Genomic DNA, 230,686 nt, shown 5'->3' with positions numbered 1-230,686 from the left:
TTTTGTCTGTTCTGTCAACGACATGCTCATCTCTCCTCAGCTATAACTAGTCCTCAATCCTTCCTTGCATTTTATAAGATCCAAAGAGCGTGTGTCAATTTAGTTTTACGATTATTCAGAATTCATTATTCCGTTGTTAATTTTTACAAAACCATCATTTTAGCTTCATATTTTCCCAATATAGATCGGGTAGTCTAACACAAGTGGTTCATAACGTCGTTTTTTCATTCGGAGGGATATGATGAAGATTCACTTTCAAAAGAAAAGCTTGCTGATCGCAACAATCACGGCTATCTCCTTGATCGGAACACAAGGAGCAGGTGCAACGCAAAATGTAACGGAAGCACCTGTTGTAGCCGAAATTCACGAATGGAAAAATCCTCCTGCGCTCGCTGAAGGGATTAAAGAAGGTGGTTTCTCCGGTTTGGTGCATCTCCCTAACGATCCTCCTTCTATCTTTTATACATTGGCTGACCGTGGACCAAATGGTCAATATGGCAAGGACGAGCTGCGTACGTTCCCTGACCAAAACTACACACCACGCATGTACAAAATCAAAGTAGAGAACGGAAACATTCATGTTTTGGAAACAATCAAACTGCATTTGCCACAGGGCAAGATCAACGCTTTTTCAAAAACTGCCTATATCAGTGGATTGCCAAACCTCGCTGGCCCTGATGAAGTTCCCTACGATGTAACGGGGACAAAAAAGATTAGTTACGATCCAGACGGTTTGGATTTGGAAGGCATCGCTTACAGCCCGGTCGACGATACTTTTTGGTTATCCGACGAATACCGCCCATCCATCATTCAAGTAAAGCGTGACGGCACAATCCTGGGCCGCTATGTACCAAAGGGCACGAAAGAAGCCTTGGTTGCCGCAGGTGCAAAAATGGAGATTTTTGATACACTGCCAGCCGTCTATTCCAAACGCATTGCAAACCGTGGCTTCGAAGGTATCACCATCTCGCCAGACGGCAAGTTCTTGTATACTTCGATCCAAAGTCCGATGGCACTCCCTGATAAAAAGACAGGCGAAGCTTCCCGTAATCTGCGCATTTTAAAGATGGATCTCGCCACCAAAAAAGTCGTAGGCGAGTACATGTACATTGCAGAGAACGCAAAAGATTTCGTGAAAGTGAAACAAAAAGACGTCGTTATCAGCGACTTGGCAGCACTCAGCCAGGATGTGTTACTGATTGACGAGCGAGACAAAAATGCCGGTGCAGACGCACAGCTTAAGCGAATTTACAGAGCAGATTTTTCGAAAGCAACCAATTTACTCGGTACGCCAACAAGTGAGCATGACTTCGAAAAACTCACCGTTGCCCAAGTGAAAGAAAAAGGAATTGTACCTGTTTCCAAGGAATTGCTGGTTGATGTAGCCAAGCTGAACTATCCTCATGAAAAGCTGGAAGGACTAGCGATTGTGGATAAAAATACGATCGCCATTGTGAATGACAATGACTTCGGCGTTGAGGGCTATGACGAGAAGGGTAAGATTAAAATTAATAGCAATCCTACGCAAATGTATGTGATTAAAGTGGGTAAGGATTTGAAATAAGAAGGAAAAGAAGAAGTCCTGCACTTTCAGAAAGTGGCAGGGCTTCTTCGTTCCAAATAACTATAACGACGCCCAGGTGTTTTCAAGCCACTGATCAAAATCAGCACCTTTTTCTCCCTCGTACGTATCATAGATATCGCTTCTCATTTTTTGCAGTTTCTCTTTGAATTCCTCGAAGGTATGACCTTTTGGCAAGCTTTTCTTAATTCTTACCAAGGCTTTCGTTGCTCCTTTGATCAAGTCGCCTTTTTTCTGAGCAGGTAATCGAACACCTTCCCCAAATGCTTTCAGTTTTTGAAAAGCAGTCTCTTGCACTTTGTACACCGTATCGTTTTCCATGATTCGCGTCAGTAATTTCATTGTTTCTTCATGCTTCCACTGACCCAATTCTTCAACAGCCTCCAAGCGCTCTCTCCAATTCGATGTACGATTGGCAGCCTTCTTTAATTCCTCAAAGTTTAGAGGAAGCTCGTTTTTCATTACAGGTTTATTCAATCAAATCTATCTCCTTCTGACTATCATCCTTCTATTATGGCATTACGTCACATGAATAACACCCCCTGCTTACATATAAATTGCTCGAAAAACTAGATCTGCTCCCGGCTCGATCACCTATGTATTCGCATCTTTGTGGACAGTAGCTTCGTGGGCGTAACCATAGATGGTTCCGTACAGGAGATGATTCAGGTACTTCTACTAGCGTCGGAACAGAGTCCAAAGCCAATGTAAAAGCCGCGAACGGATTGACCCCCACACAAGGACGAGTTAAAAGAGGTGAGAGTGTTGGGGAACAAAGATTTTATAGTAAAAAAGCTTCTTGCCGCTCATGATGAGGAGGCAAGAAGCTTTTCACTTTTAATTCGGCACGGAATACAAAGTCATGATACGTCTTGCAGCTTCTTGGTATCCGCCAGCGTTTCGCAAAGAGTCCCCCACCTGTATCGCACGCTCTTTATAAGTGGATTCATTCAACACTTGCAGCAAGGCATCCTTCAAAGCTGTCGGTGTGAGCTTCCCTCTATCTAACATAATACCCGCTCCCAGCTCCTCCACCCGCTTCGCCACAATCGGCTGATCGGAGCTTAATGGAATCATGACGAGGGGCACATGAAAATAGAGAGCCTCACTCGTACTGTTCATGCCAGCATGTGTAATAAAGGCGTCGGCTTGCTGGAGCACTTCCAGTTGAGGAACGTACGGTTCAACAATAAAGTTGGATGGAATATGGTCTCCGAGCGACTCCCGTTCCGTTTCTCTTCCGCAAGAAAGTACGAATTGTGCCGGAACATCTTGAAAGGCTGCAAAGCACAGTTTGTAAAATTCCACATCTTTGGTCAAAATACTGCCCATGGAAATGTATACAACCTGATCGTATGGAGCACGAAGCTTTTCAAACGGAAAAGAAGGGGCATCCGGACGCGATGTAATCGACGGCCCTGTAAAAAGGTAGCTATCGTCCAGCTTGTCAGCATCCGGTTGGAATTCACGGCTGGTAAAGACAATTTTCATGTCCCCATACTGACGGGTAATATCTTCAAGCGCAGGAACGGTAACGTTGCATATACGAGCAATGCTCTGTGCAGTCTGCGTCACTCGTTCGTTTAGTGCATCTACATCTACATCACTTGCATCAAACACTTCGACAATCTGGCTGAGCGGTTCAGCAAAGGCCAGGTTGGTTACGGAGCAGATCGTCGGAATTCCTAATTTCTCACCTAAAATCGCCCCTCCCCATCCAAACAAAGAGTCAAAAATCAGGTAATCAAATGATTCGTTTTCTATCTGCCTGAGAATCTCGGGAATGTGGGGTTCAATAATGCCACGCAGCATAAAATCGGTGAAATGAAGAGGGTGTTTGAATTCTGTCGGGTTAAAGCCTAAATCACGAGATACTAGTTCATCCATTTGATAAGCTCGGAATTGCGCTCCAGTCTGAGCAAGCCTATCCCGATATTCTTCTGAACACATATAGACGACTTCTTCTCCGTTGTCGACTAGCTGCTTCACTAATCCCAATGTAGGATTCACGTGACCATCTGCTGGAATCGTAACATACAATACGCGTGCCACTCACTCCACCTCCAAAAGAATACCTGACTAGAAAATGTTTCCATTTCATTATAGGCTAGATCCGTGGTGAAAATGGTTAAATTCCAAATATTTCATAATTTGTTCAATATTTTATATGAAGATGTTTAGTATTGTGCATAAACCCTTATATTTCAAAAAAGTTCCAACACAAAAATCCCTCCAGCCAACATTTCTCCATGTGAAGGGATTTCTAACCATATTATTTAATTAGGAAAGCCTTAAAGCTCGATGCCTACAAGGAGTTTAGCTTCTTTACCTTTTTGAGATATTTAAAATATTCCTCTCGAAGCGGGTGCTTTTTACTCAACCACGGTTTGCTATCTTCCCCTGTGTAGTGAATAATGGCCGGGTCTATTCGCAGGTTGCTTTTATAAAGATGTTTGGACTGGTAATTCCACTTTGTGTCAAGTTGAAGCCAATTATCATGAAGAATCGCATTCATCGGATCTTGACTGGGATAACGAATAATACCTTGGTTCTTTTTCATGTAATCCATAATCTTGCTTGTGATGTTATGCTCTCTCCATTTTTTTAAATTCATGACTAATACTCCCGCATTAAAGTAATCACAGTCATCCGGAATAGCAAGGTCGGCATGTCTTAACTTGTTTAAACCTTGCCAAGAATCCATCACCGCTGCAAGGTAATATTGATCAACTTTTGTGTTCCATAATGGAGTGATGTCTTTTTTAATAACGATATCACTGTCCAAATAAATCACTTTTTCTACTTCTTTGTCCAGCAGGTCTGGAATCGAAATTCGATGATAGGTTTCCTGCGTAAGATGATCACGGACGAGGAATCCATCATATAGGGTCGGATCAATAGTGACGTATTTAATTTGAGCATGGAATCGTTTCACAGTTTTCGTTAAGATGGATTTATTTTTCCCAGAGACTTGACTGTCGATAACGTGAACGATGACTGGGTTTTTCGAAACCTTATTTTCAAAAAGGGAATATAACATAACTGCGAGATGTATAGCAAAACCATCATTAACGGCTGTTACAATATGAATCGTGCCCACTATTCTCCCACCCCATATCCTAATTGAGCTATATATACACACTATTCATGGACAACGTTGGTTTGTGTGATGGAAATACCTAATTATTTCTAGATGGGAGCACAATTCACAGCTGCAAACCTCCGCTGATGCCGCTTTTTTCTGTGATCGATCAGAAAACCGTTATACGACTAGAGCATGTTCCATCCATCCCCATAAAATATATAAGCTGTGAGAACGACTCGAATTCGGCACTGACCTTATCCCATAAGTTGCGGTATGGGGGTAATTTGTCCAAGCTCCAGACAGGGCACAAGAAAGTACCTATTTAAAAGGGTGATGAAATATGATCTCCTTTGTGGTTGGCAGAGGTATGGGCCATCTCGGTAGATGCATTAGCATAACGGAAAAATTGCAGCAACACCATCTTCCTATTCACGTGTTTGCCTTTCGGGAAACACATGCCTATTTATCGAAAAACCTGCACAATGACGTCCAATTAAAAGCCTTTAAATCCAAAAAATTCGAGGATGGTAAACAAACCACACTATTAATAAATGATTGGCGCTCTGATGTGCCTCGCTTTCGCAGTGAGGGGAAAGTCGGTGGAAACACAAAGCTCGTGACCCTCTACCACAGTGACTTTATCATCGGTCATAATGATTCAGCTCCAATGCAGGAATACAAAAATCGCATTGTAGAAATCGCCAATCAATCCGATATCTTTCTCCACATGAATCTTATACCGCCTAAAGAGACCCCTCCGCAAATGAACTGCATCTATATCCCTATTCCTTTAATCACCAGGGAAATCAGCCAGTCCCCGAAAGAAGTGCGACGCATACTAGGCCTTCAGCAGAACGAGTCGTTTATTCTGGTTCACATGGGCGGCGGACTCGCTAACCGTTATGAACAGATCGTGAAGTGGTATGATGAAATAAACTCACTTGCCGGCCGCTATCGATTTGTTGTGGCAGGTCAATTAGCAGATGAAGATTACCCATTCGATGAAAGAATCATCAAAGCCCCTCTCATCCCGAATGGCAAAAATCTTGTTCAGGCGGCCAGTCTGGTCATTAGCAAACCGGGCATGGGTATTTTAGGAGATTGCATCTCGACAGGAACACCATTGCTTTTCCTCCCGCCGGATGATGCGGAACGCGAGCAAAAATTAGATATGCTAAGAGAAATAGCTAATAGTGATAAGGTATCGATCCAGGAGCCGGATGAGATTGTACCAAAGATAGAGCATGCGTTAGCCAATAAAGAGGGCATTCAAAAAAGATTTAGCCTTATCCCAACTAACGGGGCTGAGGTCGCAAGCAAAATTATCGAAATGGCATACCGGATCCCGTTATCGAAATTGGCAAAAAAACAGGAAGATCTACTGCGCTTGACGCCGTATAGCTCATTTGGAAATAAGGACGGATGACTTTGAAGCAAATAAGGAGGACTGTCTTAGGTAGAAGATCAATTTCTACTTAAGACAGTCCTCTTACTTTCACGTTACGGTATAGGTACGATCTGCTATCGGCAGATTGTCAAATGCAATGCCTTCCACATGTGTTGGGTCGACTGTGAAAACAACAAAGAAAATGTCCACGGATTGGTTTTTGCTCTTCAGAGCGATTTGAAGCGTAACATATCTGCTCCATCTACAATATGATGTGCCTAGAACAATCTAAAGAGGTGAGCCGATGGCAGTCGTAAAAGCCAGGAACAGTGACATTGACATGTTGGCAAGGTTGCTTCGAGCCGAAGCTGTAGGTGAAGGCGAAATGGGTATGCTCCTTGTGGGAAACGTCGGAATCAACCGAATAAGAGCAAACTGCTCCGATTTTAAGGGAATACGGACAATTCCTCAAATGATCAACCAGCCGCATGCGTTTGAAGCTCTGCAACATGGTATGTACTACCAAAGGGCTAGAGATAAAGAACGCCGTCTGGCACGACGGGCTGTGAATGGGGAGCGGCATTGGCCGGGCAAATTCTCCCTCTGGTATTTTCGTCCGGGAACAGCACAAAATCCCCTGCCTTGTCCGCCGACCTGGTATAATCAGCCAAATGTAGGACGATACAAGCTTCATTGTTTTTATGAGCCGACCGCAAAAGAATGTGAAAATGTCTATAATACCTTCTAATTTTGCAGACGAAACGGCCCAGACATTACTATACGGGTGAGTTACGACAAGGGGCTTAAACGTTAGCCCCTTGTATTCTATTCCAATTTCATTCAATTAATCTCTCTTTTCGAAATCTCCAACGTTCTCCAGTGACTTATTCTCTAGCAAGATGATATCTTCTCCTTGCTGTTGTCTTCTTTTAATATTTTCTTTCCCCCAGGTACACATAACATCAACGATCTTATTCGCTGTAACTCCATTAGCTATTAGAGGCATATGACCATGTCATCTTTCAATTCCCGTTGTATTGGTACAGTTATCCGCCTTTATTGAAAAAGTGGTTTGACGATGTTTTTGCTTACGGATGGGCTTATGGATCAAATGGGGACAAAGCTTCATTTCAAGCTAGCGATGAGGAAATCAATCATAGTGAAAAGAATATATCGATTATATCTTTACGTATCGGAGTAACTGATATCTTCCATGCTCGCTGTCCCATCCTATTTTCTTAGGATAGGACAGCCCCTTATCGTTTTCATATTACTGGAATACTTCCTCAGATTTTTCTGTTAAATACCCAAAAATTACCATGACGTGATACAAGCACTGTCACTTAACTTCCCAACTCCATAACTTAATAGCAGGGAGGACAAAACAAAATATCTCCCTGCTTTATGGAGAAAGGAAGAGGATAAATGGTAACATTAGTTGTCTGCATATTTGAATCTGAAGGAAGTTTCTTCTCTGTTGTTAAGCTCAATGGGATAGAAGTTACTGTCCCTATTTCGAGCGAGGTTTATAACCTGCTTAAGCTGATCGGTGTTCCTCAATGTCCACAAGTCACTCTATAAGCTGGAAGAATTAAGTTCTGCTAAATCTTTGCTTAGAGGCTGATGCTACATCAGCCTCTTTTCCACAGTTTCACTCTAAGACTGGTCCACCATTCATACGCCTACTCTACCTATTCACTCACATATTCTTCTGTAGCTTGTGACAAGGAAAATATTTACATCTATTGTAATAAATTGTAAAATACATATGATTTCAACTACTTTTTAGGAGGTCAAACTAATGAAGTTAAAGAAACTGATGTCAGCTCTTGGACTTACAGCTTGCCTACTTTCCATGTCAGCTTCTGCATTCGCTATGGGCGATGCCAGAGAACCCGATAGTCGGGACACACCAAATTATTTTCAAGGGATCGTCGATAGTTTTGAGGGTACCATTGCAAAACAGGAATATGGAATGGATCAAGACTACTTTAGATGGACGAACAACACTGGGCAAGGAAAATCATTTTACATTAATTTCGACACCTATCAAAATCGTAGCCTAGACTATCAGATTTTTGAAATAGACCATAACGGTCAAGCCTATCAAGTATTTAAAGATACCGGACGGGAAACCTGGTTTGTCTATTTGCCTGCTAACGGTGATCTTAGAATAAAAGTTGGTGCTCAAGATGCAATAAGAGTTGACCCAAACGTGAAATACATCATTTCCTTGAGTGAGCGTCCTTGGTGGAACTAGATTTGTTATAAGATTTAGAGAGCTGCTTAGAAACGTGGTACAAGCAGCTTCTCTAAATCTTTTGCTTTCTACATGTAAAATTCTCATCTGATCTGTCGTGAAACGTTATCACTCGTAATGATTCTTGTATCCCATTTCCCTCACCAATTCCACAGGCCTTGCTGGGGCTGTCCTTTCGCTGGAATCACAAATTCATTGTTTTAACACTCCATTTTTACTTAGCTAACATCTATCGTTAGCTCAAAATGTTTGCCTACAAGAGCCGAGCGAAACCCAGGTGTCCATTCCTGAATTTCCTCGGATTTTTCAATATATCTAATGCGGACGTAGGATATGCCCCACCCAATACTTCCTGGTTCAGTCTAAAGATTCTTTCGGAAACTACCGATATAGTTAGTATTCCAAAAAATATATTTAATGGGAGTATAATAATTGACGTTATGCTCACATCTCAAAGGGGTATATCTTATGAGGATTCGAAATCATACTAGAATTTTAAAAGTAATCGCCAGTTTATCTGTTATTTTCGCGACTGTTAATTATCCAGTTATCTCCTTTGCCGAAACAGTTGATTCTAGTGAAGTCAGTGAAACAAGCAATGCAGATGACATTAATACCGGTATAGCAGACTTGGACTATGATAATGACGAAATTTTAGCAGTAAGTGGTGATGAGATAGATAGTTTTGTTCCAAAAGAAGCACTCAATCCACATGGTAAGTTTATCGTCGTCGAACGTAAAAAGAAGTCACTTTCCACTTCTCCAGTAGATATTTCCATTATTGATTCTATGGCTAATCGCACTTACCCAGGAGCACTACAACTTGCAAATCGAGCTTTTGCAGAAAATAAACCGAGTTTATTACTGGTACCAAGAAAACCTTTAACGATTAGTATTGATTTACCAGGATTGAAAAAGGAAAATTCCATTACTGTGGATAATCCAACATACGGGAATGTTTCTGGAGCAGTAGATGAGCTTGTATCAAAATGGAGCGATAATTATTCGTCAACACATACTTTACCTGCCCGATTGCAGTATGCAGAATCAATGGTTTATAGCAAATCTCAAATTGGTAGCGCTCTGAATGTTAACGCGAAATATCTTGATTCTACCTTAGGAATTGACTTTCATGCGATTGCTAGTGGAGAGAAAAAAGTGATGGTTGCGGCATATAAACAAATATTTTATACGGTAAGTGCAGAACTGCCTAACGATCCATCCGATCTTTTTGATGATAGTGTTACTTTTAAAGATTTAAAACGTAAAGGGGTCAGTGACGAATCCCCGCCTGTTATGGTATCCAATGTAGCTTATGGTAGAACCATTTATGTAAAATTAGAAACAACCTCTAAGAGCAAAGATGTAAAAGCAGCCTTTAAAGCCTTGCTTCAGAATACGGCCAATGTAGAAACGAATGCCGAGTACAAGGATATTTTTGAAGACAGTTCCTTTACAGCTGTAGTATTAGGCGGAGATTCACAAGAGCATAACAAGGTCGTTACAAAAGACTTTAGTGAAATCCGGAATATCATCAAGGATAATGCGGAATTTAGCCTGAAGAACCCAGCATATCCAATCTCCTATACAAGTGTTTTCTTAAAAGATAATGCCATTGCTGCCGTTCATAACAATACAGATTATATTGAGACTACCGCTACAGAATATTCAAAAGGTAAAATATCGCTTGGTCATTATGGCTGGTATGTCGCTCAATTTGATGTATCCTGGGATGAAGTTTCCTATGATAAAAATGGGGAAGAAGTACTCACACATAAAACGTGGGAAGGAAGCAACCAAGACAGAACCGCTCCTTTCACGACAGTCATTCCTCTGCCACCTAATGCAAAGAACATAAGGATTTTTGCGAAAGAATGTACCGGCCTTGCTTGGGAGTGGTGGAGAACCGTTATTGATGAGTACAACATTCCATTATCGAATGAAATTAAAGTTGAAATTGGCGGAACGACATTAAACCCAACAGGTGGTATTACATTTAAATAGTTATGAAAAGAAACGGCTGAAATCCTTTTTATTAGGACTTCAGTCGTTTTTCTTTTTCTTATTCCTATGCAGGAGGAAAAGGTACAACGCAAAATGGGGCTAAAAACAGGGTAATTGGAAAACTTTGTCGAAATTAGTCATAGTTCTTTATTCCTGCATGCATTTGCAGTCAGAAAGGAGTTCGTAGAATGCAACAACGTACCTCTAGGACAACACTTAATCAACCCAACAAGTCAGCCACCAACCAAGCGAATAGGACGGTAGGTGGTCAAACAAGGCCGGCTGTCTCACAGGTAAATAGGGCAACAAACCAAGGAGGGGCAGGGAGTCAAAACAACGGAACAAACAGTCCTAACACCGTTTTGTGCCGCAAATGTAAGTCACCGCAAATTGTAGCCAACAAGAAAGGCTACAGCTTCGTTAACCTGTTTAAAACTCTTGGATGGATGGTATTGCTCCCTACCTTATTGCTTGTAATAGTAGGATTAATAGGATGGGTATTACTCATGAATCAATCACCATATGATTTGACTGAAATTATTCTCGCTATTATTGTAATAATTTGTCAAATTTCAATCGGTTTATCTATACCTGTCAGCATCCTAGTTGGCTTTGTCGGTAGAAATGAAATCGTAAACGGCTGTATGAATTGCGGCTTCAAATGGTCACCCGCCAAGAAGAAGTAAAATTTGAGAGGGGGAAAAGGCCAATATGCGCTACTGCCCTTTTCCCCCTCTTTTTGGTTATATGAATTCGCTTCGATTATTTGCGTTATAAAAAACAGAGAGGGTTTCACCTCTCTGTTAAGCCAATACCTCTCCATTATTAGTTTTCCTGACCAACAGTGAGCAACACTCCACATGTGTCGAGTATCCAGTGAGAATAAATATGATGTATTTCCCACCCAATCTATAAGTAAGTCACATATCATCTCACAAAATATTTCATTATTTCGAAACGAACAGGGAGGGTAACAGTTGCATCATTTCATTCACATGCGGTGATTCTCCAAACATGAGATGCTTGTTCCAATCTTCCGTGCCAAGTTCCCTATCACCCATTTTGATAAAACACAAGCCTCTCCGATAGTAAATATCTTGTTCGTCTGCATCAGAAAACGCTAAGGCCTCTGTATAATCGGAAATGGATAATTGCCACTCCTTCTGTGCTTCATACACCCATGCACGGTTGTAAAGGACGGTTGCATTTTTCTCTAGTGCAATAGCTTCAGTTAGATCAGCTATGGCCCTGTCATACTCCCCCATCTCATAGTACAGGACAGCCCTATTTGTCCAAGCGGCCATCATTTCCCTATCCTTGTTTAGGGCAGCGGTAAACGTTTTTAGTGCTTGATCATTATTGCCATCCGACATTTCAATTAAACCTAGTGTACACAGGAGCCGCGCATGATCAGGCTCTATTTCTAAACCGAATTCAGCATCTTTTCGGGCCATTTCGAATTTCTCCACTTGATACAATAATGTAGCTCTGTTAAGTAATCCATCAAGATTTTCGGGGTCTATATCAAGCAAGTAGTCATAGTCCGCCATTGCTTTCTCCACATCTCCAAGACGATCGAAGGCAGTAGCTCGATTGAAATAAACCTCTGGAAACGGAGGACTAAGCTTTATCGCTTGGTTATAATCTTCAATGGCTTCATCCATTCGCCCCATTCGGCTATAAAGGTTTCCACGATCAAAGTAATATTCTGGATAATTGGAATCAATCTGTATCACTTGGCTAAATGTTTCAGCTGCTTCTTCAAACCTTTTTAAAGCTACGTAAATCAGCCCTTTATTATGAAGCAACACCGAGCGATGCAACATATGTTCATCAGGAGCTAGAACTTGATTTAACCTTTGCCATCCTTCCGTAACCAATCGAAGCGCTTCTTCAGGATTATCCATATGCAACTCTACTAAAGCCAATCCATTTTGGTTAAATACTTGTTGAAATGCACGTTCTTTTTCATCTTCAATCCATTCTGCCAAATCAATGGCTTTTTGTATCCATTCTTTCGCCTTCTCGTGTTCTCGTTCTCGGTGATGCCTCGTATAGTACATCGAAAATCCATATGAAATTTGCATATGAACTCTAAAATCATCAGTGTTTGCGTACACTTCTCCTAAAAGCGTCGGTATATCATCAGTTTCACCCAATGCAGCCAGAGACGTAGCCATTTTCATTGTAAAATACCGGCTATTATCAAATTCGCTGCTCCAATTCGTCAGTTTCCGGCCACGTAGGCTCATATCGATAGTCGCATCGTAAAAACCCATGTTAATGCTATAACTAACTGCTTTAAACAACGCTTCGCTTGCCAATTTCTCAGAAGTACCGCGCTCCAGATGAAACGGAATGGCGCCTAAGTGCAGTGACCACTGCTCTTCTTTTATAAGGGATTCTGCACGCTCTTCGTGAAGGCTCTGACGAATTTCAATAGGAGTTGCTTCATAGGCGAGCAATTCCTGCTCACAATCTGATGTGCAGTCAGAAAATATGTATCGTTTCGTTAGATCAAGTCGCTGTTCGTCAGATAGATTTACTATCCCCATCTCTTGTTCGATGTCAGAAAGAATAATAGTAGGCTCCGTATACGTTTGTAACGCCTTTTTCAGGGCTTCCTTTTCCGCTATTTCACTGGAACTTACGATCACCTGAATCAGGTCAGACTTCGCACGACGCAGAAGTGTACTTATAAATTCTGCATCAAGTTGATCACAGGCCTGCACATTTTCAAAAACCAGGGTCAATTTTCCCATTCGTTCCCGATTTGCTAATGCCAATAAAAGATCGATCAAACCATTCGACATGCGAAGTGTACGCAATTTCGAATAATAACGTGTTCTCTCTTTCGGAATAGCAAGAGAGGTAAGTGTTTCTACACTAACAGGAATGACTGCTTTCAGTTCTGGTGCTATGGATAAGATCTCGATGCAGTGTGATAAAATCAGGTCTGGCCATTTCGAATAAGCTTCTGGAATAATCTGGCGCAGAAGGTCACCAGTACCTGTATAGGGTCCTCTAAGATTGCAATGACAATTGCTGACATAACATGTGGAGTATTGCTCTTCGAAGTACTTCTTTTCTCGGTCGCTGCGTCGAGATCCAATCAGCCATTGGTGTGTCATCGATTGTTTCATTTCGACTCATCCCCTCTGTTCCATTGATAAATTCCGAATTTCCCTTTTGTTTTTACGCTCTTTTAAGTATAGATAAAATACAATTCCATACTGAACTCCCGTTATAGACAAGAAAACAACGGAATCCCAGAATTTCATATCTTCTCCTGTAAATATGGAGAGAAAAATATTCGTTAAAAGTTGAATAGCGACCGGAATCATATAGAGTATCATTCCTGCCATCATCATCCAGCCAGTTGCGTAAAAAAAGCTGTACCATCTTGCTACCTGATGATCCCGTTCCGTATACTTGGACATATCGACCATCTTGTTCTTTTTTCCAATTAGTCCATACCATATATTTTTCAAATAGGAACGTGTAGCCTCCTGAAGATTTACACACCCCAACATCGTAATCATTAAATAATAGATATCTGTTTGAAGATGAAAATAAAATTGCCAGAAGAAACGCAACAGTGTTGTAAATGCTAGTCCCATACAATATGCAGCTATGATTGTCTTCTCACCTGTATTTATCCAAATTGCACCAGCAACGATCACCAATAAGGAATACCACAAAATATCACCGAACATTCCAATTAAAAATGGAAGAATACGCTTTCGTTTTGGGAATCCCCAAATACCTGGCATGGAAGAAGTGAAGACCAAAAAGTACATTCTTCTGCCTATACTTAGTTCTGACGGGATACCCAGTCTTCGTCCGGCAAGCATGTGCATCATTTCATGAAACAAGATCCCTGGAATCTGACCGATCGTCATGCCAAGAAAAATCACCATGGCGTATTCAGAAAATAAGATGCTTTGTCGACCCGGACGAATCTGTGGATATTGGTATAACAACCACAAGGCACAGGCTATGATGGCACCATGAATCAGCCAACCAAGTGGAGAAAAAGCTAGCTTACCCAACCATTGCCCCGATACTTTCTGCGCTTTCGTTTCCTTTTCCTCAACATCACAAATAAATGTCAGGTCACGCAATGTCTGCAAAAAATCATCCATGTCCACTTCATCGTGGTAGGTATCTTGATACCAGGAATGCGCTTCGGCAACCCCCATGCCCTCTTGCAGTTTTCGTACAAGTGCTGCTCCATCCTCAGGAAAAACAGCAAACGTATCCGTTCCAAACCGCCCAATCAGGACTCCTTGCTTATCCTCCAGAAATGTTAACGGGTGTAATTGGATCATGCGATTTTCGTTCATGACTTTCCTCCCGGATGTTGTCATGCTATCTTCATAATTGAAAAAGAGGGGCAAATGCCCCACTTTTCCGTGTTACTGACAAATCTTATGCTTCCATACATGTGCAGTCGTACATTGTGTTAGCTACTGAAGTCAATTTTACAGGCTCGGTTTTTTGCACAGTAATTTTTTTCATAATAATACCTCCGATAAATTGTTATTTATACCATATTCGCGAATGTATGGTATATACTGGTAATGATAGCTTGTATTTTTCTGACTGTCAACAATCTTTTGATTTTTTTGAAAATAAAATATATTCGGAAAAACAAAAGAAAACGAAGGTTGGTAAATGAGGATTAAAAATTACGCTAACTAGGGATGTTTAGCCTTTGTTACGAGGCGAGCGTAGGGGAATGCTTTTCCAATCTCCCACATTACTCCACCCTTTATATCTTAAGAGTCTTATCGCTTCCATTATGAATTAAATTTATTACAAATAACCCTTCCTCATTTAGGAAGGGTCTAGACACCAATGCTTCTTGCTTTCATTTTTCCGTACTAACAGTGTACAGCACTCCACATGTGACGAGTAGACAGTAGGGGTGGTAGCCCCGCAGCGTGAATACAGTGTTATGCGCCGTTACTGTCTTCGAAGCATCACCTAAAAACCTTTGATCAAGATTCCAACTCTATTTTTTACTTTGGTATAAAAACTCAACTTCACCATCTAGCAAATATCGATATTCAAATAATTGGATTGTTCTTTCCCTAATTCTCTCCCGTATAACCGTGCCTAGGCTTACCGATCCTTGTGATCCAAGGTAACGATTATCAATAAATGTCTTCTCTACAAATTTTGTTTCCCTTAAGTGATACTGTAACCATTCTTTCTGCGATTCAATTAGTGCTTCCCTTGGTTCTCTATCCAACTTAGAAAGAAGCTTTTTATATATTTGATTCAACTCTTTATCCCAAATCTCTGTATATTTGCTTTCCAAAGCCCCCCATCCCAATGTTGTAATAATCTCTTTGGAATTTTGAAATTCATTAAATTCCACTTCATAATCATGATCGATAGGATTCCGAAGCATTTCATCATAAAATTTTCCAGTCAAATCATAGTTCCCAATGTTCATGGATAACACTTCATTGTTAGAAGGATCTGATCGACCTTCAGTTATTTCTTTCGATTCTGTTCCATTACCTGTACTCACTACATCAGGAGGCAGTTCAGAATTCATTTTTGATTTAGTTTCGCTGTTCAAAGTAGTCGATTGACTACTATTTTGACAAGATGAAAACATTATCGTAATAAAAAATAATAAGAGGATCTTACCTTTCATAAATTATCTCCTTAAATATTATCTTTACTATTTACCGGTAATGGCGCATATCCTAGATTAGCTCTCGACAGATGCATCCTTTTCGTCTCAGTAGGTATTGTGGATATTTGTGCCGAGAAGATGAATAAAAGCACCTTGGCAATAGTTGTCAAAGTGCTTTTGTTACACAAGAACAAAGCATCCGATTTTACCACCCTGGGTCAGTGCCATAGGAAACTACTTGAGAATGGTTTGGAATGTTTTGCACCTCATTTGCTTGAATAGTTAGAGGCACAGCAACTAAGAACACCGTCATAAATATATGCATGAGAAGCCTGTTCATCACTTTCCCCTTTGGATTTCGTTTATTAATGTCCGGGATTATCCGAATATAACTTTATAGTTTTTATTGGAGAAACATTAGTTCCATTTTCAATTTCATTCCTAACATTAGGAGTAGTTACTGTCAAGACAGAAAACGAGATTATAACAGAACACGTTACAAGATTCATTACTAACTTTTTCATCATTCATCCCTCGCTTCGCTTTCCTTATATACTTCATTATATACTTCTTTCAGATTTCCTATAAGTTCCAATTTCATCATTTTTTCATGTGTGTAATGATGAGAATGTATCTCATTGTAACATTGCAAAATACTTTTATAATCACTTATCTTAGCGTAATACAATATACTATTTAGATAAGCCTCCATTCCTTCATCAAAACAACCCCTCTTAACTAAAAATTTGCCTTTGTATTTGTAGTACCTTCCTAGTTCGGAATATTGATATGGATCGGTGTACTGAAGTAATATTTTACTCTCTTCTGACCCCAGAATACTGCTAATTGAATCAAGATCATTGACTTTAAATAAAGCTTCCAAAAGCATATTTACTCGATGTAAACGATTACTATCAGTTACTTCTTCTACACACTGATACAAGATAGGAATAGCAACGCTATATTTCCCTGTCCGAGATAGAATAATGGCGCGGTAAAACTTCAACCGTTTAATAATCTGCGTGTACTTCAATTCTTCATAAATATTCAGGTGTTCTTCCAAGTTACTATATTTTCCTAAGAATAGGTATGAGTTGCATATAGCTAATGCAACCTGTTCTTTTAATGTATTACTTGTCTTATCTTCGAGATGACCTGTTTTCCCCAGTTCAATACATTTGTTATAGTCCTCAATGTTATGAGCATGAAGCGCCATCCTATAATAAAATGTAATCTTTTCATCATGGGATAGGAAGTCAACATAGTGTAAAATTTCCTCCCCATTGCAGAAGGTTTCCTTTAGTTTTTTGAGATCATTTCGTTCAATTAGATATTTCTTAAATAAAGCTTTTGCAATGTATTTCGGCTCTCCGCACTGTCGTGCATAATTTGCGATGACCTTATAGAGAGCTAAGCGTATTTCGTTATTTATTACTATTACAGCAGTCGAATCAGAAAAGTTATACAGTCGCTCCAATGCCTTCTCAATCTTTTCATTCGGCGATTGGAGAATTTTCAATGATACGCTTTCCACTAATGAAGAATATTCACACTGAATGACCTCTTGAAGAATTTCAAATAACGTCTCAATCCTATTCTCATCCTCAATGTATCCTTCAATAATTTCTTCATACGGGTAAGGAAATAGAGTGGCTATCGACTTCACTGTTTTAAATTCAGGACGTTTTGTCTCTCCGCTCTCAATCTTTTGTAGTACGCCCCTACTTACACCAGTTCTATCTTCTAACTCAGCAAAAGACAAGCCATTATTTCTTCGGCTCTCAGACAACATGTCCCCAATTGTTTTCTTTTGCACTATATCCCCCCACAACACAAACTTCCTTTTTTTTATAATGCAATCGAGTAGGATTATAGCAAGTTGATGTTTGCTAATTCAACAAAAACAAACAGACATATTTCGACTGAAATTTGCGAGAATTATCGAATAATGTCAAATGTATCAAGGTAAATTTTCCCATGGTTTTTTTGATATAGGTGCTATAGTGAAAAAAGAGGGGGTGAGACTATGGGGGACTGATAACGATGGTTGAATGGCAAGAAGTAAGCAACGAAGACCTTACACAAATCATCAAGAATCTACAAAATGAGCTTAAAGAAGTCTTTAAACAACAGGGCAAACTGACAGACTCCGATGTGTTGAAGATAAGTCAAGAACTGGATCAGTTCATCTTAGAGTACCAACGAAGAAATCTTACTAATCAGAAAGGAGCCAAATTGTAAAAGTGAATGGACTTGTTTTGAGAAAGTGGATCAACAAGAAAGGACGTTCCCCCTTTGCTTCCCGGCAACAGGAACGCCCTTAATAGGAGCTGCTTAAAACTCCTCTTTTTAACTCTATCACGAGATGTTCAGATTCGGAAGAAGGAGATTCTTACGAAATAGACCTAAAAAACATAGCGGAGCATTTGCTCGAAGAACTCGGATAATTAATTTTAGAGAATAAATTTTTGCATGATGAAGTCGTGGAATTAAGCCGTGAATTGAATCAGTACTTCTAGTAATTCAATCATTTCAAGGAGGGAACCTATAGGATGAATGTTAAGAGAATAATATCGTTCTTGCTTCTGTTTATTTTATTATTTTCAAATTCATTTACGAGTAGCTCACATGCGAACGGTTTGAATTCCGAGGAAAAAGATGAGTACACTTTAGAAACTATTTATTTGAAGGATATTGAGGTTTATGATGATGTTCTGGAGTTCATTAAAGAAAATAATTTTGAAGATGAAATAGCGGAACTGTCAAAGCAATCAAGCTCGAATAGTTTTGAAAAAACACTTTCAAAGCATGGGGTTGACGAGGAAACAGAGCGTAAATTAGTAGAAAAGTATGGATTAGAAAAACCTGAACCGGAAGAACATCAAGCGTCAAATCAAAAAGTGATGATTCAAAGAAATTTAACTACAAATGGTATTGATGGTATTATTGCAATTAGGCTTGATGTTGATGATAGTTGGGTAGAATTAGATTTGGTCCATCTACAAACAGGCGTTCGTCCAATTCAAAGAATAACTGGTCTCGTAACTCAGTTTAACTTGAATGGTAGTGATTGGAGAATTGGGCAAACTAAGTCCGTTGATAGATCATCGGTTAGAAGTGGTAACTTTTTTTCGTGGAAAATAAGTAAGGAAGCCGTTTCGGATTATTTTGAATATGATCTGCGAGTTACTGAAAATAATGTTACCCAAAGATTCGATAATAAAGGTGATAGGGACGAAGCCCACCAAAGATATAATTTTGAAGTAGATACTTATAAAAACTTAAAAGCAAAAGGTGGTCAAAGACATCATCTTGTTTCAGCAAAAGCATTGGATGATGCAGGATTTAATTCAGGTAATGCACCTTGCATTAGGATGATGGCAGAAGATCATTACAATACACCGAATTATGGTGGCAATAAGAGTTTCCGAGATAAAGAACTCAATTACTTACAAAATGAACAATACGAAGAACTATTGCAATTTGAAGTTGACGCACTGAAAGATGCTGAAGATTCCGAAGGGCGATATAGAAATTTACAAAGAAAATACTATGACGCTATTATCGAAGCATTAGCACAATATCATGATTATTTCGGAATTGAAGTTTAGGCAACCATCAAAGCTTCTCGTTGATTAAAAACAAGGGTCACACTTTCCAGAATAAATTCTATTTATGGGATGGTGTGGCTCTTTGCATTTTCTTAGTATAATAAACATTTAAATGAATTAGTGTTCAAGTAGGAGGGATAACAATGGATAAGTTAATCATTGAACCTGGCATTGGAATTGGCACTATAAAATTTGGTATGGATAAAGAGGAAGTAGAAGAATGCATCCAAGAGTACAAGAGAAAATACAATAAAGATAATTTAACTACTAATTTCTTCAAAAATTCTATCCGTGTTAAGTATGATTCATATGAGAAGGTAAACTTTATTGAAATTTCATCGAATTTACAAGATGTTTTTGAATGCGTAGTTATAAATATTGATGTATTCAAGACAAAAGTGGTAGACCTTGTGGAGAAAATTGACAAGATGTCAAAATATGATCGGGATGACCGTGAGTTAGGCTGGACTTATGATTTTCCAGAATTAGGATTACTTTTTTGGAGACCTAATGTACTTACAGAGGAGGACTTAGAGAAAGATTGGTTTAAAGAATTAGATCCAGAGATCAAAGAGGATGAGATGAGAAATTTGTTCTTTGAAAGTGTATGTATTCGCGTATAAGGGGCCAACCAGCTGAAAATTATAAGGTAAGACCTTAGTGGTCAAGTAATTTTCGTGGGGAGCAAAGAAGCCGACATTACTGAATTAAGAGTGTAGGCTTTATCTATTCTCAGAATTGAGTAGGCAAGAATGGACAGTTTTGCTAGAATGGGAGGATTTTTCTGTAACTCACAATGATAAAAATCTTGACTTACTTTGCGAGTGGTGTCAGCTACGCTGGTTTGTAAATGCTAATCAATAAGTTGACCATTTTTGGGGCAACCGCTCATCTTCGAGTTGACCACCTACGATGCTCACACAAAGTAACTTTTTATTTCCTGCACTAATGCTCGTCAAAAACATTTGTTAATAGGTGTGAAAATGATGATGTGTGTTCAGTCTTCCTTGTGGGTAACTTTATGTTGAGCAAAGTGGTCAACATTTTGGCAAGCGTTCACAGGTGGAATCAGTACAGTGGAAAGGTTGCAGAAGGAGCCGGCACTTATGTCAGTTTCAGAATCGGAGGAAAAATGCCATATATGGCAAGATTATTGAAGCTAAAAGACCGCTTTGAAAAACCGTTTCAGTATGGAGACTATGCACTGGGAGCATTAGCATGGATGCAACAAGAAAAAGTACCTCTTTGGGGTGATATTATTTCAGCGTCAGTCCCGAAAAGTGGTACAGAGATTTCCCTCATTTACATTAGCGAAACTGGGAAAGATTATAGCTGGAAGTATCGAGCCCGTTTTGAGGTTGAGAAGGATGGAACAGTTAAAGTAGATCATTGGGTAGTGGATTAATAGATTTGAAGAATATGAAGGGATGTCTTCTGGGCATCCTTTTCATTTTTGATATAATTTAGGTTATGGCGGGTGGTAAAGGTATATGAGCGAATCTGTCTTTAGTTTCATAGAGCTGCTTGAAATTGCTGGAGGCATATTCTTTTTCAGTTTGTTTAGGTATGGATTAAGTAAGCATAATGCCACTTGGAAGTTTATTATTCTTGAATACTTTGCTATTGTTATAAGCATTTGGATTATTAAATCGTTAGTTAATCTTATTTTTGGTTAGGGGAACATGTCTGGTGATAAACCAGATACATACAAGACATTCCCAATAGATGCACCTATTCAGTTACTTGGTAGCAGCCATGACCCATTCTCTACTTTCAACGGATAGTGTTTCATTTGTAGTAGGTAGCATATTAGTACAGAAAATAGAGGTTCTCCGCCCCACTTTTTCAGTCCGCCAATCCATCTCCGCTTATTTTTGGTGACATGCTTGGCATACCCAAGAGTGGACTCAATCTCTCCTTTTGCATATGGTGGGGATAACAGCTATGATAATTTAATTCTGTTACCAAAAGACTTCCACCGAAAAGAGGTTACTCCTTGGTGGGCTAGTTATGGCAAATATGTACCTTCTGGTGATGACTATTAAAGAATAGTAGGTGATTCTCCTTGAAGAACAATTTATCTGAATTGGTATTGGAAGGGTTTAAAAAAAGACTCGATAATAGTAATCGATTATTAGTGCAAAATAGGAATGGAAAAGTCGATACAGCCCAGTTTACATTTAACCCTCCTGCTAATGCGGAAGAAATTGAGGAGTTTTTAAGGAGCACTCACTGGCACTTACCAACTGACTATAAGAATTTTCTCCTAATCCATAATGGAGCATGGCTGTTCAAGAGTGTAAGATATGGTGGAGGATATGAGTTACTGAGCCTAGATGAAATTAAGGATAATCATCTCGATTATATGCCTGTGCATTGGTACCCTATCTCGATTAACAATGGTGATTACATCTTTATTGATTCTAACCGAGTCAAGGATGGTCAAAACAACTATTTAGTTTGTTTTAATCATGATGATGTTTCAGTCTCAGAAGGTTATTACTTAAATATGAATTTTGAAACTTGGTTGGAAAGATTAATCATTGCTCAAGGAACAGAGTTTTGGACTTGGTAAGTGGAAATAAAGAAGGGGCTGTTTCAAAAGTCGATTTTTCGACTGAGAGACACCCCATTTTTTAATATCGAAACTCTTGATACATCAACGTTTCAGAGGGACTTCTCTAGTTGTAAGGAAGATGTGGAAGCATTCATTTAAGCTTACTCTAAACAGATTGAATCTGCCCCCTACTTTCACATAGAGTACAATGCCAACGGGAAAGCAAATTTTATAGGAAGTTACCTCGTTTAAAGGGTTGGATGTTTTTAATATCAAGGTAGAAAAATTTGTCGAAGAGATTGATAAAATATCTCCATATGACCGAGAGCATTGGGAGCTAGGAGGACTTTATATATTTGATGTCACTGATTGGTGGAGAAGTTATCGAAGAAACTAGTATAAAATTGGACTGTCATTGAAGGATGTGATCCTGTGAGTAATCCTTTTGAAGCCCTCATTAGTAAGATCAGGGGGAGTAAGACAAGTGTAGACGGGAACGTGCATATCAAAAACGAGGAATATCAATTTACATTCTACATCTCGAACGAGTCTATCACAGATACAAAGGAGAAATTAAAATCGTTTGAGTTACCAGAGGATTACGTCAGTTTTTTAAGCCACTACAAAAGTGCAACACTATTCAAGAGCGCCAAGCATAACTCTGGGGGTTATGATGTGCTAAGTACCGAACTCGTCATTGGGTACTGGAAAGCCTACAGCATCGACCATCCTTACTATCCTATCGTTTGGAGCGATAATTCAAATAGCTGTATATGTGTGGATCAAGACAGAATACATAGTGGCAAAGGTTACCTCACATGGGTTGGATCGATACTACCAGACGATACTATCGACATAGACCTGACGTTCACTGAGTTACTGGAACAACTTATTGAGCATGACGGAATTGAGTTTTGGGATCGAACCATTGAGGAGGAAGAGTAAGAAAAAAGGACGCCATTTATAGTGTGTCTTCAGGACGGGCGAATAGTTAATGGTTCTACTGAAATCAGTTACAACTTCCAAAACCCACTAAGAAGGGGGCTTAGCCTTAATCGGCTAGCCCCTTAATTTCATCAATATTACGCACTCCACATGCCCTGTATGCGGGGTCACACCTCGTTTACCCACCTACTGTTACAATCTAATCTAATCCTTTAAAGTCAAAGATTCTTCTATTACCCTCATGTTCTTCTATACGTCAATCTACTGTGTGATGTTAGCATTTCACATCAAATTCACATCAGTCAGAGAAAAAATTTCCCCAAATATTATACCCCACCATACTGCAAAAATTTTTTAAGCTATTTCATCATTCTAGCAACATTCTTCTACAAAATAACTTACATTTGGGTACACTTGTTTATTTTTCCAAATAGAAATACAATGAATTTTGTCGAGACCATTATACTATGGAGGAGGAGTTTGGATGTTTGACAAAAGGCACTATGTACCTATTCTAAAATGGAAGCAAGGTGAGCAGAAAGCAATAGAGTTACTTCCCCTTACCGTAAAACAAGGCCTAACGCCTCTATTAGAAATTCCACCAATTGATTGGGATTTTGAAAACGAAGCTCCGAAGAAAACAATCGACGAACATCTTGCAAACGTAAGTGAAACCCTTTCACGTTCTTGGGGATTAGATCGCCCATTATATCTTGATTTAAACTTTATAGAATCAAATGAGCGCATGGCATCTGGTCAGCATCCATTAGGTTATATATTTAACCAATTACGAACTGATGGAATTAATGCCATTCCAGTTACAGGAACTAATCGAGATTCTGCTTATCAAATAGAAGTTATCTCAGTGCATCAACGGGATCAATTAGGTATATGCATTCGATTAACAGAAGAAGATTTTGACGACCTACAAGTAAATATTGATTCATTGTTGACTACATTGGGTGTAGACACTACCGAAATAGACTTAGTTATTGACTATAAATACGTCAACCCCAATGACAGAACAAGAACTGCACTGTTTATTTCAGGTCTTATAAATGGATTACCTTATCTGAATAGTTGGAGAAATCTTATTCTTTGCGGAACAGCATTTCCGAAAGACCTTTCGGATGTAGGGAGTAACACCATTGATCAAATCGAGAGATCAGAATGGATTATTTGGAAAAGACTCATTCAAACAAATAGGGTTAATAGAACTCTTACATTTGGTGATTATGCTATTGCGAATCCAGAGCCGTTTGAAGCTGATCCCCGTTTAATTAGAATGAGTGCAAATATTCGCTATACTGGAGATGATAAGTTCATCATCTTCAAAGGTCGTGACTTAAGAAAATACGGTCATAATCAATACTATCAACTTGCCGCACAAGCGGTCGCTCATCAAGAGTATAAAGGTGCTGGATTCTCTGCTGGTGATCATTACATTCAAGAAGTTGCAAATCAATCAACCACTCCAGGTAATCCAGCGACATGGCGGAGAGCAGGTACGAATCATCACTTAACATTAGTAGTTAATGAGCTCTCCACCGTGGCCTTGCCTTAAGACATCTTCGTACTTCGTCTTGTAACTCTTTAAGCGGCAATTGTTTTGCCAATGCATCCCATAATATATTTCGGGGTTTGCTCATCAATCCTTTTTGCAAACCCCGTTCTTTTAAGATGCCTAAAGCCTCGTCTCTCCACAATAACTGAGCTACAGCAAAAGGATCAATTTGAGTATTCCTTTGAGGTTCTCGAAATGGGTAAAAATACACTACCCCATCCTCTTCCATCTCCACACGAGTTACTCCCCACCATTCAGGAATAATGTCAATTATACCCTCTATAAAACGAGAAGCGGTTAAGATTGTAACAGTATCAAAAACCTTATTATATACCTCACATTGTCTTGGCAGTCTCTCCAATGTGTCACTTTCACTTTTTATTTCATACCCATTAATAGCACCATTTACAACTGCAACATCAATTCTTGCATCACCTTGGCAGAGACCAAGCTCATCAAGAATTAATGTATCCGGTTCTTCTTTATGCTCATTTTTTAAAACGAAGTGGAGAGATGTGCGAATATCGATATCTCTAGTTTTCACCTAAGTCCACCCCTCCCAAGAATCAAGTAGCTAACATGCAAAACACGACCATTTTATCTACTTTCTACAGGTAGATACTGGGCGTGTGTCGTTTATTTTATCACAAAAACCGTTGATTATTCCAGTAAAAAAATCCCACAAAAGACAGTATATCTCTGTTGGTTTTATGGATAACTCTTTAATTCTACCATTTGGCGATCTCCCTAGCTATCGGTGCAATTCTTACCCGTAGTCCCAAGTTCTTGTACGATAAGATTAAGGGTCTCTAAATTGAAATAGAATCCCTTGTGTGCTTTTAATGTGACGATCACTTTTATGACTCTAATGCCTTAGTAATCTTACCATATATGTGTTTTAGATTTTCCGAACTTGCCTTCTCAATATCTCTTCCTAACGACATGAAGACTCCTCTGGCAATATAGTTCAGAACTCTTTCGTGATGGACATCAACTATAAATGCTTTTTCAGGTAGTTCGGAATCCACATGAGCACCACCGCTTTTATTTGCAGTAAGTTTTATGAAATTCTTTATAGTTATCTTATGGTGGTTTTCACCTAGCTGGATTTTATAGATTACCTGATTAAGCCATTGATCTAATCCAACCCTAGGTTTAGTGACATCAAACAATAAATCACCAGGTATAAATGAACTGCCTTTATTATCTAATTTAATAAATGCGTTACTTACCGGATATAGAGTTGGATCAGATTGTACCTTCTTTAATAATGAATTATCTCTTCCATCGCTCCAATCACATAAAATGATCCTCAGTTGAATAGCTAAAACATTATTAAATTCCTTAATATCAAAAAATTCTACCATTATCAAGCTGTATTCTAAGATTTTTAATGCCTCTTGCAATTTGTTGTGATTGCCTTTTTGGGATCTTTTAAAAATTAGTTCTTTTTGTTTCGTCATCTAAACACCCCTTCTTATTTTCTTCATCTACACATTCTCCTAAAAATCGGAAGTCCCTCTCATCTGGTGCATAATCTCTTTCCAGCGTAAACCGTTCCAATAGATACGTAAACATTCAATAGGTCCGTGAACATGCTTTATCGTCCTCATCTTTGTGAACGCCTGTAGACGATACTTTAAGCTCCAAGACATTAATCACATCAATCCTCAATTGTATTGTATACCTTTGTCATCTCTTATAAATGCCTCTGGATGGATTCGGATACATACGGGCTTGCTGTTGATGACCCTAATGTGGAGCCATCCATCGGTGCAGACCTCCAGCAGATCAATACCAGCATAGAAACAATGTTTCCACGCGTTTTTGTTTCCCCACTTCGAATTGTGATTACCCTTGTTCCCCTTGGCGATCTGATTCCCTGGAACGAATCTTCCTCGAACGTCTCTACCGTCCATGCATCACCCCACCTTTTATTTACCGTGTTCGTCTCGTAAACAGTAAACGTACCACAGAAGAAGATTCATTACTCTGATGCATGAAATTTTTCAACTGGTCGATTTAAACTACTTATTCTGCATTCCATCCTTCGGTTTCGACACATTTTCAAAGGAAATGTTTCAAGATATTGACGGTACGATTGTAGAATGCTCCAATACCTTGCTTTATCTTCTTCGTCTTCGACCTGTAAATATCCGCCTCTAGTTAATAGAACGAGAATTTCCCGCTCATTTTCATCTAACAGCATGCCTTTCGATTCAACAAACTGAACAATAGATGCTACTCTTCCAAACCTGTTATCCTCATATTTATACTCCTCAATCAAATCTAGCAGCTTATTGTCAGGATAAAACCATTCCCCGCGTTTCTTTAATCCCTCGAATTTTTCGTGAAGATATGATTCGAGCGCTCGCCCCCCAGTAGTCCAATGTAGGAGTTCTAACTCATCAGAATTGCCAGTTTGTAATTCTTTAATGCGACTATAAACATCGTCAGCATGCCCAATTTTTATTATTCTTTTATCTTTTTCTTGAATGAAATAAACTTTCGACCATACATTAATTGGATCAAGAATAATCAAACTCTGCACCTCCACTAGAATATGTTTTTAACCCCTCATTTTATTTACCTGTCCATTATATTATTTCCTGCAGAAAACCTAATGTTATCCCGTTCTAGGCACATAGATCAGTATCCGTTTTATATTTTTCAAGATCAAGATATATCCAGTCTTCAAATAAGGACACCCTTCCTAAAAGCAATCCGCCTACCCCCACTCACCTTCCCACCTTTCAATTAAGTCCACAGGCTTGTCAACCAATATGACAATCTGAAAAATTCTCCTGTCACCACTAAAACCCGTGCCGTTACTACATTCATCTAGTCTGTGGTGACAGTGACAATACTCCCCCTTATTTAGGGGTACTACCCTCATCCCCTCCCCCCCCCTCACTATCTACTTTTTAGAGTAAAGAAGAAGAGTACTGTCACCTTTGTCACTAAACACTGAAAACCAGCTCCGTAAATGGTTTTTTCCGGTGACAATTGTGGGTGTTTAGTCGTCAGCTAATTGGCATGTTCGTGACTATTTAAGTTTGTTCACGCTGAAGTTTATTTTTCGTTCCTTATTTGTTCGTGGCAGTTCCTCAAACTTAATTCCCCGCGCCCTCAATGACCGAGCAATGCGGCGTACCCTGTCTTTAAATTTGTACCGCGACGGCCATGCTTTGCGATCTGCTGACCAAACAGTAGCAGTCAAGTTTGAGAATATCCTCTCCTTTAACACAAAAAACAGAGCATGAAAAAGCACTAGGGACGAACTTACCCCCAGCGCCTTCTTTTTGTTTGTTTATTCTGTGGTCGAATGCTTTTCTGTCTCTTATGCTATGTTTTCACATCAAATTCACATCAACAGGCAATAAATTGAACTGTTACATATAAATCAGGATTGCTGTAACAATGAATAAATCCTTATATAACAAAGCTTCTATTTCCTTGTTTCATTCTTAACTAACAATGCAACTGATTCTACATGCCCCGTATGCGGAAACATATCCACCGGCTGCACTTCCTTCACCTCATACCTCTCAGCAAGCACCTTCAAATCCCTCGCCAACGTAGAAGGATTACAAGAAACATAAACCACTCTCTCCGGCTGCATCTCCAAAATCGTCGTCAACAACGCCTCATCACAGCCTTTGCGCGGCGGGTCAACCACAATCACATCCGCCCGTATGCCCTTCTCTTTCCAAGCAGGAATGACAACCTCCGCAGGACCTGCCTCAAACGTCGCATTCTCCACGCCATTCAACTGCGCATTTCGATTCGCATCCGCAATCGCTTCCGGCACAATCTCTACCCCATACACATGCTTGGACTTCTGCGCCAAAAAGAGCGAAATCGTCCCGATACCGCAATACGCATCAATCACCGTCTCCGTACCAGTCGCACCCGCGTACTCCAGCGTCTTGTTGTACAGCACCTCTGTCTGAGCAGGATTAACCTGATAAAACGACCGCGCCGAAATGGCAAACTTGATCGGACCGATATAATCGTAAATCACGTCACTGCCCCATAGCGTCACGGTCTTTTTGCCAAAAATAACATTGGTCTTGTCCGGGTTGATGTTCTGCACGATACTCGTCACGCCAGCGACCTGTGTACGAATTGCTTCCACCAGCTCATCGCGCTGTGGAATCTGCTCCTCCGTCGTCACGAGCACAACCATGACTTCCCCCGTCTTGACGCCCACCTTTACAACAACATGACGCAGCAAGCCTGAATGGCGCACCTCGTCATATGCCGTGATATTCAGCTTGGTCGCCGCCTGCTTCACGGCTGCCACTGCTTCATCATTCACCTGATGCTGGATGAGACATTCGTTCATGTCGATGATCGAGTGGGATTTCTCCGCGTAAAAACCGCCGACCAACGCCCCGTTTTCCTCGCCGATCGGTACCTGTGCCTTGTTGCGGTAGCGCCATGGATCGCTCATGCCGAGTGTTGGATGAACGGTAATCGCGCCTTCCCCTTCGACTTGGAACCCGCCAATGCGCCGCAGGTTGTCCCGCACGATTTGCTGCTTGTGTCGCAGTTGCTCCTCGTATGCGAGATGCTGCAACGAACAGCCTCCGCAACGGTCGTACAGCGGACAGGGCGGCTGGAAGCGATGGGTACTCGCTTCTACTACTTCTGTCATCTTTGCAAAGCCGAAGTTTTTCTTCACATGATCGACGCGTGCATGAACCCGCTCTCCTGCAAGTGCACCATCCACGAATAGCGTATATCCTTCAATCCGGCCGACTCCTGCTCCTTCGTGATTCAGTCCGGTTATCTCCACTTCCACGGTTTGTCCGACACGTACAGGGACGTCCAGCTCCACTTTGGCTGTCGGGTGCGGACCGCGCCGCTTCTTTGTTGTCTTCGCCACTATCTATTGCTCCTTTTATCTTGCTCTATAGGTTTTCGTTTTCGCTCCAGGAAACATGCAGGGATGCACTGCGAAAAGCGGCATCCCCACGGCTATTGCTATTCATTTTACTATCTTCTTACGGGACGAACAACTCGATATGCCCCGGCAATGCTTCCACCACGCAAGGCAGCTGTCCGCCAAGCTCACCGTCCAGATTGAGCTGAACCTTCTCTCCGCCCGGCGAAGTGGCTTTGATATAATCTGCCTGGAAATACAGGATGTTCGGGTCCTTTAAGTGCTCGCCGCGAACTGCCTGTGTCGCCAGGCGGATAAACTCCGCAATATTCATCTTTTTCACGACGATGACATCCAGCTTGCCGTCTGACAAGTCCGCATCTGGGGCGAGCCTGTCGAAGCCGCCTACAGATCGGCTATTGGCGATGAGGAACACCATGATTTCTTCATCCAATAGCACCTCTCTGCGGCTCTCCAGACGCACACGGATCGGGTGTAGCGACGGCAGCTTCTCCAAGCCTTTGACGTAATACGCCATTTGTCCGATCAGCGTTTTCAGCTTGCTCGGAACCTCGTAGGTCAGGTTCGTCAGCGAGCCGCCACCCGCGATATTCATAAAATAGCGGTTGTTGATGCGCCCCAGGTCAATGCGTTTCTTCTTGCCCTTGGCGACAATCTCCGTTGCACGCGTGATCGATTTTGGTATACCGACCGCCCGGGCAAAATCATTGCTCGTTCCGCAGGGGATTATTCCAAGAGATGGACGCGCTTTATGCTCTGCCATCCCATTGACTACTTCGTATATGGTTCCATCTCCGCCAGCGGCCAGGATGACGTCAAAACCGCGAGCTACTGCACGAGCAGCTTCTTCTGTCGCATCATCTTCCCCTCTGGTCGCATAGCATGAAGTTTCATATCCGGCCGATTCCATTAAATCGAGGATTTCCGGCAACCGCCGACGCACGATCTCCCGGCCGGAGCTTGGATTGTAGATTAATCTGGCTCGTTTCAAGGCAGATCCCTTCTTCCTTCCCTCGCTCACGGGGGTACTCTCTTCCATCATATCCTGTATAGCCATTTTTGGGAATCGCTATGCTCCATATAGCGTGATAAGATAGAAAAAGATGGAAAACAAGGAGATAGGGGAGACGCTTGTGAAGAAGATCATCGTGGGAGTAGATGTGGGTGGCACTGCAATCAAGATGGCTTTGATTACGCCAGACGGCGAGCTGGTTACAAAAATGCAAGAACCTACGCCTGTTGCGGACGGCGAGGATGGCATTTTGCAAAAAATCGTAGACATGTCTCATGATCTTCTTGCGCAGCATGATTATTCTCTTTCACAAGTCTGCGGAATCGGTGTGGGAGTACCCGGCCCCGTCGATGGTGGAAAGGGGATCGTCTTCCAAGCGGTAAATCTTCACTGGCGCCAGCCCGTTTTACTAAAAGAAAAATTGGAAGCCCTTACAGGGTTGCCGGTCGCAGTCGACAACGATGCCAATGTCGCAGCCCTCGGGGAAATGTGGCAAGGTGCAGGCCAAGGTGCACAAGACCTTGTTCTCATTACACTCGGCACAGGTGTAGGTGGAGGCGTCATTTTGAATGGAAAGGTCATCCATGGCATTAACGGTGTTGGCGGCGAAATCGGTCACATCACCATGACTCCGGATAGTGGTGCCCCTTGCAATTGCGGCAAAACAGGTTGTCTCGAAACATACACGTCTGCGACTGCCATCATTCGTGAAGGGCGTTTTGCCGCTACAAATGGATCAAGCCCGGCGCTTGCCGCAGTACTCGCCACCAAAGGAAACATTGCAGCGAAGGATGTCCTCGAGGCAGCCGTAGCAGGAGACGCAGCTGCTCTCGCGATTATCGATCAAGTGGCGCTCTATCTCGGCCTCGCCCTTTCTCATTTGGCGAATGTGCTCAATCCTGCGAAGTTTATGATTGGTGGAGGCGTGGCCGCAGCAGGTGACTTCCTCTTTTCCCGAATCCGCGAATCATTCAAACGCTTTGTTCCATTCACCTACGTCGTCGAGTCCACAGAGATCGTTCCGGCCAAACTCGGCAATGATGCCGGTGTGTACGGTGCGGGCTGGTTAATCCGCTCACAGATGCACGAAACCTGATCGAGCCATAAAAAAGAATGGACGCTCCTGCACATGAAGCCTCACAGCAAGAGCGTCTTTTTGGAATATCCTTATGAAGAAGCCTGCCGAGACGCCAGCTCTGGTTCTCCGCCTTTCCCCGAAACAATCAGCGCAGCACCGACGAGCACTGCACATCCTCCCAACAGCTGAAGCAAGCTAAACGCTTCGCCAAACAACAACGCCGAAAACCCAAACGTGACAACCGGCTCCAGTGTGCTTAGTACCGACGCTTTGGTTGACCCGATCAGTTGCAAACCGCGGAAGAAAAAACTGATGGCGACCACCGTAGAAAAAACGACGATCCCCAACAACGCCCACCACCCTTGTGCCGCAAAAGACAGATCGATCCCTCCGTCTTTTAGCGCAATGAAAAAGGTGGAAATGGTAGCAAACAGGGCGATGTACGCGGATGTTACATAGGACGAAACGCCTTTTACCACCCGATTCCCCACCACAATATAAACGGAATAAAACAACGCCGCAGCAAGAGCCAACAATACGCCAATCGGCTGAATCCCGCCAAATGACAAGCCAAGCACCAGTCCAAGACCGACGAGTGTAATCAGCATGGCGATGACAGTCTTTTTCGTCAACCGCTCCTTCTCGACGAAGTAGCTCAGTATAGCAACAAACACAGGAAATGTGTACAGAAGCAAGGCCGCCATGGAGGTCGGGATGTACTGTACCGCAGAGAAAAAGCTAAGGGATTGCAGCGTGTACAAAATCCCGCCGAGACAAAACATCGCGCGCACCTGTCTTTTGTCCAAGCGAAGCGACTCCTTGCGCCAGAGCAACAAACCAAAAAACAGGGCAGTCGCCAATAAAAATCGCAAAAACAAAAGCGTCGAAACAGACACACCCGCTTCGTAGGCGTACACAGCAAAAATAGACATGACGCCAAAGCCAGCAGCCGATCCGAAAATATATAAGACTCCGACATACAGCGGATTCACAACATTTCACCAGCTTTCTCGAAATGACAGCGACGAGTGACGCGACAGGTCTGGGAAAAATTTTACGATCAGTGCTTTAACCCCGCTCCTTCTCTGCGGAATATGCGCGACGCGAGAAAAATAGTGAAAACCACATAGACAAGCAAGGAACCAATCCCCAGAAGCGCATGCATCGGGTCGACCTTGCCATAAAACACTTCCTTGGACAATGCGACACCGTTGAAAACAGGCATCACGTAGTAATGCGTGGGGATGTCGACCGGACTGATTGGCATCAACATGTACGACGGGACCATCGCCAAAAATATGACCGCACTCATGTACGTCTGCCCCTCTTTAAAAGACTTGGCAATCGTACTCAAAAGAAGTTCCAACCCTGCAAAGAGCGCCGCCAACAACAAAATGGTCACGATAAGCACCAACAAAGTGACAGGCGAGAAGAAGGCGAGTGTAAAATGATCTCCTTCCGTCCCCATTGGTCCAAGACGCATGGCCAGTGTGACAGAAATCAGTGACGCTACTGCCCCCATGGTACTCATGATCATCACAGCCAACAGCTTTGCCGTGAGGATGTGCTGGGCTGCAATCGGTGCCGTCAACAGCGATTCGAGCGTTCCCCGCTCTTTCTCACCAGCGACGAGATCATTCGCTGCGGCCATTCCCGCGGATGCGAGCGAGACAACCAACATCAACGGAATGATGCCCGCCAGCATCCCCCCCGACTTCCTTTCCTCAGAGGCTGTATTTTGAAAGGTGGAGACAATCGGTTGAATCGTCTGCTCGGACAAACCTGCTTGGTTCAACCTTTTCGCTACGACGTCTTTGCTGTAAGCCTCTACTGTCTGCTCGATCAGCGTACGGGCATAGACAGATTTTTGATTGGTCGAGTCATAGTCAACCGATAACTGCGCTGTTTTTCCCGCCGTGATCTCTTCATCGAAGCCAGCAGGAATTGTCAAAATAGCGCGTAGCTGACCTGCTTGCAGTGCCAGTTTCGGATCGGGCGGCTCCAGGATTTGAACAGCAGGATTTTTTTGCAAAACAGCAATCAATGAAGATGATCCTTGTACAGCTATCGGGATGTACTCCCTTGCCTCTTTTTCCACATTACTATACGACGTCCCGAGCAAAAAGAAGACGAACGGAATGACGAGCAATGGCACCAGGAGCGTTCCTATCCACGCCTTGCGATCGCGAAACAAGTCCATTAGCTCTTTTTTGAATACGGTCCACACGACATGTGAGCCCATCAGCCCTCGCTCCCTTCCACGACAGCCATGAAAATGTCGTCCAGATCCTCTGTCCCAAACTGCTCGCGCAGCGCATCCAATCCCCCGGCGAACCGCAGCTTACCCTTGTGCATGAGCGCAACTCTTTTGCACAGCTTGTTAATCTCGCCCATGTTGTGACTGGAAAACAGAATCGTCTTCCCCTCTTCCTGCAACTTTCTGACCATTCTTCGAAAGATTGTGGCAGCCGTTACATCCAATCCTGTCGTCGGTTCATCCAACAAAATGACATCGGGATCATGTACGAGCGTCCGGGCAATCGCTACCTTTTGCTTCATTCCCCGGGAAAAGGCATCCACTCGCCTGTCTAAAAAAACGTCCATCTCAAGCAGCCGACTCAGACTGTCAATCCGCTCCTCAATCCTCGCTTGCTCCAAACCGTATAGACGACCGAAATACGCGATATTTTCCCGCGCTGTCAAACGGCTGTAAAGACCCACATCTCCCCCGAACAAAATGCCGATTCTGCGGCGCACTTCAAGCGGTTGCTGTCGAACGGAAAACCCACTAATCTCGATGTCTCCCTCGGTCGGGGTCAAAACCGTCGCCATCATGCGCATCGTCGTTGTCTTACCCGCACCGTTTTCGCCGAGAAGTCCGTATACCTCGCCTGCCTCGACCCGAAACGATACATGTTGGACCGCTGCGATCTCCTTGAATCGCTTGCTGACATCCTTGACCTCAATCAACAGCAGCCCCTCCTCTCCCGTATTTTCCTAGAATCGTACCTTCAGCAAGTACGACGCCCGCTTTTCTCCCGTAAACGTCACCTGTACGACACCCGTCCGCCCGCGCAAAACTCGCGGTATAACGCCCGTGACATGAAATTCCCTTCGCTTCTCATCGACTCGCGCGATAGACACGGAGCCTGGGGGCGAAAAGACCTTGTCGCCTTCCAGTGTGTAAAACGAAAGGGTGATTTCCCCCGCTTGCCCGTGGGCTTCTCCCGAAAACCGGATGATCTCCATCATTCCTGACACCGCTGACACTCCCGTGAGGTCAAAAAGCGGGTGACGCAGATTCGCAAGCGTCTGTCCTTTTTTCCAGTCCTGCAAAAACGCGTCAAACTCCTGCACAGCAACCATCCACGCCGTCGAGGATGTCGTAGTCGTAGGGACATGCGAAGACATTGTACCAAACACAAGCGAAGAAGACGTCATCACCAGTGGCAACCAAATAGAAAACATGCTAATTCCCTCCAATAATTGGTTGCTCTTAGCATGCCCTCATAAAAGTTACCCGTATGTGCCTTTGGCGAATCAGAATCTTTTGACTTCAAGAACGGTAACTCTCGTATCCTACAGCGGATACCGCTCTTTCCAGTTGGTCAGGGAAAAGCCTTCAAACAGCGCGACGAAAGCTTCCGTATCGTTAATATAATGACGGGTTTCTTTTGCCTCTGGATGCTTTTCAAGAAACAGAGTCGCTACCAAATGGCTGACAGGAACACCTTCTGCCTCTTGATCGTAAATGCCCCGTTCAGCGAGCACTTTGCCAAAATAACGCACATAAGTGACGGTTATTGTTTTTTCTTGACCGTTTTCTTGCCACGTAGCAATGGAACGATCAAATGTATCAGACGGTGAACCACCTTTTCCAGGTGCCACACTTTCTCCTGCAACAGAAATGAGCTTCATGTACTTCCATCCTCCTTTTTCTTCCTGTACGTTCATTATAGGGGAGAGTGGAAATTGTTACAAATTGCTTTGTCATCTGCCATTGGAGAAACCCTTCGTTTACTTGTCTGATACACTAAATAGAACGGTTAAAAAACTCCAAATTTTTTTTTTCGCATCCCGTGTCAGAAAATCCGTGAACCCGAAGTCTACACAGTATATCAACAAATCACGAGGAGTTATTGCGATGGATCACTTGATAATCAGCCCCAAGACTCATGAGGAACACACCCAGATAGAAGACGAGGCTTTGGTAGAACAGGCAAAAGCCGGAGATCAGGAGGCGTTTAGCGAGCTGGTCAGGCGTCATCGCTCCAAAGTATACGGCTATGCTCGGTCGTACACACAAGAAGCCTTTCTTGCCGAAGACATCGTTCAGGATGCTCTCATTCGCGCCTTTTTGCACCTGGGAACATTGGTGGACAGCCGACGTTTCCTTCCTTGGCTGCATCGGATTGTACGCAATCAGGCGTACACACGGCTTTCGAAGGGTTCGCAAAAAAGAGAAACCCTCTTCTCGAGTCTGGGCAAACAAACGCCTGAGCAGGAACCGACTGACTGGGAGGACCTCGATAGTATTCTGCACAGACTGGGACGGTCTTGGTCACACTCTGCGCAGAACACCAATCCCGAAGAGGTCATGGTGCGGCGTGAACTGTTTGAGACGATCAGGAGCCTGCTGTACTGCCTCAATCCTCGGGAGAGACGCATTGTGGAATCTCATTTTTTTGATCATTTGGCCCCTCATGAGATCGCCCACATGTTCCAGATGTCCCAGGCGAATGTCTATCAAGTGCTATCGCGTTCTCGCAAAAAACTGATTCAGGAAAAAACTCGTGTCGTTGTTGATCAATACATGAAGACGAGAAAGGTTGCGGGGAGTATGAAACAAGCCGTATTGAATAAACCAGAAGCATTCACGATGCCTACTTGGGTTACTTGCGCAGCGGCACTATACGGAATGGTAGAATCGACCGAACGAAAAATGTCTTTGCCGATGATCCTTGGCTTGAGCGGCCATGCCTTTCGCCTGACAATCGTGCCTGAAAATATCCACATTGCGGGCCCGACGATGTTTCACTTTCAACGGGTCTTACAGCAGGGTTTGAAAAACATGGGCTTTGAATCTCGTGCCGTCACCTCGTATCATCTTTCCTGCGAACCAAGCATGAATGCCAATCAAGTTGCTCCCTCACTATTGAGCCAAGAGGCTCGCGAAAAACGCCAGCTGTCTGTCCTCTTGCCGGAAGCGTTGGAACTGGTTCACCGCTCCATCGACAAAGGGCATCCTGTGCTTGCTTGGGACCTGTTCATGCCAGAGTTCGGATTGATCTACGGCTATGATGATGAAAAAAGAATGTTTTACGCAGGAGACAACTGCCGAAACGACAGTACCATTCCTTATGAAAACTTGGGGCGGGGTATCGTCGAGGAGTTGTTTGTCCTTGCCATCGACCGTGCGTTTCCGATCGACCAACACACGATGCTCGCAAATGCTCTCCACTCTGCACTCGTTCATTATCGTGGAGAAGAACCGCAGGACGCGAGCTGCGTCAATGGTCTAGCGGCCTATGCTGCTTGGCAGGAGGCCTATGAAAAGGGAACGGTTGAGCCGAATGGCAACGCGTATACGACCGTGGTGAACGGGGATGCACGTCGCTACGCCTCTCTTTTCTGGAGCGAAATCGTTGATACGTGGACTGATTCTGTGTTTGATGAGGTTCGTCCCCTGATGAAAGAAGCAGCTAACTTGTACGGGGCGATTGCCGATGACTTTGACACGTTAAGCAAGCTCTTTCCGTTCCCGGCTGGAGGCGAGCCGAATGATACAGAGCAGGGCAAGCAGGCAGTTGCGTTGTTGCAGGCGATTGAGCGAAATGAGCGTGCTGCCGTATCGGTACTGGAACAAATACAGGCGGGACTCACTGCAAATCAGGCATCCACATAAAAGGGATAGAAAAAAGAACGCAGTCAGAAAAGCTGCGTTCTTTTTCGTTCGAATTATTCCTCGTATTCGCCCCATTCAAGTGTGCCTTTTACAGCATCTACGTAAGGCCAGCTCTTGCTCTTGTCAACCGTATAGACAAGGGTGAGAAAAGGAGCTTGTTTGCCTTTGTAGGTTGGCCAGAAGTAGGACAGCTTTACAGGGAGATTTTTGGCTACGATTTCAGCAGCTTGTTGCTCCGTTACGGATGGCTTCAGGATGGGAAGAGTACCCTCTTTTTCCGGCAAATTTACAATGAAACTAAATACTTGTCCACTCTCTATATCAACCTTCATCCAATAGTAACGGTCGAACACAGGCAACCCATCGTGCAATTCATAAAAAATGAAGGTATACGTTCCTGTTCCTGTGTCCTCCTCCTCTTCACCCTCTCCTTCATTCAACTCGATCATCCAATCAGCCAATTTCGGCTGTTTATATGGATCAAATATCTCAACCTGCCATTCAGTAGAGGATTTAGCGGCATATGGCTCGATGAAGGAAATTGCTTTTTTCAAGGCTTCTTCTTTCGATAAGGGAACAGGCAAGCTTTTTGTTTCCATAAAAATATCCGCACTAGTGACCGCTCCCGTAGAAGCATCCACCGAAATGGACACGTCTTCATACCCAAACTCATCGCTCCAGGAATGTATGATCTCACCATCAACTTCTCCTGTGTAGTATTCTGTGAACATCACCTTCGTATCCACGTCAAACAAGCCCGCGACGACTTTTTCTCCATCTGCCCTGCTTTTGACAATAAGCGGCTCTCCTTTTGGCGATAGCGTAATATTCTTCAGGTTGCCAGGATTTCTTTTTCCATTCCCGGCTAATTCAGTTCCATGAGTGAAGTCAATCTGCTTTCCTGTCACGGCATCGATGTAAGCGTTATTCATCCATAAGTATTGCATGCCCGGCTTGGCATCTTTCCCTTCCAGCATATAGCCCAACTCAAGACGATCAGGAGTGAAAAACTGCTTTTTGACAGCTTCTGGTGTCAGTGCCGTTTTCGGATCGGGGACCTTGGTCTCTTTCAAATCAAGTAGCTCACTGGATACACCCAAGATATGACCAGCATAATCCGTCGACACATATATGCCCATCCTATTCCCCAATATCTCCAGCCCATTTAGTTCAACTGGATAATAAACGGAGCGGTATATTGTTGAGTTATCAGTCAAATCTTCGGAGTCTTCCTTGTTAACAGCTTTGGATAATGTAGGCGAGCCTGCTTGTTTTCTTTTGTCTGCCCCTAATAACTCAAGCACTGCTTTTTCGGCCCGTTGCAAAATAATCTCGTCTGTCGCAATTTCCCCTTGCTTCCAAATATGCAAACTGGCGCTGTACATGATCAACTCACCTGTTTTTCTGTCAAAGACAACAATGGCACTCATGTCATTGGATTCGGGACTTTCCAGATTGAGGTTTAACAGATTTTCATCCATCTCACTTTTCACAATCGTTCGTTTCGTCAACGTTTTCAATGCAGGCTCCAGCTTTTCTAAAGCAGCTACGATCTGAGTGGCCCGCTCCGGGAGCTTTTCCTCACTTTTTGTAACAGATGCAATGTGGCTAGGATGAATTTCAGGACTTGCAGCCAAGGCTGTTCCACTTGTTGCTGGCAACATCATTGCTATTGTCAATGCGATTGCTGTGCGTTTTCCATTTCGTTTCATTAAATCTCCTCCTTCTTTCTTAATCCTCGTACTCTCCCCATTTAAACGATCCGTTTACGGCATCGACGGTTGGCCAGCCTTTGCTGGTATCGAGCTTGTAAACGAGAATGGGTGCATTCTTCTCTCCTGACCTCGGCCAGATATAGGTCAACTTGACCGGTACCTGTTTGGAAACAATATCTGCTGCCTGTTGGGCCGTTACAGATGGTTTGAGCACAGGATATTTACGATCCTCTGCTGGAACTGATGCCACGAATTCAACGACTTTTCCCTTATTTGGATCAATTGCTACTCCGTAGGAATACTCCATGAGTGGTATCCCATTTTGTTTTTCGAGAAATAAAAAGCCATACTGCTCAACGGATTTCTTGTCCTCTTGCTTGCTTTCCTCATACATCTCGACTTGCCACTCGGCTTTTTTAGCATAAGGCTCCAGGAACGTAATCGCCTTTTGCAAGGATTGCTCCTTTGTTAGCGGCACTGAGAGATTTTCGATATGTGCCCAATTTACGTATCCGCCGATATCGCCAGTCACTTCGTTCACCACAATAGATGCCCGATTATAATCGATAGTGTTCGACCAGTCATAAGTGATTTCACCCTGCTGTTCGTCTTTTCGATAGGTTGTATACAGCTTCTTGGTATCAACCCCAAACAAGTTCTCTAAAATTTGCTGATCCGTTGCGCCTTTTGCAATGAATGGCTTTCCTTGGGGCTTCAAAGAGATGTCCTTGATATCAGATGCATGGAGATTTCCATCCCCTTCGTCTGCTCCCCATTCCATTTCGATCTGCTTTCCCGTCAATGCATCAAATATTGGTGACGTCCTCATGGTGTATTCAATACCGGGTTTCCCATCCATTCCTTCCCATACATAGCCATAACGAAGGCGTTCGGGCGTAAATATTTGCTTCTGGATCTCTTCTTTTGCCACAGCTTTTTTCGGATCAGCAACCTGTATCCCCGTCAAATCGAGCGGTTGAAAAGATAGGCTTAACAAATGCCCGCCTGAATCCATTTCCACATCGATACCAAAGCGCGTTTCGTCTATTTCCAGACCATTTAGCAGAATCGGAAAGTACACATTCGGGTATATAAACAACTCTTCTTCACCGTATACCGTTTTCGACAATTGAGGCGCATCTGTCATTTTTCGCTTCTTTTCTCCGAACAACTCTTTCACAGCTTTCTCAGCCTTTTGCACGATGGCTTCGTCTGTTACTTTTTCATTCTCTTCCCAAATGAATGGGGAAGCCTCGTAACCAAGTAATTCACCGCTATGGCGATCAAAAAGCAGATATGCACTCATTTCAGTATCGTCAGGATGGCTCATATACAAATCCACTTGATTTTCATCGTAATCAGAAATAACGACCTCTCGGAACGTCAGAGCTTTTAAGGCAGGCTCCAGCTTCTCCAGCGCAGCGACAATCTCTAGTGCACGAGCAGGCAGCTTGACTTGTTCTTTGGATGGGTTTTCAGCATTTTTCAAAATCAATTCCGGACTTGCAGCAAATGCTTGGGCACCCGTTCCCAGCAGCATGGTTGTCACTGCAAAAGCAGCCGTCGCACTTTTCCAATTTGGTGTCATGAACATTTCTCCTAATCAATTATGATGATAGCTATGCATTCTATCTTACTTTTTTCCCACTATTTAGCATAGATCCCCGCACAAAAAAACAGCACTTTCCCTTTACAGAGAAAGTGCTGTCATATGTTTTGCCCTACAAGCTGTTCAATACTTCCTGAATCAACTTGTTTACCATTCCCGGGTTTGCCTTACCTTTGGTTTGCTTCATGACTTGGCCTACAAAGAAAGCAGCTGCTTTTTCGTTTCCGGACTTGAAGTCTGCCACGGCTTGCGGGTTGGAATTGACCGCATCAACGACGATTTGACGCAGAGCGCCTTCATCACTGATTTGGACGAGTCCTTTTTCTTCGACGATCTGCTTCGGCTCTTTGCCGGTCTCGACCATCTCTTTGAAGACGGTTTTGGCGATTTTGGAGGAAATGGTTCCGTCCTCGATCAGCTTGATCATCTCACCCAAGCCTTTTGGTGTCATTTTTACATCAGCAAACACCAGGTTGTTGGCGTTGAGGTGTGCCAACAGGTCAACCATCAGCCAGTTTGCTACTGACTTCGGCTCTGCTCCTGTTTTCACAGTCTCATCAAAGAAATCAGCTGTCTCTTTGGAGATCGTAATGACTCCGGCATCATCCCGAGACAAGCCAAACTCGTTCACATAGCGAGCCTGACGAGCATCTGGCAGCTCTGGAATGGTTGCGCGAACCGCTTCAATCCACTCCTCGGAAATCTGCATGCGAACCAGATCCGGGTCTGGGAAGTAACGATAGTCGTGCGCTTCCTCTTTGGAACGCATTGTCAACGTCTTCTTGTTCGCTTCATCCCAACGGCGCGTTTCCTGAACGACCTTGCCACCGGAAGAAACTACCTCCGTTTGACGCTGTACCTCGTACTCCAAGCCCATTTGCACGTTGCGGAAGGAGTTCATGTTTTTCAACTCAGCCTTGGTTCCGAATTCTTCTTGACCATACGGGCGGATGGAAACGTTGGCATCGCAACGCAGGGAGCCTTGTTCCATGCGAACGTCAGATACTTCGGTGTACTGGATGATCGCTTTCAGCTTTTCCAGATACGCACGTGCTTCCTCCGGTGTGCGGATGTCCGGCTCGGAAACAATCTCGACGAGCGGTACCCCGACACGGTTGAAGTCTACCAGAGACTCTCCGCCAAAATCGCTGTGCGTCAGCTTGCCCGCATCCTCTTCCAAATGCAGACGAGTGATCCCAATGCGCTTCGTCTCACCGTTTACTTCGATGTCGATCCAGCCATTGTAGCCGATCGGTTGGTCAAACTGCGAGATTTGGTACGCTTTTGGCGAGTCTGGATAAAAGTAGTTCTTGCGGTCGAACTTGGTCTCGCGGGAAATCTCGCAGTTGAGGGCGAGCGCTGCTTTCATCGCGAACTCTACCGCTTGCTTGTTCGTTACAGGCAGTACACCTGGATGTCCCAAGCAGATCGGGCATGTATGTGTATTCGGCGGTGCACCAAATTCAGTCGGGCAGCCGCAAAAGATTTTACTGTTGGTCGATAGCTCGGCGTGAACCTCCAAGCCGATGACGGTTTCGTACTTGCTCATGCTCTTACCCCCTCACCCATTCCGGTTTGCGACCGTAGAAGCCTGCTGTTTGCTCATACGCATGGGCTACGCGCAATACGGTGGATTCGTCAAATGCACGACCTACGATCTGCAAACCGATCGGCAGACCGTTTTTGGAGAATCCGCACGGCACACTGATTGCTGGCAGACCAGCCAGGTTTACAGGAACGGTACAAATATCCTCCAGATACATTTTCACCGGATCATCTACGTTTTCGCCTACTTTGAAAGCCGTAGAAGGCGTGGTTGGATGCAGGATGACATCGTAGTCAGCAAAAATGTTGTTGAAGTCCTGGATGATCAAGGTACGCACCTGCTGCGCCTTTTTGTAGTAAGCATCGTAATAACCAGACGAGAGCGCGTAGGTTCCGAGCATGATGCGGCGCTTCACTTCTGGGCCAAAGCCTTGGCTGCGAGATTCCTTGTACAGCTCGATCAGGTTTGCCGCATTATCTGCACGCACCCCATAACGAACGCCGTCAAAACGAGCCAGGTTGGACGAAGCTTCAGACGAAGACAAGAGGTAGTAAGCTGGCACTGCATATTCTGTGTGCGGCATGGAAACCTCGCTCCATGTAGCACCCATGCTCTCCAACTGCTTCAATGCTGCCAGAACCGCATCGCGAACCTCAGGGTCAATCCCTTCTCCGATCAACTCTTTTGGTACCCCGATACGCAGTCCTTTTACATCTCCAGTCAATGCAGACAAGTAATCCGGTACGTCCACATTGGCTGAGGTAGAGTCGTATTCATCATGTCCCGCAATCGCTTGCAGCACATAGGCAGAATCCTCAACATTTTTCGTCACAGGTCCGATTTGATCCAGCGAGGACGCGAAGGCAACCAGCCCGAAACGGGATACGCGTCCATACGTAGGCTTCAAGCCGACAACGCCACAAAAAGCAGCAGGCTGACGGATGGAACCACCTGTATCAGAACCAAGGGTGAAATAAAAATGACGCGCAGCCATTGCCGCCGCTGAGCCACCGGAGGAGCCACCCGGAACGTAGTCGGTGTTCCATGGGTTTTTCGCTGGGAAAAAGCCGGAATTTTCGTTGGAGCCGCCCATCGCAAACTCGTCCATGTTCAGCTTCGCGACGATGACTGCATCGGCTTCCTTCACCTTTTTGGAAACAGTCCCGTCATGGACAGGATCGTAGTTCGCCAAAAATTTGCTCGCGCAAGTCGTGCGAACGTCTTTTGTAACCAGGTTGTCCTTTAATCCGGCAGGCAAGCCGTAGAGAAGACCCAGCTCCTCATTTCCCTTGACCAGACGCTCGTCCAATTGGCGGGCATGAGCCAAGGCTCCCTCTTCATCTACATGCAGGACGGATTTGATTTCTTCGTCATGCTCCTTGATGCTAGCGATGGAAGCCTGCACCAGATCCGTTACCGAAATCTCTTTTGCGCGCAGCGCGCTATGTATCTCAGACAATCGCTTGTCAAACAGCGACACAGTGGGTTCCTCCCTTCTCGTTATCCAATAGGTTATTCGAATACAGCCGGTACTTTAAACTGCCCGTCTTCGTGATCTGGTGCGTTTTTCAGCACGTCTTCACGTGGCAGGGACGGTCTGTTTACGTCTTCGCGCATGACGTTTTTCACGTCTGTAGCATGACTGGTTGGCTCAATATTGGATGTATCGAGCTCATTGAGTTTGGCTGCAAAATCAAGAATCGCATTCAGGTCTTTTGTGTACCGCTCCGCTTCTTCCTCAGTGAGCTGCAAACGGGCCAAATTAGCTACATGTTCCACTTCTTTGCGAGTAATGGCACTCATTCTTTCCACCTCCGAATCGTATCACATAACTTTGATCTTACTTGAAAAGAGCAGGTTCAGTCAATTTTCACAAGGATTTCGACGGGGAAAACAAATAATGTTTTCGGAAAAAAAATATTGATCGATTATTAACCAGTAAAAACACTCTGTCCGGCTGTTGTGGTGGGAAGGAATCAGGAGAAAACGCTCAGCTTCTAGGTCCACCCCGCTGGGAGATTGACTGACCGGCTCCATGAAAAAAAGCGAAACCCGCGTCCAAAGTAGTCCTTTCAGGGGGTGTCTCAGAGGTGGACGCTAAGGGCTTGTTTCTCTTTTTTTCATTGCGCCTCGGTCGGTGTCCCTAAGATCTTCGCTTATTTCTCCTGTTTCCTCGACGAGCTATCAGTTTGATTCGATTTTTTAATGCCGTAATAGATGGAAGAAAGTAATCAGTTACGACAGAGAAGAATATTTCCAGACGTAGCGACTTGTGGAGTCCTACCCAGCGCAGAAGGGATTAGCGGGAAGTAGAAACGCAACGTGCCCGAGCTACGAAGCGGCTACCACTTTTGCGTTTCCCCGCTAAGCCCTTCGGAGCGGACAGTCTCAACCCTCAACGGGACGGAGCCTGGAGCCTAGACTGGAAATATTCTTCTCCCCACCGCAACCACATCCATTAGAAGACTAAGAAAAAACAAGTCCAAGGCATTTGCCCTGGACCGTGATCTCTTCAGTCGTTCGTTATTCCGCCTTCTTTGTCGCGAGCGCCTGCCCCATCAAGAGAGACTTCCCTTTTTCAACGCCTGTTGCCCATTCGAGCTCGTTGGACTCCAACAGCAAAATGACGGTCGAACCAAATTCGAACCAGCCCAGCTCCGAGCCTTTTTCATAACGAGGTGTCCCAGCAATCTTCTCGTGGGTTTGTCGACCGTGCTTGATATTCGTCGTCGCTGTGTTGTAGCAGACCTTCACGCTGCCTACAAACAAGGCTCCTACTTTAACCAAAGCCATATCGCCCAGGCTATCTGTTTTGATGTGAGTTACCAAGCGTTCATTCCGAGCAAACAAACGGTCTACATTTTCAATCCCGAGCTTGTTGACGGGATAGAGTCTGCCTGGCATATAGCAGTAACTGCTCAAATCGCCTGTTACTGGCATATGAATCCGGTGGTAGTCCCTTGGACTCAAATAAATGGTGATAAATTTACCACCATAATAACGCTTGGCCTCTTCCTCCGAACCGCCCAACAACTCACTTACACTGAAATCTTTTCCCTTTGCTTGAATCAAGGTGCCTTCGCAAATATCACCCAACTGCGAAACGGTTCCATCCACTGGGCTCACGATAGTGTCTGGCCCAGGTGCAATCGGTCTCGCTGCGGGCTTCAGGCGTCGGGAAAAGAACTCCTTCAGCGTGCGGTATTCTGACGCTGGCTTTTCTATGATCGACGTATCAATTTGATAGTGCTTTATGTATCGTTGAATGGCTAATCGACTAAAGGGAGTAGCGGTAATTTTGCCCATAGTCCGGGACATCGCGTTTTGTGGCAAGCGATGGATGAGACCTGGGAGCAGCTTTTTGCCCATAAGAAATGCTCCTTCGTAAAACAACAATACCCTTACTTTACCACTTCTGCTAACAGCCAGTAAACCCCGCACTATTACCAGAGGTTCATCATTTTCTTCGACAGTCTTGCTATACTATAATCATTCTAAGAAGCCACTTATCAGGAGATATCGGTTATGGTGAAGAAACTCGATATTACTACACTTATCAGTCAGCATGGTGATATCCTAACCAGTCTATTCGATCATATGTCGGACATGTTCTTTCTCATGGCTGTCGAACAAGATGTGGACGGGGAGTATCAGTTTCGCTATGTATTGATGAATCCATCGGCGATGCACGTCGCCCAATTGAGCGAGGAAGCATACGGAAAAAAGTTTGAGGACGTCTATCCTCATGAAAAAGCCAGCTTATTACAGCACATGTACACACAAGCAGTAAAAAGCGGGAGTCCGATCCATTTTACTGCGAATGGTGACATCATTGGCGAATCCATTCTATCTCCTGTCTACGATAGCCATGGCGTATGCACGCATGTCTTTTCCATTACCCGCGATGTTACCGAGCGAACAAACCTGGAGTCACAGCTAGCCTACATGGCGTATCATGATGTGCTCACGGGATTGCCAAACAGGCGGCTCCTCTCCGAAAAGCTCCAGCAAGCTCTACGTGCTGCCCAATCAAAAGAGGAAATAGTCGCTGCCCTCTATCTGGACTGTGACCGCTTTAAAGAAATCAACGACACATGGGGTCATGACACAGGCGATCTGTTTTTGCAAATGCTGGCTACTCGCCTCAAGTCATCTGTTCGAGATGGAGATATCGTTGCACGTCTGGGTGGAGACGAGTTTGTCATCGTCCTGACCGGCATTCACTCCGAACGTCAGGTTGAAAAAATTGCGAACCGTATCCTGCTTGCGACGCAAGAGCCATGGATGATCGAGGACCGGACCATACCGTTTTCGACAAGCATAGGCATTGCTCTCTATCCGGCATCTGCAAGCGAAGCCGAACAACTGCTGAGCAATGCAGACAAAGCACTTTATCAGGCCAAAAAGACAGGGCGGAATCGTTTCTTTTTCTTTAACCCTATTTGATTATTGGCTGTAAAACAAAAACACGGCCAAGACGGAAAACAGCAAGCTCACCACATACAGAATGATGACCGTCTGCTTCGTAGACAACCCCCGGGACATGAGCCGATGATGAACATGTCGGCGATCCGCTTGGTACATGGGGGAACCCGCCAAAAGCCGACTGATGATGACCTGTACAGTGTCTATGACGGGCAAGCCTACTGCCAGTACCGTCACGACTAATGAAATGATTGTAGCCCCTTTCATCGTTCCTTCCAACGAGATCACGCCGAGAGCGAATCCCAAAAACATCGAACCAGCATCACCCATAAAAATTTTCGCCGGATAAAAATTAAAGCGTAGAAAAGCGAGTGCAGCACCTGCCAGTGCAACTGCCAATAATGCCGTTAATTCTTGACCTTTGAGCATCGACAAAAAGAACAAGGTCACTGCTGAGATTGCGGTAGCACCGGCAGCAAGCCCGTCGACTCCATCCAAAAAATTCACCATATTGATCAAACCGACGATCCACAGCACGGTCATCAGCAGGGAAACAAGGATTGGAAATGACATATACGTCCCATCCTCTCCCCCCAGCCACATCAAATTGATTCCCCGAAAGCGAATATCCATGAGAAAGGTCATCGTCGCGACCAGTAACTGCACCATCAGCTTCGGCAGTGCCGGAAATTCTTTTTTTTGCGACTTAAACGTATCGTCTACCCATCCAATGACCACTAACACGGCCCCTCCAACTGCCAAAACTGCAACGGATTTTTGCGCCCCTGCAAAAAAAGTTGACACTAACAAGAGACCGACAAACATCGCCAAACCACCAGATAATGGGATCGGCCTGCTATGTCCCTTTCTCCCCTTTGGCATATCCAGCAGCTTTGTTTTCCAAGCCAGCCAATTTGCTACTGGCATCAACAAATACACAACAAAAAACGAGGAGAGTCCTGACACGATATAAGTAAACAGCTACCCTCACCTGCTTTGCCCTTCATTTTGTCTTTAGTGTGGACAAAATGGGAACAAAAAAGCCGCCTCTGTAAAAGAGGCAGCCTTTTTTATTGCGTAGCTTACAGTTTTTCGGAAACCATTTTTGCTTGTGTGAAGAGCAGGAGGTAGTCTGGTCCACCCGCTTTGGAGTCTGTACCGGACATGTTGAAGCCTCCGAATGGATGTACACCCACCAAAGCGCCTGTGCACTTGCGGTTGAAGTACAGGTTACCTACGTGGAACTCTTCGCGAGCGCGCTCCAGGTTCTCACGGTTGCGGCTGATGACAGCGCCAGTCAAGCCGTACTCAGTGTTGTTCGCGATTTCCATTGCATGATCGAAATCGTTGGCTTTGCAGAACGCTACCACTGGGCCAAAGATCTCTTCTTGCATGATGCGAGCTTGTGGATCTACATCTGCAAATACAGTTGGCATGATGAAGTAGCCGGATTCTGGACCTTTTTCGCCACCTGCAACCAGTTTGCCTTCTGTTTTACCTATCTCGATGTACTCGAGGATTTTGTTGTATGCTTTCTCGTCAACCACAGGACCTGTGTAGAAATCGTTGGTTCTGATGTCGCCCACAGTCAGTTGTTTTGTCAGTTCTACTACGCGGCCCAGTACTTGGTCGTACACGTCTTGGTGAACGATTGCACGGGAGCAAGCAGAACATTTTTGACCGGAGAAGCCAAATGCAGAAGCCACGATGGACTGTGCAGCCAACTCGATATCGCAGTCGTTGTCAACAACGATGGAGTCTTTACCGCCCATTTCAGCAACCAGACGCTTCATCCATTTTTGACCTGGACGATGTTTCGCAGCCAGTTCGTTGATGCGCAGACCTACGTCACGGGAACCTGTGAAGCTGATGAAACGAGTCAGGTTGTGCTCTACGAGGTAATCCCCGATTTGGCTACCGGAACCTGGTACGAAGTTTACAACACCAGCTGGTACGCCAGCGTCTTCGAGAATCTCCATGAATTTCGCAGCGATTACTGGAGTGGTAGAAGCAGGCTTCAACACAACGGTGTTACCCGCTACAAGAGCTGCTGTCGTCATACCAACCATGATCGCAAGAGGGAAGTTCCAAGGTGGGATAACGATACCTACACCAAGTGGAACGTAGTACAATTCGTTATCCTCATCAGGGATACGAGGCAGATCATGGCGCTGGGACAGCTTATCCATTTGACGGCCATAGTATTCCATGAAGTCGATTGCTTCTGCTGTGTCAGCGTCAGCTTCTGCCCAGCTTTTTCCTGCTTCTTTTACGAGCCAAGCAGAGAACTCATGCTTACGGCGACGCAGGATTGCTGCTGCTTTATACAGATAGCGGGAACGTGCTTGTGCAGGCACCTTTTTCCATGTTTCGAAGGTGCTAGCAGCTGTTTGGATCGCTTTTTCAGCCAATGCTTGGTCAGCCTGGGAAACAACGCCCACTACTTGTTCTTTATTAGAAGGGTTGAAGGAGTTGGATTTCTTTTCAGTTGTGATGCGTTCTCCGCCGATGATAAGCGGATACTCACGGCCAAGCTCACTTTCTACCTTAGCGAGCGCTTCTTCAAATGCCTTTTTATTTTCTGGCAGACTAAAATTGGTAAACGCCTCGTTTTTGAATTCCACTTGCATCTGTGACGCCTCCTTATCGATATCTTCCATGTTTGGATCACTCATAAAACATATGCAAGGATCATACCAACAAAACCATTAAAGGCTCGACTCTATTAGTGTTTGCATTTTTGCAGAAAAATCACCGACAAGATTCAAGAACTATCCCGAACACTTTTGTGCATACACCGTTCAACATTTCACACATCTGTTCAATCCACTATCTTTTGTGTACAAAAAAAACACCCGATCTCCTCACCTTCTCAGGTGATCATTCGGGTGTTTTATGCTTTTCCTTATTGTCTGTAAATATGCATATACGGCTCTCCACTTGTCGGCCGAATGTAGAGCGACAATGGTTTATTCATCGACTGTACGTACAGGTTGACGTGAACGCTTTTGTCGAAGAGCTGATTAATGCTTCCTGCTGCAAATTGCGTAAACTGCAAAACCTCTGTTCTGGAGTCATACTCTGCCGTGGCTGTAATCGTAATTTCCGTGAGCTTGCCGTCCATGAAACGTCCCAGACCAGTCATCCCGATATATTCAGGGAAATAGCCCTTGGATTGGCGCATCAGCTTGTCGTACTGCAACGACTGCTCTGGGTATTTCTGCTCAACCTCCGGACTCGGGAACAGGAAATATTCCTCTTCGATCGGCAGCCACTTGGATATCGTTGCTTCATTCGCCCCTACTGTTCCTGACATGATGAAGTGCCCCGGCACCAGAGTAGAATTCGCCTCCGGTACTTGATACATCAAAACCAGGATCGGAACTTCCGGACTAGTTGCACGTATAGACTGCACGATACGAGCTGCAAGCTGCTGACCTTTTGCTTGCAGTTCTTGTGTCGTGTACACCTTGTCCTGACCGGTTGCATCCTGATAGTTCGGCGAAAGCGACAAGCCTAACACCATGCCAGCCAGGCTCTTATCCTTCTTGCTCAGGTAATCATGCTCCAGTACGTGCACGAGAATTCCGTTTTTCTTTTTCCCGTTGGCCCCAGCCGTCTTTTCCTGTGCGATCCACTGGGTAACTTGCTCTTTTTTGACCACTTGACCTTCTTGGAAATAATAATCGGACGTCGGGTATGTCTCCCGAGCAAACTCCATCAAGCCTAATTCAAGGTGACTGAAATCGACGCGATATTTCGTATCAGCAAGCATTCCTCGTGTCTGGTTTGGCTGGTACGGAGTAATGCTGCCGTAGTAATCCTCGGATACTTCCACTACCTCCGACAAGGACGGTGTAGTAGGCTCAGGAGCTTTGTCCTTGCCCCCAGGTATCAACGAGCAGCCAGTCAATGCCATCACAAGAAGTACAGCTGTCAAGAACCTGCATCCTGTCAAAAACTTCACTTTCATAGATTACTCCTTTTCGTATCCAAAGGTGGGCGATGTACAAATCATTCGTTCCACTTGACCCATCGATTGTCTTCGAGCTTGTAGATCAATGCCGATTCGCCAATTCCCACCCATTTTGTATCCTCGCCACCTGAAGCAATGACAATCAGCTTTTCCGGTGAGCGAGCATCAAGCAAACGCCATTCGCCCTTGATTTTCTCGTAGATACCTTTTTCGGTTGCGACAGCGAGAGTGCCAGTTCGTCTGTTAATGGCTAGCGAATAGATCTGCTGTGCTCCGGGAATCTCCTCTGTCTTCCACTGCCCCTCTTCATTATAGAGCAAGCTGAATTGGGCCGCTACATAGAGTCGGTCTTGTTCGGGATCAAAGTCCATGGCAAATACTTCCTGATCCATCGGCTGCCACAGACTCCATGATTGGGCCCCGTCCGTCGACTGATAGATGCCTTCACCCGAGACAAAGGCAAACAGACGCACTTCGTCTCCTTGGCGATTCCCTACAAAGCTGCTGATATTCGCTGGCTCTGGCAACCCCTTGTTGACAGAAGTCCACTTTTTACCACCATCTGTTGAATGAAGAACCCCATCAATCCCGCCGACAAATATTTGCTTCGGATCATCCGGGTCCACAAACCAACCTTCGATCGCATACTGCTCTAAATCTGTCGAGAGAGATCCCCACGTTCCACCGCCAGCTGAGCTATACAACCCTGCATTCGTACCAACCCATATTTGACGAGCATCATCGGTCATCATCAGATTGTGAATGGTTGCTCCCAATTCCAATACGTCCTGATAGGTCAAGTTCCCTTGTAGAGCAGCAGCTGTGACTGTTGGAGGAGTCGTATTAATTTGTTTACCACTGCCAGTACTGCTGTTACTTCCACAGCCAACCAATTGCAGCATGGCTATTACACCGATTCCCCATTTCAGGAAGCTATTCATGCTCTTCACGTCCCTTCCCTTACTCATCCGTTGTCGCCACCGTTTTCTTAGGCGTTGCTCTCCAATACTTGCAGGAAGCCTGCTTCGTCCATTACAGCCACGCCTAGTTTTTCTGCCTTCTCCAGCTTGGAGCCGGCTTTTTCACCTGCAATCACCAGGTCTGTCTTTTTGCTGACGCTGCCTGTTACCTTGCCACCCAAGCGCGCAATCGCTTCCTCTGCCTCCTGCCGCGACATTTGCGTCAAGGTGCCGGTCAAAACGATTGTTTTGCCTGAGAATGGGAGGTCTTCGCCACTCTCAATGCGGATTCCTTTGTACTCCATGTTTACTCCGGCCGCTCGCAGTCTCTCAATAACTGCCTGCGCCTGCGGCTGTGCGAAGTAGTTCACGAGACTCGCAGCCATTTTCGGCCCGATCTCATCGATTTGCGTAATCTCTTCTTCGGATGCCTGCATGATGGCATCGATATTGCCAAAATGCTCCGCGAGAACACGTGCCGCCTTGGCTCCAACCAAGCGAATGCCCAGACCGAACAATACGCGCTCCAGCGAGTTCTCCTTGCTTGCTTCAATTGCCGCAAGCAAATTATCTACGGACTTTTCACCCATGCGCTCCATGCCCAGCAGAACATCACGCTGCTGGTGCAAATAATACAGGTCAGCGACACTGTGGATAATACCGTCGCGATACAGCTGAGCCACGACCTTTTCTCCCAAGCCGTCAATGTTCATGGCCGTCCGGGACACGAAATGAATCATGCCTTCACGGATCAGTGCGGGACACATTGGATTGATGCAGCGCAGAGCCACTTCTTCCTCCAAGCGTACCAGCTCGCTCCCGCATTCTGGACAATGCGTTGGCATGGCAAACGGTACTTCATTTCCAGTACGACGCTCTGGCAAGACCGCGATAATTTCCGGGATAATGTCCCCTGCTTTCTTGACGACAACATGATCACCGATAAGGAGGCCTTTTTCCCGAATGATGTCTTCGTTGTGCAAGGAAGCGCGCTTCACGGTTGTACCTGCCAAACTGACTGGCTTCAATAAAGCAGTCGGGGTGACATTCCCTGTTCGCCCCACAGATACTTCAATACCTTCGAGAATCGTAACCGCTTCTTCGGCAGGGAACTTGTATGCGATGGCCCAACGTGGACTTTTCGCAGTAAAACCAAGCTCCTCCTGCTGAGCGTAACTGTCGACCTTGATCACCATGCCGTCGATTTCATAAGGCAAATGAGGACGCTTCTCTGTCCAACTGGCAATAAAAGCGAGCAGTTCATCGACGTCGTCAAATACACGTCGCTCCTGATTCACCATGAAACCTAGCGTCTCTAGCAAATCAAGCCCTTCACTGTGCGATTCCACTGTCTCCCCTTGCAAATCGCCAATGCCGTAAATAAACGTATCCAGTTGACGGGATGCGGCAATTTTCGGATCGAGCTGTCGGAGCGAGCCTGCTGCGGAATTGCGCGGATTGGCAAATAACGCTTCTCCTCGCTCCTCGCGCTCTTTATTCAGCTTTTCAAATGCTCCCTTGGACATGTAAGCCTCACCGCGAACCTCAAGGGTTAACGGCTTCGTCAATCGCAAAGGAATGGAACGAATCGTTTTCAGGTTTTGTGTGATGTCTTCGCCTGTTGTTCCGTCTCCACGTGTAGCCCCGCGGACGAACAGCCCATTTTCATAATGAAGCGACACGGCCAGACCATCAATTTTCAGTTCAGCTACATATCGGACAGCCTGACTGCCAACGGCCTGACGAACCCGGCGGTCAAAGTCCCTGATGTCCTCCTCATTAAAGGCGTTGCCGAGACTGAGCATTGGTGTCTTATGAACGACCTTTTCAAAGAAGGGCAGCGGCTCTCCCCCTACACGCAAGGAAGGGGAATCAGGTGACTGCAAATCAGGGAAGCTGGTTTCAAGCTCCTTTAGCTCCCGCATCAATTGATCGTATTCCTGGTCAGAAATCTCAGGTCGATCCTCTTCATGGTAAAGACGATTATGCCGCTCAATTCGTTTCGCTAATTCTTTAATTTTTGTTTCCGCCGTCAATCGATCCATTTCGTTCATCCTTTACTTTTGCGATTGGCCTGTATTTGCATTTGCATATTATCCTTTTTGAATAGGAGCGAACTTCGCTAACAGCTTTTTAATGCCAGTCGGGCTTGGGAAAGCAATGTCGAGCTCCATGTCGGCGCCCGTTCCTTTTACTTTGACGACCGTACCGTTGCCCCATTTGCCATGCGCCACTCTGTCGCCAACCTTCCAATCAACGCCTGCTCCTTGACCGTGTCCAGGCAGTTTTTCACCCGCCGGACGAGTAAATGTAGCAGGTGTACTGCTTGCGGTTCGCTGACCCATGCCAAATTTCGGAGCAGAGCCTGCTTGTGAGGAGGACGCTCCAAACGGTCTCGCTCCCGCATCACGTCCGAATGCACTGCCATCACGCTGTCCAAATGCACTGCTGCGTCCACCACCGAAGCCTCTGTCCGCTGTCGCTGGATTTCCTTCCAACAGCTCAGCCGGAATTTCTTGCAGGAAGCGAGACGGCGCATTCACATTGGTCCGTCCAAACAGCGTCCGCATACGGGCACATGTCATGTACAGGCGTTCCTCCGCCCGTGTAATTCCCACGTAAGCCAGACGGCGCTCTTCCTCCATTTCGGCATCGTCAAACAAAGAGCGGCTATGCGGGAAGACACCTTCCTCGCAACCTACCAGGAACACCACAGGGAACTCCAGCCCTTTGGCGCTGTGCAAGGTCATTAATACAACCTGTCCCTCTGCCGATACTTCCTCCTGGGCACCATCATCTCCCAAGGAATCGATGTCTGCTACCAGCGCGAGGTCGGTCAGGAACGCAAGCAAGCTCTTGTCTTCATTTTTGCGCTCGAACTCCTGGGTTACAGACAGGAACTCCTCGATATTCTCCAGACGAGCCTGTGCTTCCAGCGTCTTTTCTTCTTTTAATGAATCGCGGTATCCAGAGCGCTTCAGCACTTCTTCCACCAGCTCAGTCACACTCAAGTAATCGGTCATTTGCATCAGATTCGAGATGAGATCATTAAAGGAAAGAATTGCATTTGTGGTGCGTGAAGGCAGCCCCATGTAAGCCGTCTCCTGAATCGCTTGGAAAAGGGACTGACCATTTGCGTTCGCATACGCTTGTAGCTTGTCTACCGTCGTATCCCCGATATTACGCTTCGGTACGTTGATAATGCGCTGCAAGCTGATATCGTCATCCGGATTGGAGATGAGACGCAAATAAGCCAAGATGTCCTTGATCTCTTTGCGATCGTAGAACTTGGTTCCGCCGACGATGGTGTACGGCATATTCGACTTGATGAAAACTTCCTCGACCACACGAGACTGTGCATTCGTCCGATACAAGACTGCGAACTTGTCGTAGCGCTTATACTGTGCCATCTGCTTGCGAATCGTATCGACAATAAAATACGCCTCGTCGTGCTCGGAATCACCCTGGAAGCACATGATCTTGTCGCCGCCTGGATTCTCTGTCCAGAGCTTCTTCTCCTTGCGCAGCTTGTTGTTGGCAATGACCTGGTTCGCCGCCTGCAAAATCGTTTTGGTGGAGCGATAGTTTTGCTCGAGCTTGATGAGCTTGGCTTCGGGATAGTCTTTTTCAAAGTTTAAAATGATCGAGATATCTGCACCGCGCCATTTATAAATACTTTGGTCAGCATCCCCCACGCAGCATACATTTCGATACTTGTCTGCCAGCATGGAAATCAAAAGGTATTGCGCGCGGTTTGTATCCTGATACTCGTCAACGTGTATATAACGGAATTTCTTTTGATAAAACTCCAATACTTCCGGCACTTCTTTAAACAGACGAACTGTCGTCATGATCAGATCATCGAAGTCCAGCGACTGGTTATTTCTCAACTTTTTCTGATAAGCCGTGTAAACCTTTGCTGCCACTTGTGCAAATGGATCGCCCGCTAGACGCGTATAGGTTTCTGGATCGGTCAGCTCGTTTTTCGCTCCGCTGATCGCAGCCAAAATCGAACGCGGCTCATACTGCTTCGGATCGATGTTCAATTCTTTTAAACATTGCTTGACGACAGACAACTGGTCACCCGCATCTAAAATGGAAAAGCTGCGATTGATCCCCAGTCGGTCGATATCCCTGCGCAAAATCCGCACACACAAGGAGTGAAACGTCGACAGCCATGCATCCTGCGCTGCCGCTCCGCCAATAATTGCCGCCACACGGTTTTGCATCTCCCGCGCTGCTTTGTTGGTGAAGGTGATCGCCAAAATGCTCCAAGGCGCTACCTGTTTGGCACTGATCAGGTATGCAATACGCTGTGTCAGTACCTTGGTCTTGCCACTACCCGCACCGGCCAAAATCAAGACGGGGCCTTCTGTTGTAAGGACTGCTTCCCGCTGCTCAGGGTTCAGGCCTGCTGTGATACGATCTGCATAAGACATATGTATAAATCCACCTTTCCACGTTCCCTAGACGAAAGCATATGTTCCTATTTTCGCACAGATCGCAGTGGAGTTCCAGTTCGTATCCCGAACAGGAAACATCATCCTTTGGGCAGCAATGGCTCATACATCAAATAAGCCCGATTCTCCGTCAGCCATTCCTGTTCCAACCATTCTCCTTCCAGCGTGTAAACATCCCGATACAATTCATTTTTCCGTTCATACCCTCCCCAAATCGAAGGATAGATCTCATGTTCTTTCTCGAAAATGACATACGTCCGTGTCGGTGGCATGTCTGAACGCCATTCGCCTGCCAAATGTGTATCGGTCAGGTAGACATGCAGTTGAAAGGGCTGTTGCGTCCGGTTGGCGATTTGCAAATCCAGATAATTATAGAAACAAGTGGCTCCACTTCCAAAAGGCTGTGTCCGATTCGAATCGGGAAAAACATCGTAGCTATGACGATGCCGTTCCGTGACTGTCAAGGGCGTATGCAAGGCCATCCAGTACAGTAGATTCGAGATCTGACAAAGCCCTCCGCCAACTCCGGCCGTGACTCGTCCCTGCGATAGCAGCATACCCTCTACATAGCCTTTGCTACGGGTCGGCTTGCCAATCTGCTTCCAATACGAAAAGGTTTCCCCGGGATGGATGATCAATCCGTTCAATCGTTCAATTGCCAGCCGCAAATTGATCACTTTGTTGTGCTGCATCCACATTTCCACGTTCTGCAATGGGCGTAACAAAATCGTTTGATGAGAATAATGGACATAACGGAACCATTCGCTTCTTTTCTCATGAGCGAACCTCGTTCGACCAAATGTCCATTGTACATATCTTTTCCAACGAAAAAAGGTCATGCCTGCTGCCAGACGCCACTTCCCCCGTGCGATCGGTTTCATTGTGCACCCCGACTTCCTGATTATTACAATAGACGCAGGAATTCAGGATGAAGTTGCGGTCGAATACGGGAGATCCGCTCACTTCTTACACTTTTGTAAGCGAGACGTAAGCAAATGCCATTTCTCCTCTATCCCCGGATGAGCTAGGATAGGAAGAGTGCGCGATCGGACGGCGAACAACGAGAGAAGGAAGTGATGGGATTGAGCGAAAACGCACCTACCATGAACCAACGAATTGATACATTAGATACCGTACGGGGCTTTGCATTAATGGGCATTCTCCTCGTCAACATTGTGGCATTGCTGTATGCGCAAACACCTGAGATCGGAAGTGTGGACCACTGGCTGTTCCAGTTTTTCAATTTCTTTGTGGAATCTCGCTTCTTCGTGATCTTTTCCTTCTTGTTTGGCGTAGGCTTCTATATTTTCATCAGTCGGGCAAAAGAAAAAGGGGCCAATAGCACTGTTTTGTTCATTCGGCGTCTGATTGCGCTACTCGCTCTTGGCTTTGTGCATAAAATGTTTCACCCTGGTGAAGCACTTTTCATCTACGCTATCTTCGGTTTCATCTTACTGCCCTTTTATCGATTGAAGGCGCGAACCAATCTGATTATCGGCCTTATTCTTTCTATCGCTGTCTGCTCTATTGGCTTCAAAGCGCTTTTGGTGCTTCCCTTGTTTATTCTGGGACTTGCTGTCGGGCAGTACGGAGTCTTTCAGGACATTCCGAGATTTATGCCTGTGATTAAAAAAGTGCAGGGCGTGACCCTCGTCCTTTCGTTAATCGGCTTGTTTATTCAATACCGACTGACTCCGACTGATCTAGCAATGAGTGGGGCGAATCTGGTTGTAGACGATACCGTGTCAGAAGAAGCCCTCCAGCAGTTGATGAACTACACGATTGCCTTGACCTCTACTGGTCTTGTCATGGCTGCCTTTTACACGACTACCTTGATTCGGCTGCTGCAAAATAAAACCGTTCAGACCGTCCTCTCTCCGCTGACCAGCTACGGTCGCATGGCTTTGACAAACTACGTCGGACAAACCGTATTGATCCTTGTGGGAGGCTATTTGTTCGATTGGTTTGGCAATCTCGGCTACCTGCAAACGACATTGATCTGCCTTGGTATCTACGTGGTGCAAATGGTATCAAGCGTACTCTGGCTATCTGCCTTCCGCATGGGGCCACTGGAGTGGGTATGGCGATTATTTACGTATATGAAAATCACACCGTTGCGAAAATAAACAAGCAAAGACCCCAGAAAAGCTGCCTTGGTTGACAGCCGACTGGGGTCTCTATTATTTTTTCGCCAAGTATTTACGAATGTCAAAAGCAACGGCTGCCACAATGATGAGTCCTTTGATGATGAGCTGCCAATACGGGCTGACTCCGATAAACGTAAGACCGTAGTTGATGACACCAAAAATAAGGACACCCGCAAGCACTCCTGGAACGGTACCAATTCCGCCAGACGTCGAGACTCCACCTACCACACAGGCTGCAATGGCGTCCAGCTCGTACATGTTGCCGTAGTTGTTCGTCGCGCCACCTGTCCGGGCTGCCTCCAGAACACCACCGAGTCCATACAGGGCACCAGCAATGGCATAAATGATCATGAGGTTGAAAGCAACGTTGATCCCGGAAACAGTTGCGGCCTGCATGTTGCCCCCGATGGCGTACATGTTTTTACCAAGCCGTGTTTTGTTGAAGATCACCCAGACGATGAACGCAACCATGATCGCAATGATGACGATATACGGAATCGAATACGGGCCACTCGGGCCGATGTACCCTGTCCCAAGCTGATTGAAGTCACTCCGCAGTCCGGCTATTGGCTGCGATTGATTGGGCTCCATATCAAAATAGATAGAGTTGAACCCGTATACAATGACCATCATGCCCAGCGTGGCGATAAAAGGGGGCACACTAAAGCGGGACACAATGATGCCGTTGATCAGGCCAACCAGCAAACCCGCAGCAATTGCAATGATAATAGGGATAAGCAACGGCAAATCGGGTAAATCGGGGAAAAATCTCCTTGGATAGTCTTGAGTTTGCAGCATCGAAGCGGAGATGACAGCCGTCAATCCGACCACTCGCCCCGCGGAAAGATCCGTTCCGCCCGTAATAAGAACAAACGCAGCACCCAAAGCAATAATGGCACGAGTTGAGGATTGGATCAAAATATCCCGAAGCGTTGTAATGGAAAGAAAATTGGGATCGTAAATCGCTATTCCCGCTATTAACAAAACCAGAACGATATAGATGGCGTTTTGCGTAACAAAGCCATGCACCTGTTTAGCAGACAATTGAGACATGCCTGTTCCCCTCCTTTCTCATGCAAGATGCTTGGTAGCCAGCCGCATAATTTCTTCTTCCGTTGCCGCTGTACCTGACAAAAAACCGGAGAGCTTACCCTCGCACATAACCATGATCCGATCTGACATGCCAAGCAACTCCGGCATTTCCGAGGAAATCATGATGATGCCTTTTCCCTGGCTCGCCAGCTCCGCGATGATGGCGTAGATTTCGTATTTGGCGCCGACATCGACTCCACGCGTAGGTTCGTCCAGCAATAAAATAACCGGATCAGTCAAAAGCCACCGCGCCAAGAGAACCTTTTGCTGATTGCCTCCTGACAGGTTTTTGATCAGTGCTTTCATCGAAGGAGTCTTGACGCGGAGCATCTCGATGCTTCGGCTGACATCTGCTCTTCGCTTGCGCTCATTGAGGAGCAGAAAAGGTGTTTGATAACTGGCCAAATTCGCAATGACCGTATTTTCCAGAATCGATAAGACAGGAATGATGCCGGTGACTCTCCGCTCCTCCGTCAAGAGCGCCATTTTGTACTTTTTCGCATCCTTCGGTGATTTGATCCGTACCTCCTGACCGTTGATCGACACTTTTCCTGCTGACACTGCCCGCAATCCAAACAATGCCTCAATCAGCTCTGTTCGTTGTGCGCCCACGAGTCCGCCTATGCCCAAAATTTCGCCTTTGCGCAATTCAAACGACACATGCTGAAAGGACTGCGAAAATGGGGAGGTCAGTCCCTCTACCTTCAAAATGGGTTCTCCTGGTGTATTGGATCGACTTGGGAAACGCTGAGTCAGGTCCCGTCCGACCATCTTGGAGATGATCAGGTCTGTCGTCAGCTCGACTGCCCGCCATGTTCCAATGAGCTTGCCATCACGCATAATCGTCACGTCATCCGCGATCCGTAAAATTTCTTCCATCTTGTGTGAAATATAGATGATGGCGACGCCTCTGCTCTTCAGTTCGCGGATGATCGCAAATAGCTGCTCCACCTCGTTTCCTGTCAGTGAAGACGTCGGCTCGTCCATAATAATCACTTTGGATTGGTAGGAGACAGCTTTGGCAATTTCAAGCGACTGTACCTTGGATACAGACAAGTCACGGACAACAGCGTGCGGATTTAGGTCCATTCCCAAATCAGCAAACAGCTTCTCCGTATTTGAAAGCATTTTTTTCTCATCCACGAACGGAAAAGGACCGATTCTTTTGACCGGAAAACGTCCCAGCCATATGTTTTCCATGACATTGCGAAAGGGCACCGGATGCAGCTCTTGATGAATCATGGAGATGCCATGTGCCAGGGCGTCCTTTGAGCTGCTCATCGTCACCTGCTCCTGGTTTAAGACGATTTCTCCCGCATCTGGCCGATAAATTCCGAAGAGACACTTCATCAGGGTCGATTTGCCCGCTCCATTCTCTCCCATCAGTGCATGGACTGTTCCGGGACGGACTTTTAGCGTGACATCATCGAGTGCCTTGACCCCTGGAAATTCTTTATGAATGTGGTTCATTTCCAACAAAAACCCCTGCTGGCCCATGTGAATGCCCTCCTTCTTGCAAAATCATCCCCATCACCGAAACAGGAGAGTCGGATTCGTCTCTTCACCGACTCTCCTGCTTTTTATTTCGCCTCGTTCATGTTCTCCTTGGTGATTTTTTTGTAGGGCACCCACACGTACTTGCCGTCCGTAATGTCAAAGCCTGTGGAGTCTTTCGTAGGCGTTTCACCCTTCGCCAAAGACGCTGCGATGCTAAGAGTGGCTCTTCCTTGGTTATTCGCATCGTTGAGGACCGTTCCGAGCAAGGTACCCGCCTCGAGCTCCTTTAGAGCGGGCGCTGTGGCATCCACGCCAACAACGGGCATGTACTTGCCATTCGCAAAATAGCCGGATGCCTTCAGCGCTTCGATTGCCCCCAGTGCCATATCGTCGTTGTTGGCAAGAACAGCTTCGATCTTGTCACCGGAAGCTGCGAGGAAGGCTGCCATCTTTTCCTGTCCTTTTACGCGATCCCACATGGCCGTATCTTCCGCGACCTTCTCTACTTTAATCCCCGCATCTTCAATTGCCTTCACCGAAAACTTCGTCCGCAGCTCAGCATCCTGATGCCCTGGCTCGCCTTTTAACATGACGTATTGGAGGACACCATCCTTGTTTTTATCTGCTTCCGGATTGGCCTTCCAGTAATCGACGATCAGCTGCCCAGAGATCGTGCCGGATTCCTCCGCTTTCGCTCCCACGTAGTAGACCTTATCCCACTTCTGCATATCCTCTGGCATCGGCTCACGGTTGAAGAAGACGACAGGAATATTGGCTTGCTTCGCTTTGTCGATAAGGACGCCAGCAGCTGTGCGATCCACCGGATTGATGGCGAGGGCATTTACCTTTTTGTTAATGAACAAATCCACTTTGTCATTTTGCGTAGGCTGGGCATTCTGGCTGTCAACAATGTCCACTTCCGCTTTGCCCTCTGCGGCTTTCGAAATCGCATTGCGTACTCCTGTCATGAACGTATCATCGAACTTGTAGATCGCGACTCCGACTTTGGGATTCCCCGCAGGAGCCGTCCCTCCCCCCGACGCTGCCGGCTGCGAACCTTCCGATTGTGAGCATCCAACCACTGAGAGTGTAACAACGGCTACCATTGTAGTGGCAATCAGCTTTCTCATTCGATAATCCCCCTTTATCCCCTATGTTTACATCTGATATATACCAAATGTAAGCGTTTTCCTGAATGTGTTCCATCGAAAATCCTGCGCATTTTTATCAAAATTCTCATCTGTTTTTCGGTGGCCTATTTAACGAAGGGGAAGAGGAGCTTTTGATTCTCCGACCAGAACATATTCTCCCGATCGATTACTTTTGTTCCGGTGTCGACCAGACTGGGCACTGCTTCTCCGTTGCTCGCTTCGACTGCGTACTTGACGCCGAGATATCCCATCGATAGCGGCTTCTGGATGATCGTCGCGGAAATAATTCCTTCCTGCAAATACTCGAGCACTTCCGGCGGACTGTCGATTGCTACGATTTTGACTTTGTCCCGCAGTCCACTGTTTTCCATTTCCTCGGCCACACCGATCGCTGTACTGGCATCGAGTGCAATCACTCCCTTCAACTGCGGATGCTTGCGGATCAGTTCGCGCGTCCACTCACTGATCTGCTTTTTATCTGAGGGAACATTTTCGTTGGCAACCAATTCAATCTCTATTTCCCGTGGGAGCAAGTCGAGGACGCCCTGTTCTCTTTGCTTGGCATTTGCCTTTGATCTATCTGTGCCGAGCAATGCGATTTGTCCTTTCTTTTCAATCAAGAACACCATTTTTTCGAATGCCTTCATGCCCATGTCGTGATTATCCGTCCCAATGTAGCTTTTCACTGCTGAATCTTTTCCAACTGTGTCGAGCACAAGGATCGGGATGGCCCGCTCCCTTGTCAGCTTGATGGCTTTACGCAAAACTTGCTCGTCGCTAGGTGCCACCACGATTGTCTCGGAGCCATCTGCGATTGCCTGCTGCACCAGCTCCAATTGCCTCTGGGCATCCTCCTCGTAGTCCGGCGCGTAGAAATTCAGGTTGCGCTCATATTCCTTGGCAGCCATCTCCGCCCCGAGCTTGACCGTTCGCCAATAATCGCCATGCTTCATACGGACGATCAACGCCACTGTCTTTTTCTTGTCTACTTCCCCATTCGTTAGCGGGGCACTACACGAGTAAAAAAGCGTCACCGCTGCCAAAACGACCAGTCCGTATACGCTCAATCGTTTCACCACTGCTGTCCTCATAAACGATCTCGCCCCTCTGCAACCTGACGCGGAATCCATACAGACACAACGGTCCCCTCTTCCTGTTCGCTCTCGATTTCCAAACCGTACTGTTCACCGAAGGTCAAGCGTATGCGCTCTTGCACGTTTTGAATTCCAACCCCCGAGCCTTCTTCGCTTTTGTAAAAGCCAGCTTTTACTTGGGCAAGGACATCAGGGGACATACCCAAACCATCGTCGCTTACCTGAAGTAACACCTTACCGTCGATGAGAGCTGCAAATATGCGAATCCGGCCCGGATCAGCCAAATGCTCAATCCCGTGGTAGATAGCGTTTTCCACAATCGGCTGGAGCAGTAATTTCAGGGTCAGACAGTTGAGTACCTCATCCTCATCCTCGACCACGATCTCGTACTCAAACTTTTGCTTGTACCTCATTTTTTGAATAATGAGATAATGACGCACATGCTCAAGCTCTTCGCGCACCGTGATAATGTTCTTGCCTCTGCTCAGGCTAATCCGAAACAGCTTTGACAACGAAGTGATCGTGGTGATGACATCCTCGTTTTTTCCGTTGCCGACCATTCTGACCACAGAGTTCAACGTGTTGTACAGAAAATGCGGATTGATCTGTGCCTGTAGCACCTCCAGCTCGCTTTTTCGTTTGGCTTCCTGTTCCCGAATGATCTGGTGCATCAATTCCCTGACCTTCGCGACCATCAGATGAAAACGCAAGGAAAGCTGTTCGACCTCATGGCTTCCCCGGATCGGTTCACTCTCTGAAAAGTCTCCCTGCTCCACCTTTTCCATGGATTGCTCCAGCAGCTTGATCGGTCGTGATATTTTCGCAGAGAGATAGTGCAGCACGAGCAACACAATGACAATCACAAAGATGAGCAGCCAAAAAATGAAGCGGCTGATTTCTTTTTTGGTCGTGACAATCTCGTCCATGTAGGAGACCCCAATGATTTTCCAGCCTAGCTGATCGATCGTCTTGATGGTGATCAAGCGCGTTTCGTCGGGTGTCTCTTCTACATAGCTGCCGTAAGAATGCTTCAGCGGCAAAGAACGGTTTTCATTTTTCAATCCGGCGTAAATCAACTGCTGCTGCGGATGGTAGACGATGTTCCCGACCAAATCGATGATGTAGACATACCCCTTTTTCCCCAAGCCCACCCTCTGGCACAGGTCATCGATCTCCTTGAAATTCACATCGACTAAAAGTACGGCAGGTATTTCTCCATCAGGTCCGTGGAGAAGAATTTCCCGACTCATTGAGACAACCCAGGTGTACTCCTCTTTAAACAAGTTCTGGATATGCGGGAGCGAAAAGTTCAGGTTCGTCGGGTCCTCGATCGCCTTTTGGAACCAGCTTTGTTCGGTCAAACGCGTGTTTTTCCTCAGTACCTTGGAAGGAGTTGTAGCCAATAGCGTTCCGTCTCGTGTAAAAACCGCGATAGAGACGATATCCTTTCTCGTTTCTACTATGGTCTCAAGCTGTTCGCTCAGCTTGTATGCCGTGAGCCCCTTGCTTCTTCTGATCTTGTCATCGACGAGTTCGAAAATTTGCGTCATCCCGTTCAAATAGCTGTCCAGATTGTATTTCACCTGCTCCAGGATTTGCTGAGTGTGCAAATAGGCGTTTTGTTCTGCCGTCTGCGCAAATTTTCCGTACAGCATCACCCCGACAAACAGCATGACGAGTACCGTCACGAGTGTAAAGGAAGTGGTAATGATAAATTGAATGCCTTTGACCTTGATCACCGTGAGCAATCTTTTCATGGGTTAACCTTCCTGCTCGCTCTGACTTCGGTACTCTTTAGCAGACATACCTGTATACTTGCGAAAACTGAAACTAAAATAATTGGGATCGGTATATCCTACTTTCTCCGCGATTTCAAAGGACTTCAAATCGGTTGTCCGCAAAAGCTCCTTGGCCTTTTCCATGCGCAACGACAAGAGATAGGACACAAAGGTGGTTTTCGTCTCTTTCTTGAAAATACCGCTAAAATAACCGAGGCTGATGTGCAGATGCTCGCACACCTTATGGATGGATATGTCGGGAGAATGGTAATGTGCGTGGGTGAAATCCAATGCCTGCGTGATCAATCGCCTGTATGTCGTTTGCCGTCCGCTTGCGATATTCGCCATGAGGCGCTCACAAATATCTGTTATCTGTTCTCGGGCATCCTCCATACCGGTAAAGGTCGTCATAACCTGCAACAGATAACGTTGGCCTCCAAACAGTTGATCCATGTCAACTTCGGCACGATGGGCAGTCTTCAAAATGGTCGTCATAATCTCCAACAAATAAATTCGGTAGTCCTCAATGGATACGGGTACACCCGCCACTTGAGCAAACAATTCATCAATCACGGTCCGAAGCTCCGTACTCGTCCCCATTTTGATGCACCGAACCAATTCATGCTCCCTTCTCTCATCGAGGCGTATCTGCTCACTCGCTTGCTTTTCCACGTCATTGATCACAATCATCCTGTTGCAGCCGAGGATGCTTTTGTAATCGAGTGCCTGCATAGCGTTCTCATACGAGTAAGGGAGTGCCGCTGCATCAGTCACGACGTTGCCGATTCCGATTGTTACCGTGATGCTCATATATTTTTCAATCGTTCGCCTGATTTCTTCTGCGATATTTTGTGTTCGCACTTCCATTCGCTGCGTGTCGTCTGCTTTTGTTCGCATGAGCAGCACTACCTGATCTTCATGGAGAAAAACGATGCCCGCCTGTTTGCCTGCGTTCAGCTGCTCTTCTGCAATATTTTTCACAGCGAAAAGAAACAGCTGCTGCTCCTCCCGCTTGGGCTGGTCTATACAAATGACCGCCACGAGGTATTCGGGACTCCTGAGCTCTATCCCGTATTCGCATGCTTTTGAAAAAACATCGTGCTGTACGAGTTGACGACTCAGCAAAGATGATAAAAAAACTTCCCGCAACACCGGCAAGCTTTTTCGATAGCTATCGCGCAGCAACTGAACGTTTTCCCGATGGGCCGCCTCTTCGTCCATCCGTCGCTTGACCTTGTCCAGCGCTTCCATCAGTTCGCTCGCTGAAAACGGCTTGAGCACATATTCATCAATTTGCAGCTTCACGGCCTTTTGCGCGTACTCGAACTCATCAAACCCAGTCAAGATAATGATGCGAATGGCAGGGTAATCGCGCCCGATGGACTCCGCCAGCTGAAGTCCGTTCATAAAGGGCATCTTGATGTCGGTTACGACGACGTCCGGTCGCAGCCTCTCTACCAGTTCCAATGCCTCTCTGCCGTTTTCTGCTTTGGCAACCACCTCGTATCCGTGGCTATGCCAGTCAATTTCTTGGCTAACCCCTTCCCTTACATCTTCTTCGTCATCTACCAATATCAGCTTATACATAGGCACCTCCCGCTGTTGTACTTGTACAACGGGAGGCGATTGTTTTCCTGCAAATGGAATTAGTATGGCGCTACCAAGTCTTATTCAGATCATCTGCATAGAACAGAATCGCTTTTTGATAGGCCAAAATCGTAGGATCGCTTGAGGTTTCTGCGAGGTTTTTCAGGAGGAGATTCATGGCTTCGTGATGCTTCCCTAGATTGTAATACGCCATGGAAAGAAAAATCGGAAAGGAACGGTCGCAGGGGAACTGTTGCATCCCCTTTTCAAGCGTAGCTGCTGCCTGCTCGTATTGTCCCAGTGTGCGATACGTACTGCCCAAACCAAGTAATGCCCCTTGCAGGTCGTCTTCGACAGACAGTCCGAGCTCAATCGCTTTTTCGTAAAAGGGAACGGCTTCCTTCTCCAATCCGGCTGCATCGTGTCACCACGCACACTGATAATGGGCGACAGGATCAGTCGGAGATTGGTTAACGAGCTGAAGGGCAAGCTGGATTGCTTCGTCCAGATGCCCTTCCTTTCGCAGATGAATGATAGTTTGGATCATCGGGTTCATGTGAGCACTTCCTTTGCCTGGGTATCTCTCTTCCCCCTTAGCGTAACAGGGCAGCTTGGCAAGGTGAAGACACAAATTAGTTATGCGCCCTGCAAGGATTTTGTCCGCTCTCTTTCGCTTCTCCGTTGTCGGTACGCTCTCATCCATGACCAGACCAAAATGAGAAACGGAACCAGAACCAACAGGATCAACAGGATGCCGTCCCAAAACTCCCACGAGTGAAGCGGAGCGTTTTTCATGTCGTCGGCGATGATCCAAATGAAATCAACCGCCATGCGCAGCTGATACTGGACAAAAAACCAGATGCCCCACACCGATCCAATCAAGTAGACCCAGCTATACCAACGGATGACCCTTTTCTCATGGTCAGCTACGTACTCCCATTCCTCCTGCTCATCCTGTGTCAAGGAACGGAATTTCCCTTTCAAAAACATACGTGTATTCACCATCAAATTGGAGCATTGGAACTTGGTTGCCAACACGTAGTACAAGTCGGTCTGCATGAAAACCATAAACTGAAAGGCCAAAGCCATGAGAAGAATGACATTCAGCATGCGAATGAATGCTTCCATGAAGGGCACAAGCGTCAGCCAGCCTTGATCATTGGCAAACAACAAAATCACACCGATACCCATAAACATCGCATCCCAGGACATCCCCGCCAAAAACGCCCTGTATCTGCGCTGTGGCTCAACGAGAACAATATTGGACATATTCGTCTCTGCTACAGCAAAAACAAGTCGATGCCCCAGACCGATACGACTGCCGATCCCCAATGATCGGGCCGCCATCAAGTGAGCCATCTCATGGAAAAACAGAAAAACCCATGTGGCCACGAAAGAAACCACTACCGAAACCGTCACGGAAGAAGAAACAAAAATATCGGAATAGACGGGGATATACTTGCCCGTAAACAAACAAATGAAAAGACCCGTGAAAAATAAGATACCGTATAATCCAAAGGCAACACGATTAAAGAAAAACTGACCCGTCCCTTGCTTGATCCAGGAGAAATGATCCACTACCGGTACTGGCTCGTTGACAACCTCTCCATCTGCCATGTAGACAAATTGATAGGAAGCGATTAAATCCTGCGCAAAGTCAAGCACATCCACCGGTTCGCCCAACTGTTCTTCCATGATCGTCGCGACTTCATTGATGCTCTTCCCTTCATCCAGCATATCGATAATCTCGACACCAATGGCCGGAAGCACAATAAAATTGCTGATATCCGTTCGTCCAATGAGGATCTCTTCCTCGTTTTCCGCCCGACGCGCAAGCGGGTGCATCTTGAGAATGCTATCTCCGGAGATATTCAATTGACAGACACCTTCCTCTCTTACAGGAACGATTCCTTACTTTGCGAGCACTTCATTTCTCTTGATGTGAAAAATCGGCTCCATTCCGCTGCCGCTTCCACAAGTCGGACAATCGGCTTCATTTCGCTCCCACTCAAAAAACACGCTCTTCTCCAACGTGTTGAAGTCGAAAATGATAAATTTGCCCGCTGATTGTACCGGAGCGATTCCTGTCAAATACCTGATTGCATCGGAAGCCATCATTCCTGTAATCATCATGGTGTTGGGTGCAATGGTAGCGGTAGGCAAAATAAAGTTGGTATCGAGCAGCCTTTGAATCAACTGCGGATAGTCCTCGATCTGCGCAGAACGATGCAAATGCATGCAGTCGATACAGCCTGTCTTGCCCGGTTCTACCATGAAGAACTGACCTTCGATGAGGTTGAATCCCCCGGCAATAAACGGGATTTGCAGCTTGGTGCAGGCATGATTCACCCATCTCTGCAAAAAGAAAAAGGGCTGATCGGCTGCGAGCATCACGAGGTCACTACCGGCAATAACCCGCTCTACGTCTTCGCTGGACGTGATTTGCATCGTCTCCGTTTCAATCGTTACCTCAGAATGAAGCCTTCCGATGAAATCACGTGCCGCTTCTACCTTCAAGCGACCAAGATCATTTTCGTTAAAGACCATCTGCCTGTTCAAATTGCTGAGCTCTACTCTATCAAAATCCACGAGCTTGATATGCTGGATTCCCGCGCCTACCAGATTGACCAGTAGCGTAGAGCCAAAGGCACCCATCCCTAAGATCGTCACTTTTTTTCTACTGAGCAGTTCCTGTAGCTCACTTGGACTTTGATTGAGATCGGTAAACAAGGAAAAGTAGCGGATATTCGCTTTATACCTTTCCTTTTGTTCCGAAGTAAGGACGGAAGCCTCTTCTTTTGCCTGATCCATCAGAAAGCCCAAGCCACTCAGTGATTCCACTGCTTCCACTATTTCTTCATACGTAATTTCGGGGTAATCGACAACCAACAATGTATGTATTTCACCGATAGTACGAGTGCCATCCATCAGTTTGATCATCTTGCGGATGGACCCATTCTCGTCTTCCAATTCGAATGTATAGCCAGGAGCCTCTCCCAAGCGGATCATCTGCTCTGTTACTTCATAAACGGGATGCACTGGTTTAAATAAAGGACGACGTTCCATACAAAACACCTCCCAATAGTGGGGTTCGCTAACCCGGCTGTTTTAGATGAAAAAAGGGAATAGCTCGTGTGCTATTCCCCCCTCTTCTTAAGAGAATTAAGCTGCTACTGCAGTAGTGCGAACGCTTTCAACTTTTTTCGCTTGGATTTTCATGGATAGTTCCTCCTCTCTATGATTGAAAATTAAGACAACTTCATTATATTTCATGAATTTACATAAATCTACAAATATTAGCAAAAAATTATATATTTTGGTAATATTCTACTATTTATTTCGTAAGCAATAGTATTTTCCTTCCATTTTCTATTAAAAATCCTAAAATTCCTTCTTTCAGGAAAGAATTCTCTATTCTTTTTTGGAAAATACCCCTTATTTTGGGACACTTTCATTTTGGGATTCGTAGTACTAGGATGTAATAAGAAAATTTAACCAAGATCACTTTTGTTTGATCAAAAAAGGAAAAGCTGCGCAGCGAGCCTTTTTTGCTTAGGAGGAGCACAAATGGAGGAAGATCGAGTGATCATCGGACGGGTCTTGCAAGGAAACAAAGACGCTTACTCCGAGATCATTGCCAGATACCACGGAAAAGTAAGTTCCATACTTCGTAAAATGCTGGGACATACACCGGATGCACAAGATATCGTGCAGGAAATTTTCATTAAGACGTACTACCATTTACCAGAATATAAGACAAACTACGATTTTTCTGCATGGTTGTACCGGATTGCGGCCAACCACTGTCTGGACGAGCTGCGTAAACGTAAACGCAAGCTTACACTCAGCTCGAATGAAGAGATAGAGCCAGTGGATAGCCACACGCCGGAGGTTGCCTTTTTGAATAAGGAGGGGCAGCGCTTGTTGCGTCAAAGGATGATGTCCGTCGAAGAAAAGTATCGGATCGTCCTCGAAATGCGCTACTTCGAATCATTGAGTTGTGAAGAAATCAGTCATCGACTGTCGATTCCGTCGAGTACTGTGCGGACGCGCCTGTCTCGTGGAAAGGACAAACTAAGGGAAGCCATTGGGCATGCAGGGCAAGGGGGGGACTTTCATCTATGAAATGCTTAGATAAAGGACAAATTGCTTTGTATCTATACGATCTTCTTGAACCAGAGGAAGCCGAGGTCATAGCAGCCCATTTGGAAGAGTGCCCTCATTGTCAATTGAAGTTGAAGTATGAGCTGAACGAGCTGGAAGATCCAGAGGAATCGCTAGCAACAGATGAGCCATCCCATGCTGTCATCCATGCCATTATGGCGAATCTGCCCCCTTACCCTATACACGTTCTGAAACGCTCAGAGAGACAAAACATACAGAAGAAAATTGATTGGAAGAAAAGGAGTCTGGATATCGTGAAAAAAGCAACCATCGCCGTCGCAGGAATGGCAGCAGTCGTCTATTTTGGAACACTGACTTCACCATCCTTTGCGACTTATGTAAATAACTTGTATGCCTCTACCATAAAATCAGATCCGCAGCAGACAGAGAGTAGCTTGTTTTCAGCAGAAGCGTCCGAGGACGCCCTCATCCAGCGTGGACTTGAAAGAGGATATAACAAGAAGCTTGATTTGAAAGCCGTCGACAACGGAATGACGCTGGAAGTAAAAGAAGTTATGGCAGATACGAGGGATGTCCGAATTATTTTCGGCTTCAAGGATAAGAATGGCAAGCAGCTTGAAAAGTTGTTCCGGAATTTGCCAGTGGGGGATGAAGATAAACTGAACGAAACCTATGAAATAAAAATCACAGACGAAGAGGGAAACGTTCTTGATACAATTGATAAGTACCATCTTAAATATAACAAGAAGGAAAGCATCGGGGAAAAAGATGAGTACTTGATGGTCAGCCGACCGATTAGCCGATACTTTACAGATGTCAGCAAGATTCCTGACAAACTAAACATCGAGCTTCGCATCAAGAAGCTGGACAAAGTTGACGGAAATTGGAGCGTGACCATCCCTGTTGATATTTCCAAAGCTAAAAAGGAAACGAGAATTGTTACGATTAACGAGCATTTTACCGCTCCCAATGGCGAAGTGATTAATCTGAAGCAAGTGATGGTGACACCTGGCCAAACTGAATTCGTTATCGAGAATATGGAAGGAAGCGGTAGTTCCCCATCCTTAACTTATGAAGTGGTGGACGATAAGGGGGCTGTACTCGCAGCTTGGAGCACTCTGGACCTAGTGAGTGAATTTGGGGAAGAGCCGAATCCATTTTTCAAAAATGTAAGCAGGGAATATTTCGTTCGTGCAACCGATGACAAAAATATTTACTTCATCACCTTTCATTCCTTGCCAACGGATAAAAATCTAACCTTTAGAGTCGGTGATAATTACGATCAGCTGCCTTCGAATTTTAAGCAAAAGCTGTCCATTGAGACACTAAAAACCACTCCTGTAACGATAAAGCATGAAGGAAGCACACTAACCTTCTCAAACTTTGCTTCAGAAGAGATAACGAAAACAAACCCAATCACTTCTGAAAAACACAAAAAGCTGCGTAGTACCATACAGCTAGAGGCAACTTTGGCACCGGGTGTGATCTTTTTAGACTCCTGGGAGGGTGCTGATGACAAGGGCAAAGAATACGATTTTAATTTCATAGGCTCTACAACAAAAGACAAAAAAGGGAATTTTATCATGAAAGGTACACTCGTAGATGAGATGGACGTCATCCCAAAAGAGTTGACGCTTACGATCGAGGAACAAGTGAACGGAGCAAAAGATATGGATTGGAGCGTAGCACTTCCACTGAAGAACTAACGCAAAAATAAAACCACCCTCCCAATGAAACTGTAACAGCTCATGGGAGTGGTGGTCTTTTTTAGTTTTGGGTTCCTTTTACAGCCTTCACAGTAGAAAGCGCAGCAGCGAGATCATCATAAACGACATTCCCTACAACAACCGTATTAGCAATCGCAGCCATTTCAGCCGCTTGCTCCGAGTTACGAATCCCGCCGCCATAAAAGAGGTGGGCTTCGCCCGCGCCTGCCTTGGCTGCCTTTACGATTGCCGGATCGCCGTATGTACCGCTGTACTCCATGTAGACAATCGGCAAACGACAAATGTTCGTCGCTACCTGCGCGTACGCTTTGGCCTGCGAGGCATCCGCAATCGGACGTGCTTTCGTCAGCTGTGCTACGCCCGCGTCTGGATTAGCGATGATATATCCTTCTGTAATGATCTCATCCCAATGAATATAAGCGCCAAACGCTTGAAGCCCCGATACATGTGGAGCAAAAATCCAGTCTGGATCGCCAGCGTTCAATACGAGCGGGATCAAGTACGAATCAAATCCCGGCACAACTGCATCCAGCGAGGAAATCTCCAAGACAGCCGGTACTGCGTAACGACGCAATCGCGACATCAATTCGAGCGTATTGTCATAGGTCACACCGTACGTGCCGCCCACAATGATCGCATCTGTTCCGGACTCGCATATTGCCTCCAAGGCCTCGTCATCGATTGTTTTATCCGGGTCTAGTTTAAATGTATGGCGCCAGCCACGATAGTCAATCAACGTTGCCTGCCTCCTAGCTATTTTCCGATCCGCTCAAGCGCCATCTGGTATCCGTCATTTCCATAGTTCAAACAGCGTTTGACGCGGGAAATAGTCGCCGTACTTGCGCCGGTCTCTGCTTCAATTTGATTGTAAGTAAAGCCTTTACGGAGCATTCTCGCCACTTCCAGGCGCTGTGCGAGCGACTGCATTTCGTTCACTGTGCACAGATCGTCAAAAAATTGATAGCACTCTTCCATTGTTTCCAGGGAAAGAACAGCTTCAAACAATTGCTCGAGCCCTTTTCCTTTTAATTTTTCCAATTGCATGTCTGTCACCTCTGTTATATAGTCCGTCTTTTCGAGCGGTTTCTCACTGTACAATTTTTAAGCACTAAAGCTTCAACAATTATCTTAGAAGAAACCGCCTTCATCCGCAACCCCTAATCCTTACTGGAACTTGAGGGACTTCGACAGACCCGGTGAGTTCGACAATATGGACACCCAAGTATTCCCGGGCAAAAGCGGTACTTCTTGCGTCAAAGCCGCATCCTCATAGGCACGGATGACTCCATTGCTTCGCTTCCATTTGATCTTGCGCGCTTTTCCTTGCTGGAACAAATAACCGTCCCCCGGACCGATTACATCGACTGAAAGACGCCCTTCTTTATCCAGCACGCGGTGTTTGGCTGAGATGACCAACAGATTGGTCGTGGACAACTGTTTCTTGTCGCTCAAGTCCAAATGCGGCTTGCCTGCCGTGAAGCGCATGTATTTCTTTTGCTCGGCATCATATGTAAAAGCAGCTTTATTCAATGAGTGGAAGGTCAGATCCACCTGTGTAGCAGGCTCGCCTTCCTTGATCTCGGCATTCTCCGGCAAGAACGTGAAGTGAGGTACCTCTGCCGTTTGACGCATCCCTTTATCCTGCATCGCTTTTTCCAGGAGCTCTGGCTTGGTGTACAGGTTATGTGGCGCTTTGCGGAATTTTTCTCGCCAAAAGTATTGACCGTTCGGGATTTCATCCAGATGACTGAGGTCTTTTCGCGCCAAGGTTTCCAGCGCATCCGGACTGCCTCCCGCGTGAACGAGGACCGCATCAAACCCAGTCCCGATCTGGATAAAATAAGGGCGGATACTGCGGACAGGTCCGATTATTTCCGGTTTTTGGCTTTGGAATATCGCAAGAAAGCGGGTCATTTCCCCTTCTGACAATACCTCATAAATCATGTCTGCTTTGTTGATGCCTGTTTGTGGACGTGCGGGTGGAGCGTTGTTGATCATCACCATGATCGGGCGTTTGCTCCCCAGGTTTTCGTGACTGCCAAGTCCTGTCATCGGTGCCTTATACGCATATTCGATGGGCTGATTCGTTTCCGGTGGCGTTTGCACAATCGGATCAGGTATCTGTGGACTAGGCTGGGTGTCCACTGGCTTTTGACCGCAAGCTGTCGTTAAGAGCATGAAGGCTAGTACCATGAGAGACGATTTGACTGTTCGTTTCATATGAATCGCTCCTTTCCATCTCTCGTTGTCTTTTTTTCCCTGTTTCTTTTTCCAGAAGGATACAGGGGAATCCTGCTTCCACACGTTTTCCACGATTCTCATACGTCCATGCCACACATCTCTTTTCGGACTATGCTACAATACTGATATAAAACAGATGCAAAGCGAGGCCGAAAGCTATGAATACCCCCTACCTCGTCTATCTGGTGGACGATGAAACGAACCTGTTGGAGCTCTTGCAGTCGTATTTGCAAAGTGCCGGATTGCAGGTGAAAGCGTTTTCTAGCGGCAAGGACGTCTTGCCGTTACTTGATCAAGAAACACAGCCACATTTGTGGATATTGGACATCATGATGCCCGACATCGACGGCTATGAGCTCTTGCGTCTTATCCGCGAAAAGTCGAATGTACCCATCATCTTCATCTCCGCTCGCGATCAGGATGTCGATAAAATCATCGGATTGGAATTAGGCAGCGACGACTACTTGGCGAAGCCATTTCTCCCTCGCGAACTGGTCATCCGCGCGAAAAAGCTGCTCCAGCGTACCTATGAGAAGCCTGGTGCCGCTGCTTCCTCAACCCAAACTTTCCAAGATTGGGTAACCGTCGATCCTTATATCATCTCAGAAAAAGGCAGACAAGTAAAAGAAGGCGACGAGCTCATTGATTTAACCACCAAAGAATTCGAGCTCATCATCTACCTATTGCACAATCAAGGTCTGGCCTTGAATCGTGAGCAGATTCTAACCTCCATCTGGGGGGAAGACTACATCGGCTCAGACAGGGCTGTCGATGACTTGGTCAAGCGCATCCGCAAGAAAATGCCCAAGTTTCCATTGGAGACGGTCTATGGCTTCGGCTACCGAATGACGCGTATATGAGCAAATTCCGGCTAAAAAACCTGCCGATTTCCAGGCAAATCCTTATTTTATTCATGATCCTGACAAGCGTCCTCGGGGTTGGCCTTGGCATCGGGTATCCGATGGCTGTCAAACAGTATCTGGTGTCCAACACTTACTCGCTCTTGGAAGAAGAGTTTTACACTTTATCGCAGCATATCTCCTTCAATGAGCATAATGAGCTGCTGCCTGTTCCGGCTGCGGCCCCTTACTTTTTACAGCTCTTGCTCCAGCGCTATGAGTACTCCTTTGATATGATCGTCTATGCTGAGAACGGACGAGAGCTGGGCAGCCGAAGCAATGGCCGCATTCCGTATGAGGATGCCAGGGAGTTGTTCCAGCAAGCCGCCTCGTACCCAAGCAACAAGCTCCAGCATGGTTCGCTGGACCGTGGAGCCGAGAACTATTTGTTTGTCAGCAAAAAAATGGATTACCACGGCTTCCCCTACTACATGGTGCTCTTCTCCAAGGAGCAGGAGCTCAACCAGATCAATTCGATTTTGACTCGTCAGTTTTTGCTGGTGTTTGGTCTGCTGCTGCTCGTAAGCTGGCTTTTGGCCGTGTGGTTTAGCGGGTATTTGAGCAGACCGCTCCGCACACTGGAGGAGCTGTGCAAAAAGATCGCTCGTCGGCAGTTTGATATCCCGCTTGCGATGGATCGCGGGGACGAGATCGGACAACTCGCCCGCTCATTCGATATGATGAAAAACCAACTGAAGGAATACGACGAGTCGCAGCAGCATTTTGTCCAAAATATTTCCCATGAGCTCAAAACACCGATCATGGCGATTCAAGGATACACGCAAGGACTCATCGAAGGCGTCTTTCAAGGCCCGCAGGCAGAAAAAGGGCTTTCCATCATCATGGAGGAGAGCAAGCGCCTCGAAAAGGTTGTCGGTCAGCTCTTGTATATCACGAAGATCGAGTCTGTCTCTCAAATGATGCAAGTCGACCGGGTCGACCTGTCAGAGATGATGCACCTGTTGAAGCAACGGCTCTCTGTGCTCAATCCACAAATCGAGTGGGAGTTAAATCTGGCAGACGACTTGATCGTGGAGGGAGACGGCGAGCAATTGAGCACTGCGTTAGTCAATATCATGGAAAATCAACTGCGCTACGCCAAAAGCCGACTAACCATCACAGGGAGACATGCAGGAAAAAGCGTCGTCGTCACGATTTCCAATGATGGCCCCCCCATTGAGGAGGCGCTGCTGCCGAATTTGTTCCAGCGTTTCCGCAAAGGAAAGTCGGGCAAGCATGGACTTGGACTCGCGATTGCCCGTGCCGTATTGGAAGCACATAAGGGGACGATTGATGCCCGCAACGATCCAGATGGGCCTTGCTTTACGATGATCGTACCTGTTGAGTTTAAAGGCAGATTGAACTGATAAGAGGGGGCTTTGTCCTCTCTTTTCTATTCTAAAGGAGACATTCGATAAAAGCGCAGGAAGATACCGTGACAAATCTGAGCTTCTCATCGTTCCCGATTTCTACATAGGCTTCGTCAAAGACATGAAAGCCTGTGTTCACAATTTTAGTAAAGAAATTACTCCTGCTAACGATTCCCTATTGACGTTGTCGAACTTCACGGTTACCATGGTAAAAATTTCTCTAATAAAGAGGCAGTTCAAAAAATGGAGACTAACTTCACCTAGGAGGAGAGAATCGTGGCTTTTTATTACACAGAACCATCTCGGACGTTTAATGAGTTTTTGCTGTTGCCAAATCTCACCACAAAAGAATGCACACCGAATAATGTAGACTTATCCACTCCGATTACTAAGTATAAAAAAGGTGAAAAGCCTGCCATCTCACTAAACATACCGTTCTCATCCGCAGTCATGCAAGCAGTTTCCGACCATCATATGGCGGTCGCATTGGCTAGATGTGGCGGTATTTCGTTTATTTTTGGCTCCCAATCCATCGAGAGCCAAGCGACCATGGTTCGCAAAGCAAAGGGCTATAAGGCTGGTTTCGTCGTTAGCCGCTCCAACCTGACACCAAGCCATACGCTGAAAGACATTTTGGAATTGAAAGAGGCGACAGGCCACTCCACCGTTGCCATTACGGAAGACGGTACGGCAAAAGGCAAGCTGCTCGGAATCGTAACGGGTCGCGACTATCGCATCAGCCGTGACTCTCAGGACAAACTCGTCAGCGACATCATGACACCATTCTCGAAGCTGATCTATGGCAAATCCGGCATCACGCTTTCCGAAGCCAACGACCTGATCTGGGAGCACAAGCTCAACTGCTTGCCAATCGTAGACGAAAACCAAAATCTCGACTTCCTTGTTTTCCGCAAGGACTACGATTCCCGCAAAAACAATCCACTGTCCCTCTTGGACGCGAACAAGAGCTATATCGTAGGTGCCGGTATCAATACAAAGGACTACAAAGAGCGCGTCCCTGCGTTGGTGGAAGCAGGCGTTGATATTCTGGTCATCGACTCCTCCGACGGCTTCAGCGAATGGCAGCGTGAGACGGTTCAATATGTAAAAGAAAACTTCAATGTTCCGATCGGTGCAGGGAACGTCGTCGATAAGGAAGGCTTCCGCTACCTCGTGGAATCTGGCGCAGATTTCATCAAAGTAGGGATTGGCGGCGGCTCCATCTGCATTACCCGCGAACAAAAGGGAATCGGACGTGGCCAAGCCTCTTCCCTGATTGAAGTGGCAGCAGCTCGCGACGAATACTTCAAGGAAACAGGCATTTACGTTCCACTCTGCTCCGATGGCGGAATCGTACACGACTACCACGTGACACTGGCTTTGGCTATGGGTGCAGACTTTGTCATGCTGGGCCGTTACTTCGCTCGCTTCGACGAAAGCCCGACCAAAAAAGTGAAGATCGGCAACAACTTCGTGAAAGAATACTGGGGAGAAGGCTCCAACCGCGCTCGCAACTGGCAACGCTACGACACTGGCGGCAAAAGCAGTCTCGTCTTTGAAGAAGGCGTAGACTCCTACGTACCATACGCGGGAAGCCTGCGCGAGAACATGGACCGTACCTTGAGCAAAATCAAATCGACCATGTGCAATTGCGGGTCGCTCTCCATCTCAGAGCTTCAGCAAAAAGCTCGGATCACCGTCATCTCTGCTACCAGCTTGGTAGAAGGCGGCGCACATGACGTAATCTTGAAAGAAAGCAGCATGGCTGCAGAGTAAGATAATCGACGCATAATCACAAAAAACCAGTCTGCAGCTCACAGTGCTAGCAGGCTGGTTTTTTTCTTAGGGCACCCACACTCAGTAAGAGAACGGGCAAGAACAAACCGTACGTCAAGGAATACGGCATCCAAATTTCTGAAACGAAAGTATCAAAATAAGCGCGGTTAGGCATCGTCGCCAATGCTACCACAATCATGATCATCCCCAGTGGCAGTGTCAATTGGCGGTAATCTCGCAACCCAACTGTATACGCGATTCCACAGCTTGTCGCATAATAGCAAACGGTAATTTTGACAAAGAGCGTGATAAACCAGATGACGGCCATCAACACTTCTATTCGCTCCAAAAAATTACCGATACTGATTTTTTGCGCAAGTGTGTAGCTTGGGTAGGCGAGCAGCACAGTAATATCGGCGCCTAAAACCAAGATTGCCACAGAAGTAATCATCGCCAGGCAGAAATTTGTGAAAAGGATGCCTAAGATATAGGCTTTGGCCGCTCGCGCTGGCCGTTTTACCAAGGGAAACATCACAATCAGAATGACCGTTTCCAGCAAATAACCCATGTATCGGAAGTTCCCCCCGATAACTGGAGCGATTCCATGCGCAAGCACAGGCTTCACATTTTCAATTTTGATCTGGGGGGAGATAAATGCAATCAAGACAAAAAAAAGCAACAGAAAATACGGAAACAACAGCTCACCCACCCTAGAAAAGGCTTCTGGCCCACTGCGGACTCCCATTACGATGATCCCCAAAAAAAGGACAAGAATAATTTCAATCGGGGTCTCCTGCATAATCTGCGTCGTGACAAAATCGCCAATCTCCATCAGCATGAGCGAAGCGTCGATGAAGAAGTAGGTGATGAACAAAACAGCCACCGCTTTCCCCATCCACTTCCCCAATATTTCCTCGCTGTACTGATAGATCGACTTGTTCGGATACCGCATACTCAGCGAAACATACAAGTAGGTTAAAAGAAAGCCTTCCCCCCACCCGATGAGGGCGGAGATCCAGGCATCTTGTTTGGCAGCGGTAGCAGTAAGGGATGGTACGTACAAAATCGCATCACCAATCCCGAAAAGCGCCACGAGTATCATGAATTGCCTTGCGCTAATATGACCGTTGTCTATCAATTCCTCTCGCTCCCCGCCTCGCTGCTGGCTACTGCTTCATTCCACAGTTCCCAAAATGAAGTCGCTGAATGGTTTATAGACAAATGTGATCCAGTCCAACGGGTTCGGAATATTCGCCTTAAGCGATTCGGCTATCCCAAGTCCCGTTCCAACTACAAGCAAAATGAAGAAAACCAGCATTTCCTTTTTCATCGCGTTCCTTCTCAAATAAGGCACCTCAAAGAGGGCAATGAGCAGGCTGATCAGCAAAATCAATATAACGGTCCACATGCTATGCCGTGCACCTACTTTTTCGCAGGATTACCTTTACCATTTCCATGGATGGAAAAAGTTATGCTCTACTCCTTTTTCATGAAAGGAATAAACGAATTGCCCACTTTTCCTGACCGCCTGATCTTCACATCTGTTTTGATCTTCACTTTCAGGTTGGCGAATTGAGAATCCCAATCCTCTTTCACCTTTTCCCACCCTTTGGGGTCATTTTGGTAGATCGACTGCCCAAATCCAAAAACATCTGATCTGTATTGCTTTTGCGCTTTATGGATGGCGCGCAAGGTTTTGTCTCTGATCTGCTTTTCTACGTCAGCTTCCAATTTGTAGATGGTTTTGGGATCGGACAAATCGTTGCTGCATGCTACCTCGCCCACATTGCCTTCTGCGGAAATACTCACTTCCACCTGTGGTTTGCCTTTTTCCGCCTTGCCGCTGACAGTTGTTTTGCTTCGGATGATCTCAATGACAATTTTATTGTTTTTATCACAAGGAATTTCTTCTACGGTACTGTCCACTCTGTCTGTGATGTAGCTGAATCCGATGCTTTCCTCTTCGTTAAACCAACCCCGCAGCTTGTCTCCTTTGAAGACACCGATTTCGTGATACCTCAACAGCGATGACTGGCTTTCCTTTTGGGAATTGGCCCCAGAAGTCCCCATATGTACCTTCCCTTTCAAATTAACGCCTACCAACACTGGCTCGATCCCGTCCCGTAGCAAATCCGCAATAAATTCATCCAATTGAATGGAGACAATCGATCCCCAGGCACTCTCTGCTGTTTCCAAGCTTTTATAGAGCTTCGTCGCCGGGATTTTTTCCAGTGGATCAATCATGCTGAGAATTTGCAGGGCTGTCGCGTCCTTGGCCAAAATGACATAAAAATCAGGCCGGACCTCATGATCGCGAAACAACAAATCCAGCACTTCCTTTGCCCCTTCTTTTGCTATCTGCTCCCCCAAAACCAGCACTTGGATATGAGAAAAGTAAAGCCTTCTCGGGGTTACCGTTGTCATTTTCCGGATTCCCTCAAAAATACTAGATGCCCGCATGCTGTAAGTCGCAACAGATGATTGGTTCATCCCCCCGCCCTCCTTTGACGCTACCCCTCCCGGATTGACGATTTGGGCGGAAATCACGTACTCTCCGTCAATCTTGTCGATACCAGTCCCCATGACGATCGCCAAATCATTCAATTCTCTGCGGTTCCAGCAGCCTGTCAATAAAACGAGAAGAGTCAGAGCCAGGAGGAACACCCCTTTTCGTTTCATGCCGTCTCCCCCTCGTCTATATTTTACTTTTTCGTTCTCTGACGCTGTTTTTCTGGCGCAAAAAATGAGGACGCGTATGCATCATCCAGATCGGAATCCGAAGCAGCGTATCCTTTTGATCGGCCAGATTCACGGGGGCCAGCGGAGCCATATACGGGACACCAAACGAGCGCAAGGTGCTTAGGTGAATGCACAAGGCGATCATCCCCACAAATATGCCGATAAAACCAAAGCTGGCGGCAAGTGCTATCAAACCAAACCGCAACAGTCGAATCGGAATGGACATGGAAAAGGAAGGGAAGACAAAGCTGGTGATTGCCGTAATGGAAACGACGATGACCGTAGCGGGTGAAACCAGTCCTGCCTGCACAGCCGCTTCCCCCAGCACGAGTGCTCCCACGATGGATATTGCTGATCCAACCGCCCTCGGCATGCGCACTCCTGCCTCTCGCAACATTTCAAAGGTAAACTCCATCAACAGCGCCTCGACTGCAGCAGGGAATGGTACGCCTTCACGCTGGGCTGCTATACTCATGAGCAGGTTGGTTTGCAGCATTTCCTGATGAAAGGTGGTAATCGCAACATAAATGGATGGACCAAGCAAAGCGATAAAGAAAGAAATAAACCGCAAAATGCGCAGGATCCCAAAATCTGCACGCATGTAATAGTCCTCTGGAGACTGGAAGAATTGGACAAAGACAGCTGGTACCAACAAAACCATCGGTGTACCGTCCACCAAAATGGCAACGCGGCCTTCCAGCAGCCCGGCTGCCACCGAGTCTGGACGCTCTGTATTGTAGATGGTCGGAAACGGAGTAAAGGTATGATCCTGAATCATTTCTTCAATGTTCCCGCTCTCCAAAATACCGTCGATCTCGATCTTCCCCAACCGCTCTTTCACTTCTGCCACTACGCTGTCCTGCACGACTCCTTTTATATACATCATGGCGACTTTGGTCTGTGTCATGTCCCCAATCTGCATGGTCTCCAACCAAAGATTGCGATTATTGATCCGCCTGCGCACCAAAGCTGTATTGGTTCGGAGGTTTTCCGAAAACGCTTCTCTGGAACCCCGAACCACCGTTTGCACGGAAGTCTCCTGAACACCACGGTCTTCCCACTGCTTCGTATTTGCGATAAAGCCGTAGGAATATCCATCTACCAAAATAACGGTATCCCCCGTCAATATCGCATCATACAAGTGGTCAAAGTCATAGACCTCTTCCACTCCACCGATCGTCAGCAGGAAATCCTTCATTAGTATTAATGATCTTTCTTTGCACTCGGTTTCCGCAGGGATGTCCATCTTTTTTGCATGGAGCATAAGAGATTCCATGAAGCTGCTAATCATATTTTTATCGACCAGACCCTCGGTGTACAAAATCCCTACTACAACCTGATCGATTGCTTTCAGACGCACTTGCCGCGTCACAAGATCCGTGCTGTTGCCCAGCTCTTTCTTCACCTTTTCCAGATTTTCGTCCAACGAGCAATGAAAAAGCGCAGATTTTTTTTCTGTATCAATCATTTCGAATCACTCTTTTTCCAGTTCGGGATATGTTTACTATCCCTCATGGCTCCGGGGTCTATGCTGAAACGCAAAAAAGCCCCCTATTTTAAGGAGGCTTTGGGACTGGGCATGTTAGTCGTTAACTGTCACCATTGTTACGGCAAACGATATACGGCAAATGGTTCCCCGTATCGATACGTGTCACTCAATCGGTCCAGCTCTGCCAAGGTCGCTTCATCCAGTGTCAACGCTGCACTTTGCAAATTATCCGTAAGCTGCCCTGCATTGGTCGCCCCCACGATCACCGAAGAGACAGCCGGTTTGTGCATGAGCCAAGCCAAAGACAGCACACTGGAGGATACACCGAGCTCCGCCGCGACCTGACTGATTTTGCGTCCAAACTCCAGCTTGTCCTCACTTAACAACCGGACGAAGCGCGGCTCCTTGTCCGCCCGCGAACCAGCGGGGGCCTGTTCTGCGGAGGTATATTTGCCTGTCAAAATTCCGCCAGCAAGCGGGAAGTACGGAATGATCCCCACCCCTTGGTCAAGACAAAGCGGTACGAGTTCACGCTCCGGTGTCCGATCTGCCAACGAGTAGCTGACCTGCGTTGATACGTATCGATTCAGCCCTTCCCGCTGACTGATGCCAATTGCCTTCATCAATTCCCATGCTGCATAGTTGGAGGCCCCGATGTAACGCACTTTCCCTGATCGAACCATGTCATCTAGTGCGCGGAGTGTTTCTTCCAAAGGTGTCTCTGGATCAAACGTATGAATTTGATATAAGTCCACATAATCGGTGCGCAAACGCTTCAAGCTGTTCTCCAGCTCCAGCATCAGGTGATAGCGTGATGAACCTCTCTGATTCGGTCCTTCGCCTTTTACCAAACCAGCCTTCGTCGCCAAAACGACCTCGTGCCGCTTCCCTTCTAACGCAAGCCCGATGATTCGCTCCGATTCTGTTTGTGTGTAAATATTTGCCGTATCAATAAAGGTAATCCCGTTTTCGATTGCGGTATGAATGATGCTTACAGACGTTTGCTCATCCGCACGCCCTCCGAATGAGTTCGTGCCTAATCCCAATGCCGATACCTTCAATCCACTGTCACCGAGTCGGTAGTATTTCATATTGTGATCGACCTCTTTTCATAATAGGAGTGCTCTTTCATTATCTCCTATTTGGGTGGGGATTGAAAAATAAGATTAGGAAAGTTTATTTTTCGAAATATTCTGTATTTTTTTCATAGTTCTTGATACACACATTTGGGATACATTTAAAAAATCTGCTGTTTGCGTCTGATTGTAGCCTGCCATCCTTAGTTGCAGGACTTGCCACTCTTTTGATGAGATTTGATTTTGCAGTTGCGCAAGCAAAGCGGTAACAAATAGCTTGTCCAGCACGTACTCTTCCACGTCTCTTCCTTCGTCCTTCAAGACGTCCATAGCGGTGGCAGCTTCATGGCTTGAGGCGGATGACTTCAAGTATGGCTCTTGTAAATACTTCACAGGTCTCCCGACATCCAGCGCTTTTTTGATCTGCTCCACATTTTCACCCAACAGTACGGACAATTCCTCTATGGTAGGGAGATATCCCAGGTCTGCTTCTATTTTACTGATGTGCTGGAGAATCGTTGTTGCCGTTCTAGTCGGCCGTACAATATTTCCGCTATCTCGCAAAAAGCAGTTGATCTCCCTCACAATCGTTATGACTGCAAAGGACGAAAACTTCACGCCTCTTGCGATATCAAAGGCTTTGATTGCCTTGATAATTCCCATTCTCCCCAATTGCAAGATATCCGCTTTTTCCAAGCAATATTGCTTCACTAATGTCTCAGGCTTTCCGATATATTTGTGCACAGAATGCCAAATGAGCTCTTCATTTGCGAGTATAACGTCACCAAGAAACTCACTGTCTTCCTTGCAGCGGCGAATATTCTCCATGTTATACAAGGAGTATTGTTCTTTTTTCTTGCCCAATCTCTGTTTTACGAACACAGCATGCTCACTCATAATACCTCCTCCCAGCCTACCTGCTATGATTCTCTTAATAAGCCGTTCATTTTTTTGTAATGGGTCATGACTTTTGTATAGTAGCCGTCGTGATAACGATTTCGGTCGACATTTCCCTGGCCTTGGTTATAGGCGATGATACTTAAACGAAGATTTCCATATTTCTTTTGCAAGAGATCTAAATATTTGATACCTGTTTGTAGATTGATCACGGGATCAAACAGGTCATCAGGGTGAACTCCCAGCGAGCTTCCAGTGCGTGGCATGACTTGTAATAATCCTCTTGCTCCCTTGCCGGAGATCGCGTCGTGCTGAAAACGGCTTTCCTGCCAGATCATCGCCATGATCAAAACCGGATCTATTTCGTATTGATTGGATAATCCCAAAATCGTTTCTGTATAAAGCTCGACTGTTGCTTTATCAAGTCTCGGTGCAACCTGTGTGATTACGGTTGAAAGCTCCTTTTTTCTATGCAACTGCCTATTTGTGTCCATGGCCAATTTCATCACAGGATGAACCTCCGACAGTCCTTTTTCTACGGCTGGCAGTACAGCATTGACGGGAATGAACACTGCGGCAACAATGCCGAATAACTTTGTTAGCACGTAACTCGCTTTTTCAGATGTACCTGATGGACTGCTTGGAGAATGTTTTTCTGCATTCTCTCCACTCCGATTGCTGTATCCAGCGTATAAACCGATCGGCGCGAAGCATGGGCCAGGGAAAGATAGGCTTCCTGCACCTTTAGCAGCGTGGCATGATTCGCATCTACTTCGGTTCGCAGAAAAAAGGTTGCATCAGGTCGCTTTGTCAAATCACTCATCGTGGCGTACCAGGAAAGGGGAGTATCCTTTATATAGAAGTAGTAATAATTGGACAGTTCGTAATGATCAATGATGATAAAATCAACGTTTTCCTTCGAAATCCTCGCCATTTCTCGCTGATAGTCCAAAAAATCCGCTTCAAAAAGCTTTCCTACTGCTTTCTCATCCAGCTCAATTTCGCAGCGAAGCCACATGCCAATGACTGCTCCGATTGGGGTATCTAAACGCGGAAACGATACTCTTTTCACCTTATATCCGAGGCATCTCAAATTTTCTTCCAGTAACGCCGCTTGGGCTTCCTTCGCGTTGGCGTCAATTCCTTCGAAAGCGACAATCGTGGGTTGTCTCATGGCACTACATCGTCTCCTCATTTGTCGTGATTTCCTCTGCTGCTTCACGAAGCTTTTTCTCTGCTTCAAGCTCAGCAGCCTGAGTAGCCAGATGATCCGCTAGCATTTGCTCGAATTCTTCCTTTGTAATCTCATAAATCTCGGAATGGAGTCGATTCACCGTGTATCCCATACCGTCTGTCAGCAAAAAGTTAGTGTAGGTCAACGGCTCCTCACGAAACTCCTGCTTTTCGTAATCGAAGGCAATGACTGCTTTTTCAATGCCCGCTACGCAACCGCCGAACCAAATATTTACCTCGTCCTCTCCACCTTCGACTGTAGGCGTTGTATGCATATTGGTCGGAACGTGTACGTATTTTCCAATGACCTGATGGGAGAGCTCCTCGGTCAATTCCTCATTCATCTTTTTCAACAAAACTGCCATGCTGGATCATTCCTTTTCATCGATTATTTGTGTATGTTCACAGCTCACCGTACTGCTTTAAAATCGCCTTGATGATTTGACACACTCTTTCCTTGCTGATATTGAATCTTTGGCCAATTTCCTCATGGTAATAGCCTTCGCTTCTCATCTGGAGAATCAGCTTGTCTCGCGTGGACAGCTTCATATACTCCATGATGTCGATCATCATCTCAACTTCCTCATATCGAAACTCCTCAATCGGAGCAGCAATACGGCTGATCATCGTTTCCTCTTCATTCTCATCTCCATCCGAAACAAGAACTGCATTACTGTTTGTCAGGTTTTTTTGCGTGCCGGCTTTTCGCAAGCAGTCGCGAATTTTATTCGTAATCACGTGATCGACAAAGGTAGTCACTCTGGCTTTTTCCTGGTCGTAATCCTTCATCGTGCGATACACCTTTAAGAGAACCTCCTGAACGACATCATCGTGGGTCATTCCAGCAAACGTCATTCCGGTCAGTTTGGCTTCACAGTTTTCCTTTGCCTTCTGTAAAAAATCATCGACTTTCCCTGCAAAAAATAACTCGTCCATCTGGTGAAGTTGATCTGTCATGTACTTCCCTCCTCATGCTCCTATTCACAGTTGCTCTATCACACTAGGTAATGGGAGGAAGGTTTTAGCAACCCGTTTTTAAAACTTTTTTCGGACAAGTTTGCAAGGTACCAGCCGTGAATACTTTTCCATTCAAAATCTTCCATGAAGCACACTGGCGCTTGATGTACCATTGGCAATCGCGGCAAATGTCATGAACCACACAACGACAAGTCATGGGCACGACATCCTGTTCCTTTGCTGACAACACGATGTCATTGACTGTCATTTTCTTTTGGCAGGCTTTTTCATAATCACATCCCTGGCAGGCCATACTACCCACCGATCCTGACGATCCCAATTCCTTTTAAGGACTCAGGATTCATTTGAACATGCTCGCGAAAGAACTCTTCCAAAACGGCTATAGGTGTGTCTTGGGTCGACATATATTTCATGACCTGCACCTGCTCTCCATCTGCCGAAAAACTAATCTGATAGTACATGGTTTCTCCCCTCCTTTTGCCTGTTGTCGAATCTATACGAAGCGATTAGCGATGTATTAAGCGGATTTTGAAATAAAAAAACCAGCCGTTTATTCCAGCTGGTCCTCTACGTATAATTCCTCTATCATTTCCTCTGTGATATTCATCTTCCCAAATTCCTGACAAACTTTTTGAAGTCCAAGCAGCAAGGAATCATTTTCTGAGAAAACCTCATTCAGATCCATTCCCAACATGCCAAGTGCGTCACTGAGCTCCTCCCAGCCTTCGCGATCGATATCCTCTCCTAGTAGAAACTCAGCTAATGCAGCAATAATTACGACATACAATATGGCTTTTTTGGAATCTCTCATTCTTATCCCTCGATTCTTATTTGTTTGAAATAGAATAGACAGTTTCGAATGAGTTATCTCCCTATAAAAAGAAAAAGCCCGCTGTGGACGGGCTTACTTTACATCTGAGATGATTTTTTGTATCAAACTTTCATCTATCAAATGGCTGGCTACTGTCAATGCCTTTGCCATCCGTTCCTTATCTCCATCAAAAACCTCGTGAATAATGTGACGCACACTTTCTTCATTTATCATGAAGTTTTTGGCCATCGCCATAATCCCGACAACGGCTTCATGATCTTCCAGTGCCTTCGCAGAAAGTTTTTCCTTCGTTTGTTGAATGACGATTTGTATCCTATCACTTCTCAATGTTATGACCTCCTGGCTATTTACGACCGAATATGTATTCCAAGGGAGACATCTTCCCCATCTGTCTAACCTATGAACGTAGAAGGAGCACATTTTGTTCCAAAAAATTCCCATCAAAAGGGGGTGAATCATTCATGGTTGTCGACCTCTATCATCATCTCTATGAATTACTTTCTACGGATAGCCAATTGCTCGCATTACTCGGAATTGCTTCCGAAGACAAGGACTCCCTGTCCAAGCAGATTATCAAGCGAAGAAAACTCGCTCCGCTATCTGATGTTGCGAAGCCTCTCCTTTCCTTCTACGCAACCTCTGGAAAGCGCGACACCGATAATCCCCTCCTTCTCACCAGCTTTTTCCGATTAGATGTGATCACGGCTGGCGATATCGAGCTGGCGCATCAAATCGCGAACCATCTTTTCCATCTCTTAGACGGCAAAAGCTTATCGATGAATGGAATAGAAGGTTTGGACACCTATGTTGTCTCCCAGCAGGAATCCGATACGGATCATTCCTCTGCGTACTGTTTCACACTGATCACGAAGTTTACTTTGCAAGTTTGTTAGACATTTCAAAACCCCGTCTATCCTATGACAAGCTGATCGCGGTTCCCTTTTCACACGATACAGCAACCAAATCCCCTATCTAGAAGGAGTGACTTTCATTGTCTAAAAAAATGATTATCAAAGGTGTCGGTCAATTTCTTGCCAAACGCGCTTCCAAAGATGGAAATGGCGTCGAAGTCATTACACTTGGTAATATGCAGGACCTGAAAATTGACATGAATGTTGAAATGGAGGATATCTTTGGCGGCGATGGGCTCTTCGCCATTGACACTCTCGTCAAATCCAAAAGCATTGAGATTACCGCAACGGATGCCAAATTTGATCTGGCGGCTCTCGAGCTGATGATGGGCTCCAAGCTGCAAGAGCAAAAGAGCGACTATGTGTATGTACTGGGTGAGCAAAAAGCAGTTACTGCTGGCAGTCTGGATCGCACAGCTTCCGCTGGTAGTGACGCTGGTGTTTGTGAAGTCGAGTTTGGCGGCAAGCTCTTCAACGGTGGCGGATTTGCTGTTCGTCTGAAAAATAGCAATCGCCTGTTGAAGCAAGTAAACTTGAGCACGTCTGCTGCTCCAAAAGCTGACGAATTCATGGTGGATACATTCCAGGATGGCAGTGAAAATAAAACGCGTCTTATCTTCTCCCCAGCCCTGCTTAATGAAGATGTGGTATTCAACTATCAGCGAACCGAAACCGTAGACGTCGTCGACATTTTGATGGATGAAGTGCCATTCCCGGTTCATGTCGTCCATCACGGCTCCTTCCTGCAAAAGGATGGAACCTATGCAGGCATTGAGACAGAGCTGTTCTCCTGCATGGCAAAAGGCAGCTTCTCGATCGATGCGGCCCGCTCCACAGCCAGTACTTCCGCTATTTCCTTGTCCGTTATTGATCCAGAGCGGGCAGATGGCAAGCTAGGCAGTGTGAAACGCTTCGTATCGACCAAAAAAGTGTAACTCTTTCGAGGGTAATCAGGCTGAGTGGAGAGCTCCGGGCTCTTCGCTCTTGCCTTCCTTTTTTTAAAGGGAATAACTTACAACGAATCATAGCGAACGACAACGCATTTTAGCAAGTAGATATATTTAACAAATACAATCTACTATTGTTCAAGGAGGGATTCTTCCGTGCTAAACCACCAAGAAGATCTGGAAAAAAAACACGCAGAGATGATGAACCAGGAAGCTGTAGAGCGGATCAAAAAACAGCAGGAGGCTGATCTGGTAGAGGCTATTTTCTTTGAAGATGATAGTGAAATCATGCTGCGTGACGGCAAAACCTACCGGATTCCGCCTGTGACCTTAAAAGACGCCCGCCTCCTGATGAAAAAGCTAGGAACCATTCATATCGACGCGATTATCCTTAATTTTCTCCCGTATGAAAACAAGGAAGAAGACTTATTCGATATCCTGCTTCTGGGCTTTCGCAACTACCCTACGGTTACTCGTGAGTACTTGGATGAACATTGTGATTTGGAGACGGCCAAAAAGCTTATTAACGTTCTCATTGGTCTAAACGGCTTAAAAAAGTAGAGAGTGGCGAGGGTGACAGTTCCACCATTCGCGATACGGAATCTGGTGAGCCACTTGATTGGGGCGACCTATTTTTTCATCTCCATAAGGACTGTGGTTTGAAGAAATGGGATATTTGGGAGTACACCCTTCCCCAAGTAGCAGAATTAATGAAGAGAGTGAACAAATACATTCAATTTGAGGTAGAAACACGCATGGGTTTTCCTTTCTTGAGAAGAAAGGGTACGAATTCTACTTCCAGTTCTCCCCATGCATCTAGTTCGCAAGACTATCAGGAAATTTCCGAAGACGATATTGCCGTACTTGGCAAAGTGTTAGGTGGTCTATAACCCGTTTCTGTCTATTCTAAGACCAGAACGGGATTTTTCTTTTGAGGAAGGTGATATTCATGGAAACCCAACGATTGACCGATGCCCTCCGCTCCATAACGAGTGCTGCACGGAGTTCTGTAGGGCCGTCGGCATCCGCATTTCGAGCGGAGCAAGCAACCCCCTTTTTTCAAGCAATCAATCAGCAACTGTATGAATTACGCCAGATGATACGCGACATTGAGTCGAAGCCGCTCAGCTTTTCCCGTAAGTACGAGTCTCAGCCAGTTTTCCATGCTGCTTCTGCTTCCCGGCTGTCCGTAAGCACAGGAGCCATTTCCCCGTTCCGCTTTGCTACTGTTCCTGATGCTCCCGTTAAAAGAACGGAAAAAGCATACGGCACGAGAAGCACCCTCCATCCACAAGCATGGGAAGAGGCTGCCGTAGATGTGTTGCAAAACATGATGAGCAGCGGCCTTCACACGCTTATCACCTCTATGGATATCGAAAATTGGGAGTCAGCGAAATCTTTGAACCGCCTGTTAAAAAAGGCAGAGCGCAATTTTTTATTCAAAGATACAAATATGATGGATTTGGCGCATGCACGCCTTTCAGGACGAACGACGGATCAAAAACAAGTGGAAGAAGTAGCACTTGCTTTGCGCGAATACTTGCGATCAGGAGTCAAACAAGACCTGCGGGATATTGCACTAACACATGCCGTCAGCCTTGAAGAAGTAACCAGAGCCTACTATACGTCCTCTCGCCAATCAAATGATCCGCATGCAACGGTAGCCGATATTCGGGAGAAAGCAGCTCTGTTACCAGATGACCCTCTTGCTCCCCAAACCCGGATGCAAACCATCTGGCAGGCAACCTCCCTTGAAGCATTCGATATGTTTAAAAATCAGCCCGGTAGCTTTCCCACTCTTTTGGTCCACCTCCTTCAGCGCATGAGAGAAAGCCAGAGCCAATTATCGCTCGCTGTACGACTGTTGAAAAATGCTGCGGATGCGGATCAATACGGCGGAAAAGCCGCCTACGTCAAAGCCCGGCGCAATCTTCATGAAGGAAGTGAGCAGCGAAGACAAGAACGCGTTACCGCACTGTTTGGTCAATCCTCTTCTCCCTTTACACAAGAAGCAATGGAAATCCAGTCTTGGCAATTGCAAAATCTGTCTTCTTATCAGGCAGCCCGCACTCGATTGATTCGCAACAGGTTGGAACAGAAAAAGGTACAAGATTTGTATCCGTACAATGACAGATTGTTAAAAGCACTGATTGCAGAAGAGAAAAAGCTGCTGAAACAGTTGCATCTGCTCTGGCTGAAGATGCGCGATGTAGAACGTCAGGCACATTTGCTCACAAGTCGAATCCTTTTGGTCCAGCGCGCACTTGGTGGTTTGCAGAACACGATTACCACCTTGATTCCTGCCGTCTCTTCGCTGGATGAGAGACTGCGTGCCCTCTCTGATACGTCCGTTGCTACTGATGAGCAAATCAAGAACATGACCAGTGACTTAAAACAGCAGGAAAAACAGCTCCAGAAAACACGAGAAGCCTTGAAGGATTTGACAGAAGCACTGTCGACGGCTGTACCCAAACCTCCGACTGCCGCAGCAGGTCCTCAGGCTGCTTCCTCAGCTCCAGCCGCAAGCAGTTCATCCTCTACTGCTAGCAGACTCGCTCCTGTTGCTGCTCTCGCTTTTGAGGAGTTCTCGGGGGATTTCAAGACGAAGATACGAGAAAAGTTCTTGAAAGGAAAAAAGAAGGCCGACAAGAAAGAATCAGACGAAACGGCGGAAGGTACGGATGAGTCGGGCTCCACACGGGAAATCCAAACGCGAGAGAGAGCAAACCGAGATTCAACGCCTCCCGATAATACACCCGAGAGAGTACCACTATGGCGAAAAGGATTAAAAAACGCCGGAAAATTGTTAAAAGGTGCAGGTCTCGTAGGCGTTGGGATCACGGCGCTAAATTTTGTGGATAGTCTTAACAAAGATTGGCTGCAACCTATGTTTATGTCCGATTCCCAGAGACAAAGCAGAGTGTTGGAAAATCAAAAAGGCCTCGTGGATGACTTCGTGAGTATTGACAAAATGCCTCCTGGTTTAAAACATGCTTTTTTTGCAACGACATTTCTTACAGGTCTTGGAGATGGTTTGATCAACTTACTGGGTGGCACTACTCCTTCATTTAGCGATTACTATAACGCTTTCGAAGCTGCTTACAAATATGATGGCAAAGACCTCAAAAATGAGTTAGGTAATACCCTCCAGCTGGACGAGAAGGAAGCTCAACTCGAATTCGATAAATACAGCGCTGCGTACAAAAACAAAGAAGAAAAAAACAAGAACTCATTGCTTATCGATATCGATGACAGCGGCTCCAAGCTCGACAATACCCCAATTACTTCATGGGAAGAGGTCAAAACACTCGACCTTGGCAAAGAAGTGGTTGGTCATCATCTGGAAAGCCTCTCTCTAGAGGAAGGCAAATTAAGATCCGAATTAGAGAGAACGCAGGCTACTCTAAGAAATCAAGGTAAATCCGAAGATTCTCCAGAAATGCTGAAAGCTTATGATGATTACTACAGTGGTATTAATACGAAACGGAATGAACACTTAGCCTTTTTCGAAGAGGTATTCGCTAAAATTCCTAAGGGTTCAGATGCCTCTGACGTAGTAGACTCAGTAATCGCTGATATAAAGGCTTCTATCGCCCAAAATAACCTCGATAAAAACAACCATACCTCCGGCACAAAAATTAATTCCGTGAAGGACAAGCTGAGCTCTGAGCTGGAAAGTAAAGAACTTCAATACTCGATCGACAGAAACAAAGCAATCTTGGCAGGTCACAGCGCAAATTCTGAAGTAGTAAAGAAGCTTGATGAAGAATATTTACGCAGTATCAATGAGACTTTCGATGCGACGAGTTCTGAATTGGATCGCCTTTTGTCCGGGAACCAAATGAATGAGACATTCAAGAAAGACATCGAGAACTTAAAAAAAGGCCTCGAAAAAGCCAAATACGACAATCTCGTATCTCTGCACATGTCCAAGCGGCCCACCAAAGGAACCTTCAACATGCCCGACGGCTTGCAGCCGCTGACCTACTGGGGCATGCAAACCGCAAATGCAACACATAGCACCTACGACCTTACCTATGGCGGCGACAGCAATGTGAACATTACCATCGCCAATATGAGCGGGACGGAAGCTGACCTTCAACGCCTCGGCTCAACCGTCAGCGAAGCCGTTCGCAATACACAAGCAAGCCTTTCTACCGAATTAAGCCAACAAGTCCGCTCTGGCATCGCCTCGAGCTACACAAGATTGTAAGGAGGTACAATGATGACCCAACAATACGCCTTTGGCACCGCCAATCAGCGCTACAAAAAAAAGCTGTTCGTCGATACAGGGTTCGAGTTCATAGAAGTAAACGCCCGACTTATCGAGCCGTATTCTCCGCCAAGTCCCCAGCCTTCCTTGCGCGAAATCAAAATCATCAACGCTCCCTCTCACATCCACCACTCCGGTTTTAGCAGCTACCAGTGTTCATTGACCTTGCTTTTTCCAGACAAGGAATCGTATAACGATTACTTGAGCTACGCAGGCTGGACCCACAAGTTTTACGATGAAAAGGGAAGTATTTTCCTTGGAAGCGCAGAATCTATTACCCCCCAAGTACTTGAGGCAGGGCGGCGCTACAGCGTAACCGTCGATCTGATCCTCATCAAAAAAGACTCCATCGAACGCGAATCACGTTTTCAATTTCAAGATATTGAAGGACATTGGGCGCAAAAAAACATCGAGGAAATGGCCGATCTCGGGCTAATCACGGTCATTACCCGAGATGGGAAGCCCGTCATTTATTTCCGCCCCAATGATTTCGTGACGCGTGCCGAGTTTATTGCTTTTTTGAATCGGACAAGGCGGCTGGTAGAGCGGATGATTCGGGAATAGCTGAGGCTGTTCCGGGTTTCTGTCTACTCTATATAGGAGGTGATGAAAATGATCAGCTGGGCTGATGTGAATGAAAAAGACTGGTTTTTTAATGAAGTAATGGAGGCCAGCAATTACTTGATGGCTGACGGAGAACCGTTCATTCAAGGAATTGCTTATGGCTCCTTTGAAAGCAATGCTCCTTACCTGTATGAGGAGCAAAAGGGCTCCACCGGACAAAAAGTTTTTACGCTCGCAGCCAAATTGACACCGGGTGCAGATAACCCCCTCTTTGTCTATATTGACGGCACGCAAACCCTTTTCAAAGAAATTCGGCCAAATCAAACTGACCCGAACAAAACGGACGTCGAGCTGTATTACGCACCATCTGCCAACTCGGTTGTCGCCTTTTCCAGCTTCGGCAAGCCTGCCTTGGACCGTTTTGGCAAACCGATCCCCCCCAACTCCTCTTCCTTTGCTTACCCGAACAAACGCCTCGATAACGGAGACACGTATTTCTACAATCCGTTCAGTCGTCAATTCAACGAGTATTTGTACGCATATGGTCGCTCCTTGAAGCGAATGGATGTGCCAGAAGAGGAATGGAAATCGACGCCTGCCCAAGAACTCGCCAAAAAATATATCGGACTCAAGCAAGATGTCTACATGGTCAGTCCCGCTCCGGGTGCAACGATTTATCTTCCTTACAATTTAAACGGCGTACAGGTGCGCTTCATCTACAACAGCTACGAAAACGGCGCTCTGTTTATGCGAGGCGGATATTTTTCGGTGAAAAGTCCTGGCGTATGGAGAAACGACCGCTTCTTTCCCAATGCCTACATCAATCGGGCAGAGGCTTTTCTGCTCATTGACCGGCTTCGGCGTTCTTTTTACCAACGCTTTACGGATTCACAGCCTCCCACACAGCGGTTGGATGAATCCTATACGGCATACGAGGGGCAACGTGTTTTTCGCCTGAACGGTACTTATCCTGCAGGTAAGAAGCAACTTGCCATCAAAGTGGATGGAAAAGTGGTGAGCAGTTCCGATTATCAAGAATTTGATGATCATACGGTACTGTTCAACATGCCGCTTGAGGCAGGTAAAAACGTTCATTTCTTTTACGTCAAAGAGACGAGTACCCGCTTTGAAGATGTCGGGCGCGAAAAGTATATGTACAACAGCAACACCGGGGAAAAAATTGCGCTAAACGGTGGGATGACTGGCAGCAAGCCTTCTTGGTGGGCACCATCCGTCCTTTCTATGGAAGACGAGCGGTTTGGCAACGGAGATTACTTGATCGAAGGCATTGCGATCAACAATTTCGTCGATGGAGCGGCTGTCGTCAACCATATGTACGAGGTATCGTCATCGAACGCGGAAGACAAAGAAAAATGGTTTATGCCTTACTCGCTACTTACCCGGGCACAGGCCGTCTCTTTTTTGAATCGCTTTCGAAAATGGTCCCTGGAACGGTTTAAATAGGAGGTGCTTTCATGCAAACGATGTCCAATGAGCTGCGTAGAATTCTCTCCGAGAGACTCAAACTCGGAGAATTATCGAAGCCCTCGTGCCGCGTCGAGGTAGATCGACTCGTCTTCGTGCCAGGCCGTACCGAAGAACTCGATTTCATTATGAGTGATCCGCGGGAAGAGAAAACATTGACCCGCACCATCATTCAAGATGGTTCAGGAGACGGGGGAACTGCTCTCTCCAAGATCCCCTTTGTCTTTCCTGTTGAGGGCAAAAGCATCCGAGATATTACAGCCTATATGGGCGACAACCGCAACCACAAAGGGATTGATATCGCTTGTCCAGTCGGTACACCTATCAAAGCTGCCTGGGCTGGCAAAGTAACAAAAGTGACTGTGTCTGAAAAATATACGAGCTTTGGCTTTCGCGTAGAAATTCAGCATGCGGATGGCATATGGACCCGTTACGCCCATATGAGCGAAATCCACGTCAAAACAGGGGATTATGTCACGCAAGGCACTATTATCGGGAAAAGCGGCAATACAGGAGACGTCCGCTCTGCCGGCGTTACGGACATGGGCACCTATGACGATCCCAATTCCCCCCGCTCCAAAGGAAGAGGAGCTCATCTGCACTTTGAGGTCTGGAATGGAAAAGCCGTTATCGATCCGTTTCCTTATATGAATGGTTCGAAGTATCTGTTTGCTGCCTCTTCCAATAACGGTGCAGGAGTCACAACCGATGCCACCTATGTTGGAACGCCAGGAGCAACTCTTTTTGAGGAACGGTTTACCAATAATACGTGGCACTCAAAATCTGTCTACAAAGTAGACGAGCTAACCAAAAAGCTATCCATGATCGAGAGAAGCTCGACGGAGCATAGCAATCTCACCTTTACCTTTGATCCCAAAGGGTACAAGACCGTCTTCCCCTCCCCAACCGTAACGACTGGCATGAATCTCAAGCTGACCTCTGTTCACCCCGGCATTTTTAGCATGGGGTTCTCCACCAACTTCGGTGAAGGTGCCGGCGAGCTGCGCGTTTTTTTCAATGGAAAAATGCAAATCAAGGTCAACAAATTCTCCGGGACAGAAAACGTAGAGATTCGTGATATCCCCTTTCCCAATGGCGAAATGGAAATTCGTATCGAGCTGTTTTGGAATGGAAAACAAGTCAATCGTTTTTCCCTCCAGTACATTCAGATCAAGGAATTGCAAGGGCGCCCCGACCTGTACGGGAACAAAGACAAAGTCGATCCGACGGTGCAGCAGGAGTTTTTTGAGGAACGGGAAATTACGAGCACCTTCATGCCTGGACAGCCGCGAAAAGTATCGCTCCAGGTCGGAAAGTTCGTCTATATGGACACCCTAACTCTGGACAATATTACCCACATCGAAATGGACGACCAGTTTGAAATGGATTCCTGTGAGGCACGAATCACGATTTCAAACCCGAACGGCTACTACAGCCCGGACTATAATCCGTTTTACTTTCCCGAAACCTACAAGGAAACCCCCTGGTCTTATTTTGTGAATGGATTCCATGTCGGTGTCCTCTCCGAAAATACTCCTGTTCGGATCTACATGGGCTATGGCCTGAATTTAATGCGCGTGTTTACTGGGCTGATCGACAAGCTCGATTTAAATGGCGAGGAATCGACCATGACCATTTACTGCCGCGATATGTACAAGAAGATTTTGAACAAGGTAATTACTGAGGACAAGCAATATCCCCCAGACATCGGACATTCTGCCGCACATGATACCAATGTTTTTTCCTCGATGTCTCGTCGGGACAAAATTATCTCGATGGCCAAAAAGCAGGCCAAGCAGCAGGGTCCAGAGCTCGATTATAAATTTCTGTTAGCCATTGCGGAGCACGAAACCAAAATGGGGACGCTGGGGAAAGGTCTGCCTCCAGGAGACTTCATTCTCGGGTATGGATGCTATACCGGTGAAAAATGCGATCCGCAATACCAAGGGATCGAGCGACAGCTCTACCGCGGAGCCGTTCGCTATCGGGAGGCCATGGCAAGCAAAGGCTGGCGCTTCCAATCAGTCGACGACGTCAAATATTTTTGGCAAGGAGGAGACAAGGGGGCTTACCAATGGGCGAGTGATACGAATTGGTATAACAGCGTGTGGCAAATCTATCAAAAGTTCCGTTCCAGCACGGAGTTTGATTCGATCCCTGAATGGGAGGGTACCGCACCTGTCCCAACTGAACCAACTGCCAAAGCCGCCTACCTCAAATCCGCCATTGTACAAGACTTGATTGCCCATGCAGGAATGTACGGCTGGCGTAGCAATCCGCAAGACATTTACTACCCCTATGCCATTGTACAAGAGACAAGCTATACCCACGTGACGCAGGCAACAGGCAAGGTTTTCAAGGCTGTGCCCGATAAAGAGGGCGAATTTGTGGAAGTCGATGCCGAATCCATTTTGACCCCAAAGGGTTGGAAAAATCCTTTTATTGAGCCACCCGGACGCAAATTCGAATCGTATCAATACAAAGTCGGAGAAGCCATCGCGGAAATCATGAAAGATACAGAATTCCGTTCCTATTGTGACCGTTATGGCACGTATCGCTTGGAAGAGATTGATATGAATCGGCCGATTGTGGCTACTTTTACGGAGCACGATAATTTGATCACGATTCATAAGACGATCGATTTTTCCCGTGGCAGGAGCCATCTTGTCATTTTGGACGAAGAAAATAAGGCTGGTCATTTCGTAGATACCGAGATTTTGATGGAGTTAAAAGGCGAGGTCCGCACAGGCGTGAGGCACGTTCCCTCTGCGAAGACAGACGAATTAAAGCGACAGGCCGCGCGACGAACATTTTTTGATATAAAACGCTTGTGCCGTACGCTGCAAATTTCCATCCCTGGCAACCCTGCCTTGGATGTCCTCGATCGTATTTACATTATCGACTCTAATACAACCACCCGAGAAGCGTATACCATCAAAGGAATCCGATCGATGTTCGATGCGCAGAACGGCTATATGCAAATCCTCGATTTATTTTGGAGCAACAACGAGGGGGCGATTGTGTAATGGCTGGGATTGCGAATGATTATTTGATTTATCCGATCCTCGATCTGATCCGTGATGAAGTCCACCGTACCACGACAGTCACAGCAGACCCGTTCGTCGAGGAACCCTCTGTACGTCTAATCCGAGAGCATCCCCTCGATCCGGAAAAGGTCACGGGTGCAAAGCTATTCTATGAGTCTGGCTACATGCTGGATATTTCCCTCACGTTTGGCTCTACAGACACGACCACCTTCCCGCTTGAAGTCGATCAGCTCCATCCAGACTGGGAGTACTATTCTCTTTGGCGCTTGACCTCGGTTACCGCTGCGGGCTTCGCACCTGACGGAAAAACGGTAGGATCTTATCTGATCCGTCTACTCTATGATACGAGGGGCCTCTTAACTGGCACCGATGTCCTTCGTATAGAGAAAGAGAGGTGAGTACAAGTGGGCTTCTCCGTTGTTTATTCGGGCGGGGGCGTGATCGACAAAGTACGTGAGCTCCCCTACCCGCACTTTTCCAAATTTACCGAGCCCTTCATTCGTGGACGCATGATTGATGTGACTGCGTCCAAGCAAGTCTTTTCCGATACCTATGCCCTTCCCTACCCGACAGAATTTTTATCCGTGGCGTTTGCTACCAATAATTACTGCGTCGGCGATTACTGGGAGCTGAGTTTGGACGGCGTGAAGGTCTGTGAAACGATTTATACCAAAGAGCTCCCGGAGTCCGTCTCGATGGGAAACAGCTTTGGGATCGTCTATCCGTTGAAGCCAAATGCGCAAGTCCGCTTTGACTTCCACAACATTTCAGGTACGGAAAAGAAAGTTTGGTACAATGTGAAATTTTTACGCAAGAAACTGTAAAGGAGGCGTATGGATGCCTAGTAAACAAGTAGCTTGGATCGAGGGCGAGGTCACAGCCGATTTGCTCATCAACAAGCTGGCTGATGAAATCGTCAATGCCAAAATCCCGGATACTAAGAACCGCTGGGAAAAGGTGTTTGAGGTTAATGAAGATAAGTGGGTTACGTATCAGAAGACGACTGTTGCGAATACGCAAGGGACGTACAAGCATACGGATGGGAAGACTTACCCGGTTTATGTTTTGCCGGATTTGAGGGAGTTACGAGGTAATGGAGGGACTCTTCTCGTTGATGCAGATGGCTATATCTTCGAAACGATCAATACAGAAAATATTAAATCAAACAAAAAAATCCAAGTGAAAGAGTTTGTCTATAAAAATGATGAAGGAAACGACATCACCCTTCCTGTTCCTGGTCTACTGGTGGTGAATGTCGATGATACCGACCCTGCCAACACTGTCAAGAAGAAATGCTATGTGGTACAACAGGGCAAGTATGAGTTGGATGGGGTAACATTTACCCCTGGAAAAGAGTGGGATGAGTATAAACTCATTACACAAATGCCCTCTGATTGGAACGATCTTCTTTCAAAAGGTCAATGGTCGGTATTTTACTACTCTTGGGAATGGACTTATGTTCGTCCTACCCTCTACAAATTCGGAATGGTCAAATACATTGCCAACCCCGTCCATCACTACGACCACACGGTCGTCCTAAAATCCGTTCCTGACGTACCTACAGGCCAAACGCCTAACGACTACTTCGTCATGTTGAAGCATCCCATCCAGCAGTACAACTATCTGGATGTGTCCTACGGCAAAGGCTTCACAGGCAAAAATCCCGTTGGAAACTCTGCCGATACGTACCAGCTTGCCTGCGATATGAGCACAGTTATTCCCGGCAAAGTCCCGGTCGTCCTCGATCAAAAACAAGCTGAACTTCAATACAACAAATGGAACAATCCTGAAGATACCGACAAATACATCCCGCCTCATGAAGCATGGGCACTCGATTACGACGACAAGGTCGAAATTAAAAGCCCTTCCTCCCACTTTTTCTACGGCGCCGACTCTGTCGTCTCTTGGGTACCAAACAAGAAGCGTCGCCCAGACTATTGGGTGGAATACAACCTCTCTGTAAGTAATGATCGTGTAGCAATCGTAATTGAAGGCGACCCTTCGCCTGATATGGATGCTTACTACAGCAGCTTTGCTTATATCGGAAAAACGATTCCTTTTGCTGACTATGATCACAAAGGCAATTTTGGCATCACAGTCGGCATGGGTGATTTAACCAAGGAAAAATCAGGATTCCTTCCAGCCGACATCAAGCAGGACACCAATCCTAACTATTCGGGCTGGGGACGCTATACCTCCAACGGCATGTACTCCTTCTCCATGCTGCAAACCCGTAGCTCCGTTTACTTCCAAGCGTACTACCCTGCCTTTATTACCCAGCTCCCCAAATACGATGGAGTGGGCACAATCCCTCCTGAGCTGTCCAAAATGGTACTCGAAGCAAACGGCTTCCAAAGCTCGAAATGGACGAAGAAATATCATGCATCGCCGATCTATCTGGTACACCAGTTCGAAGGCTATCGTGGCTACCTCGACAGTGTCGTAGCAATTGAGGACCATAATCTGATCAACAAGGACGAGCTCGTCGTAGATACAGAGGAACCAAAAGATCCGAAGGACCCTGCTGCCGGAACTTGGACAGAGGTATACAAGTTCTTCCGAATCAATACCCCTGTAAACTTCTTCAAGTACTCCCCCAACCCTACCGATTGCACCATCGCCATTTTAAAAGAAGTATATTAAAGGAGGATTTTCACATGGCCAATTTTAAATACATTGAAAAAATCACCACTTCTAAAGAGCTCCTAGATACGATTAAATCTCAAATCGAACAACTTACTAACTATCCCCATAACGCAACCGCTGGAGAGACGCAGGAGAAATCGACCTGGACGGTCATGACCGATCTCACCAAAAAAGATTCCGCTTCTGGCAAAACCTCCGAGCTTGTCCTAAAGGGCATCTCCAAAATTAACACCGAGACCAAAGAGTTTTATGTGAAATTCGTCAATCCAGGCTTCACCAACCCGAAAGAACACAGCTCTTTGACGGTTCAAGTATTGACAGACTACAATGCCACAGCCAAAACCTTCGCAACAGAAGGTCATCCAGTCAATTTCGAATGGGCCGACGAGAAATTCGTCGTGAATGGCAAACCGACAGATCGTACGATTGATAAACCAGTCTACCTGTACATGAATGTGATGAACAATCGCCTTTCTCTGGTTGCCGTTGGCGATCCTGCTGTTCACTTTGAAGATTATCGCAAGAGCTTCCTCTATGTCGGCGCACTCAAGCCGTTCAAATACAACATGGATGATGTGGTTGGAAACATCATGCTGACGGCTGGAGCTGTCGCTACTGAGCCTGCTGCTCCGATCGCCCCACACGATTATGGTCAATACACCTCTTTTGGCAACAACACCTTGCAAATGCTTGCGACAAAATCGGGCATTCGCTTCCAAAAGCACTATCCTGCCTTCATTACCCAAGCTCCACAGCCGGGCAAGGCGTATTCCGATAGCAAGCTCGGGGACACGGGTCTTCTTCTGGAACCACAAGGCTTTAACGCATCTGCTTGGACACGCCGTTACCATTTGAGCCCGATTTATGTCGTACATGGCTACGATGGATACCGCGGTAGCTTGGATGCCTGCATTGCCGTTTCGAAAAACAACATTCTCCACTTGGATGAATTGATCATTGATGTCGATCCGAGCGACACGACCAAGAAACACAAGCAGGAAGTGTACCGCTATTTCGACCATAATACCGAACAGAATTTCATGAACTACTCCGCCAACGTAAAAATGGGGGTCGCTTTCCTGAAGGAAGTTCGCTACTAAAAGAAGTCCCTCTAAAACCGTATAGCTAGCAAAAGGGGGAAAACTAGAACGCATCTCTGGTGTTCCCCCTTCTTTTTGGGAGGTGAACCATTTGACCGGGATTTCTTCTCTAGCAGCCTATCAATTCAGACTTGCAGACCACTACGCTTCTATGCGCAACTATATCGGAAAAGTAACTTTCACGACCTCGCCCTCCCGCAAGTATTCCTTCGTCTATATTCCCTACGGACAAAGTGCCAGTATGGTCATGCTGGATTATTTGCTCGCGAACCGGAAATCATTTGCTGCTGATCTACAAGACTCTTTGCAGGATATGATTCGGAATGATACCAGCATGGCCAATCCCATGGAACTGGTCGTGGTATCCGATCGCTCGCCGCTTAAAGAGAGCTTGCTTCAGGACGATGCCCTGGATGCTGACCGAATTATCAAGCAGCCATTACAAGTTATTCGTCGTGTACATTTATCAGATCGGATTAAAGCAGCAGGAATGGCAAAGCTCAACCCTGCCCAAATGTCCGTACGCGTGAATAAGGATGAGCTGCATATAGATTTGCCACCAGGATCGGCGAGTCGTTCCATTTTTGCCGAAGCTATCATTGGGAAAGAACAACCTGTCGCAACAAGGACTAAGCGTTTCGCTGGAAAAAAGATGAATGAATGGTTCACGGGCGAGCGTTTCTCTACCTTCGATTTATTCGTAAATACCGATAGAAGCTTGGCTGGGCGAAAGTTTTGGGCTTCTCTTTTTGTGCAGATGGAAAGAGAATACGCAACCAGATCAATCACTCACAATCTATCTATTGAGAACAACCTGCCTCTTTCCAGCCGGGATAACAGACATGCCATGTATACGGATTGGTCCCGTTTCATTGGCGAGCGTCATTTTGTCTTTGAAATGACCCGTCACTTCGTGCAAACCTTCCACCGGATGAAAACAAAACCGACGAAGGTGCTTCGCGACATGGACTGGGCTTACCTCAAAGCCCGTCAGTATGACGCCTTGCTGCACTTCCTTCACCATGCAAGCAGGATCGCTACGCAAGATTTAACGATCCATCGGGCTTCTACAGGTTTTCGAACCATGCTCCAAGGTGGTTCCCTTTTGCAGAATCGCTACTGGGGCTATCGAGATTTCACGCGTCTTCTCTCCCTCGATTCCTTTTCACCAACAGCTTTCCGACCATACCGAAATGACTTGTTCATCAATCGCTCTCGACTCCATGCTGCTCGTCCCTATCAATCACTAGGTACACTCATCACGGAATATGCTATTGGTAATCGAGACGTAGTTTCGGAGCTCGCTATTTTCCTATCACAGATTACGGGAACCCGAACAATTCAAACAGATGCTTCGCTCATAACCTATCTGGAACAAAGCTCCCGACACAACAGTCACCTCTTGTTTGTTCCCAACCCCATCAATGATTCTCTTCGAGAGAAAACCAATCCGCTCTGGATTCCCCAGCACTTCGAACTCGGAAAGAAAGATCTGTCTCGTCCCACTTCGATTATCAAAGATGACCTTCGCGCAGATCGCCAGCTCGTACATGCTGCTCATCTTTGGGAAAAGGAACGCGCCATCGATCTTAGTGGGGGCAAAGCACCTAAGCCATCCTTTTACCAGGATGAGGATGACATTTTCGCCAATCTGGAAAATGTACGCCCAAGTCTCCTGGCAGAAGATATGATCTTCGCAACCATCTTGCGCTTACTGCCCGCTCATCTTTTGGAAGACATCCTTGCTTCCAAAGAATTCCCTTCCCACCTGATGGACGACATGATTTTTGCCTCGCGCCTTACAGACGGTCAGAGTATTTTAGAAGCACTCATGGAATGGGCGCTGACCAACAAAACTTTCGATGCTTACGTAGATGAAGAATTTTTAGAGGGTGTGCGGACACGGGTTCAGGCATTGATCGAATCTGAAGTCATTTTCAGTAAAGCGTTGCAAGACAGAGCCGGCATTCTTTCCTTTGAGACATGGGAGTCCACCCGCCAGAATGAGATTCTCTCGTATCTGGAGGAGGACGGGGTTACAGGAAAACGGGAAGTATTGCTCTCTTCCACGGTTGAGGAGGTGGAAATCACCAGTCAAATGGAGGCAGCCCCTTCAACCATTACAGAAGCACTGGTCGGCGAAGATGTATTCCGTCCAGCCGAGCTGCAAATTGAGAATCCATTTGGTTACATGGAACCCGATCCGTCCTTTTTGTTCGACGAGCATACAGCCCGCAAATCCGCTCACGCCAGCGACCTTGACGAGTTGCCGGTCACCGCAATACTACGCAGCAGAATCACGGAATTGTGCAGCGGCTATCTCTTCGCTACCTCCCCGCATGAACGAGCCAGTTACCTCGTCGATTTATACGATGTGGCAGAAAAAGGCGCGCGTGATGGAGAACTGCAAGACGACGAATGGCGAAAGTATGCCAAGCTCGCACTGGAACAAACGGTATTGCATGAGCAACTGATTGCCTATCAGCCGGAAGCAGCAGCTCATCTGATCGAATCCATCCTCAGTTACAAACAACCAGATCAAGCTGTTATCAACGCAGATTGGGTCGCCTCCAACCAAGAGCGTGCTACCTCGCTCCTCACCCAAATCATGGGTAAAAAAGAACTCGCAGACGCCGTCATCCTGGAATACTTGGCTGGCCAATTGGATCATAGAAAAGGTCATATCGAGAAACCATTACTTTCTGTTCGCGACTACAAGAAAGCATGGGCAGATCGTATAGAAGAAATAGGACAAGGTTTGGTCTACGACTACTCCAACGATGTTCTCGAAGCTGAACATGATCCCGAGCATTGGTCAGGTGGTTTTTCTGTTCCAGAAGCATACGATCCCCACGATCCATTCAATGCGTACTATCCATGGACGACGGATATGAATGCACTCGCGATGGGGCAAGACAACTGGACCCGTTTTGGCTCGGGCACTTGGGAGCATAATCGCGACCAAGGCACTTTTACCCATCCAAAAGGCTCCAGTAGCATGAGCGGCTACATTCGAAATGACTTTACTTATTCAGACTATCAGTTTGAGGTCGATTTCAAAGTAGATGAGCCCGCAGATGGAGACAGCGCTGGCATCGTGTTCAAATATCACAACGACCAGAACTACTGGATGTTCGTCGTCAGTGGCGGAAGCGCCAGTGGTATGCCGCGGCCCATGCAGCTTTTTAAGGTAGAGAATGGCAGATCAACCATGTACTCTACCCCGATGAACCCGTTTGCCTGGGAAAAAGAGAAATGGTACACGCTGCGTGTTTGGGTTACGGGAAACCGCATCCGCGTCTGGGTAGATCATAACCTGCAATACGATTTTACCGATTAGAGGTGATCATTTTGGGTCATACGTTTGGCATTTTTTCTAAATCAGTGGGCAACGTCACATTCGGAAAAATGCGCTCCTCGCTGGTAGAGGGCGCATTCCACCCGAATCATCCGGACAATCCGGACAGCCCCAATCGCCCTCGCGCAGAGGATCGTTACGCTGGGTATCAGAATCCACTTTTGGGCGATCCCGGCAAGGGTCAGATTGGTCGTTGGCAGACGGTTAATCTCGACTCTCTCGAAAGCATGATCGATCAGATGATTGAACAATTTGTCCGGGACAAAAATTGGTATGCCAAGGTTCGTTGCCGCGAAGCGCTTTGGAACATGTACCGTCGCCTGGAATGGTGGGTCAACCAGCAAATCGATCCGCAAAAAAACGACTACCAGCGAGCCTTGCTCATGGTACGCGATTGCATTTACAAAATCCTGAAAAACGCCGAGCAGCCGGATGGAACCCATCAAAATGTTTCGCTGCCAGTTTGTCCGGCTCCTTACTATCATCACTTTAGCGGTTACTATCTCAATCATTACGATGCCATCGATAAAGAAGTCCCGACCTTTGATATGCGGACTCTCCCGTTGTCGGATAAATTTCACGGCTTGTTCCGCTACGTCTCCTCGACGGAAGATCAGGAATGGAAAATGGTTCACTCCGTCGGCTCCAATGAGATGGCGGGAAGTGAAAACATCATGAAGCTGGATGTGACCACTCTCAAGCACGGTAATTCCAGCAAAGTGACTTTTCAGTGGCGCTTTAAAAAGCAAGGCTTTATTCGTTTTAAGTACATGGTTAGCACTGCTCCTGGCGATGGGTTGCTGTTTTTTATTAACAACAATCAGGTTGGCGGGGAATGGAATCAAAACAACAGCTGGCAGGAAGCGAAGTTTCACGTCAAGCCAGGGCAGACGTACAAGTTTGATTGGTTTGTGCGTCGGATGAGTGATCGGCGGTTTGGGAAAAATGCGGTTTATGTTAAAGATGTGGAGTGCGTTGAGGTGGTGCAGAGCTTGGATGAGCAGACACCGCCGGATGTGGATACGTTGGGGGATGCGGCTTATAACATTCCTGGGTGGGAATGGATTACGTTTTCAGATAAGAGTATTATGACCACCTATTTTTCAGGAATTAACGATACGCTTTCAAGGAAAGTTCAAAGAGTCATCGATGCAGAGTGCGCTGGAGATTTTAGTTTTCAATACGAAATGGGGGTGGATAACCCTCCCTATACGAATGAATCTGTTCTATTTTTCGATGAAGAATTTGCTTCCCGTACCCAAATCGGCGAAGGAGTACGAGGAAGTACCGCGGTCTCACAACATGGGTGGCAGTGGTCATTAGATGGACGTTCCTCCTCCACTCAAGAAGATTCAGCTATCATTTCTTATGATATTGAAATTGGTGACAACTGTACCGTTGATTTAACAGGAGATGTCCAACTGATTTGTCCACCACTAGAGATTGATCACTACGAGGAACGAACCACCAATGTTTCTGACCCTTTAAACTTCTCCTTCACCGGGGTGAGTCACTGGGAATGGAAGTCGATTCCTGGACTTGGTAGCGGAATTTATATGCAGGACCCCATTGTTTCCGGAAATGGAGATGCCACCTATACTCTTGAGCTTGAGGCCGATGGGTGGATTGAGTTCAGTTTTACTACTGGTTTACGTGATACAGAAAGACTCCTTGTCATTATCAATGACGTACAACAACTAGAAGCGACGGGAGATGAATGGGAGAAAAATGTACAGCTCCCATTAGTAAAAGGCCGTAATACCGTTATTTTTCGGATTCAAGATGACCTGACAGAAGAGCCCCTTGAGGAAACTTATCCTGGTGAATTCTCTTATCGGTCTTCAAGTGGCAAACATAAAACACCGATGGGCAGCTATATTGATGTAGACCGGGAATGGAGAACAGACAAAAACTCCAGTTACACAGAAAAGGATCGTGCAGAAAATGTTTACAACATCTTCCTGAATCCTGGTTCCTTCTTTGACTTTTCGGAAGAACTGGAGTTGAAAAGTCTCGTTGATGATTCAGAGGAAGATGACTATGAAGTAATTTTCTCTGAGGACTTCAATGATCGGGATAACTATGCACGTGAAATTCGTGTCGATGACAACTGGGAATGGGAAGATATCGTTACTCGTTATCATGGGGAAGGTCACGGAGGAGACGGTGTACTTAAGGTCGAGAATAAAGACGGTACCCTGAACCGCCTGTATGTCGAGAATATAGATTTGAATGAACCGGGGTTCGTAAAGTTTGAATACGGTGGTTCCTTTTCAGACTACGAGTATCTCAGTTTATATAGTAACAATCGGTTAATATGGTCTGAAAACAAAAGCACAAGTGATCCGCTTGGCCGTACCGTATTGGTTCCACTGGGGCGTGGTAAGCAAACGTTAAAATGGGTATTTGAAGATTGTGATGAAATTGAGGTTGAGGACCCCGATCCCGATTATAAGCCGCCGACGAAACCCGATCCTTCTACAGGTGGTGAGAAGTGCTATCCGGCGGGATCAGAGACTCATTTGGGTGATTATAGCCCTTTTATTGATCACCAACAAGTATATGAATCTAAAAGGAAATTTAGAGTGCGATGGATGCAATATACCCAAGGTCCTGTAAAGATTTACTACGATGGGAACGTACCTATTGCGCAAGGAACTGAAAGAGATGGTTACACACTCAGGCGATTTATTAATAACTCTTCTGTCACATCAGCCAAATATTCCGAGCGATTAAAAATCTATGCTGGTAAAGGCTATGATGTTCCAAATGCATTCGATGTCCCTGTCAAATGGGTTTTCCGCCCTCATCCTGACGCTGCTAAAAAGACACCGATACACTATGACAACACCTATGTGATTACGTCTGAACAGGTTGCAAATAAAAATAATTCTTCCACCTTTTGGTACGTTATCTTTGACAGTGTGGGGAATGAACATTTAGAAGTTGAGTTTGACTATCAGTACTATTGTTACGAACTAGATAGTCAACAAGGTAATAAAAATGGGCGACAAGTCTCTACGAAAAGATTATATAGCTACGCAATAGCGACGGAATACGATCCTAAAACGAATTCTCATCTTCTTGTAACACGTAAAAGTATTGGCTGGAACACCCCAACAATCACAACCACAGGTAATAAGAGGATGAATGTAGGAAACAAGCAGAATCCCTATAAAATAAGAGATTGGAGCGCCGCTAAACACCACGCCGCCCCAAAATTTTATTGTAATAAGCCAGGTCCCTATTGCATTGTCTTTGACGTCAAACGAACTTTTTTTAAAGACTCAACGCTTGGAAAAGATGAAGTCCCCTATTACATCGCGATCCGTAATCTTAAATTAACATCCAATAAACACCGTGAATTCAGCAATAACTATGACGACACAAAAGTAGAAGTTACCGTAACGGATATAACCAATCGAACAATTATCGATTCTTACCCCTTATCAGCAGGTCCTACAGGCCAGGCTGAACATTTCATAAAGTATGATGTCCCTCAAGGTAGACATTATCGTATTGATTACAAACTGCTAAAGGGAATAAGTCATAGGGGGGGATTAGATGACAATGGAGGAGTCTTTACTCTCAGCCAGGGAAAAGCTGAAGAAAAATGGGGAAGATATTGCATTGATAAACTAGGCTCTATTTATCCAAAAGACAACTCGCCATATGAACCCAATCTCCCCCCTCCCACTCAAGTAATCATACCCGATGACTCCTGGTGTTGGATCGATACAATCGAAATCAGACAAAGTAAAAAATCAAAACCATGCCGCGATGCCTATGTCCGCGTAAGAGTTTACGACGAAGACAACGGGACCATCATATCAGAAGAGAAATACACGGATTTTGATGATGTACAAACAATCAAAGCTGCTATTACCAATGATTCTGATGAAGGTAAAAATTATTCTATCCGAATCAAGTTCTATACAGATTGTGATGCCGAAGCGAGATTAAGTAATGGAGAGTATACATTCCATGACAAGCTCCCGCTCCCTAAATCATCAGCGTTTGTATACAACTTCAAAACGACTGCCAACGTCCCCATATGGATGGGCGGTTGTAACGGTAGCAATATTCAGGTAAACATCTATGATCAAACAGGCAACAAGCTTCAAAACACTACCGTTAATCTCTCCGGAAACTACGACTTTACCCTCGAAAACCTATCCAAACCTTCCGTATCTAAAGTACGTGTCGAAATTACTACAGAACAAAAAGGCGAAATAAGCGAGTGGACTGGCAAAAGCTATTTGACTACGTTCAAGCTCCGAAATTTCAAAGCAACGGAAAACTGGACAATTGTCCCCTCTCCTTTTAATAGCCAATTGGACTTTTTCATTGATGGCGTTCTTCGAGGTAGCTATACAAATGCTGGTGGTGCCCCTGTGTTTCAAGTAGATAGAGGAAGGCATACTTTCACCTGGGTATTTACAGCAAAAGGTACAACAGAGGTCTGGGATTACTGCAATATCGACTACATCAAACTAACCAACTGGATCTGCGACAAGGTCCTCGTCACCCCCTACTGCGATCCCGGCAGCGGAGACAAATGCGTCGAAGCACTGATCAAATGCTTGCTCGCCATCTGGAAACAACGCCCTGAGGCATGTGTGATTGGCAAACGAATATGGCTATTTACGTAAGGAGGTACTTCTATGAGTGTAGTTTCTCGGCGTAAATCGGGGTTTCTCTTCGAGGATTCTTTCGATTCTCTTACCCTCGATTCCAAGTGGAACATGACACCAAATGACTCTTCAAGGTGGTCGCTATCAGACGCACCAGGCTCGCTCCGTTTAAAAGGCGGAGCCGAGCCGCTTCAACTCTTTTTAGACACACTTACCCCCGTGAAACAATTCGTCCTCGATATGAAAAATTCATACAATCCGAAAGCTTCCGGAAGCACAGGCGGATTGACTGTCTTCATTAACCACAATGACTTTTTCCACGTCGAAGAATATTACGATGCATCGCAAGGCACTGTGAAAACCTTCCCCTGGCTTCGATTAATACGCGACTACAATACCTACACCGCTTATTGGTCCGAGGACGGAGCCATCTGGCACATCATCGGTTCGGAGGAATTCAACCGCCTTGCTCCCAAAATCGGTATCTTTCTCAACAGCAGCGCTACAGACGACTATCTGGACATGGAACACGTCCGCGTTTTCTCCCTCCCCACTCTCACTGTCTCAAACCTCTCCCCCGGCACCCGTGTAGAGCTGCTCGATTCCACAGGAGCCGTTGTCGACTCCAAAACGTGTCGGACAAGCCAAACATCTATTCAATTTGATATGACTCAGCATCCTATTCCATTCATTGGCTCCCTCCGTTTTGCGGAAGCAGACGGAAAAACAACGATTAGCTCCAGCGACCAGATGGAAATGTGGGGCGGAGACGAATACGACTTTTCCCCCTCTCTCACCCTCTTTTTTATCGATGGCGAAGGAAATGAGGTCCACCTGCAAGACAACACGGAGGAGTTTCTCGGTCATATGCTCCAAGACCAGTATAGGGAAGTGAAAATGATAGCCCGAAATACGATGCATCATGGGACTTTTACGGGTATCGAAGGGGTCCTCACCTCCTATGCAGGTACCGATCAGTACAAGCGGCTAGTAGATGTCGCTACAGACAAAAACGGCGTGCCTGGTACGTGGGGCGATTCTTTCACCCTGCCGGATACTGCGGCAGGAAATGAACAAGTTTTCTGGACGCGGATTTCCCGTGAGACCGATCCAGCACTCGTTGATAAAACGACGCATGTCCATTTTGGGCTCAATTTGTCCGCCGTTTATACCAAATAAATCGAAAAGGAGCTGAACGTATGTCGGTCAGAATCACCCGAACAGGCACCGAAGTCGTCCTCGATCATAATCAGTTGGCCAACAAGGGAAAACGTACCCACGCCGAAATCGACTCCTACCTCCAGGAGCTGGATGATGCCAGAGATAATAAACCGAGCTTACAGGATAAATTCCGTGAGCTAAAAGATAAAGACGATGAACAGGATCGTCAGCTTGATGCCGTGAAAGGTGCTGTTTCTACCTTTCAAACGGGGCTGAATACGTTATCGTCAACGGTCGGTGCGGTAGAAGCGAAAAATCAGACGCAAGATCTCCGTCTTTCGCAAGTCGAGCAAAAAAACGCACAGCAAGACCAAGCCATTTTGAAGCTGCAAAGCGATGTCTCCTCTAACCCGAATGCCGAGGTGGTCGCTGCACGCCGGGATCGGGATGGGCGAACTTTTCCTAGTCTGAAAGCTCGGTTGGATGATATGCAGGGGAGGATTGGTTCTGGGGGTGGGGGGGGAAATAATGGGGGAGCATCAAGCAGTTCCTTTGATTTACAGACCCCAATCAATATTTTGCTGAATACCTTCCGTGATGCGGAAACACATAACAGACCCGCCTATCGTCAAAACAACATGTATGTAGATGTATTTAGCGATTCCTCAGGAATTGATACCGAAAAGTCATCTTCTTTTGCCATTATAAATGGTACTGTCTCACCCGGGCTTTACGATACAAACATCATCATGTCCAGTCCAACTGAACCCACCCCTTATCACGTAACCTCGTCTAGTGAAACATCTGTTTACCCTGGATGGATGGGAATCAACGGAAATGTAACTGATTACTATTATTCAAATGGAGCGACTCCTCCGGCAGAAGGTCATTGGTGGCAAATTGACTTTTTCGTCCCCAAAATTATTACTAAGCTCGCAATTAAACCTCTTCGAATTTCCAGTGGACAGTACAGTATTGCCTCGTTTACGCTTCAAGGTTCAAACGATGATACGAATTGGACAGATATATACGCAGGATCTCCTGTAAACACTGATTCAGAAACAGAACACAACTTCACCAATACTTCTGCATACCGCTATTACCGCCTGGCCAAGCTTCGCAGTTATCTCAGGGCATACCCAGTGATTTATACCGGTTGGCACGAGATTAAATTCTATGAAGCTATTGACGCTGTTACGCTCGTGACTAAGGCAGTTAATGTTGGCCGCTCTCCAAAGAAGATTATTACAACTGCGGAGTATACTGACGCGGTCACCTTCGACCTGACCCTTGATGGAACAACTTGGGTAAACAACATCGATTTAAACAAGCTAATCGATACCTCTTCACTAAAAGGTACAAACCTCCAATTACGAGCTAACATTCCGTCTACAGGCAGTTTAAAATCGTTAGGATTTACTTGGTATGACGATAGTATGCTTGTTGAGATGCCAAGCAAAGAAGGGGGAGGCGGGGATCGTAGCAGTACCAAACCGTTAGTAGACGTTGTTGCTGCTACTAATATTTTGCGTAATGCTTATCGTACTTTGGAAAAGGAAAATCAAGGGGCATCTGTTCGGCACAATCTGTATGCAGATTGTTTTAAGGATACGTCGGGAATTGATGAATCTAAGTCAGAATCCTTTCAAATAACCAATGGAACTGTCATCAAATCTGCAGGCGCTATTTATAGCTGGCAAACACTTGGTGTACAGACCGCTTCTTCCGTTGGAGATTATAATAACAACAATTCTTCCTATCGACCATTCAAAGCAAATAGCACGACAGTTAACTATTCTGTTGAAAAAATTGCAGATGATAATGCCATTGCAACATCAGGTGGATATACTGATTGCTGGCTTCAGAGTGGTACAAGTGCTGACTTATTCATGAAATGGGTGACACCCGTAGAAATATATAAAATCATACTTTGGATGAATGGTAGTTCAGGACAGAGCGGACACGATTATTGCGATCATCAAATTTTTGTCAAAAATCCATCAACAGGTCAATGGGAAGCAGTTACCCCAAGAATTAATCTCGCTTCAAATAACGATACAGGAGTACATGGTGACGGTTCATGGCACTACCCTGTCAACCTGGGCTATCTAATTAATGAAGTTAAAGTAACCGTATGGAATAAAAGCACATACATGACCGTTACTGAAATACAAATACTGCAAACATCTGATAAAAATCCTGTCATGGTTTCCAAACCGATTCCATTGGCAAAGGTGCCAACCCATCTTGTGCTGGATGCAGAGTACGAGGGCAATATCCGCATTGATTTGTCACTCGATGGAGGAACCACGTTCACAGCAGGTGTTCCATTGAATCAGTTAGTTGATTTAAACACTTTCTTGCCAGGTAATTCTCTTGTCATTCGAGCCAACCTTAGTGATAAAGCAGTCCTTAACAGCATCGGCTGCATTTGGTATGACAAAGACACTCTCCCCACCTATACAGATACGGTAGGCGGTAGTTCAGGGGGTAACGTACCTGGCAACGGTGTTTCAATGATTCAAGTAGAAAAGTATGGAGTTACCGCCTCACCTATTTCTCCCTCTGAAGTAAATATCACCATCCCCTACACTGCTGATTATAAAATACCCCCTATTGAGGTTTTGAAATTTGCCCCCGGTGAACACAATTATTCTCTCGGGATTGCATCCTTTTCTAGTAACGAAGCCCCTAACTTTGATCATGACAACTATATGGAGCTAGATGGTACATTACGGCTTAAAACTGAGTACTCGATTGAATTGACAGAAGACGTTGTGCTTCCGTCTGGTAACAGTGTGTACTCATTGACTCTTGATATGAATCAATATTCGAGTATTGAGAAAATCAAGGTGAATTGAATATGAATACGATGAGAGCTCAGTTTAGTATTACGAAAAGTTCAATGAATTGTTGAGGTGAAAAAAATGCCCATTCCAGCAACAACCGGACAGTTACGATCAAAAGTTTCAGATATGCAGATCGGTGACTATGTAAAGTGTTGGTACTCCTTCCATGGAAGTAGCGGGAGCCTGTCTGATAGTCCAGCAGGGATATTAGTTGGGTTAGGGACAGATACATTCTCTACGGCTGAAGAAAAGCCAGTAACAGGAGAGTCCACTACTAACAACTCCAAATTATTTTATTTTGTGAAAGTTGCCAAAGGATTGCTGATCGCTGATAGGGTGTGTCAACACTCCATCTCTTGGGATGCCCTGAATGCAGGGAAGGTGATACAAGGGAATCCCTATTCGTTTAGTACAAGCTCGAATATCTCACAAGGCTATGCTTCGAGTGAGAATATTTCAGGTACACTCCGATCTCTCACAGGTGGAGTAGCTTATGCAGATGCAAATGAAAATAAAACCTTAGATGCCAGATTGAGCAATGGAACATGCTTTCCTGTGAACAACGAATATGATAAGTACTTAATGGGATTTCCTCAAAGCATGATAAAAGATGGATATACAGTAGATGATGTATTTCATTACAAAGTACGTTTTACAATTACGCAAGATACCACTATGACAGGTTCTCGTATATCAAGTACAGGAACTATTGAAGTTCAAGACAATACTTGGCGAGTTGGAAGGGGAAGTGAGGATAATTTTCCGATATGGAAAGGCTTAGGGATGAGTAAAACATCAATAGCTTATGAGAGTACAGGTTTTCGACCAGTGTTTGAATATAGGGAGGTGTAATACATGGCTACAATTGGAGATCAATTAGCTGCACCAGAGGCAGGATGGAAGCGATATGATAACACTTATCCGTCTATTGCATATAACGGAACATGGGCGAAAAGAACAGGATATGCAGGTAGTTATGAATTAACAGATACCTACACCTCAACAACAGGAGACACGGCAACGTTTGACTTTGTAGGAACAAAAATTCGTATCATATCTTTTTTCTGGAACAACTTCACGGCAGATGCGAAAATCACGATTGATGGGGTCGCCCATACATTTAGTGAAAGAAGTACTTCAAGTGCTTCAAATACTCCACAAGTCATCGTATTTGAAAAAATGGGATTGTCTGAAGGCAAGCACCGTGTTGAGCTGAAATTGAATTCTGGGACAGATTATCTTGGAATTGATGCCATTGATATAGATGATACAGGATCTATTGAATTTCCTATCGGGGGTCAATTAACTGCACCAGCTCAAGGGTGGAAAAGGTATGACGACGGTAATCCAGCTATAAAGTACTTTGGAACTTTCGTAAGAGAATCAAATCAAAGCTTTTATGGAGGAGCCTCCAACTATGCAACAAGTGCAGATTTTAAGATTAAATTTAATTTTATTGGCACTAAAATCAGAATAATAGGTAACATGTACCAAAATAAATTCCCTAATGTTCCAATAACGATTGATGGTACCACTGAAACATTCAGTCAGTATGGGGATTTAAAGTTTCAAGCATTACAGTACGAAAAGATAGGGTTAGAGAATAAAATGCATACTGTAGAGATTACAGTTCCTTCATATGCAGGAAGTATTGGTTTTGACCCAAATAACGTGAACGTGAAGAACATACAGATTGATGCCATTGATATTGATGCCGATGGTAGGATTCTCCACCCTGATGAAGTAGTAGATGTACAAGATTTAACTGTAGGAAAACGTATTCGTTTTAACTACTTGGCACCTGCTGGTACGTTTGGAACCATATCTATCGGAAAAGAAATGGCAGGACTTCTGCCCAATGCTCCTGCAACAAGTGCAAATGGTGATGGGTATTTCATCATGTACGGTACAAATCACAAGGGTGATAAGTTGCTGATGGCTGACCGCAATATCCAAACCATTTCATGGGATGCCTTAAATACAGCAGGGATTGCAAGTGGAAGCGGACTGCCAATTAAAAACCTTCACACCATTCCAGGATTGTCTGGGTATTCTTCTGCAGCGTGTAAAGTATCTGCTTCAACAGAGTATGACACAGCAAATTATCATGCATGGAAGGCTTTTGACGGATCAGAGTCAACGTACTGGACAAGTACTGCTGCTACTGAAACAACAGAAGAGATTTTAAAGATCGAGTATTCAACACCAACAAGAATTACTTCGTATTATCTATATGCCATATATAGTCCGAAAAAATGGTTCTTCGAAGCTTCTAACGATGGAACTTCTTGGGATATCTTGCATAATGGAAATGAAGTATCAAGCTGGCACGGTCTTAAAAAGACCTTCTCATTCAAAAATGATAAAACTTATACACAATATCGCATCAGAATATCAGAACGTTACGTATGGAACCGACTTTATTATGTGGGCTTTTATACTGTCCAATTGTTCACATCCTCTGATAGAGAAATAGCATTGCGACTACCGACAGGTGGAGTAAATGCATCGGATAAAGACAACGAATGGGATAAGTACATTACCGATGACCAGATCTGGAATAATGTAAATCACGGTTCATGGACCAGTACGACCGATCAATCTAATTCAAAGGCCCGTGTGATTCGAGGTTATAACGGTCTCAAAAACTGGACATCTGGTTCAACAGATCTAACAACTCCAGGCCGAGGCTTCCGTCCTGCTCTGCTGATTGAGTCATTCAACAATAATCGATTTCTCATACTAGACGGTACAGACGTGAAAACATACACTCCTTCCGGCTGGGAAACCGTCGGTGCTGCTCCCCCTACAGACGATATGTTTCAAAATAAAGGCATGCTCGACCTCTCTACATGCGCCCCATACTTGAAAGATTTAACAGAAAAATCCAACCTCAAAATTCTTGTTTCGAAACCTAAAAGAGAGCCCACGGTTGCTCATCTTACTGGAGTTCCTGTACCAAAGATCATAAAAATGAAAAATGATGTAAGCTTTCTCAACACATCAAAAATCAACTATTTAACCTTATCAGGTACAGAGAAAGGCGTCCTAAGAGTTGCAATAAGTACAGACAGTGGAACAACATGGGAAGCAAAACAAAAGAATGGCTCGTGGACAACTGTTGATATTACTAACCCCATTGATTTCAAAGCAAAAGCAATGACAATAGACGATTTCAACAACATTTCTGAATGGGACGAAAAGATCGGCCAAGCTAAAAACTTAAGATGCGCATTCTACTTCGAACAGTCATCATCCACTGATGAAACAAGCCTAGACTCCCTTACCATGGATGTAGACTTACTAGATTCGTGGGACATGGCGATGCCCGGAGTCGATTACAAATACGGGTATAACCGAAATACCAATCTGCGAGTCCTCTTATTCTCAGATGGAGATTACAAAATAAACGTAGGCTCTGGCGGTAGCAGTGGCTCCCCGATCACCGAAGTAGATGGAGGTACATTCTAATGACACTACCAATTAAACTAAAACGCGGTTTAAAAGCCAATCTCCCCTTCGCTGCATCAGCGGGGGAGCCTCTTTTTACAACTGATACCCATGAACTTTTTGTCGGAACAGGTGAAAGTGTAGTCCCAATCACAGCATCTGATCCCGCTCTTGCAAATCGAGTAGAAGAACTTGAAATGCACAGAAGTACTGTCTCCAGCACCTTCTCTGAAGAATTTGATACATTAACTTATGTCGACTCTGAAAAGACAACAGCTGGAGTTGTACAGGGAAGAGTAACTCCTACGGTTACCCCTGACTTTACCGAAGACTTCAGCACCACGAACTATTTTGACGACGTAAATTCTATGGGAGTCACGGTAGATACAACTAACCGTCTAATCAGAAATTCATCTGGGATTAAAAACGGTATTTTTTATTCAAAACCGATTACTATCCCAAGTACAAACAAAGTAACCATTAACGCTGTAGTTAACGAACCCAGCACATACGCTTTCTCAGAAGCTACTCGCTTTTCCTATTCTGGAAGTATCTTTTCACAGCCAATGGGATTTACAGACCGCACGAATCGTACTTGGAAGGTCGCACTTGTAAACGGTACAGGGATTCATGCAAGAGTAACAAATCCTGATGGCAGTCTGTCTTTCGAGAGAACGATCCTGCCCTTTACTGGAACTACCCATACTCTTCCTTTCCAATCGATAGATTACGTCGTAGACTATAACAATCGTGTCTGGTTCTCTATTTCACATTCATCACTAGACGGTGCAGTCGGTGTTGTAAATAGCGACGGCTCCACCTTCAGGGATTGGTATTCCATTTATTTGGGCGCTGGAACAGTTATTGCAACATCACTGACTCTAGATAATCAGAATAGGGTATGGGTCTTTCATTCAGTTTCTTCTTATACGAGATTCCATGTTTTTAATAGTGATGGTCTTTTAGTTACTGATTTGATTAATATTCTTTCAACAGGTCCAACGGATTACTTGTGCTCAACCTATGACCCAGTAAGAAACCAAGTTGCTCTAGGTATGGTAAACGGAAATTATTTCAAAGTATTTCTTTTCGACAGTTCATTTCGGAACGTTCGAAATATACAACTAGCACACGGAGGAAAAGACATCTCGATTGACATGATGTATGACCCCGCCTTAGATAAGTACATCGCCATACAAACTATTTATACGGGCAGTACTAATTCCTATACAGTTAAACTGTATTCCCTTCACCCAGAAACGCTTGTTCAGTCCACTTCAGCGATAAACATCAACGCCAATTGGGTTTCCAGACTTATCGCTGACGGCCCCAATTACCACTTTGTTTACTCCTCATATGCAGAGCTAAACAAATACTATCTCGCTACCTTCAAAGCTTCCAACTTATCCATCATCGATACTTCAGTAACCGTTTCGGCCTTTGCAGGCAAGCATTTCCCCTTCAAAGACAGCAACGGAGTCCTACGAACACTGTCGTTAACCTCCAGGTACGACACTAACCAAGCCATCGATGAGTACACCTTCGGAGCGTCCAAATCCACTGTGACTTTAGAGGTAACCAACAACAACGGACTAGAGTGGCTCAATGCTATACCAGGAGAAGAAATTACATTCCCAACCCTCTCTAGCTCCCTGCTTTTACGAGCCAGACTAGACTCGCCAACTATAAATCTAACTCCTGAATTGTATGGTTATCGTATAGTTACAGGAACTCTTTCAGGGGAAGTCATCCAAGAGTTTGTAAGCACCAAGCTCCCTTCCGTATCTCCCATTGCCCATGCCTCGCTTACCGCTGACCAAACCCTTCAAGAAGGCTCGATAGACTGGTATCTGTCCAACGACGGCGGCGCTACTTGGGAATCAGCAGTCCTCGGACGCAAACATTCCTTTAAGAACCCTCTTTATGCTGATTTACGGGTAAAAGCAGTCATTACCTCGCCTTCTGGCTCCGTGAAATCCCCTGCCATCTCTGGTTATACCCTGACCAGCTCCAACCTGTTACTTAATCCAGCTAAAACAGGCACAAGCCTAACCGCCACCATGTCCGCCGACCAGATCTTAAACGCAGCTGACACCTTCACTAAAATCAATTTCAATACAACCACCCACGACGCCCTCCAAGAGTTCGATAAAAACCAAAGCCGCTTTGTTGCAAAAGCACTTGGCGACTACTTAATCGTTGGCTCAGCACGAATCAAAAGCCCAACCACCTCACCAAATGGTCTACAACTAGAAGTACGAATCAATGGTGAACTCCATAAAGTACTCAGCAGCATCGTCTCCTATTCCAACCATTCCTGGTGTTTAAACGGTTCAAGCATCGTTCAGCTAAAGCCCGGCGACTACGTAGAGCTTTTCGGCTACTCTTTTTTTGCCAACAGCGTCATAGAAGCCCTCCCCGCTTATACTTACTTCCAAATTAAGCAGTTATGGTAAAAGACAAGCTCTCAAACCACCGTGAGAAATTCCCCAAACTGTCTACTCTATATATAGACCTCACAAGAGAAAGCAGGTGAATAAACGGATGATCCAAACACTACTCAACTCTTCCACTCTCCCCTTGGTAGTATCCAGTGTACTGACCGCAATCGTTACGTATCTGGTTGCTCGCCACAACAACAAGAAAGAGTTGATGATAACAGACAGGCAACAAATCTCGCAGGAGAACCAGCAAATTCGCCAGGAGCTTCGTCAGGAAATGGACAAGCTTCGGGAAGAACTCCATGTTTGGCGCAACCGTTGCATGGAGCTTGAAACCATCGTACAGGAGTGGCGAGATAAATACACGACGCTGGTAGTAGAGAGGCAACAGCTGGAGTTTCGTGTAAAAGAACTGGAAACCGAACTCAAAACCTACATGCAAGCAAGGATTTCCTAGATGTTGCCGATCCAGCCGTACCTCCTCCACAAGTCATCATCCACGAAAGTGACACCTACCTGCCTTTGGGCGAAATCTCGCCTCGCTAATTAACTCCCTCACAAATGAATGACGGCTGGATGTTTTCCCCGAAGTACGCCCCGCTCTACTAGCAAAAGGAGGATCAACCTTTGATTGACATTGACCAATTCATTCACAGCCTGAGTCTGCTTACTTTTATGGCGATCTTGATTGAAGCCGTAACCGAAATTTTAAAGAATGCCTTCCCCGTACTAAAAGACCGCTCCACTTACATCCTCTCCATCCTCATCGGCATTTCGCTCTCCCTCGCTTTTCAAGTCAACCCCTTTGGTCTTGAGGGCAGCGGCTACTACGTTTCTGCCGTGCTGGCTGGTATCCTCACCAGCCGCGGAGCGAACTACCTCAACAGCTTTGTGAAAAAGCTGAATACATCCTCGAAACAATAACCTCTCCTTATCCGCACAAAAAGGCACCTGGCCTGATGCAACCATCTTACGCATCAGGCAGGTGCCTCTTCTCTTTTTCTCTTGCTTCTCTCTATACTTCCTCTATCAACCGCGCCAACAAGGTAGCGCGCGTCGATATTTCTCCCAGTTCGATCCATTCATCCGGCGAGTGGGCGTAGCCACCCTTTACACCAAGTCCATCCAGCGTCGGGACTCCGCAAGCAGCAGCGAAATTGCCATCGCTGACTCCACCTGTCCCCGACTCTTCCAAAGCCATCCCTAGTTCATTGATGCTAATCGATTGTGCAAGGGAAAATAATTTGCCTGTCTCTTCGGTTCGTTCCATCGGTGGTCGGCGAATGCCTCCCTTTACACTGATGTTTGTACCGACGAGCACTGGCGTGAGCTCGCTCATTACCTTCTCAATGCGTAATGCCTCTTCCATCGAGATAAATCTCACGTCTACTTCTGCTTCTGCTGAGTCGGCTACGACATTGGAGCCAATACCGCCCTTGATGACGCCCACATTGACGGTCGTTCCTTTTTCATAATCGGTCAAGGCATGCAGAAATTGCACTTGTCTCGCCAGCTCTTCAATAGCAGAGACACCTTTTTGATGATCGACGCCCGCGTGTGAGGAAATTCCGCTGACTGCCAAGGTAAAATGGGCGCTTCCCTTCCGCCATGTTTTGAGTGCGCCGCTCGGTTCGGTCGGCGGCTCCAACACAAAGCTCGCCACCGAACGCGCGGCTTCTTCTTCTACCAGTCGGCGAGAAGTCGGGCTGCCGATCTCCTCATCACTGTTTAATAAGAGCACGATTTTTTTATCTGCTGGCAGGCGATCCAGCTTTACCAATGCCCGCATGGCAAACATTGCTTGCAAAACGCCCGCTTTCATATCGTATACGCCCGGCCCGTACGCTTTCTCATCCCGGATCGCAAACGGTCGGCGAGCCGCCTCTCCTTCTAGCCATACGGTATCGTAATGGCCGATGATGAGGATTTGTTTTTCCCCGTTGCCTAGCGTACAACGCACCTGATCGCCATACGTCTTATTCGGGATTAGCTCTGCTACTCCCCCTGTCAGCCGTTGAAACTGCAGAGCGAACCAGCCCGCCATCCGGTCGCCCAGCTGTTTGTCACGAGAAGGCGAGTCCATGTTGACTGCCTCCTCGAGTAGCTGTAGATAGTGGGGCATATTCTCTTGTACATAAGTGTGGATTGACATAGTGCCTCTTCCTTAGTGAGATTGTGAATTGAGTCCGAACAGGCGCTCTAGTCCGTACACTTTTTCCAACAAGACGATGAACACCAGACTCAGCAGGATGACCACCGAGGAAATCGAAGCCACCAACGGGTCAAGTGTTTCCTGCATATAGGTGAAAATCGCGAGTGGCAGCGTCGTCGTATCCGGTGCCACCAAGAACAAAGAAACCGTCACATTGTCAAACGACGTCAAGAACGAAAAGATCATCCCCGACACGATAGCCGGACGCAACAGTGGCAACGTAATATCCCAGAACACCCGAAACGGATGGGCACCCAGCATGTATCCCGCTTTTTCCAACGTATAATCGAACGAGCTAAGCCCTGTGAGCACCAGCCTAACGACATACGGAATCGAGATCAGCATGTGCGCCAGCAAAAGTCCTGTAAACGTCCCCGCGATACCAATTCGCGTGAAAAACAGCAGCGCGGAAATCCCGATAATCAGCGAAGGAACGGTAAGTGGTGAAAGCATCAGTGCGTTGATGATGCCGCTCCCACGAAACTTGTATTTGGACAGCGCGAATGCAGCCAATGTCCCTAAAAAAGTCGCCAAAATCGCCGTTATCGTAGCTAGCTTCAGACTGATCCACAACGAATCGATGAACTCCGGCCGATCCAAAATCATTTCATACCACTGCCACGAAAATCCTTCGGGCGGAAAAGCGAGGTATCCGGCTGCCGTAAAGGAGCTCGGGATGATGACCAGAAATGGCAGATTGACCAAAACAAGCACAAAGAACGTGATGAGTCCAAGTACGTTTATTTTTTTCATGACGCAAACACCTCTTTATACCGCTTGGTTTCAATCAGCTTTGTATACAAAGTCACCAATAGGATGGTGCTGCCCAAGAGCAGGAAGGCAAGTGCCGCACCCAAAGGCCAGTTCAGTGTAGCCATGATTTGCTCATAGGCAATGACAGGCAAGACTTTCACGGACGTTCCCCCCATCAGGGCAGGTGTCACAAAGGCACTCATCGACAAGCTGAACACCAGTGTCGTCCCGGCAATAATCCCCGGCAAGCACAAGGGCAATGTCACACTGAAAAACGTACGTACGCGGGAAGCCCCCAAAATCGATGCCGCCTTATTCAAGGACGGATCAATGGCATACAAGCTGGTTGCAATCGCCAGAACCATGTAGGCAATGAAGGAATCCGTCAGACCGATCACAATACCCAGCTCGTTATACAAAAGCCGCAACGGTTGATCGATCAGACCCAGACTGATCAACGTCTCATTGATCCACCCTTTCTCCCCCAAAACCACTACCCAACCGAAGTTGCGAATAACCACACTGATAAGGTGAGGGGCCAGGATCAGCATCGTGACGATTCCACGCATTTTCCCTGTAGCCTGCGCCATGTACATCGCTACAGGAAATCCGAGCAAGAGGCTTACTAGTACCGTCCAGAGACTCACGCGAATCGTCCGCCAAAGAATCTCCAAGTAGTACGGATCTTGTATAAATAATGAATAATTGTGCAAAGAGAACGCCTGATTCTCATCCTGAAAGCTGAGCAAAAGCATCATCAGCATGGGGAGGATGAATACGCCAAGCAGCAAAATCATCGCAGGTGCTGTCAACAATGTAACCGAGAGACGCTTGCTCATCCGTCATCCCCTTCCCGCGGGCATGACCAGTACGTCGTCCGCGTTCCATTGACAGTAAACCGTTTGACCTTCTTGGCGGTCCACCGAACTATCGGTCATTTGGACTTTTGCCGAAAGCGTATGCTCCCCGACCTTGACCTCACATTCTGTGTACGAGCCCAGGAAGGAGGCAAGCTGCAAATGTCCTTTTACCCGATTCGCTTCCTCACTGACTATTGTATCGGTCAGCTTGATTTTCTCTGGTCGGATAAAAATGATCACTTTTTCATGGAGTGCCACGGTTCGCTGTTGCTTTGCCGCCTTTACGAGCATTCCACCAGTCGTCCGCAGCGTGAGTACATCCCCGTCCATTCCGATGACTTCCCCTTCCAAACGGTTCGTCTTACCGATGAAAGTATGCACGAATTCAGATGCGGGCTGATTGTAAATCTCCAGCGGTGTACCGATTTGCTCCACAAATCCGTGATTCATGACCACGATGCGATCAGAGAGTGCTAGCGCCTCTTCTTGGTCATGGGTAACGAAAATGGTTGTAACCCCAATTTCGTGATGTAAGCGCTTTAACTCATCGCGCAGCTCTTCACGAAGTTTGGCATCCAGGTTACTGAGCGGCTCATCCAAAAGCAGGAGAGACGGTTCAATAACAAGCGCCCGTGCAATCGCAATCCGCTGGCGTTGTCCGCCGGAGAGTTGTTTCGGATAGCGTTCTGCTACGTTTGGCAGCTTGACCAGCCCAAGTACACGATTCACACGCTCTTGCATTTCTTGCTTGTTCACTTTGCGCAATTTCAAGCCGTAGGCGATGTTTTCCGCCACAGTCATATGCGGGAACAGCGAGTACGTCTGAAATACCATGCCCAGCTCCCGTTTGTACGGAGGCACGCCATTCATTCGCTGCCCTTTGATCAAAAGGTCTCCGCCATCCGGGTCCAAAAAACCGGCAATCATATTCAAGGTCGTGGTCTTACCGCAACCAGATGGGCCGAGAAACGAGATGAATTCGCCTTGCTCCACCTGCAGGTTGAAGTTTTGAACCACGACATTGCTTTGAAATTTTTTCATGATGCCGCGCAGTTCAACGTCAATCACCTTGGTCACGTGAATACCTACTTTCCTGTTTTAGGTGCGATTTCTTTGTTAAAGCGATCAAGCCAAGCAGATGTTTCCTTGCTCACTACGCTATAGTCGAAGTTGACAACCTTTGTACGATCGAATTCCAATGTTTTCGCTACATCGTCTGGCAGCTTCACAGATGTTGCCGGATTGTAGTACAGCTTCGTTGCGTACATCGTTTGAATTTCATCCGTCAAAAGGAAATCAACGAATGCTTTTGCCGCTTTTGGACTCTTCGAACCTTTTACCAGCGTAGCTACGTTCGGTACGATGTTTCCGCCCTCTTCAGGGAAAACGAACTCCAATGGTACGCCTGCCTCTTTTTGTGTCAAGCTACGCGCCATTGTCCAAGTAGTGTAGGCTGCGCTCTTGTTTTGCAGATTTTGCTGAAGCTGTGCTGCACTCTTCGCAAAGGTCGGCATGTATCCTGCAATCGTTTCCATTTTTTTAAAACCTTGTTCGATGTCTTTCTCAGACCCGCCATTTGCGTACGCCAACATGATCATTGCAGAGCGTCCGAAGTTGCTCGCTACGTCTGTCATCGTGATGTAGCCTTTCACTTCAGGCTTGGCCAGGTCATTCCAGGACTTCGGTACAGGCAAGCCTTTTTCTTTTACCAGGTCCGCATTGTAGGAAATCCCCATCGGTGTGAAGTTTACAACTACACCGCTATCCTCCGTCACTCGCAAATCTTGCGGTACGTTTTTCATGTTCGGGATATCTGTTGCGGATACCGTTTCCCACAAGCCTTCTTGACGTCCCTTCTCTTGTTCGCCGCCTTCAACGATTGTCAGGTCGATTTGCGGAGCATTTTTCTGTGCCTTAACCTTCGCTACGATCTCCGTAGAAACACCAGAAACATAGGTCAGCTTTACATTCGGATACTTCTCGTTAAACTTCTTGAACACTTCATCCTTCATCATCTTTTCAACGGTCGCGCCGTTCCCTGCTACTACCAGTGTGTCTTCCAGCTGAGCTTGTGCCTCGGTGCCGCTATTGTTGCCAGCAGCCGGTGAAGGAGCAGATGTTTGCGGCGTGGAGGAGCCACATCCAGCCAGCAAGGAACCAGTCAAAGCGAAAATGGACAAGACGGATAATGCCTTTTTCTTCATGTAAGTTCGACCCCCGATTGTCTGTATTGTTCACAAATAGAGAACGGCGTTTCCTATTTGGGAACGATAATGTTATACTAGCACAAAGATACTGACTATTCAAGGTAGTCGTACTAGAAGCATCATTGCCCCAATTACAGGCTTGCCAGCATTCTTTCTAATGGTAAAATTACTTCAATCGAGACTCTTCTTTTAGAGGGGCTACTGTACGTTAAAGGAGACGTTTGTATGGACCAAGTATTGTCTTCTGTTCGAAATGGCTGTCGGCTGTTAAAAATATTTCTCGATTCGCCAAAGGAACTCGGGGTAACCGAGCTCAGCAAAAAACTCCAGCTGTCCAAGGGAGCCGTTCACAAGCTCCTGTCCACGCTGGAGTCTGAAGGCTTTATCCGCCAAAATGAAAAAACCAAGCAGTATACGCTTGGCTACACGCTTTTGGAGCTGGGCACTAAGGTGCTCACGAATCACGATATCGTTGATTTTTCCAAGCCGTTCTTAGAACAGCTTGTCTCACGGACAAACGAATTGGCGGTCTTATGTGTACAAGATTCCAAGGACGCGATTTATGTAGCCAAAGAGGATTCGCTTCATCCCATTCGCTTTACCGTAGAATCCTTCCGGCGTTTTCCTCTTTACTCTACTTCCGCTGCTAGGGTTTTGCTTGCCTATCAGCCAGAGGAGTTTCAGGATGAGATTTTGCAGGAACATCCACTGAAAAGTTACACACCTCATTCGTACACGTCGGTTGAGGAAATCAAAGAGGACTTGGTGACAATCCGCAAGCGAGGCTATGAAATCAGCTCGAATCGACGCAATACAGGTGTGACCGGAATCGCTGCCCCGATTTTTGATTCAACTGGACACGTCACTGCATCCGTCAGTGTCATCGGTCCCTCCGACCGCGTAATGCCAAAACAAGAAGAGATTTTACAAGAAACGCTAGCGACGGTACGTGCGATGTCGGCTCAGTTAGGGTATCGAATGTCTTGAAGCTAGATTGAGTTGCCATGAAAAAACCTCCTGTTTATCAGTCTGCTCTGATGACAGGAGGTTTCTGTTTATGCTATCTCACCCAGCTTCTGCTGTATATGAAAGTCCTCAACGGACAGTGGACTCCTGCGCATCCTCTGCTGTTCAATACCAGGCCGTAGCGGCGAGACGAGATAGACCAGCTCATGATTCCTTGGGAATTCAAGCTGATTGCTGCAAATCTCAATTCATTGAGAGAGTAGCGAATAAAGCTACTGGCAATATATGAAGTTCCGAAGTTACCCTTACGTCACGAATTATTAGCTTTGTCCTCTTCATGAAAGTGCTCCATGAGCATCTTTTGCAAGACATTCACCTCCCTACCGCATCTTTACTAAAAACACAGAAGACATTATCGATACACTCGACATGTCTTCTGTGTTTTTAGTGTTATGCAATTAATTTTAATCGTTACACTAAACGTCAGATAAAATAAATACTAATTATTAATCGCGAATCCGCTCTGAAGTGTGTCCTGTAATTTTTTGTACATCATCTTCGTATTCAAATGCAATACTTCCACCTAAAGGAATTGAGACAGAACCTGACCAATGTATTTTGTACTGTGTATGCAGATAATGGCTAAATACATCATATCTCTCTCCTCCCCAAGAAGAGCCCTCAGGTTCTACATCGACTTTCATGTAGCCTCTAATATTTTTTATATACTGTCTTTTATTATTATTTAAACTAGGGAAGTTCACGTTAAATGCGTAACCACCTGCGTCCCGCAAATCTGCTTTACTATCGGTCTTACTATCAGAGTACCACTCATTAATAGGCTCTCCATACTTATCATATTCACCGTTGAATCCATATAAACGATATTTCAGAGAAAAATCCTCAGTCCCAGGCATTAGTCGAGCATTTTCGCTAACACCAATGGCAAGGATATCATCATAAAGATCTGCTTCTGTAAAGCCATATGTAGAACTATTATCTGCAAATTCGAAACGTGCTGAAGCTTGTGCGTCCCAGTCCACTTCGTCATATATAAACCATGTCTCTAAAGTTATATAATCATGACGATCTTCAATATCGTGCCCTAGTGTCGAAATTAGACCTGATTCTGCATCTTTTTCTTTCTCTTCGTTGGTCTCTTGGTTTTCAGTTACCTTTATATCAAACTCTTTTTTTGTAAGTTGCTCGACTGCGACTTTACCATTTGGCTCTTTTGTTAGCTCATAGTATTCTTCTTTTTTACTAACTACTGGTTTTTCCATAGATAAATAATCTTGAACAAATCCATCCTCTATCAAATCCTCTATATGTTGATCAGAGAATTTAAAGATTTCCTTTAGTTTTTTCATTTCAGCTTGACTCAAATTGTCGTTGGATTTTGCCAAAATCGTAGTAGTATCCATATAAAATATGGATGCAAGCAACATTGCCGATATGGACACTTTTGCTTTTTTTAACATTTCTTACACTCCTTGTTATATAATTAAAAGAAAACGAAAAGGTGAGGTTACATTGAAATTTGGTAAAAAATACTTTTTCTCTACATTAATTGCTGCATTAGTAGTAACTAATGTCTTAACTATTTGGGGATTGGTAAAAAGCAGAAGTCATTTAGAACTTTACCAAGAGCGCATTGATGTTGATTTTCAAAGAAGTTTAAAGTCTATCGCTACATCATTAAGTCAGAGCACTGATTGGGATACAAAATTTAAATTAGCGCTTTCCCATGCGAGTAAAGTTCAAATCCTTGTTGATAGTACATCATTTACTGTAGGTACAACTGAAGAAGCCAAGAACGTACTTAGTTACGGATACATGCTTGAAAACTACTTTCAAAATTCTCAACATGCAACGATCGATAACAATCCCCAAGAATTGGAGGAGTTTATAAAATGTGTCGAAGCTTTATCAGCTAACCCCTCAGATAGTGAATCTGCAAAAAGACTAATTTCACTTATGAAATAGATAGAATTGCACCTCCAATACAAAATTTGATAATCCCCTCAGCAACACCCCTTATATTTGTAATTTTCCACGGGATGACCTTGAACCGACCGATCAGCTGAAATACTTTGCTATTCCAACCTGTTACCAAGGTCCGTCTAATGAGTAGTCATTTTCTTTCAATGGCACCAGTAGTATCCTCTGGATACTAGATACCGGTAATTACCTGCTGTCCAAACTCCACATACTCTGAAATGTCAGCAAAGCCAATTTTCATGTACTCGGCCACAATTCGCTGCACACTCATTCCCAGCTCACTGTCGTTGCTTATTTCTATCGCTTGATCTCTGCCTGAATCTGAGGTTTCCTCAAATTCTCCCACCCGATGGCATAAGCTGTTATCTTACTGTAGCCGACAGCCATTGTAGCTCTAGTAGTATTAAAGTCTCGAAGGTACTCCATAACAAAAAAGCCTCTGCTTTTCAGTCAGAGACCCGTCTTCGTTCTCAACTACTGCTGGAGGATCGATGCTTTCCATTACCTGAAACATTCCGTTTGTTTTGATAAGTCATGGTGGCTTTTGTTTTCGAGCCTGTTACTGAGAACCATCTTAAGACACTTGTTTGATGCAGATGTCCATCACAACTAGATATACAGCATCAGTTCCAATTACTTGACTCTGACCACTCAAAGTCATCTTCCGTTAGACTTTCATTTTCCGGGACACTGTTGAGAAAGGATTTAATTGCATCTTCTAAAGCTTCATCAGCAGTATTTCCAAAACCAACAATCCAATCTGATGATCCGTCAGTACGCGATTTAAAAGCAACATCTACCTGACCCGTGAATCCGCCTTTGCTGCTTTCTTTGATCTTTACCTTCAGCTTGGGAAAATGGAAGGAACACATGTACCCAAACGTCATACTCTCCCACAACTTTATTAATCTGTGTTAATCTCGAATCACTTACACTGATTTGCCAAGTGTAATGACCTAGATCATCAGCAATGATAAGCACTTTATGGGTGAATATCAGGTAAGATTCTTTTAATCAAGTTCTTGATTTGAGGCACCATCTTGTGTAGTGGATTTTCAACTTTCATCCAAAAATCAAGATGTATGTCTGATATAAGGTCAAATTCTTTGCTCAATCCGTTCACCTATTTTACACTCAATATAGTTATGTTAAATTTTTCATCTTGAGGAGTAACGGTCTCGTTTGTTTTTCGTCCTACTAATTGTGAATCGTATTACGTGTAAACAGAAAGGAAATGACACCCTATGAGAAAAACATATTTGCTGCTTTCTTCTTTGTTATTCTGTGCTTTGCTTGTTCCTGACGCGCATGCAGCTTCACAGCAAGGAACAGTTGCGCCTGTTCCTCCCCAAGTAATTGTTCCAACAAGCATCAAGGATAAACAAGGAAATACCCTTGAAAAATCAATGGCCTATGTGAAAACGTTACAAGTGAAAAACGGAAAGTTAATCGTTTCGCTTGACTATGTTCAATGGTTTTTCGGTGAGGCAGCAGTAAAAGCTTATCGCCAAGATCATCCATTGGAAAAAGAGGACTATCCAATGCCATATTACATTCGTAATAGCAATCTTAAAATTAGAACGTTTGAAGTTTCTCCGAAGGCTTCGTTTACTCTTCAAACCAACTCTACACAAAAAGATGGGAATTTCCATTGGAATGAAGCAGTAAACGCCGATACTTTTAAAAAGTTTGTGCTTTCCAAGGGGATTCCTTATCAGATACCGTTCCACGTTGAAGTAAAGAATGGAGTCATCACAAAAGTTACAGAACAGTACGTCCCTTAATTATTTGCAGCACTCCCTTTTTGGGATGCTGCTTTTCATTTTTTGCTTTTATCATAAAGCTGCACTCCGTTTCTTCCGTGAATAGCCTCTTATTACCACTCGTTCCATTCAACTCAACGTGTGGTTTGTTAAATCAACTGTTCATCCTTTTGCAGGATTCCCCAACAAACTGTAGTATTCGCTTGTTTAAAGGAGTTGATCTAATGACTGAGGTAAAGAAGATCGCTTATAAGAAATTAATTCATCAAGCTTTCCTAGACCTAAAAAACAGTGGTACTTTTGACGAGGCTACCTTTTATAGAAATTTCCGTATAGCCCATGCTTTCCCTAATCTCTCAGAGTTTATCGTTATAGATTTTGTTGGCTTCAATGAAGATGAATTTTGGGCTAGAGTCGACGCATTAGCCTCTCAATTTGATTTGCACCATTACAGAAAAATCTTCGATGAAGCCGTTATGGAAAAGTAAATTCCCAAGATTTCTTGTCTTTTCATTGGAATGATCATTTTGCTTATCACACCGATTAATTAAAAAAATTCATTTATGACAGAGCATCCCGCCAGCCAAACATTAAAGGACTATATAAAACGGCACTCAAATCATGCTGAGTGCCGTGGTGATTTTAAAATTACTAGCCCATATCCTTGTGCAAATAAGGCTCCCATGCACGTTTTAACAGACGAATGCCCTCCTCAATCTCCTCGATGGTCTGCCCCCCGAACCCAAACTGAAAGGCCGGCAGTCCATTTTCTTGCGGATGGACCCATTTATGTGCGGTTGGATAGACACGAACGCCTGATGCAGCCGCGATTTGCGTCAACTGTTGCGAACTGCTCTCACTTTTCACTTCTACCGTCACAGACAGCCCGGCATCCTGACCCTTAATCCGGATGTACGCCCCAAAGTGTTCCTGTAAGCACTGAAGCAGTGCCCCATGCTTTTTGCGGTAAAGCGTCCGCATCCTGCGAATATGCCGCTCCCAATCGCCATTTTTCATGAACAGGGCCAGCGTCTCCTGATGAATACGCGATGCCGACTGGTCAAAGTCAGCCATTTTCTCCTGATACACCGCCAATAACGCATGCGGCAAAACCATATAGCTAATGCGAATCGACGGCAGCAACGCCTTGGAAAACGTCCCCAGATAAATAACGCGTCCCTGTGTATCCAGCCCTTGAAGCGAAGGAATCGGCTTGCCATGATAGCGAAACTCACCATCGTAGTCATCCTCCATGATGTAGCTCCCCGTCTGATTCGCCCAGTGTAGCAGCTTTAGCCGTTTGGCATACGGCATGACAATTCCAGACGGGTCCTGATGAGACGGGGTTATATAAACCAGTTGCGCTCCACTCTCACTGAGCGCTTCCAAATCGATTCCATCCTCCGCCAGCTTGATCGGGCGCACATCATAGCCCAAATGGGAAAACACGACACGAACACCGTGATAGCCCGGCTCTTCCATCGCAACAGCCTGTCCCCGCGTCCCGAATAAGAACCCCAATAAGCTGATCATCACCTGCGTCCCCGCACCGATCACAATTTGTTCTGGCGTAGCTTGCACACCCCGAGCACGTCCGAGATAGCGTGCGAGCTCCTCCCGCAGCTGCGGCTCGCCTTGTCCGTCGCCGTAGTAGAGCACTTGCTTATTTTCTTCCTGCATGCACTGGTTGGTGTACTTGCGCCAACGGTCAAAAGGAAAATGCTCGGCATCAACGCGCGCTTGGTGAAAATTATATTGGATCGGAACTGCTGAGGACGTAGGCAGAGAGGGTTGGACGTAAGCTGTTTTAGCTGCTTGCTGCCCTTTCCCTATAGGTGCAGGTATAGGCCCATCCCAGTCCACATCGACTACATAAAATCCGCTGCGCTCCCGACTCTCGATGTAGCCTTCTGCCATGAGCTGGTGATAGGCACTCTCGACAGTCGTTTTACTCACCTGCAAAAATCCGCTCAATGCCCGAACAGAAGGCAGACGCGTCCCGGAGATTAAGCGCCTCCCTTGGATTTCTGTACAAAAATAGCGATAAAGCTGTAAATAGAGAGGCTCGCTCCCTTCTACAAAGCGGGGACTAATATCTAGCAAGCCACATCCTCCTCGCTGAATAAATGAAAAACCGACGGGAGCAAAAATCCCCATCGGTACTCACGTTTCTATTACACCAATATTACGCCAAATACGCCTCTCTTACCTGCGGATTCATCAATAATGTCTGGGCATCGTCTTGCAAAATAATTTCGCCCGTCTGAATCACATAACCGCGATGGGCGACAGACAGCGCTTGATTCGCATTTTGTTCAACCAAGAGAATCGTCATGCCTTCCTTGTTCAGCTCCGTAACGATGTCAAAAATCTGCTCCACCAAAATCGGCGCCAATCCCATCGATGGTTCATCGAGCATGAGAATTTTTGGCTTCATCATCAGTCCACGAGCAATCGCCAGCATTTGCTGCTCGCCCCCGGACATCGTGCCACCTTTTTGATTGACCCGTTCCTTCAGACGTGGAAAGTAAGCAAAGGCACGCTCGATTCCTTCTTCAATCACCTTTTTATCGGATACACTAAAGGCACCCATCTCCAAATTCTCGCGTACGGTCAGCTTTGGAAAAATGCGGCGGCCTTCCGGAACGTGGGCGATTCCTGCTAAGGCAATATCATGTGTACGCAGCTGCGTAATGTCTTTGCCATTAAAGATGACTTTTCCTTCTTTGGCCCGAGTCTGCCCACAAATCGTTTTCAACGTGGTCGATTTACCTGCCCCGTTGGAACCGATCAGCGTCACCACTTCACCTTCATTTACCGTTATACTCAATCCTTTTAATGCGTGGATGCCGCCGTAATACGTATGAACGTTAGTCAGCTCTAGCAATGCCATCGATTTTCCTCCTTCTACGACACGTCCGACGCACTTTTTCCGAGATAGGCCTCAATGACGTTAGGGTTGTTGCGGATTTGTTCGGGTGTTCCTTCTGCAATTTTTCTCCCGTAATCCAGCACGTGAATGTATTCGCTTAGTCCCATGACCAGCTTCATATCATGCTCGATCAAGATAATCGTCAAATCGAGCTCTTTTTTCAGCCGACGAATAAAATCCGTCATCTCAACCGTTTCGCGAGGGTTCATCCCTGCCGCTGGTTCATCGAGCAAAATGATTTGTGGATTTGTCGCCATCGCCCGGGCAATTTCCAAGCGTCGTTGCAGTCCGTAAGGCAGACTCCCAGCCGCTTCATTGGCAATATGCGCGATCCCGACATACTCCATGAGCTGATAAGCCTCAACGCGCGTCCGCTCTTCCTCCTGGCGTACACGTTTGGAGTTGAACAAGATTCCGAGAATTCCAGCGGATAAACGGCTATGCACACCCACCATGACATTTTCCAATGCCGTCATTTCCTTGAACAGACGAATGTTTTGAAAGGTGCGGGTGATACCGCGACTCGCGATCTGATCAGGACGAAGCTTCTTGATGCTTTTGCCATTCAGAAGAATTTCTCCCTCGTCTGGCTCGTAAAATCCGGTAATCATATTGAAAAAAGTCGTTTTTCCAGCCCCATTCGGACCGATGACCGCCGTAATGCTTCCTTTTTCGATGTCAATCGAGACGTCTTGATTGGCTACCAAGCCACCAAAGCGCTTCGTTAAATTTTTTGCCTCTAACAATGCCATGCTCATTTCCCTCCTCGTCCGCTACGACTGTTTTCCAGAAGTCAATTGGGACAGTCTGCCGAGAATCCCCAGCTTTTCTTTGCCAAACTCACTCTTTTTGATCGCATCGAGATCGTTTTTCTTCCGTTTGGCCGGAATCAATCCGTTAGGGCGATACAAGGCAACGAGAATGAGCATAATTCCGAAAATGAGTCGCTGGAACTTGGATGGGTCCAGCTGGTTCGGCAAACTGATGATTCCCGAATTTTGCAGACCGTGCAGGAAGTTGGAGAATTCTTTTAACAGCTGTACCTGCAAGATCGTGACAAAAGCGGCACCGAGCACAACCCCTGGAATGCTGCCACTACCACCCAGAATAACCATGACCAATATCCCGATCGATTCCATCAGCGTAAAGGAAGTCGGATCGATAAACGTCTGCTTGGCTGCAAAGATAACACCCACGACACCAGCGAAGGAGGCACCCAATGCGAATGCAGCCAGCTTGGTATTCAACAGGGAAATCCCCATAGACTGGGCAGCCAGCTCATCCTCACGCACCGCAATCCATGCACGTCCCAAACGGGAATGTTCAAAGCGTATATTCGCCAAAACGATAAAGGCAATCACAAACAACACAATGAAGTAAAAGTAAAATGGCGTCCCCATTTTGATCCCAAACAGCTCAGGAGACGGAATCGGCGTGATTCCCTGCGGACCGTTGGTGATGTTGATGGGCTTGTCCAGGTTATTGAAAACAATGCGAATGATTTCACCAAAGCCCAAAGTCACGATTGCGAGGTAATCGCCTTTTACTCTGAGAACTGGCAATCCTAGCAATATTCCGAAAACAGCAGCCACAATCAAGCCAACTATAAGAAATGGCCAAAACCACTCACCGGAGAGCGGGAACAGATTCCCTGCAATAAACTCATTCGCTTGCGAGGTCGAGAAAATCGCATACGCATAAGCCCCAGCAGCAAAAAACGCAACGTAACCCAAGTCAAGCAGACCAGCAAAGCCTACTACGATATTCAAGCCCAGAGCCATCGCTACGTAGATGCCTACCTGTGAAGCTACTTCCATGTAGTATCGGTTTTCACCGGCTACCAATGGAATGATCAGGAGGAGAACGATAGCCCCAATCGTCATTTTGATCGCTTTGGAGGTATTGGTGTAATAGACAAGCACAATGGAAGAAAGAATGCCGAGAAACGCAATGACTGATTTATCCATCAAGTACAATGCAGCCGAAAAGGCTACAATCCAGATCAACGTGAATACGAGCGGAATGCCTTTGAACGATTTCCAAGCGAAATTTGCCATTTATTTCACCTACACTTTCTCTTTTACAGCTTCGCCAAACAGTCCTTCTGGCTTGAAGAGAAGCACGAGAATTAAAATACTGAACGCAAACACGTCTTTGTACTCTGCACCAAAGGCACCGTTGGTCAACGGCCCCATAAAGGCACCGGACAAGGATTCCAGAAGACCGAGGAGTACGCCACCGATCATCGCACCACGCAGGTTCCCAATCCCGCCGAGTACGGCAGCTGTAAATGCTTTTAGACCGAGGATAAAACCGATATACGGATCGATCGTCCCGTAGTTTTGCGCAAACAGAACGCCTGTCGCGCCACCCAGGCTGGAGCCAATCAAAAACGTAAGCATGATTACTTTGTTTACATTTATGGTCATCAGCGAAGCCGTACTCTGGTCCTGTGCGACGGCGCGCATGGCGATTCCCCACTTTGTTTTATTCACAAACAACGTCAATGCAATCATCATGACGATCGCAATTACAATCACGATCAAGCCTTTTGTTGGAATCGTAGCAATACTTCCTAACGGAATCGATCCTGTAAAAAGAGCGGGACTGTTCAGATAAAACTCATTGCGAGCCAGTGCTTCTGTAAAACGTACGAGGTCTTGCAGCAAAAATGATACGCCAATCGCCGAAATCAACGGCACAAGACGAGGTGCTCCGCGCAATGGTCGATAGGCAATCCTCTCAATCCCTACCCCCAAAGCACCAGTTAATACCATGGCAATTATGAGTGTTATGAAAAGTGCGACAAATGGATTCATACCTTCAAGTGCCCCTAGTGCATCAGAGATCAATAATACCTCTGTACCGATAAAGGCTCCGACCATGAAAATGTCTCCATGGGCAAAGTTGATAATTTCCAAAATCCCGTAAACCATTGTGTAGCCCAAAGCCACGACTGCGTACATAAATCCAAGTGTCAATCCGTCAACCAACACCTGAGGCAAAATATTGATCATGCTTTCCCATCCCTCATTTCCCTTGTAGACTTGTACAAATTTTCTGCATTCGTTTCGTTGACTGGACTTATTTTCTCGTGGGAAAGGGGCCAACACCGGCGTGCAGCCCCCTATCCTGGTATGAGGCATGGGAGTGTGTGCGCGTTGTGTGGTGTGATTACTCGGCCTTGCCTACGAAAATGGATTTGTCCTTGTCAAACTTGTAAATGAATACATCTGCATTTGTGTTGTCACCTTTTTCATCAAAGGTAACCTTGGTGAATTGACCCTGAAAATCTTTGGTTTTGTGGACTGCATCGAGGACTTGCTCGCGGGTTGGTTTTTTGCCTCCGTTCGCTTTGGCAGCTTCCAAGACACCATTGAGGATGACGTTCATGGAGTCGAAACCATAGACGGAATAGGTTTCCAGAGGCTTGTTTGTGGCTTTCTTGTACTCTTCAGCCCATTTCTTGCCCTCTTCGGTTTGCGTTACGTCTCCAGCTACTGACGTAAAGACTACTCCTTCGACGGCATTACCGGCTATTTTTATCATATCAGAAGAATCCAAGCCGTCGCCACCCATAAAATAACCCTTAAATCCTTTTTCACGAGCTTGCTTGATCAAAATTCCACCTTCTGGATAAAGACCGCCAAAAAAGATGATGTCCGGGTTTTTCACCGTTACCTGGTTAAGTACCGCGCTATAGTCCTTTTCGCCCTGGGTAATGCCCTCAAAGCCAAGGATTTGAACCCCGTCCTTTTCGAATTGCATCTTCACTTGATCACTCAGACCTTGGCCGTATGCTGTCTTATCATGGATAATATAGGCCGTTTTTACACCAAGTGTATTTTTTGCATATAGAGCAGCCTTTGGTCCTTGTGCATCATCGCGAGCACAGATTCGATGAACGGTTTTCTTGCCTTCCTCCGTGAGCTTTACGCCTGTGTTTGCCGGGGATACCATGACCAGCTTGCCTTCCTCGTACTTTACAGACGATGGAATCGCAACCCCTGTGTTATAATGCCCAACTACACCGTACACATCGGGATCAGAGATGAGCATCTCCGCATTGGATACCCCGATTTTCGGGTCGCCTTGATCATCCTGAGGGAAAAGCTGGAGATCAAAGCCAAGTGCTTTAAACTCTTCCTTGCGCTGTTCGAGAGCGTAACCCGCTCCTGTCTTAATCGCATCACCGATAGCAGAATTGCTCCCGGACAGAGGGGATTGTGTGGCAATTTTGATGAGGCCACCCTCGGTCGTTCCTCCACCACTGTTTCCTGGAGCTGGCTGACTTTGCCCCCCGCTTGCGTTACTTCCGCCGCTTGAATTACCGTTTCCTGCGCAACCTGTTAATGCCATACTCGCAGCCAATACCGCAGATAAAACCCCCACATAAGAACGCTTTTTCATTAAGAATGAATCCCCCTTTTATCATTCTTTTTTCTTGTTACCCAGTCCATCTACCTTGCTAGCCAGGTTGCGACTTTCAAAAACGATGACTCTTTGGGGATAAAGATAGATGAGGCTTGGTTGTTTTTATTTTAAAATAAATCTGATAATTTACAAGAAGTAAAATATATTTTATATTCATATATCATTTATTTACAAACAAAAAAATAAACACTCCCTCAAGGTAGAGGAAGTGCCGGAACGACGATTTGCCCACTCTTCACGTCGACAATGCCTGTTGCCGTTAGACGTGCATAGGGCAAGTGGGTAGCCGTAAAAAACAAAATCGAATAAATCGGATCGAGATGGACATGTCCTTTGGAACGAAGCTGATTTACCAAATTTTCACCCATGCTGATTACTTCTTCCATCGGTGCAGACGCGAATTTTCCAGCAAGAGGCAATGGGCATTCGCAAATAATTTTTCCTTTATCGATCAGGACGACTCCACCTTTTATTTCCCGAATACGCTCCAGTGCTTGCGCCATCGCTTGGGGATCGCGTCCGATTACGATCCAATCGCCAGAGGCTGAATAGGTGCTGGCAAGCCCTTCGAGATGCTCACCGAAGCCATGAAGCACTGCCATTGTTCGGTTGCCTCCAGTCGCATCAATAATGGCGATCATTGCCAACTGCGAATTATGCTGCAAGGATACGTATCCATCCTGATCAACGGGCATGTCCTCCATCGACAGCTGCGTGATAACGGCATTCAGCATCTGTAGCACAGGTACCTTGCCGTCCTCTTCTGGGCGCAAACGGAACCAATCGGGATGTGCCTGCCTTTTCAATGGATCTGCTAAACGTAACGAAGCTTCCTCCCATTGCGGCTGAACGGTTGGGACGAGCAGGGTTCCTTTTTCTGCTACTCGTTGTCCGTTCGCAATCACGATGGATGGAGTCGGTTGATCCATTGCCGTCAACAACAGCATATCCGCGATTCGACCCGGCGCAATTCCTCCGATCTCCGCGTCCAGCCCATAATAGACAGCCGGGTTCAGCGTCGCCATGACATACGCTTCCTCTGGCGGCATCCCCGCTTCCATGGCCACACGGATCGTACTATCCATGAACCCGTCACGATGCATCGGGGGCGTGCTTCCATCCGATGTCAGCATCATTCGTGAAGACCACGGCACCCCCAACTCCAGCCAGCCCTTCACCAGCTCCGGCAGATCAGGACGAATAGAGGAATGGCGCAGTGTCGCATACATGCCTAAACGGATACGCGACAGCAAATCGGCTGCGGTGATAGCCTCGTGACAAGCTGTTATGCCGGATGCTGCGGCAATGTTCAATGTCTCGTAAGAAGCTCCCGGATGATGCCCCTCCATCCTTTTGCCCAAGTCCCGCGTATGCTTCAAACCAAAAAGCAGCGTCTCATCCTCTTGCAAAACGCCGCCCCAATTTGTCAACTCCCCACCCTGGATCACGCGTGGATGTTCCAGCATTCGCGCCAAATTGTCCTTCGTGAACGACGGATGAGCTTTCCCTGTCTGCGGATCGAGTCTACCCCAGAAAAATTGCTTCACGGGATGTGCTGCCAAAGAATCCATGATCGCTGCCGTTTGCGAAAAGGGCAGATGCATGAGCATTAACGTGTCCGACACCATTCCAGTCGTCCCCGTTTGCAAAGCAAAGTCAGCCAACGTGTAAGGGTTATACCATTGAAACGGATGCGCGTGAGGCTCGATGTAACCCGGCACGAGATATTGCCCAGCCGCCTCCATGATTACGGTCTGGTCATCGACCAGCGGCTCTTTTTCTCCTACATAAGCTATACGTTCTCCTGCCACTACGACGTGATGCTCTTGCCATTCTTTTGTGTACACATTTAGAACGCTTGCGCCTTTTATCCAGAGGCTTGCCGGTGCTTGACGTCTGCTCACGCGAATCATGTTCAAGTAATCACGATCTGATAGGGCTCGTACACGCATCATTTCTTCTCTCCTCGCTGGTCTCCCGATGTTTTTCCAAAATGAACGGTCGTTCATCGCTCTCTACACCTTCTCCGCCCATCATTCATTCCCCTGCAAGCTTGATGATGGTAGTAACAATTCCCACGGGTGTCTTGTCGCCCTTTATTACACACTAGGGAATAGACGTAATAGCGACAGGAGGACAACTCTCATGCATAAAAACGTAGGTAGAACTGATGCTATGATTCGAATAACTGGCGGTCTGTTAGGCTTGGCGTACGGCATCGGAAAAATGAGCCGTCGCCCATCCAACACTCCATGGCTGCTCATGGCTTTTTCAGCAATGAAAGTAGCAGAAGGAGCTACTCGCTTTTGTCCGATGTACGCAGCGATGGGCATCAATACGAAAAAAGGAAATGGCATTCAAGGCATGATGGATCAGCTCAAGAAAAAAGGCGTACAGATGGCAGTCAACCAGTTTACCCGCTCCATGAATATTGCCCCCATCAAAGACTCGAACACCGGCCAAGACGACGAGAGCAACACTTCAGCCACAACGAATAAAGCAAACATACAGTATTCTGCAAGCCCACAATTATCAAGGAACCAGGAAAAGCATTCAATCAACAATCAACAAAACATGAAGCTTACTCCCGAGGATCAACTTCTCGAAAAAGCGGCAAGAGAGATCATTTCATTTCGCTCCCAGGAAAATAACAACAGCAACACTCGCTACCCCACGTACACGTAAGAAGAGGAGGCACCGCATATGCTTGTCGGCTCCCAGATGTATGAATGGATGTCCCATAACTTCTTTGTTATTGCCACGATCATTGGCGTCATCGGCGTAATGGGTTATTACTTCTTTCGCACCTCGCGAAAAAGAGGAAGATATCGTCAATAAAGGAGCAGCAACTAACCGCCTGTCATTGGGCGGTTTTTTCCATTTACAAAAATAATTGTTATACATATAATTGTCATTGCAAGTATTTTTGAACGAAAGAGGGTCATTCCCCTGATCGATCATTGGCAAAAAGAACCGGTTGGATTTCTTATCGGAAATACATACCGGAGAATGATTCATTATGTTTCCCTTTTTTTAAAGGAGTTTGATTTGACCACGGAGCAGTTTGCCGTCCTGTATCGGCTACGAAAAGAAGAGGGCATCAATCAAAAAGAGCTGGCCCAGCGCTCTGCCAAGGATCAACCTTCCATGACACGCATTTTAGACACACTCGCCAAAAAAGGCTTTATCGAAAAGACTTTGAGCGAACAAGATCGCCGTGCGTACATCATTACGCTTTCCCCGAAAGGACGAGAATGGATTGAGCAAGCGATTCCTGTAGAGGCTCAGGCCGTTGCAGACATTTTGGAGGGGATTTCTCCTGAAAAGCTGGCCTTCTTGCGAGAAATCTTGCTGGAGATTAACGAGAACATCAATAGAAAAACGACTGACTAGGAGTGACAGCATTGGGAGAGAGTAGAGAGAGACTGTGGACGAGAGATTTTGTCCTGTTAACTGTATGCAATTTGTTGTTGTTTCTCACCGTTCAAATGCAGACCCCAACATTCCCTGCTTATGTGAAGGAAGCGTATCAGGCCAATGATTTTGTCGTCAGCCTGGTTATTAGCTTGTTTTCACTTGCAGCAGTGATCGCAAGGGTGTTTACCGGAGAAGCATTGAAAACGAAAAGCAGTAAGCTCTTGGCAATCGTAGCACTTGGATTCGTCGCGATTTTTAGCGCAGGCTATTACTGGGCGGGAAGCATTGTTTTCTTTCTTCTGCTGCGAATTTTAGTCGGCATTGGCTTTGGGATGGGCAGCACGACCTTTCCGACGATTGTCTCCAATGTGATTCCTGCCAGACGAATCGGTGAAGGCATGGGGTATTTCGGCTTATCGACCAGCTTGGCTATGGCACTCGGCCCGTTGATTGGACTTGGAGTGTTAAATGGGTTTGGGTTCGGCTCGATGCTCATGGTTCTCGTATTGTTAGTTGCTATTATTTTTCCGCTGATGCATTTTATCCGTGCCTACAATCAGCTTCCTGTGTCGTCCGGGAACGTACAAACTGTCACAGGCATTCGCCGATTTTATGATAAAAAGCTGCTGCTTCCAGCTGGACTGAATTTTTGTTTGTCCATTACGTATGGCGGGATTCTCAGCTTTTTGGCCTTGTACGGAAAAGAAGCCCACATTGAGAATGTCGGCTGGTTTTTCCTTACGAACGCACTGGCGATGGTGTTGATTCGTCCGTTTTCCGGCAAGCTGTATGATCGCAAAGGGCACATCGCCGTCCTGCCTCCCGGTGCGATTTTCGTCGGGGTCAGCCTCTTGCTCCTGTCCCTGACAACGACAGAGTCCTTGCTTCTCGTCTCTGCTGCCTTCTACGGCCTTGGCTATGGCATGATTCAGCCATCTATCCAGGCGTGGATGGTGAAGGTCGTCACGCCTGAGCAACGCGGCATGGCGAATGGACTGTTCTTTAATTCCATCGACCTGGGGATTGCGGTCGGCTCAATGCTCCTCGGCGTCATCGCGACACATTCGAGCTACTCTGTCATGTACCGCTGGTCGGCGGCTTGCTTGCTGCTGTTTCTGATTGTTTATTTCCTTTCGCAGGTGGCTGCGGCCAAAGCGGAAAAAGCGGCAATCGCTAGTGAAAACGTGGGTATGTAATAACCAAAAAAGCTGTTCCCTCTAAGTAGAATTTTCTACCGAAGGAACAGCTTGTTTTTTTATCCCTTTTGCTGATACTTCATCGCTCGTGCCGCAATATCCGTGCGATACTGCGCCCCATCAAACGAGATCCCTTGCACCTTCGCGTACGCTGTCTCACGTGCATGCGCCAAATCCGTTCCTGTTGCCACGACGCCAAGCACACGGCCACCGCTAGTAACGATGCCTTCCTCGGTTTCCTTCGTCCCTGCGTGAAACACCGTAGCTCCCTCGTTTGCCTGACCCAGTCCATGAATCAACGTACCTTTTGGATATTCTCCCGGATAACCCGGCGCTGCCATGACGACACAGACAGCACTTCCTTTTTTCCATGTCACATCGACTGCATCGAGCTCGCCATTGATTGTTCCGACAAAAATGTCGAGCAAATCTGTTTCGAGCAACGGCAAGAGCACCTGTGTCTCCGGATCGCCAAAACGCGCATTGAACTCCACCACTTTTGGTCCTTGCTCCGTAATCATCAGACCTGTGTAGAGAATGCCTTTGAACGGAATGCCATCCTTGGCCATCCCTGACGCCATCGGTTGGACAATCGTTTTGACGATCTCGTCCACCAGCTCAGCAGACATTTGCGGTACCGGGGCGTATGTTCCCATACCGCCTGTATTGGGACCGCGGTCATCATTGAAGATTCGTTTATGATCTTGAGAAGTAATCATCGGCTTAACTGTCTCTCCATCGACGAAAGACAACAGTGACAGCTCTTCGCCGAACATGCACTCCTCAATGACCACGCGAGCTCCCGCTTCACCAAAGACGCTTTCCTGCATGATCTGACGGAGTGCCTCTTCTGCTTCCTCCACCGTCTCTGCGACAACGACTCCTTTCCCCGCTGCCAAGCCATCCGCTTTGACAACGATAGGAGCGCCCTGCTCTCTCACGTATGCACTCGCCGATTCGTAATCCAGAAACGATTCATAAGCAGACGTCGGAATCTCGTAGCGTTTCATTAAACTTTTCGCAAAAGACTTGCTTCCCTCGATCATTGCCGCTTTTTGATTCGGGCCATAGATCGGCAGATTGCGCTCCTGGAAAAAGTCCACAATCCCCGCCAGCAAAGGATCTTCCGGGCCAACGACAGTCAAATTAATTCCTTCATCCTTGACGAATTGAACCAGTGCAGCAAAATCATGGACGCCGATCGGTACGTTTTGCGCGATTTGGGCGGTGCCCCCATTTCCTGGCGCACAGTATACCTTCGTCACTTTAGAACTCTGCAACAGCTTCCAGGCAATCGTGTGTTCTCGACCGCCGCCACCGATCACTAATATTTTCATCGTATTTCCTCCTGTGTGAGAGGTAATCCACTCTTTCATACGTGTTAAAAAAGCGAAAGTTACTCCCGAATAGCCTCTTTTAGTGCTTGAAATGACGCGTGCCGGTAAAGATCATCGCAATACCCGCTCGGTTGCAAGCATCAATCGATTCTTGGTCGCGAATGGAGCCGCCTGGCTGGATGATAGCAGTAATCCCTGCTTTAGCTGCCGCCTCCACGGTATCTCCCATCGGGAAAAACGCATCCGAGGCCATAACCGAGCCACTTGCCAATGCACCTGCTTGTTCGATGGCGATTTTCGCTGCCCCAACGCGGTTCATCTGGCCTGCACCCACGCCGATGGTCATATTGTCTTTTGCCAAGAGAATCGCATTTGATTTGACGTGCTTGACGACCTTCCACGCGAATTTCAGCTGTGCCAGTTCCTCTTCCGAAGGCTTGCGGTCTGTGACCACCTGAATCTCGCTTTCTTCGAGCTGCTTGTAGTCGAAGTCTTGAATGAGTGCCCCGCCTGCTACAGGAGCCACGCGGAACAGATTGTCCACTTTTTTGGCTGGTTCATTCAGCGCCGAGATACGCAACAGACGCAGGTTCTTTTTCTCAGCAAGAACAGCCAACGCCTCGTCGGTGAAGTCCGGTGCGATAATGATTTCCAAGAAAATCTCTTTCATCGCGAGTGCGGTGTCACGGTCAATCGGGCGATTTGCTGCCACGATCCCACCATAAATAGAGACAGGGTCTGCTTCGTACGCTTTTTGGTAAGCGGCGCGAATATCAGTGCCGATCCCTACTCCACACGGGTTGGAGTGCTTGATCGCAACGACAGCAGGTTCAGCGAATTCGCGTACAATCGCCAACGCTGCATCTGCGTCATTGATGTTGTTATAGGAAAGCTCTTTTCCTTGCAGTTGGCTTGCATTCCCGATGCTCAACTGATCGGACAACGGCTCACGGTAAAATGCCGCACGTTGATGTGGATTTTCCCCATAGCGTAAATCCTGTGCTTTCTCGTAAGTCACCGTGTAGCTCTCAGGCAGCAGTTCGCCCACCTGCTCACTCAAATAGCGAGAGATCAAGGCATCATAGGCTGCTGTATGGCGGAAAACTTTTGCAGCCAGCTTGCGACGGGTTTCTAGCGTAGTATCGCCATTTGCTTCAATTTCTTCTGCTACTTTTTCATAATCGGCTGCATCGACCACTACACTGACGAACGCGTGATTTTTCGCAGCAGAACGCAGCATCGTTGGTCCACCAATATCAATATTCTCAATGGCGTCTTCATATGTCACGTCTGGCTTCGCTATCGTTTCCTTGAAAGGATAAAGGTTCACGACAACCAGATCAATGGTTTCAATCCCCAGGTCTTTTAGTTGCTGCACATGTGCTTCACTGTCCCTTACAGCCAAGAGGCCGCTGTGGATATTGGGATGCAACGTTTTGACGCGACCGTCCAAAATTTCTGGAAATCCGGTCACTTCAGAAATGCCAATGACGGGAACTCCCTCTGCTTTTAAAAGAGAAGCCGTACCCCCGGTAGAAATGATCTGTACCCCGGCGGCTACCAATCGACGGGCAAACGGAATCAATCCTGTCTTGTCAGAAACGCTGATCAACGCTTTTTTCACACTCACGGATAGAACCTCCTGAATTTTAGTGAAAACATGAGTAACTAATGACCAAAACACGAACAATACTTATATATTATAAAATAATTGTACGCTATTATCAATAACTTCGTCAGGAAAACAAACACAGCCGCCCGTGCCTGTTCGGCACTTGCGACTGCATGCATCTGCATTTGCTTGGATGATATTATCGTTTTTTCTTGCCTTTGCCTGATAGCTTTTTGATGCGATCTGACAGTAAGACTGTTTTGCTTTTGGCAGTCGCCCTGATTGGCTTGATCGGCTTCTTCGACTTGCGGCTCTTCGCCTTTACTTCTTTGGGCATTAAGTTCCCTAACTCTTCCATGGAGATGGAGTTGCCGTCCTTTACACGATCCCTGACGCGCTCTTTCGTCTCCTCTGGCACTTCGAATCCCATATTTCCCAGCTCATCGAGCAGCGCATCTACATTGGCTCCGCCCTTCGGCATTTTTTCCGCGAGCTTCATAATATCGTTAAGCGTCCATTGCCGCCCTGTTTTTTGGCTTAGCTTATCGAGCAAGTTCGAAACAAAATCTCCGCTCAAGTCGGCCCCTCCCTTTGTGGGAATATCCCTCTCTTACTGTATGTCACACGGACCAATTTGGTTTGTCATGAATCGCGGAAGAATAGCAGCAAAATAGGGTAAGTCGGTCATAGTTAGAAGCCGACACCGTCTGATAGGACATGAATAACATGCATGTAGGACGAGAAAACGTGATTGGCAAAGTCAATCATTCATCCTCGTTAGGTGAGGCTCCTATACAAAAATAGGCCACTGCCCGGAAATATCGAAAGATGCCAATGGGTAGAACAGGAACTGCCGAACTAAGGCTTTTCTTAAGGTGGCTAAGGAATGTTTCCTTTACGTTGTATAGTGCCAAAGCTCTGGTAGGGGAGAAAAACGGTGTTATTTTGTGCACTTTTCTAACCCTCTGGATTCCCGCTAGAGGGTTTTCATTTTCGAAAGGGGGGAACGTTTTGATGGACAGTAGTCCAAGTTGCCGAATGAATACCTGCAATCAAGATTGTGTACGGAGAGTTTTACGGCCTTGTGGCGCTGCGGCATGTTCCCCATACCTTATTTGACATTCTCCCTTTTTATGGGACGAGTGTATGTAAGTAGTTATTATGTAGACATGCTTGCGCAACATGGTCGTATCCCTCCGATCCTTATATGCGAAAGGATGAGAAAACCATGTTGAACATTTACAAAACGAATGCCATGGGAAAAATAGAAGAACTGCAACAATTTGAAAAAGGCTGCTGGATCCATCTGACAGATCCTTCTGAGCAAGAAAAGCTACAAGTCGTCAGGGAGTTGGCGATTGACCTTCATTTTTTGCAGGATGCCCTTGATGACGAAGAAATCGGACGGATCGACAAGGAAGGAAACCGCGTGATGCTCTACGTGGACATCCCAGTCTCCACGAAGGAAGGGACGAAGAACAACTATACGACGGTTCCGTTGGGAATCATGGTGATGGAAGATTACATCTTAACCGTTTGCCTGGTAGAAACGGCTGTCATGAATGAGTTCGTCCAAGGGAAAGTGAAAAGTTTTCACACGCATATGCGCAACCGGTTCGTTCTGCAAATTTTATCGAATACGTCGCATGAATATTTGCATTACTTGAAAAAAATCAACAAGCAGACAGAAACACTGGAAAAATCATTGCGACAATCGACGAAAAACATTGAACTGCTTACCTTGCTTGAATTGCAGAAAAGTCTCGTATATTTTTCGACGTCCCTGGAAACGAACAGTCTGTTGATCTCCCTGCTTCGGAGCGGCAGTTATTTGAAAATGTACGAAGAAGATAAGGAACTGCTGGAAGAAGTAAAAATCGAAACCAAGCAGGCCATCAAAATGACGGAAATCTATACGGCGATTTTAGGGAACATCATGAATGGCTTTGGCTCCGTCATCTCCAACAATTTGAATCGCGTATTAAAGCTGTTGACCGCCATTACCATTGTCATCACCTTGCCTATGGTGATCGGCACCTTCTACGGGATGAACGTCGCGCTTCCTTTTCAGGGTCATCCGCACGCATTCACGATCATTATGATCATGTCCACCGCCATTACGTCTGTAACAGCTCTCTTGTTTTGGAGAAAGAAGTATTTCTAAAACGGATGACAAAAAAACCGACATCGTAAAAGGATGTCGGTTTCTACTTTATCTCTCGATTTACGTCAGCTGGACGAGCCTTCCTTCCAGCTTCACTCTCTCTTCTGCTAAAAAGCCAATGACCTTCACCAAAAGCTCATGCTCCACCGAATGGATGCGAGCCGCCAAAGTCTCAGCCGTATCTGCTTCTTGCACCGCTACGGGAATCTGGGCAATGATCGGCCCTGTGTCCAGACCGGCATCAACCAGATGTACCGTTACCCCTGTTATCTTTACCCCGTAAGCGAGTGCCTGACCAATCGCGTCTTTTCCCGGGAAAGCAGGCAAAAGCGACGGATGCAGATTGATGATTTTTCCTTCGTAGGATGACAAAAGCGTGTCGCCCACCAACCGCATGTAGCCTGCCAGCACAACCAGCGATATCTCACGTTTTTGGAGCTGCGCCACTATTTCCTGTTCAAAAGCTGCCTTGTCTGCGTATTCCTTCGGTTGAAAAACAAAGGTGTCGATCCCTAAACGCTCTGCACGTTCCAAAACCTTGGCGCCGGGCTTGTCGCACACAAGCAAGGCAACTTCTACACCTGTGAGCCTGCCGTCCTGTACAGCCTGCACGATCGCTTCAAAGTTGGAGCCGCTGCCTGAGGCGAAAATGGCCAGCTTTCTCACCATTCCACCCCGTTGTATACGACTTTGCGCTCTCCCGCTTGAATATGTCCGAGCAAATACGCCTGTTCACCCAGCTCTTGCAGCTTTTCCATAACACTCACTGCGTCTTCCGGCTTCACGACAAGCATCATGCCAATGCCCATGTTAAACGTTTTGTACATATCCGGGTAAGAGATGTTACCCGACTCTTGTACCAGCTCGAAGATCGGCAGCACCGGCCAGGAACCAACATTGATCACAGCTTGCATTCCTTCTGGAAGCACGCGTGGAATGTTTTCAGTAAAGCCGCCGCCTGTGATGTGTGCCAGGGCCTTCACTTCATGCGACGCAAGAACGGATAGCACTTGTTTCACGTAAATGCGGGTCGGTGTCAGCAGCTCTTCGCCGAGCTTTTTGCCCAATACGTCAACATGATCATGCAGGGACATGCCTTTGTCTGCCAAAAGAACCTTGCGAACGAGCGAGAAACCGTTGCTGTGCACGCCGCTGGAAGCCAGCCCGATCAGCACATCGCCTGCCGCCACGTTTGCTCCCGTAATCATTTTGCTCTCGTCCACGACACCTACGGTAAAGCCCGCGATGTCGTATTCGCCTTCTGCGTACATGCCAGGCATCTCGGCAGTCTCCCCGCCAATCAGCGAGCAGCCGGACTGGGAGCAGCCTTCCGCGATCCCTTTGACAATCGCTTCGATTTTTTCCGGAATGACCTTATCTACTGCCAGATAATCGAGGAAAAAGAGCGGCTCTGCCCCTTGGACCACTACGTCATTGACGCACATAGCAACAGCATCGATACCGATTGTATCGTGTTTGTCCATGGCAAAAGCGAGCTTCAGCTTGGTTCCTACCCCATCTGTGCCAGAAACGAGAATCGGTTTCTCGTATTTTTTGGTATCCAGGCGAAACAGCGCTCCGAACCCACCCAAATCAGTCATAACTTCGGGGCGGAATGTTCGTTTGACATGCTTTTTCATGCGTTCGACGGCTTCGTTGCCCGCATCGATGTCTACGCCAGCTTGTTTATATGCTTCACTCATCGTTTCTCCCCCTAGCAAGAGGTGCTTGTATTAGCGGTTGTTCATAAGTAGCACTGTTAGCATTTAAGCGCAGGTAGCGCTTCTTCGAACTCAATCTCTGTCGGATATTCTCCGTTAAAGCATGCGAGGCAGTGTCCTCTATTGGGAGCCGAATCGCTGCGGCCAATTGCATCGATCATTCCTTCAATAGACAAGAACGACAGCGAATCAGCCTCAATGATTTGACGAATTTCCTCTACCGATTTGGTCGACGCAATCAGTTCCTCACGCGACGAGGTGTCGATGCCGTAAAAACAAGAATTCATAACAGGCGGAGAGCTGATACGCACATGCACTTCTTTGGCGCCAGCCTCACGCAGCATGCGAACAATCCGATTACTCGTCGTACCGCGTACAATGGAGTCGTCAATCATCACGACGCGCTTGCCTTCCACTACTTTGCGAACCGCAGACAGCTTGAGATAGACAGCGCGCTCACGCAGCTCCTGACTCGGCTGAATGAAGGTACGTCCCACATAGCGGTTTTTGATCAAGCCGATTTCGTACGGAATTCCTGTCGCTTCCGCAAATCCGATAGCAGCAGAAATACTCGAATCCGGTACACCTGTGACGACATCAGCATCAATCGCGGATTCCAATGCCAACTGCTTGCCGAGACGTTTGCGCGCCATGTGGACGTTGATTCCGTCAATGTCGCTATCTGGTCGGGCAAAATAAATGTATTCAAACGTACAAATCGAACGCTGTGTCGTTTCTGTATGCTTGCTCTCGGTAATGCCATTCTTGTCGATGACGATCAGCTCACCCGGTTGCACATCACGCCAGTACTGCGCGCCAATGATATCGAACGCACAAGTCTCGGACGCGACAGTGATCGCATCTCCGAGTCGTCCCAATGACAGAGGACGCAAGCCATTCGGATCGAGAGCGATCACGAGCTGATTCTCGTTCATGACGAGAAGTGCATAGGCTCCCTTGATGTATTGCAGAGCGTCCTTCACCGCTCCCGGCAAATCCTTGCTCTCGGAGCGAGCAATCAGATGTGCGATCACTTCTGTGTCACTGGTTGTCTGGAAAATGGAGCCTTTTGCTTCCAACTCTTTTCTAAGCACAGCGGCGTTCACGAGATTCCCGTTGTGGGCAACTGCCATGCTGCCTTGTGCATAGCGGAAAAAGAGCGGTTGGGCGTTTTCAATCTTGCTCGAGCCAGCAGTCGTATAACGGGTATGACCAATCGCGATATGACCGCTAAACTTCTCCAAATCACCCTTGCCAAAAGCCTCTGACACGAGACCCATTCCGCGGTGCTTATACCATTTCTCGCCGTCGGAGGCGCAGATACCTGCGCTCTCCTGACCGCGATGCTGAAGGGCGTGCAGACCCAAATAGGTCAATTGGGATGCTTCTTTGTGGTTGTAGATGCCAAAGACGCCGCATTCTTCGTTCAATTTGTCCCAGATTAGCCGATCAAACATGGAATCGCATCCTTCCAGGCTGCTTTCACCTCTTGAGTCGAAGCGTTGATCGCTTCTGTACCGTTCACGTTCACTACCAGACGATCACCGCCAACCGTACCGATGTTTTTAGCAGGTACGCCATGTTCACCTGCCAATGCGAGAATCGCCGCCGCATGCTCTCCAGATGCACTGAGCAAGATGCGCGATTGAGATTCACTGAACAAGAGCACGTCAGCACGCAGCTCGGACGCAAGAGTCACCTGCGCACCGACGCCTTTGCCGAAGCAAGATTCAGCCAGTGCGACGCCGAGACCACCTTCGGACAGATCGTGTGCGGAGTTCACCAGACCTTGGCGAATCGCTGTGAGAACCAGCTTTTGTACTGCCGCTTCCTTGGTCAGATCGATTTGCGGAGGACGTCCGGAAATGCTGCCCGTAGCCATCTTTTGATACTCACTGCCGCCCAGCTCAGCGAAGGTCTCGCCCAACAGGATGATCGCGTCGCCTTCGTTTTTGAAATCCTGGGTCGTAATATGGTCAACATCAGTGATCAAACCGACCATTCCCACCGTTGGGGTTGGATAGATCGCGTCACCGCTGCGTTCATTGTAAAAAGATACGTTTCCGCCGATAACCGGAGCATCGAGTGCTACGCACGCTTCGCTCATGCCCTCGCACGATTTTTCAAATTGCCAGAACACCTCAGGCTTTTCCGGACTTCCGAAGTTCAAGCAGTCCGTAATCGCCAGCGGCTCTGCACCGGAGCAGACGACGTTGCGCGCAGATTCTGCAACCGCAATGGCACCGCCTACTTTTGGATCGAGGTACACATAGCGACCGTTGCAATCTGTACTCATGGCAAGTGCCTTGCGAGTACCGCGCACCATGACAACAGCAGCGTCAGAACCAGGCTTTACAGCTGTGTTTGCACGCACGATGTGATCGTATTGCTCGTATACCCACGCTTTATTCGCCACTGTTGGCTGAGCCAGCAAGCTTTTCAGCGTACCATTCAGATCTTTCGGTTCTTGGATGGCTGCCAACACATCTACATTCGCATTTGCTTCGTAGTAAGCAGGCACCGCAGATGGACGATGGTACACAGGTGCGTCGTCTGCCAAGCTGTCTACTGGCACCTCTGCTACTACCTCACCTTGGTGCAACAAGCGCAGCTTGCTGTCTTCGGTTACTTTGCCCACGACAGCGGACGCCAAACCCCATTTGTCAAAAATCGCTATCGCTTCTGCCTCTTTGCCTTTTTCCACGACGACGAGCATACGCTCCTGTGACTCAGACAGCATCATTTCGTATGCAGACATGCCAGCTTCGCGCTGTGGCACCAGGTCCAGATTCATTTCGATACCATTGCCCGCCTTGGAGGCCATTTCGGAGCTGGAGCTCGTCAAGCCTGCCGCTCCCATGTCCTGAATCCCGACGACGATACCTGTGTCGATCAGCTCCAGGCACGCTTCCAGCAGGAGCTTTTCCATGAATGGATCGCCAACTTGAACTGCCGGGCGTTTTTTCTCCGACTCTTCTGTGAGCTCCTCGGATGCGAAGGTCGCCCCGTGAATACCGTCGCGCCCTGTGCTGGAACCAACGTAGATAACAGGGTTGCCGATACCGGACGCTACCCCTTTTTGAATCTTCTCGTGGTCGATCAAGCCGACACACATGGCGTTGACAAGCGGATTGCCTTCATACGTAGGGTCGAAATTCACTTCGCCACCCACAGTCGGAATCCCGATGCAGTTCCCGTAGCCTGCGATACCAGCTACTACATTTTCAAACAAATATTTGACGCGAGGAGACTTGAGCTCCCCGAATCGAAGCGAATTGAGCAGCGCAATCGGACGCGCGCCCATCGAGAATACGTCACGGATGATACCGCCCACGCCAGTCGCAGCTCCTTGGTACGGCTCAATCGCAGATGGGTGGTTATGGCTTTCGATTTTGAAAACAACCGCCTGATTGTCACCGATGTCGACAATACCCGCACCTTCCCCTGGTCCTTGCAAAACGCGAGGTCCTTTTGTCGGGAAACGACGCAGGACAGGCTTGGAGTTTTTGTAAGAGCAGTGCTCCGACCACATGACGCTGTACAAACCTGTCTCCGTCCAGTTCGGCTTGCGGCCGAGAATTTCTACGACACGCTGGTATTCTTCGTCAGTCAGACCGATTTCTTTGTACAGTTTTTGATCGGCAATTTGTTCGGCTGTCGGTTCTTTATGCGTGAGTTGTGACACTGTTCTGCTCCCTCCAAGTCTTCAGGATCGAGGTAAACATGCGGCGTCCGTCATCGGAAGTCATCCAAGAATGGACGGCACGCTCCGGGTGAGGCATCATGCCAAGTACGTTTCCACGTTCGTTGCAAATGCCCGCGATGTCTTCCAGTGAACCATTCGGATTCTCGCCATGATAGCGGAAAACGATCTGTTTGTTCGCTTTAAGCTTCGCCAGCGTTTCTTCATCACAGTAGTAGTTTCCTTCGCCGTGCGCGATCGGAATTTGGATGACTTCCCCTGCCGCGAAATCTCGGGTAAAGGAGGTATCGTTGTTTTCCACACGCAATTCGGACAGCTTGCAACGGAATTTCAGTGAACGGTTACGCAAGAGTGCTCCTGGCAACAGCCCGACTTCGGTCAGGATTTGGAAGCCATTGCAGATTCCCATGATCAGCTTGCCTTCTTCTGCTGCTTTCACCACTTGCTCCATGACGGGTGAAAAACGAGCAACGGCGCCACAGCGCAGATAATCTCCATAAGAGAATCCACCTGGCAAAAGAATCGCATCATATTTAGAAAGATCCGTATCGGAATGCCATACGTAATCCACAGGCACTCCCATTACGTCTTCAACTGCGTTAAACAAATCAATGTCGGCGTTCGAGCCTGGAAAGACGATAACGGCTACTCGCATATCTTTAGCCCTCCACGATATCAAAGCGATAGTCTTCTACCACCGTATTGGCCAACAGCTTTTCGCACATTTCACGTACACGCTCTTCTGCTTGCGCACGGTCAGAAGTGTTCAATTCCAACTCCATGTACTTCCCGATACGCGCATTGTTTACTTCATCAAAACCCAAGGTGTGCAGAGCACCTTTTACAGCGTGTCCTTGCGGGTCCAAAACACTCTCGCGCAATGTTACATAAACAACAGCTTTAAACATGTACGTCTCCTCCTAGTCTCGTAAGCATTTCTTTGTAAGCTTCCTCCACATTGCCCAAATCGCGGCGGAAGCGGTCTTTGTCGAGCTTTTCATTCGTTACCGAATCCCAGAAACGGCATGTATCCGGGGATATTTCATCGGCGAGGAGAATCTCCCCGTCCGCTGTTTTTCCGAATTCCAGTTTGAAATCGACCAAAGTAATGTTGCGCTCGCGCAGGTAAGGCACGAGGACCTCGTTTACAGCAAGACCCATGCGCTCCAATGTCGCTTGGTCACTCTCGCTTGCAATCCCCAACACTTTGATATGGGAGGCATTCACCAATGGATCTCCCAGTGCGTCATCCTTGTAGTAAAACTCGACAACGGGCTGCGGAAGCACAGTTCCTTCTTCCATGCCAAGACGCTTGGCCAATGAGCCTGCTGCGATATTGCGAACGACTACCTCCAAAGGGATAATCTCCACTTTGCGAACAACTTGCTCTGTGGCGGACAGCAGACGGACAAAATGGTTGTCGATGCCCCGCTCCTTCAGCATGGTGAAAAAGATTGCCGTAATGCGGTTGTTCAACTCGCCTTTTCCGGTGATTTGCGCCCGTTTCTCTCCATTGAATGCTGTTGCGTCGTCTTTGTACTCTACCCAGTACTGATCAGGCAAAGATGTCCGATAAATACGTTTTGCCTTACCTTCGTAGAGTTGTTCCTGTTTTTCCACTGTAGGAGTCACCTTCCCAGTCAAAAAGGTTGAGTTTAGGTTAATTCACGAACGTTTCAAATACATTAAAACACAAACATACGCATTTATCAACGAAAAATGCTGGAATAGACTTCGACAAACGTTCGGGAATTACTGTATGTTTTTCGAACGGTAGATGTTAACATTCGTTTACATGTTCTCCATACTGGCTTTACATCTCCTGATTACAATAGTCCTTAGTCTCGGGACTTTTCGACCATCCACTTATCAGGAGGCAACTGGAGATGCACGCTATCTTTCGCCATTTACTCACTCCCTTTTCTCGCTTACACAGGCAAGTGCGGCTCCGTACCAAGCTGACGATCCCACTACTGTTCATCCTGCTCGTTTCCTCTGGCATGATTGGCTGGACCTTTTACACCCAGGCAAAACAGGTGATGATTTCACAAATGGAGTCCCGCCTTGACTCAGAGACGGACAAGACTACCGAAAAAATTTCACTTTTGAAGTTCACTTTCGCTAGCGACGATCAATCCTATCAAAAGCGTCTTCAATACGAATTGCAACAGCAAGAAAGTAATCTGTCTCAAGAAGGCTTGATACTCCAGCAATATTTGGTCAAAAATGGAGCTTTTTATCCTATTGAAAAAGTGACAAAGGGCGCTATTGAAATCCCGCAAGATATTGCGAAACGGATGGAAGCGGAGCGCTTCGGCGTGATTCACGTCCCTGTCGATGACCACATACATACACTGGCCTTTACCCATTCTCCTGAGGAGAGCTACATATACGTCATAGACGTTTTGCAGGAGTCCTATCTAGGTCCTCTCTATGAGATAACCAAAATCATCGTGATGACCATTCTCGCTAGTCTGGTCCTTTCCTTGTTGCTGTGCTTGCTGGTTGTGAAGGGGATAACCACGCCATTTCAGACGTTGATTGCGGCCATGCAACAGGTCAGCTCGGGCGATCTCACCCATCGTGCCCTTTTGCAAAACGAGGGTCCAGAGATTCGCGGGATTTCCAACAGCTTCAACCATATGGTAGAACAAATGTGCGAGATTATTGCCGAGATCCAACTCATGATTGTGGAACTGAACAAAGGCGGCATCGCAATCAGGCAAACAGCCGATGAAGCAGGCGATCGTTCGTCGATGCTGTCTCTGCGTCTCGATACAGTCAATCAAGGCGTCGAACAAACGGCTGCCTCAACAGATGGCGCCAGCGCCTCCTTTCAGCACATCAAGCAATCGATGGATGGACTGTTTGCGCGTATTTTCTCTGTGATTGAAGCGGGTAAAAAGATGCAGACAGTCACCCACCATGGACAAAATCGTATCGATGATTTGAACACGATGATCAATCGCTTCTCCCACACGTACGCACAGATCGACACCCGCATGACTGAACTGCGTCGACAATCAGAGTCCATTGGAGATGTTGTTCATCTGATTCAAAACGTGGCGAAGCAAACCAAGCTTCTCGCTTTAAATGCCAGTATTGAAGCAGCCCGTGCTGGAGAAAACGGACGCGGATTTGCTGTCGTGGCCAACGAGGTAGCCAAGCTAGCCAGCGAGTCGGAAAACGCTACATTAGAAATTACGCGGCTGATGGACGCTGTTCAGGAACAAACCCATGAGATTTCCTCCGAAACCTCACAAGCATCCGAACAACTTCAGCAAAGCCTGCAAAAACTCTCAGACGCTGCATCTGCTTTTCTTGAGCTTCGACAAGCTGTCGATCAGACTACGGGAGAGCTGCATATAGCCAATGAGGGGTTATCACACATAACCGAAGGCTTGCACACCGTAGACATGGCATTGGATGCGTTTGTTGCCATTTCACAAGAGACCAAATGCAGCACAGAAGAAATGCTGGTCGCCTCGCGCGAACAGCTCACCTCCATTGAAAAATCACGTCAATTGGCAACGGAGCTTCTATCCTTATCTGAGCGGCTGCAAGAGATCAGTGATCGCTTTCGCGTTGCCTGAACAAGATGAGCCTTCCCCTCCGGGCAGGCTCTTTTCTTTTGTTTATGATAAACTTGTCAGTGGTACAACCAATACGTGAAAGAAGGAATTTCAGATGTTTCCATTTGAAGTGTCTTTTCCTACCAAAATTTACTTTGGCATGGGCGAACTGGAACGTTTGGGCCAAGAAGCAAAATCGATGGGCCAAAAAGCATTGCTCGTCACAGGCGGCAATGCGGCCAAACGTACAGGACTTTTGGACCGCGCCAAGGCTCTGTTGCAGGAAGCTCAAGTGGCGTATCTTGTTTTTGACAAAATCGAACCGAATCCGCGTACGGCAACGGTTGATGCCGGAGCTGCTCTTGCTCGTGAGCATCAGTGTGACTTCATCCTCGCTATCGGTGGCGGCTCCGTGATGGATGCCTCCAAAGCGATTGCGGCAGCAGCCGTTTCCGGACGCCCGATTTACGATTACATGCGGGGAAATCCGAGCGGCTCTGGTCAATTGCTGGTACCTGTTCAGGAAGCACTGCCGATCATGACCGTTCCGACAGTAGCCGCTACAGGTTCGGAAGCAAACCATATCAGCGTCCTGACTCATTGGGATACGCATGAAAAATCTTCGATCAACGGTCCAGCACTTTACCCGAAGATTGCCATTCTTGACCCATCTGTGACCTTTACCGTTCCAGCTCGCGTCACAGCGGAATCTTGCGCGGATATCTTTTCTCATCTGTTTGAAAACTATTTGATCAGCGCGGAAGGAACCCACGTTCAGGACGGTATTTCCGAAACGCTCATTCGTCTCGTTGTCGAGCACTCCATCACAGCGATCCAGCAACCAGACAACGCAGAAGCACGATCAACCCTTTTGTGGGCGAGTACGCTGGGCATCAGTCCATTCGCTGCTGGCGGTCGTGGTGCTGGCATGCCGTTGCACGGAGTTGAACATCCGCTGAGCGGAATCTACGATATGGCTCACGGTCGCGGACTGGCGATCCTGTCCCTTCCATATTTCGAACAAGTGATATTGCAAGATCGTCCCGAGAGACTAGCCCGTATGGGACGTCATTGCTTTGGCGTTACCGTGGAGGACGAAGGCGAAGCAGCACGAGCAACGATTGAAGCCGTTCGCCATTGGTATGAGCGCATGGGAATCACAGAGCGTCTGTCTGACTTCGGTGTGACCAAACAATCGCTGACCCAAATGGCCGAAGAAGCGGTTCGCATCGGCGGACGCGGAATCGGGTATCTGCCTAGCTCACGAAAATTGAATGAAGCCGATGTCATCGCGATCTACGAGGCTTGCCTGTAATTGAGCATCAAACACACTGGCAAGCCTACGTTCAGTTATGTAATAATACAAATTAATCATTAATCAAAATTATTTTACTACGGAGGTTACCACCATGGCAGATCCACGCATTAATGAACTGGCAAGCCGTCTCGTCCGTTACTCGCTTAATTTGCAAAAAGGCGAAAAAGTTCTGATCGAAAATACAGGCCTGCAGCCTGAACTCGTTCGTGCACTTGTGCGTGAATCATTTGCAGTTGGGGCTCTGCCTCTGGTCACCTTGAAAGACCAGGAAGTCATGCGTGCACTCTATCAAGGCACGAGCGAAGAACACATGGCTCTGATGGCAAAATACGAGTATGACCGGATGAAGGACATGGACGCTTACATCGCCATCCGCGCTTACGACAACATCAACGAGTATGCCGACGTACCAGAAGACAAAATGGGCATTTACGCTCGCGTCCTGTATCAACCTGTACATACGAACGAGCGCGTTCCGAACAAACGCTGGGTTGTACTGCGCTACCCGAACAAGTCGATGGCGCAACTGTCCAAAATGAGTCTTGAGGGCTTTGAGGACTTCTACTACTCCGTCTGCAATCTGGACTACGCGAAAATGTCCGCTGCTATGACTCCGTTGAAAGAGCTGATGGAGCGCACTGATCGCGTACGCATCGTCGGTCCAAAAACAGACCTGCGCTTCTCCATTAAAGGAATCAATGCCATCAAATGTGACGGCAAACGCAATATCCCGGATGGCGAAGTATACACCGCTCCTGTGCGCGATTCCGTAGAAGGAACGATTTTCTACAACGCGGCATCAATCTACAACGGCATTACCTTCAATGATGTGCAATTCACTTTCAAAGAAGGCAAGATCGTGGAAGCGACCAGCTCCAATACCAAAGCATTGAACGACATCCTCGACACGGACGAGGGCGCACGCTATATCGGAGAATTCGCGATCGGCTTCAACCCGCACATCCTCCACCCGATGCTGGACATCCTGTTTGACGAAAAAATCGCGGGCAGCTTCCACTTCACGCCAGGAAATGCTTACACAGTTGCAGACAACGGCAACCGCTCCTCCGTTCACTGGGACTTGGTCCAAATCCAACGCCCTGAATACGGCGGCGGCGAAATCTGGTTTGACGATGTGCTGATCAGAAAAGATGGGCGCTTTGTGTTGCCAGAGTTGGAAGGCTTGAACCCGGAGAATTTGATTTAAAAAGTGCCATAATAGCGAAAAGGGCAGGGACGAGGCTCCCTGCCCTTTTTTGAATAAGATTCACTACGAACGCCATTTCTTACATACGATCTAACGGGGTGACTTTACTAACTAACAATAAATCAGTAAAATAACGTTTAGATTGTTGAGGTGGTAGTCAACGATCTAACTGACTCATTCTCAGAATGAGAAATACTCAGTTTTCCCAAAGATGATCTCCTTAGTAAATAGGGAGATCACTTTTTATTTTGTAAATTCTGCACATTAAATAACTCCTATTTTGATTCTTTCACTTCTGTGTGTGTAAATGGTGTTGGCACTTTAATCCTTCCAATACGCCTTTGTTTTACTACTGTATCTTCTCCTGGATAAACTTTAGCACGCCAATCCGCATATATATTGTATACCTCAGCAACAGCCCACAATCTGATAACATACGAACCTGGCTTTTTAAAGGTAGCATTAATTTCTTGTCCTTTTACGACTTCATGTGTTTGTGATGAAACAAACTTGTATCCCAAATCGGCCTTTACTAATTTTATGGGGAATTCTACACCGGCTGCCCAATCATGAGTACTCTGAACAGTTTCTTTTGCACTCGATGTATATTTTGCACTTAATTCAGTACCATCCGTAACTGTAATATACTCTTTGTATACTAAAAAATGTCTAGTTTCATCTTTACTATACTCGTAAGTAGCAGTACCTCTTACATACCCATCTCTATAGTAGGAAATACCAGTATCTAAGGGTTTTATAGAACCTTCTTCTTCATCTTCTGCATAGGATCCCACCACTCGACTATCATATTTATCTGGGCCTGCTGGTGTGTAGGTTGTAATGTCTCCAAATGCAAAAGTAGTTGGTAAAATACTAGATGATAAGAGAGAAAATCCTAAAATAAAGGTAGAAAACGCTTTTCTCTTAAATGCCATAATCAGTCCTCCAAAATTCATATATTTCATAACCTACTAGGCTATAAAACCAAATTAAGATTTCTTATTTAAATAATTCAGTAACATCATTAAGAATTCTGAGTATAATTTTTGAACATCTACATCCTGTGATGTTAACGTCATAGCAACCATACTTACGGATAGCCCATTTCCCGAAAAATTATATACATTTACAAAAGTATTAGGAAATTTATCACTATACGCCCTCGTAATACCATTATTTTCGTCCTTGGAGTTGTAAAAATTCGGGGAATAACTAACTGAATTGGTCCATTGAAAATCTCCCTCAGGACCTGGTGCCACACCAAGCATTATTACTACACCATTTTTTTCATTTTTATAAACCAAAGTTTTATTATTATCATGAAATTGATCTAGTGACTCTTTAGGCTCATCATTAATAGCTGGTACAATATTTCTAATATTCCAATCCTCAGTTACCTCAACATAACCCTCCGGTTTAAAATTCTCTTTTAAAAGTGAGAATTTTGAGTTGAACGTTTGCACATCAATCTTATTGGTAACTTGTGCATTCGTATTGCTTGGTTCACAAGCTGCTAACATTAATAGAGAAAAACTTAATAATACAACTAGGTAACACTTAATGTATTTATTCATAATAAGATCACCTTTTTCTATTTTTACATATTTTAGTATATTTAACTAAATATTGTTTGTCAAATTGCTTTTGTTGAAACTTTGAACACTTTAAAATTTCGTATAATTTACCCGTTATGTTGCCGATAGCCACAACATGAATCGAGTTTCGAAATCCAATTTCAGTCGGAGCAATTGACGATCGATTGTTAACTTTAACTCTGCGAATAATCTACAAAAACTATACGAAGCGATCCTCTAGCTTTCCAGATTTGAACAAACTTGGTACCAAGCACAAGTAAGCCTCCCATGATGAAGAGACTTACGTTGGCATATCAGAATAATCACAGCAATTTCGGCATTTGTGACAAATCGTTTTTCTTGAGCGTGCACCCTTTTGCTCGCGAGTCAACAGCACTATTAAATGATTGTCCCTGCTCCGCCTTCGTCTTATGTGTAAATTTGATCAAGTTGCGATACCTGATCTTCGTTATTTCCGTACATGCGTAATCCCTCTCTTTGGCTCAGAATCTCGGATAAATCCCATGAATAAATGCTGAACTTTGACAGGAAACATTACTACCCTCACCTATGTCTGGATGATTGTCCCATACGGCAACCTGATCTCAAAACATGTACGAATCAAATCACTTTGAACAGAAATCGTTCCCCGATGCTTCTCGACGATATTTTTGGCAATATACAAGCCGAGCCCTGTGCCTCCCCCTTGATGCGTTCGGGCTTTGTCGCCCGTAAAAAACATTTCAAAAATATGCGGCAGCGCCTCCTCAGGTATTTGGTCACCGTAATTCAAGATTTGCACAACCACTTCATCGCCCTCGCGATAAGCGTTCAAATCGATAAAGTGACCATCGCCCCCATAGCGTATCGCGTTGGTCAGAATGTTCTCAAATACGCGCGCCAAAAGCTCCCCATCTCCCACGATCACTAATTGAGCCGCAATTGTACACCGCGAGACCAGCTCATTTTTCTCAAGAGAGGGATACATCTCTTCATTTAACTGAACAAGCAATTCACTCAAATCAATGACCTTTTGCTCGATATTGACCATGCCATAATTCATTCTCGTAATTTCGAATAGCTCATCAATCAGCTTTTCCAATCGTTGCGACTTGGTAAAAGCAATCGTCGCATAATGCCGCATCTGTTTTTGTGACATCTGCCCATCTCGCAAAACTAAATCTAAATAACCCAGTACGGATGTCAGTGGTGTACGCAAATCATGCGCGAGATTCAAAACAAGCTGATCCTTGCTGCTTTCGGCGAAATCTCCTCTTTCTACCGCCTTTTGCAGCATCTCGCTTGCTTGATTGATATCCTTGGCAATATCTGCGAACTCATCATTGGATGGAATATGGACATGCCTTGTAAAGTCTCCACTCGCGAGAAAATGAATGCCCGTAGAAATCTCCCGAAAGTAGCCAGCATATCGTTTGGTCAGGAGATAGAAAAACAAGATCGCGATGGGAGCAAAGACAATCAAAAAGAAATTGATATCCCCGATCTCCCTGATGAATTGGCGAACCTGGGCGAGCCGATCTTCGTACTTAACCCCCGCCTTATAGTAAAACTGGAGCACTTTATAGAGCAGATAGGTTACGATACCGGCCAGAAGCATGCCAAGCCCAAGAAGCCCAAGCATTTTGGCACGAAAACTATGTCTCCTCTTCACCATGGAAAAATGAACCACTCCCTATACTCGTTTTCGTCCAAGGCTCAATCATGATAGACTCTTTTGACACGTTCTCCCAAACGGCTGACCAGCTCGTTCGTAATGGTTTTGCACTGTTGGGCCATTTCCTCAGCAGTGATCTCCTCTTCTTGATCTCTGCCGATAAAGGTCACCATATCTCCTTTTTGCACCGCTTCCATATCTGTAATATCTACAATAAGCTGATCCATGCAGACAAAGCCAAGAATCGGTCGCCTTTTTCCTTTGATCAAGCAGGTAGCCCCCGCCTGTGACAGCATGCGTGGAACCCCATCTGCATATCCGATGGATACGATGGCAATCTTACTGTCTTTCTGCGCTGCATAGGCGCGTCCATAACCCACGGATGCTCCTTTTTCCACTTGTTTCACCTGCACAACTCTGGCTTTCAGTGATAGCACAGGTCGTAAGTCGATGCTCGTTTTCACCTTGTCTCCCTGCTTGCTCAACATTCCGTAGAGAGCGATCCCAATCCGAGCATAATCGTATTGCAGCTCCCCATAATTCAGCACGCCGTAACTGCTTTGAACGTGCAGCTTCTGTGGATCGATCCCTTTTTCTTTCAGCTGTTCGATCACTTTTTGGAAACGGGCGATTTGATTTTTCGTGTATGCGACATCCGAAGCTTCCAAACTGTCAGCCACACTCAGATGCGTAAAGGTACCGCATACCTGCAAATTTTTATATCGATACATGGCCGCTATTTTTTCCGTGTGTTCCCAAGATTCCCCGAGTCTTGCCATCCCCGTGTCGATCTTGACATGAACAGAGATTTTCACGTTGTAGCCGTTCAGTTTTTGGGCATATTCGTCATCTACTACGGTTTGCGTCAGTTTGAAACGGGCGATTTGGCGTATCCGACACTCATCGGTATAGCCAAGCACCAGAATCTCCCCTTTTACGCCTTTCTTCCGTAGTTCGATTCCTTCATCGATTGTGGCAACTGCGAAGTGATCAATCCCGAGCTTGTTCAAGAACCTCGCGATTTGCCAACCGCCGTGGCCATATGCCTGCGCCTTTACGACTGCCATCATCGAACAATCCTTGGGAAGAACCCGCTGGATTTCCCTGACATTATGCTGGAGATGAGGAAGATGGATATCAGCCCATGCTCGCCCGGTTTGATCCGGTTTCCCAACTCGAAAGCGCCGAATCACCTTCATCAGCTTAATCGCCATCACCGAGAGAACAAACGACAGCACTGTGACCAGTGTAAAATGCACCAAGCTGTTATCAACAAGCGGCCCTGTCAGTCCCGTTACTTTGGCTGCTGCGCGAATGAGCACAATACACAGCGGATGGATGACATAAACATACAGGCTCAGCTTTCGTAACGTTGGGCGATTTTTGCCTTTCCAGAACAATAAAAGTTGAAAGAGAAAATACATGCACGGTATCAAAAAAATATACATACTATCATGACGTTGCAGCTGATAAGCATGCAAAAGCAAGCCTTCCATTACCAGCATGCTTCCGAACAAAACAAACCCGATGGCATACGGTGCGACCTTTTTCTTTTTCCGTCTGCGGGTATTGGCAATCATGCCTCCCATGACAATAAACACTGGAGCAAAAAATATGCCGTTCCGCGTGTAATCAAACAAAGTAAACATTGATTGATAAATGATATCCACATACGAACTCATCTGTGCCAAGCCAAAGTAGCTGTCTCCCAACAGCCCGATGCCATACAGTAGCAAGGTCACCCAAAACGTATTCCATGTCGACATTCTTGTATACAAAAAAGTACTGATACACACCCCCAGCATGATGCCAGGGAAATACCACAGATGATACAAGGTCCCGTTAAACAAGAGATCTTTCACTGCTGAAAATACGGTAAATCCATCTGTAAAATACCCCGCATACACATTCACAGGAAGATAGAGAAGGATCGAAAACAAATATAGCTTTCCTACTTTCCATAAAAACTGCTTTAGCATAGACGCATTTCTGTCGCGATCTGTGCCAAGCTTTTGCAGAAAGAAAAATCCTGTGCACATAAAGAAAAACGGAACCGCCACCCTGGCTATTGTTCGTGTCAGTGTAAAGTCAGCCCATTCGCTTATAGACAGTAGCGGAGAAGTATGGATTGCGATGACAAGAATCGCCGCAATGATTCGGAATTGATCCAGCCCACCATACTGCTTTTCATTACCCGCGTTCATTACGTGCCTCCTGATGAAACACCGTAATGATAAAGCCATCCACGTTATTGCCCGATATTTCGTAGCTCTCACCAGCCACAACTGGGATGTGCGTAACTGTATCGGTAGCTTTTACATAGTAGATTTCAATGCTCTCATCATCTACTAGCAAATGCTTCTGATGGAATTCGTAGTTTTTCACATACTCGATATACTCTTCCAGACAAAGCTGGAGCTTTTCCATCAAAACAGCATGCGGATAGCCCACATACCGAAAATGCCAAGGCTCATCCGAAATCCCTGTTAGCTGCTCTTTGTCTTTGTCGTAGCGTTTGATAAACCCATATTGACTGGCACGTTGGCGAAACATTCGGCATACGCCATGGTCGGGAAAAGAAGGGCAGATAAAATCGATTACTTCCTTTTTCTCCCCAACATCTATCGCAAGCCCTGTCTGATGCTCACTTTCATTCGGGCGCGCTACATATTGACTGGTAAACACCCGTCCATTTTCGAGCAGGGATTGATCATAAATATCCTTTTGTTCCGTCTTGCTGCGAAAACCACTAACAGGGACAATTGTATGCTCTGCGTTGCAGGCTTTCAGCAGCTTGGCAAACATCTGGGCAGCCGTGTTTTCCATCATCATATTGCTGTGTGCTCCGTCAATCAGCCGCATGCGGTTCAGCAGGATACCGTCGTCTGTTTGCCAGCGGATCGGATACTGGCGATTCACCAATATCAGATGGCCGTGATGCAGATTGTCGCTGTTCAACGTAACCGTAAAGACATGAGATTGTACCATCGGTTAGACCTCCTCCAACGCTAGCATAATCAACGTATCAAGAAGCTCTTTATAAGAAATCCCCGCAGCACGCAGCATGCTTGGATACCTGCTCTTCGAGGTAAAGCCCGGGATCGTATTCACTTCGTTAAACACAATATCTCCGTCTGGTGTGACAAACATATCCACGCGAGCGAAGCCACGACAGCCAAAAACCTGATAGAGATGGGTGGCTGTTTGCTTGATTTTATGAGCGAGTTCGTCGTCGATTCTTGCTGGGACATGGATATGGGCAGTCTCCAATGAGTACTTTTCTGTGTAATTGAAGAAGCCTTGGAGCAATTCGATTTCATCCACTTCCCCCACAATGACCTCACGATTTCCGAGTACCGCACAGCCCACCTCGAATCCCGCGATGTTTTCCTCGATGACCACTTTTTCATCATGCAAAAGGGCGTTTTCTATCCCGAAGAACAATTCTGATGGGCTGTATGCTTTCGTAATCCCAATGGAGGACCCTGCCTTTGCCGGTTTGACATACAAAGGGAATCCCAGTGGTTCGGTGGCAGCTTGAACAGTTGCAAGGTCAGTATTCGGATAAACGGTAACGGATCTTGGCGTTTTGATACCGGAGCTTTCCGCCAGCGTGTGGGCGATATCCTTATCCATACAAATCGCGGAGGATAGCGTGTGACAACCGACAAAAGGAATTCCAGCGAGTTCCAATAGCCCTTGCACCGTTCCATCCTCTCCGTTTTTGCCATGCAAAATCGGGAATACCACATCAACCTTTGTGACCGTCATGGCGCCGTTCTCCTGTGCAACAATTCCCCGCACTTGTCTGCAAGGAGAGAGAAAGGCAGGCACACACTTCTCACTTTGATGCCAACTGTCATTCCGAATGCTTTCGATGTTGCCGGTATATCGAAGCCATTGCCCTTCCCTCGTAATTCCTAGCAAAATCACCTCGTATTTTTCCAGACACAAGCTCTCCAGCACCGAACTCGTAGATTTAAGGGATACTTCATACTCCGAGGAGCATCCCCCAAACAAAATCGCGACAGTCAATTTCCTCATTAGATTCACTCCTTCTGTTCCTCGTTGACGTAGCTTGTCACAATCACGCCGCCCATGTTGTCACCCGAAATCTCATAGTTCCTCGAAATCGGTACTTTGATCGTCATCTCTTGATCGACAGGGTAGTAGTTAATTTCGTAGATCTTCCCATCGTTTGTCACGGAGATACTTCTTTTTTCTCGTAGGTAATCCAGGTATTCTTCCAGCGAAAAGTTATTCTGCTTCATGATCGCGCTATGCGGCAAACCGACATATCGGAAGTGCCAAGGCTCGAATACCGTTCCTGTAATGGCTACCTTGTCCTTTGGGTAGCGCAAAATAAAACCGTATTTCCAAGAATGATCTTCTAACCACTTGCCTTCAGGGGCGTGCTCCATTTTCATTTGCGTCGATCCAATATCCAGCGCGGAACCTACATTGTGTTCGCTATAACCGCTTGGCATCGCGATCGCTGGCCCCATTTCTTCATACAGCTTTTCTTGTTCTTCCTTACCTCGATAACCGCTGTTCAGGATAAAGTGACTCACGTTATCTTGTTGCGCAGCATTGACCATCTCCAAAAATTCTTTGGCTACACGCTCCGACACTTCGAGTCTATGGTCGAGCAAAGTATAGCCTTGTAACAGTTCTTCATGCTCAGACAACCGAACCACATCGTTTTTTACCCCTGCCTCATGAACCGGATAGTCTTTATTGACTAAGAGAAGGTCTCCCTGATAAATTTGATCTTTTGTTATTTGTATCGATTGGTACTCCACACCCACACCGGTAGCCTCTCCCACTGTTTCGATATGTCCGCCATCATTAGGTGGTCCTTCTGTTATTTTTTGAAAAACGATATATCCGAACAGCGCTAAAATGACAAGCCAAAAAACCCTCTTTTTCATTGACAGCTTCCTCCTTCACTTACACATGTAGGATAGGGAAAACTGTTAAAATAAAAAGTAGGGTAAATCTAAAATAATTTTAAAGAAGTCCATTCATTTTTATAAAGTTGCTTAACTGGATAGAGAGGAGGTCAACAGCCTAGCATGAATAAAACAGACCGTCTATTGGCGATCGTTCTGGAACTGCAGCGAAAAGGTACGCTACGCGCAGAAGATTTGGCCGCGACTTTCGAGACGAGCGTCCGGACGATTTATCGTGATATGCAGGCATTGAGCGAAGCCGGCGTCCCCATCGTTGGGGCACCGGGTCAGGGATATTCGTTAATGGAAGGGTATTTTCTGCCGCCCGTCAGCTTTTCCGTAGAAGAAGCCGTTGCACTCTTAATCGGAGCAGACTTGGTCGAGCAAGCATTTGACCAAAACTTTGGAAATAGCGCAAGAGCCGTACAACGCAAAGTCGAAGCGATCCTGTCGGAGGATGTAGGCGAACAAACCAGACGTATCCGTTCAACCTTTCGCCTCGTAAGCCCCAGAGCAAACGATCTGCGCGAACAGGAAAAAGCGCATGCGCAGCTCCTCCACGATGCGATCATTAGTGAGCAGAAGGTGCGGTTCCGCTATCGGAGGGGCACGCCTGGGGAGGGTGATGATCGTGAAACAGTTCGTGATGTTGCTCCATATGGTCTCGTGCTGGTTCGTGGTTCTTGGATACTGCTCGCTCATTGTGATCTGCGACAGGATATTCGTCGATTCCGCCTGTCACGCATGAGCGGCCTGATCGTTTTGGAAGACCGCTTTATCCTCCCTGACCATTTCCATTTTGCTGATTACCAGCCTCTCGATGATCGGTCCCTGGAGGTGCAGATCGTCATCAGCGCAGCTATCGCTGATCGGGTAAAAGAATCGGGCAATTTTTTTATCGAAGAGATTACGGAGCATCCAGACGGCATTCTCGTTAGATTGCGCGTCAGACAAATCGAAGAAATATTGTCTTGGGTACTTGGGTTGGGGGCAGATGCGGTTGTTCTTACGCCTGAATCCTTGCGCAGCCGAATACGCGAAGAAGCCAAAAAATTATTCGAACGCTACTGACATACTGCTGTCAGTAGCGTTTTCATATGATAAAAGCAAGAAAACCAAGAGGAGCTGATTCGCCCATGAATACAAAAGAAATCGTAACCAAATTCGAAGACGTGACAAACCACTATCTGCATGAACTAGAAGGCTTCACCATGGAACAACTCTTGCAAAAACCAAGTGAAGAGGAATGGTCGATCGGTCAAATGTACCTTCACTTGATCCAAGCTGCCCGGTATTTTCATCTGGGAAATGTCGAGAAGTGCAGACAAGGAGGACCTGCTGTTACCGAAGCAGGTACCGAAAAATCTGAAATCGGGCAGACGATATTTGCTCAAGGCTCCTTGCTTCCCGTTCGCGTGAAAGTCCCTGCCTCCCCTGAGTACACACCTGCACAACCAGAGAGTAAGGAGCAATTGCGTGATGGACTCATCAGCGTGCTCGCACAAATGAAAGAGCTGGAACCGACTCTGGACGAAATTCCTGTGCATCACACGGTGGCTCACCCAGCCTTCGGTTCGCTGACCGCAAAGGAATGGTTTGCCGTGGTTGAAATGCACTATCGCCATCATCTGCTCCAGCTCAACCGACTGAAGGGTTAGTTTTTTTCTCCAAACATCCCAGCAAGCTTTTGATAGGTCGGCGGAAACTCAGCCTGATAGCGCAAGAAGGACGGGATCGGGTAGCGGATTCCGCCTTTTTGCGTTCCCGCTAATCCCTCCACCAGCTCGGCGGCATCGCGGAAATGAAAGCTGAAGGCCATCTCATGATCCTGTGTCTGGGCAAACAATCTGTCGCCATAACACGGTACGATCACTTGCGGCTGTCCCGTCTGGATCGGCTTGATCGCAATGTCCGCACAGTCGGCCCGACTGGAAAAGGTGGACGGAATCGATCCACCGCGCTTGTACAGCATCCCCGCCACCAATCGCATGACCTGAGCCGCATTGCCGTAAATCACGACGACATCTGGCTCAATCTCTGCCCGATCCAGCGGAAACGATACGTAGAAGCCGCTTTCTTCTGCTGAAAATTTCGGGACATCCTGCTCACTTTTCGCCCCATTTTCCAATGAATCTGTATACATTCCACAGGCGAGATGTCCCTCTGTATAAAATGCTGGCTGCTCTTCATAGCCAAAAGCCACCTGGGCGATTGGACAGGACAGATCGGCTCCATTCATTGCGATGCTCCAGCCATAACGCCGTGAAAAACCGACAGCTTGGCAAATGGTTATCGGATAACCCAGATCACGGACAGGTCGCTTTGCCTTTGACGGCAGAGCGGCTTCTTCTTTTCGAATGCTAACTCCTACGGGAAAGGTCTCTGTCCTCACATACATTTGAAGCGCTTGATTCAGCTCGATGGTGTTCATTCCATTTGCCCCCTCGTTTTTCATATACATTGCTCATACTCCGAATTTTTCGTCTTTTTTACCCAAAGTCCTGTCACTCCCTACATTTTTCTCAAAGCTTACAACATCGTAAGGTAATGGAAAGGTTTATCGATAGGGAGTCGAAACAATCCCTGTTAGGATAAAAAAAGATTACACGTATTACTTGGGATGGCTGGAGGGTTCACAATGAAAAAGTTCGCATGGCTGGGCACGGCGCTTCTCGTCTTTCTGTTAATGGGATGCTCCTCCAGCTCACCAGATGCAGTGCTAGGGCTCGGAAAAGACGAAGCGGCGCAAATCGCTGCAGCCGCTGTTAGACAATATTATCAGGTGGATGTCGATACGACTGATCGGGAAATCACGCTGGAGGACCCAACCAATTCGGTATACAGAGGAGTCCCTGTTCACGCCATACTGAAACGCGAACCTGTGAACGGCGATGTACATGGGTTTCACGCGATCATCGAACCGAGATCAAAACAAATTCTTTCCCTGTCGATTGACGTTATTGGAATAAACGGAGAAGTGGCGACAAAAACGATGACAGAAGCAGATTTGGAAAAGACGGCATCTGATTTTATCCGCTCGAAAAACCTGCTTGCTTCAAACGACTTCCAATTGGTGAAAGCTTCTGACGCTCATTCCAATGACGCCAAGCGTTACTTTTATTACACAGATGGCCTGAAAGACGTGGCAATCGGAGTGGACCCTGGCCTGAAACAGGTCGTTACGTTCACGTATGATTGACGCACCCTCACCCTTTCCATTTACAGTGAGTTCTCCGTTGCGACAAGCAGTCGCTTTTGTAACGGAGAACCCATTGCTGTTAGTTTCCACTGTATTTATCCTCAATTTCCTCTCTCATTTCCTGATAGGTCTCGGTTGTGAGACTCACCAAGTAATTGGTCAGCTCTTCCTTGGACTGTGTAGCCAACGCTTCTCTTTCTTGCCTTTTCCCAGTAAGATACTCCCTCGCTTCATTGCCAATCTTGCCACTTGCAGACAAATACTCGATCGCCATTCCGATGTTCAGGCTCTCCCGCCAGTTTTTCTCGTACCAGTCCCGGTCGTAAGCATCCACCCATTTTTTGCGGTCGATCAAGACAGCGTCTGCTTCCGTCAAAGCATCTCGTTTCCACTGCTCCCACTTCTGGGCAATTTCTTTCGCACGTTCCAGCTCTTGCTTGAACTGCTCACGGTTCGTCACATTTGCATACAAACCTTCTGAAGCGTGGGCAATCTCTTTCAACTGCTTCTGCCCTTCTGCATTCACGTCAAAGCCGATGACGTTTAGCAACGGCATGATTTTGGACTGGGACAATTCCTTGGCTACTGCCACTGGATTTCCATCACATGTCTCGATACCGTCACTGACCAGATAGATGACATTCGTATTTTTATCCGCTTCGAATCCCGCCAAATCCTCCTGAGCGAGACGCAAGGAGTGCGCAATGGATGTCCAGCCTGTCGGCTCAAACATGTCAAGTGCTTGCTCAAGACCTTTTGCATCGTAGGCTTGCAATGGATAGACCATCTCACTGCTGCCGCAGGAAAGCTGCTTATGCTCATCTGCATTGCTGCCCTTATGTCCATACACGCGCAGCGAGATTTTCGCCTCTTCAGGCAGTGCTTCCGCGAATTCCTGGATCGCTTCCTTGGCGAGCTGCATTTTCGTTTTGTCCCCAATTTTCCCAGCCATGCTGCCACTTGCATCCAGAATAATTTCTACGTTGAAATTTTCCCGAAACTGAAAGCGGGCGTCCTCGATGTCCGGACTCCCATACGAAGCCATTCTCCAGCGGTCTACAACCATCTGGGGACTGAGGTAATCCTCGGCGAAAAGGGTGAGCAATTGATTCCAGTACAAATCCAAGTAAGCATCATTCATCCCGTCGACCACGGTAGGCATTTTATCCAAAACCTGTATGATCTCAGCTCGATGCGGATAAGCTGCGTGGAAAAATTGGGTGCCAGCAAGCGGTCCGGGCTGTGAAGCAATCAATTCCTGTGTCGTCTGCGGCCATTGATTTTGCCCGAGCCCTGTACCCGCTCCTACTGCCCCCAGAGAACAGCCGGTTAGCAGAAGCATGATCAAGATGCTGTTGATCAAGAGCGCCATCCGTATTTTGGTGTTACGCATTCGGTCATATCCTCCTTGCCTAGTTGCCATGTTGCCTTGTTAATCAGATCGCCGCGTTTTTCTTTCGGATGAGCAGCTACATTTTTTGTAGCTTTCTTGTCATGCCATTTCCTCCAATGTTCGCCGTTCCTACATAGGAATATGCGGATTCACCCATCCGCTTACTTCATCAATAAAACCGATCCGTCTGCTTTCACCTGTCTGGTAGATTTGCTCGGAATAGGCAGGAATGAACTCAAAGCCCATCGATTCCGATTCGTACTTTACAGAAGTTTTTACTTCAATCCGATTGTCACTGTTGAACAATTTGACGGACGATCCGCTGAGCGTTGCCTTGTTATCCGAAAGCACTTTAGCAACCACTCCAGGAATTTTTGCTGTTGCCGTTTGCAAGCCAGCGTAGACATAAGTCTGCAACTCAGCATCTCCTGGCAATGCGCTGCTTAATACCGAGTCAATCGCACCGTATTCAATCTCGCTATGAGACCAATCGGGGTGCGATGCTCTCAGCTGGCTCCTGGCAACTGCTAGTCTGGGATCGAGATAATTTTCGTCATAATACCGTTTGGGTGACAAATCATATATTTTAATAGCCGCATCCATCTCATCATAAATATCCTTCACCGCCGCAATACTCGCCTGTTGCGCACTGTTCGACGCCTGCTCCTTGTCTACAAAAATGGTCGAAAAGTTGAAAAGCGCAACAAATACCAGCATGAAGATAAACCAGTAAATCGTCAGGGTGAAGATCGTCATATTTCCACGTTCATTTTGCAAGTGACGCAGTATACGTACCATCTAGTTCATCACCCTGCTCTTCATTTCTCGATCGAAGGAGATATATCGGTCTTCCTTCTCGATATATAGCCAGTCAGGGAGAAACGCCAGTTCCATCTGTACGCCGACCTTGGCGGTAAAATATCCGCTACCATTCCCCGTGATATCACAATCATTGAAGGAAATGTAGCCTCCTGCCGCGTTCACCACGTTTTTGGCAGCTTGCATGGCTTCTCCCGAATTCCCCGTTATGGCGTACACCTTCGCCGCCTCATTTGCCGCCGACTGCGAGATAATTACGCCGTAGACTCCCACAAGAAACTGCCAGCAAATCAGCATGATCAGAAAGACGAACGGCAGTATGGCGATAAACTCTACGGTGACCGAGCCCTTTTCATTGGAAACGATCTTCTTCAGGCGCATTCTTCGCTCATCTCCTCTCGAACTTATTTGCAAGCTACCTTTCATCGAGCAGCATTCCCCCTGCTACAGCTGCTTCCGCTCTTGCCGCCTCATCCTTCCATTTATTCACGTACATCATGAACATGACCGCAAAAAACGGAAGAACAATCACATTGAGCAACAACTCAATAAACATAACCGCCCCGAAGGTTGCCGTAATAGACGTGACGAGGAACAAGCCCGCCAAACTGATTAGCCATTCCACCACACTCACCATTAGCAACAGGCCAAAGATTTGGAAGAAATGCTTTTTGCCCATTTCCATGGCAGCCCGCCAAGAGCGCCAAGCCGATTGTTTTTTCAACACCACAAAAAACGGCGTCAAATAGAACAAGACCATAAGAATCAACCCGGGTATCATGAACAGCATCATTCCTGAAGAGACAAGAAAGCTAAACACGATCCCAAATACGAATACGGAAAAGCTGTGTTCAAAAAAAGTCCGAAATGCCTTGCGAATCGGACGATCATCGCCGTCCAGATCGCTTTGGACATACTGGGCGAAAGGAATCTGGAGGATCAGCAAAAACAGAAGAAGTAAAAACAGATTGAAAAAGCTTGCGACGAATTTGGCGCCCGTAATCGCCGCAATCAAATTCAGGTAGTTCAGCGTAAAGTTGTGGATGATAAAAAACGGAACCACGAGCACGGCGGACAAGAGCAACAAAGACTCGATATTCCGTGCATAAAAACGAATGCTTTCTTTGAAGGGATGCATATGGGTTTCTCTCACCTTTCCTGTTAAGGGTTTCTCAGTTTATCCATCAGCCCGTTTTCCAAGATGGTCATATTAAGCTTCTCGTGGGCCTCCCGCAACTGTTCAACCGAATGGAAAGACTCATGTTTCCCTGTCGTATGCGTCTCAAAGCTTTTCACGGATTCATCGGCAATATTTCGCAGTGTTTTGTCTTTGTATACAGAGAGCAAGTCGCTCAGCTTTTTTCGTTTCTGCTCCTGTACCCGGTCTAGTTCTACTCGATTGGATTGGAAAAACTGGTAAAGCCGATCCACCGAGTCTTTGATCAGCACTTGTCTGCGAATGCGATCATACAAAATGTAGTCGGATTCAAATAACACATCCCGCAATGCCGTTTCTTCTCCGGCGATGACGTAATTGCGCGCGAAAAATTGATTGAGCAGGTCCATCCCTCGAGCATAAATGGCACGCAACTGGTCCCGGCTTTCCATCATGGTTTTGCAAACGTCGATCAGCTTCTCTGCATCTTGCCGAAGCACCGTGTCCATCTTATCCTGACAGCTGGGCAAAAGCGCCCTCAGATACTCGTATTTTTGCTCGTACATCTCGATCGGCTTCTCTTTATCAATGGCCAGATTGTTCTTAATCTTGCGCCCTGCATGTGCATGCACCAAAAACAGTTTCACAACAGGCTCTGCTTCATTGCGGTGAACCACTTCACCATCCGGTCGCAGCACCAAGTACCCGACAGCGTCTTTTTTCCCCCATTTCCAGTACGCTACATGGTAGTAATATTGTCCGTTTACGTAGGCTGGGTAATTGTACAGCTCCGTCCTCTCTAAAAAACGCTTATGCCGCTCGATCTGAGCCTGAACCTGTGGGGTATTCACAACTTTCATAAGCAAGGACCTCCGTTACGCAAATAAGGATTTCACCCAGCCAACAGCTTTTCCGACCCCATCCCGGATTCCACGGGTAATCGCTCCTCCGGCTAGCTTGTCAGCGTACTTCACGAGTTTGCTCAGTCCCCACAAAACCGCACCAGTGACAACAAGCACACCACCTACTGCCTGCCCGCCTGGTATGACGGAAGCAATGACCCCTGCGTCCATCAGCACACTGCCGAAATTACCGACTCCATCCACGAATTTTTCATTTTGTGTAGCTTCATTCTGGCTTGGATCAAACGCCATTCCAAAGCTTCCAAATGTATCAATAACATCAAACGGAAGGCTGATGGCTGCTATGCCAACATTCAAACCTTTCACGATTCCCGGCATTCTGACGCCAGATGGATTTGCCGAATTCGTTAGCTGACCGCCTTGGAAAATATCCCGGAAGCTGTTATTCGGCAATTGCGCCAACACAAACTGATAGTTGGCCCATGCATTCATCCCGTCGAGTGTATCAACACCCATGCCTGTTACAGTACCTACATACGGCGTATTCTTGAAAGCAAGATCAAGGCCTTTTATGGCCAGGTCTCCCACTAACATGCCTTTGCCCCGAAGTCCCGCTGCCATATCTACTTCGCCGTTCATAAGCAAATCAGCGCTGTATGCCAGCGTACCGCCCATTACGTCTTTGAACGTCCATTTGACTGCACCGTATCCCAGCGTCTCCGTCATCGGCTTCGAACCGTCAGAGTTTGCGCTGGGTGCCTGCATTTCTATATTCGTTGTCGGGGCGGTTGCGTTTGGCGCTTGCGGGTTCGGTTGATTGACATTCGGCGCTTGCAGGTCCGGTTGATTGACGTTTGGAGCCTGCAGATTTGGCTGCTGCCAGTTCGGTGCTTGAATGTTCGGTGCCTGCAGATTCGGCTGCTCCCAGTTCGGAGCCTGCACATTCGGCTGTTCCCAATTGGGCGCCTGCATGTTCGGCTGTTCCCAATTTGGTGCCTGCATGTTCGGTTGCTGCCAATTTGGCGCATTGTAATTCGGCGCTTGCAGGTTAACAGATGATGCCAGAGCCGCAAGCGGAAGCAGATTCATCAAAAGAATCAGAAAAGCAAAGGTAGCCGCTGCAATTGGGCCTCTAATCCATTTCCTCACTTCACAAACCTCCTTTTGGAGATTTCGACTTTAGTTCGTTTTCGTATTCTGCGTAAACTTCTTGTTGATCGCATTCACGGTTTCCTTATAGGACTTATCGTTCAAGGAATCCAGAAAGTCCTCCAATTCGTCCGCCTTTTTCTTGGCTATATCCTTCTGTTCGTCCTTCATGGTTCGGAGACGATTGGCAAGTTCATCCGGAATCATGTCATCCGCACCCATGGTCGTAATGGCAGAATTCATATTGTAGCTTTCATCGCCAGCAATGATTCTCCAGTCTGCTGCGAACGAACTGATGTCTGTCTTACGTGATATACGCGTGTCAAAAGCCTGATAGGACGCATCTGCTTTCCACTTTTTCCATTTGTCTGCAATCTCTTTCCCACGATTGAATTCTTCCTGCAGTTCTTTTTGATCCTGAATCAGGACGTAGCGACCTCCTGCTGCCTTGGCCACTTCTTTTAACTGTTGCTGCCCTGGGCCGTCCACGCCAAAACCAATTACGTTAATAATCGGAGTAATCGCTGATTGGGAAAGTTGTTTTGCTGCTTCGGCTGGGTTTCCGCCGCATGTTTCGATACCGTCGCTAACCAGGTAAATCATATTGGTGTTTTTGTCCCCTGAAAATTTGCTCAAATCCTTCATTGCTTCCTGCAAGGAGTAGGCAATCGGGGTATATCCCGCAGGCTGAAACTGATTCAAGGAACTCTGCAATTTTTCTTTGTTGTAAGGCTGCATTCCGTATACCAACTCACTGCTGCCGCAGGAGAGCGCTTTATCGGACTCTTTCCCGCTACCCTTATGTCCGTATACACGCAGAGCTACATTAGCCTGTGGCGGCAATGATTCAGCAAAGGCTCTGATGGCATCTTTGGCAGCCTCCATCCTTGTCTTGCCGTTCGCCATTGCACCCATGCTGCCACTTGCGTCAAGAATAATCTCCACATTGTAGTTTTCCTTGTACTGGTAGCGAGGATCTTCGATTTCCGGACTTCCGAAATAATCCAGCTTCATATCATCAATAATTTGTTGCGGATCGGGATAGCTCTCCGCGAACAACCCCAAGAGGGCAAGGTAATACAGATTCGCGATTTCTTCGTCTGGATTTTCAATATAAGGGAATTTCTTTAATTCCGTTTCTATCTCTTCCTTATTGTCGTCATACGACTTCCCCGCAAAAAGCCCAGGAGGAGTGTTCAAAAAATCCTCTGTTGTTTCCCGTTTTAGCAGGGGGCCAGCCTTTACCATTGCCTCCAGCGCTTTTATTTTTTCTTCTCTGCTCATCTCGGTGTTCGTTTCACCAGTCTTGTCTGGAGGCTGTTGTGTTTCTGTGCCTGATGGAATAGAGGGTGGCTGCCCATCCGTGGTCTGTGGAGTTTCCGGTTGATTTCCTGCCTCTTGAGAACACGCCGTTAGCAGGCTAAAAAGGAGGATGGCCGCAACAATTCCCTTCACAAATCTCATCGACTGCTACCTCCTGTTTCCTACAGATTTACTATGTATGTGTGGCGGTGAAGGAAAGCCCTTCACCGCCAACTTTTCCAATGTTTGTAACCAAACAGCATTCACTCAGATTACTTCCCATCCAAGTCTCCGATGATATTGCCAAGCGTTTCACCAATTGATTTTCCCACACCGTCAGGATTACCTTTGAAGTAAGTAATTACTGCTCCGAATACGGCGATCACCACACCTGCCAGCGCGATCCATTCAATGGCTTGAGCACCTTTCTGATTTTGCAGGGTTCCTTGGACTTTTACATACAGTTTTTGCATCATGGTTTTCATAAAAAATCTTCTCCCCTCATGGTTAAAATGAATTTGATAAGACAAATGATTCACATTACTACTCATCCCATCTTTGTGACGGGCATCACCTCCCATAAAGTCAAAACATACATTATGGCATGATGCCAGAGAACAAATCGAGGTTCTCTAAAATATTCAATACCATCAAACCGCCAATCAGGATAATCGCTGTAGGAGTCACGACAAACGTGGTGATCAGGGTTACTTTCGGTGACGCCTTGGCCGCCTTTTCCTTGATTAGCTCTTTACGGATTCTTCGCATGTTTTCGGCCTGTGCCTTGAACGTGACAGCAATCGGTACTCCCAGGCGCATCCCCTGAATGAGCGCTTTGATCAGCATTTGAAACTCCGGATTATCGTTGCGTCGAAGCAGTTGTTCATACGCCTTTTCCCTCTGTACACCCAGATCCAGCTCTTGATTGAAACGGGAAAACTCTTCCCGAATCGGTCCGTCAAAAAACTTGATGACTTCGCGCAATGCCTGATCGAGACTTACCCCCGCTTGCAGGGTGACGCTCACGGTGTCGAGAAATTCCGGCAGGTCATAACGAAGCTGATTTTGACGATCACGGGCTTTGTTCTTCAGCAGAAGGATGGGCAGAAAGTATCCAATCAACGGCCATCCGATCAGGCCCAGATGCGACAAGGGAAAGCCTAGAATGAAAAACAACGCGCCGGCAATGATGCCGAGCAAAGCCATGAATATTTTGACTCCTTGAAATTGGGCAACTGTCAAATCTAACGGGCGTCCAGCCTTCAGAAGCCAGTCCTCAACCTCATGTGACTCACTAAAAAAGTTGATGCGCTGACCCATGACTGCATAGTCGTCTCCATACCGAAGCAGGCGTTTGACCAGGCGTTCGGATGAGGTTTCCTTCTTGCGTACCCCGTAGTTTTTGTGTCCGGTCACCTCATGGACATGTGTGAGCAGTTTTTGCTTCTCGATGGAGTAGCGATACCACTCCTTCAGACAGATGGCGAACAGCAAGAGAAACAAGAACACGCATGTAATTATGAGAGCATCCATGTTTTCACACCTTTATGTTGGTCACTTTCTTTACGAGGATATAGGACAGAAGAGTTCCGATTACGAACAACCCCAGAAGAAAAAGACCAAATCCGGAAAACAACGGATCAATAAAGCCTTCGTTCATCATGTTCATCATCAGTACCAGGGCAATCGGCATAATCGGCACCAAGATGGAGACGTATCGCTGTTCTGCCGTCATCGTCTTAATCTCCTGATTCACAATGCGGCGATCCTCCAATGTCTCCGCCATTTCCTGCAGCACTTGGCTCAAATTCCCCCCTGCGCGCCGTTGAATCAACAGGGTAGCAGTAAAGATACGGAATTCTCGCGTCGGTATTCGTTTTTCCATGTCAGAGAGCGCCCGGTCAAAGCTGACGCCTAGCTGCAGCTCACGTGCCATGCGGCTAAACTCATCACCAGCGGGATAATTCATCTCCTTGGCTACCAGTGAGATCCCCTGTGAGAGCGTAAGGCCTGCACGCAGCGAGTTGGCCAAAAGTCGACACACTTCGGACAGCTGTTCATTCAATCGCTCCTGGTACTTGTTGCGTCGGACAAAGAACAGCACGTTCTGTATGAGGTACATCACCACTGCCCCGATCATGATGTTAAAAGGAAAAGAAATATTCACGATGTTGCTGAGCAAGAAGGCGAGCACCATGGTACCTACAATCAAAATTCCGTAAAACTCCGAGGGCGCAAGCGGGAAGTTCGCTTTGATCAGCTTTTTTTGGATTTCCTTGGCATAGGGCGTCTGGTCAAATTTGTCTCCCCAAACGATGACGACACTTTTTCGTTTCCCCTTTACCTCGAACCATTCTTCCGCTTTCTTTTTCCATTCGGTCTTCTTGGCCCTATAACCGAGATACTCGTAGATGCCCCAGATGCCGAACAACACCGCAAGACTAAACAGAATAGGCATGGTCACGCTGCTTCCCTCCTTCCGCCCTAAAAATGGATTCATCCAGATTGATTCCAAAAACTTGGAGCCTCTCCAAGCACCGCGGGATTACCCCGGTTGCCGTAAAGTAACCTAGCACTTCCCCTTTTTCGCCGATTCCCTTCCTCTGGAAACGAAAAATCTCGTTGACCTCCACACGTTTGTCTTCCGTTTTCGCTACTTCCGAAATCGAAACGATTTTACGTGTCCCGTCTGACAGGCGTGTGACCTGGACGATGATATCCAACGCACTGACGATATATTCACGGACGATTGTGGATGGCAAATCCATCCCTGCCATGACAACCATCCCTTCCAAACGGTTGAAGGCATCCTGCGGTGAATTGGCGTGTACCGTTGTTAGCGACCCTTCATGTCCCGTATTCATTGCCTGTAGCATGTCAAATGCTTCCGCACCCCGTACCTCCCCGACGATGATTCGGTCTGGCCTCATCCGCAGGGAATTTCGCACGAGCTGACGAATGGTGACTTCTCCTGTTCCCTCCATATTGGGCGGGCGTGCCTCCATCCCAATACAGTTGGGGTGAGTCAGCTTCAGCTCGGCCGAATCTTCAATCGTAATGACACGTTCATAGTGAGGAATGGCTTTTGCTGTCGCATTGAGCAACGTCGTCTTACCGCTCCCCGTACCGCCTGAGATCAGGACGTTCATTTTGGCTTCCACTACGGCTTGAATAAACTGGGACATCGGTTCACTGAAGGAACCGAACTGCATCAGATCATCCATTAAATACGGCTCTTTGCGGAATTTACGAATTGAAACGAGCGTCCCATTCAGACTAATCGGAGGGATGACCGCATTCACGCGGCTTCCGTCCTTCAATCGGGCGTCGACCATCGGTGAGCTTTCGTCGATTCGGCGGCCGAGCGGTGCGACAATCCTGTCTACAATATGCCGCAAATGTTCCTCATCGCGAAATTTCAAATCGGTCAACTCGAGCCTTCCCCGCTTCTCGACGTAAACAAGGCTATGCCCATTAATCGAGATTTCCGTGATTTCCGGGTCTGCAAGCAGCGGTTCGAGCGGCCCAAGCCCCACCGATTCATTGATCAAACGAGTAAGCAGAATGTCCTTTTCATTTCGTGGAATGACTACTTTCTCTTCCGACATGTATTGTGATACGAGACGTTCGATCGCGAGACGCATCTCATCTGAACGTAGACTAGTTAGTCTCTCCAGGTTGGTTTCACGCAAGAGTCGGGTCTTGTAATGCTCAGCCAGTTCGTCAATATACGGATTGAAGGAAGGAGCTGCTAGTGTGGCAGCGAGTGTCGTCTGCTTTGCCTCATCCCCTGGCGCTGTCTGCTCTTGCTTGCGTCGGAATAAAGCCATCTAACTCCCACCTTTATGACAGTTTCTTGAGTACCCATTTTCTGATGTCTTTCGCAGCCGGAGAGAGCTTCTTCTCATTCGGTTCTTTTTGCAATGGTCGGCCTTGATTGACGGCCGCTTGCACCCCTTGATGATCTCTGCTGATTTCAGCAGTAATCGGAGCGTTGAATAATCCTTTCAAATCCGATACGTTCAGTTCGTTATCCCGTCCCACCTGGTTGACGATCACTTCGAGCCTGCCTGCCGTATCAATCCGAAGACGTCTGAACAAGTCTTCCACGAGTCGGTAAATTTGCACGGACGGTGTGTCCAGATTCATCACGTAGTAAATCATGTCCGACTCTGACAAAGCGGCAAAGGTTAGCTCATTCATATGCGTTGGCAAGTCGAGAATGACAAAATCATAACTGCGGCGACTGGCGCGGATCAGTCTGGTGACGAAGGCTTCGGACATATTCTCGGCTGTCTCGGCATCCCGCGGGCTGACCAGCACCTCCAGCTTGGAATAGTTCTCCCTCTGCGCCACGTTGCGAATATGAAATTCGTTGATTTCGTCCATAACCGGCATCAGATCGCCCAATGTACGGTTGTTTTCAAACGACAAGAAGGTTTCTACACCGCCGTATTGGAGATTGAGGTCGATGAGCAGCACACTTGCCGTAGATTCCAGCTTCAATGCTTGCGCAAAGCCTGTTGCCAGCTGTGTTCGCCCGCTTCCCCCTTTTCCGCTGTAAAAGGAGTACACCTTCCCCCGTCCTCGCACAAAAGCCTTGCCGGATACATCCGCGCCCTTTTTTCTCTGTTTGATTAGAGATAGATCGGATATTTTGTCGAGACGATCAGACAAAAGGTTTAGCTCATCAGGCATGACGATGTATTCAACCGCACCCGCACGGACGACATCTCGCAGCAAGACAAAATCCTGTCTTTCCGTGAGATAAATGACAATGCCCTCCGGCAGCTCGCCTTGTATATACTGCACCAGCTCTACTCCTGCTCCGTCTTCCGGTTGCACGAGCAAAACGACATCGGGCCCAATGCGGTCAATTTCTTTTTTTACTTCGCTGGAAGTCGTGTATCGTACTTGTTCGTAAACGGACAGAATTTCCCTCAGCATGTCTTTTACAGAGTCGTAATCCGCAACGACGAGAATTTTCATATCTTTGTTCATGACTTACCCTCCGGTTTTCGGTGGTTGATTAGTTGGCTGCGGTGGTACCGAAGTTGGTTTGCCTTGTGGCTGAACCGGAGCCGCTGGTGGTGTCTGGACGGCGGGCTGTCCGGCGGGCTGTCCGGCAGGCTGTGCCGCAGGTGGCGTTACGGCTGGTGTCCCAGGCTTGGCGTCGGCTGGTTTGCCAGGCGGTTTCGTCTGTTCCGGCGCAGGCTCCACAAACGGATCAGGAATGCCCAAGTCTCCTTTGCCCACATTCGCTTTCAAAATGCGAACCATCTGGGCGTAATGCTGCTGGTGAATGAATTTCGGCGCTTCCTCAAACGGCAGTTCCAAAGCCACGCCCTTAAAGCTGTTCTCCGATTTCGCTACCATGGCGACAGGCACGTCTTTCATGAACACTTCCGTTACGGGTTTTCCACTCACCTCATGCGAGATGATGATGTCGACCCGGTCTAGCGCTTCCAACTCCTGATCGAAGACGATATTATTCGATGAAAATACTGTCACGAGCCTGTTGTTCTCGTCCCGAACAACGTTCGCTGGCTTCATGATGTTTTTCGTAATGATATCCCCCTTCGACAAAGGGACAATCGTGACTTGATTTTTCAAACTGGCTTTATCGATGACGTACGAATCATCCGCGTACTTTTTGGGGATTTCCCTTACCGTCAATTGGTCGGGTTGAATCAGTGCCCGAGATGGAATATCTGCATTTGCTTCGTATATTTCCACCATTTCACCCAGTTGCGCATTCAAATCCTTGATTTTTTGCAGAAACAGAAAGCCCGCAAGTGCAGCAAGTAGGAATGATAATACAAGGAAAATGATTGCCCTACGTTTTGATTCCAACATCAGAAGATTCCCTCTCTTTTTCGAAAAATCCATTCATGTAAATTCTTTGTCGTTTTATTGCCAAGATTGCGAATCAACAAACTTATGAGAAAGGCACTAGGAATACATAACCATGACCAGCATGAGACTGGTCCCACCCGCAACAAAGGGGGCCAACGGGATCTCTCGCTCGAGTTTCGTCCTGCCTGTCATTTTGGCGATGGCCCACATAGGAAGCACGCTGACTCCTGCAAGCAAATACGTAAGCACGAGCACGACCAGCCCCGCTTGCCATCCAACCGCTGCACCGACCAAAGCGAGCAGCTTAATATCCCCTCCGCCCATCTGACCGTTGCTGATCACCGCCATGAGTAATGAAATTCCTCCCAGCACAATAACTCCCATCGCATAAGTCAGCCATTTCTCTGGATGAAGGTACGCATGCAGAACGAGAAAATACACAATTCCCGGAAGCGTCAGCCAGTCGTAAATGAGACGGCGGCGTAGGTCGGTATACATAGCGACTGCCATTACGAAAAGAATGGGAATGATGACATACCAAGATAACACCATATGTCCTCCTTCCTGCTTTTTGAGGAAAATTTCACCATTACAGACTGTATATTAGAGAAATTTGTTGCAAAAATATCCATGTTTTTTGTATATTTTTTTGAAAAAACGCTTTCATTGCCTCTTTCTATGGATTTTTGCACAGGACATTTTTCCTTCTCTCGCCTAAATTTCTGAAATCCAAAACTACACGAGGTTTGTCGAACTTTGTACAGATTTTGTTCGAGAGTACATCCGTTGTCGTTCCGTGCGGCAAACATTTTTTGTGCTATTCTAGTAAAAAATCGGCGAGAAAAGGTGGGAATACCGAACCGTGCAGGAGTATCTCGAACTGACTGAACTACTTGCAGAGATTGAACGTCATCCGACTAGTCTGTTGTTTATTAAAACGGCAAACTGCGGCGTTTGCGATGTCACCTACGCAAGAACTGTAGAACTGCTAAAACAATATCCTCAAGTGAAAAGTATGGTGGTATCCATGGAGAAGATGCCCAATATTTCCGGTGAGTTTCTCGTATTTACTGCTCCAGCGATCCTGCTGTTTACGGATGGAAAAGAAGTTTTTCGGCAAGCCCGGTTTGTATCATTTGATGAGTTAGAGCGTGTTTTGACCTCCATCACTTGCTAAAAATTCACATTTCCTATCACTGTAAAGGTTTGGATAACCTCTCTTTTGATGATAGAGTAGAGAGTATGAATTAATCAGATTCGTAAGACAATCTGTTGTATTTTATCGTTTTTTGAAGGAGAGACAGTGGATGAGAGCCTTATTGGTAGACGACGAGCAACTACCCTTGATGCATCTGCAACGATTGCTGGAAAAAGATGTTGGCGGCGTTAAGGTAGTCGGAGCCTACACCAATCCTCTCGAAGCGATCGATCAAGCAGTATCCCTTCAACCAGATGTCGTTTTTTTAGATATTAATATGCCGCGCATCAGTGGACTGGAGATCGGAGAACGTCTGCAAGGAATCGATAACTCCCCGGAGATTGTATTTGTCACAGGGTACGATAAGTACGCCGTTGATGCTTTTGAGCTGTGCGCGCTGGATTACATCATGAAACCCGTACAGCTTCAACGCTTGCAAAAGACAATGGACCGTCTTCGTGAGCGAATCAAGTCCGCGAAAGAAGCCGCGCCTGTCAAAGAGGAATCAGTCGTTTCCATCCAATGCTTCAATAGTATTTTGTTTCACCAGCCGAATCAGGAGCCGCAAGAGATCAAGTGGCGCACGAATAAAGCTCGTGAGCTATTCGCGTATTTATTGCATTACCGCAACAAGATGATTGACAAAGATTCCCTTATCGAGCTTTTGTGGCCGGACTATGATGGGAGCAAAGGCGTAACCCAGCTATATACGACGATTTACCTCATCCGGCAAACCTTGAAACGCTATGGTCTCCAAACGATATCGATCAACAAAGGCAATTTAGAAGGCGGCTATAAGCTGACGATTGATTCAGCTACGATCGATGTGGAGGAATGGGAGAATCGTCTCAAACAATTACTCCCCCTCTCTCTTGCCAATATACAGGAGTATGAGCAAGTGCTCGCGACGTATACAGGTGATTATTTCGGAGACTACGACTATCTGTGGGCAGAGTACGAGCGGGAAAGACTCCGCAGAATGTGGCTGCAGCTCGCCAAAACAATGAGCAGCTTTTATTTGGGACATGGCAGAGTACGTGAGGCGATCAACGTCAACCAACGCATTCAGAATTTGCACCCGCTTGAAGAAGACAGCTACATGATCTTGATGCAGCTGTACGCTTCCTTGGACGATCATGCGGCAGTCGAAGAGCAGTATCAACTCTTAACCTCTCGGTGGGAGACTGAACTCGGCTCTGCTGCAAACGAACATATCACCAAGTGGTATCACATATGGAAACAGGAAACAGAAGAAAAGTAATGATACTCTCTCACTAGATCTAGGGGGCACTCATGAAGTTCAGAAGTAGTCTATACAGCGTACTTCTCGCTGCTTTTTGCATTCTACCTTCCTCAGCCGCCGCCTCCAGTTATGGAACGGCGACCTATTCACCAAAACAAACCCAAGACGTGCTCCAAAACCCGTATATGGGACTGGCTCCCGACTCACAGACGGGTAATCTTGAACAACCACATACCCTCGTCTATGCCAATCTTACCTGGAGGATGCTCGAGCCCACTAAAGGAGAATATGCATTTGATGAGGTCGAAGATGCGATCCGGTTTCAGGAATGGACAGAAAAAGATTTCAAGTTCATCCTCCGTATCGTTATGGATATTCCTCACAACAAATCGGACATGGAGATACCGGATTGGCTATACAACGAGATCGGCGGGGACAATGACAACTTTGAAGATGGCGAGTGGTATCGAAACGACTATGGCAAAGGCTACAGTCCCAACTACAGCAATCCATTGATCATTACATACCACAAACAGTTGATTGACGCTCTGGGAGAGCGTTACAAGGACGATCCCCGCATTGCTTTTATACAACTAGGAAGCGTCGGTCACTGGGGAGAATGGCATACCGATACGTCTATTCCTTTCCCTGCGACAGAAATCACGGATCAGTACGTCCAACCGTATCTGGATAACTTCCCTGATTCCATGCTACTGATGCGAAGACCACATCCAGTCGCCAAGGAGTACAAACTAGGCCTGTTTAACGACATGTTCGGCAACAAAGATGATACTGACAGCTACCTGTCCTGGATACAGAAGGGCTACGTATCCTGGCTGACCAAAGAGAAAATGCCTGCCATGCCTGACTTTTGGAAGTACGCACCAAGCGGTGGAGAGTTCTCCCCATCCGACTCGTTAACTAGCTACTTTACTCGCTCCTCGATAAACCAGGTAATCTCACAAGCCAAAGCTTCGCATATTAGCTGGCTTGGCCCCAATACACCTGCACAGTTCGAAAAAGATGGCAAGCAACAACAATATTTGAACCGCTTTTTAAACACGATGGGCTACCGCTTCACCATCACCAAAGAGACACATGCCAAAACAGTCGAGCCCGGAGAAAGCCTCGCTGTAACGATGGATTGGCAAAACCTCGGTGTCGCTCCTTTTTATTTCCCGTGGATTCTCGAGCTGTCACTCATGGATGAAGATGGCGATATCGTAACCAAGACCAAAACGGACGAAGACATCCGCAAATGGCTTCCCGGCAAGAAAACTGTCAAGCAGAGCTTGGATATCCCGGATGATTTACCAGAAGGAACATACACACTCTGTGTGGCTATCCTCGATCCTCATACAGAAGAACCGGGCATTCAATTTGCCATGGAAGGAAAAAGAGCGGACGGAAGATACACACTAGGCAAGGTTCAAGTACGGAACTGATCATCAAAGAAAAAATCCCTTCCTGACAGCCTGTAAAGGCGTCGTCAGAAAGGGATTTTTTGTTGAATCATTTATGGTGCATAATCGCCATCGTAGCTGACCAATGATACGTTTTTCACACCTTCTACCTCTGAAATATCCTGAACAAATGCCGTATTATCTCCCTTGATTTTTACTTCTACAATCAATTCCACCATCTCTTTGTTGACTGTCTTTGATTTCAGGGTGTATTTTAGCTTGTTCAGCTGGTATTTGATCCCGTCATTGGCTTGATCCTGATAGGTAATAATGAGCAGATAGGCAACATCTCTCATTTGCCGCTTGGATAATACGACAATGACAGCCGCCACCACCAGAGATCCCAGGACGGAAACCGGGTATACACCTGCTCCCGTCGCAATACCTACCGAGATCGACCAAAACATGAAGACAATATCCAACGGGTCTTTGATGGCGGTACGGAACCGCACAATGCTCAACGCACCAACCATCCCGAGAGAGAGCACGATATTCGTACTAATCGTCATGATAATCAGGCAAGTAAGCATTGCCATGGCCACCAGCGTGATGTTAAAGGTGTGCGTATAGACGACGCCACGAAACGTTTTCTTGTAAATATAGTAGATAAACAAACCAAGCAATCCCGACAACACAAGACCTATGATGGTATCGATGATCGAGATGCTGGCGAATTGGTCCATTTTTAAGACACTTTTTTTGATGATATCTTGAAAATTAATCGTATTGGTCGTGTCCATAGTTTCTCGACTTCTCCTCACACTAAAGATTATAGTACTTTTTGGTTTCCTCTCTGCAAATGACATATTTGGAGATAGCCGACCGCTGATTACTCAGGTTTTGCAGCAAATGTCTAATATTGAATGGCAGGAATTGATCGTACTTCACTTCCATGATCATCATGGGCTGATGAATCGCTCTGACCATCATGATGTGTTCGTCAAAAATATCAAGCGTATTGACGTTTGCCTTCAAGTACTTATCAAACGTGATTCGGACATTCCCTTCTCTCACCAAATACGCCTCTCGAACATAATCCGTAATGACACGAGGCCGAAACAGATGATTCTTGCACGACAAATAAAAATCTCGCAGCACAGCGCTTTCCGTCTCCCGCAGAAACTCAACATCGCCTGCGAAAATTCGTTCATACTCATCTCGCGTAATCGACGCTGATTCTTTGCAAATGTATCCGCCAAACTTGCTCTTTCGCTCTATCTTGATGACCGCATCACTTTTGTTGTAAATGCGGATGCGATACTTTTTTCTTTGAAAAACCCCGTAGTTTTTTTCATAGAGAGCCGTGTCGTGATAGTCATCAAAATACAGGCTGCGAATATGATAGCCTTCCTCACTTACAGAATGAGGGTCAGGAGTCGCGATCAGACGCAATTTCTGCCGGAGCGGCTCATAATGGGTCAGCCGAAGATAATACTTCAACTCATGCCGCAATCGCTTGTTGCCGAGCTGGATGCCCGTGCTCTGTATTCCTTTCATTTCAACACAAACTCCTTCACCCCGTGATAAATCGCATCCTCCGGCTCTACTCTGTCAAATGCCGTCTGTGTGTTCCCTTTGCTGTCCCGGACAATCACCCTCCAGAAAAAGCGACCTTTTCCCGGATCGTTTATCGTGTATTGGACTCCTGTCAGTCCCTTTGCCTGCGCGTGTATCTTCGTAAACGCAGGGTCGTAACTGACAGCAAAATCGTAGGTCAGATCGTCTCCTTGCAGGTCATAGGAATGGTCCCAGGAAAAAATGAGCTTGTCTCCTTCTTTTCTTGGATCTCCCATAAAAAAGGGCATTGGATTCTCTTGGCGCTCATAGTATCTCTTTTTGTTTCGCTCCGGTTCACCAGAGAGAAGTGCTTGCTCATTGTGAAAATAGGAGACATCCAACGGCAAATTATATAAATCAGGTTGTTGCAGAACGTATTTGCTCACAATCGGATAATAGCTCTTCAAGTATTTTTCCGTTTGCTCTTTCGTAATGATCTTGCTGACTTCCTCAACCTTTTCGTTTAGCGCCTTGATGTTTTCCGGGTCTTTGAAGATGCGGCGATGCAGGTTCGACACCCAGTAGTTGGAGAGGCCAAACTGCCATTGACCGAGCCCTTTTTCTGGACTGCGCTTGAGCTCTTCTTCGAAAAATCCCCATGTTGAGTCATAGTCCCACGGGAGGAAATACCATTTGTTCGAGTTGCTTGGACTGTATAAATAAAAATTGTGAACAGCCGTATCGTGATTCCCCATCAACAGGTTGGCTGCCATCCATGTATAATAGTTCTCCCGATCAAAATGCTTGTCCAAAAAGTCCTGCGTATTCATTGCAGGATTATGGAGATCCTCCAGCATGGCAATGAGCTTTTCATGGTTCTCGCTGCCTTTGATCTCCAGAATTTTTTCAAATGCTTTCTTGTCGTAGGTAGGATCGGTTGCCAGCTTGATCTGATCCTCGTAGCGATGGAACTCGAAATCAATTGCCTTGTACAAGTTTCCGTTCCGGTCCAACCCGTGCGCCTGCAAAAATGTTTTGTTTGGCTGTTCAATTTGAGTAAACAAACCGTAATCAACAAAGTCCCGGTCTGGATTTTTTTTGGTCAAATCCTTGATTTTTACTTGAACGAACTGCGTCCGCAAGCTGGTCATATTCGGCATCTGCTCGAAATAATCAAAGCTTAGCTTTTGTCGAACACGCGTCATGTCAGACTTGTGCTTGCTTAAGTTGATGTTGCGCTGATCCCGCCAATATCCGGCACTTTCGAACAAACGGATTTTGTACGATTTTTGTTCCGCTCTCCTGCTCGATTCCCCTCGTAGCTCAATCGTTCCGTTCGCTCTCGTCTCTCCAAAACCAAAGTAGCCCTGGGTCGGCCCCTCCGCCGTCCCTTCCTGCATAATGACTTTGGCCTGGAGATCTTCTCCCTTTTCATTCCGTCCGCTAGGAGCCAGATTGAGTTCCGTAAAGGTGGTTGTCTTCAGTTTGGAATTTTCTTCGTTGACTACCGTCACATACAAATGGACGATGCTCCCATCCACATCCTGATCGTATACGCTTCTATTCTCAATCAGTCCCTCATTCATCTGTTGAGTTGGTGCCACCTGGCTCGTTGCTGCCGGGGTATCTGACACTGGCTGTTCAGGTACATTCTGTGTACAACCAGTCGATACAACTCCTAATGCTACGAGCAGGCTCAGTATGAATCGTTTTTTCTTCACCCTAAGTCCTCCCCAATCCATCAGTCCCCATCTATTCCATTCGCTTTCCTTTGACAAAGAGCGGCTGTAGGCAATAGGTGTAATAATCGATATTTTTCAAGTAATAGATCAGCCTGCCGAGACCGGCTACCAGACCAAGAAACGAAGCAATAAAAAATGAAAAACCGTAGTTCTGAAGGGGCAGCATCGCTATGGTGATGACAACCGTACTGATGAGAAATAAGGTCGTCACCGCAAGCGCTCCCTTCCGATCGTCAAAATAAAGCAGCATCAGCACGATCACAAACATAACAGCGTACAGGTATCCCGCGATAACCAGGATGTTGTACCGCTCCATCTGTTCGGACGTAAAACCGATGTGCGGAAGCAGCGTAATTCCCAGAGCCAATGCAACAAAGGAAAAGAACAGCTGCACTTCCATCATGAAGCTGAGTTCTTGCATCAATGTTTGGACCATGTCAGTTTTTGCCCGCTTGATATCCTGCACCGAGCCTGTGCCCAATATCGTCCCGTAATACGCTCGATACTTCTCATAAAAAGCGGTCTCTACAGATACAACAAACATGACCATCGTAGGTAATATGCTCAAGGAAGCGTAGAAAGCAGGCACGTCATAAAACGGCGCAATCACGTAAGTATCCGCCACAACTTCTTGAAGCGGACTCCCCAGCCAGTAAATAAAATGGTGCACATAAAAGCCGAGAGAGCAAAAGAGACCAACGCCCAGCAGACTTGGGTATTTTTTCACGTACTTCACGAAATCAAAGTAGTTCCTCTCCCGCTTGGGGAAATAGCTCTCCAGATGAATCATCGACAGAACGATCATGATAAAAAAGCCAAGATCCAAAGAAATCAGCATTGCGATTCCTTTTTCCAATTCAGTCAGATTCACCAGCAAAAACGCAGCCAGAAGCGTAACGACAACAGCCGCCAAATACCCGCGAATAATTCGCATATAATCCTTTAATGCGGACAAATAGGCGGATTGCAGCCATACGACGATCAGTTCCACAAAAAGAAGGTAGGCTACGAGCTTAAAGCCAGACGGCAAAGGAGCCAGCCAATAAAATGCACCGCCGAGAATTCCCCCCAAGCCCAGGCAAACAGCCATAACTCCGTACAAAGAAGCAATGATGTCGTTATACTCGCGCAAGTAAATTTTGTCTGCAATATAGCGAGAAATGACCATGGAAAAACCGCAGGTAACCAACAGTGAAAACACAAACGCATAAACAACAGCTGCTAAAAAAGACATCCTCTCCAAATAGCTGACATTCAATTGAAGAAGGACCTGCTGTAGCACCGTGATCATGACCATACAAATCAGCATCGGTCCGACTGTGACCAGCGAAGAAAATGCATACGCCTTCACACTGGACAAATACCCTTTATTCCGAAACATTTTCTTCAGTTCAAAGCCAATGCCCGCCATGTTTCTTACACCTCGTATTTCCGATACATATTGCGATATCCCGCCAAGAAGTTCTCATGTGTGTAAATATCCGATACTCTTTGGAAACCGCATCTGCCCATACGCCGTCTCAATGGCTCGTTTTGACACAACGTAATGATCGCTTGGGCAATTTGGGTAAAATGCATGACGGGTACCGTTATCCCTGCGTTGCCATAGTTGTCACCATTGCCGTACAACAATTCCCGACAGCTTCCCACATCCGTTGTGACGAAGGGCTTTCTGCATGCCATTCCTTCCAAAATAACGAGCGGTTGGCCTTCACTAATGCTGGTCAAAACAAGCATGTCCATTTTTCCGAGATACTCTTTTACATTGACCGCACCCGTAAACGTAACATCCTCCAGCTGCAGGCTGTCGACCAATTGCAGGCATTCTGTGTAGTACTCCTCATCTTCATCCGTCGGGCCCATGATAACAAAGCGTGCGTGTGGTACTTGCTCTTTGACGAGTCCGAAGCTATGCAGCATTGTTTTAATATCCTTGATGGGTACCACGCGGACAACAGCACCAATGGTGATTGTGTCGTTCTTTTTTTCCTCCACGATGTCAGCATAATCACTCACTTTTACACCGTTCGGGATCACGGATACTTTGGAAGGATCACACCCTAGCTCGATCTGAATTTCCTTGTTTCGCTCAAACAACGTGATTACCTCATCCGCGTAGGAGTAGGCACATGCAGAAAGATTATGAAAGTAGTCGATCCAAATATCCTTAAAGTGACCCTTGATCCAGTTTGCCTTGATAATTTCTTCTTCCCGCTCGCGGGTATAGATTCCATGCTCCGTCAGCAAAAACGGCTTTGCATGCAGATACTTCCCAAGACTCCCTGCTACACCGCCATATCCCGTGCACACACTGTGATACAAATCCGCTTGCGGCATGCCGTTTTGAATGACCAGGCATAGCGGCAAGACCATCGAACGAATCATCCAGATCATTTCGGTAAAAGGGATTTGCGGATATTTTTGTTCGCAAAGCCGCTGGATAACCTCGAAAAAGTCCTTGCTTGTAAGCAACTCAGCTACGGATGGCACCTTACTCCCCGACAACACGGAAAAAAGAGCACGCCAGTCACCCTTGCTCCCATCAAGCAACGAAAGCAACGCTTGCCGCTCATCCTCAGTAAGACCCAGACGCTTGCCCGGTGCAGCCTCTTCTTTCAGATAGGCATCCAGAAATACCTCTTTGATTTCCACCACATTCGAGGGGAGCTGGTAGACGTATTTTCCCTTGTTTTTCCCTTCTGCTCCAATTGCATAAATGATGAACTCATGCTCTGGCATGCTAGTGATTAAGGAATGAATCCAGCTAGAAACACCCCCCGTGATAAAAGGGTAAGATCCTTCGGCAATCAGACAAATTTTCATCGCTTACTCTTCCAGTCCTATATCAAATTTGGCACTCGTTGCATGCACGAGATAGGCACCTTCCTCTATTTTTTCTACCGTACAATTGACCAAGCTCGTCATTTTTTTGTTTGTCCGCAAGATGTAATACATTTCGCCGGAGAAATTGTTCATGTAGCCTGTTATTTTTTTATCCGTATGCGTGATATACACATCCGTCTGCACATAGCTCTCAAGACTTGCTGCAGCTTCGGAAGCAGTCTGACTACGTAACCATGGATACTGCTGGTAAAGTTCTTCCAGCATGAGTTGAAAGTCTTTTACCAATTCCGGCCACGACTTGTTATTGCTTCGCCCCTTGTCCAACACATCGTCTGGATGAACAAAATGAGAAAAAACACCAATGGATGTGATCGCATTCGTTATGTACCAATCATGAATGTCTGTGCGACTGTATCCGGAGGTAATACGTGGCAGCTCTATCATGCCATCATCAGCCACAGAAAACTCCTGGATGTATTCGTGTGTACTATCTGATTCTGCATACAAGGAGGCAATGACCCTCAGATCAGGGAAGGATTCTTTCAGCGCTCGACGCCCTTCCTCTCCCATCACGTTGGAAGGCGGAACGTACACCTGTATGTCATACGACGAGAAAACCTTCTTGATATAATCGTCCAGGTACGCAAGCGACTCAGCCATGCTTGCTTCATCAGGCCAAGCCTTATACTCGTAATGGCTCGCCGTCGCCTGATCGGCTACCAGCGATTGATGGTTGTATCCATGGATGCCCAATTCGCCACCCAATTTCAACAAATCCCTGCCGTACGTGATCAGATTGTTTGAATCCGTTCCTTCCTCATCAGTGAAGGGCGGGGCAACCCGGTTATTGTAGGTTTTGATAATAGCTCCCGTGTAGGTCACATCGTAATCGGCAGCAAGCTTGATCATGTCCGGCCACCACACATCCCGATAGAAGCTGGGAATATCTTTGTGGTACTCGCGGTAAATACTCGGCTCGATCCCCTGACGAAAAGGGGCCGGAAAATCGTCAATATACATGATTTTCATATTGAAAATGGGGTACATGAAATCTTGATTCAGTGAACTGATGCCACCAGCAATCAGTCCTCTGTTCATTGCAGATTGCATATTCGTCCCGTTATAGACCATGACCTTTCCCTGTCCATACTGTGTCTCCCATAACAGTGGCATATTGTCGGCAGAAACAGCGTGAACCTTCGCTTGCCTATCCAGCTCTACGGGAATCGAGGAATTCACAATGGAATCTGCGCCGATTTTTGCATCTTCTCCTTTGATCAAGAGATTGGATGTCATCTGAATGCCGTTTGTCACGATAGGGTAATTGATGGAATTGATCCCCAGTTTTCGGTATATGCGGTACAAGCTGTCATTGTATTCAGGCATACGTGAAAAGAACACATTTCCACCATTGTGCGCATATTGCATCATCGCATCCAGATTGGCTATCATGCCGAGATTTTCTATGGTGACAATGACCGTCATGTATTGGGGATCGGGCTTCGAGAACTGCTTAACGTCAGCGAGATCGTACTCCTTTTTCATATACCGCAGCACTTGCTCCACATTCCTCGCGATTGCCATGCTGCTCTCATCCTTGGAATCATGCAGAATGAGGAATTTCTCCCTTGCTAGCTTGGCGATTTCCTCCTGACCGATCGCGTTTTGCTTCGGCTCGTCATTCTGTATTTGCGAGCCTCTTGACTTATTATTGCTCACCTGAAGGATGAACTGAGATCGGGTAGCTTCTATGGTGATCCCCAGAATCGCCACAAAGATCAGAATGATGTAGATGTTTTTTTTCACGGGAATATCGCTGGACCTCGACCTGCTCCATTCTCTGTCGTTTTCCCTGTCTCTTTTCCTTCTCATGTTCCTTGTCATTCTCATTTTGTATCGCTCATCTCTGTCAAATTCGGACCTGTTTCCTGTGCAGCAGCGACTTCCCCCCATGTGCTGTCTTGCTCAACATCCTCCAAAGTGCTCCAGTAGCGGATCATCATCAGCGTGGTGTGGGATATTTTAACCGACGAACTTTTTAACCGATTCATTTCAGCCACAAACCCCGCGTAGTCTCTGATCGTAAAGAAGCGCTTTAGCGACATGACATATGGCTGCTCGCTTTCCGGATGATACTCATGAAACAATTGACAGTATTGTGCGGCTGATTCATAGGACTGGTTCATCAGCTCGCAATTGATCTTGTCCACAAAATAGCTTTCTTCTTCCTGATAAATGTCCAATAATGATTCGAGAACAAATGAATACGTGTAGCTGTATTTCACATAAGTGCGTTGATCAATGAGTGAACTGTCCAGATACTTCTTCAATACATCTGCGTAGGCGCGTAAAACTCCAAGATCCTGCTTGTTCTCCTCGTATTTCACTGATAAATCCTGCAGTTGGAGCTGAAGGTTGCGCTGCATTTCCGTTAGAGCGGCTGCCGCGTAGTGAACCGTTTCCGAATCCTCGTTTTGCAAGGCTGTCTCCAATGTACCGATCTGCCAAATGGTCTGCTCTTTCAAGACATCGATCAGCATCTTACGCCGTGTGCCAGTGTCGTTCAAAAACAAAATGTCCTCAACCGGTACGATGTTCATTTCCTTTTCCATGTCCGCTCTTCGGAAAATATTCGATCCCTCAGCTAGTTTCAGCAAATCGCTCTCTAGCATCAGTTCATTCACATTCTTTTTCGATGTTCGTTTGAATGCATCCGTAATCCCCAATAACAGGAGGCCAAAAACGGGAAGAAAGCCAACAACAAGCATTCGCATAATAAGCACCTGCCTGTTCTTGCCCCGGCTTTGTATCCAACTGTAACCAACAGACACCAAGACATGGAGGAGGACTAGATTAAGCATAGGCGCCATCCTTCAGCCAGAAGCGATCCTGGTCTTTTTCCTGCACAATTCTCGATGCAATACCGAGTCTACCAAGCCTATCAATCACGATACGGGCTTCTTGCTCGTTGGAATTGGAGAGAATGATATAGACATCTCCGGCTTCGTCCATTCCCATATAATCTGCTTCGCGAAGAGAACTGGCGATATAGGTAGAAAGGGTATGATGATCCATTTGCGCAGAATCCACTGCCAGGAGGGTAAAGTCAGTGTTCAACTGTTGTTTGGCATCCCTTTTGTTCTTCACCATTGCTGAAAAATAAGCAGGAATCAGGATAGAGGTATCTTCCAGGTAGCGGTCCTTTTGTGTGGAGTTTAAGTATCGGAGAGAACGGGACAAAGCGGATGAGATCAATTGAACGGCGACTTGGAAGAGGTTTTGGGTGTACATTGTAAAATTTTCAAATCCGAGCTGTTGCAATGTGACCACGGCAACCATTTTTCCCTTGTCAAAAATAGGGGCTGCCATAAGAGGCATGTCGTGACGCAGCTCTTTATTCACGATGATCTTCTTCATTGTCATTAATTCAGTAAGATAAGCATGCTCACTCATTTTCAGCGAGCGTGGCAGATCAAAACCCGCTTTATTCGATTTGGCCATCAATCGCAAGAAGGAACCATTTTGATTCATCGTATAAATTGCGATCTCATCGGACTTCATGATTCTTTCCAGTACCTTGACCGATTTCTGCAATACGCGCTCCGGCTCGAGGCTGTCCAACTCTTTGGTGATGCTGTAGATTTTCCCGAAGCTGTCTTCCGAATTGACGATCTGCTGCTGCAATTCTTGCTTTACCATCAGGACATCGTTATAAATGTCTTTTAAAAAATCATATTTGTCTTCCAGGGCTTGCTTTTGCAGCTCCTTGGACAGTACGTCCCTGTTGCGTTTATCGATCGAATAGCCCACAGCAATCCCGATAATAAAATAGACAGCGATATGAAACAGAACATTTGCGTCATACAAAAGCGATACGACATCGCGTCCGTTATGCAGGCTTTCCCCGATAAAAAGTCCACAAGCCAGGATAACAGACAAGAGGGATTGCTTCGTTCCGTAAATGGCGCCAATCAACACGATGTAAATCAGCTTGAGATCAAAGACACCGCTATTAACCGTTCCAACTGTGGCGAAAATCACCAGAAGAAACGCAAGAATGTTCTCTATGTACGGCCTTGCATCCCATGAACGTAGCCAAAGGATCGTTTTCTTCCCTTCGCTCTCTTGCTCTTGTTCTTTCTCTGCGATGCTCTCTTGATACCACTGCGCCGTTTTTTCTAGCCCCTCCGCCAATGTATACATCGGGATCCAATCTAGTCTTCTCTTTGCCCGCGTATTGTCCAAAACCGACTTTTCTACGTCTCCTGGGCGTTTTTCCCTTCGCACTATTCCCTGGAGCTGCTGGTTCTCCCCAAGAATGTCAATCAGCTCATTAATGCTGCTTTCCTGATTGGTAGACAAATTCATCACACTGGTATCATCCGTGGTAACGGAACGAAAAATGGCGTCAGCTACATCCTCTACATAAATAAAATCTCTCGTTTGGCTGCCATCCCCGTGCAAAACAATTTCTTTTCCATGGTTGATCTGAGTTAAAAAAGTAGAGATGACGCCGCCTTCCCCTACTGCACTCTGTCTGGGGCCATACACATTCGCCAGGCGAAAGGCTACCGTTCGCAAGCCGTACATTTCCGTCCATTTGCGGCAATACATTTCACCGATGTGCTTGTTTATTCCATAAACAGACACCGGATCACACGCTGAATCTTCGTGTAACGGTGTATTTTCACTCATGCCGTAAACGGCGGCTGATGACGCAAAAATAAATTTGGACACGCCATATTTGCTCGATAGCTTCAGCATATTCACGAGTCCAAGAATGTTCGTATTCGTATCCAGCAAAGGGTCTTCCATGGATGCAGCAACACTGACTTGGGCCGCTAAATGTATAACGACATCGAACCTGTTGCTTTTAAATACTTCATCACATTTTTTATCCGCTACATCCAGCTCGTATGCCTTATGCGGAAATGTGACGTTCCTCTGATTGCCTGAGCTGAGATTGTCGAGGATGAAAACTTTATACCCTTCCTTATAAAATCTCTCCGCGACAAAAGAACCAATGAACCCATAACCACCTGTGATCAAAACTTTCATACTAACACCTCAGCTATTTGTTTCACCTGTCTATCCCCACGACGAACATCTACCCCTGTTCCCAGCAATTTTTGCACAGCCCATTCGATGCGCTCCAGCTGCAGTGGCTTCGCTATGAAATCCCGCGCACCTGCCTGAAGCGCCTTTATGACGGTATCGTGCCTAGACACTGCTGAGCAAATAATGATCTTGGCATCCTTGTCCAACTCCATGATTTTGCGTGAAGCAGTCAAACCGTTCATGCCGGGCATGGTAATATCCATCGTAACGAGTGATGGTTTGTACAAGCAGTAATTTCTCACAGCCTCCTCTCCCGAAGCAGCTTCCGCAACAACGTGGAGTCCTAACGTCTCAAATATGTTGCGCAACACATGTCTCGTAAACGCCGTATCATCAACAATCAGAATGCTATTCATCCAAAAACGCTGTCTCCCATCCTATCCATCTATCTCTTTCGGACTATTTTATTATAGTAATATATTCCCATTACCAATACCAACCAAAACTATTGCCTCTTACTCTTCGTTTTCATAGGCACAAAGCCCCTCTATCCGCAGATTTCCCCATTCTACTAGGATCATCTCAACAATTTCTGAACAAGAGAAAAAGAAGAGCAGGGACAGTTACCTATACGGCAGCTTATCTCTGTTCTTCACTGCTTGGCCTCATTGATCAAAAGCTGTCCCTGAACCTACTGCAAACTCGGGAACTGCTCCATATCCCCCATCGCATTCACCTGGAATCTGTTTTCAGCAAATGTTGCACAGCCCATTCAATTCTCTCGAACTGCAAGGGTTTTGCGATAAAATCACGCGCACCTGCCTGGATCGCTTTGATGACAGTATCGCGTCGTGTAACTGCGGAGCATATAATGATCTTCGCATTCTTATCCAGCTCCATGATTTTTCGGGAGGCAACCAAACCGTTCATGCCCGGCATCGTAATATCCATCATGACGAGTGACGGTCGATACAAACAATAATTTCTAACAGCCTCCTCCCCTGAATCAGCTTCTGCAACTACCTCAACACCTAATTTCTCAAACATGTTACGCAGCACAAGTCTCGTAAACGCTGTATCATCAACAATTAAAATGCTATTCATTCAAAATGTTTTCTCCCACCTTTTATACCACGACTTTCGAACTACCATAAAGAGGGTTTACTATACGCAAAAACGACGTAATCTGATCATTTTCTACATTCTACCGGGAACATCTAAACAACTTCTGAACAGATGAATATCGTCAAAAGTAGAAAACAGGCACAAATAAAAAGACCGAAGCATCCGCTTCGGCCCAACTCACTCTACTATTTGGTTCTCTTTTCTCTACCAAGCCGCAATACAACTGTCCTTACGTTCTAAGATTGTTCTTTTGTTCCCTTTTACCAAGAAAATCTTTAGCAAGTGCGAGGTACCACGCAACTATTTCCATAAAAGCAAGGATCACAAACCATGCCCATATTTCCCCTTGGGTAAGGCCGTACAACAGGTTATCAATTTCTGTACCAGAACCGCGCGTCAAAGACTGCAAAAAGAATACAATTGGACCGAAAATAGAAAAAAATAGAGTGATCATCGAAAAAAGGGTACGCCGTTTTCGAATTAGATACACAATACTACTAATTGTCGTTATGAGAATAAATATATAATAAACATACCACACCCATGGAGGTAAAGTTTCCATGGTAGCCCTCCTTTCCTTAGTCCAGCCCCAGAATTTTTCCTTACCAAGCCGCAATACTGCTATCCGCGCGCATATCCGTACCACCGCTTAGCACACCATTTTCATCACGCCAAATGATTTGACCACGTCCGAAGTAATTGCCGAGCTGCGCCCATTTGATCGTATGGCCCCTGCGCTCCAAAGCTTGTGCCAAATGCTCCGGGAAATGACGCTCCAGCTCCACCGTTTTGCCTTCCACCCACTGCCAGCGAGGCGCATCGAGCGAAGCTTGCGGATTCAGCTGGAAGTCGATCGTGTTCATGACCACTTGCACATGTCCTTGTGGCTGCATGAAGCCGCCCATTACACCGAATGGCCCCACTGCTTTTCCATCCTTCGTCAAGAAGCCCGGGATTATGGTGTGGAACGTTTTTTTGCCGGGCTCCAAGCAATTGTCATGAGCAGGGTCCAGCGAGAAGGTATGACCGCGGTTTTGCATGGCGATTCCTGTTCCCGGCACAACTACCCCGGAACCAAAGCCCATGTAGTTGCTTTGGATAAAGGAAACCATGTTGCCCTCACCGTCAGCAGTCGCTAAATAGACCGTACCGCTCGTTTTCGGCTGACCCGGCTCTGGCGTCAAGGCTTCATGACCAATCAGTGCACGGCGAGTGGCAGCGTATTCCTCTGACAACAGCGCTTCCTTGGAAACTTTCATTTTGCTCTCTTCCGTGATGTATTTCAATCCATCCACAAATGCCAGCTTCATCGCTTCGATTTGCTTGTGATACGTTTCTGTTGTGTCTTTTGCGTCAAAATCAAAGCCCTTCAGAATGTTCAGGGCCATCAGGCCGATCATCCCTTGCCCATTCGGCGGTATCTCCCACACATCGTAGCCACGGTAGTTGACTCCGATCGGCTTCACCCATTCCGGCTCATAGGCAGCTAGGTCTTCTTTGCGCAAATAGCCGCCGCACTCACGGGAGAACGCGTCGATCTTGTCTGCCAGCTCTCCACGATAGAAGCTCTCTGCATTTGTTTCCGCGATTTGACGCAGCGTCTTCGCATGACCCAGCGACTTCCAGATGGCGCCCGCTTTTGGCACTTTGCCATCTGGCGTAAAGGTGGAGAACCAATGCGCGAACTCTTCCCCTTTGCATTGCTGGGAAAACTTTTTGTGTGCGGCATTCCAATTATGCGACAATGTGGGCGATACAGGATAGCCATTCTCCGCATAATCAATCGCTGGCTGCAAAACCTCTGTCAGCGGAAGGCGTCCGAAACGCTTGGACAAAGCTGCCCACGCAGCAGGTGCGCCCGGTACCGTGACAGGTGTCCAGCCGTAGGTCGGCATTTCTTCCAGACCTTTTGCTTTTAGTATCTCGATGGAGATTCCTTGTGGAGCAGGCCCGCTTGCATTCAGTCCATGCAGCTCGTCTTTGATCCACACGAGGGCAAATGCGTCTCCCCCGATGCCGTTCGAAGTCGGTTCTACTACAGTCAGGCACGCAGCCGTTGCAATCGCCGCATCCACCGCATTTCCGCCCTTTTTCAATATATCGAGGCCAGCTTGTGCCGCCAGTGGCTGCGAGGTCGCCACCATGCCGTTCTTGGCAAAAGTCGTCACACGCTTCGATGCGTATGGGTATTCCATTGCGTCGTAATTAACCATGGTTTTTGCCTCCTAAATCGTTCGTTTAGCCGATAAGAAAGACCAATTGATAAGCACGGAACGTCCTTTTGGTTTGAGTCAACATAGTGGAGGAGAAGAAAAAGCACAGTTCTCTTCGACTCTGACACGCCAGCAAGGGGGATTCACTGTCCGTCTCCACTTCCAAAAGGGGACCGTCGAGCCAAAGCCACCCTACGGGCGGAGGTTTCTCAGGGAAGACGTGTTCGACAAGCGGGTCCCCTTTTAGAAGTTCCGACTGGGTAGGCGTTGTCAAGGTCTACGAGCCCTGTGCTTTTTCTTCTTACCAGCTTACGTAAACTTTCCTAGCCGATGAAAACAAACCCGTAAGCCATCGCTCCCACGATGACAAAAGCGGGATGGACCTTCCATGTTTCGAGCAGAAGGTAAGAGGCCACTGTCAAAATCCCTGTTTGCATCCAGCCGATTCCCTCTACTGCGCCCATCAGGAATTGATACGTCATCGTTCCGAGCAAGACAGTAACGACTGGCCGTACCGATTGGGTCATCGCTTTTACTTGTGGAGCACTGCGGAATAAATTAATAAAACCCATCAATAAGACCATAGCGATCGCTGTCGGAGCGACCGTTGCAAATAATGCGACTACTGCGCCCGGTACGCCCGCTACCTGATAGCCAATGTATCCAGCGAGCTTGGTCGCGATTGGGCTGGGCAGCGCATTTGCTACCGCAAGCACTTCTCCGAATTCCTGTACACTCATCCACTGGTAATGGTCAACCACTTCATTTTGGATCAAAGGGATGCTCGGTGGTCCTCCCCCGTACCCCAAAATGTTGGAGATGAAAAAGGCCCAAAATAATTGCAGGTAGATCATGCTACTCCCTCCTTGCCGTCCTTGTCCTTGCGCTTGCGGACAGACCAAGTAGAGTAGGCAAATGAAACGGCAAGCGCAATCCCTACTACAATGCCCGGATGCCAATCAAGGAAGAGCAACGCAACGAGTGAAAGGGCGAGGGAAAGACTCACACCTGCTTTGCTGGATGCTCCCTTCCACCCCTTTGAAAGGAATTCCCAAGTAAGGACGCCTGTCATGACTGCGATTACCGGACCGATTGCCTGGATCATGCCGTATACACCCGGCGCATCCTTCCATTGATATATGACTTGCAGCAAACCGATCATCACAAGCACGATTGGCATCACGACTGCGATGTTTGCCACCAATGCACCCTTCCAGCCTTTTACCCGATAGCCGATAAATGCGGCCAGCTTGGTCGCAATGGGCCCTGGAAGAGCGTTGCCGAGCGCCAGATTGTCGGAAAAGTCCTCATCTGTCACCCATTTGTACTTTTTCACACATTCGGTATAAAAGAGGGGAACCATCGTAGGTCCTCCTCCAAATCCAAAGATTCCGATGCGGAAAAAGGCGAGAAATAATTGCCAGTAAATCATAGCTGTACCTCCGTCCTTGCCTAGCTAGCAAAAAAGTTCACCCGATTGCACCAATTGACAGGATACCAGTTGGCCTTGCTAACGGATAAAGTTGTACTTGGACTTCAGTATTTTCAATTCGTTAATCACATTCGTTTTGGAGATGCCCGGAATCTTGTGAAGCTTTTTGAGCAAAAATTGGGATAATTCTTCATTGCTTGTTACGAGAATCTGTGTGAAAAGCTGATATTCACCAGAAGTAAGTACGATGAGCCTGATCTCTACGGTTTCCGTTAACGCAGCAACCACATCGTCCAGCTTTTCCGCATCCACAGCCACTTGAATCATCGCCTGTACGTGAAACCCTGCTTTGACTGGATTAACAATACCGACCAGACTCAGGGCACCTTCGTCCTGTAATTGCTGAACGCGCATGCGGATCGTCTTTTCTGTAACCCCGAGGTCCTTCGCAATCTGAGTAAACGGTAAGCGGGCATTTCCTTGTAAGGCTCGAATGATCCCGTAGTCGATGTCATCTAATTCAGGATAAAGTGATCTTCGGAAAGTTTCCTCCATACAAACACACCTTTATTCGTCTTTTTCAAACAATATTCAACCTTATCACAGCTCAATATTAGAAAATTCGGTCGAATTCCATGATGATTGTTGTTACTATAATACGATTTTCGACACAATGCAATACTTTTACAAAAAATCCCATATTAAAACCTATTCTTACTATAAATAAAGCAAAGAAAAAGAGCCTACTCCGCAGGAGAGGCTCTCGATTAATATTCGATACGGTCCAGAGATTGAGACCATGCTTCAAATGGGCTCCGTCTATTCGCAAGATTGATTCTCTGAAAAGGAATACTCCGTTCTTCAAGAGGAAGAACAATCTGCTCATAAATAAACTGATCATCAAAACCGACATGCGCCGCATCTTCTTTCGTGCAAGCATAATAGACATTGCGCGGTCTGGCCCAATAGATGGCTCCCAGACACATCGGACACGGCTCACAGCTTGTATACAGGTCGCAATCGTTTAATTGAAAGGTTTCGAGATAACGACATGCTTCTCGAATCGCTTGGATTTCGGCATGTGCCGTAGGGTCATTGCTCGCCGTCACTTCATTGCGTCCTCGCCCAATTACTTGCCCGTCCTTCACGACAATGGCTCCAAATGGTCCGCCTGTTTTATCACGGACATTTTCAAACGCAATCTGTACGGCTTGCCTCATCCACGTCTCTCGTTCCATCCACTTGCCCCCTCGCATCCTTCTCCTTTTATCCTATGTCCCTGCTCGTCTGGACATGCTGGAAAAAGTCACTAGCGGTTCATTGATTGCTTTAAATGGAACAAGTAACGGTTTCGAATGATCCAGAAATACACACCTTGAACAACGACGAAGCTGCATAGGACAATCGCGGTCGGTTTGACCACAGACGCGACAAGGATGAGCTTCAACAAGCTTTGCAGGGACACGAACGCCACCATACTGTGAATAATGGCCACCACAATCGGCACGAAGAACAGCAGGGCAACCTGAGTCGTGACGATCCGCGTCAGCTCCGCATCCGTGAGTCCAATCTTGGAAAGCGCTCCATAATGCCGTTTGTCGTATTCCAAATCCGTGTACAGACGGAAGTAGAGAAAGCTTGCTGCGGCTACGAAGAACAACACACCCACAAACAACCCGATAAAGAGTCCCATGTTCGCCATTTGTTTCATGGTGTGGTAGTAGGGTGCACGAGCTGAAAACGAATAATTATCTTCGTCATGACGAATATCTTCCTGAAGCTTGAGACTAAGATCCTGCGTTTCCTTCCATCTTGGCACCTCGTACACAAAGCGCTCTTCTTCCTTCATTTTCGGAAGCTGGTCATACACCTGATTCGGTACGACAACCAATCGCTTAAATTCAATCCCTCTGATCAATGGAGTCATATTCGTATCTGTTTTGACTGCGAGCTGTGCCTTCCCCACTTGCAGTGTTTTGCTCGCTACCGAATCACCAATCCAATTGAGCAGTACGAAGGCCTCTTTATTCGTCATTTCGAGTACAGTCGAATTGGAAGCTACGGCCAGCCGGTTATAGTCAGACAGCTTGACTACTCCGACCCTTTCCTCCTGAACCAGTTCTGGCAAAACTCGCATAGCCACTTGATATTTTTCGAAGGAAAAGCCATTTTGCTGCAAGCTCGTTTCAATTAAAGACAGATGCTTCGCTCTCTCCGCATCGCTTTCTTTGGACTGGTATTCAAACGCAAACGGGTGTGTTTTCATCACCGTGATCTGAATCGACCCAGCCAAAGCTGCCAGCGTGCCAATCGCACAAAAAGCAACAGTAGAGACGATGCTGACTAAAAAGAACATCCGTGCATTATCCTTCATCCGATAGGCCAGATCAGAGAGCGTCAAGAGATTCGTACGTTTCCAATAAAAAGTTCGACGCTTCTTCAGAAAATCGATGAAGATGACGCTCAGCTGAGTAAACAACAAGTACGTTCCTACAGTCGTCAGCGCAATGACCGGAAGCATCAATACGAGCACATTCACGCCGTCAGCAGTGAGGGCTAAGGCATAGCTCATGCCCAACAAAGCTACCGCGACCAGAGACAGCACTAACGATGCCCTCGGCTCACGCTTAGGTCGACCGCTTCCTTGCAACAGATCCAACAGACTGCGGCTTCGCAGCAAGAGGACCGTAAATAGCGAAATGGCTGCATACAAGATGAGAAACGCCACCACTGTCAAACCGATCGCTTTCCACGGGAAGTAAAACCCGAGTGCTTTTACAGCAAGCAAAAATCCGGCGAATTGGAAAAACAGCTTGGCGAGAACTAGTCCGAGGCCAATCCCAATGGCAATCGAGACGATGCCAATCAGCATGTTTTCCATAAAAATCAGCGTGTTCCGCTGTAGCGGTGTCATACCCTGGATAAAAAGGATGCCGAACTCCTTCTCCCTCTTTTTCAGAAAAGCACCGACACAATAAAAGAGAAAAAAGAAAGAGAACAGAAAAATGACGTACTCAGCCGCCATCATCCCAGTAGCTACGGATTCATGAATCTCCTGCCCGATAATTTCCGGATGAAAAATGAACATCGCATAGACGAAAAAAATGAGGACAGAAAAAACGCTACTCATGAAGAATGCAGCGTACATACGCTTATTTCGTACAACATTATTACACGCGAATTGTCGAAAGGTCATAGGTGTTCCCTCCCAAAAACGACAATGAGTCAATAATTTTCTGGAAGAATACCTGTCGACTCTCACCACGATACATCTCGTTATGGAGCTGGCCGTCTTTAATAAAAATTACCCGATGGCAATAGCTGGCAGCCAAAGCATCATGCGTCACCATCATCATGGTGGTATTATCTCTCTTATTGATCGCTTCCAGTGTCTCCATCACATTGCGCGAAGACTTGGAATCAAGATTTCCTGTCGGCTCGTCAGCGAGCAAAAGCGACGGGGAATGAATGATCGCCCTGGCAATTGCCGTTCGTTGGCGTTGCCCCCCTGATACCTCGAAGGTCCGCTTTTCCAATATGTCCTGAATCCCTAGCTTCTCCGCAACACTTTGCAGCTTTTCTTCCATGACCGAGACTTTCTCATTGTCCAGCGTCAGCGGCAACACGATATTTTCCCCAATCGTCAACGTGTCCAAGAGATTAAAATCTTGAAATACAAAGCCGAGCTCACGGCGACGAAACAGAGCGAGTTTATCTTTTTTTAAATGATGCGGATTCGTACCGTTCAATAGAACCGCACCAGAGGTTGGTGTATCAATAGTGGAGATCATGTTTAATAGCGTAGTCTTGCCACTGCCTGAGGGGCCCATAATACCGACGAATTCACCCTTGCGAATCGAAAAATCGATATCGGTCAACGCGCGGTAGGTTACCTTGCCCCCGTATATTTTACTCAAGCTATTTACAGCAAGCATTTCCATGCGCTATTCCCCTTTCTTGCACTTCCAAATTCAAGTGCATTCAAAAAGTCGTCTTTTCAGCACCGAGAAAGAGGCGAGAACCTGCAAAAGGAGGAGCGGAGTGTAGGAACCTACATGAGCACCGGACTTTAAAGGTGAACGCCTCTTTCGATGTCGAATCAGCTTTCTTAATTACTTCGTGATCAAAAGACGACTTTTTGAACTATCTCTTCAACTATACGAAAGTGCGCATAGTGCAACTATCGAATTAACTTTCAGCTACCTTACTTTCTTGTAAGGTTGGGACGACAGCAGACAAGACAATACGCACGGTTGTCCCCTCGCCCACTTCTGATTCCATTTCCACCCCATGATGGAGCCGCCCGCAAATTTCTTTCACCAAATATAGCCCCATCCCGGTGGACTCAGGGTATTTGCGCCCGTTTTCGCCCGTAAAATATGGCTTGAACACGCGGCGAATATCTTCGGTAGGAATCCCGATTCCATAATCCTGCACTTCCAGTATGGCATGTGCTCCGCGTTCATACGCACGAATAGTGACCTTGTTGCTTTTCCCTGCTGAATAACGAACGGCATTCGTCAACAATTGGTTGAGGACAAAAGCGAGCCACTTGTCGTCCGATTCCACTCGCCAATTTTCATCCACTTTTACCTCTGGATACACTTGGTTGCGAATAAACAGCCGCTTATTTTCAGCCAACACATTCTGCACCAAGGAACGCAGCGTTACGGGCTCGATCAGGAAGTCCTGTTCAAATCGGTCCAGGCGAGCTATGTACAGTACCGTTTCCAGTCCACGCTTGATTCGGTCCACTTCTTCACGGACGCTCTCAGCTGTTGGATCGTCTTCATTTTGCAGCAACAGATGAATGACCGAAATCGGCGTCTTCATCTGATGAACCCACTGCTGGATAAAGGTCGTATGATCCCGTTGCTTGTTCTCATAGGCATGGAGCTGTTCTTTGTAGAGTCGGTACTGCTCCTGACTGATGTCATCCATCGCGCGACACAACGGTGAATTCCCGTATGTCTGGGTCAGCTCTTCTAATGACTCTACCGGCTTGCTCAGTCGCTGATAGATTGTGCGGTGAGACAAGTAACGAATGGCGAGAAAAGCCCCCGCGAAAAAAACAGATAAAAACATGACATAGATCATCAATGATTCATTCCAGTACCCATCCATCGCAAAAATCATAATCAATAAGATCAATTGGACGAGAAAAAACGCTGCGAATGGCCATTGATCTCGAAGGAACAGCTTCATTGCCCCTCCTCCCAAGTCGCACGCAAGCGATAACCGGAACCGCGAACAGTCTCGACAGCTCCCTCTAGGCCTAAGTCCTTCAGCTTGCCGCGCACGCGTGTGATGTAGACATTTAGCGTGTTTTCATCGACAAACTGTTCATCCCACAGCTTTTCTAGCAAACGCTCACGACTGACGACACGCGGATGTTGATTCATCAAGGCTTCGAGCAGTAACGCTTCCTTTTTGCTCAGCTCGATTTTGGTATCGTTCATGGACAGCTCCATTCGCTCCAAAAATAGCTTGAGCCCCGCCACTTCAACCGTACGCTCCCCTTCTTGCGGAGCATATTGTCCGTAAGCCCGACGCAGTTGACTGCGGATTTTGGCCAAAACCACGTCGTAGTCGAACGGCTTTGTGATATAGTCATCGGCCCCATTCTCCAAGGCCATCACTTGGTCCATTTTACTTTCTCGTGCAGAGATGAACAGGATCGGGCAGTTGGACTCCTGGCGCATTTGCCGGCACCAATAAAATCCGTCAAATTTCGGTAGATTCACATCCAACAGAACCAGATCAGGGCGCGATTGGGTAAATACCTCCATGACTCTATCGAAATGTTCAACATTGACTGTCTGGAATCCGTATTTTTCCAGTTGCTCTTGCAGCAGCTGGTTGATTTTCGGGTCGTCTTCTACAATCATAATTGTGGACATCACTCATACTCCTCTCGTCTTGAGTCTCCTCCATTTTATTCTTTACTATACCATTAGAAAACGAGACTACGCCAAGTCTTTAGCGTTTCTCGTGTTTAGAAGTCGAATGAAAAAAAGACTTGTACGTTGCTGTAGTGGAGGGGAGGAAACAGGAAAAAACGCTCAGCTTCTAGGGCCACCCCCCAGGGGATTGACTGCACGACTCCATGCAAAAAGCGAAACCGCGTCCAAAGTGGTCCTTTCAGGATGTGTTTCAGAGGTGGACGCTTAAGGGCGTGTTTCGCTTTTTGCATTGCGTCTCGGTCGGTGTCCCTAAGATCTTCGCTTATTTCTCCTGTTTCCTCTACGAGCTTTCCGTGTTAATCGGTTTTTAAATACCTTAAAAGAATGTAAGAATGCCGTCAGTAACGACAGAGAAGAATATTTCCAGGCGTAGCAACTTGTGGAGTCCTACCGAACGGAGAAGGGATTCGCGGGCAAAAGAAACGCAACCGTGCCCTCGCGACGAAGCGGCTACCACTTTTGCGTTTCCCCGCGAATCCCTTCGGAGCGAACAGTCTCATCCCCCAGAGGGACAAAGCCTGGGGCCTAGCCTGGAAATATTCTTCTCTCCACTACAGCCACATAGCAAAAAAGGAAGGACTGTTGTCCCCCCTTTATGCTTGAGCATCCATCAATTGCTGGAGCTTCTTGATCCCGCGGAAGTGCAGGATTTTCACCGAAGCCTCTGTCTTGCCCAAGATTTCCGCGATCTCATTCATTCGCAAATCTCCGAGATAGCGCAGAGCGATCACATTGCGCTGATCCTTTGTCAGCGTGTGCACCTTATCCCATAAACCCTCGGTTGTCTCCTGATTCAGAAGGCACTCCTCCGGCAGCTTATCTGTTGCGACCATATTGCTAAATGTGTCCTGATCCACCGGACTCTCCCGCTTCTTGCGCATGTAGTCAATCAACGCATTATGCGCAATTCGGAAAATCCAGGCACCAAAAGGATGGCGGCCATCGTACTGTTCAAGCTTGGAGTACACCTTAATAAACACAGTCGTTGTCAGGTCTTCCACATCCCAGATGTTTTTTACCCGGTAGCGGAAATAGCGATATATTTTAGCAGAGTAATCTTCGTAAATTTGTTGGTGACTTAATTTTGGATACATGATTGCTGTCGTCATAATCGATCTCCCGTTTCGTGATCCGTATGAATTGATTTCATTGTACGGTCGAAACGAAGCAGGAACCATCGAGTTATATTTCAGGAAGATTACACTTTTGTAAGGTACTTATGGGCTCGTTGTAAGCTCGCACAAGTAGGTACGGAAGAGGTTTCATTTCGGTTACAACTTTCAAAAGAAATCTTTAAAAATTTCTTAAGGAATTTTTTAAGTTGTCTTTAAAACCGTTTTTGCGTGTCATTTCAAAGCAGTTTTCCTGCTACATGGTGTGTCTGCTTAGTAGCACTTTCACACTTTGAATTCACTTTCAAGCAATTTTTAAAAAACTGCGCAGGAGAAGCGCATTTCCAGTCCAAGCGCCTCTGGAGCCCACCCCAGCTTCGGAATAAATGGCGGGGAATTTCAGCTTCACTTATGAAACCCTTCATTGAAATTTCTACGTTTGAAGCGCTCCCGCCATTTATTCCGAAGCGGACAGTCAATCCCCCAGCAGGGCGTAGGCCGAAGCGTAGACTGGAAATGCGCTTCTCCCCCACTACGGTTTCTTAATAAAAAAAAGCCCCCGAAAAATTCGAGGGCACTTGCATTTAAATCAATCCAAGACGTTGGAAAATCGTATCTACATGCTTCAAGTGGTAACGGTAGTCAAAGCACTCATCCAGCTCTTCCTTGGATAGTGTAGAGCTGACAGTCGCATCCTCATCGACAATCGCACGGAAGGAGCGTTGCTCTTCCCACGCCTGCATCGCACGAGGCTGTACCGTGTCATAGGCTTGCTCGCGGCTCATGCCTTTTTCAATCAGCTTGAGCATCACTTGCTGCGAGTAGATCAATCCAAAGGTACGGTCCATATTGCGCTTCATGTTCTCTGGGAACACCGTCAAGTTTTTCACGATGTTCATGAAACGGCGCAGCATGTAGTTCAATGCTTGCGTCGCATCTGGCAAAATCACGCGCTCCGCAGAGGAGTGGGAAATATCCCGCTCATGCCAGAGGGAAACATTTTCATAGGAAGTGAGCATGTGACCACGGATGACACGAGCCAGTCCGCAAATATTTTCGCTTCCGATTGGGTTGCGCTTGTGTGGCATTGCCGAAGAACCTTTTTGACCTTTGGCAAATGCTTCTTCCACCTCGCGCATTTCGCTCTTTTGCAGACCGCGAATTTCTGTTGCGAATTTCTCCAAAGAAGTTGCGATTAGTGCCAATGTCGCCATGTACTCGGCGTGGCGATCACGCTGCAAGGTTTGGGTAGAGATAGGTGCTGCAGACAGCCCCAGCTTCTCGCATACATACGCTTCCACGAACGGATCGATGTTTGCGTATGTTCCAACTGCGCCAGAGATTTTGCCGTACGCCACTTCTTTTTTCGCAGCCTGAAAACGCGCCAGGTTGCGCTTCATTTCTTCATGCCACAGGGCCAGCTTCAAGCCAAAAGTCGTAGGCTCCGCATGCACACCATGCGTTCTGCCCATGCAAACCGTATCCTTGTGCTCTCGAGCTTTGTCTGCCAAAATCTCGATGAAGTCTTCGATATCCTTCTCCAAAATCTCATTAGCCTGACGCAGCAGGTATGACAGCGCAGTATCCACCACATCGGTAGAAGTCAGTCCGTAATGCACCCACTTCTTTTCTTCGCCCAAGGTTTCCGATACCGCACGGGTAAACGCCACCACATCATGGCGTGTCTCCTCTTCGATCTCATAGATTCTGTTAATGTCAAAAGTAGCTTTATCCCACAGCTTTTTCACGTCTTCCTCAGGAATGACGCCCAGCTTGGACCATGCTTCACACGCGAGAATTTCTACTTCCAGCCACGCTTTGAATTTGTTTTCTTCCGTCCAAATGGCGCGCATTTCCGGTCGGGAATAACGTTCGATCATGATAATACCTCCGATGTATTCGTCCAGATTTTCAGCTCATCAATCAGGGTGAGCGCTTCTTCTACAGTAGGGGCGAGCACGTTGATATGCCCCATTTTTCGCTTGGCCTTACTCTCTGCTTTTCCGTACAAATGGAGCTTGGCTGTGCGCGGTAGCTTGTCGATCTGATCGATGACAGGCTGTAGATGCTCTCCCAAAATATTAACCATCACGACGCTCGAGAGCAACTCTGTAGATCCCAAAGGCAAATTGCAAACCGCCCGAACATGCTGCTCAAACTGCGAGGTCACACAAGCATCCATGGTAAAATGCCCGGAGTTGTGCGGTCGCGGCGCCAATTCATTGACATACAGCTGACCATCTTCAGTCAAAAAAAGCTCAACTGCAATGAGCCCGACCACATCCAGCTTTTCTACAATCGTGCGAGCAATTTCTTCCGCGCGAGCGGCTACTTCAGCCGAAATACGAGCTGGAACAATGCTCAGGTGCAGGATGTTTTCCTGATGAATATTTTCTGACACAGGAAAAACAGCCAGTTCTCCCGCAGGATTGCGTGCAGCAATCACAGACAGCTCCATTTGGAATGGTACAAATTGTTCCACGATCAGCTCTGTACCTGCTCTGGACAACGTTTCATACGCCTCCGCCAGCTCTGCCTCACTTCTCAATACCCATTGTCCTTTTCCGTCATAGCCACCAGTTGCTGTCTTCATGACAGCAGGCAGCCCCAATTCACGCACGGCGTTCTGCAAATCTCCCAAGCTATTCACGACACAAAACGGAGCAACCGGGATTCCGATCTCGCGAATAGCGGTCTTTTCCCGAATTCGGTTTTGGGTGATACGCAAAAGTCGGCTTCCCTGCGGTACATAAGCGCGGCTCTCCAACACTTCAGCCACCTGCGCATCGACATTTTCAAATTCATAAGAGATGACATCACTGACCGAGGCAAGCTGCATCGCTGCTTCTACGTCATCGTAGCTGGCGACAATTTGCCGATCAGCTGTTTGGCCGCATGGTGCGTCTGCTGTCGGGTCCATTGTGACAAAGCGGTAGCCCATAGCTCGTCCCGCAAGAGCAATCATCCGTCCAAGCTGTCCTCCGCCGAGTATTCCTAAGGTCGATCCTGGTTTGATTTGCTTACGGTCTTTGGTTGTCATTCGAGTTCACTAGCCTCCAGCACCTTATTGCGTACATCATCACGTCTTTGCACGAACCGCTCTTGTACGTCTGGATATTTGATCCCCAAAATTTGCGCAGCCAATAACCCTGCATTGATGGCTCCAGCTTTTCCGATCGCAACTGTCGCCACAGGCACGCCCCCTGGCATTTGCACAATCGACAAAAGCGAGTCAAGACCATTCAAGTTGGATGATTTTACCGGTACGCCAATGACAGGCAACTCTGTCTTGGCAGCTACCATTCCTGGCAAATGAGCTGCCCCGCCCGCACCCGCAATAATGACTTCCAAGCCGCGACTTTTAGCAGTCTCGGCATACGTAAACATCAAGTCTGGCGTTCTGTGTGCAGACACGACCTTCTTTTCATACGGTACCTGCAATTCGTCTAAAATTGCGCAAGCTTCCTTCATTGTTTCCCAGTCTGACGTACTGCCCATAATGACTCCTACCAAAGGCTGTAGCATGAACCATTCGCCCCCTACGTTTTGTAACATCAGAAGAAAACCCAACCGACTAACGGCTTTTCGCACCGCTCTCATCGCCTGGGCTATTCGAACTCGTTTTCACTCAACGTATTCAGTGTAGCAGGGAGAAAGTTTGCCTGTCAACCTCGTTTCCGAACATTTAAAAATGATGGGTCAAAAATTATTCGTGTTTGCCTTTTTCTACCCAATCGTTTGCCGCTTCGGCTTTCTCTAGCTGGACCTGAAGCCAATAATCCAAATAGGGACTGGCATCCGCCCCGGCAGCTGCAGTCAATAACGCTGTGATTTGCTCCCCATTCGCCTGCTTGTATTGATGATCCCGTACATATTGACGCAACATCTGATGCAGTCGTTCGACTCCCCATTTTTCCTTCAAGTTCCACCACATGGCACCCGCTCGTCCGTAGACGAGGTCATTGTAGCTCCTCCAGTCTGGAAAAGCATCCACGGACGACTTTGCAGTGACTCCTTGGTTCGCATATCCTTCCGCTGCACGTGCTTGGCCTTGCCGCATCTGAATATACGCCTGTGAGCGTACAGAGGACTTTTGCTGCAAAAATGCCATCGTCGCATAATCCGTCAGTCCCTCATCCAGCCAAGCCTCTCGCACCTCGTCGTTTCCAACCAACCCGTAAAACCATTGATGTGCCGTTTCATGCGCTACGACCGCTTCCCCCATGGCATCGCTACGGTCAAAATACTCCTGGGCAATAAAGACAAGACTCGGGTATTCCATTCCGCCAAAGAAGCCGCCTGTCTTGACAACATCGTATTCCTTATATGGATACACCCCGAACTGTTTTCCGTAATAGTCGAGGGACTCTCTGGCAGTCTCATGTATTCGTTTTACGTTTTGCGGGTCATCGCTTTTCTGCACCCATGTACGTACGATGGTTTCTCCGACCTTGCCAGATATGGGTTGGTACGTATCGTCCATGACGACAAGAGCAAAATCCCGAACGTTCCATGCGTCCACCTCATAGATCTTTTGCCGTTGCGGTCTCGTCTCGGTGATGACAGCCACGCTCTCCAATCCGCTCGTAGCAAGCTGGTACCCCTCTGATAACTGCACACGCAAATGATAATTTGCCACATCCGAGTAAAAAGGATCGCCAATCGCGGAATAAGGATCAAGCCGCCAGCCTCCTGCATCCTTGACCGCCAGAATCGGCAGCCAGTTCCCCAGCCACATCGCATGATCATGGTAAGACATTCGCCCGTTGTTATAAGGAACCTCGAGCTGAAAATTCATCTCTACCACCGTCTCGACAGACGATGTTCTTCCAGGGAGAGGCACTTGTAAAAGCGTATTCGCCTTTCCCGCATACTGTACGCCAACACTTTTTCCGTTTACCCGTACAGCGCTTATCTTGATACCACCAGGCTCACGCTGTTTGCCCAGCAAAAACTCCCAGTTCTCTCCACTGAGAGCGGCATTCGCTGAAAAAGCATTGGGGTATAAATGAAAAAAAGCTTGGTCATCTGTTGGGACAAAACGAGCCGTCAGCATGCCTTTCACCACGTGGTTGTTCATATCGATCTGAACATCGGCCTTGTAAGTGATTGCAGCCTGACTGTGAACAATCGGCACAATCTCGTGAGCATCTAAGCCAGCCTTCCCTGTCCAAGGCCGGACGGTCAAGAATACAGTCAAAACGACTCCTACTGCCACGATGACCACCCAATGCTTCCGCCACATCGTGATCCCCTGCCTTCGATTACTTCTTCTGGTGCTTGAGACGTTGGCGCTCCAGCCAAGCTGCTGCCTGTTCCTGCTGGGACATGTCTACTTTCAACCAATAATCCAAGAAAGCGCCCGCATCTTCTCCCGCCATCTCAGATAAAAATGCTTCCCATTCCTTTCCGGTCACCACCTGATAACGGTACTTCTCGACGTACTGCTTCAACACGTCATGTACCCTTTCTTCTCCCCAGGCTCCCTGCAACAGCCACAGCATCGAGGACGGACGGGAATAAACGAGATCGCTATAACTCTGATTATCAGGAAATGCAGACAGCGCTTGCCAAGAGCGCAGTTCCTCTGCCACGTAATACTGAACAGAGGTACCCTGCTCCAGCCGTCTGCGCACCCGTTCCGCTCCCACCAGCGGGTCTTGCTGAGATAAATACGAGAGCGTAACGTACTCCGTGAATCCCTCATCCAGCCATGCTTCCTTTACCTGATTATTTCCGAGCAAGCCGTAAAACCACTGGTGTGCCGTCTCATGGACAACCGTGACGATACCTGTTTCTTCACCAGAAAGGAAATGACGCCCGTCCAGAAAAACCAATGCCGGATACTCCATCCCGTTAATCGCGCCACCAGTCCTTACCACATCGAATTCGGTATATGGATAGGCACCCAATTGATGATGAAAATAGGCGAGAGACTTCGCTGCTGCTTCATGAATCTGTTCAGCAGATGCCGGATCATCTGTTTTCCGCCACCATGTTCGAACGATTGTTTCGCCCACTTTCGTTTCCGTTCGCTGATAAGAGGCATCCATAACAACGAGGGCAAACTCCCTCACGTTTTCTGCACCGAGCTGTATCGTCTTTTCTCCCTCACCAGTAGAAACCTGTTTCGCAGCCTTGTCTGGCGCTGTGCTCGCCAGTTGATAGTCTTTTGGCAGCGTCACGTTTACCTCATAATCTGCGTTCTCACTGTAGAATGGATCACCGACAGGCTCGTACGAATCGAGATGCCATCCTTCCTTGTCGTACACCGCAAGAACCGGGAGCCAGTTCCCCAGCCAGATTGATTGGTCATCGTACGACATCCTGCCGTCGTTTCGCGGAAGAGTCATCTCGAACTCCATCACAATCTTTCGTAGCCCCGCCTGTCCTTCTAGCGGTACTTCGAGTATGTTCAGGTCTTTCGTCTTTTTGCCGACAACCGCGACACCATCGACCATTAGCTTTTTATTAGTGTATGTTCCAAGCGTTGGGCCATTGCCTAAAAGTTCCTCCCATAGCATGCCTTGATGCTCTTCTGTAAATACATTCGGGTAAAGATGGAGATAGGCACGAGAAGGGTCTTTTGGCCAAAAGGTAATCGTTACGGTTCCTGCCACTTCTTTCTTGATTGGATCAATTCGCACATCAGCCTGATAGAGCGGTTTACGCGTAAGCGCAGTACCCTCCTCAGCATTTACAGGCAACATCCACGTCAAAAACAATAAGCTACCACCAACCATTGAGACCCATTTCTTCACGCCATCTCCCCCTTTTCTCTACTGTACAAAAAATGGAAGAGAAAGACTATCTTTCCTCTTTACCCTGACAGCTTGTCGGACAGCCACTTTTCAACCAACTCCAAAGGAACCGGCTGTTCCGTTCCCTCTCGCATATCTCGGACGACGACCTGCCCGCTGTTCACTTCGTTTTCCCCGTAGATCAGTGCAAAAGCAAAGCCTTCCTTGTTTGCATAATCAAGTGCTTTTTTCAGCCGTCTACCTGTCAGCTCCAGCTCGACTCTAATATCGCTATCGCGCAATCGATTGGCCAGACCAAGACTGGATGCTTCTGTCCCGAGGGGAATGACGAGCACATCGGCAGCTTTTTGTTCTTCCGTGTTGCGATTTGCCAGCGCTGCAAGAATGACATCCAATCCAAACGAAATCCCTACAGCGGGATACTCTCTTCCATCATCCAAAAGCCGACCGATGATCTGATCGTAACGTCCCCCACTGCCGATACTAGACGTTATACTTCCATCCTGCAAAAAGATCTCATACACAATTCCTGTGTAGATCCCCAAGCCTCTTGCCAGAAATGGCGAGAAACGAAGCTCCCCGTCCACACCCGCTCCTGTTACATAGGCAAGCATTTCACGGAGCTCCCGAATCCCTTCCTGAACTAGCGGGGATGTAAAGCGCTCTGTCAACAGATCCAGAGTAATCACCCCTTCTTGCAGGAAAGAGGTAATCGCCAAAACGAGTGACTCCTCGACGTTTCTTTCCCGCAAGTCATCACGCACTCCGTCCACGCCGATTTTCTCGAGCTTATCCAGCGACAGCATGACATCCCCGGCCCGCTCTACGGGAACTCCCAGCTCCTGAAGCACCCCAGATAACAACTTGCGGTTGTTGACCTCAATGTACACGTCGAGCCCCAACCGCTTGAATGCCTCAAACGCCATACTGAGCAATTCTGCTTCAGCCAGCACCGATGTTGTTCCCACGATATCGACATCGCATTGAATAAATTCGCGCAAACGTCCGGTTTTTACTGGACCGTCCCGAAATACTTTTCCGATCTCATACCGCTTGAACGGCATTCGCATCTCAGGATTCATCCCCACTACCTTCGTCAACGGGACGGTTAAGTCATAGCGCAGACCGAGCTCTCTATCTCCTTGGTCGCTCAAGCGATACACTTCCTTCAAGATCTCATCCCCGCCGCCGTACTTGGATGCCAGCAATTCATAGTGCTGCAGCATAGGCGTTTCCAATGGTTTGCAGCCGTATGCCTCGAATACAGCCTCAAGCGTCCTTCGTATCCAGTTTCGTTGCATTTGCTCCTGCGGCATGAAATCTTTTGTCCCTTTTACCGTTTTTAATGCTTCGTTTTCCATGAGGAACATCCTTTCTTTTATCAGATAGAGAAAATCAAAAAAGCCATGCAAGGCAACTTCCTGCCCGCATGGCTTCCTAAATACACCACCGCAGGCACGAAGCACAAGAAGCGCTTGCACCTGCGGAAAAATTTCCGAAGATACAAACGCTCTACGTGTGGTGATGCTGTTGAAGGAACATGTTAAGACCTTTCATGGGAATCGGTCCATCCTTCCGTGAAAAAAGATTTTTCCTATCATAGCGTAAAAAAAGCTCCCCGTCCAGTAGACGAAGAGCTTGGTTTCCAAAAAATCCTATTCGCGCAACCAGATGAAATACGCCAGGAAGACGAAGAACAGCACATACATCGCCGGATGTACTTCGCGAGCCTTGCCTTTCATTACCTTCATCACCGGATAAACGATGAAGCCCGTCGCAATACCTGTTGCGATACTGTAAGTCAATGGCATCAATAAAATGGTCAGGAATGCAGGGAATGCTTCATCCAGGTCATCCCAAGCCACTTTTGCAATGTGAGAAGCCATCAGAACACCGACGATAATGAGCGCTGGTGCCGTAACCGCAGGTGTGACAATCGCAAGAATTGGCGAGAAGAACAACGCCAGCAGGAACATAATCCCTGTGACAACTGCGGTAAATCCAGAGCGTCCGCCTGCCGCTACCCCTGCTGTCGACTCAACATAAGCTGTAGTGGTAGATGTACCGAAAACCGCACCTGCCATACCTGCAATTGCATCGGAAGCGAGTGCTTTTCCTGGCCGCGGCAAGTTGCCGTCTTCGCGGAGCAATCCAGCTTGGTTTGCTACACCCAAGAGTGTACCCGTCGCATCGAAAAAGTCCACAAACAAGAAAGTCAAAACAACAATCAGCATATTCACAGTGAACAATGCGGATGGATCACCGAGATATTGGAACGCAGCACCAAATGTAGGAGCAAGGCTCGGTGGTGCGGAAACGACTTGCTCAGGCAGATTCACCAGTCCGAAAAACATCCCGGTAATCGCTGTAATCAACATTCCGATAAAGATACCTGCATTGACTTTGCGAGAAAGCAGGATGACCGTCACGATCAGACCAAACACAGCAAGCAATGCATTTTTCGCTGCCAAAATTGCTTCCGGCTTCATGCCCTCGTGATAGAAGGTCAGATGTCCCAGTGCTACGAAGGTGGCATCATTTGCTACGATAATACCCGCGTTTTTCAAACCGATAAACGCGATAAAAAGACCAATCCCTGCTGAAACTGCGTACTTCAAGCTTTGTGGAATCGCTTTGATGATCGCTTCACGAACCCCTGTCAGGGTCAGAATCAAAAAGATCGTACAAGAAAGGAATACGCCAGCCAAAGCCTGTTGCCAAGGAATTTGCATCGTCAGAACGACGGTATAAGTGAAAAATGCGTTCAAACCCATTCCCGGAGCTTGACCGATCGGCAAACGTCCGAGAATGCCCATTAACAGTGTACCGAGAGCAGCAGCCAACGCCGTTGCGGTAAAGACTGCCCCAAATTCAGGGTAGTTTGCTTTCAAATCAGGCGGCAAATCCGCACCACTGAGAATGAATGGATTGACAGCCAAGATATAGGCCATTGCCAAAAAAGTAGTGATACCTGCGATGATTTCGCGACGGTAATTGGTGCCTAGCTTGTCAAACTCGAAATACTTCCGCACCTATAAGTCCCCCCATACTAATCTTGTTGCAAAAAACAGTCTATCTGTTTTTTGCCGACCGTAAACGAAAAACGTCGAGACGTTTTTCAAAAAAAAAAGGCCCGGACGCTCTTATCATGCGCCTGACCGTCAAACAAAACACTCCGGGAATAATTCCAAATATAATAACAAAATCAGATCCCGATGACATTTTGTTCGTAGCCAGGTCGTTAACGGCGACCAAGTAGAAACTCTTGAGCCATATTCTCAAGAATATACGAACCTTCCTATATTACCTACTCACATTGAGAAGTGTATCAGGTGACACAGGGAATGTCAACGAAAATACGAACGTTCATTTTTATAAAGAGTTTAATATCCGGATATTTTCTAAAAAGGCCTGTGTTATAATTCATAACCAGATGGAGGTGATCCAAAATGAACTTTATGGATGCTTGGGAACAAATAATAGCGAAGCAGGAACAAGAACGTGACCGGCTTCGAGTCAATCAAATCACCGTACGGGTCAACGATAAGAAAAAGAGCAAGCACAACGTTCATCCAAGGGAAAAGGTCATCGAATATGGCTTTGTAGAACGTGATTTGTATGATGAGAATTTATTTGGGAGGTTTGAACTCTATTTCGCCGATCGTGACACTCTTCTCCAACAAAATCGGTTTGGAGATGAAATTGCTTTTGGTGAGCTTGCAGATGAACATGCAGTTGCAACGGCAATCTTCTCCTATTTAGCGGAGCACTATTCTCAGTTTTTGGAGGAAACTCCCTTCGCTATTAGCTACAACCCTATTGCAGAAGCGTGGATAATCGAAGGAACGCTTCCTCCGGGATGGCTAGGCGGGGTCATTTATATTGCTCTTGCAAAAGAAAATGGAGAGCTTCTCATGATGTATGGAACGAGGTAATTCTGGGTCATAAAAAAACTCCCTTTTATTCGCAAATCACGCAAATAAAAGAGAGTCATTTTTGCTCCTATTCCCACTCAATGGTTGCTGGTGGTTTGGACGTTACATCATACACAATGCGGTTTACATTGTCTACTTCATTCACAATACGCACAGAGATTTTCTCCAAAACATCCCACGGAATGCGCGCCCAGTCAGCGGTCATACCATCGATGGACGTTACCGCACGAATCCCTACTGTGTAAGAATACGTACGAACATCTCCCATTACCCCTACAGTCGTCATGTTTGGCAAAGCCGTGAAGTACTGCCAGATTTCCCGCTCGAGACCTGCCTTGGCAATCTCCTCACGCAAGATCGCATCGGATTCACGAACGATCTTCAGTTTTTCTTCCGTCACTTCACCCAAAACGCGAATGCCGAGGCCTGGTCCTGGGAATGGCTGACGCCAAACAATCTCATCTGGCAAGCCCAGCTCAGTACCCAGTTTGCGTACTTCGTCTTTGAACAATGTTTTCAATGGTTCAATCAACGTGAACTTCATGTCTTCTGGCAAACCGCCTACGTTATGGTGCGATTTGATCGTTTGGGCAGTGGCTGTCCCGCTCTCCACGATATCGGTGTACAGCGTGCCTTGTGCCAAGAAGTCCATATCTGTCAGCTTCGCTGCTTCTTCATCGAATACATAAATAAACTCGTTACCAATGATTTTGCGTTTTTGCTCTGGGTCCGATACACCTTTGAGCTTGCTCATGAAACGCTCGCGAGCATCGATCTTGATCACTTTCATGGAGAATTTCTCAGCGAATGTCTCCATTACCCCTTCTGCTTCCCCTTGGCGCAGAAGACCGTGGTCAACGAACATGCATGTCAATTGATCGCCAATCGCTCTGTGAATCAGCGCTGCTACTACGGAAGAATCCACACCGCCGCTCAACGCACACAGTACTTGCTTGTTGCCGACTGTTTCACGAATGCGAACCAGCTCGTCCTCGATGAACGTCGTCATGCTCCAAGTCGCTTCACATCCACAAATGTTGAACAGGAAGTTTCCAATGAACTCAGTTCCTTTTTGGGTATGAACGACTTCTGGATGGAACTGTACGCCGTACAGCTGGCGCTCAAGGTTGCTGATCGCAGCTACCGGGCAGCTGTCGCTTACCGCATCAATGACAAATCCGGTTGGGAGCTCCACTACTTTGTCAGAGTGGCTCATCCACACGATTTCGCTTGTATCCCATTTGTCGTACAAGCTGTGTTTTTGCTGCATACGCAATTCAGCTTTTCCGTACTCGCGTTTACCCGCACGTTCTACTTTTCCGCCCGTCAAATGGCTCATCAACTGCATCCCGTAGCAAATACCCAATACAGGCAAGCCTAGATCAAAAATCGCCGGGTCTACAGTTGGTGCTCCCTCTTCGTATACGCTAGCAGGTCCGCCAGAGAAAATAATCCCTTTTGGATTCATCTCTTTAATCTTTTCAACAGGTGTATTGAACGGTATCAGTTCACTGTAAACACCCAGATCGCGGACACGGCGCGCGATCAACTGATTATACTGGCCTCCGAAATCGAGTACGACGACCATTTCCATTGACTTGTCCATCATATCCCCCTTCTCCTGTCACATACAGGACGTGCAAGTGTCGGCATGCCATGCGAAGTTGTCGCATATTTGCAAAAAAGCCGGGACTGCTATCTCCGATAAACAATACGGAGGCAACGTCCCAGCTTGTGTACACATGTGCGGTTTGCATGTACAAAAATCCGATGTGCTCTCCTCGTAGTCGCCAAATTTACGGTCTAGCGGTAGAAACTTTCAGGCCCTATTCCTGATCATTATACGAGTCTCATTGATCGTCATTCTAGCAGATGGAACGGCATTGTTCAAGGCTTCAATTGACGGATTAACCGTTCGAGTATTTGCTCTGCTATTGTTCTCGCATTTTGTTCCATTTGTTTGTAGCCATACATGGTACGTTCATACAGCTCCGTCAAATAGCGCAGGTCTTGTCGCTTGTCTGCCGGTAGGGTCATCCTGCCCACGTACTCCCGCAACGTTTCTCCTGGCTGTCTGCGCGTGTAGACTCGCTCCATCATCCGCATCAGCAGATGGTACCGATCCGGGAACTCACTGCTTCGCTCTTGATTTAGCTGCCTACGCATCCACCATAGCTGGATGTCTTGTCTGCGACGCCACGCGACAATTCCTGCCACGACAGCAACTACTGCCAATCCCGCGTTTACTTGCCATGGAATTTTAATCCCACTACCTGCTAGGTTGTCTCCCTCTTCCAGCTCATTGAAACGTCCATTTCCACGATCGATGTCCGTTTGATTCGCCATGTTTGGCAATGGAACAGGGATCTCCGGCTTTGACGTGACCAGATCATAATTAAACCGAACAGGTGACATGAATGTACTCGTCGCTTCAAAAGGAACCCAACCAATCCCCGGGAAGTATACCTCTACCCACGAGTGAGCATCCCTGTTGCGCACTTCTACAGTCTCGTAGTTAAACGCATCCGTTCCCACTCGTTCACCTGGTGCGAAGCCCTTGACCCAACGTGTCGGGATGTCCAGGGTTCTAAGCATAACGGCCATCGAAGTGGAAAAATGGTCACAGTACCCTCGAAGGCTGTCAAACAGGAAGTGATCGACAAAATCCTGACCTTCAGCAGCGACTGGAACGTCTTTCGTTTCATACTTATATTTTCCACTTGAGCGCAAGTAATTCTCGATCGCTCTCACTTTGTCATATGGAGTCTTCGCATCCTTGGTAATCGTTGCAGCGAGCTCTCTTACTCGCGGAGGCACCGAAGCTGGCACCTGCAAATAGCGCTCTTTGATATCATCCGGATAGTTCGTTCCCGCATTCGTCACGGCCTTTTCACTGACTATCGGTACTTCTGCCTCGACCTTGTATTGATTCAGTTTGAGCAAAAGCGGATTGGGGCCGTACTCTGGCCGGCCGTTTTTCTCACTCAGCTGAACCAAGTTGATCTTTCCTGCCCGTACTTCGAGTTGCTGATTCATTTTGTCATAAACAACGGTTGCCTCTGGTGGAGCGTAGTTGCTCACCTTTTTCAGCTGACCTTGATAAAAGACAGTCGGAAATTGCTGCGGGCCTTTAAATTCTAAAGTAGCTTGAACCTTCTTCGTTTCAAGTCCTTGGAACAAGGTATTCTCCCATGTATAGGTTTGCGGGTCCAGGATTGACTCATACTCTCTATCGCCTTTTTCCCAGCCAACTCCCGTATACACGTCCTTGGAGTCACCGCGCCAATAGCTACGCTCGTTCGTCTTTGCAATAAACACGAGTGTGTTATCTTGCAGGAAAGGGCCGCCCAACCGTTCATCGTTGTTGTCGTATCCTACTTTTTTCATCACGCCAACAGGAGTATCGTTTCCTTTCCCTGTTAAAAGGGCGATCGGATCAGGCCATGACGGTCCTGACTTCGGTGCAGCATAACCGATGCCTATGCAAGCCATAATGACCAACACCGAAGCCAGGAGCGAGTTGAGCATCATTCGGCTTCTCTTCCCTGCCAGAGTTGCGATGTTCGTCATCTTCATCAGATGGCTAATAGCGAGCATCAGAAAACCAATAATCAGCGTCCGTACAACCCCTGCACTGGCATCATACGGGAGAAACGTATCCAGCACAGCCAAATACAGTTCCGTCAAAAAGACAAACCATAAACCTTGCCGTTGTTCCAGCACGAGGTACGTTAACATCGTCGCTAACAACACCAGGATGAGATCAAACATCGTATTCCGCGACAAGATCGACATGCTGGCCCAATCCTGTTGAAACGCTAACGGAAGATCATGGATCATCTGCCCGTACAATTCGCCAATCCATTCCGAGTCAAAAAACGGTTTGTCAAATAAAGTAGCATGCAAAAGCACCATTAGCCCCAGAGCCTTGATCGGCAAGGTTAACCACCGATAAGGGACCAACAAGTCAATGATAATGACTCCACCCACAATCGCATAAAACGGCCACAGAACGCCCGTATCCGTTAATGTCTGTAGAGGAATCAGCCACTCTCTTAACATCAGGAACAGAAAAAGGGCCAAGACCCATTCCCAAATCGTTGGACGCTTCCAAACGCTCATGAGTCTATGCACCTCCAATCCGTTTCCACTCTTGATCATCCATGTGGATAGACGTACATGTTACTTTGTTTGCGCCAAGCAACTGCAACGCTTGCTTTTGTTCATGCGAAATCATTGACTCGTTCTGCATGAGAAACAACTGCACCCGTCTGCCTTTTTGAGCGAGTGTGATCAAACGACTGATCAACGTTTTTTCTACATGCGGTGTAATAATAATCAAAGTAACACCTTGGGACTGCTCCAATGCTTCTCTTCCCACAATTCTTGCAAATAACTCTTGTCCTTCTGGTGCGACACGAGCTAACTGATCAAAAACTCTGAGGAAATGGGCATGGGACAAACCTGGTGGTATCGATATGCGATCTGCTTGCTTGTACACGAGGCCATAATGGTATTGATTCCGATTGGCATAAGCGATCAGACTCGCGGCTAGCTTTACCGCTGTTTCGAACAAGTGCACAGGCTTCCCATGGTAGCTCGCCTTCTCCACATCGAGGAAAAAGACAGCCTGATTCATCGCCTGATGCTCAAATTCCTTCGTTTTCAAACCCGTCCCCCGTGCGGAAGCTCGCCAATGAATTTGGCTCAACCGATCGCCCCGATGATAGTCTCTTACGCCGCGTACTGCTGCTACGTCGTCAGAGTGTCGATGGGAAACATGCACCGTCCCACTGAAGCTACCGTCACCTAGGGCCCAATGGGTCAACTCTTTGTATTTTGGATAAACGAGAAACTCCTGCGAAATCGAATAAACCTTGCGGCGCTCAAAAAATCCAAAAAAATCCCCGCCGCTCACTACACATTCATCGAGACGATAGTATCCCCGTGGTACATTGGGTATGACATAGCGAAACTCGACTTCCCTTTTGAACCACGGGAATATCAGTTGTCGATGCGGCTCATACACGCCAGCCAGCCTCGCCGGCAATGGCTCCATAACCATATTCCAGCCGAGTGGAAACCAAATTCTCCGACGCAGGCGTATCGTTACAATGACATCTTCCCCATCTTGTAGACGGTTGCGATCTAGTTCACGCTCGACTTCTAGCTTCGTGAACATGAGTACATAAGCGACAATTTCATACAGGAGAAACACCAAACTACTATAGAAAAGAAACCAGCTTGAGAAGCCACCTTGAAATTTTGCGAATACAAAAGTGACCAGGACTAATGCAATCGCCTTGAGCTTACCCCACCTTTGCTGTCTCATCTGCAATCACCGCCTTAGCTTACCGGGACACGGGTCTCAGACAAGATCATAGCCAACACCCGATCTACGGTTGCTCCTTCCAGTCTTGCTTCTGGTTTCACAATCATACGGTGTGCAAACACTACTGGAACGAGTTCCTTTACGTCATCTGGAATGACATAGTCACGTCCACGAACGAAGGCCAACGCCTGAACAGCCCGGAAAAGAGCAAGAGAACCGCGCGGGCTCACGCCTAGATAAATATGATGATGCTCACGCGTACGATGACATAGACGCACGATGTATTCTTTTATACCTTCCGATACTTTGACCGTCGATACCTCACGTTGAAGCTCCGCAAGCTCGGCAGTAGTCATAACCGGCTGAAGCTCTTCCAATGGATTCGCTGCCGAGAATCTGGACAGCATCCGCATTTCTTCCTCTACCGTTGGATATCCCAAGCTTACTTGCATGAAGAATCGGTCTAATTGAGCTTCAGGTAATGGGAAGGTCCCTTCATACTCTAATGGGTTTTGCGTAGCCATCACAAAAAACGGCTCTGCTAATCGATACGTAGCACCATCGATTGTCACCGAGCGCTCTTCCATGGCTTCCAAGAGTGCGGATTGTGTTTTCGGTGAAGTCCGGTTGATTTCGTCTGCAAGAATGACATTTGCAAAAATCGGCCCTTGACGGAACTCAAACTCCAGACTTTTTTGATTAAAGATAGCAACCCCTGTCACATCCGTTGGCAACAAATCTGGGGTAAATTGAATACGTTTAAAGTCACCGCTGATTGATTTGGACAATGCACGTACCATCATGGTCTTCCCAACGCCTGGTACATCTTCGAGCAAAACGTGACCATTCGCAAGAACAGCCGCTACCATGAGCTCAATTACAGAGCGTTTCCCAATCAGTACTTTTTCTATATTATCGATTAAACTGACTATTGCAGGATTTACTTGTTCCAATTTGATAGGGTTCATGTTGATACAACTCCTGTTCCATGATATTCTTCCGCAGGTTTGTAACAGCTGTTCCTCCATGCTTTCAGTGTAATTCTAAAGTAATGGATGCAAATAGGAGATACAAGGGAAAAATGCTTAAAATTTGCAAAAATACACAAGTAATTATAAAAAAAAGAGTAGGATCTATTCCTACTCTTCGGTTTCATATGATATATGGCGTGCCCTGAGAGATTCGAACTCCCGACCTTTTGATTCGTAGTCAAACGCTCTATCCAGCTGAGCTAAGGGCACAAATAAATGGAGCGGACGAAGGGTCTCGAACCCTCGACCTTCGCCTTGGCAAGGCGACGCTCTACCAATTGAGCTACGTCCGCATGTTACATCTTATGAGGTTTGTACTGAGGGCAAAGCTTTCTGTCATAGTATGGTGCGGGTGAAGGGACTTGAACCCCCACGGTTGCCCGCCAGAACCTAAATCTGGTGCGTCTGCCATTCCGCCACACCCGCATTTTACTTAGAACAGAAAAGGCATTACTGTTACTATCACGCAGCTTTGCTTCTTCAGCTAAAAAACTGGTGAGCCATGAAGGACTCGAACCTTCGACCCTCTGATTAAAAGTCAGATGCTCTACCAACTGAGCTAATGGCTCGCAAATGGCTGGGGTACTAGGATTTGAACCTAGGAATGACGGAGTCAAAGTCCGTTGCCTTACCGCTTGGCTATACCCCAATGGTGGTGCCGGCAATAGGACTTGAACCCACAACCCCCTGATTACAAGTCAGGTGCTCTACCAATTGAGCTATACCGGCGTTGTTGAATTTAATTAATGGTGGCTCGGGACGGAATCGAACCGCCGACACGAGGATTTTCAGTCCTCTGCTCTACCGACTGAGCTACCGAGCCATTTGTGATTGATCTTCGCCATTCTTTAAGAAAAATGGCGGAGCTGACGGGACTCGAACCCGCGACCTCCGGTGTGACAGACCGGCGTGAACTCCAACTTCACCACAGCTCCATATTTGGTTGCGGGAGCAGGATTTGAACCTGCGACCTTCGGGTTATGAGCCCGACGAGCTACCGAGCTGCTCCATCCCGCGATAGTCAGGACTACTGAGTGTCAGTATTGCCACAGGACGTGACGCTTTTAGCTGACCTTCCTTGCCCTTTGATATTAGTGGTGGAGGCTGACGGGATCGAACCGCCGACCCTCTGCTTGTAAGGCAGATGCTCTCCCAGCTGAGCTAAGCCTCCAGGATCCCTGCTAACGCAGGGCATTTTGCTAGGTGACCCGTAGGGGATTCGAACCCCTGAATGACAGCGTGAAAGGCTGCTGTGTTAAACCGCTTCACCAACGGGCCAGGATTATGAAGTATGGTGCGGTCGGCGAGACTCGAACTCGCACGGGTCGCCCCGCCACCCCCTCAAGATGGTGTGTCTGCCAATTCCACCACGACCGCAATTAATATGGTAGCGGCGGAGGGAATCGAACCCCCGACCTTTCGGGTATGAACCGAACGCTCTAACCAGCTGAGCTACACCGCCATGAAGCTATGAGATTAAAACATATGGCGGAGAGTGAGGGATTCGAACCCTCGCTACGCTTGCGCATACTAACGGTTTAGCAAACCGTCCCCTTCGGCCTCTTGGGTAACTCTCCGTATATATGGCTCCTCGGGACGGACTCGAACCGCCGACCGATCGGTTAACAGCCGATTGCTCTACCAACTGAGCTACCGAGGAACGTTGAAGGATTTATTCCTTCAAAACTGAATACGCATGATTGCTAAGAGTGTGTGGATAAGTCCTCGACCGATTAGTATTCGTCAGCTCCACGCGTTACCGCGCTTCCACACCGAACCTATCAACCTCATCGTCTATGAGGGGTCTTACCAGCTTGCGCTGTGGGAAGTCTCATCTTGGAGGGGGCTTCACGCTTAGATGCTTTCAGCGCTTATCCCGTCCGCACATAGCTACCCAGCTGTGCCACTGGCGTGACAACTGGTGCACCAGCGGTGCGTCCATCCCGGTCCTCTCGTACTAAGGACAGCTCTCCTCAAACTTCCTACGCCCGCGACAGATAGGGACCGAACTGTCTCACGACGTTCTGAACCCAGCTCGCGTACCGCTTTAATGGGCGAACAGCCCAACCCTTGGGACCTACTTCAGCCCCAGGATGCGATGAGCCGACATCGAGGTGCCAAACCTCCCCGTCGATGTGGACTCTTGGGGGAGATAAGCCTGTTATCCCCAGGGTAGCTTTTATCCGTTGAGCGATGGCCCTTCCATGCGGAACCACCGGATCACTAAGCCCGACTTTCGTCCCTGCTCGACTTGTAGGTCTCGCAGTCAAGCTCCCTTCTGCCTTTACACTCTACGAATGATTTCCGACCATTCTGAGGGAACCTTTGGGCGCCTCCGTTACCTTTTAGGAGGCGACCGCCCCAGTCAAACTGCCCACCTGGCATGGTCCTCTCGCCCGATAAGGGCGACGAGTTAGAAACTCCGTACATCAAGGGTGGTATCCCACCGACAGCTCCACAGAGGCTGGCGCCCCTGCTTCTCAGCTTCCCACCTATCCTGTACATGATGCACAAAGTTCCAATACCAGGCTACAGTAAAGCTCCATGGGGTCTTTCCGTCTTGTCGCGGGTAACCTGCATCTTCACAG

At 46.7% G+C, this 230,686-nt stretch carries 198 protein-coding genes, 15 tRNA genes, 1 rRNA gene, 2 pseudogenes and 3 riboswitches (2 of these 219 running past the window's edge); of the genes and pseudogenes, 64 read left to right on the top strand and 152 right to left on the bottom strand.

Features of this window, described 5'->3' with window-relative positions:
- Positions 1-24: the beginning of a tryptophan synthase subunit beta gene (gene trpB / locus HP567_RS06675; RefSeq protein ID WP_173610579.1), read on the bottom strand. Its footprint begins 1,143 nt before the window's first position; only the first 24 of its 1,167 coding nucleotides appear in the window; its start codon is at positions 22-24; its stop codon lies beyond the left edge, outside the window.
- A gap of 214 nt (positions 25-238) precedes the next feature.
- Here trpB and HP567_RS06670 point away from each other — a divergent pair, with 214 nt between their 5' ends.
- A complete protein-coding gene (locus HP567_RS06670; RefSeq protein WP_229087944.1) occupies positions 239-1,564 on the top strand; it encodes an esterase-like activity of phytase family protein in 1,326 nt (441 codons plus the stop codon).
- 60 nt (positions 1,565-1,624) lie between these two features.
- Here HP567_RS06670 and HP567_RS06665 read toward each other — a convergent pair whose 3' ends face one another.
- From HP567_RS06665 to HP567_RS06655, 3 genes are all read right to left on the bottom strand, one after another.
- Positions 1,625-2,044 (bottom strand): HEAT repeat domain-containing protein, encoded by a 420-nt coding sequence (locus tag HP567_RS06665; RefSeq protein WP_370646690.1) that lies wholly within the window; start codon positions 2,042-2,044, stop codon positions 1,625-1,627.
- 375 nt (positions 2,045-2,419) lie between these two features.
- Positions 2,420-3,634, bottom strand: coding sequence for a macrolide family glycosyltransferase (locus HP567_RS06660; RefSeq protein WP_173610581.1), 1,215 nt, complete (start codon positions 3,632-3,634; stop codon positions 2,420-2,422).
- Between the two features lie 253 nt (positions 3,635-3,887).
- Positions 3,888-4,682 (bottom strand): glycosyltransferase family 8 protein, encoded by a 795-nt coding sequence (locus HP567_RS06655; RefSeq protein ID WP_173610582.1) that lies wholly within the window; start codon positions 4,680-4,682, stop codon positions 3,888-3,890.
- Between the two features lie 325 nt (positions 4,683-5,007).
- Between HP567_RS06655 and HP567_RS06650 the strand changes: the two genes are divergently transcribed.
- From HP567_RS06650 to HP567_RS06625, 6 genes and pseudogenes are all read left to right on the top strand, one after another.
- Positions 5,008-6,093, top strand: coding sequence for a hypothetical protein (locus tag HP567_RS06650; RefSeq protein ID WP_173610583.1), 1,086 nt, complete (start codon positions 5,008-5,010; stop codon positions 6,091-6,093).
- 265 nt (positions 6,094-6,358) lie between these two features.
- Entirely contained in the window at positions 6,359-6,802 is a 444-nt protein-coding gene (locus HP567_RS06645; RefSeq protein ID WP_173610584.1) for a cell wall hydrolase, read from the top strand.
- 245 nt (positions 6,803-7,047) lie between these two features.
- Positions 7,048-7,176, top strand: a pseudogene (locus tag HP567_RS29955) (NAD(P)H-dependent oxidoreductase); the annotation flags it as partial.
- A gap of 679 nt (positions 7,177-7,855) precedes the next feature.
- Complete coding sequence (locus HP567_RS06635; RefSeq protein ID WP_173610585.1) at positions 7,856-8,314, top strand: hypothetical protein; 459 nt, start codon at positions 7,856-7,858, stop codon at positions 8,312-8,314.
- A 468-nt stretch (positions 8,315-8,782) separates the two neighbouring features.
- Entirely contained in the window at positions 8,783-10,318 is a 1,536-nt protein-coding gene (locus HP567_RS06630) for a thiol-activated cytolysin family protein (protein ID WP_173610586.1), read from the top strand.
- A 188-nt stretch (positions 10,319-10,506) separates the two neighbouring features.
- Positions 10,507-11,004 carry a hypothetical protein gene (locus HP567_RS06625; protein ID WP_229087942.1) on the top strand — a complete coding sequence of 166 codons (498 nt, stop codon included), beginning with the start codon at positions 10,507-10,509 and terminating at the stop codon, positions 11,002-11,004.
- 261 nt (positions 11,005-11,265) lie between these two features.
- Here HP567_RS06625 and HP567_RS06620 read toward each other — a convergent pair whose 3' ends face one another.
- The 4 genes from HP567_RS06620 to HP567_RS06605 form a co-directional block, all read right to left on the bottom strand.
- Positions 11,266-13,461 carry a tetratricopeptide repeat protein gene (locus HP567_RS06620; RefSeq protein ID WP_173610587.1) on the bottom strand — a complete coding sequence of 732 codons (2,196 nt, stop codon included), beginning with the start codon at positions 13,459-13,461 and terminating at the stop codon, positions 11,266-11,268.
- A 6-nt stretch (positions 13,462-13,467) separates the two neighbouring features.
- Positions 13,468-14,520 (bottom strand): hypothetical protein, encoded by a 1,053-nt coding sequence (locus HP567_RS06615; RefSeq protein ID WP_229087940.1) that lies wholly within the window; start codon positions 14,518-14,520, stop codon positions 13,468-13,470.
- An 815-nt stretch (positions 14,521-15,335) separates the two neighbouring features.
- Positions 15,336-15,989: a lysozyme inhibitor LprI family protein gene (locus HP567_RS06610; protein WP_173610589.1), complete on the bottom strand. Its 654-nt coding sequence runs from the start codon at positions 15,987-15,989 to the stop codon at positions 15,336-15,338.
- Between the two features lie 505 nt (positions 15,990-16,494).
- Complete coding sequence (locus tag HP567_RS06605; RefSeq protein WP_229087938.1) at positions 16,495-17,787, bottom strand: helix-turn-helix domain-containing protein; 1,293 nt, start codon at positions 17,785-17,787, stop codon at positions 16,495-16,497.
- 227 nt (positions 17,788-18,014) lie between these two features.
- Here HP567_RS06605 and HP567_RS06600 point away from each other — a divergent pair, with 227 nt between their 5' ends.
- The 7 genes from HP567_RS06600 (at position 18,015) to HP567_RS06570 (ending at position 24,648) form a co-directional block, all read left to right on the top strand.
- A complete protein-coding gene (locus HP567_RS06600; protein ID WP_173610590.1) occupies positions 18,015-18,212 on the top strand; it encodes an aspartyl-phosphate phosphatase Spo0E family protein in 198 nt (65 codons plus the stop codon).
- Between the two features lie 311 nt (positions 18,213-18,523).
- On the top strand, positions 18,524-19,582 hold the full coding sequence (locus HP567_RS06595; protein ID WP_173610591.1) for a hypothetical protein: 1,059 nt from the start codon (positions 18,524-18,526) through the stop codon (positions 19,580-19,582).
- A gap of 143 nt (positions 19,583-19,725) precedes the next feature.
- Positions 19,726-20,205: a hypothetical protein gene (locus HP567_RS06590; protein WP_173610592.1), complete on the top strand. Its 480-nt coding sequence runs from the start codon at positions 19,726-19,728 to the stop codon at positions 20,203-20,205.
- Between the two features lie 518 nt (positions 20,206-20,723).
- Positions 20,724-20,987 (top strand): hypothetical protein, encoded by a 264-nt coding sequence (locus HP567_RS06585; RefSeq protein ID WP_173610593.1) that lies wholly within the window; start codon positions 20,724-20,726, stop codon positions 20,985-20,987.
- A 660-nt stretch (positions 20,988-21,647) separates the two neighbouring features.
- The gene (locus HP567_RS06580) at positions 21,648-22,157 is read left to right on the top strand and encodes an SMI1/KNR4 family protein (RefSeq protein ID WP_173610594.1); all 510 of its coding nucleotides are present in this window, start codon (positions 21,648-21,650) and stop codon (positions 22,155-22,157) included.
- Positions 22,158-22,571: 414 nt separating this feature from the next.
- Positions 22,572-23,084: an SMI1/KNR4 family protein gene (locus HP567_RS06575; RefSeq protein WP_173610595.1), complete on the top strand. Its 513-nt coding sequence runs from the start codon at positions 22,572-22,574 to the stop codon at positions 23,082-23,084.
- A 484-nt stretch (positions 23,085-23,568) separates the two neighbouring features.
- Entirely contained in the window at positions 23,569-24,648 is a 1,080-nt protein-coding gene (locus HP567_RS06570) for a beta family protein (RefSeq protein ID WP_173610596.1), read from the top strand.
- Here HP567_RS06570 and HP567_RS06565 read toward each other — a convergent pair.
- From HP567_RS06565 to HP567_RS06545, 5 genes are all read right to left on the bottom strand, one after another.
- Positions 24,617-25,192, bottom strand: a complete 576-nt coding sequence (locus HP567_RS06565) for a sce7726 family protein (protein ID WP_173610597.1) — start codon at positions 25,190-25,192, stop codon at positions 24,617-24,619. The two genes, HP567_RS06570 and HP567_RS06565, sit on opposite strands and share 32 nt — an antisense overlap.
- Positions 25,193-25,505: 313 nt before the next feature.
- The gene (locus HP567_RS06560) at positions 25,506-26,111 is read right to left on the bottom strand and encodes a hypothetical protein (RefSeq protein WP_173610598.1); all 606 of its coding nucleotides are present in this window, start codon (positions 26,109-26,111) and stop codon (positions 25,506-25,508) included.
- Between the two features lie 524 nt (positions 26,112-26,635).
- Positions 26,636-27,190: a GIY-YIG nuclease family protein gene (locus HP567_RS06555; RefSeq protein ID WP_173605882.1), complete on the bottom strand. Its 555-nt coding sequence runs from the start codon at positions 27,188-27,190 to the stop codon at positions 26,636-26,638.
- A 906-nt stretch (positions 27,191-28,096) separates the two neighbouring features.
- The gene (rlmD, locus tag HP567_RS06550; protein ID WP_173610599.1) at positions 28,097-29,539 is read right to left on the bottom strand and encodes a 23S rRNA (uracil(1939)-C(5))-methyltransferase RlmD; all 1,443 of its coding nucleotides are present in this window, start codon (positions 29,537-29,539) and stop codon (positions 28,097-28,099) included.
- Positions 29,540-29,657: 118 nt separating this feature from the next.
- Positions 29,658-30,548, bottom strand: coding sequence for a diacylglycerol kinase (locus HP567_RS06545; RefSeq protein ID WP_173610600.1), 891 nt, complete (start codon positions 30,546-30,548; stop codon positions 29,658-29,660).
- Positions 30,549-30,690: 142 nt separating this feature from the next.
- Here HP567_RS06545 and HP567_RS06540 point away from each other — a divergent pair, with 142 nt between their 5' ends.
- A complete protein-coding gene (locus HP567_RS06540; protein WP_229087937.1) occupies positions 30,691-31,665 on the top strand; it encodes an ROK family glucokinase in 975 nt (324 codons plus the stop codon).
- Between the two features lie 71 nt (positions 31,666-31,736).
- Here HP567_RS06540 and HP567_RS06535 read toward each other — a convergent pair whose 3' ends face one another.
- The 5 genes from HP567_RS06535 to HP567_RS06515 form a co-directional block, all read right to left on the bottom strand.
- On the bottom strand, positions 31,737-32,639 hold the full coding sequence (locus tag HP567_RS06535) for a DMT family transporter (RefSeq protein ID WP_173610602.1): 903 nt from the start codon (positions 32,637-32,639) through the stop codon (positions 31,737-31,739).
- Between the two features lie 68 nt (positions 32,640-32,707).
- Positions 32,708-33,889 (bottom strand): ABC transporter permease, encoded by a 1,182-nt coding sequence (locus HP567_RS06530; protein WP_173610603.1) that lies wholly within the window; start codon positions 33,887-33,889, stop codon positions 32,708-32,710.
- Positions 33,889-34,617: an ABC transporter ATP-binding protein gene (locus HP567_RS06525; RefSeq protein ID WP_173610604.1), complete on the bottom strand. Its 729-nt coding sequence runs from the start codon at positions 34,615-34,617 to the stop codon at positions 33,889-33,891. Before HP567_RS06525 ends, HP567_RS06530 begins: the two co-directional genes overlap by 1 nt.
- Positions 34,618-34,644: 27 nt before the next feature.
- Positions 34,645-35,115, bottom strand: a complete 471-nt coding sequence (locus HP567_RS06520) for a hypothetical protein (RefSeq protein WP_173610605.1) — start codon at positions 35,113-35,115, stop codon at positions 34,645-34,647.
- A 111-nt stretch (positions 35,116-35,226) separates the two neighbouring features.
- Positions 35,227-35,565 carry a hypothetical protein gene (locus tag HP567_RS06515; protein WP_173610606.1) on the bottom strand — a complete coding sequence of 113 codons (339 nt, stop codon included), beginning with the start codon at positions 35,563-35,565 and terminating at the stop codon, positions 35,227-35,229.
- A gap of 226 nt (positions 35,566-35,791) precedes the next feature.
- On the opposite strand from HP567_RS06515, the gene HP567_RS06510 reads away from it, so the two are divergent.
- Positions 35,792-37,552 (top strand): RNA polymerase sigma factor, encoded by a 1,761-nt coding sequence (locus HP567_RS06510; protein WP_173610607.1) that lies wholly within the window; start codon positions 35,792-35,794, stop codon positions 37,550-37,552.
- Between the two features lie 53 nt (positions 37,553-37,605).
- Here the strand turns inward: HP567_RS06510 and HP567_RS06505 are convergent, their stop codons facing one another.
- The 6 genes from HP567_RS06505 to asd all read right to left on the bottom strand — a co-directional run bounded on the left by HP567_RS06505 (position 37,606) and on the right by asd (position 45,791).
- On the bottom strand, positions 37,606-39,264 hold the full coding sequence (locus tag HP567_RS06505) for a YcdB/YcdC domain-containing protein (RefSeq protein ID WP_173610608.1): 1,659 nt from the start codon (positions 39,262-39,264) through the stop codon (positions 37,606-37,608).
- Positions 39,265-39,283: 19 nt separating this feature from the next.
- On the bottom strand, positions 39,284-40,855 hold the full coding sequence (locus HP567_RS06500; protein ID WP_173610609.1) for a YcdB/YcdC domain-containing protein: 1,572 nt from the start codon (positions 40,853-40,855) through the stop codon (positions 39,284-39,286).
- A gap of 133 nt (positions 40,856-40,988) precedes the next feature.
- Positions 40,989-42,425 (bottom strand): Asp-tRNA(Asn)/Glu-tRNA(Gln) amidotransferase subunit GatB, encoded by a 1,437-nt coding sequence (gene gatB, locus HP567_RS06495; RefSeq protein WP_173610610.1) that lies wholly within the window; start codon positions 42,423-42,425, stop codon positions 40,989-40,991.
- 4 nt (positions 42,426-42,429) lie between these two features.
- Complete coding sequence (gatA, locus tag HP567_RS06490) at positions 42,430-43,902, bottom strand: Asp-tRNA(Asn)/Glu-tRNA(Gln) amidotransferase subunit GatA (RefSeq protein ID WP_173610611.1); 1,473 nt, start codon at positions 43,900-43,902, stop codon at positions 42,430-42,432.
- Positions 43,903-43,934: 32 nt separating this feature from the next.
- Complete coding sequence (gene gatC / locus HP567_RS06485) at positions 43,935-44,225, bottom strand: Asp-tRNA(Asn)/Glu-tRNA(Gln) amidotransferase subunit GatC (protein ID WP_007717539.1); 291 nt, start codon at positions 44,223-44,225, stop codon at positions 43,935-43,937.
- Positions 44,226-44,945: 720 nt separating this feature from the next.
- Positions 44,946-45,791 carry an archaetidylserine decarboxylase gene (asd, locus tag HP567_RS06480; protein WP_173610612.1) on the bottom strand — a complete coding sequence of 282 codons (846 nt, stop codon included), beginning with the start codon at positions 45,789-45,791 and terminating at the stop codon, positions 44,946-44,948.
- A gap of 156 nt (positions 45,792-45,947) precedes the next feature.
- Between asd and HP567_RS06475 the strand changes: the two genes are divergently transcribed.
- The gene (locus HP567_RS06475; RefSeq protein ID WP_173610613.1) at positions 45,948-46,868 is read left to right on the top strand and encodes a diguanylate cyclase domain-containing protein; all 921 of its coding nucleotides are present in this window, start codon (positions 45,948-45,950) and stop codon (positions 46,866-46,868) included.
- Here the strand turns inward: HP567_RS06475 and HP567_RS06470 are convergent, their stop codons facing one another.
- The 7 genes from HP567_RS06470 to HP567_RS06440 all read right to left on the bottom strand — a co-directional run bounded on the left by HP567_RS06470 (position 46,869) and on the right by HP567_RS06440 (position 57,123).
- Positions 46,869-47,774, bottom strand: coding sequence for an MraY family glycosyltransferase (locus HP567_RS06470; RefSeq protein ID WP_229087935.1), 906 nt, complete (start codon positions 47,772-47,774; stop codon positions 46,869-46,871).
- Between the two features lie 155 nt (positions 47,775-47,929).
- Positions 47,930-49,477 (bottom strand): L-glutamate gamma-semialdehyde dehydrogenase, encoded by a 1,548-nt coding sequence (pruA, locus tag HP567_RS06465; RefSeq protein WP_047072228.1) that lies wholly within the window; start codon positions 49,475-49,477, stop codon positions 47,930-47,932.
- 275 nt (positions 49,478-49,752) lie between these two features.
- The gene (locus HP567_RS06460) at positions 49,753-50,820 is read right to left on the bottom strand and encodes a CamS family sex pheromone protein (RefSeq protein ID WP_173610614.1); all 1,068 of its coding nucleotides are present in this window, start codon (positions 50,818-50,820) and stop codon (positions 49,753-49,755) included.
- A 41-nt stretch (positions 50,821-50,861) separates the two neighbouring features.
- Positions 50,862-51,791: a WD40/YVTN/BNR-like repeat-containing protein gene (locus HP567_RS06455; RefSeq protein WP_173610615.1), complete on the bottom strand. Its 930-nt coding sequence runs from the start codon at positions 51,789-51,791 to the stop codon at positions 50,862-50,864.
- Between the two features lie 20 nt (positions 51,792-51,811).
- Entirely contained in the window at positions 51,812-53,827 is a 2,016-nt protein-coding gene (gene ligA / locus HP567_RS06450; protein ID WP_173610616.1) for an NAD-dependent DNA ligase LigA, read from the bottom strand.
- 48 nt (positions 53,828-53,875) lie between these two features.
- On the bottom strand, positions 53,876-56,221 hold the full coding sequence (pcrA, locus tag HP567_RS06445) for a DNA helicase PcrA (protein WP_173610617.1): 2,346 nt from the start codon (positions 56,219-56,221) through the stop codon (positions 53,876-53,878).
- A 101-nt stretch (positions 56,222-56,322) separates the two neighbouring features.
- Positions 56,323-57,123 carry a VanW family protein gene (locus HP567_RS06440; RefSeq protein WP_173610618.1) on the bottom strand — a complete coding sequence of 267 codons (801 nt, stop codon included), beginning with the start codon at positions 57,121-57,123 and terminating at the stop codon, positions 56,323-56,325.
- Positions 57,124-57,318: 195 nt separating this feature from the next.
- Here HP567_RS06440 and HP567_RS06435 point away from each other — a divergent pair, with 195 nt between their 5' ends.
- A complete protein-coding gene (locus tag HP567_RS06435; RefSeq protein ID WP_173610755.1) occupies positions 57,319-58,368 on the top strand; it encodes a DUF418 domain-containing protein in 1,050 nt (349 codons plus the stop codon).
- A 54-nt stretch (positions 58,369-58,422) separates the two neighbouring features.
- Here the strand turns inward: HP567_RS06435 and mglC are convergent, their stop codons facing one another.
- The 9 genes and pseudogenes from mglC to HP567_RS06390 form a co-directional block, all read right to left on the bottom strand.
- Entirely contained in the window at positions 58,423-59,442 is a 1,020-nt protein-coding gene (gene mglC / locus HP567_RS06430) for a galactose/methyl galactoside ABC transporter permease MglC (protein ID WP_173610619.1), read from the bottom strand.
- A gap of 18 nt (positions 59,443-59,460) precedes the next feature.
- Positions 59,461-60,978 carry a sugar ABC transporter ATP-binding protein gene (locus HP567_RS06425; RefSeq protein ID WP_173610620.1) on the bottom strand — a complete coding sequence of 506 codons (1,518 nt, stop codon included), beginning with the start codon at positions 60,976-60,978 and terminating at the stop codon, positions 59,461-59,463.
- A gap of 83 nt (positions 60,979-61,061) precedes the next feature.
- Positions 61,062-62,108 carry a galactose ABC transporter substrate-binding protein gene (locus HP567_RS06420; RefSeq protein WP_173610621.1) on the bottom strand — a complete coding sequence of 349 codons (1,047 nt, stop codon included), beginning with the start codon at positions 62,106-62,108 and terminating at the stop codon, positions 61,062-61,064.
- Between the two features lie 125 nt (positions 62,109-62,233).
- Positions 62,234-63,220: a substrate-binding domain-containing protein gene (locus tag HP567_RS06415; RefSeq protein ID WP_173610622.1), complete on the bottom strand. Its 987-nt coding sequence runs from the start codon at positions 63,218-63,220 to the stop codon at positions 62,234-62,236.
- Complete coding sequence (locus HP567_RS06410) at positions 63,217-64,980, bottom strand: cache domain-containing sensor histidine kinase (protein ID WP_173610623.1); 1,764 nt, start codon at positions 64,978-64,980, stop codon at positions 63,217-63,219. The genes HP567_RS06415 and HP567_RS06410 overlap by 4 nt, the downstream gene beginning before the upstream one ends.
- A gap of 3 nt (positions 64,981-64,983) precedes the next feature.
- A complete protein-coding gene (locus HP567_RS06405; RefSeq protein ID WP_173610624.1) occupies positions 64,984-66,588 on the bottom strand; it encodes a response regulator in 1,605 nt (534 codons plus the stop codon).
- Between the two features lie 70 nt (positions 66,589-66,658).
- Positions 66,659-67,144: pseudogene (locus tag HP567_RS06400) on the bottom strand (tetratricopeptide repeat protein).
- Between the two features lie 80 nt (positions 67,145-67,224).
- Positions 67,225-68,463 carry a PqqD family protein gene (locus HP567_RS06395; RefSeq protein ID WP_173610625.1) on the bottom strand — a complete coding sequence of 413 codons (1,239 nt, stop codon included), beginning with the start codon at positions 68,461-68,463 and terminating at the stop codon, positions 67,225-67,227.
- Positions 68,464-68,499: 36 nt separating this feature from the next.
- Entirely contained in the window at positions 68,500-69,654 is a 1,155-nt protein-coding gene (locus HP567_RS06390) for a HesA/MoeB/ThiF family protein (RefSeq protein WP_173610626.1), read from the bottom strand.
- 501 nt (positions 69,655-70,155) lie between these two features.
- Here HP567_RS06390 and HP567_RS06385 point away from each other — a divergent pair.
- Both HP567_RS06385 and HP567_RS06380 read left to right on the top strand, forming a co-directional pair.
- Entirely contained in the window at positions 70,156-70,713 is a 558-nt protein-coding gene (locus tag HP567_RS06385) for an RNA polymerase sigma factor (protein ID WP_172141814.1), read from the top strand.
- Positions 70,710-72,419, top strand: coding sequence for a DUF4179 domain-containing protein (locus HP567_RS06380; protein WP_173610627.1), 1,710 nt, complete (start codon positions 70,710-70,712; stop codon positions 72,417-72,419). The genes HP567_RS06385 and HP567_RS06380 overlap by 4 nt, the downstream gene beginning before the upstream one ends.
- Positions 72,420-72,480: 61 nt before the next feature.
- Here the strand turns inward: HP567_RS06380 and HP567_RS06375 are convergent, their stop codons facing one another.
- The 3 genes from HP567_RS06375 to HP567_RS06365 form a co-directional block, all read right to left on the bottom strand.
- Entirely contained in the window at positions 72,481-73,176 is a 696-nt protein-coding gene (locus HP567_RS06375; protein ID WP_173610628.1) for a heptaprenylglyceryl phosphate synthase, read from the bottom strand.
- A gap of 17 nt (positions 73,177-73,193) precedes the next feature.
- Entirely contained in the window at positions 73,194-73,484 is a 291-nt protein-coding gene (locus tag HP567_RS06370; RefSeq protein WP_007717484.1) for a YerC/YecD family TrpR-related protein, read from the bottom strand.
- Positions 73,485-73,604: 120 nt separating this feature from the next.
- On the bottom strand, positions 73,605-74,660 hold the full coding sequence (locus HP567_RS06365) for a DUF3048 domain-containing protein (protein ID WP_173610629.1): 1,056 nt from the start codon (positions 74,658-74,660) through the stop codon (positions 73,605-73,607).
- 179 nt (positions 74,661-74,839) lie between these two features.
- Between HP567_RS06365 and HP567_RS06360 the strand changes: the two genes are divergently transcribed.
- From HP567_RS06360 to HP567_RS06350, 3 genes are all read left to right on the top strand, one after another.
- Positions 74,840-75,541 (top strand): response regulator transcription factor, encoded by a 702-nt coding sequence (locus tag HP567_RS06360; RefSeq protein WP_173610630.1) that lies wholly within the window; start codon positions 74,840-74,842, stop codon positions 75,539-75,541.
- A complete protein-coding gene (locus tag HP567_RS06355; RefSeq protein ID WP_173610631.1) occupies positions 75,538-76,947 on the top strand; it encodes a sensor histidine kinase in 1,410 nt (469 codons plus the stop codon). The genes HP567_RS06360 and HP567_RS06355 overlap by 4 nt, the downstream gene beginning before the upstream one ends.
- A 279-nt stretch (positions 76,948-77,226) precedes the next feature.
- On the top strand, positions 77,227-78,726 hold the full coding sequence (locus tag HP567_RS06350; protein ID WP_173610632.1) for an IMP dehydrogenase: 1,500 nt from the start codon (positions 77,227-77,229) through the stop codon (positions 78,724-78,726).
- Between the two features lie 46 nt (positions 78,727-78,772).
- Here HP567_RS06350 and HP567_RS06345 read toward each other — a convergent pair whose 3' ends face one another.
- The 13 genes from HP567_RS06345 to HP567_RS06285 all read right to left on the bottom strand — a co-directional run bounded on the left by HP567_RS06345 (position 78,773) and on the right by HP567_RS06285 (position 88,297).
- Positions 78,773-79,864: a GerAB/ArcD/ProY family transporter gene (locus tag HP567_RS06345; RefSeq protein ID WP_173610633.1), complete on the bottom strand. Its 1,092-nt coding sequence runs from the start codon at positions 79,862-79,864 to the stop codon at positions 78,773-78,775.
- A gap of 36 nt (positions 79,865-79,900) precedes the next feature.
- On the bottom strand, positions 79,901-80,134 hold the full coding sequence (locus HP567_RS06340) for a hypothetical protein (RefSeq protein ID WP_173610634.1): 234 nt from the start codon (positions 80,132-80,134) through the stop codon (positions 79,901-79,903).
- A gap of 68 nt (positions 80,135-80,202) precedes the next feature.
- The gene (locus HP567_RS06335) at positions 80,203-81,405 is read right to left on the bottom strand and encodes a Ger(x)C family spore germination protein (protein WP_173610635.1); all 1,203 of its coding nucleotides are present in this window, start codon (positions 81,403-81,405) and stop codon (positions 80,203-80,205) included.
- Positions 81,406-81,421: 16 nt separating this feature from the next.
- Positions 81,422-82,933, bottom strand: a complete 1,512-nt coding sequence (locus HP567_RS06330; protein WP_173610636.1) for a spore germination protein — start codon at positions 82,931-82,933, stop codon at positions 81,422-81,424.
- Between the two features lie 137 nt (positions 82,934-83,070).
- The gene (locus HP567_RS06325; protein ID WP_173610637.1) at positions 83,071-84,045 is read right to left on the bottom strand and encodes an aldo/keto reductase; all 975 of its coding nucleotides are present in this window, start codon (positions 84,043-84,045) and stop codon (positions 83,071-83,073) included.
- A 75-nt stretch (positions 84,046-84,120) separates the two neighbouring features.
- The gene (locus HP567_RS06320) at positions 84,121-84,927 is read right to left on the bottom strand and encodes a sigma-70 family RNA polymerase sigma factor (RefSeq protein ID WP_173610638.1); all 807 of its coding nucleotides are present in this window, start codon (positions 84,925-84,927) and stop codon (positions 84,121-84,123) included.
- Positions 84,928-84,950: 23 nt separating this feature from the next.
- The gene (locus HP567_RS06315) at positions 84,951-85,532 is read right to left on the bottom strand and encodes a lytic transglycosylase domain-containing protein (RefSeq protein ID WP_173610639.1); all 582 of its coding nucleotides are present in this window, start codon (positions 85,530-85,532) and stop codon (positions 84,951-84,953) included.
- On the bottom strand, positions 85,526-86,101 hold the full coding sequence (locus HP567_RS06310) for a dTMP kinase (protein WP_173610640.1): 576 nt from the start codon (positions 86,099-86,101) through the stop codon (positions 85,526-85,528). Before HP567_RS06310 ends, HP567_RS06315 begins: the two co-directional genes overlap by 7 nt.
- 4 nt (positions 86,102-86,105) lie before the next feature.
- Positions 86,106-86,525 (bottom strand): hypothetical protein, encoded by a 420-nt coding sequence (locus tag HP567_RS06305; protein ID WP_173610641.1) that lies wholly within the window; start codon positions 86,523-86,525, stop codon positions 86,106-86,108.
- A gap of 37 nt (positions 86,526-86,562) precedes the next feature.
- Positions 86,563-87,117, bottom strand: a complete 555-nt coding sequence (locus HP567_RS06300; RefSeq protein WP_047072266.1) for an RNA polymerase sigma factor — start codon at positions 87,115-87,117, stop codon at positions 86,563-86,565.
- A 314-nt stretch (positions 87,118-87,431) separates the two neighbouring features.
- Entirely contained in the window at positions 87,432-87,599 is a 168-nt protein-coding gene (locus HP567_RS06295; RefSeq protein ID WP_173610642.1) for a hypothetical protein, read from the bottom strand.
- A gap of 89 nt (positions 87,600-87,688) precedes the next feature.
- Positions 87,689-87,949 (bottom strand): hypothetical protein, encoded by a 261-nt coding sequence (locus HP567_RS06290; protein WP_173610643.1) that lies wholly within the window; start codon positions 87,947-87,949, stop codon positions 87,689-87,691.
- Positions 87,950-88,042: 93 nt separating this feature from the next.
- The gene (locus HP567_RS06285) at positions 88,043-88,297 is read right to left on the bottom strand and encodes a hypothetical protein (protein ID WP_173610644.1); all 255 of its coding nucleotides are present in this window, start codon (positions 88,295-88,297) and stop codon (positions 88,043-88,045) included.
- 134 nt (positions 88,298-88,431) lie between these two features.
- Between HP567_RS06285 and HP567_RS06280 the strand changes: the two genes are divergently transcribed.
- The 21 genes from HP567_RS06280 to HP567_RS06180 all read left to right on the top strand — a co-directional run bounded on the left by HP567_RS06280 (position 88,432) and on the right by HP567_RS06180 (position 121,760).
- On the top strand, positions 88,432-88,863 hold the full coding sequence (locus tag HP567_RS06280; protein ID WP_173610645.1) for a hypothetical protein: 432 nt from the start codon (positions 88,432-88,434) through the stop codon (positions 88,861-88,863).
- 98 nt (positions 88,864-88,961) lie between these two features.
- A complete protein-coding gene (locus HP567_RS06275) occupies positions 88,962-89,816 on the top strand; it encodes a hypothetical protein (RefSeq protein ID WP_173610646.1) in 855 nt (284 codons plus the stop codon).
- Between the two features lie 168 nt (positions 89,817-89,984).
- Positions 89,985-90,389: a hypothetical protein gene (locus HP567_RS06270; protein ID WP_173610647.1), complete on the top strand. Its 405-nt coding sequence runs from the start codon at positions 89,985-89,987 to the stop codon at positions 90,387-90,389.
- Between the two features lie 98 nt (positions 90,390-90,487).
- On the top strand, positions 90,488-90,718 hold the full coding sequence (locus HP567_RS06265) for a hypothetical protein (protein ID WP_229087933.1): 231 nt from the start codon (positions 90,488-90,490) through the stop codon (positions 90,716-90,718).
- A gap of 59 nt (positions 90,719-90,777) precedes the next feature.
- Positions 90,778-94,041, top strand: coding sequence for a hypothetical protein (locus tag HP567_RS06260; protein ID WP_173610648.1), 3,264 nt, complete (start codon positions 90,778-90,780; stop codon positions 94,039-94,041).
- Positions 94,042-94,050: 9 nt separating this feature from the next.
- Positions 94,051-94,665 (top strand): S-layer homology domain-containing protein, encoded by a 615-nt coding sequence (locus tag HP567_RS06255; RefSeq protein ID WP_229087930.1) that lies wholly within the window; start codon positions 94,051-94,053, stop codon positions 94,663-94,665.
- A gap of 48 nt (positions 94,666-94,713) precedes the next feature.
- Positions 94,714-96,129 carry a hypothetical protein gene (locus HP567_RS06250; RefSeq protein ID WP_173610649.1) on the top strand — a complete coding sequence of 472 codons (1,416 nt, stop codon included), beginning with the start codon at positions 94,714-94,716 and terminating at the stop codon, positions 96,127-96,129.
- Between the two features lie 11 nt (positions 96,130-96,140).
- Positions 96,141-99,176, top strand: a complete 3,036-nt coding sequence (locus HP567_RS06245; protein WP_173610650.1) for a M23 family metallopeptidase — start codon at positions 96,141-96,143, stop codon at positions 99,174-99,176.
- Complete coding sequence (locus HP567_RS06240) at positions 99,176-99,595, top strand: hypothetical protein (protein ID WP_173610651.1); 420 nt, start codon at positions 99,176-99,178, stop codon at positions 99,593-99,595. Before HP567_RS06245 ends, HP567_RS06240 begins: the two co-directional genes overlap by 1 nt.
- 6 nt (positions 99,596-99,601) lie before the next feature.
- On the top strand, positions 99,602-100,021 hold the full coding sequence (locus tag HP567_RS06235) for a hypothetical protein (protein ID WP_047072281.1): 420 nt from the start codon (positions 99,602-99,604) through the stop codon (positions 100,019-100,021).
- A gap of 13 nt (positions 100,022-100,034) precedes the next feature.
- Positions 100,035-101,840 carry a hypothetical protein gene (locus HP567_RS06230; protein WP_173610652.1) on the top strand — a complete coding sequence of 602 codons (1,806 nt, stop codon included), beginning with the start codon at positions 100,035-100,037 and terminating at the stop codon, positions 101,838-101,840.
- A gap of 14 nt (positions 101,841-101,854) precedes the next feature.
- Positions 101,855-102,943: a hypothetical protein gene (locus HP567_RS06225; protein ID WP_173610653.1), complete on the top strand. Its 1,089-nt coding sequence runs from the start codon at positions 101,855-101,857 to the stop codon at positions 102,941-102,943.
- Positions 102,944-103,025: 82 nt separating this feature from the next.
- Complete coding sequence (locus tag HP567_RS06220) at positions 103,026-106,283, top strand: family 16 glycoside hydrolase (protein ID WP_229087928.1); 3,258 nt, start codon at positions 103,026-103,028, stop codon at positions 106,281-106,283.
- A gap of 11 nt (positions 106,284-106,294) precedes the next feature.
- Positions 106,295-110,953, top strand: coding sequence for a hypothetical protein (locus HP567_RS06215; protein WP_229087927.1), 4,659 nt, complete (start codon positions 106,295-106,297; stop codon positions 110,951-110,953).
- Between the two features lie 12 nt (positions 110,954-110,965).
- Positions 110,966-112,114, top strand: coding sequence for a hypothetical protein (locus tag HP567_RS06210; protein WP_173610655.1), 1,149 nt, complete (start codon positions 110,966-110,968; stop codon positions 112,112-112,114).
- 20 nt (positions 112,115-112,134) lie between these two features.
- A complete protein-coding gene (locus HP567_RS06205; protein WP_173610656.1) occupies positions 112,135-114,957 on the top strand; it encodes a discoidin domain-containing protein in 2,823 nt (940 codons plus the stop codon).
- Positions 114,958-115,023: 66 nt separating this feature from the next.
- Positions 115,024-115,797, top strand: a complete 774-nt coding sequence (locus HP567_RS06200) for a hypothetical protein (RefSeq protein ID WP_173610657.1) — start codon at positions 115,024-115,026, stop codon at positions 115,795-115,797.
- Positions 115,798-115,800: 3 nt separating this feature from the next.
- Positions 115,801-118,416 carry a hypothetical protein gene (locus tag HP567_RS06195; protein ID WP_173610658.1) on the top strand — a complete coding sequence of 872 codons (2,616 nt, stop codon included), beginning with the start codon at positions 115,801-115,803 and terminating at the stop codon, positions 118,414-118,416.
- On the top strand, positions 118,416-120,851 hold the full coding sequence (locus HP567_RS06190; protein WP_173610659.1) for a hypothetical protein: 2,436 nt from the start codon (positions 118,416-118,418) through the stop codon (positions 120,849-120,851). Before HP567_RS06195 ends, HP567_RS06190 begins: the two co-directional genes overlap by 1 nt.
- A gap of 88 nt (positions 120,852-120,939) precedes the next feature.
- Complete coding sequence (locus HP567_RS06185) at positions 120,940-121,293, top strand: hypothetical protein (protein ID WP_047072301.1); 354 nt, start codon at positions 120,940-120,942, stop codon at positions 121,291-121,293.
- A gap of 170 nt (positions 121,294-121,463) precedes the next feature.
- Positions 121,464-121,760: a hypothetical protein gene (locus tag HP567_RS06180; RefSeq protein WP_106652499.1), complete on the top strand. Its 297-nt coding sequence runs from the start codon at positions 121,464-121,466 to the stop codon at positions 121,758-121,760.
- A gap of 91 nt (positions 121,761-121,851) precedes the next feature.
- Here the strand turns inward: HP567_RS06180 and HP567_RS06175 are convergent, their stop codons facing one another.
- Genes HP567_RS06175 through HP567_RS06155 form a run of 5 tightly spaced genes read right to left on the bottom strand, consistent with a single transcriptional unit; the run spans position 121,852 to position 126,865 of the window.
- Positions 121,852-122,988 (bottom strand): M20 family metallopeptidase, encoded by a 1,137-nt coding sequence (locus tag HP567_RS06175; RefSeq protein ID WP_173610660.1) that lies wholly within the window; start codon positions 122,986-122,988, stop codon positions 121,852-121,854.
- 12 nt (positions 122,989-123,000) lie between these two features.
- Positions 123,001-123,801, bottom strand: a complete 801-nt coding sequence (locus HP567_RS06170) for an ABC transporter permease (RefSeq protein ID WP_173610661.1) — start codon at positions 123,799-123,801, stop codon at positions 123,001-123,003.
- Positions 123,798-124,640: an ABC transporter permease gene (locus HP567_RS06165; protein WP_173610662.1), complete on the bottom strand. Its 843-nt coding sequence runs from the start codon at positions 124,638-124,640 to the stop codon at positions 123,798-123,800. Before HP567_RS06165 ends, HP567_RS06170 begins: the two co-directional genes overlap by 4 nt.
- 3 nt (positions 124,641-124,643) lie before the next feature.
- Positions 124,644-125,738: an ABC transporter ATP-binding protein gene (locus tag HP567_RS06160; protein WP_173610663.1), complete on the bottom strand. Its 1,095-nt coding sequence runs from the start codon at positions 125,736-125,738 to the stop codon at positions 124,644-124,646.
- Between the two features lie 8 nt (positions 125,739-125,746).
- The gene (locus HP567_RS06155) at positions 125,747-126,865 is read right to left on the bottom strand and encodes an ABC transporter substrate-binding protein (RefSeq protein WP_173610664.1); all 1,119 of its coding nucleotides are present in this window, start codon (positions 126,863-126,865) and stop codon (positions 125,747-125,749) included.
- A gap of 228 nt (positions 126,866-127,093) precedes the next feature.
- On the opposite strand from HP567_RS06155, the gene HP567_RS06150 reads away from it, so the two are divergent.
- A complete protein-coding gene (locus tag HP567_RS06150) occupies positions 127,094-127,855 on the top strand; it encodes an IclR family transcriptional regulator (protein ID WP_106785379.1) in 762 nt (253 codons plus the stop codon).
- A gap of 70 nt (positions 127,856-127,925) precedes the next feature.
- Positions 127,926-128,123, top strand: coding sequence for a hypothetical protein (locus HP567_RS06145; protein WP_173610665.1), 198 nt, complete (start codon positions 127,926-127,928; stop codon positions 128,121-128,123).
- A gap of 217 nt (positions 128,124-128,340) precedes the next feature.
- On the opposite strand, the gene HP567_RS06140 is transcribed toward HP567_RS06145, so the two are convergent.
- The gene (locus tag HP567_RS06140) at positions 128,341-129,315 is read right to left on the bottom strand and encodes a hypothetical protein (RefSeq protein WP_173610666.1); all 975 of its coding nucleotides are present in this window, start codon (positions 129,313-129,315) and stop codon (positions 128,341-128,343) included.
- Between the two features lie 52 nt (positions 129,316-129,367).
- On the opposite strand from HP567_RS06140, the gene HP567_RS06135 reads away from it, so the two are divergent.
- Positions 129,368-129,820, top strand: coding sequence for a hypothetical protein (locus HP567_RS06135; protein WP_173610667.1), 453 nt, complete (start codon positions 129,368-129,370; stop codon positions 129,818-129,820).
- A gap of 187 nt (positions 129,821-130,007) precedes the next feature.
- Here the strand turns inward: HP567_RS06135 and HP567_RS06130 are convergent, their stop codons facing one another.
- The 3 genes from HP567_RS06130 to HP567_RS06125 all read right to left on the bottom strand — a co-directional run bounded on the left by HP567_RS06130 (position 130,008) and on the right by HP567_RS06125 (position 130,722).
- Complete coding sequence (locus HP567_RS06130) at positions 130,008-130,181, bottom strand: hypothetical protein (RefSeq protein ID WP_173610504.1); 174 nt, start codon at positions 130,179-130,181, stop codon at positions 130,008-130,010.
- Entirely contained in the window at positions 130,133-130,261 is a 129-nt protein-coding gene (locus HP567_RS29950) for a terminase small subunit (protein ID WP_173610668.1), read from the bottom strand. The genes HP567_RS06130 and HP567_RS29950 overlap by 49 nt, the downstream gene beginning before the upstream one ends.
- A 197-nt stretch (positions 130,262-130,458) precedes the next feature.
- A complete protein-coding gene (locus tag HP567_RS06125; RefSeq protein WP_173610669.1) occupies positions 130,459-130,722 on the bottom strand; it encodes a hypothetical protein in 264 nt (87 codons plus the stop codon).
- A 357-nt stretch (positions 130,723-131,079) separates the two neighbouring features.
- On the opposite strand from HP567_RS06125, the gene HP567_RS06120 reads away from it, so the two are divergent.
- Together HP567_RS06120 and HP567_RS06115 are read left to right on the top strand one after the other, a co-directional pair.
- The gene (locus HP567_RS06120) at positions 131,080-131,619 is read left to right on the top strand and encodes a hypothetical protein (RefSeq protein WP_173610670.1); all 540 of its coding nucleotides are present in this window, start codon (positions 131,080-131,082) and stop codon (positions 131,617-131,619) included.
- A 203-nt stretch (positions 131,620-131,822) separates the two neighbouring features.
- Entirely contained in the window at positions 131,823-132,086 is a 264-nt protein-coding gene (locus HP567_RS06115; protein WP_173610671.1) for a hypothetical protein, read from the top strand.
- Between the two features lie 163 nt (positions 132,087-132,249).
- Here the strand turns inward: HP567_RS06115 and pdxR are convergent, their stop codons facing one another.
- The 7 genes from pdxR to HP567_RS06080 all read right to left on the bottom strand — a co-directional run bounded on the left by pdxR (position 132,250) and on the right by HP567_RS06080 (position 140,916).
- On the bottom strand, positions 132,250-133,701 hold the full coding sequence (gene pdxR, locus HP567_RS06110; protein ID WP_173610672.1) for a MocR-like pyridoxine biosynthesis transcription factor PdxR: 1,452 nt from the start codon (positions 133,699-133,701) through the stop codon (positions 132,250-132,252).
- A gap of 82 nt (positions 133,702-133,783) precedes the next feature.
- Positions 133,784-134,491, bottom strand: coding sequence for an ABC transporter ATP-binding protein (locus HP567_RS06105; RefSeq protein ID WP_173610673.1), 708 nt, complete (start codon positions 134,489-134,491; stop codon positions 133,784-133,786).
- A 14-nt stretch (positions 134,492-134,505) separates the two neighbouring features.
- Positions 134,506-135,282, bottom strand: coding sequence for an ABC transporter ATP-binding protein (locus HP567_RS06100; protein ID WP_007717354.1), 777 nt, complete (start codon positions 135,280-135,282; stop codon positions 134,506-134,508).
- A 21-nt stretch (positions 135,283-135,303) separates the two neighbouring features.
- Positions 135,304-136,587 (bottom strand): branched-chain amino acid ABC transporter permease, encoded by a 1,284-nt coding sequence (locus HP567_RS06095; RefSeq protein WP_173610674.1) that lies wholly within the window; start codon positions 136,585-136,587, stop codon positions 135,304-135,306.
- A gap of 9 nt (positions 136,588-136,596) precedes the next feature.
- A complete protein-coding gene (locus HP567_RS06090; protein WP_082910039.1) occupies positions 136,597-137,643 on the bottom strand; it encodes a branched-chain amino acid ABC transporter permease in 1,047 nt (348 codons plus the stop codon).
- A 61-nt stretch (positions 137,644-137,704) separates the two neighbouring features.
- Positions 137,705-138,940 (bottom strand): branched-chain amino acid ABC transporter substrate-binding protein, encoded by a 1,236-nt coding sequence (locus HP567_RS06085; RefSeq protein ID WP_173610675.1) that lies wholly within the window; start codon positions 138,938-138,940, stop codon positions 137,705-137,707.
- 218 nt (positions 138,941-139,158) lie between these two features.
- Positions 139,159-140,916 carry an adenine deaminase C-terminal domain-containing protein gene (locus HP567_RS06080; protein WP_173610758.1) on the bottom strand — a complete coding sequence of 586 codons (1,758 nt, stop codon included), beginning with the start codon at positions 140,914-140,916 and terminating at the stop codon, positions 139,159-139,161.
- Positions 140,917-141,109: 193 nt separating this feature from the next.
- Between HP567_RS06080 and HP567_RS06075 the strand changes: the two genes are divergently transcribed.
- From HP567_RS06075 to HP567_RS06065, 4 genes are all read left to right on the top strand, one after another.
- On the top strand, positions 141,110-141,649 hold the full coding sequence (locus tag HP567_RS06075) for a YgaP family membrane protein (RefSeq protein ID WP_173610676.1): 540 nt from the start codon (positions 141,110-141,112) through the stop codon (positions 141,647-141,649).
- Between the two features lie 18 nt (positions 141,650-141,667).
- A complete protein-coding gene (locus HP567_RS29820) occupies positions 141,668-141,802 on the top strand; it encodes an EYxxD motif small membrane protein (RefSeq protein WP_012684353.1) in 135 nt (44 codons plus the stop codon).
- A gap of 171 nt (positions 141,803-141,973) precedes the next feature.
- Positions 141,974-142,357 carry a MarR family winged helix-turn-helix transcriptional regulator gene (locus HP567_RS06070; RefSeq protein ID WP_173610677.1) on the top strand — a complete coding sequence of 128 codons (384 nt, stop codon included), beginning with the start codon at positions 141,974-141,976 and terminating at the stop codon, positions 142,355-142,357.
- Between the two features lie 11 nt (positions 142,358-142,368).
- On the top strand, positions 142,369-143,577 hold the full coding sequence (locus tag HP567_RS06065) for an MFS transporter (protein WP_173610678.1): 1,209 nt from the start codon (positions 142,369-142,371) through the stop codon (positions 143,575-143,577).
- A 59-nt stretch (positions 143,578-143,636) separates the two neighbouring features.
- Here HP567_RS06065 and purD read toward each other — a convergent pair whose 3' ends face one another.
- From purD to HP567_RS06050, 3 genes are all read right to left on the bottom strand, one after another.
- Positions 143,637-144,914 carry a phosphoribosylamine--glycine ligase gene (gene purD / locus HP567_RS06060; protein ID WP_173610679.1) on the bottom strand — a complete coding sequence of 426 codons (1,278 nt, stop codon included), beginning with the start codon at positions 144,912-144,914 and terminating at the stop codon, positions 143,637-143,639.
- A gap of 79 nt (positions 144,915-144,993) precedes the next feature.
- Positions 144,994-146,544 (bottom strand): bifunctional phosphoribosylaminoimidazolecarboxamide formyltransferase/IMP cyclohydrolase, encoded by a 1,551-nt coding sequence (gene purH / locus HP567_RS06055; RefSeq protein ID WP_173610680.1) that lies wholly within the window; start codon positions 146,542-146,544, stop codon positions 144,994-144,996.
- A gap of 181 nt (positions 146,545-146,725) precedes the next feature.
- Positions 146,726-147,103 (bottom strand): hypothetical protein, encoded by a 378-nt coding sequence (locus tag HP567_RS06050; protein ID WP_173610681.1) that lies wholly within the window; start codon positions 147,101-147,103, stop codon positions 146,726-146,728.
- A gap of 189 nt (positions 147,104-147,292) precedes the next feature.
- Positions 147,293-147,460, top strand: a riboswitch (M-box (ykoK) riboswitch).
- Between the two features lie 294 nt (positions 147,461-147,754).
- On the opposite strand from HP567_RS06050, the gene HP567_RS06045 reads away from it, so the two are divergent.
- A complete protein-coding gene (locus tag HP567_RS06045) occupies positions 147,755-148,690 on the top strand; it encodes a magnesium transporter CorA family protein (RefSeq protein ID WP_173610682.1) in 936 nt (311 codons plus the stop codon).
- A gap of 60 nt (positions 148,691-148,750) precedes the next feature.
- Here HP567_RS06045 and purN read toward each other — a convergent pair whose 3' ends face one another.
- From purN to purC, 7 genes are read right to left on the bottom strand one after another with little or no spacing between them, the layout of a single operon-like run.
- Positions 148,751-149,359: a phosphoribosylglycinamide formyltransferase gene (gene purN / locus HP567_RS06040; protein ID WP_173610683.1), complete on the bottom strand. Its 609-nt coding sequence runs from the start codon at positions 149,357-149,359 to the stop codon at positions 148,751-148,753.
- Positions 149,353-150,393 (bottom strand): phosphoribosylformylglycinamidine cyclo-ligase, encoded by a 1,041-nt coding sequence (gene purM, locus HP567_RS06035; protein WP_173610684.1) that lies wholly within the window; start codon positions 150,391-150,393, stop codon positions 149,353-149,355. The genes purN and purM overlap by 7 nt, the downstream gene beginning before the upstream one ends.
- 56 nt (positions 150,394-150,449) lie before the next feature.
- Positions 150,450-151,868 (bottom strand): amidophosphoribosyltransferase, encoded by a 1,419-nt coding sequence (purF, locus tag HP567_RS06030; RefSeq protein ID WP_173610685.1) that lies wholly within the window; start codon positions 151,866-151,868, stop codon positions 150,450-150,452.
- Positions 151,853-154,096, bottom strand: coding sequence for a phosphoribosylformylglycinamidine synthase subunit PurL (purL, locus tag HP567_RS06025; protein ID WP_173610686.1), 2,244 nt, complete (start codon positions 154,094-154,096; stop codon positions 151,853-151,855). Before purL ends, purF begins: the two co-directional genes overlap by 16 nt.
- Positions 154,077-154,769, bottom strand: a complete 693-nt coding sequence (gene purQ, locus HP567_RS06020; protein ID WP_017249709.1) for a phosphoribosylformylglycinamidine synthase subunit PurQ — start codon at positions 154,767-154,769, stop codon at positions 154,077-154,079. The genes purL and purQ overlap by 20 nt, the downstream gene beginning before the upstream one ends.
- A 4-nt stretch (positions 154,770-154,773) precedes the next feature.
- Positions 154,774-155,022: a phosphoribosylformylglycinamidine synthase subunit PurS gene (purS, locus tag HP567_RS06015; RefSeq protein WP_007717324.1), complete on the bottom strand. Its 249-nt coding sequence runs from the start codon at positions 155,020-155,022 to the stop codon at positions 154,774-154,776.
- Positions 155,015-155,734, bottom strand: coding sequence for a phosphoribosylaminoimidazolesuccinocarboxamide synthase (gene purC / locus HP567_RS06010; RefSeq protein ID WP_012684340.1), 720 nt, complete (start codon positions 155,732-155,734; stop codon positions 155,015-155,017). The genes purS and purC overlap by 8 nt, the downstream gene beginning before the upstream one ends.
- Positions 155,735-156,000: 266 nt before the next feature.
- On the opposite strand from purC, the gene HP567_RS06005 reads away from it, so the two are divergent.
- The 3 genes from HP567_RS06005 (at position 156,001) to HP567_RS05995 (ending at position 160,211) form a co-directional block, all read left to right on the top strand.
- Entirely contained in the window at positions 156,001-157,707 is a 1,707-nt protein-coding gene (locus tag HP567_RS06005; RefSeq protein ID WP_173610687.1) for a methyl-accepting chemotaxis protein, read from the top strand.
- A 94-nt stretch (positions 157,708-157,801) separates the two neighbouring features.
- Positions 157,802-159,001 carry an iron-containing alcohol dehydrogenase gene (locus tag HP567_RS06000; protein ID WP_173610688.1) on the top strand — a complete coding sequence of 400 codons (1,200 nt, stop codon included), beginning with the start codon at positions 157,802-157,804 and terminating at the stop codon, positions 158,999-159,001.
- Positions 159,002-159,095: 94 nt separating this feature from the next.
- Positions 159,096-160,211, top strand: coding sequence for an aminopeptidase (locus HP567_RS05995; RefSeq protein ID WP_173610689.1), 1,116 nt, complete (start codon positions 159,096-159,098; stop codon positions 160,209-160,211).
- A 275-nt stretch (positions 160,212-160,486) separates the two neighbouring features.
- Here HP567_RS05995 and HP567_RS05990 read toward each other — a convergent pair whose 3' ends face one another.
- From HP567_RS05990 to HP567_RS05960, 7 genes are all read right to left on the bottom strand, one after another.
- Entirely contained in the window at positions 160,487-161,146 is a 660-nt protein-coding gene (locus HP567_RS05990) for a hypothetical protein (RefSeq protein ID WP_173610690.1), read from the bottom strand.
- A 54-nt stretch (positions 161,147-161,200) separates the two neighbouring features.
- Complete coding sequence (locus tag HP567_RS05985) at positions 161,201-161,785, bottom strand: hypothetical protein (RefSeq protein WP_173610691.1); 585 nt, start codon at positions 161,783-161,785, stop codon at positions 161,201-161,203.
- Positions 161,786-162,353: 568 nt separating this feature from the next.
- Complete coding sequence (locus tag HP567_RS05980) at positions 162,354-163,460, bottom strand: sensor histidine kinase (RefSeq protein ID WP_173610692.1); 1,107 nt, start codon at positions 163,458-163,460, stop codon at positions 162,354-162,356.
- Positions 163,461-163,501: 41 nt separating this feature from the next.
- A complete protein-coding gene (gene vanT / locus HP567_RS05975) occupies positions 163,502-165,664 on the bottom strand; it encodes a serine racemase VanT catalytic subunit (protein ID WP_173610693.1) in 2,163 nt (720 codons plus the stop codon).
- Positions 165,651-166,448 (bottom strand): M15 family metallopeptidase, encoded by a 798-nt coding sequence (locus HP567_RS05970; protein WP_173610694.1) that lies wholly within the window; start codon positions 166,446-166,448, stop codon positions 165,651-165,653. Before HP567_RS05970 ends, vanT begins: the two co-directional genes overlap by 14 nt.
- A 3-nt stretch (positions 166,449-166,451) precedes the next feature.
- Positions 166,452-167,504, bottom strand: a complete 1,053-nt coding sequence (gene vanG, locus HP567_RS05965; RefSeq protein WP_173610695.1) for a D-alanine--D-serine ligase VanG — start codon at positions 167,502-167,504, stop codon at positions 166,452-166,454.
- A 5-nt stretch (positions 167,505-167,509) separates the two neighbouring features.
- Positions 167,510-168,391, bottom strand: a complete 882-nt coding sequence (locus HP567_RS05960; RefSeq protein WP_173610696.1) for a M15 family metallopeptidase — start codon at positions 168,389-168,391, stop codon at positions 167,510-167,512.
- Positions 168,392-168,535: 144 nt separating this feature from the next.
- Between HP567_RS05960 and HP567_RS05955 the strand changes: the two genes are divergently transcribed.
- Together HP567_RS05955 and HP567_RS05950 are read left to right on the top strand one after the other, a co-directional pair.
- Positions 168,536-169,483, top strand: a complete 948-nt coding sequence (locus HP567_RS05955; protein ID WP_173610697.1) for a helix-turn-helix transcriptional regulator — start codon at positions 168,536-168,538, stop codon at positions 169,481-169,483.
- Between the two features lie 65 nt (positions 169,484-169,548).
- Positions 169,549-170,070 (top strand): DinB family protein, encoded by a 522-nt coding sequence (locus HP567_RS05950; RefSeq protein WP_173610698.1) that lies wholly within the window; start codon positions 169,549-169,551, stop codon positions 170,068-170,070.
- Here HP567_RS05950 and HP567_RS05945 read toward each other — a convergent pair.
- Positions 170,067-170,843 (bottom strand): DUF169 domain-containing protein, encoded by a 777-nt coding sequence (locus HP567_RS05945; RefSeq protein ID WP_173610699.1) that lies wholly within the window; start codon positions 170,841-170,843, stop codon positions 170,067-170,069. The two genes, HP567_RS05950 and HP567_RS05945, sit on opposite strands and share 4 nt — an antisense overlap.
- A gap of 207 nt (positions 170,844-171,050) precedes the next feature.
- Between HP567_RS05945 and HP567_RS05940 the strand changes: the two genes are divergently transcribed.
- Positions 171,051-171,611: a hypothetical protein gene (locus HP567_RS05940; RefSeq protein ID WP_173610700.1), complete on the top strand. Its 561-nt coding sequence runs from the start codon at positions 171,051-171,053 to the stop codon at positions 171,609-171,611.
- 79 nt (positions 171,612-171,690) lie between these two features.
- Here HP567_RS05940 and HP567_RS05935 read toward each other — a convergent pair whose 3' ends face one another.
- The 14 genes from HP567_RS05935 to HP567_RS05870 form a co-directional block, all read right to left on the bottom strand.
- Positions 171,691-173,004, bottom strand: a complete 1,314-nt coding sequence (locus HP567_RS05935) for a VWA domain-containing protein (protein WP_173610701.1) — start codon at positions 173,002-173,004, stop codon at positions 171,691-171,693.
- Between the two features lie 129 nt (positions 173,005-173,133).
- A complete protein-coding gene (locus HP567_RS05930; RefSeq protein WP_173610702.1) occupies positions 173,134-173,802 on the bottom strand; it encodes a Tad domain-containing protein in 669 nt (222 codons plus the stop codon).
- The gene (locus HP567_RS05925) at positions 173,803-174,204 is read right to left on the bottom strand and encodes a TadE/TadG family type IV pilus assembly protein (RefSeq protein WP_173610703.1); all 402 of its coding nucleotides are present in this window, start codon (positions 174,202-174,204) and stop codon (positions 173,803-173,805) included.
- Positions 174,205-174,238: 34 nt separating this feature from the next.
- Positions 174,239-174,961, bottom strand: a complete 723-nt coding sequence (locus HP567_RS05920; protein ID WP_173610704.1) for a hypothetical protein — start codon at positions 174,959-174,961, stop codon at positions 174,239-174,241.
- Positions 174,962-174,984: 23 nt separating this feature from the next.
- Positions 174,985-175,839 carry a hypothetical protein gene (locus HP567_RS05915; RefSeq protein ID WP_173610705.1) on the bottom strand — a complete coding sequence of 285 codons (855 nt, stop codon included), beginning with the start codon at positions 175,837-175,839 and terminating at the stop codon, positions 174,985-174,987.
- A gap of 15 nt (positions 175,840-175,854) precedes the next feature.
- Positions 175,855-176,991, bottom strand: coding sequence for a hypothetical protein (locus HP567_RS05910; RefSeq protein ID WP_173610706.1), 1,137 nt, complete (start codon positions 176,989-176,991; stop codon positions 175,855-175,857).
- 30 nt (positions 176,992-177,021) lie between these two features.
- Complete coding sequence (locus tag HP567_RS05905) at positions 177,022-178,455, bottom strand: vWA domain-containing protein (RefSeq protein WP_173610707.1); 1,434 nt, start codon at positions 178,453-178,455, stop codon at positions 177,022-177,024.
- Between the two features lie 110 nt (positions 178,456-178,565).
- Positions 178,566-178,778, bottom strand: coding sequence for a hypothetical protein (locus HP567_RS05900; protein ID WP_173610708.1), 213 nt, complete (start codon positions 178,776-178,778; stop codon positions 178,566-178,568).
- 112 nt (positions 178,779-178,890) lie between these two features.
- The gene (locus tag HP567_RS05895) at positions 178,891-179,826 is read right to left on the bottom strand and encodes a type II secretion system F family protein (RefSeq protein WP_173610709.1); all 936 of its coding nucleotides are present in this window, start codon (positions 179,824-179,826) and stop codon (positions 178,891-178,893) included.
- A gap of 4 nt (positions 179,827-179,830) precedes the next feature.
- Positions 179,831-180,757: a type II secretion system F family protein gene (locus HP567_RS05890; protein WP_173610710.1), complete on the bottom strand. Its 927-nt coding sequence runs from the start codon at positions 180,755-180,757 to the stop codon at positions 179,831-179,833.
- A complete protein-coding gene (locus HP567_RS05885) occupies positions 180,735-182,123 on the bottom strand; it encodes a CpaF family protein (protein ID WP_173610711.1) in 1,389 nt (462 codons plus the stop codon). The genes HP567_RS05890 and HP567_RS05885 overlap by 23 nt, the downstream gene beginning before the upstream one ends.
- Before the next feature lie 13 nt (positions 182,124-182,136).
- Complete coding sequence (locus HP567_RS05880; RefSeq protein ID WP_173610712.1) at positions 182,137-183,294, bottom strand: AAA family ATPase; 1,158 nt, start codon at positions 183,292-183,294, stop codon at positions 182,137-182,139.
- Between the two features lie 3 nt (positions 183,295-183,297).
- Positions 183,298-184,149, bottom strand: coding sequence for a flp pilus assembly protein CpaB (locus tag HP567_RS05875; RefSeq protein WP_173610713.1), 852 nt, complete (start codon positions 184,147-184,149; stop codon positions 183,298-183,300).
- Positions 184,150-184,245: 96 nt separating this feature from the next.
- Positions 184,246-184,701 carry a prepilin peptidase gene (locus HP567_RS05870; RefSeq protein WP_173610714.1) on the bottom strand — a complete coding sequence of 152 codons (456 nt, stop codon included), beginning with the start codon at positions 184,699-184,701 and terminating at the stop codon, positions 184,246-184,248.
- Positions 184,702-185,011: 310 nt separating this feature from the next.
- On the opposite strand from HP567_RS05870, the gene HP567_RS05865 reads away from it, so the two are divergent.
- The 3 genes from HP567_RS05865 to HP567_RS05855 all read left to right on the top strand — a co-directional run bounded on the left by HP567_RS05865 (position 185,012) and on the right by HP567_RS05855 (position 188,035).
- Positions 185,012-185,326: a thioredoxin family protein gene (locus HP567_RS05865; protein WP_173610715.1), complete on the top strand. Its 315-nt coding sequence runs from the start codon at positions 185,012-185,014 to the stop codon at positions 185,324-185,326.
- Between the two features lie 130 nt (positions 185,327-185,456).
- On the top strand, positions 185,457-186,608 hold the full coding sequence (locus HP567_RS05860; protein WP_173610716.1) for a response regulator: 1,152 nt from the start codon (positions 185,457-185,459) through the stop codon (positions 186,606-186,608).
- Between the two features lie 32 nt (positions 186,609-186,640).
- The gene (locus HP567_RS05855; RefSeq protein WP_173610717.1) at positions 186,641-188,035 is read left to right on the top strand and encodes a DUF4832 domain-containing protein; all 1,395 of its coding nucleotides are present in this window, start codon (positions 186,641-186,643) and stop codon (positions 188,033-188,035) included.
- 71 nt (positions 188,036-188,106) lie between these two features.
- Here the strand turns inward: HP567_RS05855 and HP567_RS05850 are convergent, their stop codons facing one another.
- The 28 genes from HP567_RS05850 to HP567_RS05715 form a co-directional block, all read right to left on the bottom strand.
- Positions 188,107-188,793 carry a DUF4956 domain-containing protein gene (locus HP567_RS05850; protein ID WP_173610718.1) on the bottom strand — a complete coding sequence of 229 codons (687 nt, stop codon included), beginning with the start codon at positions 188,791-188,793 and terminating at the stop codon, positions 188,107-188,109.
- A 22-nt stretch (positions 188,794-188,815) separates the two neighbouring features.
- Entirely contained in the window at positions 188,816-189,550 is a 735-nt protein-coding gene (locus HP567_RS05845; RefSeq protein WP_173610719.1) for a polyphosphate polymerase domain-containing protein, read from the bottom strand.
- The gene (locus HP567_RS05840; protein ID WP_173610720.1) at positions 189,547-191,271 is read right to left on the bottom strand and encodes a CotH kinase family protein; all 1,725 of its coding nucleotides are present in this window, start codon (positions 191,269-191,271) and stop codon (positions 189,547-189,549) included. Before HP567_RS05840 ends, HP567_RS05845 begins: the two co-directional genes overlap by 4 nt.
- A gap of 31 nt (positions 191,272-191,302) precedes the next feature.
- Positions 191,303-192,703 carry an exopolysaccharide Pel transporter PelG gene (pelG, locus tag HP567_RS05835; RefSeq protein WP_173610721.1) on the bottom strand — a complete coding sequence of 467 codons (1,401 nt, stop codon included), beginning with the start codon at positions 192,701-192,703 and terminating at the stop codon, positions 191,303-191,305.
- A 5-nt stretch (positions 192,704-192,708) separates the two neighbouring features.
- Complete coding sequence (gene pelF / locus HP567_RS05830) at positions 192,709-194,115, bottom strand: GT4 family glycosyltransferase PelF (protein WP_173610722.1); 1,407 nt, start codon at positions 194,113-194,115, stop codon at positions 192,709-192,711.
- 3 nt (positions 194,116-194,118) lie between these two features.
- Positions 194,119-195,942, bottom strand: a complete 1,824-nt coding sequence (locus tag HP567_RS05825; protein ID WP_173610723.1) for a DUF2194 domain-containing protein — start codon at positions 195,940-195,942, stop codon at positions 194,119-194,121.
- 80 nt (positions 195,943-196,022) lie between these two features.
- Positions 196,023-196,997, bottom strand: coding sequence for a hypothetical protein (locus tag HP567_RS05820; RefSeq protein WP_173610724.1), 975 nt, complete (start codon positions 196,995-196,997; stop codon positions 196,023-196,025).
- A complete protein-coding gene (locus HP567_RS05815) occupies positions 196,990-199,194 on the bottom strand; it encodes an NAD-dependent epimerase/dehydratase family protein (protein ID WP_173610725.1) in 2,205 nt (734 codons plus the stop codon). The genes HP567_RS05820 and HP567_RS05815 overlap by 8 nt, the downstream gene beginning before the upstream one ends.
- Positions 199,191-199,610: a response regulator gene (locus tag HP567_RS05810; RefSeq protein WP_173610726.1), complete on the bottom strand. Its 420-nt coding sequence runs from the start codon at positions 199,608-199,610 to the stop codon at positions 199,191-199,193. Before HP567_RS05810 ends, HP567_RS05815 begins: the two co-directional genes overlap by 4 nt.
- A gap of 316 nt (positions 199,611-199,926) precedes the next feature.
- Positions 199,927-200,298: a response regulator gene (locus HP567_RS05805; RefSeq protein WP_173610727.1), complete on the bottom strand. Its 372-nt coding sequence runs from the start codon at positions 200,296-200,298 to the stop codon at positions 199,927-199,929.
- Between the two features lie 250 nt (positions 200,299-200,548).
- Complete coding sequence (locus HP567_RS05800; protein WP_173610728.1) at positions 200,549-200,881, bottom strand: hypothetical protein; 333 nt, start codon at positions 200,879-200,881, stop codon at positions 200,549-200,551.
- Between the two features lie 40 nt (positions 200,882-200,921).
- Positions 200,922-202,532, bottom strand: coding sequence for a gamma-glutamyltransferase (gene ggt, locus HP567_RS05795; RefSeq protein ID WP_173610729.1), 1,611 nt, complete (start codon positions 202,530-202,532; stop codon positions 200,922-200,924).
- Between the two features lie 323 nt (positions 202,533-202,855).
- The gene (locus HP567_RS05790) at positions 202,856-203,386 is read right to left on the bottom strand and encodes a chromate transporter (RefSeq protein WP_173610730.1); all 531 of its coding nucleotides are present in this window, start codon (positions 203,384-203,386) and stop codon (positions 202,856-202,858) included.
- Positions 203,383-203,964: a chromate transporter gene (locus HP567_RS05785; RefSeq protein WP_048030999.1), complete on the bottom strand. Its 582-nt coding sequence runs from the start codon at positions 203,962-203,964 to the stop codon at positions 203,383-203,385. The genes HP567_RS05790 and HP567_RS05785 overlap by 4 nt, the downstream gene beginning before the upstream one ends.
- A 78-nt stretch (positions 203,965-204,042) precedes the next feature.
- On the bottom strand, positions 204,043-204,519 hold the full coding sequence (locus HP567_RS05780; protein WP_173610731.1) for an Lrp/AsnC family transcriptional regulator: 477 nt from the start codon (positions 204,517-204,519) through the stop codon (positions 204,043-204,045).
- Between the two features lie 212 nt (positions 204,520-204,731).
- On the bottom strand, positions 204,732-205,202 hold the full coding sequence (locus HP567_RS05775; RefSeq protein WP_173610732.1) for a nucleoside deaminase: 471 nt from the start codon (positions 205,200-205,202) through the stop codon (positions 204,732-204,734).
- Positions 205,203-205,273: 71 nt separating this feature from the next.
- Positions 205,274-207,160: an ABC transporter permease gene (locus HP567_RS05770; RefSeq protein ID WP_173610733.1), complete on the bottom strand. Its 1,887-nt coding sequence runs from the start codon at positions 207,158-207,160 to the stop codon at positions 205,274-205,276.
- A complete protein-coding gene (locus tag HP567_RS05765; protein WP_007729857.1) occupies positions 207,135-207,905 on the bottom strand; it encodes an ABC transporter ATP-binding protein in 771 nt (256 codons plus the stop codon). The genes HP567_RS05770 and HP567_RS05765 overlap by 26 nt, the downstream gene beginning before the upstream one ends.
- A gap of 247 nt (positions 207,906-208,152) precedes the next feature.
- Entirely contained in the window at positions 208,153-209,169 is a 1,017-nt protein-coding gene (locus tag HP567_RS05760) for a sensor histidine kinase (RefSeq protein WP_173610734.1), read from the bottom strand.
- Positions 209,166-209,864 carry a response regulator transcription factor gene (locus HP567_RS05755; protein ID WP_173610735.1) on the bottom strand — a complete coding sequence of 233 codons (699 nt, stop codon included), beginning with the start codon at positions 209,862-209,864 and terminating at the stop codon, positions 209,166-209,168. The genes HP567_RS05760 and HP567_RS05755 overlap by 4 nt, the downstream gene beginning before the upstream one ends.
- A 656-nt stretch (positions 209,865-210,520) precedes the next feature.
- Positions 210,521-211,036: a sigma-70 family RNA polymerase sigma factor gene (locus HP567_RS05750; protein WP_173610736.1), complete on the bottom strand. Its 516-nt coding sequence runs from the start codon at positions 211,034-211,036 to the stop codon at positions 210,521-210,523.
- Between the two features lie 587 nt (positions 211,037-211,623).
- Complete coding sequence (gene purB, locus HP567_RS05745) at positions 211,624-212,919, bottom strand: adenylosuccinate lyase (protein WP_173610737.1); 1,296 nt, start codon at positions 212,917-212,919, stop codon at positions 211,624-211,626.
- Positions 212,916-214,079, bottom strand: coding sequence for a 5-(carboxyamino)imidazole ribonucleotide synthase (gene purK / locus HP567_RS05740; protein WP_173610738.1), 1,164 nt, complete (start codon positions 214,077-214,079; stop codon positions 212,916-212,918). The genes purB and purK overlap by 4 nt, the downstream gene beginning before the upstream one ends.
- Positions 214,076-214,564, bottom strand: coding sequence for a 5-(carboxyamino)imidazole ribonucleotide mutase (gene purE / locus HP567_RS05735; protein WP_012684280.1), 489 nt, complete (start codon positions 214,562-214,564; stop codon positions 214,076-214,078). The genes purK and purE overlap by 4 nt, the downstream gene beginning before the upstream one ends.
- A 181-nt stretch (positions 214,565-214,745) precedes the next feature.
- Complete coding sequence (locus HP567_RS05730) at positions 214,746-216,284, bottom strand: M1 family metallopeptidase (RefSeq protein WP_173610739.1); 1,539 nt, start codon at positions 216,282-216,284, stop codon at positions 214,746-214,748.
- A gap of 19 nt (positions 216,285-216,303) precedes the next feature.
- Complete coding sequence (locus tag HP567_RS05725; RefSeq protein ID WP_173610740.1) at positions 216,304-217,800, bottom strand: M1 family metallopeptidase; 1,497 nt, start codon at positions 217,798-217,800, stop codon at positions 216,304-216,306.
- A 59-nt stretch (positions 217,801-217,859) separates the two neighbouring features.
- Entirely contained in the window at positions 217,860-219,161 is a 1,302-nt protein-coding gene (locus tag HP567_RS05720) for a histidine--tRNA ligase (RefSeq protein WP_173610741.1), read from the bottom strand.
- A 294-nt stretch (positions 219,162-219,455) separates the two neighbouring features.
- Positions 219,456-220,832 (bottom strand): NCS2 family permease, encoded by a 1,377-nt coding sequence (locus tag HP567_RS05715; protein WP_173610742.1) that lies wholly within the window; start codon positions 220,830-220,832, stop codon positions 219,456-219,458.
- A 178-nt stretch (positions 220,833-221,010) separates the two neighbouring features.
- A riboswitch (purine riboswitch) is annotated at positions 221,011-221,112 on the bottom strand.
- 137 nt (positions 221,113-221,249) lie between these two features.
- Between HP567_RS05715 and HP567_RS05710 the strand changes: the two genes are divergently transcribed.
- On the top strand, positions 221,250-221,735 hold the full coding sequence (locus tag HP567_RS05710) for an NTF2 fold immunity protein (RefSeq protein WP_173610743.1): 486 nt from the start codon (positions 221,250-221,252) through the stop codon (positions 221,733-221,735).
- Positions 221,736-221,802: 67 nt separating this feature from the next.
- Here the strand turns inward: HP567_RS05710 and guaA are convergent, their stop codons facing one another.
- The 20 genes from guaA to HP567_RS05610 form a co-directional block, all read right to left on the bottom strand.
- The gene (gene guaA, locus HP567_RS05705) at positions 221,803-223,341 is read right to left on the bottom strand and encodes a glutamine-hydrolyzing GMP synthase (RefSeq protein WP_173610759.1); all 1,539 of its coding nucleotides are present in this window, start codon (positions 223,339-223,341) and stop codon (positions 221,803-221,805) included.
- Between the two features lie 158 nt (positions 223,342-223,499).
- Positions 223,500-223,602: riboswitch (purine riboswitch) on the bottom strand.
- Between the two features lie 20 nt (positions 223,603-223,622).
- Positions 223,623-225,857 (bottom strand): transglutaminase TgpA family protein, encoded by a 2,235-nt coding sequence (locus HP567_RS05700; protein ID WP_173610744.1) that lies wholly within the window; start codon positions 225,855-225,857, stop codon positions 223,623-223,625.
- A 4-nt stretch (positions 225,858-225,861) separates the two neighbouring features.
- Entirely contained in the window at positions 225,862-227,067 is a 1,206-nt protein-coding gene (locus tag HP567_RS05695) for a DUF58 domain-containing protein (protein ID WP_173610745.1), read from the bottom strand.
- Between the two features lie 14 nt (positions 227,068-227,081).
- Positions 227,082-228,035, bottom strand: a complete 954-nt coding sequence (locus HP567_RS05690; protein ID WP_173610746.1) for an AAA family ATPase — start codon at positions 228,033-228,035, stop codon at positions 227,082-227,084.
- Between the two features lie 196 nt (positions 228,036-228,231).
- A tRNA-Arg gene (locus HP567_RS05685) sits at positions 228,232-228,308 on the bottom strand.
- 7 nt (positions 228,309-228,315) lie between these two features.
- Positions 228,316-228,391: transfer RNA gene (locus tag HP567_RS05680), tRNA-Gly, on the bottom strand.
- Positions 228,392-228,442: 51 nt separating this feature from the next.
- Positions 228,443-228,524, bottom strand: a tRNA-Leu gene (locus tag HP567_RS05675).
- A gap of 67 nt (positions 228,525-228,591) precedes the next feature.
- Positions 228,592-228,667, bottom strand: a tRNA-Lys gene (locus HP567_RS05670).
- A 5-nt stretch (positions 228,668-228,672) separates the two neighbouring features.
- A tRNA-Gln gene (locus tag HP567_RS05665) sits at positions 228,673-228,747 on the bottom strand.
- Positions 228,748-228,751: 4 nt separating this feature from the next.
- Positions 228,752-228,827, bottom strand: a tRNA-Thr gene (locus HP567_RS05660).
- Positions 228,828-228,845: 18 nt separating this feature from the next.
- Positions 228,846-228,921 (bottom strand) — tRNA-Phe (locus HP567_RS05655).
- 35 nt (positions 228,922-228,956) lie between these two features.
- A tRNA-Asp gene (locus HP567_RS05650) sits at positions 228,957-229,033 on the bottom strand.
- Between the two features lie 5 nt (positions 229,034-229,038).
- Positions 229,039-229,115: transfer RNA gene (locus HP567_RS05645), tRNA-Met, on the bottom strand.
- A gap of 78 nt (positions 229,116-229,193) precedes the next feature.
- A tRNA-Val gene (locus HP567_RS05640) sits at positions 229,194-229,269 on the bottom strand.
- A gap of 33 nt (positions 229,270-229,302) precedes the next feature.
- Positions 229,303-229,376: transfer RNA gene (locus HP567_RS05635), tRNA-Glu, on the bottom strand.
- Positions 229,377-229,390: 14 nt separating this feature from the next.
- Positions 229,391-229,475: transfer RNA gene (locus tag HP567_RS05630), tRNA-Leu, on the bottom strand.
- 8 nt (positions 229,476-229,483) lie between these two features.
- Positions 229,484-229,560 (bottom strand) — tRNA-Met (locus tag HP567_RS05625).
- Positions 229,561-229,584: 24 nt separating this feature from the next.
- Positions 229,585-229,675, bottom strand: a tRNA-Ser gene (locus HP567_RS05620).
- A 7-nt stretch (positions 229,676-229,682) separates the two neighbouring features.
- A tRNA-Asn gene (locus tag HP567_RS05615) sits at positions 229,683-229,758 on the bottom strand.
- 53 nt (positions 229,759-229,811) lie between these two features.
- Positions 229,812-230,686 (bottom strand): 23S ribosomal RNA (locus HP567_RS05610); it runs 2,054 nt beyond the window's last position.

The sequence above is a fragment of the Brevibacillus sp. M2.1A genome (genome assembly GCF_013284355.2).
Classification (GTDB): domain Bacteria; phylum Bacillota; class Bacilli; order Brevibacillales; family Brevibacillaceae; genus Brevibacillus.
Note: the sequence above shows the minus strand (reverse complement) of the source record. Positions and strands in the feature narration are given on the sequence as shown.

Coding starts and splice junctions, on each gene's coding strand:
- HP567_RS06670 (WP_229087944.1), top strand. CDS start 239: ATGATGAAGATTCACTTTCAAAAGAAAAGCTTGCTGATCGCAACAATC.
- HP567_RS06665 (WP_370646690.1), bottom strand. CDS start 2,044: ATGAAAAACGAGCTTCCTCTAAACTTTGAGGAATTAAAGAAGGCTGCC.
- HP567_RS06650 (WP_173610583.1), top strand. CDS start 5,008: ATGATCTCCTTTGTGGTTGGCAGAGGTATGGGCCATCTCGGTAGATGC.
- HP567_RS06645 (WP_173610584.1), top strand. CDS start 6,359: ATGGCAGTCGTAAAAGCCAGGAACAGTGACATTGACATGTTGGCAAGG.
- HP567_RS06635 (WP_173610585.1), top strand. CDS start 7,856: ATGAAGTTAAAGAAACTGATGTCAGCTCTTGGACTTACAGCTTGCCTA.
- HP567_RS06630 (WP_173610586.1), top strand. CDS start 8,783: ATGAGGATTCGAAATCATACTAGAATTTTAAAAGTAATCGCCAGTTTA.
- HP567_RS06625 (WP_229087942.1), top strand. CDS start 10,507: ATGCAACAACGTACCTCTAGGACAACACTTAATCAACCCAACAAGTCA.
- HP567_RS06620 (WP_173610587.1), bottom strand. CDS start 13,461: ATGAAACAATCGATGACACACCAATGGCTGATTGGATCTCGACGCAGC.
- HP567_RS06615 (WP_229087940.1), bottom strand. CDS start 14,520: ATGGGGGTTGCCGAAGCGCATTCCTGGTATCAAGATACCTACCACGAT.
- HP567_RS06610 (WP_173610589.1), bottom strand. CDS start 15,989: ATGAAAGGTAAGATCCTCTTATTATTTTTTATTACGATAATGTTTTCA.
- HP567_RS06600 (WP_173610590.1), top strand. CDS start 18,015: ATGGTTGAATGGCAAGAAGTAAGCAACGAAGACCTTACACAAATCATC.
- HP567_RS06595 (WP_173610591.1), top strand. CDS start 18,524: ATGAATGTTAAGAGAATAATATCGTTCTTGCTTCTGTTTATTTTATTA.
- HP567_RS06590 (WP_173610592.1), top strand. CDS start 19,726: ATGGATAAGTTAATCATTGAACCTGGCATTGGAATTGGCACTATAAAA.
- HP567_RS06585 (WP_173610593.1), top strand. CDS start 20,724: ATGGCAAGATTATTGAAGCTAAAAGACCGCTTTGAAAAACCGTTTCAG.
- HP567_RS06570 (WP_173610596.1), top strand. CDS start 23,569: ATGTTTGACAAAAGGCACTATGTACCTATTCTAAAATGGAAGCAAGGT.
- HP567_RS06560 (WP_173610598.1), bottom strand. CDS start 26,111: ATGACGAAACAAAAAGAACTAATTTTTAAAAGATCCCAAAAAGGCAAT.
- HP567_RS06530 (WP_173610603.1), bottom strand. CDS start 33,889: ATGGGCTCACATGTCGTGTGGACCGTATTCAAAAAAGAGCTAATGGAC.
- HP567_RS06520 (WP_173610605.1), bottom strand. CDS start 35,115: ATGTTTTCTATTTGGTTGCCACTGGTGATGACGTCTTCTTCGCTTGTG.
- HP567_RS06515 (WP_173610606.1), bottom strand. CDS start 35,565: ATGAAGCTCATTTCTGTTGCAGGAGAAAGTGTGGCACCTGGAAAAGGT.
- HP567_RS06510 (WP_173610607.1), top strand. CDS start 35,792: ATGGATCACTTGATAATCAGCCCCAAGACTCATGAGGAACACACCCAG.
- HP567_RS06505 (WP_173610608.1), bottom strand. CDS start 39,264: ATGAAACGAAATGGAAAACGCACAGCAATCGCATTGACAATAGCAATG.
- HP567_RS06500 (WP_173610609.1), bottom strand. CDS start 40,855: ATGACACCAAATTGGAAAAGTGCGACGGCTGCTTTTGCAGTGACAACC.
- gatB (WP_173610610.1), bottom strand. CDS start 42,425: ATGAGCAAGTACGAAACCGTCATCGGCTTGGAGGTTCACGCCGAGCTA.
- gatC (WP_007717539.1), bottom strand. CDS start 44,225: ATGAGTGCCATTACTCGCAAAGAAGTGGAACATGTAGCTAATTTGGCC.
- asd (WP_173610612.1), bottom strand. CDS start 45,791: ATGGGCAAAAAGCTGCTCCCAGGTCTCATCCATCGCTTGCCACAAAAC.
- HP567_RS06475 (WP_173610613.1), top strand. CDS start 45,948: ATGGTGAAGAAACTCGATATTACTACACTTATCAGTCAGCATGGTGAT.
- HP567_RS06470 (WP_229087935.1), bottom strand. CDS start 47,774: ATGCCAGTAGCAAATTGGCTGGCTTGGAAAACAAAGCTGCTGGATATG.
- pruA (WP_047072228.1), bottom strand. CDS start 49,477: ATGCAAGTGGAATTCAAAAACGAGGCGTTTACCAATTTTAGTCTGCCA.
- HP567_RS06460 (WP_173610614.1), bottom strand. CDS start 50,820: ATGAAAGTGAAGTTTTTGACAGGATGCAGGTTCTTGACAGCTGTACTT.
- HP567_RS06455 (WP_173610615.1), bottom strand. CDS start 51,791: ATGAGTAAGGGAAGGGACGTGAAGAGCATGAATAGCTTCCTGAAATGG.
- ligA (WP_173610616.1), bottom strand. CDS start 53,827: ATGGATCGATTGACGGCGGAAACAAAAATTAAAGAATTAGCGAAACGA.
- pcrA (WP_173610617.1), bottom strand. CDS start 56,221: ATGTCTTATGCAGATCGTATCACAGCAGGCCTGAACCCTGAGCAGCGG.
- HP567_RS06440 (WP_173610618.1), bottom strand. CDS start 57,123: ATGAAACCGATCGCACGGGGGAAGTGGCGTCTGGCAGCAGGCATGACC.
- HP567_RS06435 (WP_173610755.1), top strand. CDS start 57,319: ATGGGATTGAGCGAAAACGCACCTACCATGAACCAACGAATTGATACA.
- mglC (WP_173610619.1), bottom strand. CDS start 59,442: ATGTCTCAATTGTCTGCTAAACAGGTGCATGGCTTTGTTACGCAAAAC.
- HP567_RS06425 (WP_173610620.1), bottom strand. CDS start 60,978: ATGGGCCAGCAGGGGTTTTTGTTGGAAATGAACCACATTCATAAAGAA.
- HP567_RS06420 (WP_173610621.1), bottom strand. CDS start 62,108: ATGAGAAAGCTGATTGCCACTACAATGGTAGCCGTTGTTACACTCTCA.
- HP567_RS06415 (WP_173610622.1), bottom strand. CDS start 63,220: ATGAGGACAGCAGTGGTGAAACGATTGAGCGTATACGGACTGGTCGTT.
- HP567_RS06410 (WP_173610623.1), bottom strand. CDS start 64,980: ATGAAAAGATTGCTCACGGTGATCAAGGTCAAAGGCATTCAATTTATC.
- HP567_RS06405 (WP_173610624.1), bottom strand. CDS start 66,588: ATGTATAAGCTGATATTGGTAGATGACGAAGAAGATGTAAGGGAAGGG.
- HP567_RS06390 (WP_173610626.1), bottom strand. CDS start 69,654: ATGGAACGTCGTCCTTTATTTAAACCAGTGCATCCCGTTTATGAAGTA.
- HP567_RS06385 (WP_172141814.1), top strand. CDS start 70,156: ATGGAGGAAGATCGAGTGATCATCGGACGGGTCTTGCAAGGAAACAAA.
- HP567_RS06380 (WP_173610627.1), top strand. CDS start 70,710: ATGAAATGCTTAGATAAAGGACAAATTGCTTTGTATCTATACGATCTT.
- HP567_RS06370 (WP_007717484.1), bottom strand. CDS start 73,484: ATGCAATTGGAAAAATTAAAAGGAAAAGGGCTCGAGCAATTGTTTGAA.
- HP567_RS06365 (WP_173610629.1), bottom strand. CDS start 74,660: ATGAAACGAACAGTCAAATCGTCTCTCATGGTACTAGCCTTCATGCTC.
- HP567_RS06360 (WP_173610630.1), top strand. CDS start 74,840: ATGAATACCCCCTACCTCGTCTATCTGGTGGACGATGAAACGAACCTG.
- HP567_RS06355 (WP_173610631.1), top strand. CDS start 75,538: ATGAGCAAATTCCGGCTAAAAAACCTGCCGATTTCCAGGCAAATCCTT.
- HP567_RS06340 (WP_173610634.1), bottom strand. CDS start 80,134: ATGTGGACCGTTATATTGATTTTGCTGATCAGCCTGCTCATTGCCCTC.
- HP567_RS06335 (WP_173610635.1), bottom strand. CDS start 81,405: ATGAAACGAAAAGGGGTGTTCCTCCTGGCTCTGACTCTTCTCGTTTTA.
- HP567_RS06330 (WP_173610636.1), bottom strand. CDS start 82,933: ATGATTGATACAGAAAAAAAATCTGCGCTTTTTCATTGCTCGTTGGAC.
- HP567_RS06325 (WP_173610637.1), bottom strand. CDS start 84,045: ATGAAATACTACCGACTCGGTGACAGTGGATTGAAGGTATCGGCATTG.
- HP567_RS06320 (WP_173610638.1), bottom strand. CDS start 84,927: ATGAGTGAGCATGCTGTGTTCGTAAAACAGAGATTGGGCAAGAAAAAA.
- HP567_RS06310 (WP_173610640.1), bottom strand. CDS start 86,101: ATGAGACAACCCACGATTGTCGCTTTCGAAGGAATTGACGCCAACGCG.
- HP567_RS06305 (WP_173610641.1), bottom strand. CDS start 86,525: ATGGCAGTTTTGTTGAAAAAGATGAATGAGGAATTGACCGAGGAGCTC.
- HP567_RS06300 (WP_047072266.1), bottom strand. CDS start 87,117: ATGACAGATCAACTTCACCAGATGGACGAGTTATTTTTTGCAGGGAAA.
- HP567_RS06295 (WP_173610642.1), bottom strand. CDS start 87,599: ATGTACTATCAGATTAGTTTTTCGGCAGATGGAGAGCAGGTGCAGGTC.
- HP567_RS06290 (WP_173610643.1), bottom strand. CDS start 87,949: ATGAGAGATTCCAAAAAAGCCATATTGTATGTCGTAATTATTGCTGCA.
- HP567_RS06280 (WP_173610645.1), top strand. CDS start 88,432: ATGGTTGTCGACCTCTATCATCATCTCTATGAATTACTTTCTACGGAT.
- HP567_RS06260 (WP_173610648.1), top strand. CDS start 90,778: ATGGAAACCCAACGATTGACCGATGCCCTCCGCTCCATAACGAGTGCT.
- HP567_RS06255 (WP_229087930.1), top strand. CDS start 94,051: ATGATGACCCAACAATACGCCTTTGGCACCGCCAATCAGCGCTACAAA.
- HP567_RS06250 (WP_173610649.1), top strand. CDS start 94,714: ATGATCAGCTGGGCTGATGTGAATGAAAAAGACTGGTTTTTTAATGAA.
- HP567_RS06245 (WP_173610650.1), top strand. CDS start 96,141: ATGCAAACGATGTCCAATGAGCTGCGTAGAATTCTCTCCGAGAGACTC.
- HP567_RS06240 (WP_173610651.1), top strand. CDS start 99,176: ATGGCTGGGATTGCGAATGATTATTTGATTTATCCGATCCTCGATCTG.
- HP567_RS06230 (WP_173610652.1), top strand. CDS start 100,035: ATGCCTAGTAAACAAGTAGCTTGGATCGAGGGCGAGGTCACAGCCGAT.
- HP567_RS06225 (WP_173610653.1), top strand. CDS start 101,855: ATGGCCAATTTTAAATACATTGAAAAAATCACCACTTCTAAAGAGCTC.
- HP567_RS06210 (WP_173610655.1), top strand. CDS start 110,966: ATGAGTGTAGTTTCTCGGCGTAAATCGGGGTTTCTCTTCGAGGATTCT.
- HP567_RS06205 (WP_173610656.1), top strand. CDS start 112,135: ATGTCGGTCAGAATCACCCGAACAGGCACCGAAGTCGTCCTCGATCAT.
- HP567_RS06200 (WP_173610657.1), top strand. CDS start 115,024: ATGCCCATTCCAGCAACAACCGGACAGTTACGATCAAAAGTTTCAGAT.
- HP567_RS06195 (WP_173610658.1), top strand. CDS start 115,801: ATGGCTACAATTGGAGATCAATTAGCTGCACCAGAGGCAGGATGGAAG.
- HP567_RS06190 (WP_173610659.1), top strand. CDS start 118,416: ATGACACTACCAATTAAACTAAAACGCGGTTTAAAAGCCAATCTCCCC.
- HP567_RS06185 (WP_047072301.1), top strand. CDS start 120,940: ATGATCCAAACACTACTCAACTCTTCCACTCTCCCCTTGGTAGTATCC.
- HP567_RS06175 (WP_173610660.1), bottom strand. CDS start 122,988: ATGTCAATCCACACTTATGTACAAGAGAATATGCCCCACTATCTACAG.
- HP567_RS06170 (WP_173610661.1), bottom strand. CDS start 123,801: ATGAAAAAAATAAACGTACTTGGACTCATCACGTTCTTTGTGCTTGTT.
- HP567_RS06165 (WP_173610662.1), bottom strand. CDS start 124,640: ATGAGCAAGCGTCTCTCGGTTACATTGTTGACAGCACCTGCGATGATT.
- HP567_RS06155 (WP_173610664.1), bottom strand. CDS start 126,865: ATGAAGAAAAAGGCATTATCCGTCTTGTCCATTTTCGCTTTGACTGGT.
- HP567_RS06150 (WP_106785379.1), top strand. CDS start 127,094: ATGGACCAAGTATTGTCTTCTGTTCGAAATGGCTGTCGGCTGTTAAAA.
- HP567_RS06145 (WP_173610665.1), top strand. CDS start 127,926: ATGCTATCTCACCCAGCTTCTGCTGTATATGAAAGTCCTCAACGGACA.
- HP567_RS06140 (WP_173610666.1), bottom strand. CDS start 129,315: ATGTTAAAAAAAGCAAAAGTGTCCATATCGGCAATGTTGCTTGCATCC.
- HP567_RS29950 (WP_173610668.1), bottom strand. CDS start 130,261: ATGGAGTACCTTCGAGACTTTAATACTACTAGAGCTACAATGGCTGTC.
- HP567_RS06125 (WP_173610669.1), bottom strand. CDS start 130,722: ATGACGTTTGGGTACATGTGTTCCTTCCATTTTCCCAAGCTGAAGGTA.
- HP567_RS06120 (WP_173610670.1), top strand. CDS start 131,080: ATGAGAAAAACATATTTGCTGCTTTCTTCTTTGTTATTCTGTGCTTTG.
- HP567_RS06115 (WP_173610671.1), top strand. CDS start 131,823: ATGACTGAGGTAAAGAAGATCGCTTATAAGAAATTAATTCATCAAGCT.
- HP567_RS06105 (WP_173610673.1), bottom strand. CDS start 134,491: ATGGCATTGCTAGAGCTGACTAACGTTCATACGTATTACGGCGGCATC.
- HP567_RS06100 (WP_007717354.1), bottom strand. CDS start 135,282: ATGGCATTGTTAGAGGCAAAAAATTTAACGAAGCGCTTTGGTGGCTTG.
- HP567_RS06095 (WP_173610674.1), bottom strand. CDS start 136,587: ATGGCAAATTTCGCTTGGAAATCGTTCAAAGGCATTCCGCTCGTATTC.
- HP567_RS06085 (WP_173610675.1), bottom strand. CDS start 138,940: ATGAAAAAGCGTTCTTATGTGGGGGTTTTATCTGCGGTATTGGCTGCG.
- HP567_RS06080 (WP_173610758.1), bottom strand. CDS start 140,916: ATGCGTGTACGAGCCCTATCAGATCGTGATTACTTGAACATGATTCGC.
- HP567_RS06075 (WP_173610676.1), top strand. CDS start 141,110: ATGCATAAAAACGTAGGTAGAACTGATGCTATGATTCGAATAACTGGC.
- HP567_RS29820 (WP_012684353.1), top strand. CDS start 141,668: ATGCTTGTCGGCTCCCAGATGTATGAATGGATGTCCCATAACTTCTTT.
- HP567_RS06070 (WP_173610677.1), top strand. CDS start 141,974: ATGATTCATTATGTTTCCCTTTTTTTAAAGGAGTTTGATTTGACCACG.
- purD (WP_173610679.1), bottom strand. CDS start 144,914: ATGAAAATATTAGTGATCGGTGGCGGCGGTCGAGAACACACGATTGCC.
- HP567_RS06045 (WP_173610682.1), top strand. CDS start 147,755: ATGTTGAACATTTACAAAACGAATGCCATGGGAAAAATAGAAGAACTG.
- purN (WP_173610683.1), bottom strand. CDS start 149,359: ATGGTGAGAAAGCTGGCCATTTTCGCCTCAGGCAGCGGCTCCAACTTT.
- purM (WP_173610684.1), bottom strand. CDS start 150,393: ATGAGTGAAGCATATAAACAAGCTGGCGTAGACATCGATGCGGGCAAC.
- purF (WP_173610685.1), bottom strand. CDS start 151,868: ATGTTTGATCGGCTAATCTGGGACAAATTGAACGAAGAATGCGGCGTC.
- purQ (WP_017249709.1), bottom strand. CDS start 154,769: ATGCGAGTAGCCGTTATCGTCTTTCCAGGCTCGAACGCCGACATTGAT.
- purS (WP_007717324.1), bottom strand. CDS start 155,022: ATGTTTAAAGCTGTTGTTTATGTAACATTGCGCGAGAGTGTTTTGGAC.
- HP567_RS06005 (WP_173610687.1), top strand. CDS start 156,001: ATGCACGCTATCTTTCGCCATTTACTCACTCCCTTTTCTCGCTTACAC.
- HP567_RS06000 (WP_173610688.1), top strand. CDS start 157,802: ATGTTTCCATTTGAAGTGTCTTTTCCTACCAAAATTTACTTTGGCATG.
- HP567_RS05995 (WP_173610689.1), top strand. CDS start 159,096: ATGGCAGATCCACGCATTAATGAACTGGCAAGCCGTCTCGTCCGTTAC.
- HP567_RS05990 (WP_173610690.1), bottom strand. CDS start 161,146: ATGGCATTTAAGAGAAAAGCGTTTTCTACCTTTATTTTAGGATTTTCT.
- HP567_RS05985 (WP_173610691.1), bottom strand. CDS start 161,785: ATGAATAAATACATTAAGTGTTACCTAGTTGTATTATTAAGTTTTTCT.
- HP567_RS05980 (WP_173610692.1), bottom strand. CDS start 163,460: ATGGTGAAGAGGAGACATAGTTTTCGTGCCAAAATGCTTGGGCTTCTT.
- vanT (WP_173610693.1), bottom strand. CDS start 165,664: ATGAACGCGGGTAATGAAAAGCAGTATGGTGGGCTGGATCAATTCCGA.
- HP567_RS05970 (WP_173610694.1), bottom strand. CDS start 166,448: ATGGTACAATCTCATGTCTTTACGGTTACGTTGAACAGCGACAATCTG.
- vanG (WP_173610695.1), bottom strand. CDS start 167,504: ATGAGGAAATTGACTGTCGCGATTTTGTTTGGGGGATGCTCCTCGGAG.
- HP567_RS05960 (WP_173610696.1), bottom strand. CDS start 168,391: ATGAAAAAGAGGGTTTTTTGGCTTGTCATTTTAGCGCTGTTCGGATAT.
- HP567_RS05955 (WP_173610697.1), top strand. CDS start 168,536: ATGAATAAAACAGACCGTCTATTGGCGATCGTTCTGGAACTGCAGCGA.
- HP567_RS05950 (WP_173610698.1), top strand. CDS start 169,549: ATGAATACAAAAGAAATCGTAACCAAATTCGAAGACGTGACAAACCAC.
- HP567_RS05945 (WP_173610699.1), bottom strand. CDS start 170,843: ATGAACACCATCGAGCTGAATCAAGCGCTTCAAATGTATGTGAGGACA.
- HP567_RS05940 (WP_173610700.1), top strand. CDS start 171,051: ATGAAAAAGTTCGCATGGCTGGGCACGGCGCTTCTCGTCTTTCTGTTA.
- HP567_RS05935 (WP_173610701.1), bottom strand. CDS start 173,004: ATGCGTAACACCAAAATACGGATGGCGCTCTTGATCAACAGCATCTTG.
- HP567_RS05930 (WP_173610702.1), bottom strand. CDS start 173,802: ATGGTACGTATACTGCGTCACTTGCAAAATGAACGTGGAAATATGACG.
- HP567_RS05925 (WP_173610703.1), bottom strand. CDS start 174,204: ATGCGCCTGAAGAAGATCGTTTCCAATGAAAAGGGCTCGGTCACCGTA.
- HP567_RS05920 (WP_173610704.1), bottom strand. CDS start 174,961: ATGCATCCCTTCAAAGAAAGCATTCGTTTTTATGCACGGAATATCGAG.
- HP567_RS05915 (WP_173610705.1), bottom strand. CDS start 175,839: ATGAAAGTTGTGAATACCCCACAGGTTCAGGCTCAGATCGAGCGGCAT.
- HP567_RS05905 (WP_173610707.1), bottom strand. CDS start 178,455: ATGAGATTTGTGAAGGGAATTGTTGCGGCCATCCTCCTTTTTAGCCTG.
- HP567_RS05900 (WP_173610708.1), bottom strand. CDS start 178,778: ATGAAAACCATGATGCAAAAACTGTATGTAAAAGTCCAAGGAACCCTG.
- HP567_RS05895 (WP_173610709.1), bottom strand. CDS start 179,826: ATGGATGCTCTCATAATTACATGCGTGTTCTTGTTTCTCTTGCTGTTC.
- HP567_RS05885 (WP_173610711.1), bottom strand. CDS start 182,123: ATGGCTTTATTCCGACGCAAGCAAGAGCAGACAGCGCCAGGGGATGAG.
- HP567_RS05880 (WP_173610712.1), bottom strand. CDS start 183,294: ATGAACAAAGATATGAAAATTCTCGTCGTTGCGGATTACGACTCTGTA.
- HP567_RS05875 (WP_173610713.1), bottom strand. CDS start 184,149: ATGTTGGAATCAAAACGTAGGGCAATCATTTTCCTTGTATTATCATTC.
- HP567_RS05870 (WP_173610714.1), bottom strand. CDS start 184,701: ATGGTGTTATCTTGGTATGTCATCATTCCCATTCTTTTCGTAATGGCA.
- HP567_RS05860 (WP_173610716.1), top strand. CDS start 185,457: ATGAGAGCCTTATTGGTAGACGACGAGCAACTACCCTTGATGCATCTG.
- HP567_RS05855 (WP_173610717.1), top strand. CDS start 186,641: ATGAAGTTCAGAAGTAGTCTATACAGCGTACTTCTCGCTGCTTTTTGC.
- HP567_RS05850 (WP_173610718.1), bottom strand. CDS start 188,793: ATGGACACGACCAATACGATTAATTTTCAAGATATCATCAAAAAAAGT.
- HP567_RS05845 (WP_173610719.1), bottom strand. CDS start 189,550: ATGAAAGGAATACAGAGCACGGGCATCCAGCTCGGCAACAAGCGATTG.
- pelG (WP_173610721.1), bottom strand. CDS start 192,703: ATGGCGGGCATTGGCTTTGAACTGAAGAAAATGTTTCGGAATAAAGGG.
- pelF (WP_173610722.1), bottom strand. CDS start 194,115: ATGAAAATTTGTCTGATTGCCGAAGGATCTTACCCTTTTATCACGGGG.
- HP567_RS05820 (WP_173610724.1), bottom strand. CDS start 196,997: ATGCTTAATCTAGTCCTCCTCCATGTCTTGGTGTCTGTTGGTTACAGT.
- HP567_RS05815 (WP_173610725.1), bottom strand. CDS start 199,194: ATGAAAGTTTTGATCACAGGTGGTTATGGGTTCATTGGTTCTTTTGTC.
- HP567_RS05810 (WP_173610726.1), bottom strand. CDS start 199,610: ATGAATAGCATTCTGATTGTTGATGATACGGCGTTTACGAGACATGTG.
- HP567_RS05805 (WP_173610727.1), bottom strand. CDS start 200,298: ATGAATAGCATTTTAATTGTTGATGATACAGCGTTTACGAGACTTGTG.
- HP567_RS05800 (WP_173610728.1), bottom strand. CDS start 200,881: ATGGAAACTTTACCTCCATGGGTGTGGTATGTTTATTATATATTTATT.
- ggt (WP_173610729.1), bottom strand. CDS start 202,532: ATGGTTAATTACGACGCAATGGAATACCCATACGCATCGAAGCGTGTG.
- HP567_RS05790 (WP_173610730.1), bottom strand. CDS start 203,386: ATGATCTACCTGCAATTATTTTGGGCCTTTTTCATCTCCAACATTTTG.
- HP567_RS05785 (WP_048030999.1), bottom strand. CDS start 203,964: ATGATTTACTGGCAATTATTTCTCGCCTTTTTCCGCATCGGAATCTTT.
- HP567_RS05780 (WP_173610731.1), bottom strand. CDS start 204,519: ATGGAGGAAACTTTCCGAAGATCACTTTATCCTGAATTAGATGACATC.
- HP567_RS05775 (WP_173610732.1), bottom strand. CDS start 205,202: ATGGAACGAGAGACGTGGATGAGGCAAGCCGTACAGATTGCGTTTGAA.
- HP567_RS05770 (WP_173610733.1), bottom strand. CDS start 207,160: ATGACCTTTCGACAATTCGCGTGTAATAATGTTGTACGAAATAAGCGT.
- HP567_RS05765 (WP_007729857.1), bottom strand. CDS start 207,905: ATGGAAATGCTTGCTGTAAATAGCTTGAGTAAAATATACGGGGGCAAG.
- HP567_RS05760 (WP_173610734.1), bottom strand. CDS start 209,169: ATGAAGCTGTTCCTTCGAGATCAATGGCCATTCGCAGCGTTTTTTCTC.
- HP567_RS05755 (WP_173610735.1), bottom strand. CDS start 209,864: ATGTCCACAATTATGATTGTAGAAGACGACCCGAAAATCAACCAGCTG.
- HP567_RS05750 (WP_173610736.1), bottom strand. CDS start 211,036: ATGACGACAGCAATCATGTATCCAAAATTAAGTCACCAACAAATTTAC.
- purB (WP_173610737.1), bottom strand. CDS start 212,919: ATGATCGAACGTTATTCCCGACCGGAAATGCGCGCCATTTGGACGGAA.
- purK (WP_173610738.1), bottom strand. CDS start 214,079: ATGACAACCAAAGACCGTAAGCAAATCAAACCAGGATCGACCTTAGGA.
- purE (WP_012684280.1), bottom strand. CDS start 214,564: ATGCTACAGCCTTTGGTAGGAGTCATTATGGGCAGTACGTCAGACTGG.
- HP567_RS05730 (WP_173610739.1), bottom strand. CDS start 216,284: ATGTGGCGGAAGCATTGGGTGGTCATCGTGGCAGTAGGAGTCGTTTTG.
- HP567_RS05720 (WP_173610741.1), bottom strand. CDS start 219,161: ATGGAAAACGAAGCATTAAAAACGGTAAAAGGGACAAAAGATTTCATG.
- HP567_RS05710 (WP_173610743.1), top strand. CDS start 221,250: ATGAACTTTATGGATGCTTGGGAACAAATAATAGCGAAGCAGGAACAA.
- guaA (WP_173610759.1), bottom strand. CDS start 223,341: ATGGACAAGTCAATGGAAATGGTCGTCGTACTCGATTTCGGAGGCCAG.
- HP567_RS05700 (WP_173610744.1), bottom strand. CDS start 225,857: ATGAGCGTTTGGAAGCGTCCAACGATTTGGGAATGGGTCTTGGCCCTT.
- HP567_RS05695 (WP_173610745.1), bottom strand. CDS start 227,067: ATGAGACAGCAAAGGTGGGGTAAGCTCAAGGCGATTGCATTAGTCCTG.
- HP567_RS05690 (WP_173610746.1), bottom strand. CDS start 228,035: ATGAACCCTATCAAATTGGAACAAGTAAATCCTGCAATAGTCAGTTTA.